This window comes from Brevundimonas sp. Leaf280 (genome assembly GCF_001422455.1).
Lineage (GTDB): Bacteria > Pseudomonadota > Alphaproteobacteria > Caulobacterales > Caulobacteraceae > Brevundimonas.
Genome location: NZ_LMNC01000003.1, coordinates 1 through 224618, shown reverse-complemented (window position 1 = coordinate 224618; position 224618 = coordinate 1). Strand labels below are relative to the sequence as shown.

Sequence of the window (224618 nt, the reverse complement as noted above, 5' to 3'; positions counted from 1 at the left end):
TCGGCGAAACTGACCGCGCGCTGGATCGCGGCGGGGTTCGTGCATGGGGTGCTGAACACCGACAATCTGAACGTTACGGGCGAGAGCTTCGACTATGGCCCCTGGCGGTTCCTGCCCGAATACGACCCGGCGTTCACCGCCGCCTATTTCGACCAGACGGGCCTCTACGCCTTCGCGCGCCAGCCCGAGGCGGTGTTCTGGAACCTGACGCAACTGGCCGGATGCTTGAAGCTGGTCGCCGAGGTCGAGCCGTTGACGGATGCCCTGAACGGTTTCGGTCCCGCCTATATCCGCGAACTGCGCGCCGCGTTTTTGATGCGGCTGGGCGTCCACAGCCTGGGCGAGGCGGCGGATCAGCGGTTGGTCGATACGACCCTGGCCCTGTTGCGGGAGGGCGGCGCGGCCCTGCGGTGGGAGCCGCTGTTCTTCGACTGGTTCGGCGGCTTCGCCTCCTCGGCCCGCGCCCTGTCGGGACCACGTTCGAAATCGTACCAGGGCGAGGCCTTCGACGCCTTCCGCTTTGCTTTGATGGAACACGAACCGGACCGGATCGAACGGCTGGAACATCCGATGTTCGCCGCGCGCGAACCGGAGGAGATGCTGATCGACGAGGTCGAGGCCATCTGGGCCGCCATCGCCGAAGCCGACGACTGGGCTCCCTTTCATGCCAAGCTGGATCGGCTGGAGGCGGCGCGTCTGGCCTGGGGGTCCAGCGCCCAACGCCGAACCTTACGAAAGCTTCATCTCGTTTATCGATAATTTTCTTGCCCGTTTATCGATAAATCCATATCGATAGTCACCAAGGCGGTCGCGGAGGGCGACCCGAATGGAAGGGCTTTCGAGATGAAGATGATCGGCAAATATTCCGTCGCCAGCGCCCTGCGCTGGCTGCTGGGCTTCGTCAATGTGTTCGTGATGATCGGCGCTGTCGCGACGATCCTGGTCTTCCTGTTCACCCTGATCGTACCCAGCTTCGGCGCAGGCCTGATCGACGGGCTGAAGGGCGCGAGCGCGGATCCGAGCAACACCCTGCAATGGACCGGACGCTTGACCTTCCTCGGCGCGGCGATGGCCTGCGGCTTCACCTGGTGGATCATCAACCGGCTGCGACGCATCCTGCTGTCGGTCAATCAAGGCGACGCCTTCGAGTTCGCCAACGTCAAACGACTGCAAGGCGTGGGTCTGGGTCTGATCGGCATTCAGCTGACGGCGCTGCTGTTGGTCTTCGTCGCCCCGCAGAGCATCGGCCAGTCGCCGTCCGACTATGACTTCGACCTGGGCTCCTGGCTGGGCATTCTGGTGGTCTTCATCCTGGCCGAGGTGTTCCGGCAGGGGTCGGCCATGCGCGACGAACAGCTGACCACGGTCTGAGGAGCGCGCGCCATGATCATGATCCAACTGGACCGGCTGCTGCTCGAACGCCGGATGTCCCTGACCGAACTGTCCGACCGCGTCGGCGTCACCCTGGCCAATCTGTCGATCCTGAAGACCGGCAAGGCCCGCGCGGTGCGCTTCTCCACCCTGGACGCCCTGTGCCGCGAACTGGACTGCCAGCCCGGGGACCTGATCGTCCAGACGCCGGGGCCGCAGCCCGAAGACTGAAATCGCGCGTCGCAAATCCTTGTGGGGCATTGGGAATCGGCCCAATGCCCCCGCCCCGTAACAGAAAGTCATCAGCTGATGTCATCAGTTGATGTCATCGCATGATGACAACCGTCTGAAGCGCCGCTATGTAGGCTTCAGCGAACGGCTCCCCGGGGAACGCCCCAAGGCCGGATCGCAGCCGTTCATGACCTTCAGGCGTCCTCCCCGATGACCACCTCGACCTTTACCACCGCGCCGTCGCGCAACCGCGCCGCCTACGCCAACATCGCCCTTTGGACGCTGCAGGGCTGGATCGCGATGTTCTTCATCGCCGCCGGCTACGCCAAGCTGACCGAGCCGATGACCAACCTGATCAATCTGATGGGCTGGCCCGCCGTCGCGCCCGAGAACATGGTGCGCGGCATGGGCGTGGTCGAGATCGTTCTGGCCATGGGCGTGCTGAGCCCGCTGATCTCGTGGCGGGTGGGTCGCCCCCTGCTGCTGACGGCGGCAGTCGGCCTGATCGTCATGGAAGCGACCATGATGATGATCCATGCGCTGAGCCAGGACTTCGGACTGGCGGCGGTCAACGCCGTCCTGCTGGCCATCACCGTCCCGGTGCTACTGGGTCGCCGCAGGGCATGATTGCTGCAGGGCCTGATTGAAAGAGATCGAACGCCGGACCCCTCTCCCCCTGCAGTCCGGCGTTTGCGCCCGGAGCCTCCCCCCAGGCTCCGGGCTTTTTCATGCCTGATCGTCGGCGCGAAAGAAAAGCTTACCCTTACGTGCGCGTAAGCCTCTTCCCTTTACGCGCACGTCAAGTTATGAAGGCGTATGGCCACCGCCGACGACCACCGCACCTATTCCATTCGCCAGCTGTGCCGCGAGTTCGGCGCCACGGCGCGCGCGCTTCGATTCTACGAGGACAAGGGCCTGCTGACGCCCGCGCGCAAGGGCCAGACCCGCGTCTATGACGCGCGCGACCGCGCCCGGCTGAAACTGATCCTGAGGGGCCGCCGCATCGGCTTCACCCTTCAGGAGATCCAGGACATGATGGATCTCTATGATCAGAAGGATCACAACGTCCACCAGATGGCCGTGGCCCTGGTGCGGCACCGCGCCCAGATCGCGGCGCTGAAACAGCAGCTGGAAGATATCGAAGGCGCCATCGAGACGGCCGAACAGGCCTGCGCTTGGATGGAGTCCAAGCTGTCCGAACATCGCCCCGACCTGCTGCCGGGGGCCGAAGATTATGAGAAGCTGCTGCGCGCGCGTCTCAACCACGACCACCACCACCCCTTCAAAGCAAGAGCGTAATCCATGGCCTACAAGGCGCCTGTCCGCGACTTCACCTTCATCCTGAATGAAGTGCTGGAGATCGACCGCTACACCAACCAGCCGGGCTTCCAGGACGTCTCTTCGGATCTGGTCAGCCAGATCCTGGAAGAAGGCGCCAAGTTCGCCGACGAGGTCATCGCCCCGATCAACAATCCGGGCGACAAGGAGGGCTGTCACTGGGCCGAGGGCGGCGTGGTGACCGGACCCAAGGGCTGGAAGGAAGCCTACAAGGCCATGTCCGAAGCCGGCTGGATGGCGCTGGCCGCCGACCCGGCGTACGGCGGTCAGGGTATGCCCAGCGTGGTGGCCTCGGCTTTCGGTCAGATGACGGCCGGCGCCTCGGCCGCTTTTTCGATGTATCCGGGCCTGACGGCCGGCGCCTATGCCGGCATCCACGCCAATGCCTCCGAAGAGCTGAAGCAGAAATACCTGCCCAAGATGGCGACCGGCGAATGGTCGGGCACGATGAACCTGACCGAGCCGCAGTGCGGCACGGACCTGGGGATGGTGCGCACCAAGGCCGTGCCAAACGGCGACGGCTCCTATTCGATCACCGGCCAGAAGATCTGGATCTCGGCGGGCGAGCACGACTTCGCCGACAACATCATCCACACCGTCCTGGCTCGCGTCGAAGGCGCGGTTCCGGGCATCAAGGGCCTGTCGCTGTTCGTCGTGCCCAAGTTCCTGGTCAATGAGGACGGGTTGCTGGGCGAGCGCAACAGCCTGGAATGCGCCGGCCTCGAGCACAAGATGGGCATCCACGGCAACGCCACCGCCGTTATGCAGTACGACGGCGCCAAGGGCTGGCTGATCGGCGAAGAAGGCCGCGGCATGAACAATATGTTCGTCGTGATGAACGAGGCGCGCCTCGGCACCGGCCTGCAAGGTCTGGCTATCGGCACCGCCGCCTATCAGGCCGCCGTGGAGTTCGCCAAGGACCGCCTGCAAGGCCGTTCGCTGACCGGACCGAAGAACCCGGACGGCCCGGCCGACAGCATCATGGTCCACCCCGACGTGCGCCGCATGCTGCTGGAGTCCAAGGCCTTCGTCGAAGGCGGCCAGGCCTTCATCCTGTGGACCGCGCTGCACGCCGACCTTGAGAAGTCCGAGGACGCGGCCGTGGCCCAGAAGGCCAAGGATTACATGGGCCTGCTGACGCCGGTGCTGAAGGCTTATCTGACCGACAAGGGCTTCCACGTCGCCTCGCTGGGCATGCAGGTGCACGGCGGTTCGGGCTACACCGAACACTTCACCGCCTCGCAGTATCTGCGCGACGCCCGCATCACCATGATCTACGAGGGCACCAACGGCATCCAGGCGCTGGACCTGGTCGGCCGCAAACTGCCCGCCAACGGCGGTCGCGCCATCATGACCTGGTTCGGCGAAATCGACGCCTTCGTCGCCGAAAACAGCGGCAATGAGGCCATCAAGCCCTTCGTCGACGGCCTGGCCGACGCCAAGGCCAAGCTGCAGGACGGCACCATGTGGCTGATGCAAAACGGCATGGCCAATCCGGACAACGCCGGCGCCGCATCGACCGACTATCTGAACGTCTTCGGCCTGACGGCTCTGGCCTATATGTGGGCGCAGATGGCCAAGGTGGCTCAAGCCCAAGTCGAGGCCGGTTCGACCGACCCCTACTACGCCACCAAGCTTCAGACCGGCCGCTACTTCGTCGAGCGCATCCTGCCCGACGCCGAAGCCCATCTGAAGAAGATGAAGACCGGCGCCGACGTGCTGATGGCCATGCCGGCCGAGGCGTTCTGAGGCCAAACCGTCTCCTCCCCGCTCTGCGGGGAGGTGGCGCGGCGCCTCTTCGGCGCCGTGACGGAGGGGCTCTTTCCGTCGCTCATTCCTGAAACCCAGCGGTGGACAGAGCCCCTCCACCGCTTCGCGGTCCCCCTCCCCACGGAGTGGGGAGGAGACATGATGATGAACGTGCTGGGCAGCCCCGATCCCGATTTCATGCGTGAAGAAGAGATCACCCTCTTCTCCGACAGCGTCGGCAAATGGATCGACGAGCACGCGCCGCTTGAGAAGATCCAGCAATGGATCGCCGACTCGTCTGTGCCGCGTCAGCTGTGGAACGACGCGGGCGAGGCGGGCCTGCTGGGTCTGTCGCTGCCGGAAGAGGATGGGGGTTTCGGCGGCGACTATCGGCACGAGGTCGTCTTGATGCGTCAACTGGGCTGGAAGGGCGCGGACCACTTCGGCATTTCGCTGCACAATGCGATCGTCATGCCCTACATCTGGCATTACGGCACCGAGGAGCAGAAGCAGCGCTGGCTGCCGCGCCTGCAATCGGGCGAACTGGTTGGCGCCATCGCCATGACCGAACCGGGCGCCGGATCGGACCTGCAAGGCGTCAAGACCACGGCGGTCAAGTCGGGCAACGGCTATGTCGTCAACGGCTCCAAGACCTTCATCACCAACGGCCAGCTGGCCAACTTCCTGATCGTGGTCGCCAAGACCGATCCGGCCGAGGGCGCCAAGGGCACCTCGCTGATCGTGGTCGAGACCGATGGCGCGGAAGGGTTCGAACGTGGTCGCAACCTGCACAAGATCGGCATGGAGGCCAACGACACCTCCGAACTGTTCTTCAACGATGTGAAGGTCCCCGGCGACAACATCATCGGCGGGACCGAGGGCCAGGGCTTCGTCCAACTGATGCAGCAGCTGCCCCAAGAGCGGCTGAACATCGCCGTCCAGGGCGTCGCCGCCGCCGAGCGCGGCCTTGAGGCGACGCTGGCCTACGTCAAGGAGCGCAAGGCGTTCGGCAAACGCGTCATCGACTTCCAAAACACCCAGTTCAAGCTCGCCGAGGTCAAGACCAAGCTGACCGTCGCCAAGGTCTTCACCGACCACTGCATCGGCCTGCATCTGCAGGGTAAACTCGACGCCGCCACCGCCTCCATGGCCAAATACTGGGTCACAGACATCCAGGGCGAGACCATCGACGAGATGCTCCAGCTCCACGGCGGCTATGGCTACATGAACGAGTACCCGATCGCCCAGCTGTACAAGGACGCCCGCGTCCAGCGCATCTACGGCGGCACGAACGAGATCATGAAGCTGCTGATCGCGCGGACGCTGTAAGACCTCCTCTTGTCATCCCCGACGAAGCGCAGCGAAGATCGGGGACGCAAGCCATTCGCCTTGACCGCTCCCGGACAACCCGCAAGGGTTGAGCCGGGAGACGCCGTCATGGTCAAAAACTTCTATGTCTATCTGCTCGCCAGCGGCCCGTGCGGCTATCTTTACGTCGGCGTCACCAACGACATCGTGCGCCGGGTCGCCGAGCATAAGTCGGGGATGGTTCCGGGCTACACCGCGGAACGCGGCATCGACCAACTGGTCTGGTACGAAACCCACCAATACATCGACCAGGCGATCCTTCGTGAGAAACGCATCAAGCGATGGTTGCGAGATTGGAAGTTCGCATTGATCGAGAAAGACAATCCACGCTGGCTGGACCTCTATGGCGAGGTGCGTGCGAAAGGTGAGCCCGGCTCGGCTGCGCCGACCGGGCTTGGATGACTATAAAGCCCCGCCCCGTCCCGGCTCTTCGCTTCGCTACGGCCGGGATGACAAGTGATTGCCCAAGCGTCATGTAGAGCCATGATCCGCCTTCACGTCACTCAGTCCCTTTCCGCCGCCGCTCCCGTCGCGCCCACCTTGGACCAGTCGCGTTATCTGACCCAGGTCATGCGTTTGAAGGCCGGCGACGAGCTGCTGGCGTTCAACGGGCGCGATGGGGAGTGGCGCTGCACTGTCGCGGAAGTGCTGAAGAAGGGCGTGATCCTGCGCGCCGAGGAACAGGTGCGACCCCAGACCTTCGGTCCTGATCTGGAACTGATCGTGGCGGTGGTGAAGAAGGCTCGCGTCGAGACAATTGTGGAGAAGGCCGCCGAGCTTGGCGCGCGACGGGTGCGGCTGGTGCTGACAAAACGCACCAACGCCGACCGTATCCGCCTGGACCGGCTGGACGCCATCGCCGAGGAAGCCGCCGAACAGACCGGGCGGATGGACGTGCCCGCCGTCGATGATCCGATCAAGCTGGATGCCCTGCTGGACGGCTGGGAGACCGGACGCCGGCTGATGTTCTGCGACGAGACGGGCGGCGCGCCCGCCGTCTCGTCCCTGCGTGACGCAGGCGAAGGCCCCTGGTCCATCCTGATCGGGCCGGAGGGCGGATTCTCGCCGGAAGAGGGCGAGCGGCTGCGGTCCCTGCCCTTCACCACCGCCGTGTCGCTGGGCCCGCGCATCCTGCGCGCCGACACCGCCGCCATCGCCGCCATGACCCTGTGGCAGGCGGCCGTCGGTGATTGGGAACGATAAGTCCGCCCCTCAGGCAGCGAGCTGACGCAGACCGAGCGTCAGGGAAAGACGAAAGCCCTCTTGAGCCTTGCCGCAATCTTGCCCATCTAGCCGCGACACACGGTCGCTTACGATGCGCCCGCAGGGGACTGACGCATGACCGACAACGCGCCGCTGACCCGGACCGACCTCATCGAGGCCATGTCCAAGGGGATCAAGCCCAAGGACCAGTGGCGCATCGGCGCCGAACACGAGAAGTTCGGCTTCGACAATACCACCTTGGCCCGCCCCGCCTATGACGGCCCGAACGGCATCAAGGCCATGCTGGAGGGGCTGCAACGCTTCGGCTGGTCGCCCGTCGAGGAAAACGGCTTTCTGATCGGACTGGAGCGCAGGAACAGCGAAGGCTTCGTCGCCTCCGTCAGCCTGGAGCCGGGCGGTCAGTTCGAACTGTCGGGCGCGCCGCTTCTGACCATCCACGACATCTGCAACGAGACCGGCCAGCACCTGATGGAGGTCAAGCAGGTCGCCGACCAGATCGGCGTCGGCTTCCTGGGCGCCGGCTTCGACCCGCTGTGGACGCGCGAACAGGTGCCGGTCATGCCCAAGGGCCGCTACGACATCATGCGCGCCTATATGCCCAAGGTCGGCACCCTGGGCCTGGACATGATGCTGCGCACCTGCACCATCCAGGCGAACCTAGACTTCGATTCCGAAGCCGACATGGTGATGAAGTTCCGCACCTCCTTGGCGCTGCAACCCATCGCCACCGCCCTGTTCGCCTGCTCACCCTTCACCGAGGGACGGCCTAACGGGTTCCTGTCGGCCCGCGCCAACGTCTGGACCGACACCGACGCCGACCGCACCGGCATGCTGGGCTTCGTGTTCGAGGAGGGGTTCGGCTTCGAGCGCTACGCCGACTATGCGTTGGACACGCCGATGTATTTCGCCAAGCGCGACGGCCATTATGTCGACGCCTCGGGCCAGTCGTTCCGCGATTTCCAGGCCGGCAAACTGCCCGCCCTGCCCGGCCAGTATCCGACCCTGAAGGACTGGAACGACCACCTGACCACCCTTTTCCCCGAGGTGCGACTGAAAGCCTATCTGGAAATGCGCGGCGCCGACGGCGGCCCGTGGAGCCGGATCTGCGCCCTGCCCGCCCTGTGGGCCGGGGTTCTGTACGACGCGCCGTCGCTGGCCGCCGCCTGGGACCTGGTCAAGGATTGGGACATCACCGACCACGAACGCCTGCGCCGCGACGTGACGCGCCTGGGTCTGAAGGCCGAGGTGGCGGGCCGATCGGTGCGCGACATCGCCGTCGACCTGGTGAACATCGCCAAACAGGGGCTGAAGAACCGCGCCAAATTCTCGGGCGGCATGGTGGACGAGCGCGGCTATCTGTCGGAACTGGAAGACATCGCCGACAGCGGCGTCACCCCGGCCGAACGCCTGCTGGACCTGTATCACGGCGCCTGGCAGGGAGATGTGAAACGCATCTACGCCGACTTCGCCTACTAGGGGACGGTGTAGTCCGAGCAGTCGGGCAGCGGGCTGGCCGGTTTGTATTCGCCCGTCTTGGCGTCGAAGGTGAACCGGCGGGTAAAGCTGCATTTCGGATCGCGCGCGGTGACCAGGTCGGCGGGCTTCAGCGGCGGCTTCTCCAGCGAGTCCTCGGATCGCGAGGCGCCGCGCGGATAGGCCGTCGCCGTCGTCTCATAGGTCAGGACCGGCATTGCATCCTCCGCCGCGTCGCTCGCGGTGAGGGTCGCAGCGAAACTGTATTCGTCGTGACAGGCGCCGGCGCGCTGGGTCATGTCCTCCTTGCTGAAGCAGGCGCGGATCATCAGCGAACCCTGGATCGGCACGGTCAGCACCGGTGCGGCGCCGGCCTCGCCGTCGGCATCCAGCCGATAGAGCCGCAGTTCCGTCGCCTGTCCGCCGCCGCCGGAATACATGCTGCGGCTCTCCATCTCGACCCCGGCCAGAAACCCGCCGTCCGACAGCCTGATCAGGCCATTCCATGGCTTGTAATTTTCCACCTCGCCCGACGCCCCTTGCGGCGCGGCCGGCAGGGCGTCGGGCGCACGAACGATCGGGGTGAAGACCGGCTCGCCGTCACGCGTCTGCTGCGTCAGACCGACGCACTGAGTCCCGTCGTCCGTGCAGGCCCGATCCTTGGTCAGGGTCAGGGGTTCAATCCCGTCCCCTGATGGCGGGGATTGGAGCATGGCGATCGCGGCGAGGAGCAAGATCATGCGCCGATCCTAGCCGAGACGGCGCACGACGCCATCGGTTCGTTTCGCGTCGCTGCAAAGGCGAGCTTAACGGATGCGCCGTAACATGGGTTTGAGTTTGAGAGAGTGCGCAATGACCTGTTCGCCCGTTGCGGCCCTAGCCTTCCCCACAGCCGATGTCGATCTGGACACCTTCTTCGATGTGTCGCTGGATCTGCTGGTGGTGCGCGAGCTGGATGGGCGCGTGGTCAAGGCCAGCGCCTCTTGGTTCACCATGCTGGGCTATCGCCCCGACGAGATCGAGGGCCAAGGCCTGTTGCGGCTGATCCACCCGGACGACCATGCCGCCACCCGCCAGAGCATCGTCGAGGTCGAAAACCGGCGGCCGGGCGATCCAGTCCTGGGTCAGGTCAACCGCTATCGCCACAAGGCCGGTCATTACGTCACCGTCGAATGGCGCGCCCATCGTCAGGGCGACCGCATCTATGGCATCGCCCGCGACGTGACCGAAAAGGTCGCGGCAGAGCAGGCCCTGCGCGAAGCGACCGCCGCCGCCGAGGCCGCCAATGCCGCGAAGTCCGAGTTCCTGGCCAATATGAGCCACGAGATCCGCACGCCCTTGAACGGCGTGATCGGGATCGTCGACGCCCTGTCGCGCACCGAGTTGACGCCCGAGCAGGCTGAGATGGTGGCCCTTATCGCAAGCTCCGGCGTAACGCTGGAACGGCTGGTGTCCGACATTCTGGATGTGTCCAAGATCGAGGCCGGGCATCTGGACCTGGAAAGCCGGCCCTTCGATCTGGACGAGGCCGTCGCCGCCCCGCTGGACGTCATGCGTTTGAAGGCCGAAGCCAAGGGACTGACTTTCGACATCCGCCGCGACGCCGATGCGCGCGGCATGTTTGTCGGCGACAGCACCCGCATCCGTCAGGTGCTCGACAATCTGCTGTCCAACGCCATCAAGTTCACCCATCAGGGCTCCGTCGCCGTGGCCATCGCGGTGGACGAGGATTCCGACGGCCTGACCCAGCTGACGCTGCGAGTTGAGGATACGGGCGTCGGCTTTTCTTCCGACCACGCGGCCCGTCTGTTCGATCGGTTCAGCCAGGCGGACAGCACCATCACGCGCCGGTTCGGCGGCACGGGCCTGGGCCTGTCGATCTGTCGTTCGCTGGTCGAACTGATGGGCGGGCGGATTTCCGCCGCATCCACGCCGGGCGTCGGCAGCATGTTCACCGTCGAGATCCCCCTGACGCGCGCCGCATCCCTGACCGAACACGATGCACAACGACGCGCGCGTGCGGCCGAAGCCGACCGCCCCCTGGCGCCGCTGCGCGTGCTGCTGGCCGAGGATCACCCGGTCAACCAGCGTGTCGTTCAGTTGATCCTGGCGGCGCACGCCATGCAGGTCGTCACCGTCTCGGATGGCGAACAGGCCCTTGCCGCCTTCCAATCCGAGACCTTCGACCTGATCCTGATGGACATGCAGATGCCGGGCATGGATGGCCTGACCGCCACCCGCGCCATTCGCCAGATCGAGGCCGCCCGTCCCGATCAGGCCCGCACGCCGATCATCATGCTGAGCGCCAACGCCATGAGCGAGCACCGCGACCAAGCGCGCGACGCCGGCGCCGACCTGCACGTGCCAAAACCCATCACCGCCGCCAGCCTGCTGGCCGGCATACAGGCGGCGACCGCACCCTGATCCGACGTTGACAAAGTTTGCCATGCGCCCATTCTCCTTGAGAGGAGGCCGACCATGGCGACGATGAACATCTCCCTGCCCGGTCCGATGAAGGCCTGGGTCGAGGAACAGGCGAAATCCGGGCGCTACGCCAACACGTCGGACGTGGTGCGCGACCTGATCCGCCGCGAGCAGGTCAAGGCCGAGAAGATCGCCAACATGCAAAGGTTGATCGACGAAGCCTATGCATCAGGCATCAGCGACCAAACGCCACGAGAAATTTTCGAAGAGGTTCGCGCCGAATATCTGGCCGAAACGACTCGCAAGGCAGGCTGACTTGGCCAAGCTGCGGGTATCCAAGGCCGCGCGAACCGATATGCGTGCGATCTTTCGACAGAGCGTCGAGATGTTTGGATTGAGCCAGGCTGACGCCTACGTCGCCGCTCTTCACCACGCGCTCGAACTCATCGCGACCTATCCCAAGTCGAACCGGGAAAGAGCAGAGACCGCGCCGCCTGTGCGAGTTCATCCTTACAAGGCGCACGTCATCGTCTATGCCATCGACGATCAGGGCGTTCTGGTGCTCCGCATCCGCCATACGCGAGAGGACTGGACAGCCGATCCCATCCGAGACCGCGAAGCCGGAGACGAGCCATGACCCACTCCATCCATGTCGGCATCGGCGGCTGGACGTTTGAGCCGTGGCGGGGGGTCTTCTATCCGGAGGGCCTGGTTCAGAAGCGGGAGCTGGAATATGCGGCGTCGAAACTGACCTCGATCGAGATCAACGGCACCTATTATTCGACCTTCAAGCCCGACAGCTGGAAGAAATGGCGCGACGAGACGCCGGACGGCTTCGTCTTCTCGGTCAAGGCCAGCCGCTACTGCACCAATCGCAAGGTGCTGTCCGACGGCGCCGAAAGCTTCGACAAGTTTCTGAGCCAGGGCCTGACCGAACTGGGCGACAAGCTGGGCCCGATCAACTGGCAGTTCATGGGCACGAAGAAGTTCGATGCCGAGGACTTCGAGGGATTCCTGAAGCTGTTGCCCAGGGAGAAAGACGGAGTGCGGCTGCGGCACGCGCTGGAGGTTCGCAACCCGACCTTCGCCACCGAACAATTCTATGACCTGGCCCGCAAATACGGCGCGGCCATCGTCTATGCGGTCGATGACGAGGAGCCGACCTGGCCCCAGATCGACGAGGCGACCGCCGATTTCAGCTACGCCCGGCTGATGTCCAGCCGCGAGGACGAGCCGACCGGCATGACGGCGACCGAGCTGGGTGCGGTGGCGGATCAGGCCAGGGCCTGGGCGAAACGGGGCGAGGTCTTCGCCTATTTCATCTCGGGCGCGAAGGTGCGGAACCCTGCGGCGGCTCAGGCGCTGATCGCCAAGCTGAAATAGCGGTCCGTACGCTTGCGGACCCGCGGCCGCCCTCTCATCTGAGGCCGGCTCACTGCAAAGCCTGAAGGACTTTTTCCATGCCGATCGCCACACGCGCCTTCGCCGCGACCGCCGCCGACAAGCCGCTGACGCCCTACAGCTTCGAGCGCCGTGATCCGGGTCCGGACGATGTGCTGATCGACATCAAATATTGCGGCGTCTGCCACTCCGACCTGCACGCCGCGCGCGGCGAGACCGGCGGCACGGCCTTCCCCCTGGTGCCGGGTCACGAGATCGCGGGCGTGGTCAAGGCGGTTGGATCGAACGTCACCCGCTTCAAGGAAGGCGACCGCGTCGGCGTCGGCTGCATGGTCGACAGCTGCCGTGAATGCGCCTCCTGCCAGGAAGGCGTCGAACAATATTGCATCCCCGGCTTCACCGGCACCTACGGCGGCAAGGACAAGAAGGGTGGCACGTCGGAAGCCATCACCCAGGGCGGCTATTCCGACCACATCACCGTCGATCAGCATTTCGTCCTGTCCATTCCCGACAGCCTGGCGCTGGATGTCGCCGCCCCCCTGCTGTGCGCCGGCATCACCACCTATTCGCCGCTGAAGGAATGGGGCGTGGGACCCGGTTCCAAGGTCGCGGTCATCGGCCTGGGCGGCCTGGGCCATATGGCGGTCAAGCTGGCGGCGGCGATGGGGGCTGAGGTCACCGTCCTGTCCACCTCGGACCGCAAGAAGGCCGACGCCGAGCGGATGGGCGCCAAACATTTCCTGATCAACTCCGACAAGGATGCGATGAAGGCCGCGGCCGAGAAGTTCGACCTGATCATCAACACCGTCTCGGCCACGCACGAGATCGCCAGCCACATTCAGTTGCTGGCCCGCGACGGCACCATGATCATGCTGGGCCTGACGACCGAGGGCCTGCCGGTCTTCGCCTTGCCTCTGCTGTGGCGTCGTCGCCGCATCGCCGGCTCGCTGATCGGCGGCATCAAGGAGACGCAAGAGATGCTGGACTTCTGCGCCGAGCACGGCATCGCCTGCGACATCGAGACCATCGCTCCGGATCAGATCAACGACGCTTATGAACGGATGCTGAAGTCCGATGTCCGCTACCGTTTCGTCATCGATATGGAAAAGCTGGCCGCCTGATCGCAGGGACGAGGATCAACGAAACGCGACGGAGGCATGAAACTTCCGTCGCGTCAGATTCTCGCCTTGCGCGCTCGCGCTCGCACGTTAATCCTGAACCGCGACAAGGCCTTCTGAAAGGTCTGCACAGGGACAGGAGACGATATGGCGCGCGTAGCTTTCGTGACGGGCGGGACCCGGGGCATCGGCAAGGCGATCGTTCAGCGCCTGCATGAGGACGGCTTCAAGGTCGCCGCCGGCTATTCCGGCAACGACGAGGCGGCCAAGGCCATCGCCGATGCGCTGGACGTCATGGTGGTCAAGGGCAATGTCGGCAGCTTCGACGACTGCGCCCGCGCGGTGAAGGAGGTCGAGGATCAGCTCGGCCCCATCGACATCCTGGTCAACAACGCTGGCATCACCCGCGACGGCTTCTTCCACAAGATGAGCCACGACCAGTGGTCCGACGTGATCCGCGTCAACATGGACAGCGTCTTCAACATGACGCGCCAGGTCATCAACGGCATGCGCGACCGGGGCCACGGCCGCATCGTCAACATCTCCTCGATCAACGGCCAGAAGGGTCAGATCGGCCAGACCAACTATTCCGCCGCCAAGGCCGGCATGATCGGCTTCACCAAGGCGCTGGCGCTGGAGAATGCGCGCAAGGGCGTGACCGTGAACTGTATCGCGCCCGGCTATATCGACACCGAAATGGTCGGCGCCATGGACCCCAAGGTGCTGGAAGGCATCATCAGCCACATCCCCGTCGGCCGCCTGGGCAAGGGCGAGGAGATCGCGGACATGGTGTCCTGGCTGGTCGGCGAGCGTGCCGGATATGTCACAGGCTGCACACTGTCGCTGAACGGCGGTCAGTACCTGGTGGGTTGAGGCGGGCTTCGCCCAAAATCCGCCGCGCGCGGGTTTCATCAAGTCTGTCATGAAGTTGTTGGGATCGGTCAGGGCGAAAAAATCGCCACGCGTGACCGCGATGGCGGTCGCCGCCATCGCGGTCATCGGCGTGGGCGTCGTCGCGCCTGTGGTTGTCCCGACCGAAAGCCAGGCCCAGTCCCGCCGGACCGTGCCGCCGACCGCCCGCTACGTCAGCAGCAGCGGCCAGGGCTTTATCCTGGACACCTCCGGGTCGCGGCCTCTGATGCGGCTGGAACGCTCGACCGAGGTCTGGGTGCTGCGCCCCACGCCTGCGCCGCGTGGCGACATCATCTATCGCAACGACAACGGCGATCAGGTGCTGAAGGTCACGCCCGACGGCGCCGTCACCCTGTATACGACCACGGCGCCGCAGGGCTCGCCCGCCTCGCGCGTCGGCGACGCCCAAGGCCTGGCCAGTGCGGCCATGACCGGCGCCCAGCTGGTCGATTATTTCATGCGACAGAGCTATCGCGCCAGCCAGGCGATGGGGCGGCTGATCGTGATCGACGTGGACATCCAGCCCGGCTCAGAACAGGTCGCCGCCGACACCGTCTCGGCCGCCAGCGACGCCATCGTCCGCATGGCCCGCTCGTCCAACCTGCGGTCTCAGGTCGAGCGGGTGCGCCGCGTCGTGGTGTCCGATCAGGGCCGTCCGTCGGTCACCCTGGTCCAGGGCACGCTGCGGATCGTCATCGACGCCGACGCCGGCATCGCCGGTCGCCCGTCCTCCGCCCGGATCGTGCGGGTCGTGGGCGGCGAGGCCCTGAACCGCTGAGACCTAGAAGGCGTCCTTGCCCGCCCGGCGTGCGGCGAACTGATCTGCATCCGTCGCGGTCAGGAACGGATTGAACCGCTTTTCCACCCCCAGCGTCGTCGGCACGGTCGGTTCGCCCCGGTCGCGCGCCGCAAAGATCGCCTCGGCATGGGCGGCGGTCTCGGTCCGGTCATCCAGGCTGAGGGTGAAACGCGCATTCGAGGCCGTATATTCATGCGCGCACCAGATCACCGTCTGATCGGGCCAGGCCTTCAGCCTTTGCAAACTGTCGAACATCTGCCCCGGCGTGCCCTCGAACAACCGGCCGCAGCCCAGAGCGAACAGGGTGTCGCCGGTGAACGCCAGATCGTCCGCCGGTGCGTGGAACACGACATGGCCCAGGGTGTGGCCTGGCGTCGCCGTGACCTCGAACCGAGTCTCGCCCACCATCACCACATCGCCGTCAGCGACCACGCGGTCCAGCGGCGCGACCTTGCGCACCTCTTCCGGCCCGACGATCTCGCAAGCCCACTCGGCCTTCAGTCTCGCATTGCCCTCGGTGTGATCCGGGTGCCAGTGGGTGTTCAGAATCAGGTCCAGCCGCCCCCAGCCCAGGCCTTCCAACTCCTCAAGAATGCGCGCCGCATCGGGCGTATCGACCGCCGCGACCACGCCGGTCGCGGCGTCGCGGATCAGGAAGCCGTAGTTGTCGCTGCGGCAGGGAAACAGATGCACATCCAGGGTCATACGCCCATCCTAGCAGCAGGGCCGCCGACAGGCCTATAGTGGGGCCATGCGGCGCAGCATCGAAGAGCTTCGAACCTTCTACGGCGAGCCGACCGGCGCGTTGGCGCGACGGCTGGTGGCGCGACGGCTGGACGACGCCTGGGGCGAGGCGACCGATTGCGACGTGCTGGGCGTCGGTTACGCCACCCCTTGGCTGGACGCCTTCGTCGGCGCGCGGCGCGTCGTCGCGGCCATGCCGGGCGGGCAAGGTGTCGAGCATTGGCCGACGGTCGGGCGCAACCGCACCCTGCTGGTGGACGACCGCCGCCTGCCTTTTCCCGCCGGATCGTTCGACCGCATCCTGCTGGTTCACGCCCTGGAAGAGGCCGACGACCCCGCCGCCCTGCTGCTGGAAGCGGTGCGCGCGCTGTCGCCCACCGGGCGCATCATCCTGGCGGCGGCGGCGCGCGGCGGCCTGTGGGCGCGGGCGGACAACACCCCCTTCGGTCATGGCCGCCCCTTCACCCGGCGTCAGTTGGAGGGGCTGGTGCGCGATGTGGGGCTGGAGCCGATGGCCTGGTCCCAGACGCTGTATGCGCCGCCCTGGGCGCCGATGCTGAGGCTGGCCGACGGGTTCGAACAGGTGGGCCGCCACGTCTTTCCCGGAACCGCCGGCCTGATCCTGCTGGAGGCCTCGCGCCAGAACTATGCCCGCATCCGGCCCAGCGGCCATGCCCAGCGCGTCGCCGCCCCGGTCCTGACGCCCCAACCGGCGACCCTGTCGTCGCGACGAAAGCCGCACACCTGACGCGGAGTTGACCCCCGCGCCATCTGGTCGGCGAGGCGAAACCGCCTTATGGCGAAGATCATGCACCGACTGATCCTGATGCGGCACGCCCAGGCCGAAACCTCCGCCCCGTCCGGCGGCGGCGACGAGGCCCGCCCCCTGTCCGCCGTCGGCCGCGCCGAGGCCCTGCTGATGGGCCGCGCCCTGGCCGAACGGGGGCTGAAGCCGGACCTGGCTTTGGTCTCCGGCGCGGTGCGCACCCGTCAGACCTGGGAGCAGATGCACGACGCCTTCGGCGACGTCGAAGTGCGCGACGAGACTGCGCTCTACAACGCCGGTTCGGACGTGATCCGCCGCTTCGTCGAGGCCAGCGAGGACGAGGCCGGCTGCCTGCTGATCCTGGCCCACAATCCCGGCGTCCATGTGCTGGCGGCCGAATATCTGATCGAGAGCGCCGCCTCGCCGGCCGTGGTGGACAAGCTGTCGGGCGGTTTCCCGACCGGCGCCGCCGCCCTGTTCACCGTCGATGTCGCGGGCCGCTGCACCTACGAAGGCTTCCTGACGCCACGCTCGCTCGGCGCGGCGTCGGCATGAGCACATCACGCATGCCCGAAGCCGCCTACAAGATCGTCGACGCCGCCGAATGGCGCGCGGCCGTCGCCGAGGGCCGCTATGACGGCGCGCCGGTGGATCTGGCCGACGGCTACATCCACATGTCGACCGAAGCGCAGCTGGCCGAGACGGCGCGGCGCCATTTCGCCGGGCGCAGCGACCTGCTGCTGCTGACGGTGGATCTGAGCAAGTTCGGCGACGAACTGATCTGGGAGCCGTCGCGCGGCGGCGACCTGTTCCCCCATCTCTATGCCCCCCTGCCCGTCGCCGCCGTCACGGCATCGCGCGCCCTGTCGGTCACGGCCGACGGCGAGATGGCGTTAGAGGACGACCAATGAGCCTGACAGATATGGGCGCCGCCCTGCTGCGACGGCTCGACCCGGAGCAGGCGCACCAGTTGGCGATCAAGGGTCTGGCGCTCGCGCCCCTGCCTTCGCCGCCCGCCGACGATCCGATCCTGCACACGCGCCTGGCCGGTCTGGACCTGCCCAATCCGGTCGGTCTGGCGGCGGGTCTGGACAAGAACGGCGAGGCGCTGCGCGGCCTGTCACGCCTCGGCTTCGGCTTCGTCGAATGCGGCTCGGTCACGCCCCGGCCTCAGCCCGGCAATCCCAAACCCCGCCTGTTCCGCCTCAGCGAGGACCGGGCCATCATCAACCGGATGGGGTTCAACAACGCCGGGCTCGACGCCTTCGCCGAGCGGCTGAACCAGCGCCCGAGGGGCGTCGTGGTCGGCGCCAATCTGGGGGCCAACAAAGACACCGAGGACAAGGCGGCTGACTATGTCGCCGGTCTGCAACGCCTCGCCGGCCGCTCCGCCTACTTCACCGTCAACATCTCCTCGCCCAATACGCCGGGCCTACGCGCGCTTCAGGGTCGCGAGCAGTTGGACGACCTGCTGGGCCGTATCGACGCCGCACGCCCTGCAATGGACCCCAACCGCGTACCGGTCTTCCTGAAGATCGCGCCCGACCTGATCGCCGACGAGATCGGCATGATCGTCGAGGCGTCTCTGGCCCATCGGATCGACGGCCTGATCGTATCCAACACCACGCTGGAACGGCCCGAGACCCTGCGCTCGGCCGATGCGCACGAAACCGGCGGCCTGTCCGGCGCGCCCATCCGTCCCTTCGCGGAAAAGGCCCTGCGCGCGGCGGCCGAGGCGGCGGCCGGCCGCCTGCCCCTGATCGCCGTCGGGGGCATCGACAGCGGCGCCGAGGCCTATGCCCGCATCCGGCTTGGCGCATCGGCGGTCCAGATCTATTCCGCCCTGATCTACGAGGGGCCCGGCCTGGTCGCCCGCATCAAGCGTGACTTGGCCGCCCGCCTGCGCGCCGACGGTTTTTCCGCAGTAACAGACGCGGTCGGCGCCCCCCGTTGACGGAGCGTTAGTGTCGATACGTCTAGGGTGATCGATGCGAGCGACCTGCGTTCGTCATTCGAGAGCCTGAATGAAATCGACCGCTGTCGATATCGCTGAAAGCAGCTGGACCGCCGCCGTTCGCCAACGCTCGGGCGCCGCGGTGCAACGGCTCATGGCGGCGGCGGCGATCGCCCTGGTCGTGACCCCGATGGTCGGGGTGCGGTTCACCTTCGGCTGGGTCATCCTGTATATGGCGGTCCAGGCGATGGAGATGGTCGTCTATCGACCGATCCTGAAAGGTCCCGACGCGCTGTCCACGGGCCGCAAACTGGCGACCCTGGCGGTCACCTTCGTCAATTCGGCCGTCTTCTCCTCCCTCTCCCTGGTTCTCTGGTGGATCGGCGGCGCGGTTGGGGGCGTCTGCGCGGTGCTGATGCTGACCGCGGTCATGCTGACGGCGATCGTGAACGCCACCCGATGCCAGGCCGTGATGATCGCCGGCCTCACGCCCCAGGTCGGCTTCCTGCTGGCGACCCCCTTCTTTGTCTATGCGCTGCACGCCCCCGGCCCGCTGGTCATGTCGGCCGCAGCGGCCGTGGTGCTGTTCACCTTCTATGTCGCCATCACCGGTCAGCGCATGGTCGAGGCCAGCGTCACCGTCATTCGCGCCCATGCCCTGGCTGAGGAATCCCGCCTCAAGGCCGAGCGCAGCCTGGCCGACCACACCACCTTCCTGGCCGCCATCGGCCATGACCTGCGCACCCCGATCGGCGCGATCCTGGCCGGCGCCGCAGAGCTGCGTACGCCCGACGCCCAGTCGCGCAACAGCGCCAATCTGATCACCGACGCCGGCCTGATGATGAAGGCCCTGCTGGACGACTTGCTGGACCACACCCGGATCGGCGCCGGGCGGATGACGGTCGAGGCCAAGGATTTCGACCTGCGACAAATGCTAGCCCAGACCCTGATGCTGTGGCGCGGCGTCGCCGACGCCAAAGGGCTGAAGCTGCGCATCGAGGGCGCCTCCGCCATGCCGCGCCACGTCAAGGGCGACGTCATGCGCATCCGTCAGGTGCTGAACAACCTGATGTCCAACGCCATGAAGTTTACCGAGCAGGGCCAGATCACCTTGCGCGTCCAGGCCTGGCCCGAGGAGCCGTCTGGCTACGCCCTGCTGTTCGAGATCGTGGACACGGGTCCGGGCATGACGACCGATCAGCTGGCCCGCCTGTTCACCCCGTTCGACCAGACCGCCGACGGCGTCTCCGCCCGCTACGGTGGCTCGGGCCTGGGGCTGGCGATCAGCCGCAATCTGATCGACCTGATGGGCGGCCGACTGACGGTCCGCAGCGCGCCGGGTCAGGGCTCGCGCTTCACCGTCTCGCTGATCCTGCCGCGCGGAGACGAGGCGGTTCAGATCGTCGAGGTCGTCGATCAAAGCCGCCTGGACATCGCCCGCTCGCTTTCGCCCTCAGTCGCGCCCACGCCCCAGCCCGCATCCGTCGCCCCTGCGTCCCCGCTTGAGCCCGAGCAGGTCGTCGCGACGCCTGCGGTCACCGACGAGGCCGAAGACCAGCCGCTGCGCCTGCTGGTGGTGGACGACCACGACATCAACCGCCGCGCGGTGCAGCTGATCCTTCAGCCGCTGGGCTGCGAAATCACGACCGCCGCCGACGGCATGGTCGCCCTTGAACGCTGCAGTGAAGCGGTGTTCGACGTCATCTTCATGGATGTGCGCATGCCCGAGCTGGACGGGCGCGAGACGACGCGTCGGCTGCGCGCCGGCGGCGGACCCAACGCCGCCACTCCGGTCGTCGCCGTCACCGCCGACACCGCGCCCGAGGACGTCGCGGCCTGTCAGGCGGCCGGCATGGCCTATTTCGTCTCCAAGCCCCTGACGCCGCCCGCCCTGATCGGCGCCTTGCAGCACGTCCTGAACGACACCGCCGCTCAGGCCGCGACCGAGGCCGCCTGACCCCGGACGCTCGCGATCAGGCGCGCGGCGAAATCGGCCTGTCGCATCTCGCATTCCCAGACCACGACCACGCGCCAGCCTGACGCCTCCAGCGCCTGAACAGCGGCGGCGTCGCGCGCGCGGTTGCGGTCGATCTTGGCGATCCAGTAGTCGGCGTTGGTCTTGGGCTGGCGTGATCCACGGGCGCAATCATGCCCGTGCCAGAAGCAGCCGTGGACGAACAGGGCGACCTTGCGGCCCTTCATCACCACATCCGGGCGGCCCGACAGACCCACGCCGCCCAGCCGATAGCCGATCCCGGCCGCACGCAGGATCCTGCGCACGGCCAGTTCCGGCGACGTGTCCCGCCCCTTCACGCGACGCATCACGGCGCTGCGCTTCTCGGGGCTGAACACATCCGTCATCAACGTCGATCCGGGCTCAAGCAGCGAAGCGATAGCCTGGATCGACAAACATCAGAGCTGCGCCAGCAGATGCTCGGCGGAGGACACCTTGAACTCGCCGCCCTGTTCGATGTTCAACTGCTCGACCACGCCGTCCTTGACCAGCATCGAATAGCGCTGCGAGCGCTCGCCAAGGCCAAAACCCGAACCGTCCAGCACCAGACCCAGGGCGCGGGTCAGTTCGCCGTTGCCGTCCGCCAGCATGACGATGCTGTCGTCGGTGATGCCCTGGCTTTCAGCCCAGGCCTTCATGACGAAGGCGTCGTTGACCGAGATGCAGGCGACCGTATCCACGCCCTTGCCCTGGATGTCGGCCAGATGATCCTTGAAGCCCGGCAGGTGGCGTGCCGAGCAGGTGGGGGTGAAGGCGCCAGGCACGGCGAACAGGGCCACGGTCTTGCCGGCGAAGATGTCGTCGGTGATGACGGGCTTGGGGCCCTCGGCGGTCGCTTGGGCGAGGGTTGCGTTCGGGATGCGATCGCCGATCTGAATGGTCATGTCTGTCTCGCTGAGGTTTAAGGCCGGCGCGTTTGAACGGCCGTGTGCGACACATAGACACCACGGGCGACACCGCAAGCGCCGGTTCGGCTTGCTTGCGCCGCTTTCCGGACGGATGATGCCAGGATCATGAGCCAAGCCTCCACCCTGACCGGCCGACTGCTGGTCGCCATGCCCGGGATCGACGACGCCCGGTTCGAACACGCCGTCATCCTGATCTGCGCCCACGGGCCGGATCACGCCATGGGCCTGCGGCTGGATCGACCGGCGCCGGGGGTGGATCTCAAGACGGTTCTGGACAAGCTGGACGCGCCGGCGCCCGATCAATCCATCGGCCGCGCGGTCCTGATGGGCGGACCGGTCGAGCGCGAACGCGGCTTCGTGCTGCATACCGACGACTGGACGGTGGGCGACGACACCCTGGCCTTCGGCGACGGTCTGGCGATGACCGGCACGCGCGAGGCGCTGGCCGCCATGACCGACGAGGTCGCCGGTCCGCGCCGCTCGGCCCTGCTGCTGGGCTACGCCGGCTGGGGCGAGGGTCAGTTGGAGGAAGAGCTGGCCGACAACGTCTGGCTGACCGCCGACGCCGATCTGGATCTGATTTTCGACGGCGAACACACGTCGAAATGGACACGCGCCCTCGCCCAGTTGGGCGTGGACGCGGCCATGCTGTCGAGCCAGGGCGGCCGGGCCTGAAGCCAGACCGCCCCGCTTGACGACTAGAAGCGGTAGTTCATGCCGATGCGGAACATGTGCGTTCCGAACTTTCCGTTGCTGCGGATCATGTCGGTGCCCGTGGTGTTCGGAGCCGAGATGAACGGGTTGGCGGCCGGGGTCGTGCCGGTGTTGCCGACGCGGATCACCGGGCTGTCGACGTCCAGCGAGGTGTAGAGGTATTCGCCGTTGACCGTCAGGCCGCGACCCAGGGCGTATTCCACGCCGCCGCCGGCCTGCCAGCCGTCGCCGTCATCGCCTTCGCTTGTTTCGGTGAAGCTGTTGGCCTGGTTCGAGGTTCGGAACTTGTTTTCGAACTTGCCATAGGCGTAGCCGCCGGTGCCGTAGATCAGGGCCGGACCGGCTGCATAGCCCAGTTTCAGGCGAGCGGCTGCGGTGCTCTCCAGCTCACGCGTGAAGGTGTAGAAGGCCGGGGTGGTCGAGAAGCCGGTCACCGAATCCTGGACATTGTTGACGCTGTATTCCGCCAGGGCGCCGACGACGAAGTTGCCGAACTGCATGTCGTAACCGGCGCGGACGCCCGCTTCGACGCCGTCGTTGTCGTCACGGCAGCCCGTGGTGGGAACGGTGCTGGTCGCCGTGCCACCGCAGAAGCCGGGGGTGAAGGCGTTTATTCCGACAGTGGCGGGGGCGACGGGCGTGGTCGTGACCTGATCGCCGTAGCGGCCATCCAGATTGCGGTCAAAACCGAGGTTTTCGTCGCCGTCGTCGTTCGACTGGTTGTAGCCGCCGAAGATGCCGATGTAGGGGCCGGACCAGTCGGGGGCGACGGACTGGGCTAGTGCGGGGGTGGAAACCATGGCCAGGGCCAGGGCGCTGGAAGCGAGGGTCTTGATCATTTGGGGGAGGCTTTCGTGCCGAAAGTGCGGGCGCGACATCCCCGCTCGGGGTCACAAAAGCCGAAGGCGGCCACAGGTTCCGCGACCTCGCGCCGCCAAATGTCGCACATCCAATGGCGCAGGTTGAACGTAGGCCTGCCTAACGCGTCGCCATCGACACCAGAAACGCGATCAGCAAAACCAGACTGACGCCCTGCCAGAACCGCACCGGATCGCGCTCGATCAGAGACAGCTGGCGGGGCGGCGGGGCGGCGACGGCGCTGCCGGTCTCCAGCACATGGATCAGTTCCTCGACATCCTCGAACCGCTCGTTCGGATCGACGGCGACGGCGCGCATAATGGCCGCCTCCAGCCAGGCGGGCATGTCCGGGCGGTGTCGTGTCGGCGGTGCGGGCGCCCGGTCGAAGCGCGGCGCATCGGCCGGATCCACCTCGCCCCACGGATAGGTGCGCGTGAACAGGCGATACAGCGTCACCCCCAGGGCGAACTGGTCCGTGGCGGCGTTCCCGCTCTCGCCCGCATACATTTCCGGCGCCTTGTAACCGGCGGTGCCCGGCGCCTCGGCCTCGGCGAACTCCTCGGCCAGCCGCAGGCGCGCGACGCCCAAGTCGACCAGTTTCAACCCGCCCTGTGTCTCCAGGATCACATTGTCCGGCTTGATATCACGGTGCGTCACCCCTGCGCGGTGCAGGGCCGAAACCGCGCGCGACAGCCGCAGGGCCACGCCGATCCCCTCGCCGATCTCGAACGGCCCTTCTTGGGCCAACCGCGCATGCAGGGTCTGACCGGCATGGAAGGGCTGGGCGATATAGAGGCGGCTCTGCCGACCCGCGTCCAGGCTCAGCACCTTGCCGACGAAGGGGCTGTCGATGCGCCGCCCGATGAAGGCTTCGCGCAGGAAGGCGGTACGGGCGCCGCGCTCGGACACCACGGCGGGCTTGGGAAACTTCAGCACCACCGGCCCGCCGTCGCCCAGCGTATCCTTCGCCAGGAACAGGGTCGTGTAGCGCCCGTCCGCCACGACCCGCTGAAGCGCGAACCCGTCGACGTTGTCGCCGACGGCAGGCGGCGGCAGGATGGTCAGCCCTTCCGCCTCGGCCGTGATCGCCTCCCAGTCGGGGGCACCCGTGCGGACCACGTCGATGACGATTGCCGTGGCGTTGTCGCGCGGCCCCGCCGCCTCGACCTCGGCCAGGATCGCCCTGGCGTCCGCATCGGGCGAACTGCGCCGGCCCAACAGGCCCGCGATCACCGCATCGGCCAGCACCCCATGCACCCCGTCAGTGGTCAACAGCAGCCGGTCGTGCGGCTCCAGCCGCACTTGCCGCACATCCAGCTTCACATCCGCCTCGATGCCGACGGCGCGGTACAGCACATGGCTCAGCCCCTGCTGGGCGCGCGTATGGTCCTCGGTCAGCCGCGTCAGCACCCCGTCGCGGAAATGCCAGGCCCGGCTGTCGCCCACATGCAGGGCCGTCGCCTCACGCCCGCGCAGGATCACCGCCGTGAATGTGGTCGCCGCCCCCTCCATGGCCGGATCGATCTTGCCGCGCGAATGGAGCCAGCGGTTGAAGCCCCTCAGCGCCTTGATCCCGTTGGCGGCGATGCCGTTCAGCGGGTTCTGATCCAGATAGCCGTCGATGAAGCTGCGCGTCGTCAGCTCCGCCGCCATCCGCCCCGCCTTCGACCCCGACACCCCGTCGGCGATCGCCGCCACCACACCGTGTTCGCGCTGCTCGGCCGCCGTGCCGATATGGACGCCGCCGAAATCCTGATTATCCGCCTTGGGCCCCTGTAAGGTCGCAAAGCCGGCGGCGATCTCCAGTCTGGCGTCGGTCATGGGCGGAACTGTCGTCGAAAGACGGCCCGCTGAACAGAGGTCTCAGAGCGCCAGAAGGGCGCGCACCGCGACATAGGCGGCGACCACCAGGATCAGACCCGCAAACAGGATGCGCCCAAGCCTGGCGTTCGTCCCCAGCCGACGCGCCAGCGGCAGACCCGCCGCCGTCCCGGCGACCCCGCCGACCGCCATGGCGGCGACCAGGCCCGGATCGACCCAGCCCGACAGCGCATAGTTGCCCGCCGTCGTCGCCCCGAATGCGACGACGCTGAGCAAAGACGTCGCCTGGGCGGTCGCCAAGCTCATGCCCGTCGACGCCATCAGGCCGGGCACGATCAGAAAGCCGCCGCCGATGCCGAAGAAGCCTGCGGCCGAGCCGACGCCGGCGCCCGCCATGCTGACGCGCGGCGACATCGACCAATTCAGCCTGGGCTCGACGCGAGCGATCGCCGCCTTGGGACGCAGCATCGTTACGCCCACCGCCGCCATGGCCACAGCGAAGATCAGCAGCAACTTATGGCCGTCTATCATCTTGGCCAGGGACGATCCGAACCAGGCCCCGGCCGCACCGGTGATGGCGAACAGGGTGGCGCAGGGCCAGCGCACCCGCCCTGCCCTGGCGTGACCGGCCAGAGCCGTCAGGGCGTTCAGCGCCACGCCCGCCGCCGACACGCCGATGGCGACGTGGGGATCGGCGACGCCGACGACATACAGCAGCAGCGGCAGGGCCAGAACCGACCCGCCGCCGCCGAACAGGGTCAGCAGCAGGGCGACGACGCCGCCGCTGAAGGCGGTCAGGACCAGCGGGGTCAGTTCGGTCGTCATCGGCTCACGCCGCTCTCGTCTCGGGCCGGGTCGCGGTTTTGTTCCAGGGCATGACGGCCAGCAGCCGCGCCATGCCGCAAAAGCCCGTCGCGCCTGCGAAGAACAGGCCCGCGCCGACGAAGGCGGACAGACCCCAGAAGGCCGGATGCACCAGCAGGCCCAGCGCTGCGCCGATCAGGATCAGGCCGCCCGCGACCATCTGCACCTGACGCATCAGTTCGATCGGCTTTGAGCGGTCGGCGTGGGTGGCCAGGCCCTGCGCCTTCCACGCGTCCAGCCCGCCTTCCAGGACAAAGGCTTGCCCCGTCGTCTTGGCCGCCAGGCGGTCGCAGTTGACGCCCGTCCGATTGCCGGTTCGGCAGGTGAAGATGACGTCGCGCCCGTCGATGCCCGCCGGCGTGAAGGCGTCTAAGGCCGACAGCGGCGCATGGACGGCGCCGATGACATGCTCTCTTGCGAACTCGTCGGGCTCGCGAATGTCGATCAGCACGGCCGTGTTCTGCTTCAGCCGATGCGAAACCTCGGCGGGGGACAGGGGGGTCAGGACGCTCATGGGGATCATGCCTTTTCGGAGGAAACAGGGGGACAGTAGATTTCGGCCAGCACGGCGATGACCTTCAGGACGGCCGGATCGGCGATGCGGTAGAAGATAGTCGTGCCGTCCCGACGCGTGCTTACCAGCGCCTCGTCGCGCAGCTTGGCCAGGTGCTGGGACAGGGCCGATTGCGACAGGCCGACTTGAGGCAGCAGCTGGCCGACGGACATCTCGCCGTCGCCCAACTGGCACAGGATCATCAGCCGCTTCTCGTTGGACAGGGCGCGCAGCAACGCCGCCGCCTCTCCCGCGCTGGCCTGGAATCGCTCAAGTCCGATGGTCTGAAGGTCGATCATGGCGCGCAATATATTCGAGGTTGCTAAATAAGCAATACCTAATATATTGGATGGCGAAGGAGCATTCACGCATGACCCAACCCCCCGATGTTCGCGGCTTTTTCGATCCCGCGACCCACACCGTCACCTATCTGGTCAGCGACCCCGCGACGGGTCAGGCGGCGATCATCGACCCCGTCCTGGACTTCGACGCGCCTTCGGCCCGCACCTCGACGCGGTCGATCGACGCCGTCATGGCGGCGCTGCGGTCATCGGGCCTGACCTTGGCTCTGGTTCTCGAAACCCATGCCCACGCCGACCACCTGACGGCGGCGGCCCACCTGCGTGCGATGACGGGCGTGTCGATCGGCATCGGCGGGCGGATCACCCAGGTTCAGTCGGCCTTCGGCCCCCTGTTCGGCGCCGACGACGTGCGCCCGGACGGCGCGGTGTTCGATCATCTCTATGCGGACGGCGACGCCTTCGCCCTTGGCGATCTGACCGTCGAGGTGATCCAAACGCCCGGCCACACTCCCGCCTGCGTCAGCTACCGGATCGGCGATGCGGTCTTCACCGGCGACACCCTGTTCATGCCCGACTACGGCACGGCGCGAACGGACTTCCCCGGCGGCGACGCCCGGACCCTGTATCGCTCGATCCAGCGCCTGCTGGGCCTGCCGGATGAGACCCGCATCTTCGTCGGCCACGACTATCTGCCCCAGGGCCGCACCGACTACCGGTTCGAGACCACCGTCGTCGAACAGCGGGCGCACAACATCCACATCGGCGGCGGCGTATCGGAGGACGCCTTCGTCGCCATGCGGGAGGCCCGCGACGCAACGCTAGGCGCGCCACAACTGATCCTGCCCTCGCTTCAGGTCAACATCCGCGCAGGCGACCTGCCGCCCCCGGACGCCAACGGCCAGCGCTACCTGCGCCTGCCGCTAAACGCGATCTGAGCCTTACGCCGAGCGCTGCTTCAGCGGCGCGGTGCCGTCCGCCAGGCTTTCGGCCAGATAGACCTCGGCCTCCTGCGCCGGCAGGGCGGGGGCATAGCCGAAGCCCTGGCCGTAGTGGCATTGGGCGTCCAGCAGCAGGCGGGCCAGTTCGGCGTTCTCCACGCCCTCGGCGACGACTTCCAGCGACAGGTCGCGGCCCAGATTGACCACCGACTTGACGATCTTGGCCGAGCCCTCGTCCTTGTTCATCGTCAGCACGAAATAGCGGTCGATCTTCAGCGTATCGAACGGCAGGCGCGCCAGATAGGACAGGGACGAGAAGCCGGTGCCGAAATCGTCCAGCGCCAGCGAGGCCCCGACGTCCTTCAGCGATTGCAGCACCTCGGCGGCGCGCGCGGTGTCGCGCATGATGTCGCCCTCGGTGACTTCCAGCTTCAGCGCGCCCTTGGGCAGGCCGGTCTCCTTAATGATGCGCGCCACGTCCTCGCACAAGTGCGGGCGCTCGATCTCGCCAACCGAAAGGTTGACGCTGCAGAACAGCTTGCCGGCCAGCGGATGGCGTTCGATCCATTCGGCCAGCTGCCTCGCCGACTGGGTCATCATCAGCAGGCCCAGGTCGTTCATCATGCCCAGGTCGGCGGTCAGGCCAAGGAACTCGTCCGGCGGCACCAGACCCCGGCGCGGGTGACGCCAGCGCGCCAGGGCCTCGAAACCGGCGACGGCCCCGGTGTTCAGGTTTACGATGGGCTGGAAGAAGGGCACGATCTCGCCGCGCACGAAGGCGTTCCTCAGATCCGCCTCCAGCGCCAGACGGCTCAAGCTGTCGCTTTCCAGCGCCCGGCCATAGGCGGCCGATCCGCCGCGCCCGGCGCCCTTGGCCGATTCCACCGCCAGCTCGACCCGGCGCAACAGTTCGGCGGCATCGGGCGCATCCGGCCCGCCCTCCACCATCACCGCGCCTATGGAGACGGTCGGATAGATGTCGAAGCCCGCGACCCGCAGCGGCTGTTCCAGCGCGTCGCGCACGCGGTAGCTGGTGTGGGAGGCGGTCTTGGGGACGATGATGGCGAACTCGTCCTCGCCGATCCGCGCGGCCGAGGCGTCCTTGTTGAAGGCGGCGGCCAGACGCGAACCCAGGGCCGACAGCACAAGGTCGGTCCGCTCATGCCCCAGCGCCTCGTTCAGGCGCCGCAGCCGGTCCACGTCGCCGACCACGATCTCGTATTCGCCGGGCTGGGTCAGCACCTCGCTGACGCGGGCCAAAAAGGCGCGACGATCCAGAAGGCCCGTCAGGGTGTCGCGGTCCGATCCGGCGAACTTGGTCTCCAGCGCCACGACGCCGGCGGCGCGCAGGCCGTCCTCCAGCCAGACACCGCGCCACAGACAGGTCTCGGACCCGCGCATGCGAAGACGCACGGCGATCTCGGCGCCCTCGTCCTGGGGTTTGAGCATCCGCTCGGCTAAACCGCGATCCTGCGGCATGGCCAGGGCCACGAATCCGGCGGCCGTGCATTCCGGCGCCAGCGGTCCCAGGCCCAGCGATCGCGTAGCCCCGGTGAACCGCAGCTCGTCCGTCGCCGGGGTCCAGACCCACAGGGCCGTCTCGGCGGCGGCCAGCGCCTCGATGGCGGTCGTGGCGTCCCAGGCCAGCGATCGGGATCGTGGTGTCACGCGTCTCGCCCTTCCAGACGGCCCCCGGCCGTCAACGCTCGTCCTCGACCAGGCCGAACAACAAATGGTCTGCCCACTCGCCGTTAATTTTCAAATAAGCGCGAGCCCGACCTTCGTTGCGAAAGCCGGATTTCTCCAGCACCCGTCGCGACCCGTGGTTGGTGGGCAGACAGGCCGCCTCCAGCCGGTGCAGCTTCAGCTTGTCGAACGCGTATCCGGCCACGGCCCGAACGCCCGCCGTCGCCACGCCCTGACCGGAAAACGGCTGACCGATCCAGTAGCCCAGCGTCCCCGTCTCGGCGACGCCGCGCCGCACGTTCGACAGGGTCACCGCCCCCGCCAGGGTCTTGCCGTCCTGAACGAAGACGAAGAAGGGCCAGGCGTTGCCCAGCTCCATCTCGCGCGCATAGATCGACAGCCGGCGCCGGAAGGCCGCCTTGGTCAGGTCGTCCTCGGGCCAGGCCGGCTCCCACGGTTGCAGATAGTCGCGCGAGCCGTCGCGCAGCGTGGACCAGGCGGCGTAATCGGCGGCACGCGGCGAACGCAGCAGCACGCCGTCCCCCCGGATCACGGGGCCGGCCACATCGCTCATCCAGTCCAGAAGCGCCATCGATGGGACTATAGCATCAAGATTCTGCTCTGAACCTTACGGTTCGGCCAAAAGTGTCGCGGTCAGCTTCAGCGCCAGATCGCGTCCCAGTCCCTCGGGCGCGCCCAGCATCGGCGTCAGGATGTCCCCGATCAGCCCCTCGGCGAAGGCCATATAGGCCGCCGTCACCACCAGGGCTTTGGCCCGCTCGGCCGCCTTGGGATCATCGGGCGCCATGGCCGCCAGCCGCTCGGCCAGATCGCGCACCACCTCGGCGAAGCTTTCCGCCCGGCCCTGCTCGCGCGCCAGCGCCAACCAGGCGGCCATCTGAGAGGCCCCGCCCGGCCCGAAAGCGTCGAACACGACGCTCATCAGCCGCCCCGGCTCGACGCCGTCGCGCCCTTCTCCCATGCCCTCGTTCAGGCCGGCCTCGATCCGCTGCGCTAGATCGCGCACCATCGCATCCATCAGAGCGCCCTGAAGCCCGGCCGCCGAGCCGAAATGATGGATCAGATTGGCGTGACCCACGCCCATCCGCTCGCCCACCGCCTTCAGCGTCACCGCCGCCGGCCCGCCCGACAGCAACAGGTCGCGCGCCGCCTCCAGCGCCTCTTCGCGCGCCACCGCCCCGCGCCGTCGCTTTACCGGACCATTAGTTGACATTGATGTCAGTTAACTCCATCCTCCGCTCGAAATCGAGGAGCAGAACCATGGCGAAATCCGCCACCCCCGCCGACCTCCAGATCAAGCCGCGCGACCTGCATATCGACCGCGAGGCTCCGACGCCACGCTGGTGGCTGAACGGCGACCCGTTCGGCACCGCCGTGATGAACGCGCTCAGCCTGACCTTCCCCGACGGCGAGCGGTTCTTCATCCAGTCGGTCAAGCGGTTCGCCAAGGACGCGCCCCCGGCTCTGGCCGCCGACATCCGCGCCTTCACGGTTCAGGAGGGCGCCCACACCCGCGAACACATGGCCTTCAACGCCATCACCGAACGCGCCGGCTACGACACCGCCGAGATCGAGGCCTATGTCACCACCCGTCTCGACATCGCCCGCGCCCGTCCGGCCCTGGCCCAGTTGGCGGCGACCATGGCGCTGGAGCATTTCACCGCCGCCTTCGCCCATCGGCTGCTGGCCGATCCGGAGCTGCTGAAGGGCTCGCCCCACGACCTGGCTCGCCTTTGGCGCTGGCACTCCATCGAGGAGATCGAGCACAAGGGCGTGGCCTACGACGTCTTCCTGCACGCGACCCGGGACCTCAGTCCGCTGAAGCGCTGGCGCATCCGACGCTGGGCCATGTTCCTGACGACGCTGCTGTTCACCCGCACGGTGCGCGAGACGACCTTCATGCTGCTGAAGCAGGACGGCATCGTCGGCTGGCGCGCGCGTCTGGGCCTGTTCCGCTGGCTGTGGCTGAAGCCAGGTCTGTATCGCCGGATGATCGGCGACTACCTGGCCTTCTACAAACCCGACTTCCACCCGTGGCAGGTCGATGACCGCGACCTGATCGCGGACGCGGAGGCCGGCCTGGCCCAACCGGCCTGACTCTCAAATCCGACCCCGCGACGGAGTTCTCGCCCAAAGGCGTTACAGTGTGCGGGGGACGGACGAGGAGAAGGCCATGGCTTCATCACCGACCGACGCCGCCGTCGCCTTGTCCCGCCTGGGTTTGGGCGCCCGGCCGGGCGAGATCGACCGCGTCGCCGCCGATCCGCGCGGCTGGGCCATGGGCCAGATTCGACCCCAGGGCGCGCCCCAGCCGTCCGGCCAGTTCACCGACACCGCCGAACGAGTCGCCCAATATATCGACTATCAGAGCGAAGCTGGCTTGGTCCGCCGCGACCGACGCGCCGCCGCTCCGGCGATGGCCGAGTCCGCACCCTCCCCTGCCCCCGCTCCCGGTATGCCGGACGCCGCCGATCCGCAGGCCGTCGCCCGGCGCGAAGCCCGTCAGGACGCCCGCCGCGACATCACTCAGGACACGGCGCAGGAGTTCCTGGCCCGCGCCCAGCTCGGCGCGACCACCGACGACGGCTTCGCCGAGCGCTGGGCCCTGTTCTGGTCGAACGCCCTGACCGTCTCGGCCGCCAAGTTCGCCAGCGGCGCCTTCGTCGGCCAGTATGAGCGCGAGGCCATCCGCCCCCACGTCTTCGGCCGGTTCGAGGATCTGGTCCTGGCCGCCGAACAGCATCCCGCCATGCTTCTGTATCTGGACCAAGCCCGCTCGGTCGGTCCCGACAGCATGGCCGGCGCCCGCCGCAACGCCGGGCTGAACGAGAACCTGGCCCGCGAGATGATGGAGTTGCACACCGTCGGCGCCGACGGCGGCTATACGCAGGGCGACGTCACCGAACTGGCCCGCGCCCTGACCGGCTGGTCGATCCCCACCGCCCGCGACCAGCGTCAGCCCAGTCGCCCTCAGCGAGCCCGCAGGATGGCCGCCCAGGCCGAGCCCGGTCCCGACGGCTTTGTCTTCCGCGCCAATGTCCACGAACCCGGCGCCCGCACGGTGATGGGCAAGACCTATCCCGCGGCGGGCCTGGCCCAGGGGCAGGCCATCCTGCGCGACCTCGCCCGGCATCCGGCGACGGCCAAACGTCTGTCGCGCCGCCTCGCCGCCCATTTCGTCGCCGACGATCCGTCGCCCGCCCTGGTCGCCCGGCTGGAAGCGGCGTGGACCGGCTCCGGCGGCGATCTGGCCCAGGTCGCCCGCGCCCTGGTCGACGCGCCCGAGACCTGGACGCCCCAGCCCGCCAAGGTCAAGACGCCCTACGACTTCATCGTATCGACCCATCGCGCGCTGGGAACCCGGCCTCAGCGGATCCAGCCGTTACGCCAGGCCCTGCTCGACATGGGCCAGCCGCCGTTCGCGCCCCCGTCGCCCGAGGGCTGGCCCGACACGGCCGCCGACTGGGCCGGTCCCGACGCCCTGGTCAAACGGCTGAACTGGTCGCGCACCGCCGCCGATCTGGCCCAGGCGGCCGACCCGGACGCGGTCGCCGCCGCCGCCCTCGGCCCGCGCCTCGGCGAACGCACGCGGCTCGCCGTCGCCCGCGCCGAAAGCAGGCCCGAGGCCCTCACCCTTCTGTTCATGTCGCCGGAGTTCCAACGCCGATGACCGCCCTCGATATGAACCGCCGCCATCTGCTGGCCGCCGCCTCGGCCGGGGTCGGCCTCGCCTTCGCCGGCCGCGTCGCCGCCCAGACCAACGGACCGGCCAACAAGCTGGTCGTCGTCATCGCGCGCGGCGCCATGGACGGCCTGTCCGTCACCGTCCCCTATGGCGACCCAAACTACGTCCCCTTGCGTGGCGGCCTGGCCATCCCCGCCCCCGGCGAGGCGAACGGCGCCCTGACGCTGGGCGAAGGCTTCGGCCTGCATCCGGCGCTGGCCGGCCTGCATGACCTGTATGGCCAAGGCCAGATGCGGTTCGCCCCGGCCGTCGCCCTGCCGGTCCGCATCCGCTCCCATTTCGACGCCCAGGACGTGCTGGAGAACGGCGGCGAAGGTCTGCGCCAGCAATCCGACGGCTGGCTGAACCGCGCCATCGTCGCGGCGGGCGGCGCGTCGCTGAAGGGCCTGTCGATCGGCGCCCAGACGCCGTTGATCCTGCGCGGCGACGCCCCCGTGTCCAGCTGGGCGCCGGGCGGTCAGGTGCGCGGCGGCGACCGCATCGCCTCCCTGCTGCAGGATCTCTATGTCGAGGATCCGATGCTAGGCCAGAACCTGGCGCGGGGTCTCGCGACCGAGCAGCTGGTCAGCATGGAGGGCGGCGACCAACGCCTGCGTCGCAACGACGTCCAGGGCCTGGGCCAGGCCGTCGCCAAGCTGATGAACGGACCGGAGGGCGCCGACATCGTCGCCGTCTCTCTGGACGGCTGGGACACCCATGCGGGCCAGCGCGCGCAGCTTCAGACGCGGCTGACCGGCCTGGATCAACTGGTCACGGGTCTGAAAGACGGGCTGGGCGAAACATGGTCTCGCACGGTGGTCGTCGTCGCCACCGAGTTCGGCCGCACCGCCCGCGCCAACGGCACGCAAGGGACGGATCACGGCACCGGCTCCTCTCTGTTGCTGGCGGGCGGGGCGATCAAGCGCGGCGGCCCCATCGGCGACTGGCCGACCCTGACCGACAACCGCCTGTTCGAGAACCGCGACCTGGCGCCGACGATGGACATCCGTTCGGTGTTCAAGGGCGTGCTGCGCGATCATATGGGCGTCGACCGCGCCGCCCTGGACGGCCGCGTCTTCCCCGGCAGCGCCGTCGAGGCGCCGGTGATTGAGGGTCTCGTCTAGCCGCCACGCTTGCTTTTCGCGGCGCAACGCCGCATCAGGACGCCATCACCTTGGACCCGGCCCTGTTCGCAGGCGACGGGTGGCTATCCCCGCCGCCGATCCGCTGGGAAACCGAGCCCCGAAACCGAAGCATCGGTACGGCTCATCCAGATGAAATCCTGAAATGTCCATCATCGCCTCCGCGCGCCAGCAATGGCTCGCCAATCCTCGCCGCGATCTTCTGGCGGGGACCGTCGTGGCCCTGGCCCTGATCCCCGAAGCCATCGCCTTTTCGATCATCGCCGGCGTCGATCCCGCCGTCGGCCTCTACGCCAGCGTGGTCATCGCCGTGACCATCGCCTTCGTGGGCGGCCGGCCGGCCATGATCTCGGCCGCGACCGGCGCCATGGCCCTGCTGATGGTCACGCTCGTGCGCGACCACGGGCTGGAATATCTCTTCGCCGCCTCGCTGCTGTGCGGCGTGTTCCAGATCGTCATCGGCCTGCTGAAGCTGGGCCGCTACATCAAGTTCGTCAGCCGCAGCGTCATGACCGGCTTCGTCAACTCGCTGGCGATCCTGATCTTCTTGGCCCAGATGCCTGAGCTGATTGGCCAGGGCTGGATCACCTACGCCCTTGTCGCGGCGGCCCTGGTCGTCATCTACGGCTTTCCGCGCCTCACCAAGGCTGTGCCCTCGCCCCTGGTCGCCATCGTCGCCATCAGCGCCCTGGTGATCGTGCTGAAGCTGGATGTGCGCACCGTCGGCGACATGGGCCAGATGCCGACCAGCCTGCCGATGTTCCATCTGCCCGCCGTCCCCCTGACGTGGGAGACGCTGGTCATCATCGCCCCGATTTCGGCGACCCTGGCCTTCGTCGGTCTGCTGGAAAGCCTGCTGACCGCCAATCTGCTCGACGACATGACCGACACCCCTTCGGACAAGGACAAGGAGACGCGCGGTCAGGGCATCGCCAACATCCTGTCGCCCCTGTTCGGAGGCATGGCCGGCTGCGCCATGATCGGCCAGTCGATCATCAACGTCACCTCGGGCGGGCGGGGGCGGCTCTCGACCCTGTGGGCCGGCCTGTTCCTGCTATTCCTGATTCTGGTGCTGCGAGACTGGGTCGCGCAAATCCCGATGGCGGCTCTGGTCGCGGTCATGATCATGGTCTCCATCGGCACTTTCGACTGGGGTTCGGTGCTGAAGCTGCGCTCGACCCCGTTCCAGTCCTCGATCGTCATGATCGCCACCACCGTCACCGTGGTCGCCACCCACGACCTATCAAAGGGCGTGATCCTGGGCGTGCTGCTGTCGGCGGTCTTCTTCATGCGCAAGGTCGGCAAGACCATCACGGTCACCGAGATCGAGACGCCGGATGAGGGCGTGCTGCGCTACCGGGTCTCAGGCCAGCTGTTCTTCGCCTCGGCCGACCTGTTCGCCGCCAGCTTCGAGCATCACGGCCATCCCAGGCGCGTCGAGATCGACCTCAGCGACGCCCATCTGTGGGATCTGACCGGCGTCGCCGCCGTGGACAAGGTCGTCTTCCGCTACCGCCGTCAGGGCGCGGACGTGCAGGTTTTGGGCATGAACGACGCCGCCCGCACCCTGGTCACGCGGGTGGGGCGGTTCGAGAAGATGCATCTGCCGGACGGCGCCGGCGCGCATTGAGCCGTCAGGCGGCGTTGGAGGTCGGTTCGAGGTCGGGCTTGGGCATCTTGCAGATGCGGTTCAGGTCGGCCCGGATCGAGCTGCCCTGAAAGTGCGAGATTTCGGCGCCCGAATAGCCCTCGCCCGACAGCGCCTTGACGACGTCGCCGGTGTTCAGACAATCGTTGGTCCGAGCGAGCTGGTAGGCGCGCTCCACGACGTGGGTGCGGTTCATGTTGGAAGCCTTTCGTGCCTTCCAACAACGTGCGCCAAGCTAAACCGTTCCCATTATTGGATTTTCGGCCCGCCCGGCCCGCGCTTGCATCTGTCATGAATATCTGCGCACATAGAGCTCGTCGATCTCTCTGCGTAACGCCCACTCTCTCTGCGAACGCACGAGTCAAGGCCGCTCCCATTCAGACCCGACAGGCCGCAGGGACGTTCCCTCGGTCAATTTCTAACGGAGGTCTCAAAATGGCTACCGGCACTGTCAAATGGTTCAACCCGACCAAGGGTTACGGCTTCATCCAACCCGACGACGGCGGCAAGGACGTCTTCGTCCACATCTCGGCCGTCGAAGGCGCTGGCCTGCGCGGCCTGGATGAAAACCAGAAGGTTTCCTACGAGCTGGAACGCGACAAGCGTTCGGGCAAGGAATCGGCTGGCCAGCTGCAAACCATCGGCTGATTTCAGCTTCACAGCTGATCTGGCGACGGCGGCTCCTCACGGAGCCGCCGCTTTCAATTTCGACCGTCCAATGGAACACATGACTCTCGTCTGACCCAGCCCTAGCTTAGCCACATGAAACCAGAGATCGTTTTTCTAACCGTCTGGGTAATCGGCGTTGTTATCACATGGCCAGCCTTGATCTGGTTTGCCGTGAATAGCCGACGAGGTCGGGGCGAACCCCTCATGCCCAAGCCTCCCGCTTCGGCGCGTTACGCTGACACCCGCGCCTCTGGCAAACAAAAGGGGAAGTGGGGAGGCGCGAGCAACTGCCTGATGGTGGTCATCGATGGCGAAGAGCTTTGGCTTTCGCCTATTTTCCCGATCACCCTGTTTATGCCCTACGGGACGTTCGGGCTTGAGTTCCGCAAACCTCTCGCCGTCGTCATAGCCGAGGCGCGTAGGGATTGGACAGGTATGAACGTCCGACTGCGTCTGACCGACATGGACAATCGCGTCGTTGTCGATCTTCGGGTAAGCGACCCCGCGAGATTCATCTCAGCTTTGCAGGTCTAGGCCTTCGTCTTGTCGATCCAGGCGGCGAAGGCGTCGGTGAAGCTTTTCAGGAAGGTCTTGGTGTCGTCCTTCTTCAGCTTGCCGTTCTCGTCCAGCAGGTCGGCGACATTGCCGATATAGGCCTCGGGCTGCTGCATCGTCGGCATGTTCAGGAACACAAGCGGCTGGCGCAGGTGGTGGTTGGCGCCGAACGCCGCGACGGCGCCGGGCGAGACGCTGACGATGGCGGCGGGCTTGCCCTGCCAGATGCTGTGGCCATAGGGGCGCGAGCCGACGTCCAGCGCGTTCTTCAGCGCGCCGGGAATGGAGCGATTGTATTCGGGCGTGACGAACAGCACCGCCTCGGTCGTCGCCACCTCCTCGCGGAACCGCTCCCAGGCGGGCGGCGGGTTCTCGGTCTCCAGATCGGGGTCATAGAGCGGCAGGTCGCCGATCTCGACCAACTCGATCTCCAGCCCCGGCTCGGCCAGCGCCTTCAACTCCATGCCGATGGCGCGCGAATAGGAGCCTTTGCGCAGGCTGCCGACGATCAGGGCGACGCGGACGGTCATGGGGGTCTCCGGGCTGGACGGGTTCAAGCGCCAGCATAACCGATCCCGGCGGTCGGATGTTCCGTTTTAACCCGCCCAGCCGTTCACCTGCGCACAAAGCGGACATCGCGAAGGGCTGTTACGGGTGGAAAGCAGACATTCATTGCAACGTGGATGCGCCGCTGCTCTGATAAAGTGAAGCTAGGGACTTGATCATTATGTTTTCCAAAAATCGCAGACTTTTCTTCGCGGCGTTGTACGGATCCTTCGTCCTCGTGAGCCTGTGGCTTTACGGCATCCCTTCTGAAGTGTCCGAAGTCTTGGCTATCTTTGTGGTGCCCGGTCTGGCGGCTTGTTTCCTGTATCTTTTCTATGGGGGAGTCTTCTCACGGGCGAAGAAGCTAGAAAGCAAAAGGCCGGCTCATTTTGATCAGCAACGCTGATGCTTCGGCTTGATAGCCGCTCACACGTCCGCATTGGGTCGAATTTAGTCCTGGGGTTCAGCACCGGAGGCAGACGTGGCCTCTAGGCCGGAAAGCGGGCTGGGTCGGCGTCAGCTAGGGGTGGAAAGCGGACGTTGGGCAGGGCAGTCTCACCAAACCCAATAGGACAGTGCAATGGTTTTCAACCGACTGGGCATCGCTCTCGCTTCCGCCGGCGTCATCCTCGCGCCCGTCAATGGACGGGCCGACGCGGCACGAGATGGTGGTCTCTGCAACATTGGGCCGCCGAGCCTTTCCCGAGCGCTGCAAGTGTCTGACAGGGTTGTGCTCTATATCGTTACCGCAGTGGTCGTGGATGCCGACCCGCTGCCCGCAGATGAGACGGAACTCGTGAGAGGGACGTTTGAACTGACGCCTCTCACCACCCTGAAAGGTCAAGGGGTGGGGACCCGAACCTCAGTCCGTTTCGACGCGACGCTTTATCCGGACCTGTATGGAGGACCACCCTGTCGCTGGTCACCTCTCCCCGTGAAAGGAGAAGTTTGGATCGCCACAGGAAGCCGGGACGGCGAGGACTGCGTTCAATGTGACGGTCGATTGGATGCCGTCCACAAACTCGGTTGGCGGGGACCGCTAAGCAGTTTCGTCAGGTAGCCCAATGTCCTCAATGGGTCGAATTTAGTCCTAGGCTTCACGGCTGAGAGCGGACGTTGCACTCCAAGCCGGAAAGCGGGCTGGGTCGGCGTCAGCTAGGGGTGGGAAAGTGACATTCCCTGGCCTGTTACGGATGAAGGACGGAAGCACTCATCTCACCTACGTCAGACTGGAGCTGATCACACACACTGCGCTTAGCTTCACATTGAACGCGCACGATCGTGTCCAAATAGGCTCCGCGCCCGCGAACGAACGGAGTCACGACTGCTGAGGGATAGGCGGGATGTTCATTTCGAACGAACGCCCAGTAGCTCAACGTGGAGTCGTCCTTGAAAAGGGTCCAATCGACTTCGTCCTCACGGATGACGCAGGGCATGGAAGAGACACGCGTCATCATCTCTTGGACGCTCTCATTGTGAGGAGCAGCCAACGGTTCAGTGGCCGGGACAACTGATCCGCAGCTAGAGCCCCAAATGATTGCCATGGTCGAGACTGCGATGACGATCATGTGCTGGTCTTGTCCCCCGGTTGTTTACGCGTTCAGACCTGGCAAACAGACACAACGAATAGGGCCTCCCTTTCCAGCTTCCAATCCTAATGTCCGCTGTGGGTCGTGAAGAGAAGTTTGCCTCGTGCCCTGGTCCGGACATTCAGACGGCCGCCGCTGGGATAATCTGCCGCTGAACCTCCGCGCGAGAGCGACTGAAGTCAGCAAAGACCAGCCGAAAGCCTAACCCCCGAACAGGGCTGTCGCGAACGCTTCGCCCGCCGGTGCGGCCGACTTCGGGCCCAGGACGGCGCTGGCCGCCTGGCCTGAGGCCAGCACCCGGCCGCCGACCGCGCGCACGTTCTCAATCGTCTGGGCTTCCAGCTGTTCGGTCATCGACAGGCTGGAGCGTGGGGCGCCGAAGATCAGGGTCTGGGCGGCGTTGCGTCCCGCCCGGCTCATCGGGTTTTCGTCCGACATCCACAGGCCGGCCTTCATCACCGCCTTGGCCCGCGACAGCTCCTTTTCGGTCGGCCCGACCTCGGCCAGGGCCCGCACCTCGGCCGCCGAGACCTCGGCCAGTTCTTTCGCCCGATCCGCCGCCGCCCCGGCGTAGATGCCCAGCACGCCCGCATCTTCGTACGGCTCCTGATAGGCGTCGATGGCGTAGGCCAGGCCCCGCTCCTCGCGCGCGCTCTGGAACAGGCGCGAGGCCATGCCCCCGCCCAAGATCTCGCCGAACAGCCTCATGGCCGAAAGCGCCGGATCGGTCGCGGACAGGGCCGGCAGCTGGAACACCAGATTGGCCTGTTCGATCTTGCGCGTCAGTTTGGCATGGCCGCCGACGAAGGCGGCCGGCGCGGGCGCGTCAGCCGGCGTCGCGACCGCATCGCCGAACCAGCGCTCGGCCAGGGCCAGCAGTTCGATCTCGTCCACCGCGCCTGAAACCGACACCACCATCCGGTCGGGCGAATACAGCCGCGCGCGCCACGCCTCGACGCTCGCCTTGTCCGCCGGTTTCAGACTGGCGACCGAGCCCAGGATCGGCCGACCCAGCGGCTGTTTGGCGAAGGCGCGCGTCTGCACCATCTCGAACACATGGTCGTCGGGCGTGTCGAAGGCCTCGGCGATCTCCTGGGCCACCACGTCCTTCTCGCGCTCAATCTCGGCAGGATCGAGGGTCGGGCGGAACACCAGGTCCGACAGCACCTGCATCGCCAGCGGCAGCGAGCCGTCCAGCCCCCGCACCTCGAAACTGGTCCGCTCATAACCCGTGGAGGCGTTGATGGTGCCGCCCTCGGCCTCGATCCGCTCGACGATCTCGCGCGCGGCCATGTCGCCGGCGCCCTTGAATACCAGATGCTCCAACAGGTGCGACCAGCCGGATCGATCCAGCGCCTCCCACCGCGCCCCGCCCTTGACGGTGACGACGACGGCCAGGGTCTTCAGCCCCGGCATCGGATCGCAGATGACGCGAACGCCGTTGGACAGGGTGTGAAGCGTAGCGGTCAGGGGATGTCTTTCTTGGTGCGACGGCGAAGCAGGGCCACATAGAAACCCGCAAGCGCGATCGCCAGTCCGAACCACGTCAGGGCGTATCCGAAATGGTTGTTGGAAAAGGCCGCAGGCGGCGCGGACGGCCTTAGCGCCGGGAATTCGGGATTGACGGCGGTGATGGCGAACACGGCCTCGGGCCGGACCGGACCGGTGATGTTCAACGCCTTGGCCATCGCCGCAGTGTCACGGGCGTAGAAGCGGCCGTCGCGGGGCGCCGGGCTCATGGCGCCGGGCTTGTCGAAGGTGCGGAACTCTCCGACCATCACCAGCGGCATGGTGGTTTCGAGCACGCGCGGACGCGCCGTCACGCCGTCGCCGACAAAGCCACGATCGACCAGCAGGGTGAAATCCGCCCCCGCCGGCTTGCACGCCGAGATCAGCCGCACCCCGGCCTCGCCGTCATGAATGCTCTGAAGCTCGACGAAGGGCGCGCTGGCCAGGCCCGGACAGACGATAAGCGCCTTGCGGAACTCCAGATCGCCCCCATTCCTTGTCTCGGCCAGCACCTGCTCCAGCGGCACGGGCGGTTTCGCCGCCGCCGCATCAGCCGCCGCGATCAGCCCTTCCTTCCACTTCAGCCGCTCGACCTGCCACACGCCCAGGCCGATCAGCAGGATCAGGCCCAGCACCGTCAGCACGGTCAGGATCCAGGGGAAACGCTTCATCGCTGGTTCCGATATTGCAGGCCGATCATCAGCCCCCGGCCCGGCCGCATCAGGGCCAGCGACAGGGCGACCACCAGCGGCAGCCAGACGATCAGATGCACCCACATGGGCGGATGGTATTTGATTTCCACGAACAGGGCCGAGAAGCCGACGATAAAGCCGGCGAACTGCATGATGAAGCTGGCGGGGCCGTCGCCCGTCTGGATGGTGGAATAGTCCAGACCGCAGGCCGTGCAGCCGGGCGCCACTTTCAGAAAGCCCGCGAACAACGCGCCCTGGCCACACCGGGGACAACGCCCCCGAAGCGCCCAGCGAACCGGCGTATCGGAAACGACGACGGCGCGGGACGATTGCTCGTCCCGCGCCGCTGCGATGTCTTCAGGACCGTCTTGGATCAACCGAAGACGACATAGACGAAGGCGAACAGGAACAGCCAGACCACGTCCACGAAGTGCCAGTACCAGGCCGCCGCCTCGAACCCGAAATGCTTCTGCGGGGTGAAGTCGCCCTTCAGCAGGCGGATCAGGCAGACCGCCAGGAAGATGGTGCCGATCAGGACGTGGAAGCCGTGGAAGCCCGTCGCCATGAAGAAGATCGAGCCGTACAGGCCCGAGTTCACGGCCTCTTCGTTGAAGAACAGCTTCTCGTGCAGGATGTGGTTGTACTCATAGGCCTGGACGCAGGTGAACAGCACGCCCAGCGCCACGGTGATGATCAGGGCGATCTTGGCGCCCTTGCGGTCGCCGACCTGGATCGCGTGGTGGGCCCAGGTGACGGTGCAGCCCGAGAGCAGCAGGGTCACGGTGTTCAGCAGCGGCAGTTGCCACGGCGACAGAACCTCGACGCCCTTCGGCGGCCAGGTCGACCAGGCCTTGGCGGTGTCGGCCCAGGCGCCGACTTCCGGCGTCAGGGCGCGGGATTCATGGAACAGGGCCATGTCGAAGAACATCCAGAAGAAAGCGACGAAGAACATCACCTCCGACGCGATGAACAGGATCATGCCGTAGCGCAGGCCCAGCGACACGACCGGCGTATGGTCGCCCGCCTTGGATTCCTTGATGACGTCCGCCCACCAGCAGAAGGCCGAGATCAGCACGCCGGCCAGACCGGCGAAGAAGACGCCCGGCTTGCCCTCGGCCAGGAAGTTGGCGGCGATCGGGCCGCCGTCCGCCGGCGCCAGGCCCTTCATCCAGATCACCGCGCCGATGAACATGATGGTCGCAGCGACCGAGGACACCAGCGGCCAGGGGCTGGGCGCCACCAGGTGGTAGTCGTGCTGCGGAGTGGCGTGGGCGTCAGCCATGAATCGCGTCTCTTCGTCGGCCAGAGTCGGTTGTTATAGCGGCTATAGCGTTCGATTTTCCCCGACGCCAGAGCCACGCCGTCTTTCCGCCTTGTTCGGGCATGCGGACGGGGCTCAGCTCTTGCGGGCCATTGGATCGGCGGGATCGTCCGGGCTGTCGGCCAATGCGCCGCCCATGGCCATTCCACCGCCGCCCATCCCTGCGCCCATGCCGCCCCCGCCCCCGCCCCCGCCACGGCCGCCCGTTGCGCCGGCCCCGGCGCCGCGGCCTCCGGTCGAGGACGGGCGCGTCGGGCCTTGCAAGGGAACGTCCGGTCCGGTCGGCACGGGCGCCAGGTCCAGCGCCTGGCGGATGAAGTCGCGCAGCGAAACGACCAGATCATGCGTCCGCACCGGCCGCCCGGCGACCAGTTCACGCGCCGCCTGCTGCGCCAGCCGCACCTGGTCCTCGGTGCCCAGCAGGATGATGTCCGCCAGACTGGCCTCGACCGCGTCGCGGATACGCCGGGTCCGATCCGACCCCGCAGTCGCCTCGGCGCTGAGATCCAGTCCCGTCTCGCCTTGCGAGGCGTTGCGGCGGCTCAGGTCGCGCTTGTGCGTCGGATCGACGGTCAGGTCGCCGGTGAACGACCCGCCCAGTACCTTGTAGGCGGCGATCAGGGTCTTCAGTCGTTCGTTGATCTGGCGGTTCATCCGCTCGCGCCGCTGCTGGATGGTGAACATCATCACCAGCCGGATGCCCATGCCGATCAGCGTCACGAGCGCCAGTCCGACCAGGGTCAGCAGCAGACTGTGCCAGTTGGTGAAATCCAGACCGCGCAAATCCCGTCTCCGTCTCGGCGTGCAGCGTGCACCTGGAGATGAAACGCGCGCCGACGCGAACGGCGCCGTGTGATCAGCCGTTCATCGCCGTGAACGCCTTCGCCGAAAAGGCCGACAGCGGCTGGGGAAGGTCGTCCAGCGCGAACCAGCCGATCTCCGACAGCTTGTCCGGCTCGGTCAGCGTCGGCTCGCCGGTGAAGTCCCGGGTGACATAGATCAGCGACACCCAATGCTGGCCGTCGGCCGGAATGATCTCTTCAGCCAGGCACAGGAAGTCGACGTCGCCGATCGTCAGCCCGCTCTCCTCCTCGGCCTCGCGCCGCGCGGCGTCGATGGAGCGCTCCATCAGGTCGACCTTGCCGCCGACGATGTTCCAGAACCCGGCCTCGGGCGCCTTCAGCCGTTTGCACAGCAGCACCCGCCCGTCGGCGCGCTGGATCACCAGGCCGCAGCCGACGCCGGGAAAGTCCACGCCCGGCTTCGAAGTCACGCCTTGGGCGCGTCCACGGAGGGGTAGAAGGTGTAGCTCAGGGTGATGTCGCGCGCGCCCTTGGCCTCACGGTCCGTGGCCAGTTCCGGGGCGATGAAATACTGGACCGGAAACTGGCGCGTCTCGCCCGCCGCCAGCGTCTGGTCGGTGAAGCAGAAGCATTGCAGCTTCTGGAAATACGGCCCCGTCTGCTCGGGCGAGACATTGTAGCTGGCGCGCACCTGGATCGGCTTGTCCGAGGTGTTGGTCACGTCGAAATAGGCCAGGCCCGTCTCGCCGATCCGCACCCGCTGGGTCGACTGTTCGGCGCGGAAGGTCATCGGCACGCCGCGCACATTGGTGTCGAACCGCACCATCACCGTCTCGTCCAGCACGGTGTCGGAGGCCTTATCCGCCTTCATCGTCGTGCCGCCGAAGCCCGTGACCTGACAGAACATCCGATAGAGCGGCACCGCCGCGAACGCCGCCCCGGTCATGCCCATCACGCCGAAGACGCAGATGATGGCGATCAGATTCTTGCGGCCCGCCTTCATGGTTGGGACGTCTCCACCGCCGTCGCCAGCGCGCGCTCGGCCGCCTGATTCTGTTGCAGGCGCAGCACCGTGGTGGCGAACACCAGCACGATGAAGGCCACCAGCGCCGAGGCGATCCAGACGTTGCGACGCTTGCGCGCGCGAAGTTCCTCAGGCGTCAGACGCATGGTTTTACGCTCCCAGACCGGACAGGGCCTCGACCAGCAGCGCTGAGAACAGCGCCATCAGATAGAGGATGGAAAAGGCGAACAGGTCCCGCGCCGGTTTGGCCTGGACCTTGACGTCATACAATGCGGCTTCGCGTCCCACGGCCTCCGCCTTGTCCGGCTCGTCGCCCGCGCGCGAGCGATAAAGGCGCACCGCCAAGCCGAGGAAGCCTAGGCCGCCCGCGACCGACACGACCAGATAGATGATCCCGCCCAGGCCCGCGAAGGCCGGGGCGATCGCGACCGGCACGAAGACCAGGGTGTAGAGCAGGATCTGCAACCGCGTGGACTTGGCGCCCTTGGCAACCGGCATCATCGGAATGCCCGCCTTGGCGTAGTCGCCGGCCGAATACAGCGCCAGCGCCCAGCTGTGCGGCGGGGTCCACAGGAAGATGATGAGAAACAGCAGCCACGCCTGCCACGGCGCATGGCCCGTCGCCGCCGCCCAGCCGATCACGGGCGGAAAGGCGCCCGCCGCCCCGCCGATGACGATGTTCTGGGGCGTCCGCCGCTTCAGCAGCAGGGTGTAGAAGCCGGCATAATAGACGATGGTCATGGCCAGCAGACCGGCCGCCAGCCAGTTGGTGTTCATACCCAACAGCATGACCGAGAACAGGCTCAGGATGACGCCGAACGCCATGGCGTCGTTCTTGCGCACACGCCCCGCCGCCACCGGCCGGCCGCGCGTGCGCCGCATCAGGGCGTCGGTCTCGCCTTCCAGCGCCATGTTCAGGGCGCCGGCCGCCCCCGCCCCCACGGCGATGCACAGGATGGCGATGGCCGCGACCAGCGGATTGACCGATCCGGGCGCGACGATCAGCCCGGTCGCAGCGGTGAACACCACCAGCGACATCACGCGCGGCTTCAGCAGCTGGAAGAAATCCTCCGGCTGGGCGGTCGAGATGGCGGGGCGGGTCTGAACTTCGGTCATCGGTGAGGGCCGCATAGCATACCCAAATGAAGAAGGCCGCCCCTTCCGACGGAAAGAGCGGCCTTCGATTTCATATCGCTGGAAAGGCTTAGTGCTCTTCCGCCTTGATGACCGGCAGTTCGTTGAACTGGTGGGCCGGGGGCGGCGAGGACAGGGTCCACTCCAGGGTCGTGGCGCCTTCGCCCCACGGATTGTCGACACCCGGACGACGACGGATCGCCGCCTCGGCCAGCATGATCAGGAAGACCAGCACGCCGACCGCCGTGATCGCATAGCCGATCGACGAGACGTGGTTCCACAGGGTGAAGGCTTCCGGATAGTCGATGTAGCGACGCGGCATGCCCTGCAGACCCAGGAAGTGCTGCGGGAAGAACACTAGGTTCACGCCCACGAACATGATCCAGAAGTGGGTCGCGCCCAGGAACTCGTTGTACTTCACCCCGAACATCTTCTCGAACCAGTAGTAGAAGCCCGCGAAGATCGCGAAGACGGCGCCCAGCGACAGCACATAGTGGAAGTGCGCCACGACGTAGTACGTGTCGTGCAGGCTGTAATCGATGCCGGCGTTCGACAGGACCACGCCGGTCACGCCGCCGACGGTGAACAGGAAGATGAAGCCGATCGCCCACAGCATGGGCGTCTTGAAGCTGATGGAGCCGCCCCACATGGTGGCGATCCAGCTGAAGATCTTCACGCCCGTCGGCACCGCGATGATCATGGTGGCGGCGATGAAATAGGCGCGCAGATTGATGCTCATGCCGACCGTGTACATGTGGTGCGCCCACACGATGAAGCCGACGAAGCCGATGGCCACCATGGCGTAGGCCATGGCCAGATATCCGAACACCGGCTTGCGGCTGAAGGTCGAGACGATGTGGCTGATGATGCCGAAGCCTGGCAGGATCAGGATGTACACTTCCGGGTGACCGAAGAACCAGAACAGGTGCTGGTACATGATCGGGTCGCCGCCGCCGGCGGGATCGAAGAAGTGGGTGTGGAAGTTGCGGTCCGTCAGCAGCATGGTGATGGCGCCGGCCAGCACGGGCAGCGACAGCAGCAGCAGGAAGGCGGTGATCAGCACCGACCAGGCGAACAGCGGCATCCGGTGGATGGTCATGCCGGGCGCGCGCATGTTCAGGATGGTGGTGATGAAGTTGATCGCGCCCAGGATCGAGCTGGCGCCCGCGACGTGCAGGGCGAAAATGGCCAGGTCGAAAGCGGGGCCGACGTGGCCCGTGGTCGACAGCGGCGGATAGGCCGTCCAGCCCCCGCCGAAGCCCTTGCCCGGTCCGCCGTCGGTGAACATCGACAGGATCAGCAGGCACCAGGCGGCGACCAGCAGCCAGAACGAGATGTTGTTCATGCGCGGGAAGGCCATGTCCGGCGCGCCGATCATGATCGGCACGAACCAGTTGCCGAAGCCGCCGATCATGGCGGGCATGACCATGAAGAAGATCATGATCAGGGCGTGGGCCGTGACGACGGCGTTATAGCCGTGCTTGGATTGCTCCACGAGACCCAGCAGCTGGATCGACGAGCCTTCCTTGAAGATCTGGATGCCCGGCTCGGCCAGTTCCCAGCGGATCAGGCCCGACAGGGCGCCGCCCACGATGCCCGCCATGATGGCGAACATCAGATACAGGGTGCCGATGTCCTTGTGGTTGGTCGACAGGAACCAGCGGGTGAAGAAGCCCAGCTTGTGGTCGTGATGGTGGTCGTCGTGAGCGTGACCGATGTGGGTCGCGTCGCGGGTTACGGTAGCGTCAGCCATGTGTCTCTGTTCGCCTCTTACTGGGCGGCCGGCGCGGCGGACGCCGCGGCGGGAACGGGTTGGTCGGCGGTGGCGCCGACGGGGGCGGCGACCGGGGTCGCGGCGTCGGCGGCGGGCGCAGGCGCGGCAGCAGCCGGAGCCGCGGCGGGCGCGGCGACCTTGGGCGTCATCGAACCGCCCTTGGAGGCGATCCACTGTTCGAACTGGGCCTGGGTCACGACCCGGATCTCCAGCGGCATGAAGGCGTGGTCGACGCCGCACAGTTCCGAGCACTGGCCATAGAAGACGCCGGTGCGCTCGGCCTTGAACCAGGTGGTGTTGATGCGGCCGGGAACGGCGTCGGTCTTCAGACCGAACGCCGGCAGGGCGACGGCGTGGATGACGTCCGAGGCGGTGATGACCAGCTGCACCGTTTTGCCGACCGGCACGACCATCGGCTCGGTCGCGGCCAAACGATAGGGCACGCCCTTGGCCTTGGCTTCCTCTTCCGGGAGCATGTTGGAGATGTATTCCGCGACGCCCTGGTCCGGATACTCATAGGCCCAGTTCCACTGGTTGCCGGTCACCTTCACCGTCAGGTCCGGCGACGGCATGTCGTGATAGGCGAACAGCAGGCGGAACGAGAACAGGGAGATGAACACCAGGATCAGCACCGGCAGCACGGTCCAGATGATCTCGATCGTGGTGTTGTGGCTCCAACGCGCGGGCGTCGGATTGGCCTTCTTGTTGTAGCGGAACACGATCCAGGCCAGCAGGCCCAGCACCAGCAGAGTGATGGCCGTGATGATCGGCATCAGGATCACGTCGTGGAAGAAGTGCGCATCATGCTTCAGCGGCGACGCCGCCGGTTGCAGCGTGATGCCGCCCGGGGTCGGCTGACCCATCAGGTCCTGCGCCCACGTCGGCGCCGCAGCGAACATCGCCAGTCCGGCGCCCAGAACGATGGAGGACGCGTAAGTCGCGGCCTTCTTCAACGTCCCTTGGGCTCGCTTGCCCATCCCCATATGAGACTTCCCCATAAAACCGTTATGCAGCAGATACTTGCGAATGGCTCGCAAGAGATCACGCTGGCGCGATTCCCACGCCCGGCGTTCTCGGTCACCTATCGGATCGCTTTCGGCTTGCCAAGCGATCAACGGCGCTCAGGCCGCAAAGCCGCCTTCAGCCGGCCTCGATTAAATCGCTGTCATGTTTCGATAGCTACCTTGCGTCACAAGATACCTTGTCGTAGTCAGTGGTCATCAACGGGAGAGCCGAGGTGCCAGAAACCATCGAGATACAGCTGAAGAAGGGCGTGCTGGGGCTTTGCGTCCTGGCCCTTCTGAACCGGGCGGACAGCTACGCCTACGAGATCGCCAGCCGCCTGTCGGACGCGATCGATATGGGGGAAGGCACGATCTATCCCCTGATGCGCCGCATGCAGTCCGAAGGACAGGTCGAAACCTATCTGGTCGAATCCTCCGCCGGGCCGTCACGCAAATACTACCGCCTGACCGAAGCGGGCCGGGGGGCCCTCGCCGCCCAGACTGCCGAATGGTCCGCCTTCACCAAGGCCGTCGACGCCATCGTGGCGAACGACGCCGATCAGGGAGCCGCTCAATGACGCGCGCCGAATTCATCGATCGTCTGAAGGAAGGTCTCGTCGGCCTGCCGACCACGACCGCCAACGACATCATCGCCGACTATCAGACCCACTTCGACGACGGCATCGCCGCCGGCCGCACCGAGGCCGAGGTCGCCTCCGCGCTCGGCGATCCGGTCCGCCTGGCTCGCGAGCTCAAGGCCGAGGCCGGCATCCAGCGCTGGCATCAGGAGAAGAACCCCTCCGCCGCCGCCGGCGCCGTCTTCGCGGTGCTGGGCCTGGGGGCGCTGGACATCCTGATCCTCCTGCCCCTGCTGATGGGCGTGATCGGGACCGTGTTCGGCTTCTTCATCGCCGCCATCGGCCTGTTCATCGCAGGCGGCGTGATCATGGTCGCCGGTCCCTTCGCCGGCTTCCCCGGCGGGCCGTTCGCGGCGATCCTGATGGGGCTGGGCCTGATGGCCGGCGCCGTCTTCATCGGCGCCCTGCTGACCATCTTCACCATCTGGCTGGTCAACGGCGTCGTCTGGTTCGCCCGCCTGCACTACCGCCTGCTGAAGCCGGCGCTTGAGCCGACCAGCGTTCAATCCACCTCGACCTCGGGAGTCTCGGCATGATCCGCACCCTGTTCATCATCGCCGGCGCCGCCCTGGTGCTGTGCCTGGTCACCGTCGGCGGCGCGCTGGCGATCGGCGGCCACGACCTCCAGCGCCACGGCTGGGCCTGGACCATCAAGGACCAGGACGGCGAGACCATCCGCTTCGAGCGGGTCAAGGGCGGCGGGACCGACGACCTCGGCCCGCTCACCACCCGCACCCTGCCTTGGACCGGCGGCGGGACCCTGACCGTCGATTCCAGCATCGACGTCGACTATGTGCAGGGTGACGCCAACACCGTCGTCATCACCGGGCCCAAGGGTCTGACCGACCGTGTCCGTCTGGTCGACGGCCGCCTCGATCTGGGCGACGGCGACGAGCGGGTCGTGTTCGGCTGGAGCAACGGTAACTTCTCCGCCCGCTCCGAGCGCGACGAACTGAAGGTCGTCATCACCGCGCCCAAGGTGAACCGCTTCAACGCCAAGGGCTCGGGCGACCTGCAGATCACCGGCTATGACCAGCCTTCGCTGACGCTCGACATCGCCGGCTCGGCCGAGGTCACCGCCTCGGGCCGCACCGACGAGCTGAAGCTGGACATCGCCGGCTCGGGCGATGCGTCCCTGGGCGACCTAGCGACTCGCGACGCCTGGGTGGACATCGCCGGCTCCGGCGACGCCCGCATCGCCCCCACCGGCGACGTCAAGGTCGCCATCGCCGGCTCCGGCGACGTGGCCCTGGCCACCCGCCCCGCCAACCTGAACAGCACCGTCTCCGGCTCCGGCGACGTCTATCAGGACTGACGGTCGCGCCGATCACCGATGGAAAAGGGGCTGGATCCGCCAGCCCCTTTTTTCATGCGTTCAGCGACACGCCTGCACGCACACCTGCGCCAGCACCTCGGCGGAATCCGTCAAGGGCGCGGCTGCGTCTGCGGCGCGCAGCAACAGCGGAACCTCCGTACACCCGGCGATCAGCCCGTGCGCGCCCGCATCCGCGAGGGCTTGAGCCAGCCGCGACATCCCTGCCCGCGCCGCCTCGCCGACATCGCCGCGCTTGACCCCATAGACCAGCGCCATGAAGGCCTCGCGGTCCGCGCCCTCCAGCAGCATCGTCTCGACCCCGCGCGCCGCCAGCGCCTCCAGGTAAAGCCGCTCGCCCCCCGGCGTCGCCAGCACCCCGATCCGCTTAACTCCAGAGGCAGCCGCCGCATCCGCCGTCGCCGCGATCATGTCGATGAAGCGCAGGCCCTTCGCCTCGCACGCCGCACGGATCCCGCCCGCCTGGGCGTGGGCGGTGTTGCAGGGCATGGCGATCACCTCGGCTCCCGCCGCCGCCAGCCCCTCGGCCATCTGTCCCAGCACCACCTCGGCCTCGCCCGGCCGCGTGTTGCGATCGGGAACCTGGGGGTTCAGGTCCATCACCAACCGGATGTGATCGGCGTCCCCGTCCGCCGGCGTCAGCGCCTGCACCCGCGCCAGAAACGCCACCGTCGCGGCCGGTCCCATGCCGCCGATCACGCCCAGGATCTTGCTCATCGCATCACGCCCCATCCCACGACCGCGGCGGCGGTCAGAACTGCCGGCACGGCGTAGCGGCTCTTCCAGGCCCACGCCACCGCCAGGGCGACCGCAAAGATCACCACGGCCGCCGCCATCGACGGCGCCCGCTGCAAGGTCGCCCAGCCCAGCTCCACGCTGGTCGCGGCGATGATCCCCACGACGGCGGCGGCCACCCCGGCCAGAACATCGTGCAGCCGCCGGTCCTCGACCACCGCCTCCAGCCGCTCATAAAAGATCATCGAAAAGGCGAAGGCCGGCGCGAACACGCCGGCCGTCATCGCCAGCGCCCCGCCCCAGCCCGCGACCACGAAGCCGACGAAGGTGCAAAAGATCACCAGCGGCGCCGGGATCACCCCCGCAAAGGCGATCCCGTCCAGAAACGCCCCATCGTCGATCAGCCCGCGCCCCACCGTATCGGCGCGCACATAGGGAATGGCGGTATAGGCGCCGCCGAACGTCAGCAGCCCCGCCTTCAGCCCCGTCCAGAACATCGCGGCTGCGCCCACGTCGCCCGCCGGCCCCGCCGTCTGTCCAAACGTCGGCCCGCCGTCCCCCAGCCCGTGCATCGCCAAGGCTGCGAGAACCGCCAGCGCCATGCCCCCGCCCGCCAGGCCCACCCGCCCGGCCCGGACCAGCACATAGGCCGCCCCGCCCGCCGCCAGCACGATCCAGAACGCCGCCCCGGCCAGGCTCGCCGCAAAGCCGACGATGGCGACGGCCCACAGCCAGCGATCCTCCAGGATATGCGATCCGATCTTACAGACGGCGCGCACGATCACGGCGACCACCGCCGCCTGAACCCCCAGGAACGCCCCGGCCAGCAGGCCCACGACCGGCGACAGCGCCACATAGGCCCAGCCGATCCCCAGCATCAGGATCAGCCCCGGCAGCATGAACCCCAGGCCCGCCAGCAGACCGCCGATCCGCCCCCGCGCCCGCATGCCCATATGCACGCACAGCTCGTGCGCCTCCGGCCCCGGCAGGACCTGCAACACCGCCAGCAGCCGGTTGAACCGCGCGCTGGACATCCACCCGTCCTGATCGACCAGCTCGCGCCGGATCATCGCGATCTGCGCCACCGGCCCGCCAAACGCCAGCAGCCCGAACCGCAAGAACCGCAGAAACACCGCCGCCAAAGACAGCGCCGGCGGGACAGGTTCGGACTGCGGCGCAATCATCCGATCAGTCCTGATCTCGCGAAAAGGATTTGCAAGTCAGGCCAGCCCTTACTGAGGGCTCGCCATGGCTCTTGCGACCGCGTCCTGCATCTCCACCCTCAAGCCGGCCCACTCGCTTTCGGGCCTCAGCTTGCCCTCACATTGCTGTTGAAGGTGGCCCACGGGATAGACGTAGCTTTCCGATCGCTGCGCTGCGGCGCCGATCTCTTGAGGCCCGACAAAAATGCCAAGGTCGGCAAGCCGACTTTCGGTGGCCATGCGGGCGGCGACCATCGATGACACGAGCGCGTCTGGGACAGGCGCCGCGCATCTCACGGCGTCGTATCGATAACGGACCATCGCCAGTGCGTAGAGGTCAGACGCCTTCTGTCGATCATGATCCGCCCAAGCCACCGAAGCCACGAACAGACAGAGAGGCTGAGCGTCGCCACGACCGTTCCAAAGCGCCGCACGATCGGCGTCGGATAGAGAGGCGCCAATAAATGTCGAGCATTGGCCCAGGGTGTTCGAGGCAACCGGCTGGATACCCTGGCCAGCGCTGTCTTCACGCTTATTTTCGGCGGAAGTGGCGGATTCTGACCCGCAACCCAAAAGGCCCGCGGCGACAAGCAGGGGGACAAGAACTTTCAAGATGCTCACCTTCGTCAATGTCGCCTTCCGATCCGCAGCCCGGCTATGAAACTGGCGTCAGCCTAAACCAGCACAAGCAGCGCGGCATAGACGCGATCATCCAAAGTCGCCGCCCCCGTCTTCACCGCCTCGAGCCTGCGCGATCCGATAGGGCCCCGCACGCATCGCCAGCGGCCGCCCCTTCCAGCTCAGTCGCACCGCGCCCTCGTTCACAAGGGCGTCCACCGCGGCATGAACGTCAGGCATCGCCTCGCGCCACGCGCCGCCCTCGCCCGCGACCACCCGCGCGACCTCGCTGGGGCAGACGGTGGCGTCCTCGGCCCGGGCGGCCAGCAGGGCCAGCGTCGCCTCGCGCGAGTCCATGGCGGACGGCGCGCCTACAGCGCGCCTTCGATCTCGGTCTGATAGCCGAACAGCCCCTGCGCCCCGCCGGTGTGCAGGAACACCACCGTCTCACCCTTGAACCGGCCGGCGCGCGCCAGGGCGATCAGCCCCTTCATCGCCTTGCCGGAATAGACCGGGTCCAGCACGATCCCGTCCAGACGCGCCGCCAGGGTCAGGGCGTCGATCACCCCTTGGTCGATCAGGCCATAGCCCTCGCCGACATAGTCGCAGTCGGCGACCACCTGCTCGCGCTTTACCCGTCCCGTCTGCCCCAGCAGGGCGGCCGTCTCCTCGGCCAGTTTGAAGACGTTCGCCTCCTGCTTGTCCTTGGGCGCCCGCACCCCGATTCCCAACACGGGAATGTCCGCCCCCATGACCGCCAGCCCGGCGACCAGGCCCGCGTGAGTGCCCGCGCTGCCTGTCGCCGTCACGATGCGGTGGACCTCCAGATCCATCTCATCGGCCTGGACCACGATCTCGCGCGCGCAATCGACATAGCCCAGCGCTCCGACCGGGTTCGATCCGCCGCCGGGAATGACATAGGGCTTGCCGCCCCGCGTCCGCACCTCGGCCGCCGTCTTCTCCAGCTCGGCGACCATGTCCGTCCCACCCGGCACGGTGCGCAGGGTCGCGCCGAACAGCCGGTCCAGCAGCACATTGCCGTTGCCGACATAGTCCGTCGCCTTGGACCCCGTCCGCTCTTCCAGAATGATCTCGCAGGCCAGGCCGTGCGCCGCCGCCGCCGCCGCCGTCTGGCGCACATGGTTCGATTGCACCGCCCCTTGCGTCACCAGCGTGTCGGCGTCCTCTTCGAACGCCGCGCCCAGCAGGAACTCCAGCTTCCTCGTCTTGTTGCCGCCGCCCGCCAGGCCGGTGCAGTCGTCGCGCTTGATCCACAGATCCAGACCCAACTCCTCCGACAACCGGGGCAGCGGTTCCAGCGGCGTCGGAAGATGGGCCAGGCGGATACGGGCGAAACGGGCGAGATGCATGGGACGGTTTCCTGTTCGCCGTCTTGATAGCCCGCGCCCGTGACATTCAAAAGCGCCGGCCCAAGCCGCCCGCCCCTTCGCCCCGTCCTCGGCCTCAGCCCGGCGCGCCGGCCTCGGCCACACGGGTCGGCGCGACGAAGGCGGCGTCGCACAGGGCCTGGGCGAAGGCGTGGGACGTGACCGCCTGCCGGTCCATCAGGGCGTCCAGCACCCCGGCTCCCGCATCCACCGTCACGACCAGCGGATAACGCCCGACCACCTGACCGCCCTGCGCCGGATCGCGCAGTTCCGCCGTCGCCCGCATCCGGTGTTCGGCGCGATCGCCGGCCAGAATGGCCAGGCGCGGCGCCCGGCTCAGCGCCTCGACGTGGATGCTCAGGTTCAGCCGATGCCGGCCGCCGGCGCACAGCCCCATTTCGTTCAGCACCTCGTCGTTGAAGGTGTCGGCGAAGTCTTCCTCGGCGTCCAGCCAGCCGGTCGTGGTTGTGACGCTGCCGATCCGCGCATGCTCGGCCATGGCGGGCGACAGGGCCATCGGCGCGCCGCCGACCTCCACCGAGGCGCAGGCCGTCAAGCCCGCGCACGCCAGAACCGCGATCACGGCGGTCGTCTTGATCTGTTTCATCGTTCCCTCTCCCTAGAGCTTACCACCAAGCTTGGCTGCGAATGAACGCCGCCTGAACGCCGTTCGACAAGTGGTCCGGAGCCAAAGCCGGCGTCCAAGCGTTGCCGCCGCATGACCGCCGCCGCGCCCCCTTTGGATCTGCAACGCGAGCGCGCCTATGTCCGCGATCTGGGGCGCGCCTTCGCCGGCGCCCTGGTGTTCAACATCCCGCTTTTGATGACGATGGAGATGTGGGCGCAGGGCGTGATCATGGACCGCTGGCGGTTGCTGACCTTCATCGTCGCCGGCCTGCCGCTGCTGTACGGCCTGGCCTATTACGCCGGCTTCTCCAAACGGCGCGGGCCGGTCAACGATGCGCTGGACACCGCCGTGGCCCTGGCCGTCGGCTTCATCACCGCCTCGGTGCTGCTGATCCTGTTCGGCGTCGTCGAATGGGACGCGCCGCCGCGCGAGGGCCTGGGCATGGTCGCGCTTCAGGCCATTCCCGGCGCCATGGGCGCGCTTCTGGCCCGGCGTCAGCTCAGCGGCGACGGCGGAGGCGACACGGATGAAGATCAGGCCTCCTATTTCGGCGAACTGTTCCTGATGGCGGCCGGGGCCCTGTTCTTCGCCCTGAACGTGGCCCCGACCGAAGAGATGATCCTGATCGCCTACAAGGCGACGCCCGCCCACATCCTGGCCCTGATCGCCGTCTCCATCCTTCTGCTCCACCAGATCGTCTTCAAGGCGGGCTTCGCCGGTCAGGAAGAGGCCGATCATCCGATCAAGGCCTTCCTGCATTTCACCTTGCCCGGCTATGCCATCGCCCTGGCCGTCAGCCTGTTCACCCTATTCCTGTTCGGGCGCACCGACGGCCATGCCGTCGCTGGCGTGGTCCAGACCATGGTCGTCCTGGGCTTCCCCGCCGCCATTGGCGCCGCCGCCGCCCGTCTGTTGGTCTGACCCCATGCCCACGAAGAAGCCCGCCGCATCGACCCGCCCTCTGTTGCAATGGGGCATGGCCTTGCTCGGCGCCGTCATCACCCTGACCGCCATCGGCATCGTGGTGTGGGAGGCGCTCCAGCCCACAGCCCCGCCCGCGCTCAGCGCCCGCATCGTCGCCGTGGACGTCACCGCCGCAGGCCAGGTCGCGACCGTCCGGGTTCAGAACGACGGCGACGACACCGCCGCCGCAGTGGATATCGAAGGGGTTCTGGGCGACCAGACCGCGACCGCCAGCCTGGACTACGTCCCCGGCCACGGTCACGCCAAGGCCTACCTCCGCTTCGACGCCGATCCGCGCGCGGCGGCCGTCTCGGTCAAGGGCTGGTCGGCGCCTTAGAAGGCGTTCACGCCGCCTGGGCCAGCACCGCGTCCTGCATCCGCTCGACCGTCTGCTGGGGCGCGCCGGCGCCGTCCACCGTGGCCCGCAGCGTCTCTTCCAGCGCCGGAGTCACGCGCACGCTGGCCATGGCCCAGCCGGAAAAGCCACGCGCCGGGATCGGCTTGCGCTCGATCACCACCACCTCGTCATGACGCGGATCGCCCGCCAGCCGCGTCATCAGCCGGTCCAGATCCTGCGCCGCGCCCTCCAGCACCTGCAGGAACCGTCCGTCGTGGATCAGCAGCGCCCCCGTCAGGTCGTCGCGCGCATTGTTCCGCTGCGACGTGGCCAGGATGTCCACCTGCATCATCAGGCTGTCCGAATTGCCCCGCGCGCGGCTGGTGTAGAGGACGCGTTCCAGGTTCAGGCTCATATCCTCGTTTCACTCACGCGACGCCGGCGCCCGGCTCAAGCTTTGCGCATAGCCGAATAAATCCGTCGCGCCTACAACGACTTATGTGCGGTGTCGGACAACTCGACATCCGCCGCGACGCGGGTTAGCCTGCAGGCGTTCTCCGGGGGGTCGCAATCGAGCGGCTGAGATAGAGGTTTCTCCTCTGACCCGTCGAACCTGATCCGGGTCATGCCGGCGAAGGGATGAGTAACGCTATCGGTCCTGACGTCACAGGACCCCTCGCGCCCGACGTCGGCGGACCTCAAACCGTTTGAGGCCGCCATGAACATCCAAGTCACCCCGCCCGCCCTGCCCGAAGAGCCGAACGTCGACCTCGCCCTCAAGGACGCGCGCGAACAGGTGATGAAGGAGACCGGGACCATCCCGACCGGCGAACGGGCCGGCAGCCGCAAGGTCTACGTCCAGGGCGAGCTCTACCCCGACATCCGCGTCCCCTTCCGCGAGGTCGCCGTCCACGCATCCGCCAACGAGCCGCCGGTGACCATCTATGACTCATCGGGCCCCTACACCGACCCGACCGTGACCATCGACATCAAGCGCGGCCTGCCCCGCGTCAAATCCAGCTGGCAGCTGGATCGCGGCGACATCGCCCCCGTCGCCAATCCGCGCGAGGTCAAGCCCGAGGACAACGGCCATGCGTCGGGCCGTCACCTGGCCCCGCGCTTCGACACCTCCCACCACCGCGTCTTCAAGGGCGTCGAGGGCCGCCCGGTCACCCAGTACGAATACGCCAAGGCCGGCGTCATCACGCCCGAGATGGAATATGTCGCCATCCGCGAGAACCTGCGCCGCGAGCAGAACGCCCACGGCGCTCAAGCAGCCGAAGGCGGTAGCGCGCAAAAAGTCATCCGCGACGGCGAGGACTTCGGCGCCGCCATCCCCGACTTCGTGACGCCCGAGTTCGTCCGGCAGGAGATCGCGCGCGGCCGCGCCATCATCCCGCACAACATCAACCACCCCGAGGTCGAGCCGATGATCATCGGCCGCAACTTCCTGGTGAAGATCAACGCGAACATCGGCAACAGCGCCGTCCTGTCGTCCGTGGACGACGAGGTCGACAAGCTGGTCTGGGCCACCCGCTGGGGCGCCGACAACGTCATGGACCTGTCGACGGGCCGCAACATCCACAACATCCGCGACTGGATCATCCGCAACAGTTCCGTCCCCATCGGCACCGTGCCCATCTATCAGGCGCTGGAGAAGGTGAACGGCGTCGCCGAGGACCTGACGTGGGAGGTGTTCCGCGACACCCTGATCGAACAGGCCGAACAGGGCGTGGACTATTTCACCATCCACGCGGGCGTGCGCCTGCCCTTCGTGCCGATGACGGCCAAACGCGTCACCGGCATCGTCTCGCGCGGCGGCTCCATCATGGCCAAGTGGTGCCTGGCCCACCACAAGGAGAGCTTCCTCTACGAGCATTTCGAGGACATCTGCGACATCATGCGCGCCTATGATGTCAGCTTCAGCCTGGGCGACGGCCTGCGCCCCGGCTCCATCGCCGACGCCAATGACGAGGCCCAGTTCGCCGAGCTGCGCACGCTGGGCGAACTGACCAAGATCGCCTGGGCCAAGGGCTGCCAGGTCATGATCGAGGGCCCCGGCCACGTGCCGATGCACAAGATCAAACAGAATATGGATGAGCAGCTGAAGCACTGCCACGAGGCGCCCTTCTATACGCTCGGCCCGCTCACCACCGACATCGCGCCGGGGTATGATCACATCACATCCGCGATCGGCGCGGCCATGATCGGCTGGTTCGGCACGGCCATGCTCTGCTACGTCACGCCCAAGGAGCACCTGGGCCTGCCGGATCGTCAGGACGTCAAGGACGGCGTCATCACCTACAAGATCGCCGCCCACGCCGCCGACCTGGCCAAGGGCCACCCCGCCGCCCGCCTGCACGACGACGCCCTGTCACGCGCCCGGTTCGAGTTCCGCTGGGAGGATCAGTTCAACCTGGGTCTGGACCCCGAAACCGCCCGCAAATACCACGACGCCACCCTGCCCAAGGAGGCCCACAAGACCGCCCACTTCTGCTCCATGTGCGGCCCCAAGTTCTGCTCGATGAAGATCAGCCAGGACATCCGCGACGCCGCCGCCGCCCAGAACGACGCCGGCGCCTCGCTGGCCGAGGCCGAGGCCGGCATGGCCGAAATGAGCGCGAAGTTCAGGGCTGGGGGCGGCGTGGTAGAGGTGAAGGTGTGAGGGGGGCTACAAGGATTAGTTGCGTAAAACTCGCCGTTACGCTTCAACCCCTTTTCCACCAGTCGGAACTCGTGAAACCATGCCCAGCCTCGACGAGCCCGTCCTAGAGTTTGATCATAATGTGATCGAACACCTCGGAATCCGGCTCTACCAAAACAAGCCCGGAAATGTTCTTGCGGAGGTAGTAGCGAACGGCTGGGACGCGGATGCCAAAGCGATACACATAACTACGTCTGCGGACGGGTGCCCTGCAGAAGATCGGTTCATTTCCGTCGCCGATAATGGTGTGGGAATGGATTTGGCTACGATCAAATCTCGCTACCTCGTCATCGGTAAGCCCAAACGGACCGGCCCGAAAATGCTGTCTCCGGGTGGACGACGCCCTATGGGTCGCAAAGGGATTGGCAAGCTCGCGCCGTTCGGGGTAGCTCGGACTGTTGACGTTGCGACGAGCGCCCAAGGCGTTCTGACTTGGTTCACTCTTGATTTAGACGGTCTGCTCGATGCCGGCAAAAGGGGGGTGGCCTATCCGCCGGTCTTCAACGCTCGTGAAGTTTCAGTAGACGCCCCTCTTCCCACGGACACCGCTCAGGACATAGTAGATTTCGTCGAGCGGACTCGCATCTCGACTTCCCGCTCTGGCACTCTTATTCGTATGAGCAGGCTGACTTCCAACAGCGATCTCGGCGACGGCGAAATTGAGAGCTCACTTGTTAAAAAATTTACTGTCATTCTGGCCCGTGACGACTTCCGGGTCTTCGTAAACGGTACGCCTTTCGACCAAGAAAGAGCGACACCGGAATTCGAGCTTCGAATTCCGGCAACCGGGTATTCGACAGAAGTATTGGGCGGAAACGAAATCCGTTTCTGGGTTGGTTTCGTTAAATCAGCAGCTTGGTCATCAGACCAAGCTGGAGTCGCGGTTTATGCTCACGGCAAGAGCGCCCAAGATCGACCCTTCTTCTTTGGAGCAAAAGGGAAAGAGATTTTCCAGCGCTATATGTATGGCGTGATCGAAGCAGACTGGATCGATGAACTCGACCAGGATTTAGTCTCAACGGACAGATCCAACTTGGACTGGGCACATCCAGATTCGGCCGACCTGTTGGAATGGGGGCGGACAAAGGTCGGGGTTTGGCTGGCCGAGTATGATCGGCATCGAGCTACGAACCACTTACGCAAGGTCAAGATTCGCGCCTCCGAAAGACGTCAAAAGGCAGAAGTTCTCACCTATTCATCCTCCGAAAACGATCAGATTGATTCCTTAGTTGCTGAGGCGACCAAGGAGTTGGGGAAAAATCAGGACGATGTGGCGGATCAGCTTCTCGAAGCTGTCTCCATGGCTTGGATCAACCTCCCGAGTCGCACACTGATCAAAAATCTCTGGGCAGAGCTCGAGGGCTCCCACGACGGTCCGGACGCGTTCCTCAAGATTACTGCGAGGCTGCACGACCATTCAGTTCCAGAGTCAATGGGACTGGCGGTGACGTTTGCTCAACGCGCTTACGCATTGAGCCTACTGACTAAGCTGGTTCATCAGAGGAGCGAAGTCGACCTGCAAGAACTCATCGAAGATTTTCCTTGGGTTCTTCAACCCCGAGGCGACCTGCTCACATCGGACCGGCATCTAAAGACCACCATCGAACATGCGGCGCTCACGGGCGATACGAATGATCGAGCTGGCCGTTTGGTACGAGGAATTTCTGAGAAAGAGCGAGCAGACTTCGTATTTCTGACTGACCCTTCGAAGAAGGTCATCCAGATTGTAGAACTCAAGGCACCAGCCATTGAACTTACGTCAGACCATGATCGTCAGTTGCGCGATTACTTGGACTTCACGAAAGCGTTCCATCCAGCAGCGAAACTAAGCGGATTGCTCGTCGGGAACCCTGGCAATCCGGCCATCGAGTCAGATGACCGCCGAGTTACCATTCGTGGCTGGGACGAAATCATACTCGAGTGCCGTGCGACATATGTGCAGCTTCTGGCGTCGATGCTTGAGAGGGCTGACCCGGACCCAAGCGATGCAAGGCTTCAACTAGTGAAGGAGTTTGGGGGCGCTCCTGTTTGGGAACTTCTCAAGAAGATGGCTCAAACTGATCAGCCTTTGCGGGACCTTATGGCAAGGCTGGATCATCTGGCTAAATAGGGGTTGAAGTAAATCGCATCTGCCCTCTAGCTATACACGACGTCCCTGCCCCGGCCGTTGAAATCCCTCGCCTTTCGCGAAATCGACGCCCTCTACCCTATCACGATGTCGGCCGGCCTTAGACTGGCGGGGCGTCCTGTGTCGGGCGCGGGCGACAGGCCGGGGATGGGATGGACGACGACCACAGCTATGACGACGGCGGGTTCGAGGGGCCGCGCGATCCGTTTTACGATGCGATGACCCAGCAGGCGCTGGATCAGATCCGCATCCTGCGCGAGGCGGGTCTGGAGCAGACGTATCGCGACGCCCTGCATCACGATTCCTCGCCCGAGGCCGAGGCGGCCTTCTGGCGCGCGCACGGCCTGCCGATGCATCTGTTGCGGCTGCCCGATCTGGTCACCTCGGACCCCGCTGCGCGCGCGGCCGACCGGGTGCAGAACCGGGGCTATCGCCGCCTGTCGAAAGAGGCGTGGGAGGCGGCGGGCTCGGCCTATCTGGCGGGGTCCACGGCCGAGGAGGTCAGCGCCGTCTATGGCATGGCGGTCAGCACCTTTCGCGCCCGCGCCAGGGACGCGGGCTGGCGGCGCGAGGATCAGCCCGATCCGCTGCGCGAGCCGATCGACCTGGAGGCCGAGACGGCCGAGGGTCTGCCCGACTATGGCGCCATGGCGGCCCACGCCCTGGTGCGGCTGAACCGGGCGCTTCAGGCCGGGCGCGCGCTGGAGGCCGCGCGCTGGGTGCGGCTGAACGCCGACCTGACCCGGATGGCGGCCTCTCCGCCGCCTTCCCCGCCCGCTCCGCCGCCCGCCAAGCCCCCGGCCCAACCCAAGGAACCCGACCTGGGCGACCGCGCCGCCGCCGTCGCCGAACAGGTCGGCCAGATCGCCCGCGAGGCCTGCGCCCTCAAGCGCGGCGATTACGCCGGCCGCGACGCCCTGATGGCCCGCCTCGAGGCGCTGGACGACCTGAAACCGGCCCCGAGATCAGACGAATTAGACGAAATAGACGGTGTTTTTGTCGCCCGACCATCCAAAGCCGCCCCGCCCGGCGATTAGGACAACCGGTCCACGCGACAGCGCCGTCTGAAGCGCCCATAGTCGCCCCATGACCGATTATCCGCGCCTCAGCACCCTGAAGACCGGCCTGGCCTGTCGCTGCCCCCGCTGCGGCAAGGGACCGCTGTTCAAGGGCTATCTGACGCTTCAGACGGAATGTCCGGAGTGCGGGCTCAGCTACGCCTTCGCCGATCCGGCGGACGGCCCGGCCTTCTTCGTCATGACGGCCGTCGGGGTGGTGGGGATGATCCTGCTGATGGTGTTTGACTTCACCGTCCACCCGCCGATCTGGGTGCATCTGGTCGTGACCCTGCCGATCCTGGTCGCCCTGTGCCTGGGCTGCCTGCGCCCCTTCAAGGCTTGGCTGGTCGCCGAACAATATGTTCACAAGGCCGCGCCGCCCGAGTTCTCCTCGAACGGCAAGCACGGGCCCTTCTAAGGTTCGATCACCGTCAGCTCGGGCCAACGCGCCCGCGCGCTGTCGACGGCCTTGGCCCAGCCCTTGGCCACCGGCCGGCTTGGGTTGGGTCGGATCGTCAGGGCGAACACATCCTCCAGCCCGAACGGCGCGGCGACGCTGATGGCGTCATCCGCCTCCAGCCGCACTCCGACCGCAAAGGTCGGAGCCACGAACCGCCCCAGCGCCTCATCCGTCGAATGCAACGGCGCATAGGGTTCGCCGAACCGGTTCTGGAACCACAGATGCACCCGCGCCTGGTTGCGGACCTCGACCTGGCTGCGGAACGGTTCGTCGAAGGCGGCGGCGACGCGTTTGATGACGACGTCCTCGGCCTCGTAGGACAGGTCCGAACCATCGAAATAGGCCAGGTCGTAGTCCTTGACCCCATAGCCCGCCGGCCGCCCCGTCCTGGCGTTCCACACGGCCTGATAGACCGCTCCCGACACCAGCCGCCAATCGGGCAGGCCCAGCGCCCGGACGGTCGTCAGGACGTGCATCAGGCCAGCGTCGGCGCGCACGATGGCGGCTAGTTCCGCCTCCAGCTCGCTCATCCCCGCACGGGCCAGCCGTGGTCCAGCGGCCCGTGCCCGCCGCCCAGGCCCGGCGCCCGGCGGATCGCCTCGCCGACATAGGCCCAGGCTTCGGCTACCGCGACCTCCAGCGGCCGACCCATCGCCAGCCCGGCTGCACAGGCGCTGGCCAGGGTGCAGCCGGTGCCGTGGGTGTGGCGGGTGTCGACCCGCTCGGCCTCCAGCACCGTTTCGCCGTCTGCGGTCATCAGCAGGTCGATCACCGTCGGCCCCGACACATGCCCGCCCTTCATCAGCACCGCCCGCGCCCCCATGGCCAGCAGGGCCTCGCCCGCCCGCCTCTGGCCGTCCAGGTCGTGGACCGCAAAGCCCGTCAGGGCCTCGGCCTCGGGCGCATTGGGCGTCAGCAGGGCCGCGCGCGGGATCATCAGGCGTTTGACCGCCTCGACCGCCGCATCCGGCAACAGCGGGTGCCCGCCCTTGGCCACCATGACGGGATCGACCACGGCCGGGGCGTCGGCCTCGTCCAGCAGGGCCGCGACCGTCTCGACCACATCGACCGAACCCAGCATGCCGGTCTTGAAGGCGTCGGTCCCGATGTCCTCCAGCACGGCACGCGCCTGGGCCGCGATCAGATCCAGCGGCAGCGGATGAACGCCGTGGACGCCCAGGGTGTTCTGCACCGTGATGGCCGTGATGGCGGTGGCGGCGAACCCGCCCATCATCGTCACGGCCTTGATGTCGGCCTGAATGCCCGCGCCGCCGCCGCTGTCGGACCCCGCCAGGATCAAGACGCGTCCTTGATGAAGCGCGCTCATGCCGCCGCTCCCGAAAACAGTTTCAGCCCGACAATGCCCGCCACGATCAGCAGGATGCACACGGCCCTGACCGCCGTCGTCGGCTCGCCATAGACCAGGATGCCTACCACGGCCGCGCCCACCGCCCCGATGCCGGTCCACACCGCATAGGCCGTGCCGATCGGCAGCTTCTGCGTGGCGACCCACAACAGGATCATGCTGCCCGCCAGCGCGATCAGAACCCCCAGCGAGGTCCACGGCCGGCTGACGCCCACATTCTTGAGGCCCGAGGCCCACAGGACCTCTAGCAGACCGGCGACGACCAGCGTCGCCCACGGATTGATCGACATGACCCAGGACATGGCGACCAGATGGAACAGGCCGCGGTCTGGAGCAAGCCGCGATCAGCCGCCCAGCGGCCCCTTGAAGATGAAGAAGGCCCCAAGCGCGATGAAGGCGAAGCCGACCAGATGGTTCACCGTCAGCTTCTCGCCCAGATACAGGACCGAAAAGACGGCGAAGACCAACAGGGTGATCACCTCCTGCATCGTCTTCAACTCGGCCGGCGAATAGACCTGGATGCCGATCCGGTTGGCCGGCACCGCCAGCCAGTATTCGAAGAAGGCGATGCCCCAGCTGGCGATGACCAGGATCCACAGCGGCTTGTGATCGAACTTCAGATGGCCGTACCAGGCGAAGGTCATGAAGACGTTCGACAGGCACAACATGACGATGGGGGCGATGTAGGCGGTCAGGGGCATGGGCAGATCGGGGCTGTTGCAGACCTGCCCTCTACACCCGCTGCGACCGTCCGTCGCGGGCCTTCAATCCGCCGCCGCCACCGCCGCCTGAACCTTCAGCGCCTGCACCGTCTCGCGCACGTCGTGAACCCGCACCATCCGCGCCCCGCGCCGTGCGCCTTCCAGCGCCAGGGCCAGCGACCCGCCCAGCCGTTCGGTCGCCAGGGTCGCCGTTGGATCGATGGCCTGGATCGTGCGCTTGCGGCTGGCGGCGTACAGCACCGGAAAGCCCAGATCGATCAGCGCGTCCAGACGCGCCGTCAGCGCCATGTTATGCGCCAGCGTCTTGCCGAACCCGATGCCGGGATCCAGCCAGATCCGCTCGCGCGCCACGCCCGCCGCCATCGCCGCCTCGGCCCGCCCGTGCAGATAGTCGCGCACTTCACCCACCACGTCGTCATAGCGCGGGTCCGCCTGCATCGTGCGGGGTTCGCCCTTCATGTGCATCAGCACGACGTCGCACCCCAGTTCGGCCGCGACCGCCGCACTCTCGGGCGCATGGCTCAGCGCCGTCACATCGTTCCACATCGTCGCCCCGGCCGCGACGGCGGCGCGCGCGACGGCGGGTTTCATCGTATCGATGCTGATCGCCCCGCCCCAGCGCGCGCGGACGCCCGCTATGACCGGCGCGACCCGGTCGATCTCCTCGGCCTCGCCCACCGGCTCGGCCCCCGGCCGGGTGCTCTCGCCGCCGATATCCAGCACGTCCGCTCCGTTCGCGACCAGCCGCATGGCCTGATCAATCGCCGCCTCCGTCGAGGCCCACCGCCCCCCGTCCGAGAAGCTGTCGGGCGTCACATTGACGATGCCCATCACCTGCGACAAGGCGGCCGTCCGCGCGGTTTGACTTTCATGGGCCATGGGACCAGCCTGTAACCGTGATCGCGCATTTCGTCAGCCAGGCTCGACGCCTTTCCCACGCGGGACGCCTCGTCGCAGGCGACTGACCCGGAACGGCCGCGCGCCCTTCGCCCCGTTCCGGGCATTGATCTGAACCCCACTCATTTTCGCCGCCGCACGACGCCACGCGCGTGCGGCGTCCCATGCCGTCTGCGAGCCCGCCATGACCAAATCCACTCTGCCCCTCCGCCCCGACATCTTTCTCAGCGCACAGGACCACGATACCCTGTCGCGCCTGGTCGGCGACATGCCCGGCGACGGCGTGGCGGGAATGCTTCAGGAGGAACTGGAGCGCGCCGTCATCTGCGAACCGGGCGACCTTCCCAAGGGTGCCGTCCCCCTGAACCGTTGGCTGCACTATATCGACGGCCGCGCGTCCGATCCGCGCCGCATCCAGATCGTCCTGCCCAAGGACGCCGACATCGACGCGGGCAAGGTCTCGGTCCTGTCCCACGTCGGCGCAGGCCTGATCGGCCTGGTCGAAGGCCACGCCATCGCCTGGACCGACCCCTCCGGCGCCGCGCGCAGCCTGACGCCGGTCATGGTCCAGGATCCGGAAATCCTTGGCGGCGACTAGCGCCCGATCAGACCGCCCAGCGCTTCCAGATAGGCGGCGAAGGCCTTGCGGCCGGCGGGGGTGATGGACACGCGGGTTAGGGGCTTGTTGTTCACGAAGCTCTTGGCCACGGCGACGTATCCCGCCTCCTCCAGCTTCTTGATGTGGACCGACAGATTGCCCTGCGTCGCCTCCAGCACGGTCTTCAGCTCGGTGAAGTCGGCGGCCTCGGCGTCGGCCAGATAGACCATGATCCCCAGCCGCATCCGGCCGTGGATGACCTCGTCAATCTTGCCGAGCGCGTCCAGCCCCATGGATCAGCCGACGTCCGCATCATTGGCGCGGGCCTTCAGCGCCGCACGGGTCATGATCCAGCCCGGTCCCGCAAAGAGCACGAACAGGGCGAGGGTGCAGACATAGAGATAGATCATCGGGTCGCGCACCAGCACGCCCAGCGCGACCGCCGTGATCCAGCCGCCTAACGACGCCGCCAGCATCCAGGGCTTCTTCTTCAGACTGTAGGCCACGAACCAGGCCGCCGACTGAAGCGCGAAGATCATCGCCGGATAGTAGAGCCAGACCGCGAAGTCCTGATCGCGGCGCGCCCCCACGCCGAACACGATGATGATCGCCAGATTGGCCATGCCCGCACCGCTGAAGGCCGCGTTCAGGGTGCGCGTGACGATGGGGCCGGCCGTTCCCGTCTTGCGGTCCTCACGCACGGCCCAGGTCAGGACGATCAGGAAGGCGACCGTGATGGCGACCACGAAGCTGAGATTTCCCAGCGGCGCCCAGCGCACGACGCCCCACACCTGACCGATATGGAACAGGCATTGCAGACCATAGAGCAGACCGCCCGCCAGGTAGGCGACGCCCAGCGTCAGGGTGGCCTTGGGATTATTGCCGCCCTGAACAATGGCCTTCATGAAGGCCAGGTCGGCCTCGGGGCCGGTGCGGGACTTGTCGGACATCGCTGTGTGATTCCTGTGCGACGGGCGCGTCCCTCGGATGGACGCCGCCGGAAGGGTTTGCAAATTATTCGGCGGGGACCAGGGCAGGCGCAGGCCGGTTGCGCCACGGCACGCGCCGGCCATTCAGCCACCGTCCCATGACGCTGTGGCGGATCAGCAGTTCGTAGGACGCCAGGCACACGGCGAAGACGCCCGCCGACACGCCGATCAGCTTCACCCACCACGGCCCGGCCCAATCCTGCACCCAGACCTGAGCCAGCATGACCAGCGGCAGGTGCACGATATAGATCCAGTAGGAGGCGTCGGAGAGGTAGCGCCGAACCGGACTGTGGCCCGAAGCAAATCGCAGGCACAGCCCCATGGCGGCCAAGGTCGAGGCGTAGACCGCCAGGGCCATGACGGCGGCGGCCAGCGCCTTGTCGGCCGTCGGCTCGCCCATCGGCGCGATGCTCGGTCCGCCCGCCAGCACATAGGCCGCGACGCCCGAAACCAGCGCCATGCTGAGGAACAGCGGCGCCCCCTTTGCGATGCGGCCCAGCAGATCACGCCGCCGATCCAGCGCAAAGCCCAGGCCGAAGGCGAGGCCGAACCCGACCAGGGCGGAGGTGTTCGGGATCACGCCCGCGTCCGGCGTCGGCACGGCGAAGAAGGCGATCCACTCCGGATCCAGCCACAAGGCCACAGCCAGCGGGGCGGCCAGCGCGGCAGGCGTCCAGGGGCCGATCAGCGCGCCGGTGATCTTGTCCACGACCGAACCCGCTCGTCCGGCGCGATCCAGCACGCCGAGCACGGCCCGCACGATCAGGACGACGGCGTAGAACAGGGTCAGCACCCACAGAAACCACAGGTGGGTCAGCGGAAAGTTGGTCCAGTCATACGTCGGTGGCGGCGGCGGCGGCGCGCCGGGCGTCACCAGACCATTGGCATGAGCGTTCCAGACCAGGGCCGTAACGATCCCCGCCATGACCGGAAACCAGAAGGCCGCCAGCGGCCCGGCGATCCGCACCACCCGATCCTTGGCGAAGGCGACCCAGCCCCGCCGCGTCAGCATCCTATGGGCGAACAAGCCGGCGATGAGGAAGAAGGCCGTCATGCGAAACAGATGGATGGCGAAAAATAGCCACGCGGCGCCGATCGACCGGCTGTCGTCCGCCACGATCCAGATCTGCTGCGGAAAGAAGGACAGACTGGCGTGGAGCACCACCCCCAGCAGCAGCGCCCCGGCGCGCAACGCATCCAGCCCGTGCAGGCGCTCCACCTGCTCTGTTCGCGATATCAACATGACGTCCCTCCCACGATTGAGACCGCCATATCTCACAGACAGGTTTGCGATGCAAACTTGTTCGTCATGATGCTTTGGGTGGGCCAGTGGGTCAGCCAGACGCCCAAAGAAAAAACCCGCCGGGAGATCGCTCTCCCGGCGGGTTCGTCTTCAGATCAGGCCTGGGCTCAGTGAACCGTCGGCACGCTGGTCGCGGCCGGGGCGGCGACCGGGACCTCGATGTCCGTGCCGTCCGACACCGGCGTCACCGGCACCGAGACCGAAGGCCCGGCGTTGGGGAAGTTGTTCTCGTCACGGTTCGGCGCGACGCCCTTCTCCAGCAGGTCCTTGATCTCCTCACCCGACAGTGTCTCGTATTCCAGCAGGGCCTGAGACAGTTTCTCGTGATCCTCGGCCTTGGTGGTCAGGATGGTGCGCGCCTCGTCCCAGCCCGAGGTCACCAGGCGACGGACTTCCTCGTCGATGGTGCGCGCCGTCTCTTCGGAGATGTTCTGGCTGCGGGCGACCGAGTGGCCCAGGAAGACCTCTTCCTGGTTCTCGCCGTAGGCCACCGTGCCCAGCTTATCCGAGAAGCCCCAGCGGGTGACCATGGCGCGGGCCAGCTTGGTCGCCTGTTCGATATCCGAGCTGGCGCCCGAGGTGATGTTCTCCGGCCCGAAGATCAGCTCCTCGGCGACGCGACCGCCCGCCATGATGGCGATCCGGTCGATCATCTGCTGATACTTCATCGAATAGCGGTCGCCTTCCGGCAACTGCATCACCATGCCCAGCGCCCGGCCGCGCGGGACGATGGTCGCCTTGTGCACCGGGTCGGCCATCTTGACATTCATGGCGACGATGGCGTGACCGGCCTCGTGATAGGCGGTCAGGCGCTTTTCTTCCTCGTTCATCGCCATGGAGCGGCGTTCCGAGCCCATCAGCACCTTGTCCTTGGCGTCTTCGAAGTCGCGGTGGGTGACCATGCGACGGTCCTTGCGCGCCGCCGTCAGGGCCGCCTCATTGACCAGGTTGGCCAGATCGGCGCCCGAGAAGCCGGGCGTGCCGCGCGCGATCGTCTTGACGTTGACGTCGGCGGCCAAGGGCACATCCTTCATGTGGACGCGCAGGATGCGTTCGCGGCCGGAGACGTCGGGGTTCGGCACCACCACCTGGCGGTCGAAACGGCCGGGACGCAGCAGGGCCGGGTCCAGCACGTCGGGACGGTTGGTCGCGGCGATCAGGATGATGTTTTCGGACGCCTCGAAGCCGTCCATCTCGACCAGCAGCTGGTTCAGCGTCTGTTCGCGCTCGTCATTGCCGCCGCCGAGACCCGCGCCGCGATGACGACCGACGGCGTCGATTTCGTCGATGAAGATGATGCAGGGGGCATTCTTCTTGGCCTGTTCGAACATGTCGCGCACGCGGCTGGCGCCGACGCCGACGAACATCTCGACGAAGTCCGAACCCGAGATCGAGAAGAAGGGCACGCCCGCCTCGCCCGCGACCGCGCGCGCCAGCAGCGTCTTGCCGGTGCCGGGAGGGCCGACCAGCAGGGCCCCCTTGGGAATCTTGCCGCCCAGACGCTGGAACTTGCCCGGATCCTTCAGGAAGTCGACGACCTCCTGCAGCTCGTCCTTGGCCTCGTCCACGCCGGCGACGTCGTCGAAGGTCTTGCGTCCCTTGTGCTCGGTCAGCAGCTTGGCCTTGGACTTGCCGAAGCCCATGGCGCCCTTCGCCCCGCCCTGCATCTGGCGCATGAAGAAGATCCACACCCCGATCAGCAGCGCGATCGGCAGGATGCCCAGCAGCAGGCTCATCCAGATCGACTGGCCGCCCGACTTGGCGTCGATCTCGACGTTGGCGGCCAGCATCTGGGCCACCAGCTGTTCGTTCGGATAGACGGTGGTGGAGGTGAAGCGTTCGCCGTTCTTCAGCTCGCCGTTCACCTTGTCGAGGCGGATGGTCACCTGTTTGACCTCACCCGCGTTCACGCGCTGCACCAGCTGGGAATAGCTGATGGCCTCGGGCTTGCCGGCCGGCTGGCCCGTCACGCCGTTCATGGCGCCGCCCTGCGACAGCGCCGCATAGCCCGCCAGCAACGCCAGAATGATCACGCCGGTGATCGCCAGATTACGCAGGTTCATTGAGGTCCTCGGTCGTCCGCGACCCCGGTGGGATCGACGGTCTGGATGTGTCTGTCTGGGAAAATAGGGGCTTAATCAGCGTTACGCTATCGGGTGGCGGAAATCAGGTCGTCTTCGTGCGTCGTTTCGTCCAGCGCCAGCCTGAGCCGTTCCGCGACAAGGCCGCGCCGTTCGACCCCTTCGCCTGCAAGAACCGGGGCCACCGCGTCGTCCCTGATCAACACAGGCCAGGCCCCGCGCGTCGCCGCCGGCAGCCGATTGATCTCGGCCCTGTCGGCGTCCGACAGGCTGGCCAACCGCCCCCGCGCCGGAACCACAGACCAGCCGGGACGATCGGCGCAGAAGACGAACCGCCCGTCCCAAACCGTCTCGACGCCGGGCGTCAGCGCCAGCGGCGAAATGTCTCGGCGGCGAAGTTCGCCGGCCTCGCGCATCAGCCGCGCCGCCGCACCGACAGCCTCGATGCGCGCCCCGCACAGGGTCGCTGCGAAATCCTCATCCGCCTTCAGTCGCGCCATCAGGGCTTGCAACCGCGCACCCCGAGGCGGCGTCGATCCGCCGCCGACGCAGACCAGAGCCGCCGCCAGCGCCCGCGCGCCCACGTCCCGGTCCACACGCACCATGGCCTCGCCGTCGATGATCGGTCGCGCGCCGGTTTTCGCCGGCGCCTGATTGACCGATTGCGGCGTCGCGCCCGCCAAAGCCTGCCGCGCCCGGCTGCGGCCGAAGCGGGGATCGGCGTTGGCGGGATCTTCGATCCAGTCCGCCCCCTCGCCCGCCAGCCAGTCCCGCAACCCCGCCCGCCGCTCGCCCAGCAGCGGCCGCAACAGCATCAGGCCTCGCCCTTCGGGCCAGACCGGCGACGGCGACCATTCGCGGACCCGCCCCAGGGTGGAACCTTCGCTCCGCATCAGATCGGCCTCGGCGATGTCGTCGGCGGTGTGGGCGAACAGGACGGCAGACGCCCCCGCCTCGCGCACCGCATCCGCAATCAAACCATGCCGAGCCGCCCGCGCCGCCGCCGTCAGCCCGGTCGCGGGCTTGTCCCCGTCCCAGCCCAATCCGCGCCAGTCGGCCCCGGCCTCCCGCGCCGCCCGGCCCGCAAAGTCGGTCCAGCGGCCGCTGTCCGCATTCAGCCGATGATCGACGGTCAGGGCCAGCACCGAACGCCCACGCGTCCGAGCCCAGTCCGTCGTCAGCCGCAACAGGGCGATGGAATCCCCGCCCCCCGACAGGGCCACCGCCAGCGGCCGCCCTGTATCGCGCGTCAGTCGCGCATCCAGCCGCGCGAAGACCCGCGCTCTGAGATCCGGGTCAGACGTCAGGCGCAGGAACCCGTCGTCTTCAGCTGAGCCGCCCGCGCCTTTTGCGGGTCAGAGGCGGCGGGCGCATAGCGACGCGTGAACTCAGCCAGGGCCGCGCACCCTTGCGGCTTCCTCTGCGTCGCGAACAGGGCGTCGGCCAGTTTCAGCGTCGTATCCGCCGCCCAGCCGATGCGCGGCCAGTCCTTCAGCGCGGCGGCGTAATAGGGCACCGCCCCCGCCTTGTCGTTCGCCGCGACCCGCAGGTCGCCCAGGCGAGAGTTGGCCTCACGCGATTGCGGCGTATCAGGCCAGGCCGCGATCACCGTTTCCAGCGCCCGCTCGCCGCGCGGCTTGTCGGTCGCCAACAGGGCCACCGCCGCCGCCAGGTCGCGCGTCGCATCGCCGGTCGGCGAGGTCGCCTCGATCGGCGCATTCAATTCAGCCTGGGTCTCCAGCTTCTGCAACCGGCCCTCGGCGTCCGCCAGACGCGTCTTCAGCGTCTCGTTCTCGCGCGTGGCCTCGTCCAGTTGGAAGGTCAGCCGCTCGTTGTCGCCGTTGATCCGGCGCACCGTGGCCTCCAGGTCGCCCAGCCGCCGATCCATCAGGGCGAACTGCCCCTGCAGCGTCACCACCTCGGGGTCCGGCTCGACCAGCACAGGCTGGCCGGCGGCGTTTCTCTGGGTCAGGGCGCGCTCGAGCCGCCGCACATTGCGGTCCAGCTGGTCCAGGCGGCGATTGTCCCACTCGGTCCGCTCCATGATGTTGGGCTGGGCCTGCTGGGCGACCGCGCCGCCCCCGATCAGGACGCCCCCAAGGGCGGCGGCGGCCAGGAGATGAACACGAGAAATCGAGAGCTTGGTCATGCGTCTAGCTTTCACCGATTTGGGGCCGCCGCAAGGCCGAGCTAGTGGCCGAGACCCAGATAGACGATGGCCGTGACGAACAGGCCGACCACGATGTTGCAAAACACCAACAGCGCGATCGTCCGCCACAGGGCCGAGAACCAGGACAGCGAATAGGCGCCCTTCATCTGGGCGAACACATGAACGGGAACAGCCAGCAGCCCCAGCGGAATGACGATGCCGCCCAACCACCCGGCGATCGTCGCCGACAGCACCATCAGCATCAGCAGCATGGCCATGAAGGTTAGCGAATACAGAACGAACACCCCGTGGTCGTATAGGGTGAAGCCGCGCTTCCACAGGAACAGCAGGGCCACGAACGGGATGGACAACGGCACCAGCAGGAAGGCGAACTTGTACATCGTCTGCTGCAACTTATAGACCGCCAGGTCCGGGTTCTGCAGCTTCTTCAGCACGGTGGCGCCGATGCCGTGGCCTTCCTTCTCGGCGTCCTTGCCCATGACCTTCAGCTTGGTCTCGCCGCTCTCGCCGGTCGCCATGTCCTTGATCCCGGCTTGCCAGCTGCCGGGCTTCAGACCGTCGGCGCGGCCGTCGCGCTGCTCGATCTCCAGCCGAGCCAGGGCCGCGCGGCGGTCGTCGACCAACTTCTGTCCGGCGTTGATCGCCATCTGCATCGTCGGGTCCGGCTGGGCGCCGCTTTCCGCCCGCATCTGGACCAAGGCCTTTTCGGCCTCGGCCAGGCCGACGCGCTGAGACGCGATCCGTTCGCTCATCTCCGCCGCCTCGCCGGACTTGGATTCCGGATGCGGCATGAAGCTGAGCGCGAAGAACATCACGAACAGGGTGAACAAGAAGATCGCCAGCGGCGAGACGAAGCGCGTGCGTTTGCCCTCGACCCACTCGCGCGTCAGTCGGCCGGGGTTCAGCCACAGCAGCGGCAGGGTGCGCCAGATGCGGGCGTCGAAATGCATGACCCCGTGCAGCAGCTCTTCGCCAAGGTGCAGCAGGCTGCGATGGACATGGGTCGGCTGGCCGCAGTTTGCGCAGAAGTTGCCGCTCGTCTCGGCCCCGCAATCGGAACAGACGCCGTGGGCGTGGGCCTCGCCGGCCTTGCCCGTCGGCTTTTCAATCGCGCCTGCGACCAGTCCGGCCGTGGCGACGGCGCCCGCCCCTTCGATATCCATCCGCTGATCCCCCGATCCCTGTGACGACGTATCTGCCGCCGGCCCGGCGTCAGGACAAGCGCAGAAACGAAAAGAGGCGCCGAGCCTACGGCCGGCGCCTCCTTCAAATCAGCCGATCAGCCGGTCGTCAGCGCGGCGCGCCCGACACGATGGCGGTGTGGGCGTTGCGGTTGCGGGCAAAGGCGTCCTCGTTCGAACCCTCCGCGATCGGCCGCTCCTTACCGAAGCTGATGGTGTCGATCCGACCGGCCGGAATGCCCCGGTTGATCAAATAGGTGCGCACCGATTCTGCACGGCGGGCGCCCAGCGCTAGATTGTATTCGCGCGTGCCGCGTTCGTCGGCGTTGCCTTCGATGCGGATCGTCACGGACGGATAGCGCTGCAGCCACTGAGCCTGGGCGTCGAGGCGCGGCATGGCCTCGGGACGGACCTCATAGGAGTCCAGGTCGAAATAGATGCGGTCGCCGACGTTGACGACGAAGTCCTGTTCGGTGCCCGGCGCGGCCGAACCCATGTTTCCGCCGGTCACCGGACCGGTCGGCGCGGTCGGATAGGCCGGACCCGTCGGTTGCGTCGTGCCGTCGTTCGGACCGGGCACGCCGGTCTCGACCGGGGGCTTTCGGGTGCAGGCGGCCATGGCGGCGACGGCGCAGCCGACCATCGCCAGTTTGAGAATGCGGGAAGTCTTCATGGGGTCGTCTCCTGACGTATCGTTTCTGGCAAGGGGCGGGCCTCAAGCTTGGCTTGACTGTCTGCCTCGGCCGATTTTTCGACGCTAGAGGCGATAACGCACAGTTGAGCTTTAAGGCTCCGACGGTGTCGGTGCGGCGTTTAGGCGGGGCAGCTGTCGACGCCCTGGTTCACGCCCAGATTGCTCGGGCCACGGTCGAGCAGCGGCGACCAGGCCGGGTCGGTCCCGCGTCCGTTATAGCCCGCCTGCGACACCACGCGCCCCGACAGGTCCACGGTCCACAGACGCGTGTCTCCGCCCGGCGTCTGGCGCGCGAACATCACGTAGCGGCCATTCGGCGCCCAGTTTGGGCCTTCCTCGAAATAGCTGGAGGACAGGATGCGCTCGCCCGAACCGTCGGCGTTCATCACCCCGGTCGAGAACCGGCCGCCGCCCTGTTTAGTGAAGGCGATCAGATTGCCGGTCGGGCTCCACGACGGGGCGGTATAGATGCCGCCGCCGCGCGAGATCGGCCGCTGGCCCGATCCGTCCGACCGCATGACGTACAGCCGCGCCGAACCCGAACGGTCCGAGGTGAAGACGATCTGGCTGCCGTCCGGGCTGAACGACGGCGAGGTGTCGATGCCCGGATCGCTGGTCAGGCGCGTGATCTGGCGGCTGCGCAGGTCCATCACATAGACGTCGGTATTGCCGCCCCGGATGATCGAAAACGCGATCTTGTTGCCGTCGTTGGAGAAGCGCGGCGCCAGCACCTGCCCATCAAACTCGCCCAGGCTCTCGCGCCGGCCGGTCGTCAGATTATACAGGTAGATGCGGCTGTAATCCTTGCCCAGCGCGACATAGGTGATCTCGTCCGGCTGCGACAGCGAGAAGCGCGGCGACATGATCACCTCGTCGCCCTGCGTCAGATAGGTCGGATTGAACCCGTCCTGGTCGGCGATGGTCAGGCGGTTGATCCGGTTCAGCTGCGTGCCCTCCTCGGACACGAAGATCACGCGGCTATCGAAGAAGCCGGCCTCGCCGGTCATGCGCTGATAGATGACGTCGGAAATCTTGTGCGCGATCCGGCGCCATTGCTCCTGGGTCGCGGTGAACTGATAACTGACCAGCTGGCACTGGCGGTAGGGATCATAAAGGCGGAAGCCCACGTCCAGCCGCCCGTCGCCACGCGTCGTCACCCCGCCATAAAGCACCGCCTGCGCCCCGATCTGGGTCCACTGCGGGAAGTTCGGCGCATTGGCGAGCGTCAGGCCGGTCTCGATGAAGCTGGAGGGGTTCAGCGGCTCGAAGAAGCCCGACCGCTTCAGATTGGCGCTGACCACATTGGAAATGTCCGACCCGTGCGTCCCGGCGAACGGCACAACCGCGATCTGAAGGGGACGCAGCACGCCCTGATCGATCTCGACCTCGACCGGCTGGTTCTGCTGAGGCGTCTGCGCCGCCGTCGTGAGGGGAGCCGCCATCGCGACAGCCGCCACGGAGGCCAGAAGAAGGTTCAGACGCATCAGATGCTCCCATAAGTCTCGAAGGATCGCCGCCCCTTATCGCCGGGCCGTTCGACTTTCGCCAGCTTCACGGGGAATGGGGCGACATTCGGGACGGGAGCGATCATTGATGCGTGATGCGTGATGCATTATCTTACAGCCATGCGCACTACACTCGCCATCGACGACGACGTGCTGAACGCCGCACGGGCCATCGCGGTTCAGACCCGAACCTCTGTGGGCGAAGTCATTTCCGATCTCGCGCGCCGCTCGATCACACAGGCCAAGCCGGACACGTCGCCCGAGTTCCGCAACGGCATTCGTCTCCTACCGCACCGCAAGGGCGCTGTGGTGACGACCGAACAGATCAACGCTCTGCGCGATGAGCTGCCTTGATCGCGCTTTTGGACGTCAGCGTCCTGATCGCATTGATCGATCCAGCCCATACTGAGCATCTTACCGCCCACGCCTGGTTCGCCCGTGAACATCAAGCCGGTTGGGCGACCTGCCCGCTGACCGAAAACGGCGCGCTTCGAATCCTCAGCAATCCGAAATATCCAAACTCGCCGGGCGCGCCTGCGCAGGTGTTGCCCGCGCTTCATTCCTTGCTGAGCCAACCCGGCCATGTGTTCTGGCCCGACGACATCAGTCTGCTGGGCGACCGTTTGATCGCGCAGGATCGCCTGCTCACCTCGGGCCAGTTGACGGATACCTATCTGCTGGCCTTGGCCGTCTCGAACGGCGGACGGCTGGCCACGTTCGACCGACGCCTGGCGCCCGACGCGGTGAAGGGCGGCAAGGGTGCCCTGCATCTCATAACGGCCTGAAGCTCAGCGATTGCGGCACGCTCGTTCGGTGTTGAAGGTCGGGCGATAGACCCCGCCGGGGAAGCCCTGCGGCACGTCGAAGGGCGCGGTCTGGCGCAGGGCGCGCAGAGCGCCGTCGGCGGCGGCGCGATAGACGTTCGACGACTGGGCGTTGATCAGGCTGGGCCCACGCGTGATCCGCCCGTCGGCCGACAGGGTCAGCTCGACCTGGATGCGCAGCTGGTCCGCGCCGGGGATGTCGCAGGGCAGGATCCAGTTCGGATAGACTTGATTGAAGATGGCCGTGATCTGCGGCCCTGTAGCCTGGGACGCCGTGCCCGCCCCCTGCTGCCCCGTCGCCGGTCGGCCGCGATTGTTGGTCGGGCGCGTCGGTCCGGCTAGGGCGTCCAAATCCAGGCTCGGCTCGGTGCGCTGGGGCGCCGGGCGGGTGGGCGCGGGCGTCGCCGGGCGCGGGGTCGGCTGGGCCTTGGTCGGCGGCGCAGGCGTCGGCGGCTGGGGTCGAGGCGTCGGACGCGGCGGCGTCGGGGTCGGCGTGGGCCTCGGCGTCGGCGTGGGCGTCGGAGCCGGGCGCGGCGGCGTGGGTCGCGGCGGCGTCGGGGTCGGGCGCGGCTGGGGTTGCGGCGGCGTCGGCTCGGGCGTCGGCGGCACGGGATCGGGCTGCTGCACCGGGGCGGTCGCGGCGTCGTCGGGCGAGGGTTCGGGCTGCGGATTGTCCGCCGGCGCCGCCTGGACCACCTCCTCCGACACGATAGTCACCGGCACCGAGGCCACCAAAGGCGTCTCCTCCTCGTCCGTCTTGTGCGACACCATCAAGAAGGCGAGCGCGATCACCCCGGCGTGCAGGGCGAGGGATCCGAGTATGGCCGGGCTCGGACGACGCAAAGGTTTCAGGCCTCCGGCGCCGTGTCGGTGATCAGGTTCAGCTTGGTGAAGCCCGAGGCGCTCAACCGCGCCATCACCCGCGCCACCGCCTGGTAGGGCGCGCGCCCGTCGGCCCGCACGAACACCGGCCGCTCCGACGCCTTGTCCGCCCCCCCGGCCTCGGTCAGCAAGCGTGTCGAAAGGGCGTCGAACGCCGTCTCGTTGTCGCCGACGAAGATGGCGCCCTGCTGGTCGATGCTGACCGACAGGGGTTCCGACTTGATCTCGACCGCGCTGGCCTCGGTCTTGGGCAGTTCGACCGGCACGCCCACCGTCAGCAGCGGCGCCGAGATCATGAAGATGATCAGCAGCACCAGCATCACGTCCACTAGAGGCGTGACGTTGATCTCGGTCAAGGGCCCTTTACGCCCCCTGCGCCCTCGACGCCCGCCGCCGCTCGCACCACCGCCCAGGGCCATGGCTCAGACGCCCCGCTTCAGGCTGAGGTCGCTGGACGGCGGGGGCGGAGGCGGCGGGGCCGATGGGCTGCCCAGGCGGCGCGCCACGGCGGCCTGCAGATCGTCGGCGAAGGCCTCCAGCCGGCCGACGAACTTGCCCGCGTCGATCGAGAACTTGTTGTAGGCGATATAGGCCGGGATGGCCGCCGCCAGGCCGATGGCCGTGGCGAACAAGGCTTCGGCGATGGCCGGGGCCACCGTCGTCAGATTGGTGTTGCCCGCCGCCGCGATCCGCCCGAACGCATTCATGATGCCCCACACGGTGCCGAACAGGCCGATGAAGGGCGAGGCGGTGGCCACCACCGACAGCACGCCCAGGCCGTTCTCGATCCGCTGTCCCTCGCGCGAGATCAGGCTGTTCATCGCCTTGTCGATCCGCACCAGCAGCAGGTCGCCCTGATGCTCGTTCAGCGCCCCGCGTTGACGCGCCTCGCGCCAGTCCGACAGGGCGATCACCAGCATGCGCGGCAGGGCGTGGTCCGGCTCGGGTCCGGCCTGGGACGCCACCTCTTCCAGCGACCGGCCGGACTGAACCGACTTTTCGAACTCGTCGGCGCGCTTGTTCAGCGCCGTAAACCGAACCGCCTTGTCGATGATGATGGTCCACGACCAGATCGAGGCCGCCGCCAGCCCGATCATCACGCTCTTGACCACCCAGTCGGCGGTCATGAACAGCTCGACCGGGTTCATCATCGCGGCGTCGACAGGCGTGGTCATTCAGGCGCTCCGGGCGGAATCGAGATCGTCACGTTCCCTCTTCGACCGAGCGGACGTGACCATTGTGTGGCGTCCGGCCCGTTTAGCCCCGACCCGTCCGCCCGTCATCTGACAGGCGCGTCATAAGGGTTAACAGCAGGTTACTCGGACGCCGTCCGCCGCGCGTTCGGATCGACCGCGACAGAGACCGGGGCGCCGACGCTGATGATGACGCCCTCGTGGCCTTCCTTGGCGATGGAATAGGTGGCGGCGTCCTTCAGCAGCAGCTCCTCGCACTGGCGATCGCCCGCCCGGCCCAGTTCGGCGCAGCCGCGCTTGGCCGCATCGGTCCAGCCCAGGACCCGACGCGTCGCCGCCTCGGCCCGCTTGATCGCCGCCTCGTCTTCTGCAGCAGCCTGCGCGATCAGGGCCTGGCGCGCGCCCTGTTGGTATTGCAGCTCGGCCTGGCCCGCCATCTTGCGCTCCCAGACCTTGTAATAGGGACAGCCTACCAGCCCGCCGCCGACCAGCAGCACGAACAGCAGGATCGTGACGATCACCGCGCTGGCGGACATCTTGTAGGTTTCTGCGGCCATGACGTTTTCCCCTCGTTGGCGCGATCCTAGTCGGCGGCCCCGCCGGCCGCCAGCCACGGCGTCACCTTCTCGACCAGACCCTTCGAGGGGCGTCGCGGCCGCCCGTCCAGATGGATGCACACCGCCGTCACCTCGGCCCGGCACAACACCTCGCCGGCCCGCTCCACGCTCTGGCGGATGATCAGCCGCACGCCCTTCACCTGCTCGTAAACGGTGCGCACCACCAGGGCGTCGTCGATCCGCGCGGGCTTCAGATATCTGATGTTTAACTCAGAAACCACGAAGGCCAGCGGCTCGGCCTCCTCCAGAAGGTCGGCGTGCCCCACCCCGATGGCGCGCAGGAAATCGGACCGCCCCCGCTCGAAATACCGCACATAGTTGGCGTGATAGACCAGGCCGGTGAAATCGGTGTCTTCATAATAGACGCGCACCGGCAACAGGTGATCGCGCCCCTCGAAACGGCCGGCGGTGGGTTGGTCAATGGTCATGGACGGACTTTAGCGCACCACCTGCGATCCCGGCCTCTCCAAAAATCCGGGGCAGTAGCTTTGGCGCATTTCGCGGAACTCGGTCGGCAGGGGGTCGTCGCTGAACAGGATGCGGTTGGGGATGGACACGAAGCCCACCGCCGGCCCGCCCGCGCCCCGCCCCATATAGCCGCACACCGCCCGCCTCTGGCCGGCCTCGGCATAGCGCAGCTCGGCGCCGCGCCCCGCCTGGGTGCGGATCTGGCGCATCACCCGCGCATCGGCCGCCTCGGGCGACGGGGTATTCGAGGGCTGCATCAGCACCCAGACGCCGACCGCGCACAGGGCCAGAACCAGCGCCGCCGCGATCATCACACGCTGCTGAAGCGGGCTGCGATGGCGCATCACCCTCATGCGGCGGGCGCTTCCAGGGTGAAGTCCAGCGGCGTGTCGGCGGCGGGCAGGCAGGTCCGATCCACCGGCTTGGACGGATCACGCAGGAAGTCGCGCGCCATCTTGCGCGTGCAGGGGCTGGCGTTGATGACGCCGTGGGTCGCATTGGTCACGATCACCACCTGGCTGTTCGCATAGCCCTTGGCGGCGGCCTCGGTCAGCGGCGGCGGACAGCCCGGGTCGATCTCGGCGGCGACGAACAGGGTCGGGATGTCGGTCTGGACCGGCAGGTTCTCGATCGGCAGCGCCGGCCGTTCGCCCACCGCCGCGCAGACGTCGAACAGCCGCGACAGCGACGGGACCAGCACCTCGGCCACCGGATCGCCCGCCGCCCCCGCCGCCAGCCGCGCCTTGGACTCGAACGGCAGTTCTTCCTTGCACAGATGGGCCATGTGCTGACCCTCGAAATAATAGGTCCGGTCCTCGGCGATCTCGGCGACAGGCGTCAGTTCGCCGGCGATGATCTTGTCCAGATCGACCGGCAGGCTGCGCACGCCCGTCGCGCTATAGGTCGTGTCCATCAGGAAGGCCGACAGGTCGTCGACGTTGAAGGTGCGCCCGTCCTTGCCTGTCACCGGACCGGCCAGCCATCTGCGCGCCTCGGCCTCGAACCGCGCCTGAAGGTTCGGATGCTGCGCCGCGCAGGCCGCCTGGGCCGCGCATTTGGCCAGGATGATCTTCACCGCCGCCGACACCTGTTCGGGCGTGCCGACGGCCCAGTTGCCCTCAGGCGGCCAAGGGCTGTCCATCACGGCGGCGCGCACGATCTGGGGCTGGTGGGTGATGACCGCCGCCTCGATGCGCGGGCCGTACGATCCGCCCCACAGGTCGATCTTGGTCAGACCCAGGGCCTGGACCATGTCCTTCACATCGTCGGCGATGGCGGCGGCGTTGTACTGGTTCAGGTCGATCCCTTGCGCCTGATACCCTTTCAGACAAGCGATCAGCCCGTCGCGGTCCGCATCGGACGGCGGTCCCGCGTCGGTCAGTTGCACGCCCGGACAGTCCATCGACGGCTTGCTCGCCCCGCCCCCACGCTGATCGAACAGGATCACGTCCTGATCCACCGCAAAGGCTTCCGGATTGCGACGCAGCGCCGCCAGCATCCGCCCCGCCCCCGGCGTCAGGGCTCCGCCCGGCCCGCCGTGGAACATCACCATCGGCGGCAGCGCCTGGCCCGAAGCGTCCTTGTAGGGCGCGCTGGCCTTGAACATGACCATTGCGATGTCGATGCGCCGGTCGCTGATCGAGCCGTCGCGCGCCTCGTCAACCGTCAGGGTACCGCACCGCACCTCGCGCACGCCCGTCGGCCAATCACTGGGACAGGCCTTGTCGGTGAAGACGGGGGCCTCTGCGAGAGTCGGCTCAGCGGACAATGCGACGCCGACAAGAGCGGACAAAGCAACGAGGGCGCGAAGGATCATGGACTGGGCTCCGTATAATCGCCACCAAAGGCCGCCGCTTCGCCGTTGGCAAGCCCATCAACCAGCGATGCAGGTCGAGGCCGGTCCAACAAGAGGCGAGCATGCGCCTTATGACTTTATCACCGGAACGACAGAGCCATTCCAGAGAACCCAAACCTGGCTGAAGTGCCGAAGAGCAGGCTGACATTCCGTTTGAATGTCTTGCAGAATTTCTGCTTCCCAGCACCCGTAAGTGGACAGGTTCAAATATATCAATAAGGCGCAATCGGGCGAGTAGGGCAGCGCCATTTTCTTAGCTACACAGCGTCGTAGTGCTGTGGGCATCGCTCGCCGGCGTGTTAGCCAAGCGCCTTCGGGGTCGGAGAAAGTGCTTTCATTGAGTCCCCGCCGATCCTCATATTCTTTACTGCGCTTGCGATCGGGATCGTCTGCTTCAGTAATTTCCAACTCTTCCCAAACGCCATCTCGTCCGACGTCGATATCAGGACGATCATTCGCGCAAAGGCGAATTAAACTGTAGCCCTGCGCCTCAGCGAACTTCGCTCCAATGAATGCATCACGCCAAAACTGTGTGCCGGGCTGGGTCAGCACATAGTCGCCTGCGATGTCCGTAATCTCCTCACAAACTGCGGACATTGCGGCCGGGCTCATCGCCGACGAGAGTTTATTGATCCAAAGCCGAAGTTCGTTGGGCGTCAGACGTCGCGGCGCGGTCACTAGGTGAACAAATCCGGAGCCGCCTGAGGCTTCGGCGGCTCCGTTAAACCCAGATGCGCATACGCCTTGGCGCAGGCCATGCGGCCGCGCGGGGTGCGCATGATGAAGCCCTGTTGCAGCAGATAGGGTTCGATCACGTCCTCGACCGCGTCGCGCGCCTCGGCGATGGCGGCCGCCAAGGTGTCCATCCCGACCGGCCCGCCGCCATAGTTTTCGATCAACGCCTTCAGGAAGCGCCGGTCCAGGCTGTCCAGCCCCGCCTCGTCCACTTCCAGCCGCGCCAGCGCCCGCGCCGCCACCAGTTTCGAGATCGTCTCGGCCCCTTCGGCCGAGGCGAAATCCCGCACCCGGCGCAGCAGACGCCCGGCGATGCGCGGCGTGCCGCGCGCCCGCGACGCGATCTCGCGCGCGCCCGCCTCGTCGATGGCTGCGCCCATCTTGCGCGCCGTGCCGCGCACCACCGCCGTCAGTTCGTCGGGGGTGTAGAACTCCAGTCGCAGCGGAATGCCGAACCGGTCCCTGAGCGGCGTAGCCAACAGGCCCGCCCGCGTCGTCGCCCCCACCAGGGTGAACGGCGCCAGGTCGATCCGCACCGAACGCGCCGACGGCCCCTCGCCGATGATCAGGTCCAGCACATGATCCTCCATGGCCGGATACAGGATCTCCTCGACCTGGGGGCTTAGGCGGTGGATCTCGTCGATGAATAGGACGTCGCGCGGCTCGAGGTTGGTCAGGATGGCCGCCAGATCGCCCGCCTTGGCCAGGATCGGGCCGGAGGTCGCACGGAACCCCACGCCCAGCTCGCGCGACACGATCTGCGCCAGCGTCGTCTTGCCCAGTCCCGGCGGTCCGAACAGCAGCACATGGTCCAGCGCCTCGGCCCGCCCGCGCGCCGCATCGATGAAGACCTTCAGATTGCCCTTGGCCTGCGACTGCCCGACGAACTCCGACAACGTCTGCGGCCGCAGCGCGCGATCGAAGGATTCGCCGGTCTCGGCCTCGGGGGAGATGACGCGGGTCATGTCGATGCGGCTCTCATCGGCCCAACTCCTGCAGCGCTGCGCGGATCACCGCCGACAGCTCCGCCTCTTCGCCCAGACGGATCAAAGCCTGATCCACGGCCCGGCGCGCATTGACCTCGGCGACGCCCAGTCCAAGCAGGGCCGACACGGCCTCGCCGGTGATGGACGGAACGGGCGGTGCGATCTCGACGTGCATGCCGGGTGCGACCGGCGCAAAACTGACGTCGCCCAAGGGCTTGCCCTTCAGCTCGGTCACGATCCGCAGCGCCAGCTTCGGCCCCACGCCGTTGGCCCGCGCCACCGCCGCCTTGTCCTCGCGCGCCACCGCCGACGCCAGTTCGCCGGGCGGCAGGACGTCCAGCACCGCCAGCGCCGCCTTGGGCCCCACGCCCTGAATGGCCAGCAGGGTCGTGAAGGCCCGCCGCTCGTCGCGCGTCAAAAATCCATACAGGCGCGGCCCCGCATCCTCGCTCCACTGCGAATGGACATGCACCGTCGCCTCATCGCCCGGCGCAGGCAGCCGCCCCAGCGTCCGCGCCCCGCACGACACGACATAGCCCACGCCGGCGCAGTCGATCAGGCATTCCGCCTCGCCGACCTCGGCCAGCACGCCTCTCAACCGCCCGATCACGCCGCCCCCCGGTGCATCGCTTCCAGCAAGGACCGCTTCCGGAGTTGCGCATGGGTGATCGCAACCGCCAGGGCGTCGGCCGCATCCGCCTTCACGTCGCCCGCGGTCGGCAGCAGCCGTTTGACCATGAAGGCGATCTGGCTCTTGTCCGCATGGCCCGCACCCACCACCGCCTTCTTGATCAGGTTCGGCGAATATTCCGCCACCGTCAGGCCCGCCTTGGCCGGCGCCAGCATCACCGCCGCCCGCGCGTGGCCCAGCTTCAGCGTCGAGGACGGGTTCACATTGACGAACACCTCTTCCACCGCCGCCTCCTCGCAGCCGTGGTCGGCGCAGATCGTTCCCAGCGCCTCGAACAGATGCAGCAGCCGCTCGCTGAACGGCGCGGTCTCGGGCGGGGCCACCACCCCGTGCGCCACCCACCTCAGGCGCGCGCCATCCGACACGACGACCCCCCAGCCGGTGCGTCGCAGACCGGGGTCCAGGCCGATGATTCTGACAGGTTCGTTCGCCATCCGTTCCCCTCATGCCGCAAAGAGGGTTATCGGGCAATGAACGGTTTCAGTCGTCGCGCGGGTCCAGGCTGTAAGCGACCACGCCCGGTATGGCGCACAGCTGTTCCGCCAGCCGCTTCAGCTGGCTTTCCTCGGCAGCCTTCAATCGCCAGGTCCGTCGAACGGTCTGTCCATCGATCAGCTCGAAGCGGTCGTGTCGCGCGTCCGCATCGATGGCTTTCAGCGCCGCCTCGATCGCCGGCTCCGGCGACGCCTCGCGCCGTTCCCAGCACACTTCGGCGTCCACGACCGTGCGCGCGGGCAAACGCCCGCTGATCAGCCTCAGCCCGATCAGGATCAGCGCCGTGACCACCGTCGCCGCCGTCCCCAGCGCATAGAGGCCTGCCCCGAACAGAATGCCGATCGCCGATGTGATCCACAGCGACGCCGCCGTGGTCAGCCCGTGGATCGAAAACCCTGTGCGGAAGATCACTCCGGCGCACAAGAACCCGATCCCCGTCAGCACCCCGTGCGCCATCCGCGTCGGGTCTGTGACGATGTTCTCGTCGGGCAGGGCGCGGAACGCCCAATCGGCCTGCGACATGGCCGCCAGCATCAGCAAGGCCGACGCCAGGCTAACCAGGATATGCGTTCTCAGGCCCGCCGCCCGGCCCCGCCATTCGCGCTCGAAGCCGATGACCCCGCCCGCGATCACCGCGCCGAGGACCGGCAGGACGGCGCCTTCCAGACTACCCAGATTCATCCGCGCTCAACGACGGGCCACGCGCGGATGTTCCTTGGACGGACGATGCTGCGACATCGTGGTCGCAGCGACCGCCTCAGCCGTGCTTTTCGATATAGGTCTCGGGGTCTTTGTTCACCGGCTTTACGCCGGTGATGTACTCGGCCTCGAAGGCGGCGAACTTCACCGCCAGCTCATGGCGCGTCTCGACGTCGGCGTTCATGCGGAAGTCGGTCAGCCCCTGCCGCTCTTCCTCGCCCATGTGTTTGGAGTTGACGACGTTCGCCTCGCCCACGGCGTCGAACCACGCCTTGGTGCCGACCTTGTGCTTTTCGACCGCTTTGACCGCGTCGCGCAGCTTGTTGTGGTCCTCGATGGCGTCTTCGGTCTCGCCCTCGACCGTGCCGTCCTCGGCGTCATTGGCGCCTTCGCCCTGCTTCAGCAGCTCGGGATAGAAGAACCGCTCCTCGGCCTCGGCGTGCACATCCAGGAACGCCGACAACCGCGACCAGACGGCGCTCAGCGCATCGGTGTCCTTGGGGTCGATCTGTTCGATGATCGCAAACAGCCGACGCTGTTCGGCATGGTCGTCGAGGATCAGCTGGGTGATGTCCATAGGGGCTCCAGGCGTAACGGTGAAGCCTCGTTACGCCCGGCGCACGACCCGGTTCCGTGCGAACGACTCGCGGTCGTTCGGGATCAGCCCGCGTACTTGGCCGCATCCTCGTCGGAGATGTCCTCGTTGGAATAGACCGCCGACACGTCGTCCTCGGCGTCCAGCGCGTCCAGCAGCTTGAACAGGGTGCCGACGGCCTCGCCGGTCACCGGCACTTCAGACTGCGGCTTCCAGACGATGGCGGTGGACTTGGGGTCGCCCAGCACCTTGGACATGGCCTCGGCGACGTCGTTCAGGTCCTCGAAGGCGGTCCAGATCGTGTGGCCCGGCGCGTCCTCATAGATATCGGGTTTGACCAGGTCGCTCTCGACGTCCTGGGCGCCGGCCTCGATGGCGGCCTCCATCACGGCGTCTTCCGAACCGGCCTCGGCGGCGTAGGTGATCTTGCCCACCTTGTCCCACATGAAGGCGACCGAGTTCATCTCGCTCAGCGCGCCGCCGTTCTTCTTGAAGGCCGCGCCGATGTTGGACGCCGCACGATTGCGGTTATCGGTCAAAGCTTCGACGATGATGCCCACGCCGCCCGGACCCCGGCCCTCGTAGCGGACCTCTTCCATCGTATCGACGTCGCCGCCGGCGGCCTTGTTGATGGCGCGCTGGATCACGTCCTTGGGCAGGCTTTCGGCCTTGGCGTTGTTGACCGCCAGGCGCAGGCGCGGGTTCGCCGCCGGATCCGGCAGGCCCGACTTGGCCGCCACGGTGATGTCGCGCGACAGTTTGGAGAACAGCTTGGAGCGCTGCGCATCGGCGCGCCCCTTGCGGTGCATGATGTTCTTGAATTTCGAGTGGCCGGCCATGGGATCGTCTTTGAGCGTTCTGAACCTGAGCCGCGCCTCCTAAACGAAGAGCGGCATCCTGTCACGATACGCCGATCGGTGGCGACAGGGGTGGAACCTGTACCGTTTGGGCGTATTGATCCGGGCAAGACAGACGGAGCGTAAAGCCATGACCGCAGACGACACCATCTATGAAGCCGAAGGCTATATGGACGAGGACCTGCACGAGGCCGACATTGTCGAGTGGTACGAAGCCCGCCCGGTCACCGTCTCCACCGCCGTCGCCACCGGCGCCATCGTGACCGCCTTCACCTTGGGCGCCCTGACCGCCGTCGGCGCCCTGTTCCTGATCGGCCGTCTGGACGACTGAGGCGCTAGACGCTCAGGCGTAAGGCCAGGGCCGCCAGGGCGACGCCCAGGACCGGCAGGGTGAGCACCACGCCCACCTTGAAATAATAGCCCCACCCGATCTTCACGCCCTTTCGCGCCAGGACGTGCAGCCACAGCAATGTGGCCAATGAGCCGATGGGCGTCATCTTCGGCCCCAGGTCGCTGCCGATGACATTGGCGTAGATCATCGCCTCCCTCGCCGCGCCCGTCGCGCCCGAGGCGTCGATCGACAGGGCGCCGATCAGAACTGTCGGCATATTGTTGGCGATGGCCGACAGGAAAGCCGTCAGGAACCCGGTTCCGAAGGCCGCGCCCCAGACCCCGCCTTGCGAGAATCCGTCCAGCAGGCCCGCGATCTGGCGTGTCAGGCCGGCGTTGCCCAGCCCATAGACGACCAGATACATCCCTAGAGAGAAAATCACGACCTGCCACGGCGCTTCGCGCAGCACCTTCGTCGTGCTGATGACCGTGCCGCGCCCCGCCACGAAGAGCAGGACGACCGCCCCCGTCGCGGCGACGGCGGACACCGGCACCCCTCGCGGCTCAAGAACGAAGAAGCCGATCAGCAGAAACGCCAGTATGATCCAGCCCCACAGGAAGGTCGCCCGGTCCTTGATCGCGCTGGACGGCGCGGCTAACCGCTCCACGTCATAGGCCTTGGGAATATCGCGCCCGAACACCACGAACAGGACCATCAGCGTCGCGGCGATGCTCGCCAGGTTCACCGGCGCCATGACCGCCGCATAGCGGTCGAAGCCGATGTCGAAGAAGTCGGCCGAGACGATGTTGACCAGGTTGGACACCACCAGCGGCAGGCTGGCCGCGTCGGCGATGAAGCCCGCCGCCATCCCGAAGGCCAGCGTCGCCTTGGGGCCATAGCCGAGCGCCACCAGCATGGCGATGACGATGGGCGTCAGGATCAGCGCCGCCCCGTCGTTGGCGAAGACCGCCGACACCGCCGCGCCCAGCAGGACGAACAGGACGAACAGCCGGCGCCCATGGCCGCCGCCCCATCGCCCGACATGCAGCGCCGCCCATTCGAAGAAGCCCGCCTCGTCCAGCAACAGGCTGATGATGATGATCGCGACGAAGGTCGCCGTGGCGTTCCAGACGATGTCCCAGACCACGGGGATGTCGGCCAGGGTGACGACGCCCAGCAACAGCGCCGCCGCCGCACCGCCCATCGCGCTCCAGCCGATCTGCAGGCCCTTCGGCTGCCAGATCACCAGGGTGATGGTGACCGCGAAGATCAGAAAGGCGACGATCATGGGCGGCTCCATCCCGGCCGACCGACGACCGCACCGCCCTCTCTAGCTTGCACGAAACTATATTTCCAGTATCTTGGAACAATGGAATCCGAACCGGCCATTCTCGCGCTCGCCGCCCTGGCGCAATCCACGCGCCTGGACGCCTTCCGGCTGCTGGTCCGCCATGCGCCGGACGGCCTGCCGGCCGGAGAGATCGCCGACCGGCTCGCCGTTCCGACCAATACGATGTCGGCGCATCTGGGCGTGCTGTCGCGCGCCGGACTGATTGCGTCCCAGAGGCGCAGCCGGTCGATCATCTACCGGGCCGATCTGGATCGACTGGGCGAGGTCGTGCTGTTCCTGCTCAAGGACTGCTGCCAGGGCCGCGCCGAGCTTTGCCAACCCTTGCTGGCCGAACTGGCCCCCTGCTGCGACTGAGGCCCAATGGACGTCGTCATCTATCACAACCCCGCCTGCGGCACGTCGCGCAACACCCTGGCCCTGATCCGCCACGTCGGGATCGAACCGCATGTGATCGAGTATCTGAAGACCCCGCCCAGCCGCGCGCTGGTGGCCCAACTGGTCGAACGTATGGGTGGATCGGTGCGCGATATCCTGCGCGAAAAGGGCACGCCCTACGCCGACCTCGGCCTGGACGACGGCGACTTGTCGGACGACCAGCTGCTGGACGCCATCGCGGCGCACCCGATCCTGATGAACCGCCCCATCGTCGTCACGCCCCTGGGCGTCAAGCTGTGCCGCCCGTCCGAGACGGTTCTGGACCTGCTGCCCGACCCTCTCGCCAAGCCCTTCGTCAAGGAAGACGGCCAAGTCATTCTTGACGCCTAGGGGCGGGCGACTGACGTTCAGGGCGGTCCGATGTCGTCAGGGGTCGGACCGTTCGGGCGTCTGCGGGATACGATCCGTCAGCAGCTTCAGGACCTTGGCGGTGATGGCCAGTTCCTCGTCGGTCACGCCCGTCAGCAGTCGCGTGCGATCCTCGCGCGCGACGCGATCGGAGGCGTTCAGCGCCTCCAGCCCCTTGGGCTCCAGCCGGATCAGGTTGGCCCGTCCGTCGCCGCAAAACGGATGGCGCGACACCAGCCCCTCTTCGATCGACAGCTTGATGCGGCGCGACAGCGACGCTTCCGATATCCGAAGGATCGCCGCCAACTCCGCCTGCGTCATCCCCTTGGGCTTGGACGCCAGGACATACAGGTGCGCGCGCTGGGCCGCCGTATAGCCTCGACCGCGAAACAGCGAATTGGCCCGCGTGATCCACGCCCGGGCGACAAAGGCGATGCGCATGGACACGACCAGTTCCAGGCTTCCGCGCGGATCGTCCCCGGTCATTGCGGCATCCGCCTCCGTAAGGCTCAGATAAAAGGCGTCATCGAGATCGGCGGGGTCGGAAGGCATTGGCATCACGGAAACAGGCGCTGCATTGCAGACGAGGGGCGAAAGTCCTCACCCGGCGCGAAGGTTCTCCACCACGCTTCTCAGCCGAGCCGGCAACGGCTTGGGCCGGCGGGTTTCGGCGTCGACATAGACGTGGACGAAATGGCCGATGGCGGCGGGAACATCGACGCTGCGCTTGAAGACCGCAAAGCCGTAGGTGACGCTGGAGGTGCCGATCGCATCGACCTTGATCCCGACCTCGATCACATCGGGGAACTTCAGCGACGAGGTATAGCGACAGCCCGAATCCACCACCAGGCCGATCGATTCCGTCAGCGCATTGGCGATCAGCAGATGGGCGTTCACCGCCGAGTCGACGAACTCATAGAATTTGGCGTTGTTGATATGGCCGTATTGATCGTTGTCGGCCCACCGGGTGGAGACCATGTGAAAGGCCTTGTAGGTCGCCCGTTGCGCCAGCGCGCCCTCGTCTCGTTTCGGCATCGTCGTCTCCCTCGGCGACGCGAACCGTCGCTCTCGATCCCGACGCTCTAGCTTGGACGACGTTAGGTCAAGCGCCTATCGGTAGGTTGTTGATGACGAAGGCTTGACCACATGATCCTCACGACTCGCGCCGCCGTCCTGTCTGACATGGGCGCCGCCCGCCCCTATGCCGACAGCCGCCCTCTGTTGGTCCAGACCGTCACGCTGGACCCGCCCGGCCCCGGCGAGGTGCTCGTCGCGATCAAGGCCGCCGGCCTGTGCCACTCGGACCTTTCGGTCATCAACGGCGACCGCCCCCGTCCCCTGCCCATGGCCCTGGGGCACGAGGCGGCAGGCGTGGTCGAGGCGCTCGGGGACGGCGTGACCGATCTCGTCGTCGGCGATCACGTCGTCATGGTCTTCATGCCGTCGTGCGGTCATTGCAATCCGTGCGCCGGCGGCCGTCCCGCCCTGTGCGAGCCGGGCGCCGCCGCCAACGACCGGGGCGAGCTGTTGTCCGGCGCTCGCCGCATCTTCCGCGAAGGCGATCCGGTCAACCACCACCTCGGCTGCTCCGCCTTCGCCGAGCGGGCCGTCGTCTCGCGCCGCTCCCTGGTCAAGATCGATCCCGACCTGTCGTTCGAAGAGGCGGCCCTGTTCGGCTGCGCCGTCCTGACCGGCGTCGGCGCCGTAGTGAACACCGCCGGCGTCAAGGCGGGCCAGAGCGTCGTCGTCATCGGCCTGGGCGGCGTGGGCTTGGCCAGCGTGCTGGGCGCCCTGGCCTCGGGCGCCAGCCCCGTCGTCGCCGTCGACCTGTCCGAGGACAAGCTCGCCTTGGCCCGCACCCTGGGGCCTGTCCATACGGTCAACGCCGCCGACCCCGATGCGGTCGATCAGGTTCGCGCCCTGACGAACGGCGGCGCCGACTTCGCCTTCGAAATGGCCGGTTCGGTCCGGGCGCTGGAGGCGGCGTGGAAGATGACCCGGCGCGGCGGAACCACCGTCACCGCCGGCCTGCCGCCGCCCGATGCGGCCCTTGCCGTCAATGTCGTCTCCCTGGTCGGCGAAGAGCGCACGCTGAAGGGCTCCTACATCGGCACCTGCGTCCCCAGCCGCGACATCCCCCGCTACGTCGCCCTGTATCGCCAGGGCCGCCTGCCGGTGGATCGCCTGATGAGCGGCGTCATTCCCCTAGATGACATCAACACCGGCTTCGACCGCCTCCACGCCGGCGAGGTCGTACGACTGATCGTCAGACCCTGACAGAAGCCTTTACGGCTCCAGCAAACGCCGTGCGTTGCGAATGGCGCGGGCGGCGGGTGACGCCTCCTGGCGATAGATCAACAGACCGAAGGACGAGGCGACGCCCAGCGCCAGCCACAGCGGCCCGAACAGCCAGGCCGCCGCCGCCAGGGCGAAATAATAGCCGCGGACACCCTGACTGAAGGAACTGAGCGCCGGGTTCAAAAGCTGGCCCGCCGCCTCGCTGAAGGCCTTGCGGTCGGTCTTGGTGTGAATCTCCGGCGCCGCGCCGATCAGCGCCAGGGCGTAGTTCATCTGGCGCAGCGCCCAGATGAAATCCAGAAAGCCGCGCGCCAGGCAGATCAGCACCAGCGCCAGTTTGGCCTCCAGAATCTTCATCGGCACGTTTTCGGCGCCGACGGCGGCGAACCCCTGGAGAGCGCTCTCGCCGCCGAACAGGATGCCGGCGACCGCCGCGATAAGCAGCAGGTTGGTGGAGGCGAAGAAGGAGGCGGAGTTGATCGAATGGCCCATCAGCTGGCTGTCGATCAGCTTCATCTCGCGATGGGTCATGGACTGCATCCAGGCCGCCCGGACATGCTCCATATCCTGATTCAGCGAGCCGCCCCGTCGGCTGATGAAGGCCAGGATAGGGCTGTATCCGAGCCAGCAGATGAAGAAGAGGGCCAGCGCCGCCCAATCGGTCCAGGTCATGATCCAGATGTCCGCGATGATGCGCCGAGACGCAAGCCCGCCGGCCCCGTGTTCGCCACACGTCGCCCTTGCCGTGACGGGCCGGTGAGCCTATCACCCTTCGCCTTTCAAAGTTTCGCAGTCGCAGCAAAGACCCGCCATGAACCTCGACGCCATTCCCGTCGGCCCGAACGCTCCCTGGGACATCAACGTCATCATCGAAATTCCGCAGGGCGGCCTGCCGGTGAAATACGAGATGGACAAGGCCTCGGGCGCGCTGTTCGTCGACCGCTTCCTGCACACCGCCATGTACTATCCGGGCAACTACGGCTTCGTGCCGCACACCCTGTCGGACGACGGCGACCCTTGCGACGTGATTGTGCTGAACCCGACGCCGGTCGTTCCGGGCTGCGTGATCCGTTCGCGCCCCATCGGCGTGCTGAAGATGACCGACGAGGCCGGCGGCGACGAAAAGATCCTGGCCGTGCCGGTCGACAAGCTGAACCCCTACTACACCGAGATCGCCAGCTATCGTCAGCTGCCCGCCATCCTGATCGAGCAGATCGAGCACTTCTTCACCCGCTACAAGGACCTGGAGAAGGGCAAGTCGGTCAAGGTCGAGGGCTGGGGCGACGCCGGCGAGGCCGCCGACCTGATCGCCAAGGGCATGCAGGCCCATCAGGGCAAGCTGGCCAAGAACAAGGCCGCCAACGCCGCCTGATCCGGGTGACGTCGGCTGATGCATCAAAGGCGCTCTCCGGCTGGAGGGCGCCTTTTTGCTGGCGACTATTCGCGCCAGCCCGACACGTCGTTGCCGCCGAAGACCATACGGCGGATCGCCGGAGCCATCAGGCCAAGGGTGAAGCCCGGCGGCGGGGCGCTGGCGGCGTTCAGACGCGACATCTGTTCGTCGCTCAGTTGGAACGCGGCGGCGGCGATATTGCCCGCCAGTTGGGCCGCAGTGCGCACGCCGATCAGGGTGGAGGCCACGCCAGGGCGTTGCATGACCCATCTCAGCGCGACCTGCGCCGGCGATCGATCGGTTTCCTTCGCGACGGCCTTCAGCGTGTCCAGCACGTCCCAGTTCCGATCGACGAACTTGCTCTGCCCAAAAGGATTGGCCCCACTGAGGCGTCCGGCGTTCGTCGTGTCCTCGCGTCGGTATTTGCCGGTCAGGAAGCCGCCGGCCAGCGGGCTCCAGGGCATGACGCCCATGCCGCCTTCAAGCGCGGCCGGGATGTGTTCGGCCTCGATGTCGCGGGCGACCAGTGAATACTCCACCTGGATCGCGATCGGCGCCGGCGCCCGCCGTTCTGCGGCCAACGTCGCCGCCTTCATGGCCAGCCAAGCCGGCATGTCCGACAGGGCGAAGTAGCGAATCTTGCCCGCGCGAACGAGGTCGCCAAGGGTCTGAACGATCTCCTCGACCGGGGTCACGCCGTCCCAGATGTGCATCCAGTACAGATCGACATAGTCGGTCCCCAGGCGCTGCAATGACGCATCCAGCGCGCGATGGATGTTCTTGGCTCCGGCGCCGCCGGCGTTGGGATTGCCCCGGCTGGCCTGGGCTGTCGTCAGCGGACTGGCCGATCCGTTGAAGGCGAACTTGGTGGACAGCACGACCTCGTCGCGGGCCCCGGCCTCCCTGATGAACTGTCCCACCAGGCGTTCGCTCTCGCCCCCGGCGTAGATGTCTGCGGTGTCCACGAAGTTGCCCCCCGCTTCGCGGTAGGCCTGAAACACCCGTCGCGCCTCGGCTTCATCGGCGCCCCACTCGCCCGATCCAAAGGTCATCGTCCCAAGTGCGAGCGGACTGACGACCAGGCCGGAACGGCCCAGGGTGCGAAATTCGGTCAGAGACATCTTGTTTTCCTAGCGATCACTACAGAACCAGTGAGTGCGCTGGCGCCACAGGTCAAGATGTTTTATAGTGACCACTATGGAATCCACCCTGTCTTCGCGTCGCCCCGGTCGCCCGCTGTCCTTTAACCGCGACTTCGCCCTTCGACAGGCCATGCTCGTCTTCTGGCGTCACGGCTACGAGACGACGTCCATCGCTGATCTGACGGCGGCGATGGGGATCACGGCGCCCAGCCTCTATGCCGCGTTCGGCGACAAGAAGCAGTTGTTCCTCGAGGCCGTGCGTCTATACGCGGGCGACCCTCGAGCGATGGCAGACGGCATCGACGCCGCGCCCAGCGCTCTGGAAGCGGCGCGCGGCCTGATGACCGCCGCGGCCCGCGCCTATACGGGCGAGGACACGCCCAGTGGCTGTTTGATGGCCAGCGCGACCGCCAGCGGCTCGGCGGCCTCGGCCGATGTGCAGCGGGTCGTGGCGGACATCCGCCGCAGCGTTCGGTGCAGCCTTCAGGCGAAGATCGATCAGGACATGCAGGCAGGCCGCCTGCCGCCCGCCACGAATGGCGCCGCGCTGGCAGGTCTGGTCATGGCGGTCATGCAAGGCATGTCCGTCCTGGCGCGAGACGGTATGGAACGGCCTGCCTTGCTGGGGATCGCCGAGGCTTCGCTGCAGGCCTGGCCCGGAGACGCGTGATAAGAGACGACGGTGCGAGCGGGAAAACACGCGCTGCGACGCCCCGCCCCTCTCCCGCAACGGTTCGGCCTCTCCTATCTGCGTCGCATGACCGAACTGACCCCCCGCGAGATCGTCTCCGAACTGGATCGCTATATCGTCGGCCAGAACGACGCCAAGCGCGCCGTGGCCGTGGCGTTGCGCAATCGCTGGCGCAGGAAGCGCGTGCCGGCGGACCTGCGCGACGAGGTGACGCCCAAGAACATCCTGATGATCGGCCCCACCGGCGTCGGCAAGACCGAGATCGCACGGCGGCTGGCCAAGCTGGCGGGCTCGCCCTTCCTGAAGGTCGAGGCGACCAAGTTCACCGAGGTGGGCTATGTCGGCCGCGACGTGGATCAGATCGTGCGGGACTTGGTCGAAAGCGCGCTGATCATGGTGCGCGAGCGCCGGCGCGGCGACGTGCGGGCCAAGGCGGAGGCCGCCGCCGAGGACCGGATCCTGGACGCCCTGGTCGGACCCGGCGCGGGGCCGGCGACGCGTGACAGTTTCCGAAAGAAGCTGCGCGCCGGAGAACTGGACGACAAGGAGATCGAGCTCTCGCTAGCGGACACCGCGTCGCCGATCCAGGGCCTCGACATTCCGGGCGGCGGCAATGTCGGCCTGCTGAACCTGTCGGCGATGCTGGGCAAGATGGGCGGCGGGCGCACCAAGACCGTCAAGCTGACGGTGCGCGATGCGACGACGCCGCTAATCGCCGAAGAGGGCGACAAGCTGCTGGATCAGGACAGCCTGACGCAGGAGGCGCTGAAACTGGCCGAGAACGAGGGCATCGTCTTCCTGGACGAAATCGACAAGGTTGCGGCCCGGCAAGGCGCATCCGGCGCGGACGTGTCGCGTGAGGGGGTGCAGCGCGACCTGCTGCCTCTGATCGAGGGCACCACGGTCTCGACGAAATACGGGCCGGTGAAGACCGACCATGTGCTGTTCATCGCCTCGGGCGCCTTCCACGTCGCCAAGCCCTCTGACCTGCTGCCCGAACTGCAAGGGCGGCTGCCGATCCGGGTCGAGCTGAAGGCCCTGACGCGCGACGACTTCAAGCGCATCCTGACCGAGCCGGAGGCCAATCTGATCCGTCAGAACCAGGCCCTGCTGGCGACCGAAGACGTGACCTTGACCTTCACCGACGATGCGGTCGAGGCGATGGCCGATGCGGCGGTGGCGGCCAACAGCGCGGTCGAGAACATCGGCGCGCGCCGTCTTCAGACCGTGATGGAGCGGGTGCTGGAGGAGACCAGCTTCAAGGCCTCAGAACTTTCGGGCCAGACCGTGACCTTCGACGGCGACGCGGTGCGCGAGAAGATGGACGCCCTGACGAAGGACGTCGATCTGAGCCGTTTCATTCTGTAGCGACGCGCTCGGCGGCCTTGCGGTTCTGGCGGCCGCGCAGTCGGTCGGCCACCCGTTCGGCCTGACGCTGGGTGAAGGCGAGGGCGGCGGGGTTGCCGCGTCGGGCGCCGATGCTGTCGGCGACCTTGGCGCCCCGCTCGCCGATCGGCTGGGGCTTGCCGGTCGTGGTGTCCACGGCGGTCTGGTGCTCGATCTCGGCGTTCAGCTCGGCGCCCATGACGATCACCTGCACCGACAGCCAGGTCCACAGCAGGAAACCCATCATCGCCGCCAGCGGGCCGTAGCTGTCGGTCCGCACGAAGTTGGACAGATACCAGCTGAACAGGAAGGACACCGTCAGGCTGAGCAGGGCCGCAAAGATCGCGCCGGGCGTGACCCAGCGCCAGCGCGCGCGCTGACGGCAGGGGCCATAGCGGTAGATGACGGTCAGGGCGGCGACATAGCCGACCAGCAGCAGCGGCCAGCGCAGCGGCGCGATCAGCCCCCACTCTTCCTCCAGCCCGAACAGCCGCACCACCACCGGCACGCCGACGACCAGCACCGAGGTCAGCAGGACCGCCAGGATGGCGCCCACGGTGAAGACCATGCAGATCAGGTTGTAGCGCACGATGTTGCGGCGCTCGACCTCGTGATAGGCGACGTTCAGGCCGTAGAACAGCACCTTGACCGCCCCGTTGGCGGTCCACAGGGACAGGGCCAGGGTCCAGGCCAGGGTGAAGGTCAGCTGGCTATTGGAGTTCTCGGCCAGCCGCTGCATCTCGCCGCCGAGGAAGACCGCGATGCTGTCGGGCAGCAGGGCGTAGAGGAACTGCAGCCGGCCCCAGGCGTCCTGCGGATCGGCGAACAGGCCGTAGAGGGTGACGAAGGTCGCTAGCAGCGGGAACAACGACAGCAGGGTGAAGAAGGTCACCCCGCCCGCCACGAACCCGACCCGGTCGCCGAAGTAGGAGCCGGCCGTGCGCCAGGCGATATCGACCCAGCCCTTGTGCGGGATCTGGCGCGGCCGTTTGGCCATGCGGCCGCGACCGGGCTCCTGGGCCTCATAGTCCTCGGGCGTCGGGACCTTGGGCGGCAGGGGCTCGGGGCGAGGGGCGCGCAGCTCGACCCCGACCTTGTGTCCCTGGCTGTAGAGCAGGTGGGCGGCGCCGGCGCCGGCGGCCAGACCCCCGGCGGCGGCGGCCAAGAACTTCCACACCCGGCCGCGCTCGACCCGCGCCGGCGTCCGGACGAACAGGTTGCGAAGCGGGGCGAGGCGGGAGGGGCGGCGCGCAGTCATCCCGACGCGAACGGTCAAGCTGGGCTCGCGTTCCTCCCGTCGCGCTTGAAATCGGCGCCGGGCCGGGCCAATCAACGCCCATGACCGACCCCATCACGCCCAAGTCCGACACCGACGCCCCGACCCTGCTGACCGCCTGGAAGGCGGCGCAGGCCCGGCTGAAGACCGGCCGCATCGACAGCCCCGCCATCGACGCCCGCCTGCTGCTGGAGGCCGCCGCCGGCGCCAGCCGCATGGACATCCTGACCGACCCCTATCGGCCCATCACCGCCGACCAACTGAGCGCCTATGAAGCCATGGTCGAGCGCCGGCTGAAGCGCGAGCCCGTCTCGCGCATCGTCGGCAAGAAGGGCTTCTGGAAGATCATGCTGAACGTCACCCCCGACGTCCTCAGCCCCCGCCCCGACACCGAAACCCTGATGGACGTCTCCATGCTGGCCTTCGGCAAGACCGAGGCCTTCGACGCCATCGACCTGGGGACCGGCTCGGGCGCGATCCTGTTGGCGCTTCTGGCCGAGCGGCCGGCCGCGCGCGGGGTCGGCACCGACATCTCGTCCGAGGCCCTGGCGGTGGCCAAGGAGAACGCCGCCAACCTGGACCTGAACGACCGCGCGACCTTCCTGCGCACGGAATGGGCCGCGGGTTTCGGCGACGCCAGCTTCGACCTGGTGCTGTCCAACCCGCCCTATATCCCGACCGACCATATCGCGACCCTGGACCCGGAGGTGCGCGACCACGACCCGCACCTGGCCCTGGACGGCGGGCCGGACGGCTTGCAGGCCTATCGCGACCTGGCGCCCGAGGTGAAACGCATCCTGAAGCCGCTGGGCGTCTTCGCCGTCGAGATCGGCTTTGACCAGGGCCCGCAGGTCAAGGCGCTGTTCGAGGCCGCCGGCTTCACCGACGTCAAGATCATCAAGGACCTGGGCGAACGCGACCGCGTCGTCACCAACGGCCCGGATCCACGCACCAATCCGATCCCGCAGGACTGACGGAGATCAGACGGTCGGCGAACAAAAACACCGTCTAATTCGTCTAATTCGTCTGAATTGCCCCTCCCCGACCGTGCGACGCGTCCCCTGCGGACGAACCGAGACAGGATCGCACGGTTTGAGGGCATGGGCAGGAGGATGACGCTGGCGGCTGGCAGGGTGTTGAAATCGTTGGCGGTATCCGTCGCAGATGCGCGGGCTGGCGGGTTTTGCTTGCCGAAAGGCGGTGACGGTCGTGGGATGGGCCTTCCGAAGGAGAGCCGCGCATGACGACCAGCCGCCTGACGCCGCGCTCGCGCGGGCTTCGCCAGAGTGGCGGCCTGGCCGAGGGCCGCATCTGGTCGCGACTGCGTGGCGGCGCGGTCGATGGCTGGAGGGTGCGACGCCAGCACCCGGTCGGACGGTTCGTGGTCGATTTCGCCTGTGTCCCGCTGCGTCTGGTTATCGAGATCGACGGCGGAGTGCATGAACGCGCGAGGTCGTGTTGAACGACCACTATCGCCAGCAGGCGATCGAGGCGCTGGGCTGGACCGTCATCCGCTTCACCAACGCCGAAGCCCTGGCCGACCCCGGCCGTATCAACGCCGCCATCCGCGACCGCGCCAAAACGCTGGGCCTGTGACCTCCCTCTCCCGTTGGGAGAGGGCTTGAGCCTCCGAGAGCACAGCGATCGGCAAGGCGAAAGGGTGAGGGTCGTCCGCTGGCCGCCATCCGCTGCGGCCCGACCGCTGCGACGGCTCACGCCGACTTCGACGCCCGACCCTCATCCGACCGCTTCGCGGCCACCTTCTCCCAATGGGAGAAGGATCAAGTTTTGGCCTTCCCTCTCCCATTGGGAGAGGGCTTGAGCGCCCGAGAGCGCAGCGAGCGGCCTTGCGCGAAAGGGTGAGGGTCGTCCGCCGCCCGCGATCCGCTGCGGCCCGAGCACTGCGACGGCTTACGCCGACTTCGACACCCCGCTCTTATCATTTATTTCGGAGCACTTCCTCTTGCCGGGAGAGAACGACTGAAGACGACAGCGGCCCGACTGTGACACGACACTTGCACTCGCTGCTCCTTAGCAACCTAAGGGACCCCACAAACAAATAACAGAGGTAGCGAACCGTCGATTTGCTGGATAATGCTGTCGTATGAACGAACCCTGCCGTCAAATTGGCATGGCAACACGGACCGGTTAGAATGGCAGCCTCTCGGAAAGCTGAACAAATAAGAAGCTACGAAGAGGTTCGACCTCAGTACGTGGCTCTGTCAGCGAGTTTACAAAATCTGATTGAAAGCCTTCTGCGATCTGAAGGAATAAGATTCCATCTTGTAGAATCTCGCGCCAAGACAACTGAATCGTTCTCTGAAAAAATTTCGCGACCTGGGAAGCGTTACAAATCCCCCCTTTCTGATATGACTGACCTTTGCGGCGTACGAGTGATCTGTAATTTCCACGACGATATCGCAAAAGTTATAGATATTCTGAGAACTGAATTTGTTGTTAAAGAAGAGCAATTTAGCAACAGTAGGGAAAGTCTGGAATCTTTCCGCTTTGGATATTTAAGTTATCATTTAATATGTCAAATCAGTGAGCGGAGATACGAACTTCCGGAGTGGCGGCAGTTCAAAAATCTTAATGTTGAAATACAGGTGAGAACAGTAGTTCAGCACGCGTGGTCAGCCGTTTCTCATATTGTAAACTACAAACAAGACTCCGACGTTCCGTCAGCACTTCAGCGAAAATTGAATAGATTGGCAGGTCTATTTGAACTTGTAGATGAGCAATTTGTGGAAATAAGGAACGAGCGACTCAACAATCAGCTACAAGCGAAGAACTCCATCGCTTCAGGTGACAAAACTATAAAAATCTCGGCATACAGCGTTAAGGAATTTCTTGCGGCTTCTGATGTTACGAAATTACTCGTCGATAATGCGACAGAAGCAGGCTTTGACATTTATGAAGAAGGTGAAAATCCGTATAACTTTACGGATGATGAAACTGATGAGGATTCAATCTCCCATCTCTCAAGCATTTCTCAACGGCTAGGCCTAAAATCTGTTTCAGATCTAGAAATAGCTCTGAAATCTGCGAATTTAAGCATATTTGAACGCTTGATCAATGATGATGATGGAGATTCATGGAGCGCATCGCCTGCATTCTTAGCGATTCTTGCTTTGATTGACGTCTACAAGAAGGCAATAAAGAAAGAAGACCTAACAAGTAACGGCTTCCATGAATCAATCGCAGATCGCGTAATAAAAGCTGCAAAGGCAGCCTGAGACCTTGCGCTAATGCACCCGCATCTTCCCGATCTCCAACCCGCCCTCGCCGGCGGTGACGGCGATCACGCCGCCGTCCTCGATCTCGCCGGCCAGGAGTTTGCGCGCGATCGGGTCGACCAGGTCCTTCTGGATGACGCGTTTCAGGGGTCGCGCGCCATAGGCGGGGTCGTAGCCGCGGGCGGCGAGCCAGGCCAGGGCGCTGTCGTCCAGGTCCAGGGTCAGGCGGCGGTCGGCGAGCAGCTTCTCGAAGCGTGACAGCTGGATGCGGACGATGCCGCCCATCTGGTCGCGTCCCAGGCGGTGGAACAGGATGATCTCGTCGATCCGGTTCAGGAACTCGGGCCGGAAGTGGGCGCGGACGGCGTCCATGACGAAGGGGCGCACGGCCTCGACGTCATCACCCTCGCCCTGATCGGCCAGATACTGGCTGCCCAGGTTGGAGGTCATGATGATCAGGGTGTTCCTGAAATCGATGGTTCGTCCCTGCCCGTCCGTCAGGCGGCCGTCGTCGAGCACTTGCAGGAGGACGTTGAAGACGTCGGGGTGGGCCTTTTCGACCTCGTCGAACAGGACGACCTGATAGGGGCGACGGCGCACGGCCTCGGTCAGGGCGCCGCCCTCGTCATAGCCGACATAGCCGGGAGGGGCGCCGATAAGGCGGCTGACCGAGTGTTTCTCCATATATTCCGACATATCCAGGCGGGTGATGGCCGCCTCGTCATCGAACAGGAAGTCGGCCAGCGCCTTGGTCAGTTCGGTTTTGCCCACGCCGGTCGGGCCCAGGAACAGGAAGCTGCCCAGCGGTCGGTTGGGGTCGTTCAGGCCGGCGCGGGCGCGGCGCACGGCGTCGGACACGGCGGCCAGCGCCTCGTCCTGACCGACGACGCGGCCGCCGAGCGCGGTTTCCATCTGGAGCAGTTTCTCGCGTTCGCCCTCCAGCATCTTGTCGACGGGGACGCCGGTCCAGCGGCTGACGACGGCGGCGATCTGTTCGGCGTCGACGACCTCGGGGGTCAGGGGGCCCTTGCCGGAGGTCTCATTGGCCTCGGCTTCTTCAAGTTGCTTTTCGATCTGGGGGATCTGGCCATAGGCGATCTCTGACGCACGGCCCAGGTCGCCGGCGCGCTGGGCGTTGGCGAGTTCCAGGCGAAGGCGGTCCAGGGTTTCGCGCAGTTGGGCGCCCTGCCCGACCTTGTCCTTTTCGGCCTTCCACTGGGCGGTCAGGTCGTCGGACTGGCCCTCCAGATCGGCGATCTCGTCCTCCAGCTTTTCCAGACGGTGTTGGGAGGCCTGGTCGGTCTCCTTCTTCAAGGCCTCGCGTTCGATCTTCAGCTGGACCAGGCGGCGGTCGATCTCGTCCAGCGCCTCGGGCTTGGAGTCCACGGCCATGCGCACGCGGCTGGCGGCCTCGTCGATCAGGTCGATGGCCTTGTCCGGCAGGAAGCGGTCGGTGATGTAGCGGTTCGACAAAGTGGCTGCGGCCACAATCGCGCTGTCGGAAATGCGCACGCCGTGGTGGACCTCGTACTTCTCCTTCAGGCCGCGCAGGATAGAGACGGTGTCCTCCACCGTTGGTTCGGCGACGAAGACCGGCTGGAAGCGGCGGGCGAGCGCGGCGTCCTTTTCGACGTGTTTGCGGTATTCATCCAGGGTCGTGGCGCCGACGCAGTGCAGCTCGCCGCGCGCCAAGGCGGGCTTCAGCAGGTTGGACGCGTCCATGGCCCCGTCGCCTTTGCCGGCGCCGACCAGGGTGTGCATCTCGTCAATGAACAGGATGATGCCCCCCTCGGCCGCAGAGACCTCGGACAAGACGGATTTCAGCCGTTCCTCGAACTCGCCGCGGTATTTGGCGCCCGCGATCAGACTGCCCATGTCGAGCGCCATGACGGTCTTGTCGCGCAAGGATTCCGGCACGTCCCCGTTGACGATGCGCAGGGCCAGGCCCTCGACGATGGCGGTCTTGCCGACGCCGGGCTCGCCGATCAGGACGGGGTTGTTCTTGGTGCGGCGGGCCAGGACCTGGATGGTGCGGCGGATTTCTTCGTCGCGGCCGATGACCGGGTCGATCTTGCCGTCGCGGGCGGCCAGGGTTAGGTCGCGGGCGTAGCGTTTCAGGGCGTCATAGCCGTCCTCGGCGCCGGCGGAATCGGCGGTCTTGCCCTTGCGCACCTCGGCGATGGCGGCCTCCAGCTTGTCGGCCGTGACGCCCGAAGCCTTCAGCACCTCGGCGGCGACCCCGCCCTCCTTGGCCAGCGCGGCCAGCAGGCGTTCGGTGGTGACGAAGGCGTCGCCCGCCTTTTTCGAGGCGTGCTCGGCGGCGGCGAAGACGCGGGCGGTGTCGCCGTCCAGATAGAGCTGGCCCGAGCCGCCCGAGACCTGGGCGCGCTTTTTCAGCGCGGTTTCGACATCGGCTTCGGCGCGACGGGCGTCGCCGCCCGCGGCGGTGATCAGATTGCGCGCCAGGCCGTCGCGTTCCTCCAGCAGCACCTTGAGCAGATGCTCGGGCGCGAACTGCTGGTGCCGGCGGGCCAGGGCCAGCGACTGGGCCGACTGGACGGCCTGTTTGGCGCGGTCGGAATAGAGTTCGAGATTCATGGTTTCAGTCCCCTCGGGAGGCGGATGGATTTCAGCACACCCTCTGCTGAGCAGCGCGCCGTTGAGATCGAGGTGGGTGTGACGATCGGGTCACACAAGGGGTCCGCTGGGCGGCTTTCGGGGCTGTCCGTTTCGCCGCCGCGCGCCTAGGCTCTGGCGAACAGGAGCGCCTCGTGATCGCCCATTCCGCCTGGCCCGTCGATCTGGCCGTCGTCGGCCCCTTTCTGATCGCCGTGGCGCTGATCGAGCTGACGCCGGGGCCGAACATGGGTTGGCTGGCGCTGGTCGCCCTGGCGCGGGGACGGCTGGCCGGTTTCGCGGCGGTGGCGGGCGTGACCCTGGGGCTGGCGGTGTGGATGCTGGCGGCCGCCTATGGGCTGACGGAGGTCTTTTCCGTCTGGCCGCCGCTGTATCAGGGCCTGCGTTGGGCGGGCGTGCTGTTTCTGCTGTGGCTGGCGTGGGAAGCCTGGCGCGCGCCGACGATTGAGGCGGCGCCCAAGCCAGACGGCCGCTCGCTGCGCGGCCTGTTCGTGCGCGGCCTGATGGGCAATCTGCTGAACCCCAAGGCCGCGGTCTTCTATGTGGCCCTGCTGCCGACCTTCATGCGGCCCGACCACGGCGCGCCGCTGAGCCAGGCCCTGACGCTGGGGAGCCTGCATCTGGCGGTCGCCGTCCTGGTGCACAGCCTGATCGTGATCGGCGGCGCGGGCGCGGCGCGGCTGGCGCCCCGGATGCAGGGTCGCGCCCTGCGCGCGGTGATGGCCGGCGGCCTGATCGTGGTCGCCGCCTGGCTGGCCTGGGAGACGCGGACCTAAGCCCACGTCCCCCGTCTGGCCGTCAGCCCCCGGTCGGGCCGGTCGAGAAGTCGAACTGTTCCGGCTGGCGGCGCGGACCGCCGAAGTTCCAGGTCAGGCCGATGTAGAAGGCCCGCAGCTTAATGTCCTGCTCCGAGCGTTCGCGGAACTGCGGCGTCTCGTAGATGGTCGTGGTGTTGAAGGTGTTGAAGATATCCCGCGCGGTGAAGTTGAACGACAGCTGCTCGTTCAGCTTCCTGCGATAGCCCAGATTGACCATGCCGCCGGCCTCGCGCCGGCCCTGGGCCAACAGGCTGTCGCCCTGCCAGAAGCTGGAGACCTGGACGAAGTCCTTGGCAGTCGGCTGCCAGTTCAGGCTGAGACGGCCGCTGGCCAGGGTGGCCTCGCGGTTGCCGCCGCCGACGACGGCGCCCGAGTCGATCTCCTGACGGAAGACGTTGACGCTGGCGCTGTAGCGCAGGGTCGGATGCAGTCGCCCGTTCGCCGTCGCCTCCACCCCCAGGTCGCGACGCGAGCCCAGGTTTTCCGGACGGGTCAGGAAGACGCCGCCGCCGATGTCGGACGCCACGTCTGTGAACGCCTTGTCGGTGTTCCGCAGATAGGCGGTGGCCTGATAGAAGCTCTGGCCCTTTCGCATCTGCCACATGGCCTCGAAGCTGTCGGTCTCCTGCGGCTCCAGATCCGGATTGCCCGAGCGGACGTTCAGCGGGTCCTGATAGACGACGAAGGGGTTCAGCTGGCTGGGCTGGGGCCGCTGGATGCGGCGCGAATAGCTGGCGCGCAGGGTCTGTTCGGGCGTCAGCTGATACTGGACGTGGGCGGTCGGATAGGCGCGGAAATAGTCCTGGGACGCCGAGGCGCCGCCGGTCAGATCCTTGATCTCGATGTCCGCCTGCTCAAGCCGCAGACCCAGTTGGGCCGACAGCTTCTCGCCCAGCGGCCGCTCATAGGTGGTGTAGAGGGCATGCACCGTCTGGGTGGCTTCGAAGCGGTTGTTCAGGGCCGGGACCGGGGCCAAGGCCGCCTGCGAGGGACCGCGCAGGAACTCGGCGTCCTGCTCGGGACGCTGGGCGTTCAGCTCATAGCCCAGGCGCAGCTTTCCGCCGTCGGACATCGGGCGGGTATAGGCGCTGGTGAAGCCCCAAGTGACCTGATCGACCGCGGTCCTGGTCCGCTCGTACAGAGCCGCGCCCGCCGGGGTCAGGAAGGTGGTCAGGGTCTGGCTGGTGGTGTCGTTGGCGTTGGAATCGTAGCGCAGCTCGTTGGACCACTCATGGCCGTCGCCGTCGAAGCGGCGCAGCACGCGCGCCGTGGCGCCCCAATTGTTGAAGGTGAAGTCGGAATCGCCGACCCGGCGATAGGCGCTGGTCACCGCGCCGGCGGCGTTGCGGGTTTCATACAGGCCGTCGCCCGACCCGGTGCCGTCGAAGGCCACGCCGCGCAGTTCGCCGGTCAGCTGGGTCTTGTCGTCCAGCTTGTATTCGGCGGTGAAGCGGGCGAAGGCGCCGTTCTGCTCGGACTCGACCGGCTGTTCGACGGTCGTGGTCGAAACCACCGCGCCGGTGACCGGATCCAGCTGTTCACGGACGCGGTTGAAGGTCAGTTCGGTCGGATCGGAGCGATAGCTGGCGTCGCCGGACAGGGTCAGGCGATCCTTCTGGTACGAGCCGCTGAGGCCCGCGTTCCAGCGACCGTTGTCGCCGACGTTGACGCGCAGCGAGCCGGTCGTCTGGGTGCCCGGCTTGGGCGCCGTGGGCTTGGTGATCAGATTGATGACCCCGCCCGAACCCTCGGGGCTGTAGGCGGCGGACGGATTGGTCATGACCTCGATGCGGGCGTACTGGCTGGCCGGCAACTGGATCAGGGCCTGGCCGCGACCGGGACCGGTCAGGATGCCGGACGGGCGGCCGTCGACCAGGATGGTGACATTGGCGTCGCCGCGAAGCGACACATTGCCCTCCGGGTCCACGTCCACCGACGGCACGTTGCGGAGCGCGTCGGCCAGGCTGCCCGTCGTCGCCTGAAGATCGTTGGCCAGGCTGTAGCTGACCGAGTCGATCGAGGTGCGCACGTCATTGGCGCGGGCGTTGACGACCACGTCGCCGACGCTGGCGGGCTGCTGTTGCTGGGGCGGTTCGGCCGTCTGAGTACGCGGCGCGGGCGTCTGGGCCGTCGTCGCCGGGGTTTGAGCGGCCGGCTGGCTCGTCGTCGCCGGCGGCGGGGTCTGCGAGGCGGTCTGGGACGAATTCTGGGATTGAGCCAGAGCGGCGCCGGGCAGGGCGACGGCGGCCGCACCCAGCATGAGAACGAGTTTGGAAGAGGTCATGCCCCGGCGATCCTGAAAGAGTGCGCGGGCGTCTGTTTGCGCCCGTCGATAAGCCTGACTATCCCGCCCACTTTGCATCGCAAAGTTACATCTTCTTCATTCCGATTACATCTTCTTCATCCGGCCGCAGCGCTCGCGGCCGAGCGGAGGACCGCAGCGGCCTGACCTTTCTTGGCCGCGCCGATATTGGGCATGACGCAGACAACAAGGTGGCCCCATTCGGACAAGGAAGGTCTCTCCGGCTAGACGGACCGAAAACCCGTAATCGCTTACGCTAAGAGGTCGCGCTGACTGGGAGATACGGCCCGAGCTACGGAACCGATTTGCGACGGCCTCGCCAGCTTTTGCCTATAAGGCTGCCGCTATGCGCCAGCAGCGGACATTACTCCCTTCCCGAGAAGCAGACATTCGCTCGGGCCCTACGAGTTTAAGCTGCAACCGCTGTCTCTGACGGATTGGGCCGTTACCAATGATTAAGTTGCGCTAAGCGGCAGTAGTCATGACGGTCGCCTCGAGACGGGGATCGACATGTTCAAAACAACCTTACTGTGGCTTTCGTTGATCGCGGCCATCCCTGGAACGGCGCTCGGTCAGGCGGGGCCTTCGCGATCCGCCTTTGTGACCGGACGCTGCGCGGTCGAGGTCGCACCAGATGAGAAGATAGAATGCGGAACGCTCAGCGTCCCCGAGAACCGGGCCATCGCCGACAGCCGGCTCATCCGGCTGCCAGTGATGATCTTCCGCAGCCGGTCGCCCCAACCCGTCGCAGACCCCATCGTGTTCTTGACCGGCGGTCCAGGAAACAGCGCACTGACAGGCCAACGGTCGGGACGGAACAACCCCTTCCTCAATCAGCGCGATCAGGTGCTCCTGGAGCCACGGGGGGCTCGGTTGTCTACGCCAGCCCTGGACTGCGCGGAGATCATCGCAGCGAAGCGCGAGATCGCTGCCGGCCGGCTGAGGGCCGAAGCGGCGGACGCCGGCCTGGTTGCGGCCGCGACGGCGTGCCGATCGCGGCTCGTCACTGCCGGTGCGGACCTGAACGGCTACACCTCGGCGGAAGCCGCTGACGATATCGAAGATCTCCGCGTCGCTCTCGGCTATCCGCAACTCAACCTCTACGCCTTGTCCTACGGAACCCGTCTGGCCCTGACCGTCGCGCGTCGTCATCCGACGTCGGTCAGGGCGATGGTCCTTGATTCCGCGCTGCCGCCGGAAGTCGGCTATGACGAGACGGCCACCGCCAACACTTGGCGCGCCCTGAACGCCGTCTTCGATGGCTGCGCTGTCGATCCGGCCTGCGCCGCCAAGTGGCCCAACCCGCGGGGCGATTTCGACACCCTGGTCTCCCGCGCCGATAACGAACGCCTCCCGTTCGGGCTGACGCATCCTTCCATCGAAGTTCGTGGCGCCCAGGTCGTGCAGGGCGTCGCGGCCGCTCTGCAGGACCCTCGCCGCATTCCGCTGATCCCTCGCGCTGTGGGAGATGCACTGCGCGGACGCTACGAAGAACTGGCACGCTGGATCGGCGAGGCGCAGGATCCCGCCTCATTCAGTTGGGGACTGCGGCTGTCCGTGTGGTGCGGCGAAGAGATGCCGTTCGAAAATAGTGATCGGGTTCGCACGCAGACCGCGTCGAGAAACGGCCTCGGAGGCATCGATCCAAGAGCCGCATCGCCTGAAATGTGCGAAGCCTGGGATGTTGCGGCCGCGGCCTCCTCTGCGAATGAGCCGGTCGTCAGCGAGACGCCGACCTTGATCCTGGCCGGCGAGTTCGACCCATCCACCCCGCCTCAGTGGGGGCGGCGTCTTTTGGCGAATATGCCAAAGGCGTTCTTTGTCCTCATGCCGGGTCTGAGCCACGGCGCGAGCTTCAATGCCTGCGGCGGGCGGATGGCCTTCGACTTCATCAACAACCCAACAGCCCCACCGACCCTGACCTGCGTTTCGAAGCTCGCGGGGGCGGATTTCTCCGCCAGCGCAGCAGAGCAGAGATAAGCCGCCGCTCGTGGATAGCGGTCGCGATCTGACCGCGCCGCCGCAACGCGCCAACAGCGGACGTGGGACTACCATCGAAAACGGGACATCAACTCCGAGCCTCTTGCGGCCGCACTTGATGTATTGGTGCCGCGGTTCATTTGCTTCTTGAAGCTGGCGGACGTTCGAGAAGGCCACCGGCGCTACTATCGATCAGGCTGGGTTAGTTGTTGCTCCTTCGTCTCCAATCACAAAATCGGGCGTCTGTTCGGGCACCCTGCCAAGCGTTGCGCTTCGATGTAGGCGCGCGAAGGGGCCATGCTCAAGGCGGCGAGCGGTTCACACGCTCAAATCCAGATCGACTAGCTCGGGGATTACAGCTTGATCGGCGTCATCGCCAACCAGCTCTCGGCGCCCCGCTGAACTCCTCCGCTCAGATGGACGATAATGAAAATGATTGAATAGCGCACTCGCCAAGGGCCCCGAAATGCACCGGGGTGGTGAGCCTGATCTCATTGGGCTAGCAGCACTGTCAAGAAGATTGGAGCACCCTGCGTAAGGGCTACCAACGCCCTATGACGGCGCCTCTATCGATCCGCCTCGCCTGCTCGATCGTCAGGCGCTTCCCACGCGAAAAGTCCGCGCGACCGGGACCGCGCGATCCGAAACTGGCGAAGCGGGCGTCCTCGGGCTGGAGCATTGTGCGGGGATTGCCGTCGCGGCCGGTGTACCACATCTCGGTCCAGCCCGCCGGCGCGATATGGTCGTCCATCCAGCAGTCGAGGAAGGTCGCTGCGCCGACAAACTTCGGATCGCCGTACCGGCCATCAGGGAAGGTGCTGGACGGTCGCCAGGGGCGTCCCAAGAAGACGGAACCCCGCAGAACACCGGCGTCCCTCGTCAGACGGCAATCGTGGAAGACAAAGCCGTAGTCTTGCTCGATCGGCGTGCTTGGGGCGACGATATAGCCTTCGACCGGATCGGCGGGACGGAGTCGCGATCGGATTTCGCAACGTTCGAACCAGGCGCGCCCGCCGCCGAAGATGAAGTCATAGCTGCCAGTGATCAGGCATTTTTCGAACAGCGTCGCGCCCGCATCGGGGAACAAGGTGTCCTGATAGCTGAGAATATCGCAGTTCCGGATGACCGCGCGATCCGACCCCTTGTCCATCATCAGAGCCACGGCTTGGGGCCCTGCGCCATTGTGAGAGTGCAGGCCGTTCGGCTTGGTCATTTCCGCCAGACCGTCGAAGGCATTATTGATCGTCAGGTTCTCGGCGCGAAAATCGGGCGCGCGAACGAACAGGGTCGGGGTGCGGAATGTGCCCCACATCCGCCCATCTGGCGCCGCCAATCCCGATGCCGCCAGATGATTGATCACCGAGGCCGAGCGATCCTCGCCAATCAGATGAATGAAGGGTTTGTCGACAACGACCTGCTCGGTCCAGATGCCGCGCGTGATCAAGATGCGAAAAGGCTTTCGTCCGTCTGCGGGTGCGGCAGCGATGGCGGCGGAAAGGGTGGGATAGGAAGGCGCGCCGACCCGACGACCGGAGTCGCTTGTCCCCAGCACAGCATCGTAGGGCGCCACAGCGGCCCAGGAAGACGGCGGCGCCATCATCGGCAAAGCTGCTGCGGCGACAAGCGCCTGACGGCGCGAGAATGACAGACGCATGAGAGCCCCTAATGAAAAAGAAGGCGCCGGCCGACAGGTCGGCCAGCGCCCAGTCTCCCGGAGGAGTTGGGAGTGTTTTAGAAGGTGTAGCGGACGCCGAAGTTGTACTGCCTTCCGGTGTGCGAATAGACGTAGATGCTATCCCGGCGACTGTCGGTGTACTGCTCATTGAAGGCGTCGGTCAGGTTCAAACCTTCAAACGTCACCTTGATGCGGTCTGTCAAAGCATAGGAGGCCGAGGCGTCCACCGTCACGATGTCACGCACGCCATCGATGTCATTGGTGCTGGTGCCGCTAGGGACCGCGGTCAGATAGCGATCGCGATAGGCGGCCGAGACGCGGGCGCTGAACCGATCGTCTTCGTAATAGAGGGTGGCGTTGTAGGCGGTCTTCGAAAGGCCGAGAAGATCATTTTCAACGAAGCCCGTCGGCGATCGCGAGGAAATATAGCTGATCTTGGAGTCCACCAGCGTGACGTTGAAGATGGCGCCGAGATTGTCGAACGGTCCGGGCAGGAAGGTGAAGGGCTGCTGATAGCTGACCTCGATCCCCTTCAGCGGGCCGCCTTCGGTGTTCACCGGCTGGCTGAACAGGAAGACGTCGCTGGGCGAAACACCCAGGCCGTTCAGCAACTCCAGCGGCAAGCCGGATTGATTGAAAGGCTGGGAGGTTCGAGAGGTTTGAATGTAGCTTTCGATGTCCTTGTAGAACAGGCCGACTGACAGCAGGGCGTCAGGCGCGAAATACCATTCCGCCGACAAATCGTAGGTCGTGGCGCGGATGGGATCCAAATACGGATTGCCCGAGCTGACGCTGAACACGCCGACCGTGCTGAGGCTGCCGCCCGGCGTCACACTGCCCAGGTTTGGACGGGTCATGACCTTGGCGGCGCCGAACCGCACCAGGAAGTCCGGCGTGACTTCGGCCGTCAGATTCAGCGCCGGTAGAACGTCGTCATAGTCGCGATCGACGGTCGTCTGCTGCGCCGCGCCTGCGACCAGTTGATAGCCGGTCGAGCTCTGCTTCGTCTTGACGTAGCGCACACCGATGTCGCCGCGTACCGGAACGCCTCCAAGTTCGGTGTCAAAGTCGAGCTGCAGATAGGCGGCCGAATCCTTCTCGGTCACATTGCGGATGTTGCCACGCGCATTGGCGTTGGAGGCGCCGCTGAGTTCGAACAGCCCCGTGCCGCTGTAAATGTTAAACAGGTCGGCAAAGGCGTTGAGGTTCGGCGCGATCCAGTTGGTGACGGTGCCGTTCGGTGCGCCAAGATTGCGACCAAACCCGCTGACCAATTCGGTCAGGCTGGCCAGGGTCACGCCAGCAGGCAGTTGCGGCACCACGCCCTCGTTGACCCGCGCCAGAGCCCAGGAGTCGAACTCATATTCTTTGTAGTTCACCCCGGCCTTAAGCGTCAGCGACGGCGTCAGATCGTAGCCGCCGTCAAGTTGCACAGTCTTGATCGTGTTGGTGACGCCCTGCGGGCGCAGGCGGATTTCCGAGCGCGCCGCCCCGAAGTTGTAGGCCAGCGGGTCGGTCACGTCATAGCCGAACCGGATCAATGGCGCGTTGCGGTTTTCGCGATAGTCGTATGAGTAGTTGTCCGAATTTTCACGGTTCAGAATGACCGTCGTCTGGATCGGATTGTCAAAATCAGACTTGGAATAGCCCACCAGGCCCTTGATCCTGAATCGGTCGCTGAACGCGTGCTCGAGGCTCAGTGTCCCTTGCGTATATTTGGTGTCGAGTTCGTCGTAGCGAGTTTCCGTCTCCACATCGACGTCATCGAACAAGCCGTAGACCATGTCGCCGTTGGCATCGATGACGCCGTCGCGCACGATGATTTCTGGTCGGCCGCCCTGCGACGCGTTGCGCGCGAAGGACAGGGCTTCCAGCCAGTTTTCCTGACGCGTGGCTTTGAAGTCGGAGTAGAGCAAATCGAGATTGATCAGCGTCTGTTCCTGCGGCCGGAACTGCACCGATCCCGTCAGGCCTAAGCGCTCCTGATCGTGCGTCAGGCGTCCGTAGCGCGGAAAACGAGGCGTATAGACATCGGCCCGCCTCGCATCAGCAAAGGGTGATGCGGGGTTATAGCCCCCAGCCTCGGTCCCGTTGAGCCAGCCGCCGGAACCATGTCCTTCCTCCAGAAGCCGACGCTTGGTGTAGGCCACCGAGACGAGGGCTCCGAGACGCCCATCCATCCAGGTATTGCTGGCGAGGGCCGCAAATCGCGGGTCCCATTCCCGGGACAGATCATTGTAGCCGTATTGGCCCGACACAACGAGGTTGGCGCCGGCGTAGTCGAACGGACGACCGGTCTGCAGATCGACCGTAGCGCCCAACGACCCCTCTTCCGTTTCGGCCGAGGCGGTCTTACGGACCGTGATGCTGTTGAAAAGCTCGGACGCGAAGACGTTGAAGTCGAAGGCTCGGTTGCGGTTGGCGCCGCCTGAGCTGTCCGTGCCCGACGCGGTGCTCTGACCCTCTACGCCGTTGATGCGAACGCGCGTGAACTGCGGCCCCAAGCCCCGCACCGTGATCTGACGGCCTTCGCCGGCGTCGCGTGCAATGGAGACGCCAGGCACCCGCTGAATGGACTCCGCAAGGTTGGCGTCGGGAAAATCGGCCATATCCTCGGCCTTGATCACATCCACCACGCCGTTGGCTCGCCGCTTGGCCGTCAGCGCGCTGCCCAGCGACGCACGGAAACCGGTTACCACGATAGTTTCAACTTCATCCGCCTGGTCTTCGATCTCGCTCCCCTGGGCGACGGTCTGGGGCGCGACGCTCGCGCCGGCGAGCACTGCCGTCCGGCCGTTGTTGGACGCCACCACCAGGTTGCTGCCCTGCAGGAGCCGGCCCAGCCCCTGATCAACCGAATAGACGCCTTGCACAGCGGCGGTCCGTTGTCCTGCGACCGCGTCGGTCGACGCCAGGATTTGAAGATCCGCTTGGCGTGCGAAGGCGGGCACGCCGGTCGAGGCAGGCTGCGCCGGGATATTGAACTGTCTGGCCTGAGCCTGAACGGCGCCGGCGCCGGCCAGCGCCATCGTGCTGACGGCGATCATCAGCGACGCCTTCGCGCCTTGGTTTCGCGACATGGCCATGCGTCGGCCCTCCCTTTTTCTGTTTCCTGGTTCCCGGACCCTTCTTCGAGGGTTCCTAGAGTCTCGATGTTCGACGATCGACTTTCCGTCGCCGGACGAAAAAGATTTATCCGGCGCCACCCAGCATGATGACATCTGCGCCCACCTTCACGCTCGCGTCATGGGCGACGCCCACAGCCTGGGCGAAGCTTTCCGGTTCGTTGGTGCGGAACCATCCGACCACGGTACGGCCTTCCAGATCCGGATCGACGATCACAATCTTGCGGTTGTTGTAGCGGTTGAACTCAGCTGCCGCCGCGCCGATCGTGTCGCCATCCAGAACAATCTGCCCTTCTCGCCAAGACAGCGCTCGGTCCATTTCCAGCGGACGCTTCACCGGGCTGGACGCGCCGGCCTGGTCGCTGACGAACACCTGTTCACCGGCGGCGACGCGGCGGCGCATTTTTCCAGCGCCCTTGTCGCTCCAGACCTCCACGACGCCTTCCGTCACGCGAACTTCGGCCCCGCCGGACTTGCGGCGAACTGAGAAGGCAGTGCCGACCGCTTGGACGCGGACATCGCCCGCCGCCACGACGAAAGGCCGCGCTCGATCTTTTGCGACCTGAAACCACGCCTCTCCCTGATCAAGGATCACGGCGCGTTCGGCCTTTTGAAAGCGGATGTCCAATGTCGTGTCGGTGTTTATCGCCGCCATCGACCCGTCGGCCAAGGGCACGCGGCGAATCTCGCCCACCAAGGTCCGGTAGCGCTGACGCGACAAGATCGGCGTCAGAACGACCCCGGCCGCGACAGCCGCCGCCAATCCCATCCCCCCGAGAAGCACGCGGCGGTCAGGCTTCGCCAGCGCCCGGTGCGTTTGGGTCTGAGGCATGGGCTCGACCATCAAGGCCATGACCGCCCGCGCCCGCCACAAAGCGCCCTCACGACGGCTGTCGCCAGCCAGCCAGTCGTCCAAGGCCGCTTGGTCGGACGCGCTAATCACGTTTGCGTCCAGTCGAGCGGCCCAATTGGCCGCCGCCGCGTCGATCTCTGTGGAAGCTTCACGGCTCATGCACGCCGCTCCCCGGTCGATGATGGGGCGACATTAGCGTCAGCCTTTGCCAAGCCTGCCAGGACGGCTTTCAACCCGCGCGCAGCTTCGTTCTCGACCACGTTCTCCGACACGCCCAACTGGCGCGCGATCTCCTTTTGAGACAGCCCCAGCACGCGGCGCATCTCGAAGATGCGTCGGCTGCGTTCGGGCAATGTGGCGACGATCTTCATTACGCGTTCGAGTTCCTTGCGTCCCCCGGCGATACGCTCTGGCGACGGTTCGTCCCATTCGATGCGCAGGGCGTCGATTTCCGTCACGGCGTCGATCCGGACAATGCGGGCGCGGCGCATCTGCTCAAGCACGACAGACCGCGCGGTCTGGAAGAAATAAGCGCGAGGACTCTCGATCTGCTCGACCGCCTTCAGGTTGGCCAATCGGCAATACGATTCCTGAATGACATCATCGACATCGTTGGAGGTCACAAGCGATCGCCGAAGCCAAGCGCGAACATCCTGCTCGTGGGGCAAGATTTCATGCCCCAACCAGCGAACGCGCTCTCGTTCCGATTTTCCACCGCCTTGAGCCAATTTCAGTTCCCCCATGGGTCACGATGCGCGGCGGCGGCGTTTCCGTCAAAACGCGGCATTCGGGAGATGGTGAACGTAAAGAGATGGCTATGCGCAGTGCCTGGCGTTGTGAGGATGACGCTGACAGCCTTGAGTGATTTCAAGACGAGACCAAAGCCACGAACGGCATGCTGGTGCGGCGTGCGCTACTGCCTCCTCCCCCCCGCTGCACTCCTAACCCAGAGATCCGCCCGACAATAGTCCTCAGGATCAAGGTGTGTGCCGCGAGTGCCGATATGCCCGTGCGGTGTGGCTGACCAAGCGAAGACTCAGCCGAACTCAGGCTGAAGCGATAGTGCAGTGTACAGTCGTAGAGCGGACGGTGCGAACTTCCGCCATGAGTCATAGGCAGACATTCTACCGCGACAGCTCGATCCTGCCTTAGTTTGTTTTTCGCGTCTTAAGTTGGATTCGTGCCAGCCTTATCTTGCACCCGACAGCGCGATGGCGACCCCGGCAGGACTCCAACCTGCGACCTCGGCTTTAGGAAAGCCTTGCTCTATGCAGCTGAGCTACGGGGCCACGCAGGACGCCGTAGCGGGTCGGGGCGGCGGGGGGAAGTCGGGGCGGCGAAAAAGTCGGGCGGCGGTCGTTCGACTCCGGCGTCGGGCGTTTGTGGTTAAGGCTGCTTAACCTACCAGATATCGCGGTGAACAAAGGACGAAACGGGCGATGTCAGCGATTCGGTCCTGATTCGTTTCGCCCTTGTTCCGCGAGAACGGAACGGCCGTTAACCGACGGGCGGAATGTGAGCGGTCAGGGCGCGCAGGCCCTCCAGGAGGCGGTCGGAATCGGCGCTGGTCTGGCCCTGGGCGGCCAGGGTCAGGCGGAGCGCGCGGACGTGAACCTCGACCGAGGGCCAAGACCAGCTGCCGGCGCTCTTCATCCGGTCGGCGATCTCGCACAGGCTGAAGGCGGCCTCGAAGAAGGTCGGGACGTCCAGATAGCCGGCCATGTCGACCATGGCGGAGGCGAAGGCATAGACCTGGGCCGGGGCGTCCGACGGACGGGTCGCGCACAGGGCCTCGATGGCGTCGACATTGGCCGTCAACAGGGTGAAGACGTGGTCGCGCTGTTCATCCAGCGCCTGGTTGGCGCGCGACTCGGCCTCGACGATCAGACGACCGCCGGGCCGCGCCATCTGGCGCTGGAGCGAGGTGTGGACGCGGCGGACGGTGGGCGTCTTGGGCGCGGCGGCTGGCTCGGTCACAGGCTGACCTTCATCGGCTTCATCAGCATGTCGATGTCGTCCTGATCCATGTTTTCCTCGACCGCCTCGCCCAGATCGCCGGACAGGTCGCTAGAGCGGCGGCCGTCGGTGCCGGGGGGCGGCCCATAGTTGCGCACCCTGCGGTCGGGCCCGATGTAGTGTTCGGCCTCGACGAAATCCCGGTCCTCGCCGCCCAGCCAGATGATGCGCTTCAGCAGCAGGGACGGCGACAAGGGCTTGGCGACGATGAAGCTGGCCCCGCAGTCGCGGCCCTGCTGGACCTTGGCCTGTGAGGCGTGGCCGAGGATCATGATGACGGGCACATAGCGGGTCGGCGTCGGGGCGTCGCGCCGCAGCCAGCGCACGAAGTCATAGCCGTCCATGTCCGGCATGATGCAGTCGATCAGGATCAGATCGACCGAGCGGCGCGCCAGCAGTTCGACGGCCGCCTGGGCCGAGGCGCATTTGATCTGCTCCTTGCAGCCGAAGCCCTGGACGATGGACCCCAGCATATCCAGCGACGTCGGCTGGTCGTCGATCAGAAGGACCGTCGTGTGCGCCAGATTGACCCGATCGCTCTTGGCCATGGCGTCAGAACAGCATCAGGTCGCCAGCGTCGGCGTTCGATTGCGGGCGATGTTCGCCGGCGGCGGGGCGAAGGCGGCCGGCCATGTCGGCCAGCGACAGGCGGCTGACGGCCTCGGACGGGCTGGCGCCGCCGCCCAGCATGCGCAGGACGCCGGACAGAGCCTCAAGACGCTGGGTCAGGGCGTCCAGGGCCTGGGCCTGGGTCAGGGCGTTGGGACGTTCCTCGGGCGGGGCGCGGCGGACCAGATCGCTGACCAGGGCCTCGATCCCGTCGATGCCTTCGCGCACCAGCATCAGCTCGTCGGCGACGGCGGCCAGCAGATCGGCGTGTTCGGGAGGGGCGCTCATGCTCAGAACAGTTCCAGGGCGCCGGTATCGACCGGGGCCATGACGGGCACGGGTTTGGGGGCGACGACGTCGGTGACGGCGCGCTGCAGGGCGCGGCCGGTGACGGGCCAGTAGTGCAGGCGCCGACCGCCGTCGCCGCGCAGGCTGCCGCCGACGACGGGAATGCCTTCGTCGCGCAGGAATTTCTCGGCGAAGTCGGCGTTGCTGCGCCCCACATCGCGCAAGCTGTCGAACATGCGGCCGCCGCCGAACAGCTTGGCCTCTAACCGATCGCGACGGGCGCCGGCCTTGAGCATGTCGTTGATCAGCAGCTCCATCGCATAGGCGCCGTAGCGACGTCCCGCGTCGGTGCCCGCGCCCGAGCCTTCGGGCAGCAGGAAGTGGTTCATGCCGCCGACGCCCGCCAGCGGATCGCGCACGCACATGGCGACGCAGGACCCCAGGATGGTGCTGAGCACGACATTGGGATCGGACGTGATGAAATGCTCGCCCTGACCGACGTGAACGCGCTTTTCGACCGTGTCCTTCAGGGCGGCGAAACTCATGTCAGGGGACCGAAAACTGCTTCCAGCTTGCCCTTCAGCTGGGCGACGGTGAAAGGCTTGACCAGATAGTTGTTGACGCCGAACTGCACCGCACGCTGGACCAGCTCGCGGTCGGCGCGGCCCGTCAGCATGATGAAGGCGGTCTTGGAGGTGGGGGGATGAGCGCGCACGGCGCGCAGCAGGCCCAGACCGTCCAGGTTCGGCATATTGTAGTCGGAGATGATCAGGTGAGCGGGCTTGGACACGATCTCACGCAAGGCGATTTCGCCGTCGGCGGCCTCGCGGATCTCGCGCACGCCGAGCTGTTGCAAGCTGGTGCGGACAAGCGAGCGCATCGTCATCTGATCATCGACGACCAGGCAGTGAAGTGAGGCGGCGGCGGGCATAGGTTACGCTCCCGATTAGGCGACAGACCGCGCGGCCGGATCGGCGCACAGTTCGAGAATGGCGGGGGACAGGCGGTGCAGCGGCAACTGCCGCTCCACGGCGCCGATTTCATGGGCGGCCTTGGGCATGCCGTAGACGACGCAGGTCGCCTCGTCCTGACCCAGGGTGCGGCCGCCGGCCTGGCGCATGGCGAGCAAGCCCTTGGCGCCGTCGCGGCCCATGCCGGTCAGGATGACGCCGGTCATCGGACGCTTCAGCCGGGCGACGGATTCGAACATCACATCGACTGACGGACGGTGGCCGTTGACGGGATCGCTGGCGATCAGGCGGCAACGGGGCGTCAGGCCGCCGGACACCTCAAGATGGGTTGCGCCGCCGGGGGCCAGATAGATGTGGCCCGGCTTCAGCGGGGCGCCGTCCACCGCCTCAGTCACGGTCGGGGCGCAGACGCGGTCCAGGCGGGCGGCGAAGCTGGCGGTGAAGGTCGCCGGCATATGCTGGGTGATGACAGTCGCCGGGCAATCCAGCGGGAAGCCGCTGAGCACCGTCAGCAGGGCCTCGACCCCGCCGGTGGACGAACCGATGGCGAGAATCTGATTGGGGTCGGCGTGATAGGCGCGCGGCGCCTCGGCGGCGGCGGGCGTGTCGCCGCGGGCGCGGACACGCGAACGGGCTGCTGTCTTCACCTTGCCGATCAGGTCGTGGAAGGCGTCGACGCTGGCGACCGCCGGCTTGGCCACCGCATCCACGGCCCCGATTTCCAGCGCGGCCAGGGTCACGTCCGTACCCGCCGCCGTCAGGGTCGAGACCATGACCACCGGCATCGGCCGCAGCCGCATGATCTTTTCCAGGAACTCCAGCCCGTTCATATTGGGCATCTCGACGTCCAAGGTGAGGACATCGGGATTCAGGGCCTTGATTGCGGCGCGCGCCTCGATGGGATCGGCGGCGGTGCCGACGACCTCAATCTCCGGGTCCGACTTCAGGGCGGCCGAGATCAGCCCGCGCATGGTCAGGCTGTCGTCGACGACGAGGACGCGGACGGGGCTCATGCAGACCCCAAGCGATAGGTTGTCAGGCCGGCGGTCTGGAGCTGGCTGGTCGCCGGGCCGGAGACGCGTTCGGAGTGACCGATGTAGAGGGTCGCGCCGGGGTTCATCAGCGGAGTGAACCGCTTCCACACCCGCTCCTGGGTCGCGTCGTCGAAGTAGATGACGACGTTGCGGCAGAAGATGACGTCGAACTTGCCCTTCATCGGCCAGTCGCCGATCAGGTTCAGCTCCTTGAAGCTGACCAGACGCTTCAGCTGCGCGCCCGCGACCCACTGGCCACGATCGGCGCGGTCGAAATATTTACGCCACAGGGTGACGGGCGCGGGCTCCAGCGCCTCTTCGGAATAGACGCCATCATGGCCTTGGGCGACCATGTTGGGATCGATGTCGGTGGCCAGGATTCGCACATCCAGCTCGGCCGCTTCGGGCAGGGCCTGAAGCACGGTCAGGGCCATCGAATAGGGCTCCTGCCCGTTCGAGCAGGCCGCCGACCACAGACGGACCCGGCCGCCGGCGCGGGCGCGCGCCGCCAGTTCGGGCATGACCCGGTCGCGCAGGTCGTCGAAATGGTGCGGCTCGCGATAGAAACGGGTGACGTTGGTGGTCAGGGCCGCCGTCATCTTCTGACGCTCGTCCACGCCGTCCACGCCCTCGACCAGGGCGCAGTAGTCGCGGAAGCTGGTCAGACCCAGGGTGCGCAACCGCTTGGCCAGCCGCGAATACACGAGCGCGGCCTTGCCCTCGTTCAGGGCGATGCCCGCGTGGGCGTGCAGCATCTGGGCGATATGGCGGAAATCATCGGCGGTGAAGACGAACTCGCCCTCGACGATGGATCCCCGGCCGGCGGCGGCGGTCATGCGGCTTCGGCCTCGACTTGCGGCAGGATGTAATCCAGTTCGATCAGGCTGATCATGCGGCCGTCGATCGAGAAGATGCCCTTGACGAAGGTCTTGACCTGATCGCTGGCGACGTCGGGCGTCGGCTGGACCGAGGCCTCGCTCATCTGCAGGATGTCGGACACGGCGTCGACCAGCAGGCCGACCATCCGGCCGCCGATATGGGCGACCATGATGACGTGGCGCGCCGTCGGTTCCGAGGTCGTCAGGCCGAAGCGCGCGCCCAGATCGATGATCGGCAGGACCGTGCCGCGCAGGTTGATGACGCCCTTCATGTATCCCGGCGAACGGGGCAGAGGCGTCGCCGGCGTCCAGCCGCGGATTTCGCGCACCGACATGATGTCGACGCAAAATTCCTGACTGCCGATGCGGAAGGCGATCAGTTCACGCTGGAGATCTTTGGCTTCGGTCATGGTTCAGCTCGCGAGCTTGAAGTCGGGACGGACGGATTTGCGGCGCATGTCGGTGACCAGCACATCGACATCCAGGATCAGGGCGACGCGCCCGTCGCCCAGGATGGTGGCGGCGGCGACGCCCTCGACCTGCTGGTAGTTGGTTTCCAGGCTCTTGATGACCACCTGGCGCTGGCCCTGGATGGCGTCGAACAGCAGGGCCGCCTGCTGGCCGCCTTCGGTCTCGACGACCACGGCGACGCCTTCGGTCGGGTTCATCGGCTGTTCGCGGAAGCCCATGATCAGAGCCACGTCGATCAGCGGCAGGAACCGATCGCGGAAGCGGATGACGGGATCCACGCCGCCGACGAAATGCAGATCGACGGCCTGCGGAGTCAGGCTCTCGACGATGGCCGGCAGCGGCGCGATCAGCGTCTGTTCGGCGGCGGCAACAACCATGCCGTCCAGCACCGCCAGCGTCAGCGGCAGGCTGAGGGTAAAGGTCGAGCCCTTGCCCGGAACCGAGCTGATGGAGATGCGTCCGCCCAAGGCCTGGATCGAGCGTTTAACCACGTCCATGCCCACGCCCCGGCCCGAAATGTCGGACACGACGGCGGCGGTGGAGAAGCCCGGCGCGAAGATCAGATTGTCGATCTGTTCGTCGGTCAGGGGCGCGTCGGCGGCGATCAGACCCTTGTCGACGGCGATCTTCTTGACCCGTTCGCGGTTGATGCCGCGGCCGTCGTCGGAGATTTCGATGACGATCCGACCCGAGCGGTGCAGGGCCGCGAGACGCACGGTGCCCTCGGCCGACTTGCCGGCGGCGACGCGCTCATCCGGGGTTTCCAGCCCGTGGTCGATGGCGTTGCGCAGCATGTGGGTGATGGGTTCAGCCAGGCGTTCGACCACGGTCTTGTCGACCTCGGTGTCCTCGCCGGCCGTGACCAGGCGAACCTGTTTGGAGACCATGTCGGCGACTTCGCGGACCAGACGGGGCATACGCTGGAACACCGACTTCACCGGCTGGGCGCGGATGGCCATGACGCTGTCCTGGATCTCGCGGGTCAGCAGCTCCAGATCTTCGAGGCCCAGCGCGATGCCGGACGACCGGGCAAGGCCGCTTTCCAGGACGCGCTGCGACAGCATGGCCTGCTGGATGACGAGTTCGCCGACGACGTTGATCAGGCGATCCACGCGGTCCAGATCGACACGGATCGTCACCGGCGCGGGCGCGACAGGGGCGGAAGCCGGCGCGGGCGTCGCCGCCACGGGTGCGGCGACAGGGGCAGCCGCCGGCTCTACGGCAGGTGCAGCCGCGATCGGGGCCGGCGCGGGCTCCAACTCCAGGGGAGCGAAGGGCACGACCTCGGCCGCCGGCTCGGCGGCGGCGCCAGCGGCCTTGGCCAGCAGGGCGGCGATGTCCAGATCGTCGCTGGCGGGCAGGACGGCGGCCGGTTCGTCGTCGAACGCGACGATGTCGGTTGCGCCGCCGGCGCCCAGGGGCGTGATGGTCAGATCGCAGTCGCTTTCGACAAAGTCGAAGACCTCGCGCACGGCCGCCTCGTCGACGGCGGCGGCCAGATCGACCGTCCAGGTCAGGCAGCCGTCCTCGATCGACAGCGCGTCCAGCGTCGGCGTCTCGCTGTCGTCCACGACGACCGTGACCGGGCCGAGGCGGCCCAGTTCGCGCAGCAGCAGGCTGGTCTCGTTGGCGTTGACGTACATCCGGCCCATCGGCTTGAACACGATGCGCCAGCCGACCGACGGGGCGTCGGCGCCCAGGTCGGCGATGGGCAGGGGCGCAGGCTCGTCCAGCGCCATGTCGAAGGCCATGGGGGTGAAGCCGAAGTCATCTTCGTCTTCCTCGACCTCGACCGGCGCCTCGCCGCCGTGGGTCAGGACCTGCATTTCGGCGACCAGGGCGGCGGACCGCGCCTCGTCCACCGGCGGGATCAGACCCTGGGCGGCCTGGATATGATCGGCCAGCACGTCGGAGGCGCGCAGCAGGGTCTTGATGGTGATGGCGTCGCACGGCTTACGGCCCGCGCGCAGTTCGTCCATCAGGGTCTCGAAGACGTGGGCGAACCGAACCAGGGCCTCCAGGCCAAAGGCCCCTGCCCCGCCCTTGACCGAATGGACGGCGCGGAAGACGGCGTTGATCGTCTCCAGGTCGGTCTGACCCTGTTCAAGCAACATCAGCTTGGCTTCCAGGTCCGCGAGCAGTTCGTCGCATTCCTGGAAGAAGGTGGCTTTGATGGCTTCGAAGGCGTCCATTAGGTCGGGGTCCGGCGGGCTTCAGGCGATCAGGCGGCGACGCGGCGGACGGCGTCCACCAGCTTTGCGGGGTCGAACGGCTTGACGATCCAGCCGGTGGCGCCGGCGGCGCGGGCGCGCGCCTTCTTCTCGACGTCGCTCTCGGTCGTCAGCACCAGCACAGGGGTCGTGCGGTGGTTCGGATCGGCGCGGACGCCCTCGATGACGCCGAAGCCGTCCATGCGCGGCATGTTGATGTCGGTGATGATGACGTCGGCGCCCTTGGACGCCAAGGTCTCCAGACCGTCCACGCCGTCCACTGCCTGGATCACGGTATAGCCCGCGTCTTCCAGCGCCATCAGCAGCATGTCGCGCATGGTGCGTGAATCGTCGATCGTCAGAACGGTCTTGGTCATGCCAACGCCCCCTCGGTGTTGAAGTCCGGCGCGCCGTAGGCCGCCCATTGTTCCGTCCAATATTGGGACACAGACCCTAAACTTAGGTTGACGCCGTCTGCCGCCCACGTCTTTCGCGCCGACAGCAGGATCTGCAGGCACAGCCCGCCCAGACGCTGAACTGCAGAGGCGTCCAGGACCACCGAATGACCGCGCAGGGCCAGCAGTTCAGCCTTCAGCGGCTCGGCCGCATTCAGGTCCAGCACGTCGGACAGGATCACGGTTTCGGTCATCAGAATTCCTCCCAACCGTCTTCGGCGGCGGTGACTTGAGGCCTGGGCGCAGCGCCGCCACGGCCGATGGTCTTCAGCGCGGCGACCATGTGGCTGGAGCGAGCAGCGGGCTTGGCGACGGGCGCAGGCGTGCGAACCGGCGCGGGCGCAGCGGCGCGCGGCGACGAGGCGCCGACGCGGAACTGGGCCACCGAGGCTTGCAGGCTCTCCGCCTCTTGGGCCAGCGAATGGCTGGCGGCGGTCGACTGCTCGACCATGGCCGCGTTCTGCTGAGTGACCTGGTCCATCTGGTTCACGGCGGTGTTGACCTGGGCCAGACCGACGGCCTGTTCCTGGGCCGAGGCCGCGATTTCGGTGACCAGGCTGTCGATCTCGGCGACGCGGTCCACGATCCGTTGCAGGGCCTCGCCGGTCTCGCCGACCAGTTTGACGCCCGAGCCGACCTGACCCGTCGAGGCCGAGATCAGGGTCTTGATCTCCTTGGCGGCTTCGGCCGAACGCTGGGCCAGGGCGCGAACTTCGGAGGCGACGACCGCAAAGCCGCGACCGGCCTCGCCGGCGCGCGCGGCCTCGACGCCCGCATTCAGGGCCAGAAGGTTGGTCTGGAAGGCGATCTCGTCGATGACGCCGATGATCTGGTTGATCTGGGTGGACGAGCTTTCGATGGCGGTCATGGCCTGGACGGCGTCGCGGACGATGATGCCGCTCTTCTCAGCGTCGCCGCGCGCGGCCTGAACCACGTCGGAGGCTTGACGGGCTCCCGAGGCGGTCTTGTTCACCGTCGCGGTGATTTCATCCAGAGCCGCAGCCGTTTCCTCCAGGGAGGCGGCCTGCTGTTCGGTGCGGCGCGACAGGTCGTCGGCGGCCTGCGAGATTTCGCCCGCGCCCGAGCGAATGCCCGAGACATTGTTGACCACGACCGAGACGGCCTGTTGCAGCTGGGAGATGGCGGCGTTGAAGTCGGTCTTCAGCTGAGCCGACTTGGGATTGAAGTCGATCTCGATCCGGTAGGTCAGGTCGCCGTTCGACATGGCGGACAGACCCTGGCCCAGGGCGCCGATGGCCTGGGCGTCCTCGGCGGCCTCACGCGCCTTCTCGGCCTCGCGTTCAGCGCGTTCCTGCTCGCTCATGGACCGGTTGGCGATCGCCTCCTGTTCGACGCGGACCTTTTCGATCGCGGCGTCGCGGAAGGCCACGATGGCCTGACCCATCTTGCCGAACTCATCCTTGCGCTCGGCGCTGGCGACCTTGATGTCGGTATCGCCGGCCATCAGTTTTTGCATATAGCCGATCATCGTGAAGATCGGGCGCACGATGGAGCGCGTCGCGACGAAGCCGGCGATGACGGCGATCACCAAGGCCGAGATCAGTCCCACGATCGTGGCGATCAGCGCGGTGCGGCTGGCGGCGGCCTGAGCTTCGGTCGAGGCCTTGCGCGCCAATTCGTTGGCGCTCTTGATCTGGTCGATCGTGTCTTCGACCGGTGCGACGTAGTTGTCGGCCGTTCCGTTGCGCCCGACCATTTGCACGGCCTGGGACGCGCGACCGTCGCGCACCATCGCGGAACCGGCTTCGACGACGTTCTTGTACCAGGTCGCATTGGCCTCGACCGCCTTGTCGATCAGGGCGGCGCGATCGGCCGGCAGTTCGCCGCGCAACTCGTCCATGGCCGCCAGAAACTTGGCGCGGTGCGCATCGACGCGCTCGATATAGTAGGGATCCTGAGACAGGAGGTAGCCGCGGAAGGCGTTCTCCTGGCGCGTCATGTAGAACTCGGCCGTCGCCGTGGTGCGGTTGGCCTGGTTCTCCACCGTGCGAACCTCGCCGGCCTTCTCTAACTGAAGCAGGCTGGTGACGACGACGACGCCCATGACGGCGATCGCCGCCAGAACGAGACCAAAGGCCGCGAACAGCTTGCGGCCGACGGGCATATTTTCAATCAACTTCAACTCAGCATCCCCCGGTGGATCGGTTACTCAGAACGAATGGGTGGCGATCGCGGCAGTGCGGCCATGCGGTCGGCGACGCCCGGCTTCGAGGCCCAGCCTCTGGGTCATCAGCGGCGTCGATACAGCGGCTGCCGAAGGCCCGTAGAAATGTGATGAGCTACGCATGGCGATCCCCGAAGCTTCTGCATTCTGAAGCCCAAGGATGAGGCGATGATTAATATTAAATCTGAACTGCGCCGTATGTAGGATTGCGTAGACGAGACGGCGGATGTGGCGTCGCCTGCGAAAGGGTCCTAAGCGCTGCGCTCTCGATCACAGGCCTGAACCCAACCGCGCGAATACGTATGTTCACGTATAGAAAATGCGCCTATACAAAATTGTCCAAAACGTGGCCTGGGCATTCCTGTAATAGTTCAACCAGCCAACGATCATGAATTCATGCCCTCGTGAAATACATTCGCCTGTATCGATTTAGCATCGCGATATGAGCTTCCGGTCCAAGACAGGGTGGAGCGGGGCGTTGATTGCGTGTCTGTCGGTGCTTGTTGCGACACTGATCCGCAGCGCACTCGAACCGATCGGAAACTTCTACTATCTGCCGCTGGTCCCGGCGGTGATTGTTACGGCTCTGCTGGCGCGAAGGGGGGCGGTCGTGTTGGCGATCCTGTTGGCCATCGGGGCCAACCTGTGGCTTGTGCCGCGTGAAAGCACCCTGGACGCCATAACGAACGCCGCGCTTTTTGCGGTCATCGCTTGGGTCATCGCCGAGGTCTGTCGTCGGCTGATCGACTCGTTGGAACAGGCCCGCGCCCTGACGCGCGATCTGGCGCTGCGCGAGATGCTGCTGGACACCATCGTGGCCACGACGCCGATCGTGACCCTGGACCGTGAAGGACGCACGCGCCGCGTGACCCCGGCCGCCGCCGATCTGCTGGGTGTGGATCGAGAGGCGGCGATGGCGCAGCCTTTCGCATCACTGCTGCCCGGCTTCGACGACGCGGCCCTGGCGAAGGCTCGCCAGGGCGGCGAGGTGCTGAGCCCGTCCTCCGGCCCCTGGACGAGCGGGAATATAGAGACGCCCGGGTCGCCGCTGACGCTTCACGCCAACGTGCTCCCGGATGACATCGCCCCCGAACACATCGTCCTGACGCTGGGCGATCAAAGCCAGGCCGAGACGATCCGCAAGGGCGAGCGCGATTTGAACGACAAGCTCAGCAGCGTCTGGCGTTTGAACTCGATGGGCGAAATGGCCGCAACCCTGGCCCACGAACTGAACCAGCCGCTGACCGCCGCCACCGTTTATCTGCATGCCGGCCAGGCCGAACTGACACGGCTGGGGACGGTCGCGGAAGGGCCGGCCAGGACCATCGACCTGGCCAAGACCCAGTTGCTGCGCGCGGGCGACATCATCCGGCGCATGCGCGAACAGGTCGCGACAGGTTCGCGGTCCTTCACCGAAGAGCGCGCCTCGCTGATCGTCCTGGACCTGGCGCCGGTCTTCGCCCTGACGGGACAGGACACCGACACGACGATCGCTCTGGATGTGGAAGAAGACGACGATCAAGTTCTGGCCGACCGCATTCAGATTCAGCAAGCGCTGGCCAATCTTGTGCGCAACGCCGTGGACGCCGTCATCGGACGCGAGGGCGCGCGCGTGACGGTGACCGGCCGGACGCTGGGCGCGGACGGCTATGAGATCGCGGTGTGCGACAATGGCGACGGCATCCCCGAAGACAGAATCGACAGCATCTTTCATCCGATGGCGACGACTAAGGCCGGCGGCATGGGTCTGGGGCTGTCGGTCACGCGTTCAATCGTCGAAAGCCACGGCGCGACCCTGGTCGTTAGCCGGAATTCTGAGGGTGGAGCGACCTTTTCGTTTCGTTTGCCGCGTCCCACGGAGTCCGAAATCTGATGAGCCCGCACTCCGTTTTCATCATCGACGACGACCCCGCCATGCGTGACGCCTTGGTGCTGATGCTGCGCGGGGCTGGGTATCGGGCGCGCAGTTTCCTCAGCGCAGACGACTTCCTGACCAATCTGCCCGAAGACCGCAGCGCCTGCGTCATCACCGATGTGCGGATGCCGGGGCTTCAGGGTTCTGAGCTGGTCGGGCGTCTGAAAACCCTGCGCGGCGACACCTGGCCGGTGATCGTCATCACGGGTCATGGCGAGGTGACGCTGGCGGTTCAGTTGATGAAGGCGGGCGTCGTGGATTTCGTCGAAAAGCCATTTGATCCGCAGCGAATGCTGGACGCGGTTTCCAGCTGCCTGGCCTCCCTGACCAGTCTTGAGGCCGAGCGGATCGCGCGCGAGGACGCCAGGGCCCGACTGGACACCCTGACCCCGCGCGAGCGTCAGGTGTTCGACGCCCTGATCGACGGCTGCTCCAACAAGGAGATCGCCCAACGGCTGGAGATCAGCCCGCGCACGGTCGAAATCTTTCGCGCGAAGGTGATGACGAAAATGCAGGCCGCGAACCTGTCCACCCTGGTCCGGATCGGAATGCGCGCCGGCGACGCTTGAGCCGGACGAGATTCGTCGCCACCTTAGTCGCGACATGAGCGACCGGTCCGCAGGCCTCGCCCCGTCCCGCGTGACTGCGGTCCTGGGGCCCACCAACACCGGCAAGACCCATCTGGCGGTCGAGCGGATGCTGGGTCACGCCTCGGGCATGATCGGCCTGCCGCTGCGCCTGCTGGCCCGCGAGATCTATGAGCGGATCGTCAAACAGCGCGGCGCGGCGGCCGTCGCCCTGATCACCGGCGAGGAAAAGATCGTCCCGCCGCGCCCGCACTATTTCGTCTGCACCGTCGAGGCCATGCCGCTGGAGCGATCGGTCGAGTTTCTGGCCATCGACGAAATCCAGTTGGTCGCCGATCCCGAACGCGGCCACGTCTTCACCCAGCGGCTGCTGCACGCGCGCGGTCGGTTCGAGACGATGTTCCTAGGCGCCGGAACCATGGAGCCGCTGATCCGCCGCCTAGTCCCGGACGTGGAGATCATAACGCGCGACCGGTTGTCCACCCTGTCCTACGCGGGCTCCAAGAAGCTGACTCGCCTGCCCCGCCGCAGCGCCATCGTCGCCTTCTCGACCGATCGGGTCTACGCCATCGCCGAACTGATCCGGCGTCAGCGCGGCGGCGCGGCGGTGGTGATGGGCAGTCTGTCTCCTCGCACCCGCAACGCCCAAGTGGCCCTGTATCAGTCGGGCGAGGTCGATTTCCTGGTCGCCACCGACGCCATCGGCATGGGGCTGAACATGGACGTGGACCATGTCGCCTTCGCGGGCCTGAGAAAGTTCGACGGGCGGCGCACCCGCTGGCTTTACGCCCATGAAATCGGCCAGATCGCCGGGCGGGCCGGCCGGCATCTGCGCGACGGCACCTTCGGCGTCACGGCCGAGGCCGAGGATCTGGACCCCGATCTGGTCGAACAGGTGGTCGAGCATCGGTTCGATCCGATCGAGGCGGCGGAGTGGCGGAACGCCCGGCTGGATTTCGACACCCTGCCCGATCTGCTGCGCTCGCTGACGGTGACGCCCCAGCGATCGGGGCTGAGCCTGACGGCGGAGGCGCTGGACGAGACCCTGCTGCGTCGTCTGATCAAGGACGAAGAGATCGCGCGGGTGGGCCGTTCGCGCGGGGCGGTCATGCGTCTGTGGGAGGCGTGCCAGTTGCCCGACTTCCAGAAGACGACGCTGGATGAACACGCCCGGTTGGCCAAGGACGTCTTCCACGCCCTGACCGGCAAACGGGGCCGGCTGACCGACGACTGGATGGCGCCGCGCTTCGCCTTCGTGGATCGTGACGACGGTCAGATCGACCAGCTGTCGGCGCGGCTGTCGGCGGTGCGCACCCTGTCCTACATCGCCAACCGGCCGGACTGGGTTCACGACGCGCAAGGCTGGCGCGACAAGACCCGCGCGCTGGAGGACCGGCTGTCCGACGTGCTGCACGAGCGGTTGACCGCCCGGTTCGTGGATCGCCGCACCACCGCCCTGATGCGGGCGCTGAACGTGCGCGAAGACACTTTTGCAGGCGTCGCCGATGACGGCGAGGTCACGGTCGAGGGACAGGTCGTCGGCCAACTGGAAGGCGTGCGCTTTCAGATGGAAAAGGGCTCTTCGGCCCTGGAAGACCGCACCCTGCGCCAGGCGGCTGTGCGTGCGGTGACGCCCGAGATCAATCGACGGCTGGGGCGTCTGGCGGCCGAGACCGACGACGGTTTCTCGATCACGCCGGACGGGGCGGTGCTGTGGCGCGGCGTGCTGACGGCGCAGATCGCCGCGACGCCGCAGGGCGTCGATCCGTTTACGCCCTCCGTGCGCCTGCTTGGCGATCTGGGACCGACGCCCGCCCGCGAGCGCGCCCAGCGCCGGATCGAGGCGTGGTTGGCGGCGGAAGCAGGCCGTGCGCTGCGCGATCTGCGACGACTGCGTCAGGCGGTCGAGTCGGGGACATTGAAGGGCCTTCCGCGCGGCATCGCCTTTCGCCTGATCGAGGCCGGCGGCGTGATCGACCGGCGCGAGGTCGAGCGCGATCTGGCTGCGCTCAGTCAGGTCGAGCGCCGTACGCTGCGCAGTTTCGCCATCCGCATAGGGGCGCATTCGGTGTGGCTGCCCGGTCTTCAGAAGCCGCGCGCCCGCCATTTCGCCCAGGCCTTCGTCGCCGCGCCGTTGATCCCGGCGACGCCCGATCTGATCCCCGCGCCCGTGGAGCCGCCCTTGGCGCGGCTGTTGTCCGCGCACGGATTGCGATTGGCGGGACGGTGGCTGGCGCCGGTCGAGACGCTGGAGAAGATGGCCGAGCTGCGGGCCGCCAATCACGGCCGGCTGTCCGACGAGGCCCTGACCGATCTGGGCTGGCGCGCCGATCAGGCCAAACAGATCATCGCCGCCCTGAAGGTCGAACGCGCCCGCCTGCCCGACAAGACGGGCGCAGCGCCGAAGATCGTCAAGGACTCGCCCTTCGCTGCCCTCGCCGCCCTGACGGAGGCGCGGCCCAAGCGTCGTCGTCCGCGCAGGAAGACTGCTTCGTGATGCCCCATCCTTTCGTCGTTCTCCGGCGAAGCGAAGCGGAGACCGGGGAACCCAGCGGCGCGCGTGAGCGCGAACCTGTCGCGGACAATATGCTTCCGACATCGTGCGGCGGCTGCATCGCCTTCGGCGCCGCTGGGTCCCCCGGTCTGCGCCGCAAGCGGCTTGCCGGAGGATGACGAAAGGGATGGAAAGCGAGAACGCCTGTCGCATCGACATCTGGCTGTGGCGCGCGCGGTTCGTGAAGACGCGCAGCCTGGCGGCCGGTCTGGTGGAGCGGGGGGCGGTGCGGCTGACGCATCAGGGGCGCGAGACGCGGCTCGACAAGCCCAGCCGATGCGTTCACGTCGACGACCTGCTGACCTTCGCCCAGAACGGACGCGTCACCAGCTTGAAGGTCGAAGGGCTGGGCGAAAGGCGCGGGCCTGCCGAAGAGGCCCGCGCCCTTTATAGAACGATTGAACCCTGACGGGCTCAAGTCGCGCGCAGCGCGATAGCCCTACTTCTGAATGACGAACTCGCCTTCGATGTGCAGCTTCACTTCGTCGGACACGGCCGGCAGGGCGTAGTTGACGCCGAAGTCCGAACGTTTGATGGTCGCTTCGCCGTCGAAGCCGGCCTTGTATGCGCCCATGACGGTTCCGGCGCCGTTGAACTCGACCTCGATGGTGACGGGCTTGGTCACGCCCTTCAAAGTCAGATCGCCGACCACAGTCGCTTCGTTGGCGTCATCGGCGTCGACCGTGACCGAGCGCGAGACGAAGGTCGCAGTCGGATATTGGGCGGTGTCGAAGAAGTCGGCGGTCTGCAGGTGGGCCTTCAGACGGTCGTCGTTGGGCGCCACGTCGGTCAGCGGGATCGTCGCGGTCAGGGTCGAGGCCGACGGGTTGGCCGGGTCCAGCTTCAGCACCGCCTTCACGTTCACGAACTGGCCCGTATAGGTCGAAAGGCCGAAGTGATTGACCGACCAGGTGATCTTGCCGTGGCCGGAATCCAGATCGTAGTTCCCGGCGGTGACTTCGGACGGGTTCTTGGTCAGGGCGGCCTGAGCCACCACCACGCCGCCGGCGGCGAGGCTGAGCGCCACTGCGCCGGCTACGGCGTATTTCATGAAGGGGGTGCGCATGGGGGAGTTCCTGTGATGGGACGGCGGATATGCAATCAATACGGTTGCGATTAAGCTCGACTGTTGTCAAGCGGGCTCAAACCGGCTTGCGAACGTCTCTCGCCTTAAGCCCCGCTGTTGACAGTTGGTTGCGTGCCCGCCATGTCGCAGGCCTCCCGCTCACAGCTTGCGCCCCGTTTTTCGCCCAATGACCTACATCGTCACCGACGCCTGCGTGAAATGTAAGTTCATGGACTGCGTCGAGGTGTGTCCGGTGGACTGCTTCTACGAGGGCGAGAACTTCCTGGTGATCGCGCCGGACGAATGCATCGACTGCGGCGTGTGCGAACCGGAATGCCCGGTCGACGCCATCGTGCCGGACACCGAGGACGAGCCCGACGGCAAATGGCTTCAGGTCAATGCCGAATACGCCAAGGTCTGGCCCAACATCACCGTCAAGGGCACGCCCCCCGCCGACCGCGAACAGTACGAGCGCGAAACCGGCAAATACGAGAAATACTTCAGCCCCAAGCCGGGCAAGGGTTCCTGATTTAAGGACTGGCGGCGCTCAAGCCTTGCCGTATTTGCACGTCCGCCCTGTGGACGTTTTGAAATTCCGCAGATTTGTGATAGGTTCTGTTTCATTGGATCGGGCGGTCCGCGAAATCTTCGCGCCGCCCGTGTTTGCGACAGAATCCCGCCCTAGACGGGATCGGCCAGAGGTTTGGTGATCCGTTTCCGCTTTTGACGCCTGACATCATCCCCTCCGACGGAGCGTTCCGGCGGATGAGATTCTGTTTGCGTTTCCTGCGCCTTCGTTTCGCCCGGCCCTGACCGGGAAAGGACGATTATGACGAGCAAGACTGGTCTGGAGTTCAAGGTTGGCGACGCGGTCGTCTATCCGGCGCACGGCGTCGGCAAGGTGGCGGCGATCGAGACCCAGGAAGTCGCGGGCATGTCGCTGGAGGTCTATGTCGTGACCTTCGACCACGAGAAGATGACCCTGCGCGTCCCGACCAAGAAGGCCGTCACGGCCGGTCTGCGTTCGCTGGCCGCCGACGACGTCGTGACCAAGGCACTGACCACCCTGAAGGGTCGCGCGCGCATCAAGCGCACCATGTGGTCGCGTCGCGCCCAGGAATACGAAGCCAAGATCAACTCGGGAGACCTGATCTCCATCGCCGAAGTGGTTCGCGATCTGCACCGCGCCGACACCCAGCCGGAACAGTCCTATTCGGAGCGCCAGCTCTATGAATCGGCCCTGGACCGCATGGCGCGCGAAGTCGCCGCCGCCAACAAGATCGACAAGGATGCCGCCGTCGAGCTGCTCGCCAAGTCGCTCAGCGCCAAAAAGCCGATCCCGACCGCCGAAGCCGCCTAAGCTTCGAGTCTCGGACTAAAGAAAAGGCCCCGGAGCGATCCGGGGCCTTTTTTTGATGCGTCGCAGAGCCGGGGTCAGAAGTATTCGGCGTTGGCCGGGCACTGGGCGCTGATGCGCCGCGCGGTTATGCTGGCGGGGATATAGGGGGTGCCGCGCACGATCTGGGCGCCGCCACGGAAGCTGAAGCTGGTTTCCGTGTAGGTCCCATTCAGGCGAACAGCGATGCGACGGCCCTTGCGGTCCTGGCAGGTTCCCTCGAAGCGGGCATTGCCGTTGCCGACCACGCGGGTCGGATAGGTGCAGCGCCACTTGTTGGTCGACAGGCCGCCGAAGAATCGGTTGATCTCGCTGGGCCGCACGCACTTCTGCTCGGTGTCGCGCTGGCCCACCGCGCTGGTAGTGTATTCCCAATAGCCGGGCAGGACTTCGGACTGAGCCGCAGTCTGGGCCGGGGCGATGGCGGGCGAGGCCAGCATGAAGCCGCCGGCCATCACCGGGGCCAGGACGGCGAGCGCGCGCTTGCGCAGGCGATCGATCAAGGACGGACGGGACATGGAAGCCTTCTGTTCTGCTTGGGTCTCTTTTGAGGTCGTCATCATATGGGCCATACAGGGCGGCATTTGAATGACGGCTGAACGAGGCGTGGGGACGATGCGTCCAGACTCGGCTTGACGCCGAACCGCCTCTTCCCTTATACGGCCCCCTCTCGCGCGGGCTGGTTCCCGCGCGCAACTGTTTCATGCGTCCTCTCCCACGCTCGGGCTGGACGCCGCACCTTAAGGATCTGACGATGTCGCGTCGTTGCGAACTCACCGGTATCGGCCCCATGGTCGGCCACAACGTGAGCCACTCGAACATCAAGACCAAGCGCCGCTTCCTGCCGTCGCTGAAGACGGTCAAGGTCACGTCGGAAGCCCTGGGCCAGACGTTCAGCCTGCGCATCTCGAACGCCGCGCTGCGCACCCTGGACTACAAGGGCGGCCTGGACGTCTTCATCGTCAAGGCCCGCGACGAGCAGCTGTCGATCGCCGCTCAGCGCATCAAGCGCCAGATTCGCGCCAAGCTGGCCGAACAAGCCGCCGCCTGATCGGCGACCGCGACATAGAGTTCTGGAAGAGGCCGGTGGAAACACCGGCCTTTTTCTTTGCGCCATTGCCCGCTCACGCTAGCCTGTCGCCTCAGAGAGGGACGGCTTCATGCGCATCAAGATTTTGCTTTTGGCCGCAGCCAGCGCCCTGACGCTGTCGGCCTGCGCCACCGTCGCCCAGCCGGTGCCGACGCCGCGCGAATCGACCGCCTTCACCCTGGCCACCGATCAGCCGCTGACGCCAGAACAGCAGGCGATGCAGTTCGACAAGGCCGATTTGTCGATCAAGGTCCTGCCCGACGACAAGGCCATCGACGCGGTCGCCGTGCTGGACTTCACCGCCAAGGCGCCCCTGACCGCTCTGGTCGTCGAACTGGACACCTTGCTGACCATTTCCTCGGTCCAGATCGACGGGGTCGAGGTCGCTGTCGATCGCTGGTCCAACCCCGAAGGCCGGCTAACGGTGCAGCTGCCCGAGACCTTGGCCACGGGCCGGTCGGCAGCCCTGCGCGTCGCCTACGCCGGCCAGCCGCGCGTGGCGCCCCGTGCACCGTGGGACGGCGGCTTCGTCTGGTCCACCGCGCCGTCGGGCGAGCCATGGATCGCCACAGCGGTTCAGGGCGAGGGCTGCGACATCTTCTGGCCCTGCATCGACAGCCCCCACGGCGAACCGTCTCGCGTCGATCTGCACATCACCGTCCCGTCGACCCTCTCGGCGCCGTCCAATGGCCGCTTCCTGGGCAAGGTCGATCACGGCGACGGCTGGACCACCTGGAACTGGTCGGCGAAATCGCCCAACACCTACGCCATCGCGCTGAACGTCGGGCCGTACGAAGAGTTGTCGGGCGACTACGCCAGCCGGTTCGGCAACACGATCCCGATGCGCTACTGGCATCTGAAATCGGACACGCCCGAACAGGTCCGGGGCCTGTTCGCCCAGTTCCCCAAGATGCTGGACTTCTTCGAAGCCACCGTCGGCCCCTTCCCCTTCGGCGACGAGAAAATGGGCGTGGTCGAGACCCCGCACCTGGGCATGGAGCACCAGACGATCAATGCCTACGGCAACGGCTACAAGATCGACGGGCGGGGCTACGACTGGCTGTTGCAGCACGAGTTCGCCCACGAATGGTTCGGCAACCAGCTGACCAATCAGAACGCCGACGACATGTGGCTGCACGAGGGGTTGGGGTCATACATGCAGCCGCTCTATGCCCGCTGGCTGCTGGGCGACCGTTATATGCAGCGCGAACTGGCCAATCAGCGCGAGGGTTTGATCAACAAATATCCTGTCGTTTCAGGCACGCCCAAGACCGAAGACGAGGTCTACAAAGGCGACGTCGGGCCGGGTCTCGACATCTACAACAAGGGCTCGCTGATCAGCCATTCGCTGCGGATGCTGATCGGCGACACCGCCTTCCATCAGGCGGTCACGCGTCTGGTCTATGGCCGACCCGACCCCCGGCCGGGCAATTTCGCGCCGTTGTACCGATCCACCGGCGACTTCCTCGCGATCATCAACGACGTCACGGGCCAGGACTACGGCTGGTTCTTCCGCAGCTATCTCTACAACGCCGCCCTGCCGGTGCTGACCCAGACCCGCGACGGCGGTGTGCTGAAGCTGGAGTGGACGACGGGCGACGGCGGGGCCTTCCCCATGCCGCTGGAGGTCGAGATCGACGGGCGCGTTCAGATCGTGGCCATGACCGGCGGTCGGGGCCAGATCGCGGTTCCGGCCGGCGCCCCCGTGCTGATCGATCCGCAGAACAAGGTGCTGCGCCAGATGGACGTGATCGACGAACTTCAGGCCTACAAGGCGGCGCAGAAGCCGAAGTAGCGGCCGGTCAGGCCTCGGCCACCGTCACCGACTGGCGCACCATCTGACAGCGCTCCTGCGTCGTCAGGAAGGCGATGTCCGCCGCATCGCGCCCGCAGGCGATCCGCACCAGGCCTTCGACCGGCGCCAGGCCCGTCGGATCGACCAGCCACCAGCCGTTATCCAGCCAGACCTCGAAGATGGCGTGGAAGTCGGGCGGGCTGAGTTGGTGAGCGAAGGCGCTGACCGCGCGCGCAGGAATGCCCGAGGCCCGGCACAGCGTCATGCCCAGATGGGTGAAGTCGCGGCACACGCCGGCCCGGTCGATGAAGGTGCGCGCCGCCGTGGTTTCGGTGTCCGAGACGCCATGCTCGTAATCGACGTTCTCGGTGATCCAGTTCAGGATCGCCAGCACCCGCGCGCCGCCCGCCGTGTCGCCAAACTCGCGCGTCACGAAGCGGCCGAACTGATCCGACGGGCAATAGCGGCTGGGCTGGAGATAGGGCAGAACCTCGGCGGGCAACTCACCCCAGTCATGCTGGGATACGCTGGGCGGCAGGCCCTTCAGCACGCCGTTCTCGACCACCGCCTCATAGGTCAGCTTGACCTCGCCCTCGACGTGGCAACGCAGGGTGCGGGCGCCGAAGTCGACGTCCTCGTCCTCATGGAAATCGACGGCCGGGTCGAAGGTCAGGGTTTCTTCCAGAATGTCCTGACCCGGCCAGTGTGCGACCTGGATCTTGTAGATGGCGTCCGTCGGCGGATCGAAACGATAGACGAGTTCGGCGCGGACGCGCAGTTTCATGAAAATCTGCCGATCAAAGGGAGATGAGAAGGTTGCTGGTGAACGCCACGCGGTCTGGGCCGTTCCGTGGTGGTCCGCGCCTTCTGGCCTGTGCAAATCGACAAGACAAGACAGTGTGTTAATCTGAGCCCCATGATCGCTTCCCCTGCCCTTCTCGCTCTTCGGGAAGCCACCGCCTCAGCCCACGAAACCCTGGAAGTCCAGGCCCGGATCGAGCCGCGTCTGTCGGACCCCGCCACGCGGGCGGCGACCGTGGCGGCCTTTTACCGCTTCCATGCCGGACTGGAGCCGCTCAGCCATCCGCTTGTGGCACGGTTGAACGCCGAAGTGGACGCCGGCTTCGAACCGCGATCACGTGCGAACGGGATCGCCCAGGACCTGACGATACTGGGTCAGCGCATTTCTCCGCCCGCGCGTCCGGCTGCGCCCGCCTCGGCCGGCGAAGCCCTAGGCTGGGTCTATGTGGCCGAAGGGTCGATGCTGGGCGGTCGGATCATTCGACGCCGGCTGGCCGCCGAGGGTCGCGATCTGGACGGCCTCGGCTTTCTGGATCCCTATGGCGAAGAAACCGGCGCACGCTGGCGCGCCTTCATGGATTTGCTGGACCGGGCCTGCGTTAACGGCCACGTCACGATCGATCAGGTGGTGAAGGGCGGCATCGACGGTTTCGCCTTCGCCCACCGCACCTTGCAACCCCAGCCGCAGGAGGCCGCGGCATGACCGAGACGCTCGACCTGGCCGACGCCGCGCTGAACGAGTGCGATCGCGAGCCGATCCACATTCCTCAATCGATCCAACCGCACGGCTTCATGCTGGTGCTGGATCTGCAATCCCTGACCATCCGCCAGGGGGCGGGCGCGATCGAGGAGTTGACGGGCCGCAAGGTCTGGATCGATCGCACCGTCGCCGACGTGTTGGGCGATGTCGCCGACCGGGCAGTACGCGCCATGGCCGCGCATCAGGAGGCCGGCTTCGCCTGTCGCTGGCGCGCGACCAATCGTCTGGAATACGACGTCGTGGTGCATCGTGCGCCGGGGACGACCTCCGGCACGATCAACGATCTGATGATCATCGAGGTCGAGCAGAGCTCACAGCAGGCCCGCCTCGGCGTCGATCTGATCGCCAACCTAGACGCCGCCGGCGCCGCGCTGGAACGGGCGGTGACGATCCAGACGGTGTGCGAGCGGGCGGCGGACGCCTTCCGTCGCCTGACCGGTTTCGACCGGGTGATGATCTATCGCTTCCAGGACGACGAGGCGGGTCAGGTCGTGGCCGAAAGCCGCGCCGATGGGTCCGGCTCCTTCCTGAACCACCATTTCCCCGCCACAGACATCCCGCAGCAGGCGCGCGCCCTTTATCTGCGCAACCCCGTGCGGGTCATTCCCGACAGCCGCTATACGCCCCAGCCTCTGCGCCCCATCGCGCCTGGCGAGGCGCCGCTGGACATGAGCGACAGCGGCCTGCGCTCCGTGTCCCCGATCCACCTGCAGTATCTGCGCAACATGGACGTTCGGGCCTCGGCGTCCGTGTCGATCATCGTCGATGACGCCCTGTGGGGGCTGGTGGCCTGCCACAACGCCTCACCTAAGCTGCTGCCCTATGAGCTGCGCGTGGGCTGCACGGCCTTGGCGCGTAATCTGGCGCGACAGCTGAAGTCCAAGACCGACGCCGACCTCTATCGCGAGCGCACGCGCCTGCGCCGGATGGAGGACGAACTGCTTTCGCGGCTGTCGCCAGATCGGCCGATGCGAGAGGCGCTGGCCGAAAAGGCCGACGCCCTGATGCAGCTGACCAGCGCGGACGGTCTGGCCATCGTCAGCGACGGCGATATCCAGACCTTTGGCCATACGCCGCCCGAAGACGGCGTGCGCGCCATCGCCGCCTGGGCGGCGGGACGGCCGGGCCTGCGCCCCGTCTCGTCGCACAACCTGGCCTCGGTTCTGCCCGCCGCCGAGGCCTGGAAGACGCACGCCAGCGGTCTGCTGGCGGTGACCCTGCCTCTGGATCAGCCGGTCTCGCTGCTGTGGTTCCGCTCGGAGGTGCTGGAAACGGTGCGCTGGGCCGGCAATCCCTCAACGGCGGAGAAGACTGGCCCCAACGCCATTCTGACGCCCCGCGCCTCGTTCGAGAGCTGGTCGGACACCGTCTCGGGCCGCGCGCACCGCTGGGGCCCTGCCGCCGTCGAGTCCGCCGCGCGGCTGAGGGACGCACTGGCCGACTACGCGGCGGTCCATCAGATTCGACGGCTAAACCGATCGCTGCAGGACCGCCTGTCCGAGCGCGACTTGCGGCTGGAGCAGCAGCAGTATCTGATCCGCGAGGTGAACCACCGGGTTCAGAACAGCCTGACGCTGGTGTCCAGCTTCCTAGGCCTTCAGGCGCGAGAACAGGCGGGCGGCTCGGCCGCGACCGCGCTGAACGAGGCGCGACGTCGCGTACGCGCCGTCTCTGCGGTCCACAGCCGGCTGTATCTGAGCGATCAGGTCACGACCATCGACATGAGCCGCTATATCGGCGAGCTGATCGGCGATCTGGGCTCCAGCATGGGGCCCGACTGGGCCGCCGCCATCGAAACCGATCTGGACCCGGTCTGCATCGAGCCAGGGCGCGCCATCACCATCGGCCTGATCCTGACGGAACTGATCATCAACGCCCAGAAATACGCCTATGGCGGCAAGCCTGGTCCGCTGCGGATCGCCTTCCAGGAAGACGGTGCCTTCTTCCGCATGACGGTGGAGGACGAGGGCGCCGGCGGGCATCTGGCCGGTAAGGGGTTCGGCTCGATGATGATCAAGAGCCTGGTCGGTCAGCTGGACGGGACGATCGACTATCGCGACCGCGCGCCGGGCCTCAGCGTCGCGTTGCGGTCGCGGATCGACCCCCTCGTTTAAGGCGCGGCCTGACGGCGCCTGTGGCGTCAGGTCGCAGGGCGCCGTAAGAGCCGGGCCATGTCCGCTATGGCCTTTCGTCCCTCCTCGCGCGCCTTTGCGCTGATCGTTCTGCTGATCGCGGCCAGCGTGCTGGGCCTGGCGCCCATTCTGGTGCGGTTGACCGAAACGGGACCGGCGGCGGCGGGGTTCTGGCGGTTCCTGTTCGCCCTGCCCCTGCTGACGATTCTGGCGGCGCGGGAGCCAGGCGGCGTCGGCGCGCCGTCGAAATGGGCGCTGCTGGCGGGCCTGTTCTTCGCCTTGGACCTCAGCTTCTGGCACTACGGCATCGTCATGACCTCGGTCGCGAACGCCACGGTGCTGTGCAACCTGACGCCGGTCGTCGTGACCCTGTTCGGCTGGTTTGTGCTAAAGGAGCGGCCGCACCGGCTGTTCATCCTGGCCCTGGCCCTGGCCATGGGCGGCGCCTTCGCCATGGCGGCGGGCGCAGACGGCGGACAAGGGACCAATCCGATGCTGGGCGACCTGTTCTCCCTGTCGGTGGCGGTCTGGTACTCGGGCTATTTTCTGGCGGTACAGGCGGCGCGGCGCACGGCCGGGGCGATGCGGGTGACCTTCTGGGCGACCCTGCTGGGCGCGCCCCTGCTTTTGATCGTCGCCCTGGCGCTGGGCGAGGCCGTCATCCCCGCCGGACCGGCGGGCTGGGCCGCCTGCGTGGGCATGGGCGTGATGCACGTCTTCGGACAAGGCGGCGTGGCCTGGGCGCTGGGCAAGCTGCCGGCCTCGGTCACCGCCGTGACCATCCTGATCCAGCCGGTCGTCGCGGGCCTGCTGGGCTGGTGGATCTTCGGAGAAACCCTGACGCCGGTTCAGGCCCTGGGCGGCGCCCTGGTGCTAGGCGCAATCGTCCTAGCGCAGCGGTCCCAACGCACCAAGACCGTCCAAGCCGCCGAGACCAAGCCGCAGGACGCATCAAACGGGCTCAAGTAGCGCGAGGCGCGGTAGCCCGAAAAAACAAAACGGGCGCGGGAGAAACTCCCGCGCCCGCCTCTAAGCCTTGAAGGCTGGATCGACTTAAAGAACCTTGAGGTCAATCGCCGAGGTCTTGCCGCGCTGGTTTTCCAGCTCGTATTCGACCTTGGCGTTCTCATCGAGGCCCTGAAGTCCGGCCTTCTGAACGGCGGTGACGTGAACGAACACGTCGGAGCCGCCGCTATCGGGCTGGATGAAGCCGTAGCCCTTGGTGGGGTTGAACCACTTGACCGTGCCGGTCGCCATGTCTGCGTCTCCGTAAACGCGCTTTTCCAGGCGGATCCCCCTCGAGGTGACCCGACAATCCATCTGGACAGCTCGTTCAGGCGAAGGAGCGAAACGCGGGTTTGGACCCCACGCGAAATCCGGACTGCAGCGATGTTGTCACCCGGCTTTTCCAGACGGTCAACAGCAAAGCGAGTCGCACCGGACGCATTCAGGCTTAACGACAGAGGCCCCGCGCGGCCCCGTCGATGTGCAGATGGTTGGCGTGGGCGGCGTTGTAGTCCGGCGTCAACACCGTCGAGAACAGCTGGCAGCCCCCGTCGCGCAAGGCGTGGAGGAAGCGGCCGCCCGGCTCGCCCGCCGGCCCGTCGCCGCGCCAATCGTTCAGAACGCTGACGGTCCGACCGTCCTTCAAAGTCACCGCTGCGACATCCAGCGCATTGGCTTTGGCATGCTCGCTGGGCCGCTCGGCCTCGTCCTGCGAGCCGTAGATGCGGCGGCATGAATAGGTGCCGTAGTTCTCCACCCGCGCGGGCGCCGAGCCCAGAATGTCGCGCGAGGCCGGGCGCAGCACCTGTCGATCCCAGATGACGTAGCGGACCGCCAGCGGGCACTGCATGACGACATCGGCGGGGGCCAGCGGCGTCACCTCGCCGCCCGTGATCCGCACCGCCCCGCGCACCACGCAGAAGCCGCCGTCGTCGCGGTCGGGCGCGCGTTCGACCTGAACCCCCGCATTGCGCAGCGCCTGCATACAGGCCTCGGTCGCGCCCTCGACAGCCTCAGGGGTGGCGGCGGTCGGCACATCGAAGGCGGCGACCTTTGCGGTGGTCGCGCGGCCCAGCGGACGATCCAGATCCAGCGGCTTCCAAGGCAGGTCCTGGGGCGGAGCGAAGGCGTTCAACAACGCAAAGCCGGCGCAGACCAGCAGCGCCAGCTCCCACACCAGATTCCACATGTCCGCCAGATCGCGCTTCATTCGGCCCCTCGCAGGCCGGACGGGCCCGCCGTCTTAACGCCCAGCTTCGCAGTCGGCTCCCTCGCCCTTGCTCTCTGCCGGCCCTCGGCCCACTCTCTTGCTATGGGAAAGAAATCCGACGCCTATGACGCCGAGCTGGAGCAGATTCAGCTGGCCATCGTCCAGACCCAGGCCTGGAGCATCGAGCATGGCTCGCGCGTGGTCATCGTGCTGGAGGGGCGCGACACCGCCGGCAAGGACGGCGCGATCAAGCGCCTGACCGAACATATGTCGCCGCGCCAGACCCGCGTCATCGCCCTGCCCAAACCCAGCGACCGCGAGACTAGCCAGTGGTATTTCCAGCGCTATGTCCCGCACCTTCCGGCCGCGGGCGAGACGGTGATCTTCAACCGGTCCTGGTACAACCGCGCCGGGGTCGAGCCAGTCATGGGCTATTGCACGCCCGAGCAGTACGCCCAGTTCATGACCGACGCCCCGCGCTTCGAGCGGATGCTGACCGACGACGGGATCATCCTGATCAAGATCTGGCTGGATATCTCGCGCAAGGAGCAGGCCAAGCGGCTCAAGGAACGCCGCGAGGATCCGTTGAAGAAGTTCAAGCTGTCGTCGCTGGACGCCGAGGCCGAGGCGCGGTTCGACGCCTATTCCGACGCCCGCGACCGGATGCTGGACGAGACCGACCGCGACTATGCGCCCTGGACCGTCGTCGCCACCGACGACAAGAAGACGGCGCGGCTGAACATCGGCCGCTACATCCTGTCGGTGCTGAGCCACACCAGCATCGACATCAAGAAGCCAGATCCCGACGTCGTGTTCAGCGCCGGAAAGGCCAAGGGCAAACTGGCGCGCTGAAGCGCCTCAGGCCGTTCTGACGATCCCACCAGAGGCCGCCACCGGCCAGGGCGTCAGCCGCCCGCCCGCGCAGGGGCCGCCCTTGCATTCGCCGGTCAGCGGCTCGAACACCGCCCCGTGCCAGCCGCACAGGATCAGCGCGCCGTCTGGCGTCAGATAGCGGTCGATCTCCATGGCGATGGGAAAGCCCGCATGCGGGCAGCGATCGACCCAGCCCGCGACCTGACCGTCCTTCCTGACCACGAAGCCGTGGAAGAAGGCCTCGCCGATCTGCAGCACGAAGCCGCGCGAGCCGGGGTCGGCGATGTCGCCCTCGGCGCACAGGGCCACGCCGGGCGGTGTCTTCCAGACCCGTTTGCGCTCGGCCGGCGCCTCGGCCGCTTCAGACACGCTCGGCCTTCAGCGGGCGCGACAGCAGGCCGTCGATCAGACCATCGACATCAATCTCACCGGCCAGCAGCGCGGCGACCCCTTCCGAAATCGGGATTTCCACGCCCAGACGCGCGGCCAGTTCGCGAACCGCCGGCGCGCTTTCATAGCCTTCCGCCACCGACCGTTTGCCGGCCAGGGCCTGTTCGACCGTCTGTCCCTGACCCAGGGCCAGACCCAGGCTCATGTTGCGCGACTGGGGGCTGGAGCAGGTCAGGACGAGGTCGCCCAGGCCGCATAGGCCCGCCACCGTCTCCGCCTGCCCCCCCATGGCGACGGCGAGGCGGGTCATTTCCGCAAAGCCGCGCGTGATCAGGGCGGCGTGGGCGCTGCGACCCAGTTGACGCCCCTCGGAGATGCCGCAGGCGATGGCCAGCACGTTCTTCAGCGCCCCGCCCGCCTCGGCGCCAACCAGATCGGTCGCCAGATAGGGCCGGAAGCCCGGCGCCGACAGGGTGTTGAGCAAGGCCTCGCCCAGCCCCTGATCGGCGCAGGCCAGGGTCACTGCGGTCGGCAGGCCGCGCGACACCTCGCCCGCGAAACTGGGACCGGACAGGACGGCGGCGGGGGCGTCCGGCAGGGTCTCGGCCAGCACCTCGGTCATCAGCTTCATCGTGCCGCGCTCGACGCCCTTGGAGCACAGCACCACCGGCACGCCGGCGCGATAGTGTGGCGCAAACGCCGTCAGCGTGGCGCGCATATGCTGGGCCGGCGGCACCGCCAGGATCACGTCGCAGTCGCCCAGATCAGCCAGATCGGCGGTGAATTTCAATTCGTCGGCCAGCGGCACGCCGGGCAGATAGAGGTCGTTGGCCCGCGTCGCCCGCAGCGTCTCGACCAACTTCTGCTCGCGCGCCTGCAAGGTCGTGTCCAGTCCGGCCCGAACGCACACCTGCGCCAGAGCCGTGCCCCAGGCGCCCGCGCCGATGACCCCTGCCGTGCGGAATTCCATGCGCCCTCCCGAGGCTTGTTTATCGTTCACGCCTTGGCGCCCTTGCGGCCCGGCTTGTGCGAAGGATCGGACAGGGCGCGCGCTTCGTCCAGCGGCCATCGCGGCCGGGCGACGACGTCAATGTCGCTGGTCAGGCCCAGCGCCAGCCGTTCCGCCCCCGCCAGGGCGATCATCGCCGCATTGTCGGTGCAATAGGCCATGGGCGGCGCCAGGAAGTCGAAGCCGTATTTCGCCGCCGTCGCCTGCAAGGTCGCGCGGATGGTCTTGTTGGCCGCGACCCCGCCTGCCACCACGAACAGACGGTGGTCATGCGTCTCCGCATAGGCCGCCAAGGCTCGCTCAGACCGATCCGACAGCTGGCGCGCGATGGCGTTTTGCACCGCGTCGGCCAGATCCGCCCTGTCCTGCTCGGTCTGGCAGGTCTGGGCGATACGGAAGGCCGCCGTCTTCAGGCCCGAGAAGGAAAAGTCGCAATCCTTGCGGCCCAAGAGGGCGCGCGGCAGATCGATCTTCGACCCGTCGCCCTGCATGGCCAATCGTTCCAACGCCGGTCCGCCCGGATAACCCAGGCCCAAGGCCTTGGCGATCTTGTCGAAGGCCTCGCCGGCCGCGTCGTCGATGGTGGCGCCGATCCGGCTCATGTCACCGACGCCGCGCACCTCCAGAAGCTGGCAATGGCCGCCCGACACCAGCAGCAGCAGGAAGGGATAGGCCACCTCCGCCCCCAGCCGGGCCGACACCGCATGCCCCTCAAGATGGTTGACCGCCACCAGCGGCAGGCCGCGCGCGAGCGCCGCCGCCTTGCCAAAGCTGAGGCCCACCATGACCCCGCCGACCAGACCCGGCCCGGCCGTCGCCGCGATCCCGTCCAGCCCGTCATAGCCCATATCGGCCTCGGCCATCGCGCGTCGCGTGACCTCGGCGATCATTTCGACATGGCTGCGTGCCGCGATCTCGGGCACCACGCCGCCATAGGCCGCGTGATCGTCGATCTGGCTGTGAACGACCGAGGACAGCACCTCCGCCCGCCCGCCGGTCAGGCGCACGACCGAGGCGGCGGTTTCGTCACAACTGGTCTCCAGGCCCAGCACCGTCAGCGGACCGGGACGAGGGAGGACATCCCGTCCAGTTGCTGACTTGGCGCCGCTGCTATAGTCGGCGGACATCTCCATCGGGTCGAGGTAGCGACCCGGCGACCGGTGCGCAACGCTCATGACCTTTCCTCTCCGCATCGGCACCCGGCGCTCCAAGCTGGCGCTCGCCCAATCCGGCATGATGCAGCGCGCCATCGGCCGCGCCCTGAACGTGCCCGAGGCCGAGATCGAGGCCGCCGTTCCTCTGGTCGAAATCGTCACCACCGGCGACCGCATCCAGGATCGCCGCCTGCTGGAAGTCGGCGGCAAGGCCCTGTTCACCAAGGAGATCGAGGAGGCCCTGCTGGCCGGCCGGATCGACATCGCCATCCATTCGATGAAGGACGTCCCTGCCGAACAGCCCGACGGACTGTGCATCGCCGCCGTCCCCGAACGCGAGGACGCCCGCGACGCCTTCATCAGCCGCGACTTCGACAGTTTCGACGCCCTGCCCTTCGGCGCGCGCCTGGGCACCGCCAGCTTGCGTCGTCAAGCCCAGGCGCTGGCCCTGCGGCCGGACCTGAAGGTCGAGATGCTGCGCGGAAACATCGACACCCGCCTGCGCCGCGCGGCCGAGGGCGACTTCGACGCGATCCTTCTAGCCGTCTCGGGCATGACGCGTCTGGGCGTCACCGACCATATCCGCGAGAAGCTGTCTCTGGACGCCTTCCTGCCCGCGCCGGGCCAGGGCGCCCTGGCCATCCAGACCCGCGCCGCCGACATCGACGCGCCCCTAAACGCCCAATGGGTCGCCGCCCTGAACCATCCCGAGACCGCCCTGTGCATCGCCGCCGAGCGCGGCGCCATGACGGCGCTGGAGGGGTCGTGCCGCACCGCCGTCGGCGCCTTTGCCCGCATCGAACACGACACCCTGCACCTGACCACCGAGATGCTCAGCCCGGATGGGTCCGCCCGCTGGCGGCGCGTCGGCGATCTTTTCCAACCGACCGAAGCCGACGCGCGCGCCCTGGGCCAACGCCTGGGCGGAGAGGTCCACGCCTCGGCCGGTGATCAGGAAGTCGATCCCGCGACCCTGGACGGATGAACGTTCCGCCGACACGAGTCTGGATCACCCGCGCCGAACCGGGCGCCGCACGCACCGCCGCCCGCCTGCGCGACATGGGGTTCGAGCCGATCGTCGCGCCCCTGCTGAGCCTCGAAACGCTGACGCCTCCCGTTCCCGATCTGGCGTCGTTCGCCGCCTTGGCCTTCACCAGCATCAACGGCGTGGCCGCCTTCGCCGCTCTGACGCCCCGCCGCGACCGTCCGGTCTTCGCCGTCGGCGATGCGACCGCCCAGGCCGCCCATGATGCGGGCTTCGCCGATGTCCGCTCCGCCTCCGGCGACCTGCGCGACCTCGCCCGCCTGATCGCCAGCGCCATCGCCAGCGCCGCCGTCCTGGTCCCTCAAGCGGAAACCCCCGCCGACGATTTCACCGCCGCCCTCACCGCCGCCGGCGCCCGTAACGTGTCGATCCATTCGCTGACAGTCTATCGCGCCATCGAAACGTCAGTCGCAGCGCCCGCACTGTTCGACGCCGTTCTGATCCACTCCCCCCGCGCCGGAAAAGCCCTCGCCAAGCTTGGTCACGACGCCTTGGCGCACGCGGTCCTCGCCTGCATCTCTCCCGCCGCCGCGGCCCCGCTCGCCGCGCTGGGCCTGACGCCCGTTGTGGCAAAATCGCCCGACGAGACCTCATTGCTCACGATCTTGAACACCGCGCTTGGCAAGCGCGATCCGGCCGTATAAAGACCCCGTCTCGCGCGGACAGCTTCGTCCGTCGCAACCGGGCCGCTTTAGCTCAGCCGGTAGAGCACATCATTCGTAATGATGGGGTCAGGTGTTCGAGTCACCTAAGCGGCACCACCTTCTCAAGGCATCTCTAGCTTTGACGCCCGGCCGGATAGGCCGGAAGGTGTTTCCGCTTGGAACCGGCGCGGGCAATGGGAAAGGCCGATAAGCCTATAGATTTTCACACTTTCGGCCTTTGCTCGAATTTCGTCGAACTGGGTGAGCGCTCCTCAGGCCCAAGCCTCAACTTCGCGCCAGAACTTATCGGTTCGGGCCGATCAAGATGGGAGCCCTCTACGAAGCGGCTGAGCTAAAATTGGAGGGCTACTTTTCTCACCTTGACTCGTTGGGGGTGTGAAGTCGCATATAGAACAAATGATGAACAAACGAGATTTAGTCTCACGCTTTTCGCTCGCACGCCACTCTTCTCCTCTCATAAAGCGCAGGTTTGATAGCGACTTAAACGGAGGTGATATGGCACGCGTTCTGGCCGTGCTGACGCCTGCCGGAACACACGAATTCTACGCTGAGAATGCCGCGGACGCCGTGACCGTAAACGGCTTCGGCTTGGGCATGGCTTTGTCGATCACGCCTGGTCAGGGCTTCCTGTGGGCCGTTCATGATCGAGGCGCTGGCGAGAACGGCCACCCGTATGGGGCGGGGCTGCATGAGATGGGCCTGTCACCCAATGAGGTTTTGTTGGTTCGCGCTCGCGACATCCGCACCCTTTTGGGTGTGGGTGAAGATGCCCTGCGCACGCGCGGCATAGGTGTAGTGCTGCTGAGCGCATGGGGAGAAGACCGGGCACTAAGCCTGACGGCTAGCCGGCGGCTGTCGCTGGCAGCTCGTAATGGCGGCAAGCAGCTTTTTTTGGCGCGTGCGGGGGCCGCACCCCAGCCCAGCGCGGCGGAAAGTCGATGGTCGATAAAATCCGCAGCCTCGACCCCTCTGGAAGGCGGGGCACCAGGTCGGCCGGCCTTTTCCGCCAAACTTTTGCGTCATCGAGGAAGCGCGGCAGTCGTAGCCTCTCTCATGGAGTGGGATCGTGAAGGACGATCATTCGTCGAGCCGGCGACGTTATCTGGCCGTGTGGTTCCCTTGGCTTCCCAGCGACAGGCTACAACTGAAAGCCTGCGCCGACACGCCTGAAGCGCCGCTTGTGCTGGTGGAGAAGGTCAAAGGCACTCTGCGGCTGAGCAGCGTCGGCCCTGAGGCGTCGCGCCAAGGGCTGCGTCCCGGCCAGACGCTGGCTGATGCGCGTGCGCGCCTCCCTGTGCTGAAGGTCGCAGAGACGCAGCCCGAAGCGGACGACGCTTGGCTTGCTCAGGTTCTAGAGGACTTCGATCGTTTTTCGCCCATGATCACAATAGATCCGCCGCACGGTTTGATGATGGATGTGACCGGTTGCACACATCTGTTCGGCGGCGAGAAGAAACTGTTTCAACTCGTCCAGTTGCGTGGGCGCGGATTAGGTTTGCAGAGCCGTTGCGCTTTCGCATCCACACCCCAGGCGGCGCGTGCGCTCAGTCGATTTGGACAGCCGCATGAAGTGTTTGATTGCGCAACCGAACGCGCAATGGTCCGTCGTCTGACTGTCTCCGCTTTGGAACTTGATGAACGCGATGAGCTAGCTTTACGTCGGGCGGGCCTGAAAAATTTGGGCGACTTGGATGACCGCCCGCGAGCGCCCTTGGCGGCCCGTTTCGGGGCCGGATTTCCTGCGCGGTTGGCGCGTATCTTGGGTGATGAAGACACACGTATCACCCCGCATCGTCCAACGCCGCCTGTTGTGGTCGATCGGGTCTTCTTCGAGCCCATCTCGACTGACGCTGACGTAAAGCGCGTACTGTCCGACCTGCTTGAAGACACTATGGCTCGGCTGGAGAACGCCATACTGGGGGCGCGCGACTTCGAGGCTGGCTTCTATCGTGTGGATGGTGGTCTGCGGAGGGTAAGACTGAAGGTCGGACGCGCCACACGCGACGCCGGATCGGTGTTGCGCCTGTTCTGCGAGCGCCTGGCGGCCTTGGAGACTCCGCTGGATCCTGGCTTCGGCTTCGACCAGATGCGTATGGTCGCCACAGCGGTCGAGCGGCTGGCGCCTATTCAAACAGGGCTGGAAGAGGAATCCGATCCGTCCGGCGACCTAAGCGCCCTGATCGACAGACTGATCGCGCGATTAGGACCGGAGGCTGTGTTGAGGTTCCAACCTCAGGGCTCACACATCCCCGAACGTGCAGCGCGCTGGACCTCGGGCGGCGGTGGTCCGGATATCGGTAAATCCTGGCCAGAGCTCGATCCTGATGATCCCCCTCTGCGCCCGCTGCATCTGTTCAATCCACCGCAACCCGTCGAGACACTGGCCGAGGCGCCCGACGGCCACCCCTTCCGCTTCCGTTGGCGGCGCGTGGTTCATAATGTCGCTCGCGCAGAGGGACCGGAACGCATTGCAGGAGAATGGTGGCGCGCGCCAGGCCAGCGCACCCGCGACTATTACCGCGTCGAGGATGTAGACGGCCGCCGCTTCTGGCTTTTCCGCCAAGGTATTTATGGCGTCGAAGAACCGCCGCGCTGGTTCATTCACGGCCTGTTCGTATGACAGACCGAGCGCCACAAATTCATCCTGACCCACAGGGCGACTATGCCGAGCTGGCCGTGACCAGCAACTTCTCATTCCTGAGAGGGGCATCTTCGCCCAAACAGATGGTGGCGACGGCGGTCCTGCGCGGCCATGCAGGCATGGGGCTGGCGGATCGCAACACCGTAGCTGGCGTCGTGCGCGCCTGGAGTGCTCTGAAATCTCTTCGCGAACATGGTCTGCTGCCTCCCGACCTGCGACGCGAAGGCTCCGGCCCCGGCGAGACTGCGAAGGACGAAGACCAGACAATCGACCCAGCATTATCTGAAGAGGTCAAACGTCGGGCTCAGCTTTTCAAGCTGATCCTGGGCGCGCGTCTGGTCTTCAATGACGGAACGCCTGACATTCTGGCCTATCCCGAGACACGAAGTGGCTGGGGAAGGCTGACAAGACTGCTGACGCTCGGCAATCGTCGGGCGAAGAAGGGCGAGTGCGACATCGCCTTGCGCGATCTGCTGGCCGCGCCCGAGGACATCCTGCTGATCGTCATGCCGCCCGATCACTTGGAAGGGTTCGAGAGCGTCCTCGATCGTATCGCCGATGGTGCGCCGGGCGCGGTTTGGTTGGGCGTCGCCATGTTGAGACGCGGCGACGACCGACGTCGGCTGATGCGTTTAAGAGCGATGGCCGAGCGAGCAGGGGTTCCACTGCTGGCTCTCAATGATGTGCTTTATCACATCCCTGAACAGCGTGATTTGCAGGACGTGCTGACCTGCATTCGCGACGGAACGACCCTTGAGGCGGCAGGGCGTCGCCTACTGACGAACGCCGAGCGGCACCCCAAGCCTGTCGTGGAAATGAAACGTCTGTTCCATGATGCGCCTCAAGCAGTGGTCGAAAGCTTGAATGTTCTGAATCGTGTGGCGTTCGACCTGTCAGACCTCTCCTATCGATATCCTGAAGAACCTGTCCCTCCAGGTTGGAAGCCCCAAGCTTGGCTGGAGAGCCTGACATGGCGGCACGCCAATGAACGATATGGAGGCGATGTCCCCACCAAACTGGCTGAGCTTCTGCACAAGGAATTGGCCTTCATCGCCAAGAAGGAAATCGCCCCCTACTTTTTGACCATCTATGACATCGTGCGCGTGGCGCGAGACAAGAGCATTTTGTGTCAGGGCCGAGGGTCGGCAGCCAACTCCGCCGTCTGTTACATCCTCGGCATCACCTCGGTTGATCCTGCGGAATCCGAACTGTTGTTCGAGCGCTTTTTGTCGGAGGATCGCAACGAGCCGCCCGACATCGATGTCGATTTCGAGCATGAACGGCGCGAGGAGATCATCCAGCATATCTACGGCCGCTATGGACGCGAACGCGCCGGCATAGCCTCCACGGTCATCCATTTTCGACCCCGCAGCGCCATCCGCGAAGTGGGTAAGGTTTTCGGACTTACCGAGGACATCACGGCGCGCCTGGCGGGCAGCCACTGGGGCAGTTGGGGCTCTGAAATCACAAACCGCCATGTGGAACAGGCGGGATTGGATACGGCCAATCCGATGATCGGTCGCGCCGTCGCGATGGCGTCTCGGCTGCTGAACTTCCCGCGTCACCTCAGCCAGCATGTCGGCGGCTTCGTCCTGACCCAGGATCGGCTGGACGAGATGGCGCCCATCCATAATGCGGCCATGCCCGACCGCACCTTCATCGAGTGGGACAAGGACGACATCGACGAACTGCGCCTGATGAAGGTCGATGTGCTGGCGCTCGGCATGCTGACCTGCATACGCAAAGCCTTGGACTTGATGAAGGTTCATCAGGGCGTTGAGGAGCGTCTCGATACCATCCCGCAGGACGATCCCGAGGTCTATGATATGCTGTGTCGAGGCCAGTCGATCGGCGTCTTCCAAGTCGAGAGTCGAGCCCAGATCAATATGCTGCCTCGGCTAAAGCCTCGGAAACTTTATGACCTCGTGATCCAGGTGGCCATCGTCCGACCCGGGCCGATTCAGGGCGACATGGTCCATCCCTATCTGCGTCGCAGGAACCGCCTGGAGGCGATAGATCTCTCGGGACCATCACCCGATCACGGTCCGCCTGACGAGTTGAAGCAAGTGCTTCGCAAGACCCTTGGCGTCCCTCTGTTTCAGGAACAAGCCATGCGGGTCGCCATGGTCGCAGCCAAGTTCACAGATGCAGAGGCGAACGGCTTGCGCAAGGCCATGGGGACGTTCCGGGGGGACGGGACGCTACACACCTACGAGAACCGGATGGTCGGCAAAATGGTGGAGCGGGGTTACGATCCTGTCTTCGCCCAACGCTGCTTCGACCAGATCAAGGGCTTCGGCTCCTATGGTTTTCCGGAAAGCCACGCCGCCTCGTTCGCGCAACTGGTCTATGTTTCGTCGTGGATCAAGCGACACCACCCAGCGGCCTTTGCATGCGCCCTGCTGAACAGCCAGCCTATGGGCTTCTATGCACCGGCCCAGATCGTGCGCGAGGCGCGTGAGGTCGGAGGTGTCGAGATACGGCCCATTGATGTCGTGCACAGCGATTGGGACAATGGCCTTGAGCCGACGGGCGCTGAACCGGCCTTGCGTTTGGGCCTACGTCAGATCGATGGTTTCAAGGAGAGCTGGGCGAAGGCGCTCGAAGCCGCGCGGAACGAGGCGCCCTTCGCCGACGTCGAGACCTTAGCGTGGCGTGCGCGACTATCGGCTGCAGCGATGCGCAAGCTGGCCGACGCCGATGCTTTTCGATCCCTGGGGCTGGACCGACGCGAGGGGTTGTGGGCGGTGCGACGATTGCCAGACGATAATCCATTGCCGCTGTTCGCGGCCGCCGAGGCTGTTGACAGGGGGGCGCGTGAGCTGGGCTGCGAACCCGACGTTAGCCTGCCAATCATGCCTTTAGGCGAGCATGTCGCCGCTGACTATCAGACAATCCGAATGTCGTTGAAGGCGCATCCCATGCATATTCTTCGGCCAGTTTTCGAAGCTGAAGGCGTGCGAACCTGCCGCGATACGGAAGCCAGACGGGGTGGATCGCATGTACAGGTGGCGGGCGTGGTCCTGGTGCGTCAGCGACCAGGCAAGGGCAACGCCATTTTCGTCACTCTGGAGGACGAGACGGGCATTACCAACGTCGTTCTGTGGGCGCGTATGTTTGAACAGTTTCGTCGCGAAGTGATGTCTGCCCGTCTGATGCTGGTCGAGGGCGTGGTCGAAAAAAGCCCTGAAGGCGTGGTCCACGTGGTGGCTCGCCGGGTGTTTGATCGCTCTGTTGAGTTGGAGCGACTGTCCGAAGATCACCGAACCACAGTCCAACTCGCCCGCGCTGATGTCGTCGCCCATCCTCAAGCGCCCCGTCATCCTTCGCATCGCCACCCGCGTGACGTACGCATTCTGCCGGGTTCGAGGGATTTTCATTGAACATCGCGCGGCTTGGTGACCGGCTGACGCAAACGTCCACCAATCCAAAAATAACGAGCCTTTAAGCGGGGGCGCGAAATATCTGGATCAGAAATAGCACTGACAGCCATTCTCCCCTCGACCTGCTCTCCGAAATTATATCGAACTCGCAATCACGAAGTCAGATGTTCAGGTCGTCTGTGTGGCACCACTTCTCCGAGCGCGATTCGCGCTGGAGGCGGTGCCTGAGAGCCAAGACATATCCTCAAGGTTGAATAGTTAACGTTGATGCACGTAGCAATCCCTAGCTGAGCAGCTTTGGCTTGACGGGATCGGTGTTTTGGGGCCATGGCGCCGCATTATCTATGCCCGCAGGCCGACATGAACGACGCAGTTGATCCCGTAGACATCGCCATCGGCGGACGCATCCGCACCCGTCGTGAGGAACTGCGCATCACCCAGGCGCAGTTGGCCGCCGGCGCAGGCGTGACCTTCCAGCAGATCCAGAAGTACGAGCGGGGCGTCAACCGCGTCTCGGCCGCCCGCCTGCTGCAGATCGCCTCGGTGCTGAAATCGACCGGCGCGGCCCTGCTGGGCGAACTGGAAACGGCCGAGGGCGACGAGCTGGCGCTGGCCGCCCCCGGCGTCGCCGAACTTCTGGCGGCCTTCCGCGGCATCAAGGACGCCGCCCAGCGCGACGCCCTTCTGACCGTGGCCAAGGGCCTGCGCGGCTGATCAGGCTCGGTTGCTGGCGCTTTTCAGCAACTGCTCAACCTCATCGCGATGGTCGGCGCCGTCGAGCGCCGCGCCTGCCAACCACGACTGGATGGCGTCCAGAGCGCGCGCATCGCGTCCGTCCGAGCGGCCGGCGTCGGACAGGCTCTGGCGAATGATCTCGATCATGCAGACCGCCTCGACGGCCGAGGTCGGGGCGTGATCGAGAAGCGTGGTTTCCGCCGCTTCCATCGGCGCCAGATCCAATTCGACGAGCAGGTTCTCGCCACTGGCGGACAGCGTTGACGATCCGACCTGTTTCGCCAGATTGGCCGTTTCCAGCCACGAGCGGAAAAGCGGCATGAAGGCAGGGGTGGTTTGGGTGTTCATGACATTCAGACTTTCTGCAGCGCCCGGATCGATACGGGCGCTGACTTGGGACGGGCGTAGGGGGCGCACTGAGCCTCCCAGACGCCGAAGAGGGCGAGAAGCAGGAGCTCGAACCAGACGACCATTCGGGTCGATACGATCGACCACAGCAGGGCGTCAGAACCGGCGATGCCGGCCAGATGGGTCGAGACCGCGATAAGCTGGGCGCCGGCGGCAAGAAGCAGCCACCATCGGTCGTAACGGAGCGCCAGACCGACCAGCAGACAGAACATGGACACCGACAGGATCGCCACCCCCCACCGGAAATGCCCGATGAACAGGTGGTCGATCAACGGCGTGCCCCAGTTGAGCACGACCAAAGCGACCAGGGCGATCCGCTCCGGCATGCGACCCTTCCAGAGCAGAAGCGCCATGACGCCGTAGGTCAGGCACATCAGAAACAAGGACAGCGGCGACCCCATTCCGACGGCGGCGATCAAGCGGCGACAGCGAGAACCGGGGCGAACCCAGTGGGTTTGACCGTCTTGTCTTCGTGCGCACCGTCCATATGCCAGCCGACCTGATGGTCGTCGGCGACCTGGGCCAGTTCGCAGTGACTGGCGATCACGGCGCTACGAACCTCGGCCAGTTGGCTTAGGCCACGCACCATATTGGCCAGGGCTTCCTGTCCAACTTCCGCCGCCAGACACGCCTCGAACCGACCTTCCAACGCGGTCTGAACCAAGCGGCTGACCTCGATCATCGCCTGATCGACGGCGTGTTCTGCGGTTCTGACCTGCCGCGCCACCCGGACGCCGACGTGCATATTCTTCATTGGCTCACCTTCCTTTAAGCCGTTTGGTCAGCGCATTTCAGCGGGAGCAAGCCGGTCGAAAAGGGATGGAACCACCATGCCCGCCGTCACGATCCCGATGGCGAACAGAAGGGCGATAGCGGCCCCGGCGACGATGATCCCCACTCTCGCCAGAGCGCCCCGAGGAGGCGCAGGCAGAAGCCAGGAAGTCGTTGGGTCGGAAACCGCATCGTCCGACTGTTCGGCCGACGTGGGATCATTGAGCGTATTGGGGCCGGTGTCGGGAATGAGTATCGACGCCTCTGAGTAGCCAATACTCAGTCGCCGGGCCGCCAGTTTGCGGTCCGAAACGCCCAGCTTGGCGTAGGCGCGATGCAGGTGATTGCCGACCGTGCGCGGCGAGATGCGCAGGCGCGCAGCGATTTCCTTGTCCTCAAGACCCTGGCCGGCCAGGCGGACGCATTCGCTCTCTCTCGTCGTCAGGCCATCTGTCATGGGGACCCCCTTGGGGCCTGTTTACCCTAAAACGAGGGGGAGTCAGCCGATATGCTTACGCCGCGAAGCAGTTTCTGGAGGCTGCGCGCCGCTTGAGATCACTTGAACATATAAGCATATCTTTATATGCCTGTCGGTCTGACACTGACAGGAGCCTCTCTTGGCCGCTCGTTCCTCCTTCCTCTTCACCTCGGAAAGCGTTTCCGAGGGCCACCCCGACAAGGTTGCGGACCGCATCTCCGACACGGTCGTGGACGCCTTCCTGGCCAAGGATCCCGAGGCGCGCGTGGCGTGCGAGACCCTGGTGACGACCCAGCGCATCGTGCTGGCCGGCGAGGTCCGCGCCACCCAGCCGGGCAACACCAAGGAAGAGAACGAGGCCTTCACCCAGAGCATCATCGACAGCCTGGAGCCGCTGGTCCGCGCCGCAGTCAAGGACATCGGCTATCAGCAGGACGGCTTCCACTGGGAGACGGCGGACTACTCCTGCTTCCTGCACGCCCAATCGGCCGATATCGCCGTCGGCGTCGACTCGACCAACGAGAAGGAGGAGGGCGCAGGCGATCAGGGCATCATGTTCGGCTATGCATCGAACGAGACGCCCGAGTTGATGCCGGCCACCCTGCAGTACAGCCACAACATCCTGAAGCGCCTGGCCGAGGTTCGTCACGCCGGCGGCTCGCAGCTCGAGCCTGACGCCAAGAGCCAGGTCACGATCGAATACGAGGACGGCAAGCCGGTCCGCGCCACCTCGATCGTCCTGTCGACCCAGCACGCGAAGGGGCTGAGCTCCGAGCAGGTCGCCGAGATCGTCAAACCCTATATCCTCGAAGTACTGCCGGAAGGCTTCACCGACGAGAACACCGTCTGGCACATCAACCCGACCGGCATCTTCGAGATCGGCGGACCGGACGGCGACGCCGGCCTGACCGGCCGTAAGATCATCGTCGACACCTACGGCGGCGCGGCGCCCCACGGCGGCGGCGCCTTCTCGGGCAAGGATCCGACCAAGGTGGACCGTTCGGCGGCCTATGCCTGCCGCTACCTGGCCAAGAACGTCGTCGCCGCCGGCCTGGCCGACCGCTGCACGATCCAGATTTCCTACGCCATCGGCGTGGCCAAGCCCCAGTCGATCCACGTCGATCTGCACGGCACCGGCAAGATCTCCGAAGCGGTGCTGGAAGACAAGATCCTGGACCTGATCGGCGGCGCTACGCCGCGTGCAATCCGCCAGCACTTGCAACTGAACAAGCCGATCTACGCCCGCTCGGCCGCCTATGGCCACTTCGGCCGCGAGCCCGATGCGGACGGCGGCTTCAGCTGGGAAAAGACCGATCTGGTCGATCAGCTCAAGGCGCTGGCGTAAGGCTTCAGGCGGCCTGATCGATCGTCAGGCCGCGCACGCCCGCCAGATTGGCGTCGGTCAGATCGGCCTGACGGGTCTGGGCGCCGTGCAGTGTCGCACGGCCCAGATCGGCGCCGGCCAGGACGGCGCGCTTCAGGTCGGCGCCCGACAGGTCCGCGCCGCGGAGCACGGCGCCCGTCAGATCCGCGGGCATCAGCCGGTCGGCGGCGATCAGAAGCGGCCCCAGTTGCGCCTCGCGCATGTCCGCTCCGTTCAGTCGCGCGCCCCGCAGGCGCGCCCCGCGCAGGTCGGCGCGACGCAGCTTGGCCGAACGCAGGTCGGCGTTGTCGAGCTGGGCGCCCTGCAGCTGCACCCCCTCCATATCCAGGCCGTAGAAGACCGCGCCCTTGGCCGACAGGGCGGTCAGGTTCAGGCCCGTGATCGACTTCAGCGGACGCAGATCGACGCCGTTGAAGACCGACGGCTGCCCCTCCGCGCCGCCGGTCTCGCACCAGCGCGCATGTTCGCGCAGCATCTCGGCGGCGGGCATCTTTTCCACGGATTCGCAGGACGACTTGTTGTCGGTCAGCGCGCCCTGCATGTCGGCGCCGTCGGCGCGCCACATGGTCGTCTTACAGCCCACCAGGATGGCGTCGCGCAGGTCTGCACCCGACAAGTCCGCCCCTGACAGGTCCGCGCCGGCGAGATCGGCCCCACGGAAATCCGCCTGTTTCAGATTGGCCCGTACAAGCTTGCAGTCCTTCATCACCGCGCCGGAGAAGTCGGCCTTCACGGCGATGACGCCGGCCATCTTGGAGCGTTGAAGATTGGCGCCGGCCAGGCAGGCGCCGCTGGCCTCGGTTTCGTCACGGTGGCGCGGTTCGATGACCTTGAAGCCCAATCTCGCGTCGGCGGCGGCGATGGTGCCCTCGCGCAGGTCGGCCTCGAACAGATCGGCCCCCGACAGGTCCGCCCCCCGCAGGCAGGCGCCGCGCAGGTCGGAACGGCGCAGGCTGGCCTCGGCCAGGATCGCGTCCTGCATGTCCGCGCCAAAGAAGTTGGCGTTGTCCAGCTTGGCCCCGGTCAGATCGCAGCCTTCCAGACAGGCGGCGGCGAAATCGGCGTCGGCCAGATTGCGGCCCTTCAGGCTGAGGCCCGACAGGTCCATCCAGGCGAAGACGGCGCGCGCGCCGCCGGGTCGGGCCTGGAATAGTCGATCATGCTTGGCGCAGATGACGTCCAGCTCCGCCTGCGTCAGGCGCTTTCTCATGAGGGGTTCAGCGGCGAGGGCCATCAGGGCACATTACGCGCCCTGACTTAAGAAACCTTTGAACGGCCAAGCCGCCTCAGACGGTCAGCAGCCCCTGGGCCTGAAGGGCCTCGGCCAGCTCGCCCGGCCCAGTCCATAGGCGCGTGTAGCCCGCTTCCCCCAGTCGCTTCAGCTCGGTGACAAGATCGGCCTTGGGCGAGGCGACGAAGCGGCCGTCGAACCCGGCGCCGTCCTCGCTGATGCGCACCATCGGGCGGCCGGTTTCCAGCCGGTGCAGGAAGCCTTCGCACAGAGCCGCGCCCTCTTCGCACATCAGGCCGGTCTCGACCATCAACCCTTGCGCGCGCAGCCGCTCGGTGCCGCGTCCGGCTGCGAAAGGCGACGGGTCCATACAGGCGATCACGACCCGCGCCACGCCCGCCTCGGTCAGGAAGTGGGCGCAGGACTTGCGGCCTGACGACCGCGCGCCGCAGGGCTCCAGCGTGACATAGACGGTCGAACCGACGGCGTCCGCGCCTGCGGCGGGCACGGCCTGCTCCTCGGCATGGGGACGACCGCCCGGCGCGGTGGCGGCCTGGGCGATGACCCGGCCATCCTTGACGATGACGCAGCCGACCGCCGGGTTGGGCCAGGTCTCGCCCATGCGGCCGGTCGCCAGGGCGATCGCCTGGGCCATGAAGGCCTGGTCGGCTTCGCTCCAGCTCATGATGCGGTCGGCAATGTCTCGGCGCGAGCGGCGTCGAGGTAGCGGGCGGCGGTGGGCTTCAGGTCCGCGTCCAGATCGATCTCCAGCGGATTGCCGGTCGGGATTTCGACGCCGACGATCTGATCGTCCGGCACGTTGAACAGAAGTTTGACGATGGCGCGCAGGGAGTTGCCGTGGGCGGCGATCAGCACGTCCTCGCCCGCCTTCAGGCGCGGCGCGATCTCGGCGTCCCAATAGGGCTTCACCCGGTCCAGCGTGGTCTTCAGGCTTTCGGTGTCGGGAATGGCCTTGCCGGCATAGCGGGGATCGGCGTTGAAATCGAACTCGCCGCCGGGGGCCAGCGGGGGCGGCGGCACATCATAGCTGCGGCGCCAGATTTTGACCTGGTCCTCGCCGTGCTTCTGGGCCGTCTCGGCCTTGTTCAGACCCGTCAGACCACCGTAGTGGCGCTCGTTCAGCCGCCAGTCCTCGATCACCGGCACATCGGTCAGGCCCGCCGACTGCAACGCCAGGGTGCCGGTGCGCTGGGCGCGCGTCAGGACCGAGGTGAACATCACCGCCGGCTTGAACCCGGCCTCGGCGATCAGTTCGCCGCCGCGACGCGCCTGGGCCTCACCCTCCGCCGTCAGATCGACGTCGACCCAGCCGGTGAAACGGTTCTCGAGGTTCCACTGGCTCTGGCCGTGGCGGAGCAGGATCAGGCGCGGCATTCGGTCGGTCCTTCGAAATACGGCCTTTCGGGGTAGGACGCCCTCCGAAGTCGGTCAAGGCTCGCGGGCCTCGCCATTGCTTGTCGCGCCGCGCAGGTCGGGGTAACGGTCGGATCGATGTCAGACCGTCTTTTCTTTCCCCTGGCGCTCGCCGCCGCCGTCGTGATGATCGCGCTGGCGACCGTCTGGCCCTGATCCTCTAGAAGAGGATCTTGCGCAGATTGATGCGGAAGACGCGCCCCTGCGGATCCAGATAGTCGCGCTGATAGTTGACCGGCGTCTGACCGTCGCTGCTGGTCACCGAGACGCGGTCGTCAAAGATGTTCTGAACGCCGAAGCCGATCCGCGTGCCCTTCAGGAACGGGAAGCGCTCGACCCACGACGTGCGTTGGGTCAGGTCGGCGAAGGCGAACAGATTGACCGTGGTCCGGCCCGAGAAGTCCAGATCGGGCGAACCCAGCGCGTCGCCGTTGACCGTCGTGCCCGAGCGCCAGTTGGCGTTGACGAAGGCGCCCACACCGTTTCTGGAGAGCCCGGTCTGAAGCTGGACCTCATGGCGCGACTGACCGCCCGAGCCGGAGATGGAATCGCCGTCCAGCAGGTCCAGCGGCGCCAGACCGTCGCGAATGGTGACCTCGTCCTGGACACGCCAGGTGTGGGTCAGCGACAGGTTGAAGATGCCTTGGCCGGGCTGCATTCCCGATCCACGTCCGCCGCGCATCCGTCCACCGCCGCCGGGACCGCCGGGGCCGCCCGGTCCGCCCATCATCATCATTCCACCGCCCGGACCGCCGCCAGGACCGCCACGTCCGCCCGGACCACGACCGCCCGCCGCCGCCGGGTTCGGCTTGCCGAACGGGCGCGAGAAGTTGAAACCCCACTGAACGTCCTGCTGCTCGCGCTTGAAGAAGTTCAGCGGACGGGCGTCGATGGACACCAGATTGCCGTCCGCATCGCGAACGAACCGATCCGGCAGGGCCGCTTCCAGATCGGGCGTGATGGCCGGGAAGCTGGAGATTTCGTTGTCCGCCTCGGTGCGTGTGTAGGCCAGGTTCAGGCGGAAATCCTTGTCCGACACCGGCTGCCAGTTCATGCCCAGCTTCAGGATGCGCCGATCCTCGGCCTGCAGATTGGGATCGCCGCCGGTGATCCGGTTGATCTCGACGGTCTGGCCGGTGCGGAAATCGAAGACCGGCGTATTCGGCGTTCCCACCGTCGGGTCGTTCAACTGCTGGACCGTCGGAGCCTTGCCCTCGTCGGAATAGTTGGCGGAGAAGGACAGCCGCTCGACCGGCGACCAGTTCAGCCCGGCCCCGACCGAGGATACGCCGCCGAAGTCGGACAGTTCTTGGTAGGCCAGGTTCAGATTGGCCGACAGGTCGCCGATCTTGGGCAGGACGCCGCGCTCGACGTTGGAGATCGGCAGGTCAAAGTTGGCCTGCACGCTGCCTGAGTTGCGCGACTGCGATCGATCCACAGCGACACTTGAACCCAGGCTCTCGGAGAAACGCAGGCTCTCGGAATCCAGCGATTGATAACCGGCCCCGACCTTGAAGGTCGAGGTGATGTCGCCGGCCGGCAGCTCATAGGGACGCCCGTTCAACACCAGTTCCGCCGTCGCCGTCTGGGCCACGGAGTTGGCGGTGTCGCGCGGATTGACGATGGCCCGGTCGGTCAGGTCGCCGAACGGATTGACGGTCAGATCGCCCGCGATCAGGGCCCGCAACGCCGTCGCGTTCACACCTCGTCCCGTCGTGGTGTCGGTCTCGACGCGGCTGTATTCCCCCGTCGCCGTCCAGCGCCAGTCGCCGACATAGCCGTCGAACACCGTGCCCAGTTCGGCTGTGCGGGTGTCGGTCTTGCGCGTCAGGGCGCCGGGCAGGTCCAGATAGCTGAACAGATTGACGTCCTGGCCGGTCGGCGAGAACGGATTGGTCCCCGGCACGGTCAGCTGAACATTGGGCAGCCCCTGGTAGCTGAAGCTGTTTGAGTCCTCCACACTGCCGCTCAGCGTCATGCCGACCTTGTCGTTCAGGTCGTGCTTGTAGGTCCCCGACACCGAAAGCTCGTCCGTCTTGGGCAACAGGGTGCGATAGGCGTTGGCCAGTTCGCTGTCGCCGCCGGCCGTCGTGCTGCGGTCGATGTCGCGCTCGGTCTCGAACAGGGTGTTGGAGGTCGTGCCGTTGATATCGACTGACCAGCGATCGGAGCCGGCGATGCGCAGGACGTTGTTCTCGCTGGCGGTGGTCGTGCGACCGCCCTGCTCCGGCCGGCTGACGTTGACCGAGGCGGTCAGGGACTTGAAGTCCGCCTTCAGCACGATGTTCACCACCCGCTGATTGGCGCTGTAGCCATAGGACAGCGCGGTTTCTTCCGGCAGGACGTCGAAGCGCTCGATGGCCTCGGGCGGAATGCCGCGGATCTCGCGGAAGCCCGAGATACGCCGCCCGTTGACCAGGAAGACCGGAGACCCGCCGCGCGCGCTGCGGGTCTGGGCCTCCAACAGGGTGATCAGTTCGCCGATGTTGGTCGCGCCGAACGCCTGGATCTGGGCGGAGTCGTAAGAGACGATCGGTTCCTGCCCGCCCAGGGCCACCCCGCGCCGCGCCGCCGTCACCTCCACGTCCGGCAGAACGACCGCCGGCTCTTCCTGCTGGACCTGCGCCTGGGCTTCTACGGGTTGGGCCTCGTTGGTTTGGGCCTGAACAGGCTGGACGACACCGGCGGCGGGGGCCAGCGCAAGCAGGAGAAGCGCGGTCTGGGTCATGGAACGACGATCCGGGAAATGATTTCAGCCCTTGTCAGGACGGGACAAACATGGCCGTAAAACGACACAATTTATGAACAAAGTGAAAGCGTTGCGCGCTTTCAACACGACGCAAAAACCTGCGACGGAAAGTTCGCTAAAGCGCGTTAAAGTCTGTTGGGTTGCGTTCTGATTGTAGTGCGCAAGGCGCGCTCAAACTGACGTCTTCGCCCAACCTCGGAGTCCAGCGATGAAGACTCCGCGTTGACCGCCTCCGGGCTTTCGGCTATAGGCCCGCCCTCTTGAGATTTCCGCGCCGTGGACGTGTGCTCCGCGGCGTTTTCCGTTCGAAGGTTTGACATGGCCAACAACCCCGGCGCCCGCAAGGCGATCCGCAAGATCGAAGCGCGTACCGAAGTGAACAAGGCGCGCCGCTCGCGCGTCCGCACCTATCTGCGCAAGTTCCAGGAAGCTCTGGCCGGAGGCGACGCCGCCGTCGCCAAGACCGCCTTCATCGAGGCTCAGTCCGAGCTGATGCGCGCCGTCTCCAAGGGCGTCGTTCACAAGAACACCGGCTCGCGCAAGGTCTCGCGCCTGGCCGCCCAGCTGAAGAAGCTGTCGGCAGCCTGAGCCAAAATTAATCCAACAGCGGACGGAGCAGCTGTCGCTGTTTCGTTGTGGGATTATAAAGCAATATCAACGGCGAAGGCGCGCAAGCTCCTTCGCCGTTTTGCGTTACGTCCCTAACTGTCAAATTCGAAAACACCGATCGTCGAGCCATGATCCGGCCGAAATTCCAAGCGGTGTCAGGGTTTGACGGAGTCAAACAATTTAACTGCGAATCGACCAACGAATCAGCGTTGACCCACCCGGCTCGCGGCGTAAGTTTTGGCCTCTAACGCACTTCCATCCCAGCACGGATGAAGACGGCGCGAGGCCTATGTTTCGCGTCGGCGGGAGATGTCTGTTCAGAGGTTAGACCCCGTCCGAAAAGCATCGCTTTTCGGCGCAGGAGAAGTCGTCCCTGAACCATCGCCCTGAAGCGCGGAAGGTCGGAATGGTTCTTCTAAGGTGGGCGGGCAAAGATGGTTGGGGGCGCAACGGCGATGGCAGGCGGAACGAAGACGTCGGGACTGACGGATCCGGACCGCATCTGGAGCGAGGCGTCCGTGCGCCTGCGCGCTGAAATCGGCGATGGCCCGTTCTCCTCCTATATCGCCCCGTCGGCCGTCCGCCTGGACAACGCCGGCCACCTGATCCTGGTCACCCCGACCGCCTATGCTCGCGACTGGGTGCGCAAGAACGCCCTGCGTCGCATGAACGAGTTGTGGCTGGGCCTGGACGGCCTGTCGCGCCGCCTCGAGGTGCGCTGCCGCGCCGAAGTGGGTTCGGCGCCGCCAGCCTCGGCCGTGATGCCGGGCAATGTGGTGGACGCCGCCCCGCGCCTGGCCGCTTTCTCCGCCTCGCCGCAGATGGCTCCCGCCGCCCCGATCAGCGCTGACGGCGCCCGCGCCGTACGCGCCGCCGGTCTGCAGGATCGCCTGACGTTCGACAGCTTCGTTGAGGGTCAGGGCAACGCCTTCGCCCTGGCCATCGCCAAACAGGTGGCCAGCTGGGCCGACGGACATTTCAACCCCGTCTTCTTCTGCGGCCCCTACGGCTACGGCAAGACCCACCTGCTGAACGCCATCGCCTGGGAGGCCCAGCGTCTGCGGCCCGAGGCCAAGGTCGTCTATCTGACCGCCGAACGCTTCCTGTCGACCTTCGTCAAGGCGATGCAGGACCGCTCGACCGCCGCCTTCAAGGAAAGCCTGCGCTCGGCCGACATGCTGCTGCTGGACGACGTCCAGTTCGTTGGCGGCAAGACCTCGACCCAGGAAGAGCTGCTCTCGACCCTGACCGCCCTGATCGAGGACGGCAAACGCATCGTCTTCTCGGCCGACCGTGCGCCGATGGCCCTGACCGAGGTCGAGCCGCGCCTGCGCAGCCACCTCGCCGCCGGCCTGACCTGCCCGGTCGAGGCGGGCGACCGCGAGCTGAAGATCGCCGTGGCCCAGAACCGTCTGAAGGCCCTTTCGGCCCTGGGCGTCGTTCAGGGCGAGGCCAACCCGGAGGTCCTGGCCCAACTGGTGGACCGCACCCCCGGCTCGATGCGCGAGCTTGAGGGCGCCGTGAACACCTTGGCCGCCGCTGCGGGCGCGCGCCTGTCGTCAGTGTCGGTCGACGAAGCCTCGACCCTGCTGGGCATGGCCATGCGCGGCGGCCCCGAGCGCCGCATCACCGTGGACGAGATTCAGAAGACGGTCGCCGACCACTTCAACATGAAACAGGCCGACCTGCTGAGCGAGCGCCGTACTCGTTCGGTCGCCCGCCCACGCCAGATCGCCATGTATCTGTGCAAACAGCACACGACCCGCTCCTACCCCGACATCGGTCGCCGTTTCGGCGGGCGCGACCACACCACGGTCCTGCACGGCGTACGCAAGATCGAGGAGCTGATGCCGCAGGACGATCAGATCGCCCGCGACGTCGAGGCTCTGACGCGCAAGTTGCGGGGCTGAAGCTGTGGAGCAGCGGGTCTGACCCGTTGCTCCCGCCGCGCAATCCGCTAGTGTCCCAGGTCACTTAACCGCAGCCGCCTTGCGAGTCGGCCGCGCCGGGCGAGACGACATGCAGCTGACCATCGAACGATCCGCGCTCCTCAAGGCCCTGGGCCACGTGCAGAGTGTCGTCGAACGTCGAAACACCATTCCGATCCTGTCCAACGTCCTGCTGAGCGCGGGCCGCGACCGGCTGGCCTTCGCCGCCACCGATCTGGACATGGAAATGGTGGACGAGGCCGAGGCCCAGGTTCAGGTTGAGGGTCAGATCACGGCTCCCGCCCACACCCTGTACGAGATCGTGCGCAAGCTGCCGGAAGGCGCCGAGGTCTCGTTGCTCTATTCGGGCGACGATCCCCGCCTGGTCGTCTCGGCCGGCCGGTCGCGCTTCAACCTGCCGGTCCTGCCGGCGGGCGACTTCCCCGTGATGTCCACCGACAGCGCCGGGGCCTCCTATGTCCTGCCCAAGGAGGATCTGGCCCGCCTGATCGACAAGACGCGGTTCGCGGTCTCGACCGAGGAAACGCGCTACTATCTGAACGGCCTTTATCTTCACACGGTCGCCGAACAGGGCATCCCCCTGCTGCGCGCCGTCGCCACCGACGGCCACCGCCTGGCCCTGGCAGAGACACCGGCGCCCGAGGGCGCGGCTGGCGGCCCCGGCGTCATCGTGCCGCGCAAGACAGTGGATCAGGTTCGTCGCCTGCTGGACGATGCCAGCGGCCCGGTCGAGGTCACCGTCTCGGCACAGAAGATCCGCTTCCAGATGGGTGAGGCGTCCCTGACCTCCAAGGTCATCGACGGCGCCTTCCCCGACTATCTGCGCGTCATCCCGCGCGGCAACGACAAACAGGCCGACATCGACAACGCCCTGTTCGCCAAGGCCGTCGATCGCGTCGCCACCATCTCGGCCGAGAAGAGCCGTTCGGTGAAACTAGCGTTCGACAACGACCGCGTGAAGCTGACCGTGCGCAACATGGAAGCCGGCCAGGCCGAGGAAGAGGTCGAGATCGGCTATTCCGACGAACCGTTCGAGATCGGCTTCAACGCCCGCTACCTGCTGGACGTCGCCGGCCAGATCACGGGCGAAAACGCCGCCTTCCGCTTCGCCGACCCGGCCTCGCCGACCCTGGTGCTCGATCCGGGCGATCCCGGCGTTCAATATGTGCTGATGCCGCTGCGGGTGTAATCCTGCCTCACGCGCGTTAGAGAGCGAGCGTGATCCGCTCCCTCACCCTCACCGACTTCCGCTCCTATTCAGGGGCGCGGCTGGAGATGACCTCCGGGCCTGTCGTGCTGCATGGGCCGAACGGGGCGGGAAAGACCAACCTTCTGGAGGCGATCAGCTTGCTGACCCCCGGCAAGGGGCTGCGGGGCGCCACCGCCGCCGAGATGGGCCGGCGCGAGCCGGGCGAGGCGACCGGGCGCGCCTGGGCCGTCATGGTCGAACTGGATGACGAGACGCGGCTGGGCACCGGCGTTCAGGCGGCGGGCGCCGCGCGGCGCATCGTGCGGATCGACGGCGAGACGGCTCCGCCGGGGCGGCTGCTCGATTATCTGCGTCCCGTCTGGGCGACGCCGGAACAGGACCGGCTGTTCTCGGACGCGCGCGCCGAGCGGCTGAAGTTCTTCGACCGACTAGTCTTCGCTGCCGACCCCGATCACGCCGCCAGCGTCTCCGCCTACGAAAAGGCTCTTCGCGAGCGGCTGCGCCTGCTGAACGACGCTCAGGACGGTCGCGAGGCCGACCCCGTCTGGCTGGACGCCCTGGAGGCTCGGCTGGGCGAGGCCGGCGCCCGCGCCGCTCTCGCCCGCGTCGCCGCCCTGCACGCGCTTCAGGCCGCCATCGACGCCCGTAGCGATCGGCCCTTCCCCCAGGCCGATCTGGGTCTGGACGGCGCCGCCGAACAGATGGCCGAAGCGGGCGCCGAGGAGGAGGAGATCGCCGCCGTCCTCCGCGACGGCCTGGCCAAGGCCCGCCCCCGCGACGGCGCCGCCGGCCGCTCGCTGTTCGGGCCGCACCGCACCGACCTGACCGCGCTTCACCGCGAGAAGCAGCGCCCTGCGGCCGAGGGCTCTTCGGGTGAGCAGAAGGCCCTGGTCCTGAACCTGATTTTGGCCCAGATCGCGCGGCTTTCAGATCATGCTGCGCGCCCGATCCTGCTGCTGGACGAAGCCCCCGCCCACCTCGATGAGGCGCGCCGCACGGCCCTGTTCGACGAGATCACGGCCCTGGATCTGCAGGCCTTCATGACCGGCACCGAACGCGACCTGTTCGCCGGTCTGGAAGGCCGCGCCCAGTTCGTCCGCGTGGCCGGCGGCGCGCTGGAAACCGACTAGGCTGCAATCGCGGAATTCCTCGCTTTTTCGCCGGAATTTCCTATATGTTGCGGGCTTCGGCGCGGTGCGATCCCGCCGTCGATTCGAGCGCCGGGTCCGGCGCTCCATCCCCGTCCCGGTCGGGACTTCAGAGCCAATGACTTCATGACCGATCCGATTGCCGACCTGCCCGAATACGGCGCCGATTCCATCAAGGTTCTCAAAGGCCTGGACGCCGTGCGCAAGCGCCCCGGTATGTATATCGGCGACACCGACGACGGCTCGGGCCTGCATCACATGGTCTATGAGGTGGTCGACAACGCGATCGACGAGGCCCTGGCCGGCCATGCCGACCTGGTCCAGGTCATCCTGAACAGCGATGGCTCGGTCACCGTGACCGACAACGGCCGCGGCATTCCCACCGGCATCCACGAAGGCGAAGGCGTCTCGGCGGCCGAGGTCATCATGACCCAGCTGCACGCCGGCGGTAAGTTCGACCAGAACTCCTACAAGGTGTCCGGCGGTCTGCATGGCGTAGGCGTGTCCGTGGTCAACGCCCTGTCCGACTGGCTGGAGCTGAAGATCTATCGCGACGGCAAGGCGCACCAGATGCGGTTCGAGCGCGGCGACACGGTCAAGTCGCTGGAAGTCACCGGCGACGCCCCCATTCGCGAGGACACCGGCAAGCCGCTGAGCGGCACCGAGGTCACCTTCTTCCCGTCCGTCACGACCTTCAGCCACATCGACTTCGATCTGAAGACGCTGGAACACCGTCTGCGCGAACTGGCCTTCCTGAACTCGGGCGTGGTGATCAAGCTGGCCGACCAGCGCCACGCCGAACCGGTCGAGATGATCCTGCACTACGAGGGCGGTGTCGAAGCCTTCGTGCGCCACCTCGACAAGTCCAAGACGCCGATCCTGAAGGACGTCATCGTCATTCGCGGCAAAAAGGAAGGGATCGAGCTGGATCTCGCCCTGTGGTGGAACGACAGCTACCACGAGACCATGCTGTGCTTCACCAACAACATCCCCCAGCGGGATGGAGGCACCCACCTGTCGGCCTTCCGCGCCAGCCTGACGCGCGTCATGGGCGGCTATATCGAGAGCTCGGGCGCCGGCAAGAAGGAGAAGGTCTCCGTCACCGGCGAGGACGCGCGCGAGGGCCTGACCTGCGTCCTGTCGGTCAAGGTCCCGGATCCCAAGTTCAGCTCCCAGACCAAGGACAAGCTGGTCTCCTCCGAAGTGCGTCCGGCCGTCGAAAGCCTGTGCTCGGAAGGCCTGGCGACCTGGTTCGAGGAGCATCCGGTCGAGGCCAAACAGATCGTGGCCAAGATCATCGAGGCGGCGTCGGCGCGTGAGGCCGCCCGCAAGGCCCGCGACCTGACTCGGCGCAAGTCCGCGCTGGAAATCTCGAGCCTGCCGGGCAAGCTGGCCGACTGCCAGGAACGCGATCCCGCCAAGTCCGAACTGTTCATTGTCGAGGGCGATTCCGCCGGCGGCTCGGCCAAACAGGCGCGCAACCGCGAGAACCAGGCCGTCCTGCCCCTGCGCGGCAAGATCCTGAACGTCGAACGCGCGCGCTTTGACCGGATGCTGTCGTCGGACCTGATCGGCACGCTGATCCTGGCGCTGGGCACCGGCATCGGACGCGACGACTTCAACGCCGACAAGCTGCGCTATCACAAAATCATTTTGATGGCCGACGCCGACGTCGACGGCGCCCACATCCGCACCCTGCTGCTGACCTTCTTCTATCGTCAGATGCCCGAGCTGATCACGCGCGGCCACGTCTATATCGCCCAGCCGCCGCTCTATAAGGTCTCCAAGGGCAAGCAGTCGCGCTACCTGAAGGATCAGGCCGAGATGGACGCCTATCTGATCGAGGAAGGTTCGTCAGAGGCCGAGCTGGACCTGTCCACCGGCGAGCGTCGACTGGGCCTGGACCTGCAATCCCTGGTGCGCGAGGCCAAGGCCTTCAGCGCCAGCGTCGATCGCCTCAGCCAGCGCGCCCCCGCCTTCGCCATCGAACAGGCGGCGCTCGCCGGTCTGTTCGCCGAGCATTCGGACATGGCGACCGCCTCGGCCGCCGCCGCCGTGCGCCTGAACCTCTATGCCGAAGAGGGCGATGGCGAGTGGACGGGCGCGCCGGGCGAGCAGGGCGCCGTGGTCTTCACCCGCACCCGTCGCGCGGTGCAGGAGACCATCGTGCTGGAGGAGACCCTGATCCGCTCGCTGGACGCCCGTCGTCTGGCCGAACGCGCAGCCGCTTTCGACGGCGTCTTCGTCGCCCCCGCCACCTACCGCCGCAAGGACAAGTCCACGACCATTCGCGGTCCGCTGGACCTGCTGACCGCCGTTCTGGACGCCGGTAAGAAGGGCCTGTCGATCCAGCGCTACAAGGGCCTGGGCGAAATGAACCCCGAGCAGCTGTGGGAGACGACGCTGGACGTCAACGCCCGCACCCTGTTGCAGGTCTCGGTCGAGCACGAGGAAGACGCCAACGACCTGTTCGCCAAATTGATGGGCGACGTCGTCGAGCCCCGGCGCGAGTTCATCCAGGACAACGCCCTGGACGCCGCCGTCGACGTCTGACGGCGAAGGGGGCGCTGGTCCGGGTCACATTTGATGAGAGCTAAGCCACAAACAATGAGAACCGGGTCAAAATCGATGAGAATTTCATGTCGGCTCAGGCGCTCGCGGTCGGGCTTCGATCTCTTCGTACGACGCCGGCGGTAAGCTGCCAGAACCTCATCGTGAAGCGTGACTGAAGGCCAGCTAATGCTGGCCTTCTTGCGTCAACAGTCTTGCAGCCACCTGTCTCAAATCAGGTGCGGTGATCTGCCGATTCGCAGATGCGCAGCGGATCTTGGCTTAACGCCGGCGACCGGACATTCAGCCCCTTGAGATAGGCGACGTTGGCTCAGGGGGCCAGGTCGGCCCGGGGCCCCCAACCTGCGCCGCCGGGCCGCCGAACTGGCGACCCGCACCGAGGAGGCGGTCACCCGCGCCGTCGAGGTCACGGGGCGAAGGATTTGACAGAAGGACTCTGCGCGGCGTCGCCGGACACATTATCGACCTCAGCCGTCGCTTCCTCGAAGTGATCCGCCCTAAAGCCGAGAGCTGACCTCGGACGAAGCCCTCCCCACTTCGATGGACCGGAGGTCGTTGAAGATCGACCGCCGTGGGCGCAAACCTTCGTTTCACGAAAGCGGGAGCGACGCGGCCAAGGCTTGGCGCGTCGAAGGTGGTGCATTGCACGAAGACATTCGAGAAGCCGAATCGACACCCCCCTGGAGCATCCGCCTTCGGAACCGGCTGGGACTGGTTGCCTCCAACGCCCTGACCGTGCTGGACGGCGTCTTCCGCCCCACGCCCTGGTTATCTTCCATCGGCTCCCCAGCGATCGAACTAGAGTAAGAAGGGGCAGGTGAAGGATGGCGAACCCGGATCGCCCGTCTTTGTCTCAGCATCTCGTGATAGCAATCGGCCAAATCGAGAAGTTGTTCGTCTGTCAGACTGTCGCCCAAGGCCATGAAGCGCGCTTTCATCGCATTAAAATCGTCAGCGCTGATCAAGGGAGAACGGGAGGTCGGCATTACGTGTGCAATCAATAGGGTGTCACCAATAAAGCGGGGGAGCCTTTGCTCCCCCGATCCGTATCAGAATCTCCAGCCGATACCGGCGTTGGCGCCGACATGGTTCTGGGTGTCGAAGGTCGCGCCGGCCCGGAAGACCATGGAGCCGTCGCCCAGGGCGCGGGAGTAGCCCATGGCCATGGCCGATTGGCCCTCGTAGGTGCCGTAGCCGACCGCGAACATCGACTTGCCGCGCTCGGCGATCTGCGGCATCCCGGCAGCCGCCAGAGCGCCCGCCGTGCCGGCGAAGGCCAGCTTGCGGACTTCCTGGACATTGTAGTTGACCGCCGCCAGCCGCATGTCGGTGTAGGTGTTCGACTGCTGGATCGCTTCGTTCATGCTTTCGCGCAGCTGCAGCACATTGACGGCATCGGTATCGGCGACCCCGGCGGCGACGTTGCTGACGGTGACCGCCGGCCCATTGCTGCGACCCAGGACGACGCGGGTCTGACCCTGGTCGGCGTACTGGAGCGAGTTCTGACCCAGGGCCAGGGCGTTGTCGGCTGTGGCTTGGGCCGTCGCGACGGCCTGGTTGGTCTGGAAAAGCTGCGATCCGTTGACGGCTTGCGTGGACGTGGCCGTCACCGCGCCTGCCGCGACATTGTTCAGCGTCACCGGGGCCGAGGCGTCGCCGCCCTGGAAGGTGATGCTGTTCGTGCGGCCCCCGTTCGCGTCGGTGTCGTACTGCACCGCATTGGTCGCCGCGAAGGCCAGTTGGTAGATCTGGCCGCCGTTGACGGCGTCGGTCGAGCCAGCGGCGATACGGCCGTTGGCGACATTGTGCAGACCCACCGCGCCGCCGCTGGCGCCGACCAAGGTGAGGTCGTCGGAGCGGACGCCGCCGTTGGGGGTCTCGGGGTCGTCGCTGTCACTATATTGAACGGGGCCTAGGCTGCCGTTGGCGATGTTGTTCGTCAGATTGGTGATCGCCGTGGTGTTGAGCGCGACCTGAGTGTTGGTCGCGTGCAGCTGCGATCCGTTGACGGCGTCTGTCGAGGTCGCATTGACCTGTCCTGCGGCGACATTGGTGATGGTCGTGCCGTTGGCGCCGGCCAGAGTCAGGGTGTCGCGGTTGGCCGTGTCGTAAGAGACGGCGGCGCCGGCCAGGGCGTCCACCCTGTCGGAGACGCCTTGCAGCTGAGCGACATTGACGGCGTCGGTCGCGGCCGTGCCCGCAGCGACGTTGGTCAACTGCCGTTCGGCTCCGGCCGAGCCGAACGAGACCGAACCGACCGACGATTGAAGGCCCGTGACGCCCAGCGCCGCATAGTCCGTTTGGGCGGCGCGATCGGCGACGCTGCCTGCGCCAAGAGCAATGCTGTTGTCGGCGTTGGCCTGGGCTTCAGGGCCGACGGCGACGCCGTCCTGACCTTGAGCGGTCGCTGGCGCGAGGTTCGAGTTGACGGCCAGATAAACGCTGGACCCACCGCCGACCGGAGCCGCCGACAGGGCGTTCAAGAAGGCCTGGATGCTGGCGTATTGGACGCCCTGATAGGTGATGGCGACGCCCAGGGTGTTGGTCAGCGGATTGAACGCGGAGCCGCCGCCGAAGCCGGCGGCGAGGCTCTGGCCGAGCGCGAAGGCTTGGCCGCCGGTGACGGCGTCAGTTGAGCCCGAAGCGATCAGGCCGGCGGCGACGTTATGCAGACCGACCGGACCGGCCAGGGCGCCGACGAGGGTCACGTCATTGGTCGCCACGCCGCCGTTCGGAACCGCGGGGTTTGCGGGGTTCGAATACTGAACCACGCCGATCGCGCCATTGTTCAGGTTGTTGGCGATGGTGGTGATGGCCGTCGTGTTGGTGATGATGTCGGCGGTGTTGTCTGCGACCTGAGCGTTGGTCGCGAACAGCTGGGCCCCGTTGACGGCGTCGGTCGAGGCCACGCTCAAGTCCCCGGCCGCGACATTGCTGATCGTGGTGCCCGCAGCGCCCGCCAGCGTCAGGGTCTCAAAGCTGGGATCGTCATAGACGACCGCCAGAGCCGAGACGGCGGCGATATCGGCGATCGCCGTCGTGTTGACGGCCACCTGGGTATTAGTGGCGAACAGCTGTGCGCCGTTGACGGCCTCGCTCGACGTCGCCGCAAGCGCGCCGGCGGCGACGTTGCCGATCACGGTGCCATCCACGCCGGCCAGGGTGACGCGGCCGGCCAGAAGATCGTCGTACATCACCGCCGTATCGGACAGTTCGCCAAGGTTCGTCGTCAGATTGGTGATGGCATTGGTGTTGATGCCGACCTGGGTGTTGGTCGCGAACAGTTGTGCGCCATTAACAGCTTCGATCGACGTCGCCGAAAGGGCGCCGGCGGCGACGTTGCCGATGACGGTGCCGTCCACGCCGGCCAGGGTGACGCGACCGGCCAGAAGATCGTCGTACATCACCGCCGTATCGGACAGCGTTCCGAGGTTCGTCGTCAGATTGGTGATGGCATTGGTGTTGATGCCGACCTGGGTGTTTGTGGCGAACAGCTGCGCGCCATTGACGGCTTCGGTGGACGTCGCCGACAGGGCGCCGGCGGCGACGTTGCCGATGATGGTGCCATCGACGCCGGCCAGGGTGACGCGACCGGCCTGAAGATCATCGTACATGACGGCCGTGTCGGACAGGGCGCCGAGGTCGGTCGTAAGGTTGGTGATCGCCGTGGTGTTGATGCCGACTTGAGCATTGGTGGCGAACAGCTGAGATCCGTTGACGGCCTCGGTCGACGTCGCCGTCAGCGCGCCGGCGGCGACATTGCCGATGACGGTGCCGTCCACGCCGGCCAGGGTCACACGGCCGGCCAGCAAATCGTCATACATGACCGCCGTATCCGACAGGACGCCGAGGTCCGTCGTGAGGTTGGTGATGGCCGTGGCGTTCAAGCCGACCTGGGTGTTTGTGGCGAACAGCTGAGATCCGTTGACGGCCTGGGTGGAGCCGGCGCTGAGGTCGCCCGCCGCCACATTGGTGATGACCGTGCCGCCGATGCCGGCCAGAGTCAGGCTGGACGCCGTGAGATCGTCATAGGCGACGGCGATATCGGCCAGGGCCTGCAGGTCGTCGGATACGCCCAACAGCTGGCCGACATTGGCCGCGTCGGTCAGCGCCGAGCCGGCCGCGACGTTCGTCAGCTGACGCTCGCCGCCCACGATCCCGATCGAGACCTCGCCTGCCGAGGTCTGTGGGACGTCCAGGCCGAGAGCGGCATAGCCGATCAGGGCGCCTCGGTCGGCCGTGCTGGATGCGCCTAGGGCGATGCTGTTGTCGGCGCTGGCCGAGGCGGCGGGGCCGACGGCGGTCGAGTTCAGCCCGCCAGCCAAGGCGCCGCCGAGAGCGGAGTTTACCGACAGGAAGGGCGTCCCGCCGCCCGGTGTCGTGAAGATGGCGTCCAACGCCTCCTGGACGCTGCTGTACACCACGCCGTCGTAGGTGAGGCCGATGTCGATCGTGCTGGTGGCGGGGTTGAAGAGGGTGCTGCCGCCGATCTCGGCCGCCAGGCTCGAGCCCAGGCCGAAGAGCTGGCCGCCGGTGACGGCGTCGGCGGAGCCGAGGGCCAGAAGGCCCGACGAAAGATTGGTGATGCGCGTGCCTCCTGTTCCGCCCAAGGTCAGGGTGGCGGCCGTGGCGTCGTCATAGGTGACAGCCAGATCGGCCAGGGCCTGAAGGCTGGTGGAGACGCCCTGAAGTTGGCCGACATTGACCGCGTCGGTCAAAGCCGAACCGGCCGCGATATTGGTCAGTTGGCGTTCCGCCCCAGCAGCGCCGAAAGACACCTCGCCGACGGAGGTCTGCGGCGTCGAAAGCCCCAGGGCGGCATAGTTGGCCAAGGCCCCGCGCAGGGCGGCGCTGTCGGCGCCGAGGGCCAGGCTGTTGGCGACCGCCACGGACGCGTCCGCGCCCAGGGCGATGGAGCCCGAGGCCCCGCCCAGAATCTCCGCTTCGCGGCCAAGCGCGATCGCATCGACCGCCGTGGCGGCCGTCAGGGCGCCATTGCCGAAGGCGATGGAGTTGAGTTCGCCGGCGATGGCGACGGCGCCGCCGGATCCCAAGCCGGTGATGCGATTGCCGCCGATCGAAATCCCCTGCTCGGTCTCGAGGGTGAAGGCGTCGGCTTGGTTGATGCAGGCGTCGGGGAGATTGACGACGTTGCCGTTCACATCGAGGACGCTCAGGCGGATGTCCTGACCGCTGGCCGCGTTGTTCAGCAGAGTGGTCGCGTTGAGATTGAGGCGTGGCGCGAGGACGGAGAGCAAACCGTTGATTGACGTCTCTAGGGGGGTAGCGATCCCGGTGATCACAGGGCGCATGATATCCGTCACCGCTGAGCGGGGCAGAGCCACGCCCGTGCACACATCGACGATGCTCGTCTGCGCCCGAGCTGGCGCGGCCACGGTGAAAAGCCCCAGGGGGACGATCGCGCCCAGGGCGTATACAGCGGCGACCAGCAGGCGCGTGGCTAAGGCGGCGGTTCTGATGGGCTTTTGTCGGTCAGTCGTCGAACGGGTGTGCATCGTGATCCTCCCAGCGGCGGGAGGCGCATCAACGGCTCCCGATCGGAGAGGCTAATGCGGGCTTCGGCACAATCGTGACGTGTTCACGATTCCCTGGCGTTTGCGCGAGGGACATACTTTGCGTGCTTAGTATCGGTGCTTAAGTCGGACTGGTGAAGGGGTGAAAAAGTCTGACGCCTGGCTGACCGACTTCAAACCCAGCTTATCGAGCGCCTTGCCGCGATGGTAATCCACGGTCCGGGGACTGATCCCCAAGGCGCGTCCGATCGTCTTGGACGTACCGCCTTCAACAGCCAGTTCTAGGATCTCTTGTTCACGGCGGGACAGCCGTGCCAAGGCCTGCTTGGTAGGCCTACTAGGTAATGTTAAGTCGTTGTCTATCGACGGCAATTTACAGTGCGCTGCAATGGCGGCAACGTTGGCGTCATCGCTATCTGCATAGGACAGCAGGTCTGCGACCCCAGCGTTGTGAAGGGCGATAATTTCGCGCGGCGTCGCCAGCGGATCCCCCAGTATGACCAGCGGCGTATCGGGCAGTTCGCGACCAACCACCTCGGTCGCTCGCAGAATGTCCACGACGGTCGAGTCGGAACAATAGACGACGGTTTGGACGCCGGTGCGTGTCCTGAGCGTCTGATCCAGCGCGCCGGTTACATCCACGCGAACCTCCTCTCGCTCGAGCGCGCGACGCACCTGACAACCCCGACGAGCAGGATCGATGAACAGAACCGCCCTGCCAGCCTGGGTGCGGATCCGGGACTCGCCGACGAACCGACTGATGGATCCGTCCGCATCGATCAACGGGAAGGCCGTGTCCTCGACCGAAAGCAGGCTCCCGCTCTTATCACGCACACGATAGGCAGCCTCCGTGGACCTGCCTGTCATCAGTGTCTCGAGCGCGGACCGGAACGCGGGGCGGTCCTCTTCCAGAACCGCGGCGAGTTGGTCGCTCCAAGCCATGACGGAGGGGCGATCCCCGGGCCAGGCGGCCTGGGTGTCGATGTTGAGGAAGCGACGGGTCCAATCGGAGACATCGACGGTCCAGAGTAGTCGACGTTCAGGCGCAATTGTTTCCGCGTCCAGCGCTTCCACAGCCGCCGAGTGCCATTCGGACAATTCGCCGCGCGCGTCGAACTGGGGAAGCGTGCGCACAGTGAACCAGGTGTAAGCGCCGTCCGCCCTACGGAGCCGATGCCGGCTTTCGAAGGGCCTGGCCAAGGTAAGAGCCCGACCCCAGTCGGCGATGATACGGTCTCGCTCAGCGGGGTGCAGCCAGCCCATCCATCCGTCTGTCCGCGCCTGTTTCAGGTCAGCCCCCAGATAGGTCTGACACCGCTCATTCATCCATCGAATTACGCCACGGCTGTCCAAACGCCACAGGAATAGGGGGGCAAGGTTGGCTAAAGACTCGAGGGTGGACTCCGCGGTCAGCAGACGCGCTCTAAGACTTCTTTCTTCGGTAACGTCCCGAAGAACACAAAGCACAGCGTGAACCTTGCCGTTGCGAGCAATCGGGGTGATCGCCGCCGTCACCCAAATCTCTCGTGCAGCGTCCGGTCGATCGATATGGATCTTGATATCGTCTGCCGTTCCTGCGCCGCCGCTCCAAGCTTGGGCGACAGTCGCTGCAAGTTGCGTCGATAATGAAGGCGCCATTTCAGCGAATACGCCGCCCTGTACCGCCGACAGGGGTAGCAAAGTGCGACAAGCGTCGTTGAAATAGATGGACGCCCCGGCGCCGACGATCACGAGGGTTGGAAACGCTTGGCGCAGCATCGACTCGACTGCGTGGATCATCCAGTCACGATCATAGTCTTCTGAGACGCCGGTCGCTTCCCCCGATCGCGCGAGCCCTTCGGCCATAGCGTTGATCATGAGTTAGTCCTCCAGAACCGGAAGCTTGGTCATCGAGTCACAACTTGAGGTAAACAGACTACCCAACAGACCGATTGCAAACACAAGCTTTGCTGGAACTGAATCGAACACTTTCGCGTGTCGCGTGCATAACCACGAGAGCTGACAGAGCACTCTAGATGTCGGTAAGCCCCAACACCTCGTTGTCGGAGGACACGACGACGCTGATCAACAGTCCAGTGCTAACTGCAGCATCAGACCGAATGATGTTTCTAGGGTTGAGCTGCCTTTGATTGCCTACTCGCGTGCCGATGCAGGCTCACTGCGAGCTATAGCGAAGGACCAGCCGACCTCCACCGATCGGCGACCCAGTCCGTATCGCCAAGTTCGCGCTCTCAAGATTTTTAGCTCAATGTTCCCATTCTCAGAAACTATGAACCAACCAGCTCATATTCTCAAAAATTGTGACCGGGCGATCTCAAGAATTTTTGAACCGCGCTTGAAAAAGCCGTTTCGTTTCAGCGAAGGCTTTCTCGTCAAATATGACGCGGACCAGGCGCGGCCTACTGGCCGCGTCCGCCCGCGATGAAGGCCTGGATGGTGGGAAACGCCGCCGTCTGGGGCCGCATGTCCTCACAGGCGAAGGATTTGATTGCGCCATAGATGCCGCCGGCCGGCGTCGCTTCCCACGGCGTATCCTCGGAATAGCGATCGGTTTCCGCCCCGTCCGCGCCATAGGTCACCGTCGCGCCCGAACGCGACTGGCCGTCCGAACACCGCACTATGACCTCTTCGGTTTCATGGCTGAGATTGGTCGCCTCCCCGCGCGCGGGCACCCGCGCCATCCGCGTCGTCGCCACGCCGTCCACCGGCGTCAGCGCACCGATGTCCACCAGATAGACGGTGGCGTCGCTGCGTGAAAACGCGGCCCAGCTTTCGGCCGCCGATGGCGATGCGATCGCCGCCGTCGCCATGATCGCCGCCACGCCAACTGTTCTGATCATTCTCTTCCCTCCCCAGGCAAGGCGTTCATTTCATACCCGCGCGCGCGAGAATTCAATCTCTCCCGAAAGCTCCGAAAGCGTTTTCGATCAGGGCCGATCGCGAGACGGCAGGGCCTCGATCTCTGCGGTCGTCAACTTCTTTGCGATGCGCACGCGGCACGGTTGAGGGCCCGTCGCTGGGCTGAGCAAGGCGGCCTGATCGCCGGGACACAGGCGGCTGGATCCGGCGACAGGTTCCAGTGCGATCGACAGGGCGCGGGTCATGTCGCGACAGAAGGGGGTTTCGATCTGGAACACCCCGGCGTCGGCTGTGCGGACATACAGGGTCTGGTCGTTCGGCGCGGTGAAGTTGCGCACCAGATTGGGCCGGAAGCACTGGCTGGCGTCGGCGCGGCTGGCCGTCGCCACGCCCGGCGACGGCGCACAGGCCGACAGTACGAGGAGAGCCGCAGACGACAGAATGAGGCGATGCATAGTCAACTCCTGAACAAGCCCCGCTTCATCCTGCGCGCGTCGGCGAGGATGATGCAAGGGCGTCCGCCAGAACCGAAGACCGACGGGGCGACACGCGCGCCGCCAGATCTCGCGGCAGGGGCGAGGGCTGATCAAGGATGAGGGCGGCGATATGCTCGCCCAGCAAGGGCGCGACGCAGAAACCGCGCGACCCCAGCCCGCCGAGCACATAGAGGCCGTCATCGAGAGCGCCCGCAACAGGCAGGCGATCCGGCGTCGTGGCGCGGACTGCGGTTCGGCTATGGGTTGGCCCGGCTGCTGCGACGCGTTCGGCCAGATCCGGCAGGCGCGCTTCCAAGGTCGCCAGATTTCGCGCGCTGTCGTCGTCGCTCGGCGCCGTGCCGGTGTCGCCCCGATCATGGGTCGCGCCGAACAGTACCCCTTGGCCCGTCGGGACCGCATAGCCGCCCCAGGCCATGGGGTGGACGGTCACGTCCCCGTCGATCCAGTCCGCCTGCCCCCGCACGGGCGACAGGCGCGGCGTCTGGTCGAACCCTTCCAACAGGGCGGCCGATCCCCAACCGGCGGCGAGAACCACCGCATCGACCTCGCCCAGCACCGCGTCGTTTTCGCCGATCAGCCGCCAGCGGCCGTAGGCGCGCTCCAGCCGCATCACGCGCTCAGAGCGCATCTCCGCGTCCGAAAGCCAGTACGAGAGCACCGCCGCAGGGCGCAGCGCGAACGCCCCCTTCATCAGCAAACCGCCCTGCCCCGTCGCTTCGCCGGCTATAGCTGACGCCGCCCCGTCGTCCAGCACCGCCATGTCATCGTCATTCCAGATCGGCTGGCGAGCGATCTTTTCGAACCGGACCGCATCCCGCGGCGCCTGGGGGAGTTGCAGCACGCCGTGGCCCGTTACGGCATCCGGGATCGAGGCATACAGATGTGCCGCCCGCTCCAGCGCCTGGGCGTGCAGGGCGGCGATGCCGAGGTCGCCGGCATCCAGGCGCGGCGTAACCAGGGCCGCCGGAAAGCCGGAGCCGCCCGCGCCGGGACGCTCACCCTCGAACACCACGGCCCGGAGGCCCTGCGCCTTCAGCGCGCGCGCCACCGATGCGCCGGCGATACCCGCGCCGATCACGGCGACACGGGGCGGCGGTGACGGTTCGAACACTGAGGGGAGACGCGCCTCAAGCCGCTCGCGCTTGCGGCCATGACCGGGGCGCTTCTCGACGATGAAGCCCTGCCCGGCCAGGCCCCGCCGCACGGCTCCGGCGACGGTGAAGGTGGCCAGGCGCGCGCCCGGCGCCGAGCGCTCGGCGATCAAGGCCATCACTTCGGGCGACCACATGCCCGGGTTCAGCGCAGGCGAGAAACCGTCCAGGAACCAGGCATCTGCCACCCCCGACCACTGCTCCAGCGCCCAGGCCGCATCGCCCACCGCCAGGTCCAGCACGGCGTCGAAGCCGGGCAGATCCACCCGGTGAAAGCCCGGCGTCGCGGCCGGCCAGTTTGCGATCAAGGCCTCGGTCGCCTCCGCAAGTTCCGGCCAGGCGCCCAGCGCCCGCGCCGCTTCCGCCGCCGTCAGCGGAAACCCCTCGATAGAAAAGATGTGCAGCCGCCCGCCCTCGGGCCGCGTCCGTCGCCACAGATACAGCAGGGCGGCGATGTTCAACCCCGTGCCGAACCCCAGCTCGGCCACCGTGAAATGATCCCGTCCCATCCAGGCGTCCGGCAGGCCGCAACCTTCCAGAAACACCGCCCGCGTTTCGGCCAGCCCGTCGTCTCGCGAGAAATAGACGTCGCCGAACCGGCCGGAGCGCGGCTCGCTCTCTTCGGTCCAGGTCAGCAGGGGCGAGGCGTCATCATCAGGCGTCATCGCGCGGCTCTAGCACCTTCGTCGCCGACATGAAAAAGGCCGCCCCCGTCGGAGCGGCCTCTTTGGGCTTTGGTTTCGACGCGGCCTAGTGGGCGGCCGCCGGACCATGCGCAGGTTCGGCCGGCGCGACGGGAACCGGCGCCGCGGCGGAGGCGTCGGCGCCCTGCATCGTCGTGGCCGCCTGGGCGGCGGTGTCTTCCTGAATGGCCTGATTGGCCGCCGCTTCGGCGTCCTTGGCGGCCTGATCGACCGTCAGCGCGGCTTCTTCTGCGCTGCCGGCGGCCTCGACCGCATCGGTGGCCGGCGCTTCGGCCTTCTCTTCCGGGGCCTTGCTGCAGGCGGACAGCACCAGGAGCGCGGCGGATGCGGCGACGAGGGCTTTGATACGCATGAAGATGTCTCCGAAGCTTGCGAGACCGGAACGTCTCTTGGCGCAAACGATAGGGCCGCCGCGCGCGGCAGGGCAAGTTAAGATCAGGAAAGTCGGGATCAGTCGGCGGTGATGCTGTTCAGCGCCTCTTCCATCTCGCCGAACGACGGCTGCGCCGATGACGGGATGTCGCCCCGGCCGATCTCGACCGAAATCTGGGCGGCGTTGCCGTGCAGGTGAGCGACCAGCACCGACTGGATGATCTTATAGTAGGCGGCTTCCTCATTGATGATCGCCGTCAGGCGCGCCGCGAACGGACCGACCAGACCATAGGCCAGGAACACGCCCATGAATGTGCCGACCAGGGCGCCGCCGATCATGCCGCCCAGAACCTCGGGCGGCTCGGTGATCGAACCCATGGTCTTGATGACCCCCAGCACGGCCGCGACGATGCCCAGCGCCGGCAGACCGTCGGCCAGGTTCTGAAGCGCGTGGGCGTTTTCCAGATGCTCGTGATGATGCTTTTCGAGCTGCTTTTCCATCGCATCCTCGACCTGGTGCGGATCCTCCAGGTTCATCGTCATCATCCGCAGGGTGTCGCAGATGAAGTCGACGGCGAAATGGTCCTTCAGCACCTTGGGGTACTTCTGGAAGATGGTCGATTCCTTGGGCTTTTCGATATGGCTTTCTAGCGCCACCACGCCCTTGGATTTCATCGTCTTGGTCAGCTGGAACAGCAGCGACAGCAGGTCCTTGTAATCCTGCTTCTTCCACTTCGGCCCGGCGAAAGTCTTGCCCAGCCCCGCCATGGAGCCCTTGATCACCGGCAGGGAGTTGGAAATCAGGAAGGCGGCGATGCCCGCCCCGCCGATGGCCATCAGCTCGTGCGGCGCGGCGTGCAGGATCACTTCGAACTTGCCGCCCGAAATGGCGTAGCTGCCGAAGACGAGGCCGAACAGCAGCACGATGCCGATGATCTGGAACATGGAGGCGAACAATCCTGACGCGAGAGGTCGGGACTATCGCCATTAATCATTAAGACGGCGTTTCGCGAACGCCGCCTTCCCAGTCGTTACAGACGGCTTTCGCCCTTCAGGATGGCGTTGCGCCCGGCCGCCGTCAGCTTCTGATAGCCCGCAGCCCCGCCCCGCACATAGAGAGCGGCGCCGGTCTTGGACGGATCGAACCCATCGACCACCAGATCGGCCTTGCGATATTTGAAGGTGCCGGTCGTCTCCGCCGACTTGATCAGACGCACAAACACCGGCTGAGCATAGGCGGGCAGCTTGGCCTCGACATGGTCGGAGAAGGCCTGCGCGTCGAACTTGCCGTCCACCACCAGGGCCGCCATCCCGGCCTTGCCGTCCTGGGCCGGAACGGGCACGCCATAGACTATGGCTTCGGTCACGCCCGGTGCGTCCATCAGCACCTGTTCGACCTCTGAGGTCGAGACGTTTTCGCCCTTCCAGCGGAAGGTGTCGCCCATCCGGTCGACAAAGTAGAAATAGCCTTCCTTGTCCTGCTTCATCAGGTCGCCGGTGCGGAACCAGCGGTCGCCCTTCTTGAACACGTCGGTCAGGATCTTCTTCTGCGAGGCGGCCTTGTCGGCATAGCCCGAGAAGTCGTGGCGGATGTCGTTGCCGATCAGGCCGATGGCCTCGCCGACCTCGCCGACGCGCGCCAGGCGACACAGACCGTCCGAGCCGCGGATGGGCTGTTCGGTCTCCACGTCGAATTCGACCAGGCGAATATTTATCTGCGACTTCAGGAAGCTCGGCACCCGACCGATCGCGCCCTGTTTGCCGTCGAAGTTGAACAGCGACACGTTGCCTTCGGTCGAGCCATAGAACTCCAGGATGTCAGGAATCTTGAACCGGCTCTGGAAGTCGGGCCAGACATCGGCGCGCAGGCCGTTGCCGAACGCCAGACGCAGCTTGTGCTTGGTCTCGTCCTCGTGCGGCGGGCAGTTGACCAGATAGCGGCACAGCTCGCCGATATAGACGAACATGGTCGCGCCCGACGAGCGCACGTCGGGCCAGAAGGTGCTGGCCGAGAACTTCTTGCGGATCACCAGCCGCGCGCCGTTCAGCAACGCCGCGCCCACGCCGACCAAGCCGCCGGTCGAGTGATACAACGGCAGGACGTTGAAGATCCTGTCCTCAGGCGTCGAACGTGTGGCGCCGGCGAAGGCGCGCATGTAGGTGCGGGCGCGCGAATGCGGAATCCGCGCCGCCTTGGGCAGACCGGTCGTGCCGGAGGTGTAGATATAAAGGGCGGTGTCGCGGTTGGTCAGGCCTTCGCGTGCCGACTTGGACGGCCGCACCGAAGACCCGCCGCGCACGGGCTTGTCCAGGCCGCGACGGTCGCTGGTCTCCAAATCGTCGGTCAAGCCCAGAACCCAGAGCGCCAGGTTGTGATCGACCAGAGGCCGCGCCTCCTCGATCTGACGCCAGCAATCCTCGTCCGCGACGACGTTGAAGGCCTTGGAAATGGCTAGGCAGTGAGCCAGCCCCTGCCCGTTCAGATTGGTGTTGATCAGGGCCGTGGCGATGCCGACCTTGGAGAAGCCGATCCACGCCGCCAGATACTCGATCCGGTTGGTCATCATCAAAGCGATGGTGTCGCTGCGACGCAGGCCCCGGTTCTTGGCCCAGTGGGCGAAGCGGTTGGCCATGGCGTCCAGGTCGCGATAGGTCAGGGTGCGCTGACCGTCGTCGATGGCGATGTTGTCGGCGAACTTGTCGACGGCTTCTTCGAAGTCGTCGCAGAGCAGGACGTCGCTGTCCAACTCAATCGGCTTGATGCGTTTCAACAGACGGAACAGGCCGCGCGCAAACCGGACATCCCTACGGATATTGGCTACAAAACCCATGCGCGCCGTACTCCGGTCAATGCGTGTTCCACCCGGTCCGGTGATGGACGAAGGCGGCCGGTCGGGTCAACCGTAGGGTCCGCAATCCTTCGCGAACCTGACGAATTGCCGCCCAGCCGTGATCCATTTGTTCGGTTGACGCGGCGGAAATCCAGAGCACCGCCCTGCTTTTTATTGCCGCATTGACGGCAAATGCGGCGGCCGCGCGCACGGTCTTCGCCCCATTCCGGGCGGAAACGGTGTTTCTTCGGGGCTTTTGCGCTTCACGCGGAACGCCGTTGCGGAACGGCGGGTTGGTTGATCGACGTTATGGAGGACAGAAACAATGTCTATGACCTATGCCAACGCCAATACCGAAGCCCGCGCTGACGACAAGACCTTCGTTCCGCGCTACGCCCGCACGACCAAGTCCAAGAAGTCGGTGAAGACCTGGATGATCCTGGCCCCGATCGGCGCAGTGGTGCTGCTGGGCAGCGGCGTCGCTATGATGATGGGCGGCGAACAGGCCGCTCCCGCCCAGCCCGCCGAGACCGCCGCACCGGCCATGCAGACCGCGCCCGCCGCGATGACGGCCGCCCAGGCGCCGGTCACGCCCGCCCCGGCCGAGGTCGCGCCCACGCCGGCTGCGACCCCGACGCCCGCCGCCGCGCCTGCGCCGGTCGCTCGCCGCGCCGAACCCGTGGCCCGTCGCGCTGCGCCAGCCGTTGAACGGCCCGCCGCCGCCCGTGTTGAGACGCCGGCTACACCCTCGGGTCCGCAACCCTACACCGCGCCGGCCGCCTCGACGGCGAGCACCAGCCGGTTGAACGCCGCGCCTGCGGCCTCGACCCCGGCTCCGGTCGTCACCACGCCCGCCGCTCCCGCGATCACGGTCCAGCCGCTGAACTGATCTCAGCAGAATAATGGAAAGCCCCGGTTTCGGCCGGGGCTTTTTCTATATCGACGTTCAGGCGCCGCTGACGCGCCAGATGACATTGCCCACGTCGTCGGCGACCAGCAGCGCGCCTTGCCGATCAATCTGCACCCCGACGGGCCGGCCCTGAGCCTGACCCCGAGCGTTAAGAAATCCGGTCAGAACATCCTGCGGCGGCCCGGCGGGACGTCCATCGACGAACGGCACGAAGATCACCTTGTAGCCGCTGCGCACGCTGCGGTTCCACGATCCGTGCTGGCCGACGAAAACGCCTGAGCGCAAGGCTGGCGGCAACAGGCTCGCGCTCTCGCTGAATGTCAGCCCCAGCGACGCCGTGTGCGCGCCCAGGGCGTAATCCGGCCGGATCGCGCGCGCGACCATCGCCGGATTGGCGGGTGGGCGCGTATCGACAGTCTGGCCGTAATAGCTCCACGGCCAGCCATAGAAGGCGCCCGGCGTCACCGACGTCATATAGTCGGGCACCAGATCGTCGCCGATTTCATCACGCTCGTTGACCGCGACCCATAGCTGGCCGGTCTGAGGGTTCCAGTCCATTCCGACCGGATTGCGCAGGCCCGAGGCATAGACCTGCCGCGCGCCCGTCGCTGGATCGATCTCCAGGATGGCGGCGCGGTCGACTTCCTCGTCCAGGCCGTTTTCGCCGACGTTGGAGTTGGAGCCGACCCCGACATAAAGCCGCCGGCCGTCCGGGCCGGCGACCAGGCTCTTAGTCCAGTGGTGATTGCGGCCGGCGGGCAGGTCCGTGATCTTCGTCGCCGCTGCGTCGATCTGCGTCTGGCCGCTCTGATACGGAAAGGCCACCACCGCATCGGCGTTGGCGACGTACAGGCGGTCGCCGACCAGAGCCATGCCGAACGGCGAGTTCAGTCCGGTCAGGAAATCGCTCTTGATCTCCGCTGAGCCGTCGCCGTCCGCGTCCCGCAGCAGGACGATCTTGTTGGGGCTTGGGACACCGGCGCCAGCCTTGGCCATGACCTTGCCCATCACCCAGCCACGCAGACCGCCCTTCTTGTCTTCGGGCTTGGGCGGTGCATTCGACTCCGCGACCAGAATATCGCCGTTGGGCAGGCGATAGAGCCAGCGCGGGTGATCAAGGCCGGTCGCGAACGCCTGTACGCGCAAACCCGCCGCCGCGACCGGCGTCGCGCCTTCGGGCCAGCTCGACGCCGGGGCGATGTTGACGGTGGGCAGCAAGCCCTGACGCGGCGCCGGCAGTTGCGGGTCCGGACCAAACCCCGCCGCGACGGGCAAGGCTGTCCCGCCCGCGCAGGCCCCCAGACCGATCACCGTCGCGAGCAGTGTCGAGGCGAACAAGACCGTCCGGGAAGAGCGCATGGCCTTTGATCCTTACCGCGCCGGTTGGGCCGGGAACTCCAGACGACTGACGTCGTATCCGAGGGCCCGCGCCCGTTCGGTCAAGGCGCGCACCTGCTGCTCGCTGGGCAGTTCACGCGTGTAGATGAACAGGCGCTCGAACGTCGGATCGGCCGAGATGAACCAGCTGTAGTCGTCCGCACGGTCCAGCACCCAATAGTCCCAGGTCACGAACCCGGCCAGATATTTAACCCTCAGCTTGGCGTTGGTGCCCGGATCGAGGATTTCACCCCGTCCGCCGATGGCCTTTTCCTTGCCGTCCGGCGTGCCGACCTGACAGGTGTCGCGCACATCGACGCGCGTGCCCTCGACCGGCGTATAGATCGACGCGCCGGCGACGCAGCCGTCGGTCAACCGATCCGGCAGACGCGCGACCTCGTGCCAGCGCCCGGACCACAGACGTTGCACATCCACCGGCTTGGCCGGCTGGGGCGCGCGATATTCGGATGGAGACGGTGCGGTCACGCATCCCGCCAGCGCGATCGCGGCGGCGGCGGAGGCGGCGAGGGATTTCAGGCTGGGCATGGGCGTTTCCGTTTCGAAGCCATAAGCCGCTTTCAGCGACCCTGGTTCCGTTACGCTCCGACGACGAAATCGGACGCTGCGGGCCGAAAATCTCCTAGCGGGGAGCAGGAACCCTCGCTTGTTCCCTGGCGCGCATTGGCGTTGTCACATGGCGTTCGACGGAGACGCCCCGGTGACCACCGCCACCCTGACCAGAAGACCTGCCGCCCTGTCCGCGCCGCGCCTGACGCACCTACAGCGCCTGGAGGCCGAGAGCATCCACATCCTGCGCGAGGTGGCGGCCGAGTCCGAGCGTCCGGTCATGCTGTATTCGATCGGCAAGGACTCGGCCGTCATGCTGCATCTGGCGAAGAAGGCCTTCTATCCGTCCAGGCCGCCCTTCCCGCTTCTGCACGTCGACACGACGTGGAAGTTTCGCGCCATGTACGCGATGCGCGAACAGGCGGCGGCCGATCTGGGCGTCGAACTGTTGGTCCACCAGAACCCCGACGCCCTCGCACGCGGCATCAACCCCTTCGATCACGGCTCGGCCCTGCACACGTACCTGTGGAAGACAGAAGGTCTGAAACAGGCCCTGAACCAGTACGGCTTCGACGCGGCCTTCGGCGGCGCCCGTCGCGACGAGGAGAAGTCGCGCGCCAAGGAGCGCATCTTCTCCTTCCGCACGGCCGAACACCGTTGGGACCCCAAGAACCAGCGGCCCGAGCTCTGGCGGCTCTACAACACGCGCAAACGGCCGGCCGAGAGCATTCGCGTCTTCCCCATCTCCAACTGGACCGAGCTGGATGTCTGGCAATACATCCACCTGCAGCAGATCCGCATCGTGCCGCTGTATCTGGCCGCCGAACGGCCGGTGGTGGAGCGGGACGGCGCCCTGATCATGGTCGATGACGACCGCTTCCGCCTGCGGCCCGGCGAGACGCCGCAGATGAAGTCGGTCCGGTTCCGCACCCTGGGCTGCTACCCCCTGACCGGCGCGGTCGAGAGCACGGCCGCGACCCTGCCAGAGCTCATTCAGGAAATGCTTCTGACCACCACGTCGGAGCGTCAGGGCCGGATGATCGACCACGACCAGTCCGCCTCGATGGAGAAGAAGAAGCAGGAGGGCTATTTCTGATGGCCCACCAATCGGATCTGATCGCCCGCGACATCGACGCCTATCTGGACGCCCACCAGCACAAGAGCCTGCTCCGCTTCATCACTTGCGGCAGCGTGGACGACGGCAAGTCCACCCTGATCGGCCGGTTGCTGTACGACTCCAAGATGATCTTCGAGGATCAGATGGCGGCGCTGGAGGCCGACAGCCGCCGCGTCGGCACGCAAGGTGGCGACATCGACTTCGCCCTTCTGGTCGATGGTCTGGCCGCCGAGCGGGAGCAGGGCATCACCATCGATGTCGCCTACCGCTTCTTCTCGACCGAAAAGCGGAAGTTCATCGTCGCCGACACGCCAGGCCACGAACAGTACACCCGCAACATGGTCACCGGCGCCTCGACCGCCGACGCCGCCGTCATCCTGATCGACGCGCGTCGCGGCGTTCTGACCCAGACCCGCCGCCACGCCTATCTGGTCAGCCTGCTGGGCATTCGCCACGTCATCTTGGCGGTGAACAAGATGGACCTGATGGGCTGGTCCCAGGCTGTGTTCGACTCCATCGTCGCCGACTTCCGCGCCTTCGCCGGTCAGATCGGGCTGAAGACGTTCGACGCCATTCCGATGTCGGCCCTGCGCGGCGACAACATCACCGAACCCAGCGCTCATTCGCCGTGGTACGCCGGCCCGCCGCTGATGAGCCTGCTGGAAACGCTGGAGGTCGGCGACGCTCTTCAGGCCGATCCGTTCCGCCTGCCGGTGCAGTGGGTCAACCGGCCCAATCTCGACTTCCGCGGCTTCTCCGGCCAGATCGCCGCCGGGACCGTGCGGCCGGGCAATCCGGTGCGCGTCCTGCCGTCCGGCAAGACCTCGACCGTGGCCCGCATCGTCACCGCCGACGGCGACTTGAGCTTGGCCGTGGCCGGACAGTCGATCACCCTGACCCTGGCCGACGAGATCGATGTCTCGCGCGGCGACGTGCTGGCCAGCGCCGACGCCCCGCCCGAGGCGGCCGACCAGTTCGAGGCCACCGTGGTCTGGATGGACGACGAGCCCCTGCTGCCGGGCCGGCCTTACCTGCTCAAGATCGGCGCAAAGCTGGTGGGCGCCACGATCACCGAGCCCAAGCACAAGGTGAACGTCAACACCCTGGAGCAGCAGCCCGCCAAGCGGCTGGAGTTGAACGAGATCGGCGTCTGCAACCTGTCGCTGGACGCCCCCGTCGCCTTCGCCCCCTATGTCCAAAACAAGGATCTGGGCGGCTTCATCCTAATCGACCGGATCTCGAACCGCACGGTCGGGGCGGGTTTGCTGCACTTCGCCCTGCGCCGCGCCCACAACATCCATTGGCAGGCTTTGTCGGTCGACAAGGACGCGCGCGCCACGATCAAGAACCAGACGGGCCGCGTCGTCTGGCTGACCGGCCTGTCCGGCGCCGGCAAGTCGACCATCGCCGATCTGGTGGAAAAGCGGCTCCACGCCGACGGTCGCCACACCTATCTGCTGGACGGCGACAATGTCCGCCACGGCCTGAACCGCGACCTGGGCTTTACGGAGGAGGACCGGGTCGAGAACATCCGCCGCGTCGCCGAAGTGTCCAAACTGATGGTGGACGCCGGCCTGATCGTCCTAGTCAGCTTCATCTCGCCCTTCCGCGCCGAACGCCGTCTGGCCCGCGATCTGCTGGGCGAGGGCGAGTTCGTCGAGGTCCACGTCGACACGCCTTTGGCGGTGGCCGAGGCTCGCGACGTCAAGGGTCTGTACAAGAAGGCCCGCGCGGGAGAGCTCAAAAACTTCACCGGCATCGACAGCCCCTATGAAGCGCCCGAACACCCCGAGATCGTCGTGGACACCACCACCATGTCGCCCAAGGACGCCGCCGAGCGCATCGTCGCCTGGCTGGATGGGCGCTTCTCGACCGAGGACTTCGCCATCTAGGTTCGGAACCTTGACCGTTCGCCGGACGCTCTAGGACGCGATGACCAATCCGATCCAGAAGCTGGGCCTCGACACCATCGAGCAGTCGCAGATCGCCCGCATCGCCGGGATCAATCTGACGCTGGGCGGTCTGGTCAGCGCGGGCGTGATCCTCCTGATCGCCTTCACCGCCCATTGGCTGGTGACGCGGTCGCTGCGCCGGGTGCGCGAGCGCTCGGACCGCAGCCGTCAGGCGATCTATCTGCTGGAGCGTCTGGCCGGCTACGGCATCATCGTCGTGGGGATCATGTCGGCCCTGTCGGCGGCGGGGCTGAACCTGTCGTCCCTGACCGTCTTCGCCGGCGCGCTCGGCATCGGCGTGGGTCTCGGGCTTCAGGGGGTGGTCAAGGAGTTCGTCTCCGGCCTGTTCCTGATCTTCGACCGGATGGTGTCGGTCGGCGACTATATCGAAATCGAGGACATCGGCATCCGCGGCGCCATCATGGAGATCGGCCCGCGCGCCACCCGTGTCCGCACCAATGACAACGTCAATGTCCTGGTGCCCAACTCGCGCTTCATCGAACAGCCCGTCACCAACTGGACCATGAAGGGCGACACCCGCCGCATCCATGTGCCCTTCACTGTCGCCTATGGCTCGGACCGGGGACAGGTGCGCGATGCGGTTCTGGCCGCCGCCCGCGCCAGCCCCTTCACCCTGCCGGAGACGGAGGCCCGCAAGAGCCAGGTCTGGCTGGTGGCCTTTGGCGATCGGGGCCTGTCGTTCGAACTGGTGGTCTGGCCGACGCGCGACGCCGTCAAACGCCCGGCGGCCATGCACGCCGCCTACACATGGCTGATCGCCGACGCCCTCGACGCAGCGGGCGTGGAGGTGCCGGTGCCCCAGACCGATCTTCGCCTGCGCACCGCCTTTGGCTTGGACGGCGAAGAGGCCTTGAAGCGCCTCGGCTACGGCGTCGGCTCACCGCCGAGACCAACCGGCCCGCAAAGTCCCGCTCGAACCGCCAACGACGCCGCCGACGACGTCATGGCCGACGACGAGGCCGAGACGCCGGAACCGCCCGCTTCACCCAAAGCCCGTCAGACGGACTGAGCCGCCTTGGCCTTCAACCGCCAGGCATGCAGCAACGGCTCGGTATAGCCGTTCGGCTGCTCGACGCCTTCGAACACCAGCGCCCGCGCCGCCTGATAGGCCAGACTGTTATCCGGGTCCGTCGCCATCGACCGATACAGCGGATCGCCCGCATTCTGCCCATCCACCTTGGCCACCATGCGCTGGAAGGCCGCTTCGACCTGATCGGCCGTACAGACCCCGTGCAGCAGCCAGTTGGCGATATGCTGCGAACTGATCCGCAGCGTCGCCCGGTCCTCCATCAAACCGATGTCGTGGATGTCCGGCACCTTGGAACACCCCACCCCCTGATCGATCCAGCGCACGACATAGCCCAGTATGCCCTGGGCGTTGTTGTCCAACTCGGCCGCCACCTCGTCCTCGGACCAGTTGACGCCATTCGCCAAGGGCGGGGTCAGCAAAGCCTCCAGCCCCGGCGTCTCGCTCCCGGCTACATCCTTCTGAACCGCGAACACATCGACCACATGATAGTGCAGCGCATGCAGGGTCGCCGCCGTCGGCGAAGGCGTCCAGGCGGTGTTCGCGCCCGTCTTCGGATGACCGATCTTCTGCTCCAGCATGTCCGCCATCCGGTCCGGCGCCGCCCACATCCCCTTGCCGATCTGGGCCTTGCCCGACAGGCCGCATTTCAGGCCGATGGCGACGTTCCTCGCCTCATAGGCCGCGATCCAGGCGCTGGACTTGATGTCCGCCTTTCGCACCACCGGCCCGGACTGCATGGCCGTGTGGATCTCGTCGCCGGTACGATCCAAAAAGCCGGTGTTGATGAAGACGATCCGGTCCTTCACCGCCTGAATGCAGGCCGCCAGATTGGCTGAGGTCCGGCGCTCCTCGTCCATCACCCCAACCTTGATCGCATGACGCGGCAGGGCCAGCAGATCCTCGACCGCATCGAACAGACGGTCGGTGAAGGCGGCCTCTTCCGGACCGTGCATCTTGGGTTTGACGATATAGACCGAGCCCGTCGCGCTGTTGCCGAACCCGCCCAGACCCTTGATGTCATACAGCGCGATCAGGCTGGTCACGATGGCGTCCATGATCCCCTCGGGCGCCTCCGACCCGTCCGCCAGACGAATGGCCGGGGTCGTCATCAGATGCCCGACATTGCGCACGAACAGCAGGCTGCGCCCCTTCAGGATCACCGAGGACCCGTCCGGCGCGGTCCACTGGCGATCCGGCTCCAAGGCGCGGGTCAGGGTCTCGCCGCCCTTCTTGAACGTCGCGGACAGGTCGCCGCGCATCAGACCCAGCCAGTTGCGATAGGCCTCGGCCTTGTCCGCCGCATCGACGGCCGCGACGGAATCCTCCAGATCGACGATGGTCGACAGGGCCGATTCCAGCACCACGTCCGCCAGCCCCGCCGCATCGCTGCGCCCCACCGGGTGGCTGCGGTCGATCACCAGTTCGATGTGCAGCCCGTTGTTTACCAGCAGGATCGAGGCGGGTGCGCTGGCATCGCCCGTGAAGCCGACGAACTGTCCCGCATCCTTCAGCGCGGGCGACAGTGCGCCATCAACTACCGACCAGCCGGCGACATCCGTATGCGAACCCTCCGCCAACGGCGCCGCCTCGTCCAAAAAGGCCTTGGCCCGCGCGACGACCCGCGCGCCGCGCGCCGCGTCATAGCCGCCGCCGGCCGGCAGGTCGCCCAACGCATCCGTGCCGTACAGGGCGTCATACAGACTGCCCCACCGCGCATTGGCGGCGTTCAGCAGAAAGCGGGCGTTCAGCACCGGCACCACCAGTTGCGGCCCGGCCATGCGCGCGATCTCGGCGTCCACGCCTTCGGTGCCGATGGTGAAGGTCGCCGGCTCCTCGACCAGATAGCCGATCTCTTTCAGGAAGGCCTCGGACGCCGCCACATCATAGGGCTTGCCCCGCCGCGCCCGATGCCAATCGTCAATCTGAGCCTGCAAGGCGTCGCGTCGCGTCAGAAGCGCGCGGTTCTCGGGCGCGAACCGTTCGAAAATCGCTGCCGCTCCGCTCCAGAACGCCGCCGCATCAAGCCCCAGCCCCGGCAGCACCTCCTGCTCGATCAGGGCGATCAGTTCGCCCGCGACCTTCAGCCCGGCGCGATCTTCGTGGGTCGTCATGACGGCCTCTCTCCGGCGCGACGCCGGCCTGTAACAATGCGTGATCAGGTAAGCCGAGGCCGACCGACCGCGCAAGGGTCACGTCGCGTCATCGCCGTCGCTTTTCGTTAGGGCGGCGCTCGTCCGGTCACAAACGCTTAACCGCGTCCGTGAACGGGACCGCAAGCGACGGCGCCTATTGTGAGCTTACGGACGAACTCGCGTCCGGCCAGTCGAGCGTCTCGCCCATGCTGTTTCTTCTGAACGACGTCGTGTTCGACCTGGACGAGGCCTGCCCGGTCACGCCCGCCGACGCGCGCCGGTTCGAGAAGCTGGGTCTGGACTATCTGCTGGAACTGGGCTGCGAACTGTTCGCCGAGGACCCGCTGCTTCACCGCAACGATCCCGAACGCGCCCGTCGCCTGGCCTGGCTGATCGCCGAGCGCAGCCCGGACGTAAACGCCGCCCTGTTCGCGGCGCCCGCCCCCGCCTGCAATCCCGACCTGGTCGAGCCGCGTTTCTGCACCCTACCCGAACAGGTGATGCGCCAGCTTCAGGCCAAGGGCCGTCGCCTCGACGCCGTCTCCGCAGACCGCGCCGTCTGGAACCGCCTGGCCGCCTGATCGCTGCCTGAAACGCCGTCAGAGGACGGCGTTGAACACCACATGGACCAGCGTCGCCACGGCTACGATAAAGCCGAAACCGACGACCAGCCCCACCGCCGGATGCAGCGGCGCCCGCTCACGCGGCGCATGGGCGATACGGTCTTGAGGATGGATGACAGCCATCGTCCTTGTCCTTTCCCTATGATCCCGGATTGGTCCGGGAGGGGAGCGTCGGACTCTGACGGCCTGATCGTCTCCTCCAGAACCGAACATGACTCCGATAGCCCTTCGTGGCGAGGGGTTATTTCGTCCGGCGCAATCCCGTGACTTTGAGACCTGTCCGCGCTAGTCGCGCGCCATGTCTTCCTTGACCCTGCCTGAAGAAGCGGCGCGCCGCCGGACCTTCGCCATCATCGCCCACCCGGATGCGGGCAAGACGACCCTGACCGAGCACATCCTCTTGGCCGGCGGCGCCATTCGCGCGGCCGGCGCCGTGCGGGCGCGCGGCGAGAACCGGCGCACGCGCTCGGACTGGATGAAGATCGAGAAGGAGCGAGGCATCTCGGTCTCGGCCTCGGTCATGACGTTCGAGCACGACGGCAAGATGTTCAACCTGCTCGATACGCCCGGGCACGAGGACTTCTCCGAGGATACCTATCGCACCCTGACCGCCGCCGACTGCGCCATCATGGTGCTGGACGCCGCCAAGGGCATCGAGCCGCAGACGCTGAAGCTGTTCGAGGTCTGCCGCCTGCGCGACATCCCGATCATTACCTTCATCAACAAGCTGGACCGAGAGGCCCAGGACCCCATGGCCCTGCTGGACGACATCGCGTCACGCCTTCAGCTGGACCCCGCCCCGATCTGGTGGCCGGCCGAGAGCGGCAACCGCCTGCGCGGCATGGTCGAGGTCGGAACCGGCCGGTTCCAGCCCTATACCCGCAAGATCGCCGGTTCCGCCGAAGACCCGGATCACCCCCCCGCCCTGCCGCTGGACCAGGCGGCGCATTATTTCGAGGTGGGCGAGCAAGACAACCTCGCCGAGGCCGTCGAACTGGTTGAGGGCGGCTATCCGGCCTTTGACCGCCAGGCCTTCCTGGAAGGTCATATGACGCCGGTGCTGTGGGGCTCGGCGCTTCGCCACTTCGGCATCGACGAACTGCTTAAGGCCATCGGCGACTGGGCTCCGGCGCCCAAGGTGATGAAGGCGAAGAAGGAATCTCCGCCCGAGACCCGCAACGCCCCCGCCCCCGTCGAGACCGAGGTCGAGCCGGGATCCAACGAGGTCACCGGCTTCGTCTTCAAGGTCCAGGCGAACATGGACCCCAACCACCGTGACCGGATCGCCATGTTCCGCATGGCGTCGGGCGCCTTCAAGCGCGGCATGAAGCTGAAGGTGCAGAACACCGGCAAGTCCCTGTCGGTCAATGCGCCGATCATGTTCTTCGCCTCGGATCGGGAACTGGCCGACGACGCCTTCGCCGGCGACGTGATCGGGATCCCGAACCACGGCGTGCTGCGCGTGGGCGACAGCCTGTCGGAGAGCGGGATGGTTCGTTTCGCCGGCCTGCCGAACTTCGCCCCGGAAATCCTGCAGCGGGTTCGCGTGAAGGATCCGCTGAAGGCCAAACACCTGAAAAAGGCGCTGGAAGGTTTGGCCGAGGAGGGCGTGACCCAGCTATTCCGTCCCGAAATCGGCTCGGACTTCATCGTCGGCGCCGTGGGCCAGCTGCAGTTCGAGGTCATGGCCGACCGTCTGGGCGAGGAGTACGGACTGGACGTCATTTTCGAACCTTCCCCCTATGCCGAAGCGCGCTGGATCGCTCCAAGCTCGGAGGGCTCCGACGCGGACGTCGAGGACTTCTCAGGCAAATATCGTCCCCAGATGGCGCGCGACATCGACCAGGCCCCGGTCTTCCTGGCCAAGTCGAGCTGGGAGACCGGCTATGTCGGCGAACGCTTCCCCAAGATCGCCTTCACCAAGACGAAGGAACGCGGGTAAGGCCGGCGCCGCTAACGACTTCCTTTGGTCACGCAGCTGAGCCATTCTGAGGTCATGTCGACGCTTCTCGCCCTCGCCAGCACCGTGCTTATGCTGCAGGCCGCCCCTTCCGTGGGGCTGGTTTCGTATGACGAGGCGGTGCGCTGTGCAGGCCTGACCCAGGCCGCGTCAGAGCTTGAAGGCGGCGAGAGCGCCCAGGGGCGTCGGCTGTACGACGCCGCACTCTATTGGTCCTTGGCGGCCATGCAGGCCGCGACGGCGGCGGGCAAGGCGGCGCTGACCGCCGAGGCCGATCAGACCCGCGCGCGCATCGCCGCGGTGCGTCAACTCAACGCCGATGCGCCCGAGGCGCGCGCCAATCTGCAACGCTGCCAGCAAAAGACGCCGAAACTCGACTAGGTCGTGGGCTTAAGGCCAAGCCGAACCGCATTCCCGGCGCTGCGTTTGCATTGGACGCCGCAGGTGACGCAGTCTGCGTCCCGAAGCGGGATAACCGAGGTCCAGCATGTTCGAATTCGGCCGTGATCTTCGAAAACTCTTCGCCCAGGCGCGAGAGAGCGAAGACTTGGGCTGGATCGAACTGATCGGCGCGGATCTGCTGCGCGCCGAGGCGAGACGCGAGGCCACGGACGCCGGACGCGTCTCCTGCGCCCGTCCCTTCGAGACAGAAAACCGCGCCTGCGCCCTGTGGCGCGAACACGCCCGACGCACCGGCGCCGCCGACAGTCTGGACCGTGCCGACCGCTGCGCCGACAGCCTAGCGCGTTCAGCCGTGGGCGAGGATCAGATCGCGCGGGCGGCCATGGCCAAGGCGGCGGTGCTGATGCTGCGCTTTGACCTGTGCGGCGATCCCGCCCGTCTGGACCGCGCAGCGACGACCCTTGCGGCGGTCGGACAGCCGCGCAGCCGACGCATCGCCGTCGGCATGGCCGCGCTTCACGCCCGACTGACGGTTCGCACGGCCCGACTGAGCGGCGACATCGCCCGCCTTCATCAGGCGGCTGTCTTGATGGATGAGGCGGTGCGCAGAGACGACGCCGAGGACATGGATCTGCGCATGGATCGCGCGGCCCTGTCGCTGGAAATGGGCGTGGTCCAGCGCGACGTGCATCTGCTGGATCAGGCCGGCCGCGACCTGGGCGCCCTGGTCGAGGCCGCGTCCCCCGACCATCGCCCCCTGACCCGCGCCCGCGCCCTCGCTTTGTGCGGCGCTGGCCTGTCGGCCCTAGCCGCCATTGCGGGGCATGACGAGGCCCGCAACCAGGGGCGGATCATGTTCGACGCCGCCGCCGATCAGTTCACCCCGGATCACAGCCCGCTGGACTGGGCCGCGATCCAGGTGCTGCGTGTCGGCGACGACGCCCAGCCGCTGATGCTGCTGGCCCAGGCGGAAGCCCTGACGCAGGGCGGCGAACTGATCATCGGCGCCCTGGCGCGCGAGCGGCGCATCACGCGTGAGGTGGCCTTGGCCGAGGCGGTCAAGAACCTGACCGCCCTGATGACGCTGGAAACCCGCCTTCGCGCGCGCATGGCGGCCGCGACGCCGCTCGACTGGGCCGCCGATCAGATCGGCATGGCCGAGATCATGTTGGCGCGGCATCGGCTGGGCGGCGTCGTCCCGACCGATCTGGGGCTGATCCTGGGCGAGGCGGCGATGACGGCGCGGGAAATGGGCGTCGACGCCCTCGCCGACCGCGCCGAGGCGCTTCTGAGGCCCTAGACCTCAGCCGCCCATGGCGACGAAGGCGCCGTTCAGGAACCGCGTCTTGCCATAGGCCATCCGCTGCCCGTCATCGGCCAGAACCCGCCCGCCGGCGGCTTCCAGCACCGCCTGGCCTGCTGCGGTGTCCCATTCCGAGGTCGGGCCTGTGCGCGGATAGGCATCGAACCGCCCCTCGGCGATCAGGCAGAACTTCAGCGACGAATCCGTCCCCTGCCAACGCGAGCAGCCGTGACGGGCGGCCAGACGCGTCGCTTCCTCGTCGGTGACGCTGTGGCTCAGCAGGGCCATGCCTTCCTGCGGCCGGTCGCGCACCCGGATCGGACGCCAGTCCTCGCCCGCATGGGCCTCGCCGGCCTGAAGGGCGCCGAACTGACGCCGGAAGGCGCCGCCCTCGGGCTTGTCGGTGCGCCAGGTCGTCGCCGTCGCCGGCGCGGTCACCACGCCCGCGACCGGATAGCCGTCATGGATCAGGGCGATATTGACGGTGAAGGCCTCGCCGCCGCGCACGAAACCGCGCGTGCCGTCCAGCGGATCGATCAGCCAGAACCAGTCCTCGGCCGCCTCGGGCGCGCCGTCGGCCGACACGGCCTCCTCCGCCACCGTCTGCACGCCCGGATACAGGGCCGCCAGCCGTTTCAGGATCAGGGCCTCGGCCGCCCGGTCCGCCTGCGTCACCGGGCTGTCGTCGGACTTGGTCTCGACCGCCGTGCCTGCGCGCCAATAGGGCAGGATCAGCCGCGCAGCCTCCTCTGCGATCTCGGCGATGGCCAGGGACAGCGCGCCGGACGTCAGATCGCGCTCAAGAGCAGGTGTCAAAGAGGTCGTCATTGGCGGGTCGATAGACCATCCGGGCGGTTCCATGAACCGGCAAATCACTCCAACTTCGCGCGCGACACGAACTGTGACCTGAGCGCGCCAGACATTATGACCTCCCCCCACGACACAGACGCCGCTCCGCTGGACCTTCCGGTCGATGGGACCGAGCTGGCGACCTATATCGCGGCCAAGCTGTGCCATGACTTCATTAGTCCGTCGGGCGCCATCGTCTCGGGCCTCGACCTGATGCAGGACCCGACAGCTCAGGACATGCGCGACGACGCCCTGGCCCTGATCGAGCAGAGCGCCAGGAAGATGGTCGCCCTGGTTCACTTCGCCCGCGTCGCCTTCGGCGCCGCTACCACCAGCGAGAAGTTCACCGCCCGCGAGATCGAAGGCCTGGTGTCCGGCATGGTCCAGGGCGGCCGCGCCTCGCTCGACTGGCGCATCGCCGACGGCGAGTTCACTAAGCCCCAGGCCCGCGCCCTGACCAACCTCGCCTATCTGACCGTCGGCGCCCTGCCGATGGGCGGCGTCGCAACCATTCAGTCGCGCCTGGAAAGCGGCCTGCTCTATCTGGAAGGCTTCGCCGAGGGCGCCCGCGCCCGGCTGAAGCCCGAGGTCGTCACGGGTCTGGCCGGCGAACGCCTGGTCGAGGGCCTGGCCGGCCAGTGGATCCAGCCCTACTGGTTGTGGCTGACCGTGAACGAGGCCGGCGGCGCTCTACGCGTCAAGGTTGAAGACGGAAAGGTCGCACTGGTCGCGCGAATGCCTGCGTGAGGCGTTTCCAAACGACTCATTAACTGGCGTTTGAGATAAAAACAGTCCATGCGCCACGGGCGAAAGCCGTCGTGTCATTGAGGGATCGACCTTGGACTTCCGAACCTGCCTGATCGTCGACGACAGCCGCATCATCCGCAAGGTTGCGCGCCGCATCGTCGAGGGCCTGGGCTATGAGGTCGATGAGGCGGCGGACGGCTCCGAGGCCCTGGCCTATTGCACCGGCGCCATGCCCGACGTCCTGCTGGTGGATTGGAACATGCCTGTGATGGACGGCATCACCTTCCTGCGTCGGCTGCGCGCCATGCCGGGCGGCAAGCAACCCAAGGTGCTGTTCTGCACGATCGAGACCCGCCCCGAGCGGATCGCCGAAGCCCTGGCCGCCGGCGCCGACGACTATGTGATGAAGCCGTTCGACGGCGAAATCCTGCAGTCCAAGCTGACGGAGGTCGGAGCGATCGCCGCATGACGCCTGAGGACTTCGACAAGCTGCAGTCCCTTCTCGCCACCCGCGCCGGCTATCGGCTGTCGCGGGATCGCATCCACCTGGCCGAACACCGGCTGGGTCCGATCGCGCGGCGTGAGGGCTACGCCAATGTCGAGGCCTTGCTGTCGAACCTGTGGGTCAATCCGGTCGCCTCGCTGGCCTGGTCGGTGATCGAGGCCCTGCTGAACGCCGAGACTTGGTTCCGTCGCGACCGCACCCCCTTCCGCATTCTCGAAACCGAACTGCTGCCGGCCCTGTCCAAGGCGCGGCCCGACGGACGGATCAAGATCTGGTCGGCCGGCTGCTCGACCGGCCAGGAAGCCTGGTCCATCGCCATGACGGCCAGGGAGATCGGCGTCGATGTCGATCTGGTCGCCACCGACCTGTCGCAGCGCGCGATCGAGAAGGCGCGCTCGGGCCTCTACACCGGCTTCGAGATCCAGCGCGGGCTTACGGCCAAAACCATGCTGCGCTGGTTCGAACCGCGGGAAGACCAGTGGATCGTCAAGGCCGAACTGGCCGACGCCGTGCGTTTCGGTCGCGCCAACCTGCTGGACGAACCGACCGATGACGCCCGTTTCGACGTCATCTTCTGCCGAAATGTCATGACCGATATGGACCCGTCACGACGCGCGCGTCTTCTCGACGGACTGGAACGCCGCCTGGTCGATGACGGCTGCCTTCTTCTGGGCGTGGACGAAAGTCTGGAAGGCGAGACGGTAGCCTTCCGCGCCGTGAACGGCCGCCGGGGCCTGTATGTAAAGGCGCCGTCCGCGCTTCGCCGCGCCGCCTGAACCCGCCCTTCATGCGGGCGGTCAGCCCGCGTGCAGTTCCTGCTTCACCCGCTCCGCCAGCGTCTTGATGTCCAGCGGCTTGGGCAGGAAGGACACGCCCGTCTCGTCCTGCAACAGGTCCGAGAAGTCGCTCTCGGCATAGCCCGAGATGAACATGACCGGCGCGTCGCCCAGATATTTGCGCGCCTTCTTCAGCAAGGACGGCCCGTCCAGCCCCGGCATGATGACGTCGGAGATCATCATGTCGATCTGGCCGGCGTGTTCCTCGGCCAGCAACAGGGCCTCCTCGCCGTCGGCGGCCTCTATGACCTCATAGCCGCGCTGACGCAGCAGCCGGGCGGCGATGCCGCGCACGGCGTCCTCATCCTCGACGAACAGGATGCGTCCGGCGCCCGACAGGTCGCGCGGCGCCTTGGCCTTGACCTCGACGGGCTGAACCTCGGCCAGTTCCGCCTCGCCCGCCGCCGGCAGGAAGATGCGGAAGGCGGCTCCCGCGCCTTCGATATTGCTGACGGTGATGTGGCCGCCCGCCTGCTGCACGATGCCGTAGACGGTGGCCAGGCCCATGCCGGTGCCCTCGTTCACCGCCTTGGTGGTGAAGAAGGGTTCAAAAATCTTGTCCGCCAGTTCGGGCGGCACGCCGGGTCCGGTGTCCGACACCTCGATCAGGGCCACCTCGTCCGTCGGCGCATCAACCCAGCCCAGGGCTCGCGCCTCGTCGCCCGTCAAGCGGCGCGTGGCGATGGTGACGACGCCGGCGCCCGGCTCGACCACGCCGCGCATGGCGTCGCGCGCATTGACGGCCAGGTTCATCACCGCCGTCTCCAGCTGAGACTTGTCGGCCAGCACGACTGGCAGGTCGCGTCCGTAGTCGGTCTCCAGCCGGACGTCCTCGCGCAACAGCCGCCGCAGCAGGATGGCGAACTCGCCGACCAGTTCGCCCAGGTCCAGCCGCTCGCGCCGCACCGTCGACTTGCGCGAGAAGGCCAGCAATTTTCGCACCAGGTCGGCCGCGCGAATGGCCGTCTGGCGGATCTCGTTCAGGCCCTCGTAGGACGGATCGCCCACCGGGTGCCGTTCCAGCAAACCCGAAAGCTGAAGCTGGATCGCCGTCAGCAGATTGTTGAAGTCGTGCGCCACGCCCCCGGCCAGCTGGCCCACGGCCTGCATCTTCTGGGCCTGGTTGAGCTGCAGCTCCATCGACTTCTGACCCGAGACGTCGAACAGCCAGATGCGCCGCTTGTCGCCCTCGGGCGCCACATACAGATGCAGCATCTTGTCGGGATAGGCCCGTGCGACCAGTTCGATCGGGCCCGACGATCCGCCCGCCAGCTTCAGCCGCGCCTCGGCGATGCCGCCCGGATCGAACAGATGCCCAAAGGCTGCATCGCGCGCCGCCCCCGGTCCGGTCAGGACCGCCAGCGCCGGATTAGCTTCTTCCGCCCGGCCGGAAAACAGGTCGTCGCCGCCGATCACGGCCGAGCCGAACGGCGCCCCGGCCGCCATGGCTCGCGCCTCGCCGGTCGTCGCGGCGGCGGGCGTGTGAACGGGCGCGGCGGCGATGGGCAGGACGGCGTCCGGCGCGGCGCGCATCAGGAACCGTCCCTCGCCCGTCTTTCCATCGCCGATCTGGCCGATGACGACCTCGACCTCGCGCTGTCCGATCATGACGATGGCGCGGCCCGGCTCGCCTTTGCGCGCCTGGGCGAAGGCCATGTACAGCGCCTGGGCCGACTTGCCGCGCGGCAGGGCGCCGGTCGCGCCATTGGCCTCGGACCACGCGGCGTTGAAGGCCAGGATCTGCCCTGAATCCCAGACCAGCGCCGCCGGTTCGGCCATGGCGTCCAGCACCTCGATGGCCGCGTCGCTGCTCGGCTTGGCGTCCGCCGCCCGACGGAAGCCGAACAGACCGATCAGGGCGATGGCGCCCACGGTCAGGATCAGCACCAGTCCCGGCGCCGAGGTCGGGTTGGCGCGAAACGCCGGATAGGCCAGGGCCGCAATCGCCGCCACGACGCCGAACGCCATCACGCCGGACAACAGGTCGAACGAAGGGCGGCGGGTGGACGTCATACAGCCTCGCGAATCAGTGTTGCGATCATACGCCCAAATCCTGACGCCGCCTTACCGGCGCTTGCGGGACTGGAAGACGAAGCCGATGATCTTGGCGGCGGCGTCGAAATGTTCGCGCGGAATGACCTCGTCCACCTCGACGGTGGCGTACAGGGCGCGCGCCAGCGGCACGTTCTCGACGATCGGCACGCCGTGCTCGGTCGCCACTTCGCGGATGCGCAGGGCCAGGGCGTCGACGCCCTTGGCCACACAGATCGGCGCCCCGTCGCCCTGATCCGGCTCATAGCGCAGGGCGACCGAGTAGTGGGTCGGGTTGGTCACGATGACGGTGGCCTTGGGCACATTGGCCATCATCCGCTGGCGGCTGCGCTGCATGCGGATCTGCTTCAGCTTGGCCTTGATGTGCGGGTCGCCTTCGGACTGTTTGAAGTCTTCCTTCAGCTCTTCCTTGGTCATCCGCATCCGCTTGGCGAAGCGCATCTTCTGCCAGATGAAGTCCGCCCCGGCCGTCGCCCCCAACAAAATGATCGAGGCCACGAACAGCGAGATCGCCATGTCGCGCGCCAGCGGCAGGATCGCCAGCGGGCTGATCGAGGCCATGTTCTCGAATTCGCGCAGGTGCGGCTTCAACACCATCCAGCACACGGCGCAGACGGCTATCAGCTTCAGGAAGGTCTTGACGAACTGCGCCAGGCCGTCGGGACCGAAGATGCGCTTGAACCCCTGCATCGGACTGACCGCCGACCATTTGGGCTTCAGCTTTTCGGCGGTGAAGATCAGGCCTGACTGGGCGACATTGCCCCCGACTCCGCCCAGGATGGTCGCCAGCATGACGGCTCCCAAAAAGGGCGCCACGGCCCAGACGGCGCGCACCATGATCTGGTTTCCGGCGCCCGAGTTCAGCACCCCCAGCATCTCGTGCGGGGCGGCGATGAAGGGCAGCATCTGTTCGGCGATGGACGAGGCGAACCAGCCTCCCCCCATCAGGATCACCGCCGCCGCCCCCGCCAGCGACAGCACCTGGGCGACGTCGGGCGACTTGGCCGCATCGCCCTTCTTTCGGGCGTCCTCAAGCTTTCGCGGGGTCGCCTCTTCGGTTTTCGACTCGGGATCCGCGCCTTCAGCCACCAGGGCCTCCCAGCACGAAATACTCCGCCAGACGGCGGTAGCGGTCGATGAAGAGGGTGCCCAGCGCACCCAGACTCAGGGCGAAGATCGACAGGCCCAGGATCACGCTCAAGGGCGCGGCGGCGAAATAGACCTGGAACGACGGCATGACCCGCGCCACTAGGCCGGACGCCAGGTTGAAGATCAAGGCGAAGACCAGCACCGGCGCCGACAACTGCACGCCCAGCAGGAAGCTGTCGCCCAGGGTTCGCACCGCCATCTGGGTGAAGTCGGCCATCATCAGCGGCTGGGCCGGCGAGATCAGCCGATACGAGCCCACCATGCCGGCGATGAACAGGTGGTGGGTGTCGGTGGCAAACAGCAGCGTCACCCCCAGCAGGGCCAGAAAGGCGGCGATGGTCGAGCCCGGCTGGGCCTGCATCGGATTGGCGGTCTGGGCGAAGCTGAGCGTCGTCTGCAACGACACGATCTCGCCCGCCGTCGCCAAGGCGCTCATGAAAATGCGCAGCAGCAGGCCGATCATCAGGCCGACGACCACCTCGCGGATGATCCACCCGACCATCAGCCCCATGCTGTCCGGCAGGCCCGGCAGCGAACCGCGCACCACCGGCCACAGCGCCAGACTGATGACCAGCGCCAGCGACAGTCGCACGCGCGGGGGCACATAGGCCTCGCCAAAGCCGGGGATCAGCATCAGGATCGCCGCGATCCGGGCGAAGATCAGCCCCCCGGCCCAGACCTGATCAGCGGTCGCATAAGCGTCCACTACATCCCCGCGATGCGGGCCGCGATCTGGCGCATGAAGCCGCCCAACAGGGCGCCCATCAGCGGCAGGAACAGGATCAGCGAAACGAAGATGGCGATGATCTTGGGCGCATAGATCAGGGTCTGTTCCTGGATCTGCGTCAGGGCCTGAAACAGGCCGATCACTACGCCGACGACCAGCCCGACAAGCAGCACCGGCAGGCACAGCTGGATCGTCAGCCAGATGGCGTCGCGCCCGACGTCCAGAACTTCCGCGCCGTTCATCGGCCCACTCCAGCAACTACTGGGCAGAAAATGCCGACAGGATGGTTAACAGGCCGCTAACCACACGCGTCTTCGTCCAGACCTGGCCACGGAAAAATCGCGTTTGGCCTTGAACGGCGCCGCTTCGATGCCGACTTCCCCGCCTTCGCCTCGAGGAGCGCCAGCCATTCGATTTCAGACGAATTAGACGAATTAGACTCTCTTTTTCCGACTCCACCGTCTGAACGCGCGTCCGCCTCGTAATGGGACGGCTCGCCCTCTCCCCTTCCCTCAAGCGCTCCGCTATCTAGGCCGCCATGACCGACGCCCCCGCCTCCAAAGTCTCCCAGGCCGACGCCGAAGCCGCCGTCCGCACCCTGATCGAATGGGCCGGCGACAACCCGGACCGCGAAGGTCTGCTGGAAACCCCCGCCCGCGTCGCCAAGAGCTACCGCGAGCTTTTCCAGGGCTATGAGGTCGATCCGCTCTCCTATCTGGAAAAGACTTTCGAGGAGACGGGCGGCTACGACCAGCTGGTCGTGCTGAAGGACATCCGCTTCGTCAGCTTCTGCGAGCACCATATGCTGCCGGTCGTGGGCAAGGCGCACGTCGCCTATCTGCCGACGGACCGCGTCGTCGGCATCTCCAAACTGGCCCGGGTCGTGCGCGGCTTCGCCCGCCGCCTTCAGATCCAGGAGAAGATGACATCCGAGATCGCCGAGGCCATCCAGACCGTGCTGAAGCCGCACGGCGTCGGCGTGGTCATCGAGGCCGAGCACAGCTGCATGACCCTGCGTGGCGTCAATGCGCCCGGCGCCAGCCTGTCGACCAGCCACCTGATCGGCGTCGTCCGCGACGACCCCCGCACCCGCGAGGAGTTCATGCGTCTGGTGCTGTCGTGACGTTCGCCTGACAGGCGAACTGGCCCGCAGCTTGCGGTAGAGGGGTCAAAGGAGGCGTTGACGATGCCCTGGTCCCTGATTTCGACCCGCAATGAGACAGTTCAGATCGCGCGCGGCGGCTGGCTGGACGCGCTGCGTTTCATCGTGGCCTTCCTGATCATCCTGCATCACTTCCAGGCCGCCGGTCCCGAACCGCTCGCCCATCTGATCAATCCGATCTTCGAACGCGGCGGCTTTCTGCTGACCAACTTCTTCCTGATCGACAGCGGCTATGTGCTGATGCGCGTCTATGGCGCGGCGGTGGACAAGGGCCGGATGTCGCCCGGCGACTTCTTCCTGAAGCGGTTCCTGCGCGTCGTGCCCGCCCACCTGATCATGGGTTTGTCGCTGGTCGCCTTCGTGCTTCTGGCCACCGCCGCCGGCTCGCCGCCCCGCAATCCCGAATGGTTCGCCTGGGATCAGCTGCCGGCCCAGCTGCTGCTGCTGCAATCCTATGGCGTGCATGGCGGCCTGGGCTGGAACGCCCCGACCTGGTCGATCTCGGCCCTGATTGGCTGCTATCTGGCCTTCCCCTGGATCATTCGCGGCCTGATGCGTCTGGGTCCGTGGTCGGCCCTGGCCGTCGGCGTCGGCGTCTATCTGATCGCCAACCAGCTGTGCTGGTCGTTCCTCGGCTATCCCGTCTATCAGATGCCGATGCGCTACGGCATCATCCGCGCCCTGCCGCTGTTCTTCCTAGGCATGTGCCTGGCCTGGTTCGCCCAGAAGGTCTGGATCGCCCCGCGCCTGGCCGGCTGGGCCGGGGTGCTCGCCGCAGTCGGCTTCTTCGCCCTTCAGCTTCACGACAAGCACGCTTTGACTGCCCTGACCCTGATCTCGATCATCATCCTGGCCGCCGGCGCCGTGCCGGTGACCAAGCCCTCGAAGTGGGTGGAGACGGCCGCCATGGTCTCCTTCTCCATGTTCATCTCCAACGAGGTGGTCCGCATCGTCTGGTTCGGCGTGGTCAATGCGGTCGAGGCGCGCGTCGCCTTGCCCCTCTTCGTTCAATGGGGCCTGTGGGGCCTGGGCGTCGTGGCGGCGGTCGCCTTCGCCTTCGCCTTCCACTTCGCGATCGATAATCCGATCCAGACCCGCATCCGCGCCTGGTTGAAGCGTCGCAGCGCCCGGCGCGGCAAGGCGCAACCCAAGCTCGGCCCGGTCATCTCCATCGACGGCTGATCGCCAGCGATCCTCGACCCCAAGGTCGCCTTGGCGACCGGCGATCCTCGACCAAAGTCGCTCTCTCCACCCGCCCCGCTCTCGGTCAATGTCGGCGTCCACGCATCCTGAAGGATGTGCAGAACGGCCGATAACGGCGACACGGGAGGAAATGGATCATGGCAACCGACGCACCCCTTGCGTCCGGAGGAGAGGAGCACACCGTCGATCGCAGCGATCGTCTGGTCATCCTCGCCTCATCGGTCGGCACCGTCATCGAGTGGTACGACTTCTATCTCTACGGCTCTCTGGCGGCGATCATCACCGTCCAGTTCTTCTCGGGCGTCAACGAAACCACCGGCTACATCTTCGCCCTGATGGCCTTCGCCGCCGGCTTTGCGGTGCGGCCCTTCGGCGCCATCGTCTTCGGGCGGCTGGGCGACCTTTGGGGACGCAAGAACACCTTCCTCGTCACCATGCTGCTGATGGGTCTGTCGACCTTCGTCGTCGGCCTCTTGCCGCCCTATGCGGTGATCGGCATCGCCGCACCCATCATCCTGGTGCTGATGCGCCTGATCCAGGGCCTGGCCCTGGGCGGTGAATATGGCGGCGCCGCCACCTACGTCGCCGAGCACGCCCCACAGGGCAAACGCGGCTTCTACACCTCCTTCATCCAGATCACGGCGACCGCAGGCCTGGTGCTGAGCCTCGTGGTGATCCTGAGCGTTCGGCTTGCGGTCGGCGAAGAGGCCTTCGCCGCCTGGGGCTGGCGCATTCCGTTCCTGGTTTCGATCCTGCTCTTGGGCGTGTCCCTGTGGATCCGCCTGAAGCTGGCCGAAAGCCCGTCGTTCAAGAAGATGAAGGCCGAGGGCAAGGGCTCCAAGACCCCGCTGAAAGACAGCTTCGGCAAATGGCCCAACCTGAAGATCGTGCTGATCGCCCTGCTGGGCCTCACAGCCGGCCAGGCCGTCATCTGGTACACCGGCCAGTTCTACGCCCTGTTCTTCCTGGAACGGGTCATGAAGGTCGACGCCACCCTGGTCTATGTGCTGCTGACCATCGCGCTTGTGGCCGCTTCGCCCTTCTTCATCTTCTGGGGCTGGCTGTCGGACAAGGTGGGCAGAAAGCCGATCATCCTGGCCGGCTGCCTGATCGCGGCCCTGACGTATTTCCCGCTGTTCAACGCCCTGACCCAGGCCGCCAATCCGAAACTGGCCGCCGCCGCCGCCTCGGCGCCGGTCACGGTCTACGCCGATCCGGCCGACTGCAATCTTCAGTTCGATCCGGTGGGCAAGACGGTGTTCAACCACTCCTGCGATGTGGCCAAGTCCTATCTGGCCAAGGCGGGCGTGACCTACACCAATGTCGCGGCGCCTGCCGGAACGGTCGCCGAGGTCCGCATCGGCGATCAAGCCGTCATCCCCAGCTTCCGGGGCGACGCCATGGCCCCGGCCGACTTCGCCGCCCAGAAGAAGACCTGGGACAAGAGCCTGGGCGAGGCCCTGACCGCCGCCGGTTATCCGGCCAAGGCCGACAGCGCCCTGGTCAACAAGCCGATGGTGGTGCTGATCCTGTTCATCCTCGGCTTCTATGTGACCATGGTCTACGGACCGATCGCGGCGGCCCTGGTCGAGATGTTCCCGACCAATATCCGCTACACCTCCATGTCCCTGCCCTATCACATCGGCAACGGCTGGTTCGGCGGCTTCCTGCCGACCACCGCCTTCGCCATCGTGGCGGCGACGGGCAACATCTACTCCGGCCTCTGGTACCCGATCGTGGTGGCCCTGGGGACGGTCGTTCTGGGCTTTCTGTTGGTCAAGGAAGGCAAGGACGTCGATCTGAACGCCTGATCCTGCTTTCAGGCGGAATGAAGGGCGGGTCGTCGCAAGACGGCCCGCCTTTCGCTTGTGAAACACCTCGTGCCCGGTTCAGATGCCCCGATGTTCAGCCTGACGATCCTCGGCCTGGTCGCCGCCTATATGGCGGTGCTGTTCGCCGTCGCCTGGTCCCAGGAACGGCCGTCGGCGCGCGCGCGCGGAAAGGGCCTGGGGCCGTCGGTCTACGCCCTGTCGCTGGCGATCTACTGCACCTCATGGACCTACTATGGCGCGGTCGGCACGGCGGCGCGCGACGGGTGGGAGTATCTGCCCATCTACATCGGCCCGGTGATCGGCCTGACCCTGCTGTTTCCGCTGTGGCGCCGGATCGCGGCGGCCGCCCGGCGCGAGAACGTCGGCTCCATGGCCGACTTCGTGGCCTCGCGCTACGGCAAGAGCCAGACCCTGGGCGCCGCCGTCACCGTCGTCGCCATCCTGGGGTCGCTGCCCTATATCGCGCTGCAGCTGAAGTCGCTGTCGATGGCCGGCGCCCTGCTGACCGCCGGCACGCCAGTTGCGGGGTCCGAGGGTCTGACGGTCCTGGTGCTGGCTGGCGTCCTGGCCTTCTTTGCCATCCTGTTTGGGGCGCGCCGTCCCGACCTGACCGAGCACAATCGCGGCCTGATCCAGGCCATAGGCCTGGAGTCGATGGTCAAGCTGGGCGCCCTGCTGTTCGTCGCCATCTTCGCCCTGGTCCTGCTGCTGAACGAAGGCTCGCCCCCGCGCATCATCGAGGGCCTGGGCGCCCTGGCCGCGCCGCCCGAGGTCACGCCGCGCTTCACCGCCATCACCTTGCTGTCGACCCTGGCCATCTTCTGCCTGCCGCGACAGTTCCACGTCGCCTTCGTCGAAGGCGGTCAGCCGTCGGACGTAAAGCGGGCGCGGTGGATCTTTCCGCTCTATCTGCTGCTGACCAGTCTGGCGGTGCTGCCGCTGGTGGCGGCGGGCGCCCTGTTTGCGCCGTCGGTGAATCCAGACCTGCTGGTGCTGGCCCTGCCGTTCCAGCGCGGCGAGACCCTGCTGACGGCCGTGGTCTTCGTCGGCGGCTTTTCCGCCGCCACCGCCATGGTCATCGTCGAGGCCGTCGCCCTGTCGGCCATGGTGTCCAACAGCCTGATCCTGCCCTTCCTGGCGCGCGAGCGTTGGCGGGTGCGCGGCGACGCCTCGGACATGGCGGGAACCATCCTTCAGGTCAGGCGCGGGGCCATTGTCGCGGTCCTCTTGCTGGCTTGGCTCTATTATCAGGCGACGGACCAGTCGCGCGGCCTGGCGGCCATGGGGCTGGTATCCTTCGCGGCGATGGCCCAGCTGGCGCCGGCCCTGTTCGGCGCGGTCCTCTGGCGCGGCGGCCATGCGCAAGGGGCGCTGGCGGGCATGACGGTCGGGATGGGCGTCTGGATCGTCATGCTGGCCCTGCCGCAGCTGTCGCCCAGCGCGCCCTGGCACCTGCACGTCATGATGGGGGTCAAGGATCCGCTGGCGCTCGGCGTCTTCGTCAGCCTGGCGTTGAACCTGGCGGCCTATGTCGGCGTGTCGCGCTTCGCCCAGCCCCGCTTGATCGACCGGGTTCAGGCCCGCGCCTTCGTGGATCGGTTGGGACCGGACTGGATGGAGGCCCGGCCCGCGCCGTCGGGCGCCTCGGTCGGCGATCTGCGCGCCCTGGTCGCCCGCTTCATCGGCGACGAACGGGCCGAGCGCGCCTTCACCGCCTGGGGCGATGAGACCGACACCAAGCTGCGTGACGCCGACCCGGCCGATGCGGCCCTGGCGCGCGCTGCCGAACGGATGCTGGCCGGCGCCATCGGGGCGGCCTCGGCCCGGCGGGTCATCGCGGCGGCGCTGGCCGGCGTCGGGCGCGCGCCCGAGGACGTGGTGCGGATGCTGGACGAGGCGTCCCAGGCGGTTCAGTTCAACCGCGACTTGCTGCAGACCACGCTCGACAATATCGACCAGGGCGTGATCGTGGTGGACGAGGATCTGCGCGTCACCGCCTGGAACAGGCGCTACGTCGCCATGTTCGACCTGCCGGCCGGCTTCGTCCACGTCGGCCTGCCCATCGCCGTCATCTATCGCCTGAACGCCGAGCGCGGCGAGAGCCCCGACGACATCGAGGCCTGGGTCGAGCGGCGGTTGGAAGCGCTGAGCCGCCGCATTCCCCACGACCACGAACGCCAGCAGCCCGACGGCCGAGTGCTGCGCTCCTCCGGCGCGCCGATCCCAGGCGGCGGCTACGCCACCAGCTACACCGACATCACCGCCCTGCGCCAAGCCGCGCGTGAGCTGGAAGAGGCCAACGAACGGCTGGAGGCGCGCGTTGCGGACCGCACCGCCCGGTTGGACGAGGCCCGACGCGTCGCCGAAGACGCCACTGCCTCCAAGACCCGGTTCCTGGCCGCCGCCAGCCACGACCTGCTGCAACCGCTGCACGCCGCCCGCCTGTTCATCGCCGCCTTGAAGGAGGAGCCGGCGCTGGAAGACGCGACCAGCCGCACCCTGGCGGTCAACGCGGACCGCGCCATCGACAGCGCCCACCGTCTGCTGACCGCCCTGCTGAACCTGTCCAAGCTGGAAGCCGGCGGCGTGCGGACCAATGTTGCGCGGCTGTCGCTGGGCGGCCTGTTCGACGAACTGCGCCGCGAGTTCGCGCCCGTGGCCGAGGCCAAAGGCCTGGCTCTGACCGTGATGTCCAGCCGCCTGTGGGTCGCGTCCGACCGCGATCTGCTGCGTTCCATGCTGCAAAATCTGGTGGCCAACGCCATCCGCTATACGGATGCCGGCCGGGTGTTGGTCGGGGCGCGTCGGCGGGGCGAGACGGTGCAGCTGTTCGTCTGCGACACCGGACGCGGCATTCCCGACACCGAACACGAAACCGTCTTCGGCGAGTTCGTGCGGCTGCCGGGCGCCGTCGACGAACCGGGCGCGGGCCTAGGGCTGGCCATCGTGCGCCGCCTGTCCAGCCTGCTCGATCACCCGCTGGAGCTGAGTTCCCGTGTGGGGCGCGGCACGACCTTCCGGATCACCGTGCCGCGCAGCGCAGCCGACCTGCCCGCCGAGGCCTCGCCGGTGCGCGAGGCGCGCCTGCCGCTGGCGGGCTTGCGCGTGCTGTGCGTGGACAATGAGCCGGTGATCCTAGACGCGCTGAACGCCCTGCTCACCCGCTGGGGCGCGCGGCCGACCCTGGTCACCGGCGTCGAGGCGGCCAAGGCGGCGATCGGCCCGTTCGACGCCGCCGTGGTCGATCTGCATCTGGGCGATGGGCCCGAAGGGTTCGCCGTCATCGACTGGCTGAGGCCCCAGGGCGTGCGCCGCATCGCTCTGGTCACCGCCGACACCCGCGACGGGCTGAACGAACAGGCGACGGCGGCCGGCGCCGTTTTGCTGCCGAAGCCGATCAAGCCGGCGGCGCTGAAGGCCTTCCTGTCAAGCTAAGAGTTGGCGAGTTAAGCCGGGTCCAGCGACTTGGCCAGGATCACCGCCTGGGTCCGGTTGTGAACGCCCAGCTTTCGAAACACGCTGGTCAGATGCGCCTTGATGGTGGCTTCGGAGACGCCGAGGTCGAAGGCGATCTGCTTGTTCAGCCGGCCGGCCTTCAGCCCTTCGAGAATCCGCAGCTGCGACGGCGTCAGGCTGGCCACGCGGCCGGCCAGATCGTCGTCGGCCTCGGGCACATCCGGCGCCCAGCTGTCGCCGGCGAGAATGGCCGCGATCGCCTCGACCATCTGCGGCAGGGACGAAGACTTGGGAATAAAGCCGGCGGCGCCCAGACCCAGGGCGTGGCGCACAACGGGCGCGTCCTCGCTGGCCGAGACCACCGCCACCGGCACGGTCGGCTGTTCGGCCCGCACGGCGGCGAGACCCGCCATCCCCTCGCTGTCCGACAGCTTCAGATCCAGCAGCAACAGATCGACGGACCCCGCAACCATCGCGGCGCGGGCCTCGGCCAGGCTGGCGCATTCCACCACCTCCGCGCCCGGCGCCGCCTTGTCGACGGCCGAGCGCAGGGCGGCGCGAAACAGGGGATGGTCGTCGGCGACGACGATGCGATCCATGGGCTTCCTTCCGTGCGCGGCGTCTGACCGGCCGCGTCGTCGCCATCATGGCGCGGTTCGACTTTGGTCGAAATTAGACCAATGGCCAATGGCTCCCCGAGGCCGGAGGCGGAAAGGTCGTCAAAGGGACGCCCGCGCGAGACGGGCGCGGGAGGTTCATCATGATCACGAAAAGCCTGATGGCGGGAGCCGCCGCCGTTGCGCTGATGGCGACGCCCAGCCTGGCCTCGGCCCCGGACCAGTCCGCGCTCGAGGCGCGCATCGCTCAACTCGAAGCCCAGTTGAACGCCCTGAAGTCCGAGGTCGTCGCCGCGCGAACCCAGCAGGCGGCGCAACAGCAGGACATCATCCGCTTGGAGACCCGCCCCGTCGCGCCCGCCCCGGTCCAGCAGGCCGCGGCGCCGGCCGCACCCAGCGAAGGGTTCCGCATCGGCGACCACACGGTCAAGTTCGGCGGCTTCGTCAAGGTCGACGCCTACGCCAGCCGCTATTCCGGCGGCGATCCGGCAAACGGCGACGCGCTGCGTGAATTCCACATTCCCGGCTCCATCCCCATCGGCGGGACCGATGAGGATACGGCGACCGACTTCAACGCCCGCCAGACCCGGTTCTGGCTGACCACCGACGGCATGGTCGGCGGCCACAAGATCGGCACGCGGATGGAGATGGACTTCCAGACCCTGCCCGGCGCCGGCGACCAGAGGACCACCAGTCCCGCCAACCCGGCCCTGCGTCGCGCCTTTATCACCATCGACAACTGGCTGATCGGTCAGGAGTGGACCAACTTCCAGAACACCGCCGTCCTGCCTGAGTCCGCCGACTTCATCGGCGCGGCGGAAGGCACGGTCTTCGCCCGTCAGGTCCAGGTCCGCTATACGCGCGGTCCCTTCTCGGTCTCGGTCGAGAACCCGGAGACGACCGTGACCCCGTTCGGCGGCGGCGCGCGCATCGTCGCCGACGACAGCAGCCTGCCGGACTTCACCGCCCGCTATGCGGTGTCCAAGCCCTGGGGCGATTTCCAGATCGCGGGCCTGCTGCGCCAGCTGAAATACCAGAGCCCGGCCAGCAACATCGATTCCACTGCGACGGGCTGGGGTCTGTCGGCCTCGACCAAGATAAAGGTCGGCGCCAAGGACGATCTGCGCCTGATGGTGACGGGCGGCGAGGGCATCGGCCGCTACGTCGGGCTGAACTTCTCCAACGACGCCGTGGTGGACGCCTCGGGCGAGTTGGACTCCATCGGCGTGGTCGCCGGCTTCGCCGCCTATCGCCACGTCTGGGCGCCCGGCTGGCGTTCCAGCCTGATCTGGTCGGCGCAGAAGGTGGACAACGACACCGGCTTCACAGGCCTGGCCGCCAACCGTTCGGCCCAGAGCCTCCACGCCAACTTGATCTGGTCGCCGGTTACGGCGTTTGATGTCGGGGCCGAGCTGATGTTCGCGGACCGCGAGATCGAAACCGGCGCCAGCGGCGACATGACCCGTCTGATCCTGTTCGCCAAATACGGATTCTGATTTGATGCCGGAGACGTCTCGCGTGCCTGATCCCGCTCTCTATCCCGTCCCTGCCGACTGGGCCGACAAGGCCCATATGAACCGGGAGGCCTATGAGGCGGCGCGGATCGCCGCGCGCGAGACGCCCGACGCCTTCTGGGCCGAACAGGCAAAGCGTCTGGACTGGATCACGCCGCCGACCCGGATCAAGGACGTCTCCTTCAATAAGCAAGACTTCCGTATTCGCTGGTTCGAGGACGGCGTCCTGAACGTCTCGGCGAACTGCATCGACCGGCACCTGCCCCACCGCGAGGACGAGACGGCGATCATTTGGGAAGGCGACGATCCCGCCGACAGCCGCCACATCACCTTCGGCGAACTGCACGCCGAGGTGTGCCGCATGGCCAATGTGCTGAAGGCGCACGGGGCCAAGAAGGGCGACCGGATCACCCTGTATCTGCCCATGATCCCCGAGGCCGCCTACGCCATGCTGGCCTGCGCGCGCATCGGCGCGGTGCATTCGGTCGTCTTCGGAGGCTTCTCTCCCGACAGCCTGTGCGGCCGGATCGAGGACTGCGGCTCCAACCTGGTCATAACCGCCGACGAGGGCCTGCGCGGCGGCAAGCACATTCCGCTAAAGGCCAATGTCGACGAGGCCCTGACGAAGGTGAAGGTCGATACCGTCCTGGTCATCCGCCGCACCGGCGCCGACGTGCCGATGATCGAGGGCCGCGACTTCGACTATGGGCTGGAGGCCGCCAAGGCCGACGCCGACTGCCCGCCCGAGCCGATGAACGCCGAGGATCCGCTGTTTATCCTTTACACCTCCGGCTCGACCGGAAAGCCCAAGGGCGTGCTGCACACCACGGGCGGCTATCTGTTCTGGGCCGCCTGGACGCACGAGATCGTCTTCGACTATCGCCCCGGCGAGGTCTTCTGGTGCACGGCGGACGTGGGCTGGGTCACCGGCCACTCCTACATGGTCTATGGGCCGCTCGCGAATGCGGCGACGACCCTGATGTTCGAAGGCGTGCCCAACTATCCCGACGCCGGACGTTTCTGGCACGTGGTCGACAAGCACAAGGTCGAGATCTTCTACACCGCGCCCACGGCCCTGCGCGCCCTGATGCGCGAGGGGGATGCGCCGGTGAAGGCCTCTTCGCGCGCTTCGCTTCGTCTGCTCGGCACGGTGGGAGAGCCGATCAACCCCGAGGCCTGGCGCTGGTATCACGAGGTGGTCGGCGACGGCCGTTGCCCCATCGTGGACACCTGGTGGCAGACCGAGACGGGCGGTCATCTGATCGCCCCCCTGCCCGGCGCCACCGACCTGAAGCCCGGATCGGCGACCCTGCCGCTACCCGGCGTCGAGCTTCAGATCGTGGACGCCGAGGGCCAGCCGCTGGAGGGCGCGGCGTCCGGCAACCTGTGCATCACCGATAGCTGGCCGGGCCAGATGCGTACCGTCTATGGCGACGACCAGCGCTTCTTCGACACCTATTTCTCGACCTATCCTGGCCGCTACTTCACCGGCGACGGCTGCCGCCGGGACGAGGACGGCTATTACTGGATCACCGGCCGGGTTGACGACGTCATCAACGTCTCGGGCCACCGGATGGGCACGGCCGAGGTCGAGAGCGCACTGGTCCTGCACGACGATGTCGCCGAGGCGGCCGTTGTCGGCTATCCGCACGACATCAAGGGCCAGGGCATCTACGCCTATGTCACCCTGAACAACGGGGCCGAGGCGACCGAGGATCTGAGAAAGGCCCTGGTCGCTCACGTCCGTCACGAGATCGGCCCCATCGCCGCCCCCGACGTGATCCAGTGGGCGCCGGGCCTGCCCAAGACCCGGTCGGGCAAGATCATGCGCCGCATCCTGCGCAAGATCGCCGAGAACGAGATCGGCGCGCTGGGCGACACCTCGACCCTGGCCGACCCGTCGGTCGTGGACGATCTGGTCAAGAACCGCGCCGGGGCCTGAAGACGCGGGTTCAATGCGGGGGCTGATGCGCCTATCTGTGCGTCACCCCGCCGCAGCCTGAGCCGTCCATGCCTCGTTTCCTGTCCCGCCTGCCGATCGACGGCTATCTGCTGGCCCTGATCGGCATGGTGATCCTGGCGGCGCTGTTCCCCGCCAGCGGACAGGCGGCCGTGGTCATGGACTGGGTGGTCAAGGCCGCTATCGCCCTGCTGTTCTTTCTGTATGGCGCGCGAATGTCGCCGGCGGCCATCGGCGCGGGCCTGCTGCACTGGCGGCTTCAGGGCACGGTCTTCCTATCGACCTTCCTGCTGTTTCCGCTGCTGGGGCTGGGCCTGGTCTTTCTGATGCGAGGGTCGCTTCAGCCCGATCTGCTAACGGGGATGCTTTATCTGTGCCTGCTGCCATCCACGGTGCAGTCGTCCATCGCCTTCACCTCCATCGCCGGCGGCAATGTCGCGGGCGCCCTGACCAGCGCCAGCCTGTCGAACCTGCTGGGCGTGATCGTGACGCCGCTGCTGGTCGCCTTGCTGATCGGCGGGGCGGGCGGCGGAATCCACCTGCAATCCATCCTCGACATCGGCCTGCAGATCCTGGCCCCCTTCGCCGTGGGCCAGCTGTGCCGCCCCCTGCTGAAGGGCTGGCTGGGTCGTCACGCCAGACTGACGGGCCTAGTGGACCGGGGGTCGATCCTGCTGATCGTCTACGCCGCCTTCAGCGAGGGCGTCGTCGCCGGCGTTTGGTCCCAGGTCGCGCCGCTGGATCTGGCCAAGGTCATCGGCCTGAACATCGGGCTGCTGGCCATCGTCCTGGCCCTGACCCTGTTCGCCGGGCGCGCGCTGAAGTTCGACCGGCCCGACCGGATCGTGATCCTGTTCTGCGGCTCCAAGAAGAGCATGGCCACCGGCATCCCCATGGCGGGCATCCTGTTCGCCGGTCACGCCGTGCCGCTGATCGTCCTGCCGATCATGCTGTTCCACCAGATCCAGCTGTTCGCCTGCACCATCATCGCCCAGCGCTATGCGCGCGAGAGCGAAGCGGCCGCAGTCATCGAACAGACCGCCTAAGTCCGGCGCGGTGAGCTGAAAGAGAGATCAGGGCTGAAGAGTTTTAGTATTCCCATGCATAATATCATGCTTTCTGACGTATTAACATCGGCGATCAAGGTTAAGCCGCGTTAGGCGTGTTCGCTCGCGTGACCTTAACGGGCGGCGTTCTAGTGTTCCTCTGCAATGTGCAGATCGGAACCGCAGATGACCCAAGGTATCCTTCGCGCTCTCGCCGCCGCCACACTCGGGCTCGGCCTGGTCGCCGCCGCCGCTCCCGCCTTCGCCGGGCCGACCGCAGGCGGCACCTATCGCCTTCGCGCGACTGTGCCTGTCGCCTGTTGGGTCAAGCCAACCTCGCCCGTCCTGGCGGCCGCCGGTCGCTCTGGAGAGGTGGTCGAGGCCTGCAACAGCCCCGGCGGCTTCACCGTCTCGGCCCAGTATCGCCCGTTGTCGCTGACCGAAAAGGCGGTGATGTTCTACGGCGACCGGACGTTTGATCTAGACAAGTCCGGCATGCAGACCCTGCGCCGCTCCAGCATCGCGACGATCCGTTCGGTGTCCTATCGCTTCGATGAGGTCGAACTGGAACAGCCGCTGATCCTGGCCCTGACGATTCAGCCGATCTGATCGCCGACCATATCCATCTCAGTTGAAGAGAGGCGGGGACGCGCGACGTCCCCGCCTCTTTTTGTTTCGCGCCGGCGCTTACAGCGCGGCGACCGTGAAGGTCAGGATGTCGGAATAGTCGCCGGCGCGCTTGCCGGTCGTGCTGCCGACGCTGATCGTCAGCGGATAGTCGTCCAGTCGCGCGCGACGCGACACCACATCGACCCGACCGCCGCGCGACAGGTCCATGTCGCGATCGCCCAGCACCAGACCATAGGGCACATACCATTCGCTGGCGCCCTGACGCAGGCGGCCCTGGTTCTGCGAGGCCACCGACACGCTATATCCGGCCGTGCTCAGAACATAGAGGGTCGTGCGCAGCTGCCGAACGCCTTGAGTCAGTTCCCCCAGGTCGATCGTCGGCGTGCCGCCGTTGCGACGAAACTCGCCCTTCAGACCCATGACGGCGGCCGAAGGCACCTGGAGGCTAAGCGTGACGGGCTTTTCCGCCAGCGGTCGACCGTCCGGTGTTTCCAGATTGATGAAGGCGTTCTGGGAGTAGAGACCCGCCGACAGGGTTTCAGCCGGGGCGGCGGTGAAGGAGAAGCGCATCAAACCCCGCTCGCCGGCCGCCAGGTTCAGCGGCCGCACGCCGATGCGGCGCGCGCTCTGGCCCGCGCGCGGCGTAACATCCGCGCCGCCTCGCTCGTCGACCAGGGCGTAGGCCATACGCTGGGCGCCGGCTTCGTTGACCAGACCGAACTGCTCGCCGCGTAGTTCGACGCGGCTGACGGCGGTGCAGGGTCCGTCGCCCTGGTTCACCACGGCGACATCGAATTCCTGCACGGCCACGTCCTGATCGAACGGCTCGTAGCGCATCATCCATTGATCGGCGCCGGATTCGATCACCAGTTGGCAGCCCGGCGCGGCCTGGCTGGGCGCGGCCGCCATCAAGGTCGCCGTCGCAGCAGCGGCGGCCAGGACCAGGGCGGATGTACGATTACGGGACATTTCAGCCTCCTCGGCTAAGTCTTGGGCTCAGGCTTCGGGCACGTCGAGCGGAACGGCAATGGTCTCGAGATCGAGCAGACCTTCGTTGTCCGCAGGAACCGTAAACTCGAACCCGAGCGCCGGCGTGGAGAACAGTTCGACACGATAGCGCTTGCCCGGCTCCAGGTTCTGCACTGCAAACCGTCCAACCGAGTTGGTGAAGAACAGTTCGGGCTGTGCGTTCGCATCATCAAGGGGCGTCACACGACCCGAGATCAGCGACACAGGACGGTTTTGGTTGCCGACCAGACGGCCCAGCGCGCTGACGAACTTGGCGCTGCCGACTTGGATGGCATAGCCACTCTTATAGCTCGGACGGACGCGCGCGATGCCGTCGCCGATGTTGTAGCCCAAAGGCGCGTCGAGCACGTCATAACGCACCGATTGGTTCACGTAGGCGGTCAGGTTGTTCGCCACCGCGCCGCCCAGCAGGCCGCTGCGACCGGTGTAGCGACCGCCTTCGAAGCTGTCGCCGACGATGACGGGATGATCGTCGATGCTCTTGTGCGGATACACGATGGCGAAGCTGTCGTAGATGTTGCGGCCCACAGCGACCTTGCCCCCGGTCGTCGAGATCGACGATCCGAAGCGCAGATTGGTGATCTGCTCTTGCGTGATATTCGAGAAGTCCCGCCCGAACGCCGTGTGGCTCAGGCTGGCGTCGAAGCGGTTGCCGACATAATCGACCTGACCCGAAACGGTCGCGGGACCATCGTCATAGGTGGAGGCAAGCGAATAGCCGAAGGAACCGACGCGGTTCTCGCTGGACTGCTGCGCGCGCACGCTGCCGCTGTTGCGGGCCGAGTTATAGCGACCTTCGACACGGCGATCGTAACGCGGCTGCCAGATTAGGGCGAAGGTCGCGCCGAAGCCGCCGGACTGGAAGCCGCCGAAGCTGGCGCCGAAGTCGGAATATTCCAGCCCGACCTGCGCGCTCCACTCCGGGGCGAACCGGTAGGTGGAGGTGGCGTTGATCGAATAGGAATCGTCGATCAGATCGCTTCGGCTCATCCGATAGGAGGCGCTGACGTTCGCCAGCCAGTCCTGCGAGAACTGGTGCGAATAGCCGCCCGAAAACACCCACGACGTCGGGTTCTGGCCGGTCGGATTGCCGATGGAGGAGAAGTCTTCCGAGGTGAAGTCGGCGACGACGGTCCAGCTATCGAAGGTCTCGCCCAGATCGACGACGTGGTCGTAACCCAGCGCAAACGCGTAGCCGACGCCGGGATCGCCGTTGCTGGCGGCGGCGTCCAGGCGAACGCGCGCGCCGTTGCGAAGGATCAATTGGCTCTGGCCCGACAAGGTCTGGGCGTCCTGCGACGCCTGGAAGCCGATGCCCACAGCAGGTCGGTTCTCGAACGCCTTGCGCCAGAAGCCGGTGAAGGCCAGTTCGCCTTCGGAATAGTCGGGCGATCCGAAGATGCCGTTGTTGATGGCGCCGAAATAGGCGCCGTATTCGTAGTCGCCGGGTTCAAGCTCGATGGCGTCCAGATAGGCGCTGTAGGCGACGGTTTCGGCGCGGCCCGAGTCGTTCTGGATCTCCAGCTGGATATCGTTTGAGCCGGTTTCTAGCGGCAGGTTGGTCAGGTCGTACTGACCAGGATCAAGGCGAAACTCGCGCACGAAGACGCCGTTTCTCAGCACACGGATCGTCGAGGCTTCCTGCAGCACCAGCTGACGGCCACCGGCCAGGACATTGTTGCGGAAGGAGTCGAAGCGTTGGCGCTGGCGCGACACGCCGACCCCGCCGAGCTGCGAGAAACCCTGCCGACCACGAATTTCCGGTTCCAGATCGCCGAGATACCAGCGGCGATAGTCTTCGGGCTGATCGAAGACGAACCGGGCGTAGCGACGCTCGACATTGTATTCGCCCGTGAACAGATCCTCGCGGCCCTGAACGTCGGCTTCGAAGACCAAACGCTTGTAGCGAATGGCGCCGTTCAAGAAGACGCTGGGCTTGCTGACATCGCCGGTCGATTCCCGACGCTGGATCGAGACGTTGCTGTTCAAATAGGCGCTGAAGGGTTCGGGCGGCAGGCCCGGCGTTTCCGGCTTACCGCCCCGAAACAGCGACTCGACCGTGCGCTTCGTCGGATCAATGCGCAGGACCAGAACGGCCAGTTGCTCGGGGTCATAGTCCAGTTGGATGCCGGTGTCGTTGATCTCTTCAGGCGCAAACGACGTGACGCCTTGCAGGCGGGTGGCGAGTTCGGTTTGCGCTTCCGGGGTCAGCAAGGGATCGATCAGCGTCTTGAAGCCCGCCGTGTCGACAATGAAGCGGTCGTCACGCGTCAACACGACAGGGAGTTCGCCCAGAACGCGGCTGTTGAAGTTCAGCGGCACCGTCATCGGGATGTCGCGGTCGTAGGGGTTGATGTCGCGACGTTCGCGCGGCGCGGCAGGCGCAGATGCAGTCGGCGGCGTTTGCTCGACCGGAGCCGGCGCATCGGGCGTAGGCCCAGCCACCGTTGGGGCGGGCGCGGGCTGGGCAGGCGCCTGCATGGCTTGAGCGCCGGAGGCGGCGGTTTCGCCAGCCGCCAGACTGGCTCGGTTCAGAGCCGCCGTGGCATCCTCTGCCGCCTGTTCGTAGGCCGCGCTCGCTGCCCTAATGGCGGCCAACGCCGATGATTCCGGAACGCACGCCAGCCCCCAGGCCAGTGCGAGAACCGAGACGCCCCCCAGCGCTCTCATCGTCCGAACTTCAACGTGACGGGCTTGGCGGGATCCAGCGCCGTGCCGGTGGGCAGTTTGAAGGTTCTCTTGCCGCCACCGGGAGCCAGATAACCGACGCCGACCGTCTTGGAGATTTCACCGCTGTCGTATTCGCGGCGGAAGGGCTGGCCGGCGGTGTCGGTGCCTTCCACAATCCAGGTAGCGCCGCTCATCAGGGCGTAGCGCTTGCCGGTGTTGGACACCACGATCTCGATGCCGGGTTCGGCGGGCGGCGGAGGCGCGGCCTGACCGTTCGTGAGGGTGGGATCGATCTCGGGCGCCGGCGGGCTGACCAAGGCGGGCGTCACCGAGACGACCTCGACCTTCGGTTCGGCGCCGGGCGGCGCCACGACGATCAGCGCCTTCATTGTGTAGAGAACCTGGACCGAAACCGCGCCGCCGCTCTCGGGCGTGGCGGTTGGGTCGGTGGCGACCGGCAGCTGGCGGACCCATAGGTAATAGGCGTGGGAGGTCTCGATCTTGGGATCGCCGACCCACTGAACCCGAACCACCTGACGACCATTGACCGGCACCAGCCCTTGGGGCGGGAAGACCAGAAAGTCGTCGTCGGCGTCCGTCTCGGTCACATTGCCGTTGGCGTCGATATCCATGCGCGTGATGCGCGTCTCGAACGGCAAGGCGACGGATCCGACGTTGCCGACCTCGATCCGGGCGGCCGATCCGGCGCCGGTCGTGGTCAGTTCGGACACCATCGGCGACACGCGCATGGCCCATGCCGCGCCGGCGATCGCCATGATCACGAGCGCAACCGCAAGCACGCCGATCGCCAAGGCGACAGACCGGCCCCTGCGAACGCTGAACGATGAAGACATTGTGCTACTTCCCCCGAAGACCGGTCTGACGCCGGCTTGAGATTCCCGTCACGAGCCGCCGCGCCCGGGCTGCTGCAAGCGTCGCGCCAGCTTGACTTAAGTATGGCGTAACAATGGTGACTGAAACGCAAACAGGGGGGACATGCATTCCCCCCTGTCGCCGTTTCTCAAGACGTTCTGAAGATCAGAAGGCTTGGATGTTGACGCTCAGTTGGCCTTCATAGGCGCCGGCGAGCAGCGACTTGGACGGAACGGGGATGTTCACGTTCAGGGCCATGGCCGACTTCCAGGCGCCGTGGCTGGCGCTGGTGGAGTTGGCGTTGGCGGCCAGGGCGTTGGCGGCCAGNAGACCATCTCCGTCAGGCCCAACCGTTGATCTCAAGTCGTTCTGAAGATCAGAAGGCTTGGATGTTGACGGACAGCTGGCCTTCATAGGCGCCGGCGAGCAGCGACTTGGACGGAACGGGGATGTTCACGTTCAGGGCCATGGCCGACTTCCAGGCGCCGTGGCTGGCGCTGGTGGAGTTGGCGTTGGCGGCCAGGTTGATGTAGTTGCCGTTGGTCGCGGCGGCCGTGGAGCCGACGGCGCCGGCGGTGTAGGTGCCGGTGACCGAGTAAGGCAGGTTGGCCTGGAAGACGTTGGAGTCGTAACCGGCGCCCGAGTTGTTCACCAGGCCGCGGATGTCGTTCTTGGACACGGTGACGGTGTTGGACGTGTTGCAGCCGGCCAGGTTGGTGTCGATGGTGACGTTGGCCGGAGCGGTCATGTCAAAGGCGCGGATGTCGTTCTTGGACACGGTGACGGTGTTGGACGTGTTGCAGCCGGCCAGGTTGGTGTCGATGGTGACGTTGGCCGGAGCGGTCATGTCAAAGGCATTGGCCGGGCCGGTGTCGTCCGAGGCGTAGATGCCGATGGTGCCGAAGTCGATCGTGGTCGAGGCGTTGCCGGTGTAATAGGCGCAGTCCGTCGACACAGCGCCCTTCAGGGTGAAGGTCGCGCCGTCGTTGTTCGACGCCGTGCCATTGTTGTTGGCGGCGCCGCCCGTGATCAGCAGCAGCGAAACGTCGCCTTGGTTGTTCGGGCCGTTGACGTAGTTTTGAGCCAGGTTCAGCTGAGCCGTGCCGGTGTAGGTGCCGATGGTGCTTTGGGCATTGCCGTTGGCGTCATACGGGCCGCTGGCCGAGCCTTGATAGATCGGGTTGCCGGCCAGAGCCGGGGCGGCGGTCAGCGCAAGGGCGGCGACGCCGGCAAGAAGAGCTTGAAGCTTCACAGTAGTTCTCCCTTTAACGAGAAGGGGGCGCCGACGCGGTGTCGACGCCCGTTGATCTCAAGTCGTTCTGAAGATCAGAAGGCTTGGATGTTGACGGACAGCTGGCCTTCATAGGCGCCGGCGAGCAGCGACTTGGACGGAACGGGGATGTTCACGTTCAGGGCCATGGCCGACTTCCAGGCGCCGTGGCTGGCGCTGGTGGAGTTGGCGTTGGCGGCCAGGTTGATATAGTTGCCGTTGGTCGCGGCGGCCGTGGAGCCGACAGCGCCGGCGGTGTAGGTGCCGATGACCGAGTAAGGCAGATTGGCCTGGAAGACGTTGGAGTCGTAACCGGCGCCCGAGTTGTTCACCAGGCCACGGATGTCGTTCTTGGACACGGTGACGGTGTTGGACGTGTTGCAGCCGGCCAGGTTGGTGTCGATGGTGACGTTGGCCGGAGCGGTCATGTCAAAGGCGCGGATGTCGTTCTTGGACACGGTGACGGTGTTGGACGTGTTGCAGCCGGCCAGGTTGGTGTCGATGGTGACGTTGGCCGGAGCGGTCATGTCAAAGGCGTTGGCCGGGCCGGTGTCGTCCGAGGCGTAGATGCCGATGGTGCCGAAGTCGATCGTGGTCGAGGCGTTGCCGGTATAGTAGGCGCAGTCCGTCGACACAGCGCCCTTCAGGGTGAAGGTCGCGCCGTCGTTGTTCGAAGCCGTGCCGTTGTTCGCGGCCGAGCTGCCCGAGATCGTGATCAGCGAGGTGTTGCTGTTCAGGCCAGGGTTCAGCTGAGCCGTGCCGGTGTAGGTGCCGATGGGCCGGTATAGTAGGCGCAGTCCGTCGACACAGCGCCCTTCAGGGTGAAGGTCGCGCCGTCGTTGTTCGAAGCCGTGCCGTTGTTCGCGGCCGAGCTGCCCTGAATCAGGACCATCGACACGTTTTGGTTCGAGTTCGTGTGGATGCCTGCGGCCTGAAGACCAGCGAGATACGGCGCAGCCAGAGGCTCGGAGGTTTCGTTGATGGTGGCGTTCGGGATCAGATAAACGCCGCCAGTGCCGGGAATGTTGATCACAGGACCAGCCGTGACGCCGGCCGTCGCCGAGGCGTGGTAAACGGTGCCGGCCATTGCGGGGGCGGCGACCATGGTCAGCGCAGCAGCGCCGGCAAGAAGAGCTTGCAGTTTCATGATGCTGTTTCCTTGAAGAAGGGAGGTGTCGGCCGCAGCCGACACCTTGGATCAAGTCGTTCTGAAGATCAGAAGGCTTGGATGTTGACGGACAGCTGGCCTTCATAGGCGCCGGCGAGCAGCGACTTGGACGGAACGGGGATGTTCACGTTCAGGGCCATGGCCTTCAGGGCCATGGCC

At 66.4% G+C, this 224618-nt stretch carries 224 protein-coding genes, 2 tRNA genes, 1 riboswitch and 1 other annotated feature (1 of these 228 running past the window's edge); of the genes, 101 read left to right on the top strand and 125 right to left on the bottom strand.

Annotation, left to right across the window (positions count from 1 at the left end):
- The 10 genes from ASF31_RS07225 to ASF31_RS07180 all read left to right on the top strand — a co-directional run.
- Positions 1-759, top strand: the 3' portion of a protein-coding gene (locus ASF31_RS07225; RefSeq protein ID WP_055754023.1) for a protein adenylyltransferase SelO family protein. The gene continues 726 nt to the left of window position 1, outside the view; 759 of the gene's 1485 nt are visible here — the last part of the coding sequence; the start codon falls outside the window, past its left edge; the stop codon is at positions 757-759.
- A gap of 84 nt (positions 760-843) precedes the next feature.
- Entirely contained in the window at positions 844-1371 is a 528-nt protein-coding gene (locus tag ASF31_RS07220; protein ID WP_055754022.1) for a DUF2975 domain-containing protein, read from the top strand.
- A gap of 12 nt (positions 1372-1383) precedes the next feature.
- Positions 1384-1602 carry a helix-turn-helix transcriptional regulator gene (locus tag ASF31_RS07215; RefSeq protein ID WP_039244779.1) on the top strand — a complete coding sequence of 73 codons (219 nt, stop codon included), beginning with the start codon at positions 1384-1386 and terminating at the stop codon, positions 1600-1602.
- A gap of 210 nt (positions 1603-1812) precedes the next feature.
- Complete coding sequence (locus ASF31_RS07210) at positions 1813-2229, top strand: DoxX family protein (RefSeq protein WP_055754021.1); 417 nt, start codon at positions 1813-1815, stop codon at positions 2227-2229.
- A 189-nt stretch (positions 2230-2418) separates the two neighbouring features.
- Positions 2419-2901 carry a MerR family DNA-binding transcriptional regulator gene (locus tag ASF31_RS07205; protein WP_039244783.1) on the top strand — a complete coding sequence of 161 codons (483 nt, stop codon included), beginning with the start codon at positions 2419-2421 and terminating at the stop codon, positions 2899-2901.
- A gap of 3 nt (positions 2902-2904) precedes the next feature.
- The gene (locus ASF31_RS07200; protein WP_055754020.1) at positions 2905-4689 is read left to right on the top strand and encodes an acyl-CoA dehydrogenase C-terminal domain-containing protein; all 1785 of its coding nucleotides are present in this window, start codon (positions 2905-2907) and stop codon (positions 4687-4689) included.
- A 165-nt stretch (positions 4690-4854) separates the two neighbouring features.
- Positions 4855-6018 carry an acyl-CoA dehydrogenase family protein gene (locus ASF31_RS07195; protein ID WP_055754189.1) on the top strand — a complete coding sequence of 388 codons (1164 nt, stop codon included), beginning with the start codon at positions 4855-4857 and terminating at the stop codon, positions 6016-6018.
- 108 nt (positions 6019-6126) lie between these two features.
- Positions 6127-6459: a GIY-YIG nuclease family protein gene (locus ASF31_RS07190; protein ID WP_055754019.1), complete on the top strand. Its 333-nt coding sequence runs from the start codon at positions 6127-6129 to the stop codon at positions 6457-6459.
- 81 nt (positions 6460-6540) lie between these two features.
- Positions 6541-7260, top strand: a complete 720-nt coding sequence (locus tag ASF31_RS07185; RefSeq protein WP_055754018.1) for a 16S rRNA (uracil(1498)-N(3))-methyltransferase — start codon at positions 6541-6543, stop codon at positions 7258-7260.
- A 135-nt stretch (positions 7261-7395) separates the two neighbouring features.
- On the top strand, positions 7396-8757 hold the full coding sequence (locus ASF31_RS07180) for a glutamate--cysteine ligase (protein ID WP_055754017.1): 1362 nt from the start codon (positions 7396-7398) through the stop codon (positions 8755-8757).
- Here ASF31_RS07180 and ASF31_RS07175 read toward each other — a convergent pair.
- The gene (locus tag ASF31_RS07175) at positions 8754-9494 is read right to left on the bottom strand and encodes a hypothetical protein (protein ID WP_055754016.1); all 741 of its coding nucleotides are present in this window, start codon (positions 9492-9494) and stop codon (positions 8754-8756) included. The genes ASF31_RS07180 and ASF31_RS07175 overlap by 4 nt on opposite strands.
- A gap of 112 nt (positions 9495-9606) precedes the next feature.
- Between ASF31_RS07175 and ASF31_RS07170 the strand changes: the two genes are divergently transcribed.
- The 7 genes from ASF31_RS07170 to ASF31_RS07140 all read left to right on the top strand — a co-directional run bounded on the left by ASF31_RS07170 (position 9607) and on the right by ASF31_RS07140 (position 15387).
- The gene (locus ASF31_RS07170; protein WP_055754015.1) at positions 9607-11178 is read left to right on the top strand and encodes an ATP-binding protein; all 1572 of its coding nucleotides are present in this window, start codon (positions 9607-9609) and stop codon (positions 11176-11178) included.
- 54 nt (positions 11179-11232) lie between these two features.
- Complete coding sequence (locus tag ASF31_RS07165) at positions 11233-11493, top strand: type II toxin-antitoxin system ParD family antitoxin (RefSeq protein WP_055754014.1); 261 nt, start codon at positions 11233-11235, stop codon at positions 11491-11493.
- Position 11494: 1 nt separating this feature from the next.
- Positions 11495-11815: a type II toxin-antitoxin system RelE/ParE family toxin gene (locus tag ASF31_RS07160; RefSeq protein WP_200918593.1), complete on the top strand. Its 321-nt coding sequence runs from the start codon at positions 11495-11497 to the stop codon at positions 11813-11815.
- Positions 11812-12561: a DUF72 domain-containing protein gene (locus ASF31_RS07155; RefSeq protein ID WP_055754013.1), complete on the top strand. Its 750-nt coding sequence runs from the start codon at positions 11812-11814 to the stop codon at positions 12559-12561. The genes ASF31_RS07160 and ASF31_RS07155 overlap by 4 nt, the downstream gene beginning before the upstream one ends.
- A 77-nt stretch (positions 12562-12638) precedes the next feature.
- Entirely contained in the window at positions 12639-13700 is a 1062-nt protein-coding gene (locus tag ASF31_RS07150) for an NAD(P)-dependent alcohol dehydrogenase (protein WP_055754012.1), read from the top strand.
- A 144-nt stretch (positions 13701-13844) separates the two neighbouring features.
- Positions 13845-14570, top strand: a complete 726-nt coding sequence (phbB, locus tag ASF31_RS07145) for an acetoacetyl-CoA reductase (protein ID WP_017505756.1) — start codon at positions 13845-13847, stop codon at positions 14568-14570.
- 100 nt (positions 14571-14670) lie between these two features.
- Positions 14671-15387: a DUF4908 domain-containing protein gene (locus ASF31_RS07140; RefSeq protein ID WP_235551288.1), complete on the top strand. Its 717-nt coding sequence runs from the start codon at positions 14671-14673 to the stop codon at positions 15385-15387.
- Between the two features lie 3 nt (positions 15388-15390).
- Here the strand turns inward: ASF31_RS07140 and gloB are convergent, their stop codons facing one another.
- Positions 15391-16113: a hydroxyacylglutathione hydrolase gene (gene gloB / locus ASF31_RS07135; protein ID WP_055754010.1), complete on the bottom strand. Its 723-nt coding sequence runs from the start codon at positions 16111-16113 to the stop codon at positions 15391-15393.
- 46 nt (positions 16114-16159) lie between these two features.
- Here gloB and ASF31_RS07130 point away from each other — a divergent pair, with 46 nt between their 5' ends.
- From ASF31_RS07130 to ASF31_RS07110, 5 genes are all read left to right on the top strand, one after another.
- Complete coding sequence (locus ASF31_RS07130) at positions 16160-16900, top strand: methyltransferase domain-containing protein (protein WP_055754009.1); 741 nt, start codon at positions 16160-16162, stop codon at positions 16898-16900.
- Positions 16901-16960: 60 nt separating this feature from the next.
- Positions 16961-17473, top strand: a complete 513-nt coding sequence (locus ASF31_RS07125) for a histidine phosphatase family protein (RefSeq protein ID WP_055754187.1) — start codon at positions 16961-16963, stop codon at positions 17471-17473.
- Between the two features lie 11 nt (positions 17474-17484).
- Complete coding sequence (locus ASF31_RS07120; RefSeq protein ID WP_055754008.1) at positions 17485-17829, top strand: DUF952 domain-containing protein; 345 nt, start codon at positions 17485-17487, stop codon at positions 17827-17829.
- Positions 17826-18872, top strand: a complete 1047-nt coding sequence (locus tag ASF31_RS07115) for a quinone-dependent dihydroorotate dehydrogenase (RefSeq protein ID WP_055754007.1) — start codon at positions 17826-17828, stop codon at positions 18870-18872. The genes ASF31_RS07120 and ASF31_RS07115 overlap by 4 nt, the downstream gene beginning before the upstream one ends.
- Positions 18873-18942: 70 nt before the next feature.
- Complete coding sequence (locus tag ASF31_RS07110; RefSeq protein ID WP_055754006.1) at positions 18943-20829, top strand: ATP-binding protein; 1887 nt, start codon at positions 18943-18945, stop codon at positions 20827-20829.
- Here ASF31_RS07110 and ASF31_RS07105 read toward each other — a convergent pair.
- Together ASF31_RS07105 and ASF31_RS07100 are read right to left on the bottom strand one after the other, a co-directional pair.
- Positions 20805-21233, bottom strand: coding sequence for a very short patch repair endonuclease (locus ASF31_RS07105; RefSeq protein ID WP_055754005.1), 429 nt, complete (start codon positions 21231-21233; stop codon positions 20805-20807). The genes ASF31_RS07110 and ASF31_RS07105 overlap by 25 nt on opposite strands.
- Positions 21234-21284: 51 nt before the next feature.
- The gene (locus tag ASF31_RS07100) at positions 21285-21770 is read right to left on the bottom strand and encodes a peroxiredoxin (protein ID WP_055754004.1); all 486 of its coding nucleotides are present in this window, start codon (positions 21768-21770) and stop codon (positions 21285-21287) included.
- 129 nt (positions 21771-21899) lie between these two features.
- Between ASF31_RS07100 and ASF31_RS07095 the strand changes: the two genes are divergently transcribed.
- Positions 21900-22469, top strand: coding sequence for a YqgE/AlgH family protein (locus ASF31_RS07095; protein WP_039244846.1), 570 nt, complete (start codon positions 21900-21902; stop codon positions 22467-22469).
- 23 nt (positions 22470-22492) lie between these two features.
- Here ASF31_RS07095 and ASF31_RS07090 read toward each other — a convergent pair whose 3' ends face one another.
- From ASF31_RS07090 to ASF31_RS07070, 5 genes are all read right to left on the bottom strand, one after another.
- Entirely contained in the window at positions 22493-23347 is an 855-nt protein-coding gene (locus ASF31_RS07090; RefSeq protein ID WP_055754003.1) for an outer membrane protein, read from the bottom strand.
- A gap of 139 nt (positions 23348-23486) precedes the next feature.
- Positions 23487-25187, bottom strand: a complete 1701-nt coding sequence (locus tag ASF31_RS07085) for a bifunctional protein-serine/threonine kinase/phosphatase (RefSeq protein ID WP_055754002.1) — start codon at positions 25185-25187, stop codon at positions 23487-23489.
- Positions 25188-25229: 42 nt separating this feature from the next.
- Positions 25230-26012, bottom strand: a complete 783-nt coding sequence (locus tag ASF31_RS07080) for a sulfite exporter TauE/SafE family protein (RefSeq protein WP_055754001.1) — start codon at positions 26010-26012, stop codon at positions 25230-25232.
- A gap of 4 nt (positions 26013-26016) precedes the next feature.
- Positions 26017-26565, bottom strand: a complete 549-nt coding sequence (locus ASF31_RS07075) for a rhodanese family protein (protein ID WP_156355950.1) — start codon at positions 26563-26565, stop codon at positions 26017-26019.
- Between the two features lie 5 nt (positions 26566-26570).
- A complete protein-coding gene (locus ASF31_RS07070; protein ID WP_055753999.1) occupies positions 26571-26903 on the bottom strand; it encodes a helix-turn-helix transcriptional regulator in 333 nt (110 codons plus the stop codon).
- Between the two features lie 71 nt (positions 26904-26974).
- On the opposite strand from ASF31_RS07070, the gene ASF31_RS07065 reads away from it, so the two are divergent.
- Complete coding sequence (locus ASF31_RS07065; RefSeq protein ID WP_055753998.1) at positions 26975-27841, top strand: MBL fold metallo-hydrolase; 867 nt, start codon at positions 26975-26977, stop codon at positions 27839-27841.
- Between the two features lie 3 nt (positions 27842-27844).
- Here the strand turns inward: ASF31_RS07065 and ASF31_RS07060 are convergent, their stop codons facing one another.
- The 3 genes from ASF31_RS07060 to ASF31_RS07050 are packed head-to-tail and all read right to left on the bottom strand — an operon-like array spanning position 27845 to position 30764.
- On the bottom strand, positions 27845-29512 hold the full coding sequence (locus tag ASF31_RS07060) for a bifunctional diguanylate cyclase/phosphodiesterase (RefSeq protein ID WP_055753997.1): 1668 nt from the start codon (positions 29510-29512) through the stop codon (positions 27845-27847).
- Positions 29513-29543: 31 nt separating this feature from the next.
- A complete protein-coding gene (locus tag ASF31_RS07055) occupies positions 29544-30122 on the bottom strand; it encodes a GNAT family N-acetyltransferase (RefSeq protein ID WP_055753996.1) in 579 nt (192 codons plus the stop codon).
- A 36-nt stretch (positions 30123-30158) separates the two neighbouring features.
- Positions 30159-30764, bottom strand: a complete 606-nt coding sequence (locus ASF31_RS07050; RefSeq protein ID WP_082465065.1) for a TetR/AcrR family transcriptional regulator — start codon at positions 30762-30764, stop codon at positions 30159-30161.
- Between the two features lie 47 nt (positions 30765-30811).
- On the opposite strand from ASF31_RS07050, the gene ASF31_RS07045 reads away from it, so the two are divergent.
- The 4 genes from ASF31_RS07045 to ASF31_RS07030 all read left to right on the top strand — a co-directional run bounded on the left by ASF31_RS07045 (position 30812) and on the right by ASF31_RS07030 (position 36047).
- Complete coding sequence (locus ASF31_RS07045; protein ID WP_055753994.1) at positions 30812-31648, top strand: metal-dependent hydrolase; 837 nt, start codon at positions 30812-30814, stop codon at positions 31646-31648.
- A gap of 76 nt (positions 31649-31724) precedes the next feature.
- Positions 31725-33221, top strand: a complete 1497-nt coding sequence (locus ASF31_RS07040; RefSeq protein WP_055753993.1) for a DUF1800 family protein — start codon at positions 31725-31727, stop codon at positions 33219-33221.
- Positions 33218-34399 (top strand): DUF1501 domain-containing protein, encoded by a 1182-nt coding sequence (locus ASF31_RS07035; protein ID WP_055753992.1) that lies wholly within the window; start codon positions 33218-33220, stop codon positions 34397-34399. The genes ASF31_RS07040 and ASF31_RS07035 overlap by 4 nt, the downstream gene beginning before the upstream one ends.
- A gap of 49 nt (positions 34400-34448) precedes the next feature.
- Positions 34449-34512, top strand: a sequence feature (sul1 is cis-regulatory element that is thought to sense ions involved in sulfur or methionine metabolism; They are found in Alphaproteobacteria).
- Between the two features lie 56 nt (positions 34513-34568).
- A complete protein-coding gene (locus ASF31_RS07030) occupies positions 34569-36047 on the top strand; it encodes a SulP family inorganic anion transporter (RefSeq protein ID WP_235551287.1) in 1479 nt (492 codons plus the stop codon).
- 4 nt (positions 36048-36051) lie between these two features.
- On the opposite strand, the gene ASF31_RS07025 is transcribed toward ASF31_RS07030, so the two are convergent.
- Complete coding sequence (locus tag ASF31_RS07025) at positions 36052-36261, bottom strand: hypothetical protein (protein ID WP_055753991.1); 210 nt, start codon at positions 36259-36261, stop codon at positions 36052-36054.
- 239 nt (positions 36262-36500) lie between these two features.
- Here ASF31_RS07025 and ASF31_RS07020 point away from each other — a divergent pair, with 239 nt between their 5' ends.
- Positions 36501-36713, top strand: coding sequence for a cold-shock protein (locus tag ASF31_RS07020; protein WP_008260410.1), 213 nt, complete (start codon positions 36501-36503; stop codon positions 36711-36713).
- Positions 36714-36827: 114 nt separating this feature from the next.
- Positions 36828-37268: a hypothetical protein gene (locus ASF31_RS14450; protein ID WP_156355948.1), complete on the top strand. Its 441-nt coding sequence runs from the start codon at positions 36828-36830 to the stop codon at positions 37266-37268.
- Here the strand turns inward: ASF31_RS14450 and ASF31_RS07010 are convergent.
- The gene (locus ASF31_RS07010; protein WP_055753989.1) at positions 37265-37819 is read right to left on the bottom strand and encodes an NADPH-dependent FMN reductase; all 555 of its coding nucleotides are present in this window, start codon (positions 37817-37819) and stop codon (positions 37265-37267) included. The genes ASF31_RS14450 and ASF31_RS07010 overlap by 4 nt on opposite strands.
- 197 nt (positions 37820-38016) lie before the next feature.
- Between ASF31_RS07010 and ASF31_RS07005 the strand changes: the two genes are divergently transcribed.
- Positions 38017-38241 (top strand): hypothetical protein, encoded by a 225-nt coding sequence (locus tag ASF31_RS07005; protein WP_156355946.1) that lies wholly within the window; start codon positions 38017-38019, stop codon positions 38239-38241.
- Between the two features lie 1384 nt (positions 38242-39625).
- Here the strand turns inward: ASF31_RS07005 and ASF31_RS06995 are convergent.
- The 11 genes from ASF31_RS06995 to coxB all read right to left on the bottom strand — a co-directional run bounded on the left by ASF31_RS06995 (position 39626) and on the right by coxB (position 48679).
- Positions 39626-40840 (bottom strand): pitrilysin family protein, encoded by a 1215-nt coding sequence (locus ASF31_RS06995; RefSeq protein ID WP_156355944.1) that lies wholly within the window; start codon positions 40838-40840, stop codon positions 39626-39628.
- Between the two features lie 50 nt (positions 40841-40890).
- Positions 40891-41604: an SURF1 family protein gene (locus tag ASF31_RS06990; RefSeq protein ID WP_055753986.1), complete on the bottom strand. Its 714-nt coding sequence runs from the start codon at positions 41602-41604 to the stop codon at positions 40891-40893.
- The gene (locus ASF31_RS06985) at positions 41601-42002 is read right to left on the bottom strand and encodes a DUF983 domain-containing protein (protein ID WP_055753985.1); all 402 of its coding nucleotides are present in this window, start codon (positions 42000-42002) and stop codon (positions 41601-41603) included. The genes ASF31_RS06990 and ASF31_RS06985 overlap by 4 nt, the downstream gene beginning before the upstream one ends.
- Entirely contained in the window at positions 41999-42907 is a 909-nt protein-coding gene (locus ASF31_RS06980; RefSeq protein WP_055753984.1) for a cytochrome c oxidase subunit 3, read from the bottom strand. The genes ASF31_RS06985 and ASF31_RS06980 overlap by 4 nt, the downstream gene beginning before the upstream one ends.
- A 114-nt stretch (positions 42908-43021) precedes the next feature.
- On the bottom strand, positions 43022-43729 hold the full coding sequence (locus ASF31_RS06975) for a hypothetical protein (protein WP_055753983.1): 708 nt from the start codon (positions 43727-43729) through the stop codon (positions 43022-43024).
- A 73-nt stretch (positions 43730-43802) separates the two neighbouring features.
- Positions 43803-44219 carry an NUDIX domain-containing protein gene (locus ASF31_RS06970; protein ID WP_055753982.1) on the bottom strand — a complete coding sequence of 139 codons (417 nt, stop codon included), beginning with the start codon at positions 44217-44219 and terminating at the stop codon, positions 43803-43805.
- The gene (locus ASF31_RS06965) at positions 44216-44752 is read right to left on the bottom strand and encodes a cytochrome c oxidase assembly protein (RefSeq protein WP_017505722.1); all 537 of its coding nucleotides are present in this window, start codon (positions 44750-44752) and stop codon (positions 44216-44218) included. Before ASF31_RS06965 ends, ASF31_RS06970 begins: the two co-directional genes overlap by 4 nt.
- Entirely contained in the window at positions 44749-44919 is a 171-nt protein-coding gene (locus ASF31_RS14630; protein WP_017505721.1) for a hypothetical protein, read from the bottom strand. The genes ASF31_RS06965 and ASF31_RS14630 overlap by 4 nt, the downstream gene beginning before the upstream one ends.
- 4 nt (positions 44920-44923) lie before the next feature.
- On the bottom strand, positions 44924-45889 hold the full coding sequence (gene cyoE, locus ASF31_RS06960) for a heme o synthase (protein ID WP_055754184.1): 966 nt from the start codon (positions 45887-45889) through the stop codon (positions 44924-44926).
- Between the two features lie 88 nt (positions 45890-45977).
- Positions 45978-47660, bottom strand: coding sequence for a cytochrome c oxidase subunit I (gene ctaD / locus ASF31_RS06955; protein WP_055753981.1), 1683 nt, complete (start codon positions 47658-47660; stop codon positions 45978-45980).
- Positions 47661-47677: 17 nt separating this feature from the next.
- Positions 47678-48679 carry a cytochrome c oxidase subunit II gene (coxB, locus tag ASF31_RS06950; protein WP_369814632.1) on the bottom strand — a complete coding sequence of 334 codons (1002 nt, stop codon included), beginning with the start codon at positions 48677-48679 and terminating at the stop codon, positions 47678-47680.
- Between the two features lie 239 nt (positions 48680-48918).
- Between coxB and ASF31_RS06945 the strand changes: the two genes are divergently transcribed.
- Genes ASF31_RS06945 through ASF31_RS06935 form a run of 3 tightly spaced genes read left to right on the top strand, consistent with a single transcriptional unit; the run spans position 48919 to position 50638 of the window.
- Positions 48919-49263, top strand: a complete 345-nt coding sequence (locus ASF31_RS06945; RefSeq protein WP_039244893.1) for a PadR family transcriptional regulator — start codon at positions 48919-48921, stop codon at positions 49261-49263.
- On the top strand, positions 49260-49859 hold the full coding sequence (locus tag ASF31_RS06940) for a DUF1700 domain-containing protein (RefSeq protein WP_055753979.1): 600 nt from the start codon (positions 49260-49262) through the stop codon (positions 49857-49859). The genes ASF31_RS06945 and ASF31_RS06940 overlap by 4 nt, the downstream gene beginning before the upstream one ends.
- Positions 49856-50638, top strand: coding sequence for a GIN domain-containing protein (locus ASF31_RS06935; RefSeq protein WP_055753978.1), 783 nt, complete (start codon positions 49856-49858; stop codon positions 50636-50638). Before ASF31_RS06940 ends, ASF31_RS06935 begins: the two co-directional genes overlap by 4 nt.
- A gap of 60 nt (positions 50639-50698) precedes the next feature.
- On the opposite strand, the gene ASF31_RS06930 is transcribed toward ASF31_RS06935, so the two are convergent.
- The 6 genes from ASF31_RS06930 to ASF31_RS06905 all read right to left on the bottom strand — a co-directional run bounded on the left by ASF31_RS06930 (position 50699) and on the right by ASF31_RS06905 (position 55206).
- Positions 50699-51373, bottom strand: coding sequence for an aspartate/glutamate racemase family protein (locus tag ASF31_RS06930; protein WP_055753977.1), 675 nt, complete (start codon positions 51371-51373; stop codon positions 50699-50701).
- Entirely contained in the window at positions 51370-52575 is a 1206-nt protein-coding gene (gene chrA, locus ASF31_RS06925) for a chromate efflux transporter (protein ID WP_055753976.1), read from the bottom strand. Before chrA ends, ASF31_RS06930 begins: the two co-directional genes overlap by 4 nt.
- Before the next feature lie 48 nt (positions 52576-52623).
- Entirely contained in the window at positions 52624-53205 is a 582-nt protein-coding gene (locus tag ASF31_RS06920) for a hypothetical protein (protein ID WP_156355942.1), read from the bottom strand.
- 96 nt (positions 53206-53301) lie between these two features.
- Positions 53302-53568, bottom strand: coding sequence for a DUF3253 domain-containing protein (locus ASF31_RS06915; protein WP_055753974.1), 267 nt, complete (start codon positions 53566-53568; stop codon positions 53302-53304).
- 14 nt (positions 53569-53582) lie between these two features.
- Positions 53583-54581 (bottom strand): D-cysteine desulfhydrase, encoded by a 999-nt coding sequence (locus ASF31_RS06910; protein ID WP_055753973.1) that lies wholly within the window; start codon positions 54579-54581, stop codon positions 53583-53585.
- 94 nt (positions 54582-54675) lie between these two features.
- Positions 54676-55206, bottom strand: a complete 531-nt coding sequence (locus tag ASF31_RS06905) for a hypothetical protein (protein WP_055753972.1) — start codon at positions 55204-55206, stop codon at positions 54676-54678.
- 111 nt (positions 55207-55317) lie between these two features.
- On the opposite strand from ASF31_RS06905, the gene ASF31_RS06900 reads away from it, so the two are divergent.
- Together ASF31_RS06900 and ASF31_RS06895 are read left to right on the top strand one after the other, a co-directional pair.
- Positions 55318-56148, top strand: a complete 831-nt coding sequence (locus tag ASF31_RS06900; protein WP_055753971.1) for a TIGR02587 family membrane protein — start codon at positions 55318-55320, stop codon at positions 56146-56148.
- Positions 56149-56152: 4 nt separating this feature from the next.
- Complete coding sequence (locus tag ASF31_RS06895) at positions 56153-56527, top strand: hypothetical protein (RefSeq protein WP_055753970.1); 375 nt, start codon at positions 56153-56155, stop codon at positions 56525-56527.
- 7 nt (positions 56528-56534) lie between these two features.
- Here the strand turns inward: ASF31_RS06895 and ASF31_RS06890 are convergent, their stop codons facing one another.
- Complete coding sequence (locus tag ASF31_RS06890) at positions 56535-56942, bottom strand: BLUF domain-containing protein (protein WP_055753969.1); 408 nt, start codon at positions 56940-56942, stop codon at positions 56535-56537.
- Positions 56943-57075: 133 nt separating this feature from the next.
- Positions 57076-57185, top strand: a riboswitch (TPP riboswitch).
- A gap of 141 nt (positions 57186-57326) precedes the next feature.
- On the opposite strand from ASF31_RS06890, the gene thiC reads away from it, so the two are divergent.
- The 4 genes from thiC to ASF31_RS06865 all read left to right on the top strand — a co-directional run bounded on the left by thiC (position 57327) and on the right by ASF31_RS06865 (position 62835).
- On the top strand, positions 57327-59192 hold the full coding sequence (gene thiC, locus ASF31_RS06880) for a phosphomethylpyrimidine synthase ThiC (protein ID WP_082465078.1): 1866 nt from the start codon (positions 57327-57329) through the stop codon (positions 59190-59192).
- 79 nt (positions 59193-59271) lie between these two features.
- Positions 59272-61341 carry an ATP-binding protein gene (locus ASF31_RS06875; protein ID WP_055753966.1) on the top strand — a complete coding sequence of 690 codons (2070 nt, stop codon included), beginning with the start codon at positions 59272-59274 and terminating at the stop codon, positions 61339-61341.
- A 170-nt stretch (positions 61342-61511) separates the two neighbouring features.
- On the top strand, positions 61512-62396 hold the full coding sequence (locus ASF31_RS06870; RefSeq protein ID WP_055753965.1) for a hypothetical protein: 885 nt from the start codon (positions 61512-61514) through the stop codon (positions 62394-62396).
- Between the two features lie 49 nt (positions 62397-62445).
- Entirely contained in the window at positions 62446-62835 is a 390-nt protein-coding gene (locus tag ASF31_RS06865; protein ID WP_055753964.1) for a DUF983 domain-containing protein, read from the top strand.
- On the opposite strand, the gene ASF31_RS06860 is transcribed toward ASF31_RS06865, so the two are convergent.
- From ASF31_RS06860 to folP, 5 genes are all read right to left on the bottom strand, one after another.
- A complete protein-coding gene (locus ASF31_RS06860; protein ID WP_055753963.1) occupies positions 62832-63407 on the bottom strand; it encodes a nucleotidyltransferase family protein in 576 nt (191 codons plus the stop codon). The two genes, ASF31_RS06865 and ASF31_RS06860, sit on opposite strands and share 4 nt — an antisense overlap.
- On the bottom strand, positions 63404-64204 hold the full coding sequence (thiD, locus tag ASF31_RS06855) for a bifunctional hydroxymethylpyrimidine kinase/phosphomethylpyrimidine kinase (RefSeq protein WP_055753962.1): 801 nt from the start codon (positions 64202-64204) through the stop codon (positions 63404-63406). The genes ASF31_RS06860 and thiD overlap by 4 nt, the downstream gene beginning before the upstream one ends.
- Positions 64201-64545, bottom strand: coding sequence for a multidrug efflux SMR transporter (locus ASF31_RS06850; RefSeq protein ID WP_055753961.1), 345 nt, complete (start codon positions 64543-64545; stop codon positions 64201-64203). Before ASF31_RS06850 ends, thiD begins: the two co-directional genes overlap by 4 nt.
- Positions 64546-64587: 42 nt before the next feature.
- Positions 64588-64944, bottom strand: a complete 357-nt coding sequence (locus ASF31_RS06845; protein WP_055753960.1) for a DMT family protein — start codon at positions 64942-64944, stop codon at positions 64588-64590.
- A gap of 63 nt (positions 64945-65007) precedes the next feature.
- Positions 65008-65844, bottom strand: a complete 837-nt coding sequence (folP, locus tag ASF31_RS06840) for a dihydropteroate synthase (RefSeq protein WP_055753959.1) — start codon at positions 65842-65844, stop codon at positions 65008-65010.
- A 202-nt stretch (positions 65845-66046) separates the two neighbouring features.
- On the opposite strand from folP, the gene ASF31_RS06835 reads away from it, so the two are divergent.
- Positions 66047-66460, top strand: a complete 414-nt coding sequence (locus ASF31_RS06835) for a GreA/GreB family elongation factor (RefSeq protein WP_055753958.1) — start codon at positions 66047-66049, stop codon at positions 66458-66460.
- Here the strand turns inward: ASF31_RS06835 and ASF31_RS06830 are convergent.
- The 9 genes from ASF31_RS06830 to tolB form a co-directional block, all read right to left on the bottom strand.
- Complete coding sequence (locus ASF31_RS06830) at positions 66457-66753, bottom strand: transcriptional regulator (RefSeq protein ID WP_055753957.1); 297 nt, start codon at positions 66751-66753, stop codon at positions 66457-66459. The genes ASF31_RS06835 and ASF31_RS06830 overlap by 4 nt on opposite strands.
- Positions 66754-66756: 3 nt before the next feature.
- Positions 66757-67410 (bottom strand): hypothetical protein, encoded by a 654-nt coding sequence (locus tag ASF31_RS06825; RefSeq protein ID WP_055753956.1) that lies wholly within the window; start codon positions 67408-67410, stop codon positions 66757-66759.
- A gap of 64 nt (positions 67411-67474) precedes the next feature.
- The gene (locus ASF31_RS06820) at positions 67475-68692 is read right to left on the bottom strand and encodes an acyltransferase family protein (protein WP_082465064.1); all 1218 of its coding nucleotides are present in this window, start codon (positions 68690-68692) and stop codon (positions 67475-67477) included.
- Between the two features lie 167 nt (positions 68693-68859).
- Complete coding sequence (ftsH, locus tag ASF31_RS06815; protein ID WP_055753954.1) at positions 68860-70815, bottom strand: ATP-dependent zinc metalloprotease FtsH; 1956 nt, start codon at positions 70813-70815, stop codon at positions 68860-68862.
- A gap of 86 nt (positions 70816-70901) precedes the next feature.
- Positions 70902-72056, bottom strand: a complete 1155-nt coding sequence (gene tilS, locus ASF31_RS06810) for a tRNA lysidine(34) synthetase TilS (protein ID WP_200918590.1) — start codon at positions 72054-72056, stop codon at positions 70902-70904.
- An 80-nt stretch (positions 72057-72136) separates the two neighbouring features.
- Complete coding sequence (locus ASF31_RS06805) at positions 72137-72982, bottom strand: hypothetical protein (protein WP_055753953.1); 846 nt, start codon at positions 72980-72982, stop codon at positions 72137-72139.
- Between the two features lie 41 nt (positions 72983-73023).
- Positions 73024-74166, bottom strand: a complete 1143-nt coding sequence (locus tag ASF31_RS06800) for a DUF3667 domain-containing protein (RefSeq protein WP_055753952.1) — start codon at positions 74164-74166, stop codon at positions 73024-73026.
- Positions 74167-74293: 127 nt separating this feature from the next.
- Positions 74294-74857 carry a peptidoglycan-associated lipoprotein Pal gene (pal, locus tag ASF31_RS06795; RefSeq protein WP_055753951.1) on the bottom strand — a complete coding sequence of 188 codons (564 nt, stop codon included), beginning with the start codon at positions 74855-74857 and terminating at the stop codon, positions 74294-74296.
- A 140-nt stretch (positions 74858-74997) separates the two neighbouring features.
- A complete protein-coding gene (gene tolB / locus ASF31_RS06790) occupies positions 74998-76362 on the bottom strand; it encodes a Tol-Pal system beta propeller repeat protein TolB (protein WP_055753950.1) in 1365 nt (454 codons plus the stop codon).
- A gap of 141 nt (positions 76363-76503) precedes the next feature.
- Here tolB and ASF31_RS06785 point away from each other — a divergent pair, with 141 nt between their 5' ends.
- Both ASF31_RS06785 and ASF31_RS06780 read left to right on the top strand, forming a co-directional pair.
- The gene (locus ASF31_RS06785) at positions 76504-76737 is read left to right on the top strand and encodes a hypothetical protein (RefSeq protein ID WP_017506756.1); all 234 of its coding nucleotides are present in this window, start codon (positions 76504-76506) and stop codon (positions 76735-76737) included.
- Entirely contained in the window at positions 76734-77168 is a 435-nt protein-coding gene (locus ASF31_RS06780) for a TA system VapC family ribonuclease toxin (protein WP_055753949.1), read from the top strand. The genes ASF31_RS06785 and ASF31_RS06780 overlap by 4 nt, the downstream gene beginning before the upstream one ends.
- A gap of 3 nt (positions 77169-77171) precedes the next feature.
- Here the strand turns inward: ASF31_RS06780 and ASF31_RS14625 are convergent, their stop codons facing one another.
- From ASF31_RS14625 to ASF31_RS06715, 14 genes are all read right to left on the bottom strand, one after another.
- Positions 77172-78050 carry a hypothetical protein gene (locus tag ASF31_RS14625; protein WP_200918589.1) on the bottom strand — a complete coding sequence of 293 codons (879 nt, stop codon included), beginning with the start codon at positions 78048-78050 and terminating at the stop codon, positions 77172-77174.
- A gap of 5 nt (positions 78051-78055) precedes the next feature.
- On the bottom strand, positions 78056-78508 hold the full coding sequence (locus ASF31_RS06770; RefSeq protein WP_055753947.1) for an ExbD/TolR family protein: 453 nt from the start codon (positions 78506-78508) through the stop codon (positions 78056-78058).
- Between the two features lie 3 nt (positions 78509-78511).
- Positions 78512-79264, bottom strand: a complete 753-nt coding sequence (gene tolQ / locus ASF31_RS06765; RefSeq protein ID WP_055753946.1) for a protein TolQ — start codon at positions 79262-79264, stop codon at positions 78512-78514.
- Between the two features lie 140 nt (positions 79265-79404).
- The gene (locus ASF31_RS06760) at positions 79405-79839 is read right to left on the bottom strand and encodes a hypothetical protein (protein ID WP_055753945.1); all 435 of its coding nucleotides are present in this window, start codon (positions 79837-79839) and stop codon (positions 79405-79407) included.
- A gap of 26 nt (positions 79840-79865) precedes the next feature.
- Entirely contained in the window at positions 79866-80327 is a 462-nt protein-coding gene (gene ybgC / locus ASF31_RS06755; RefSeq protein WP_082465063.1) for a tol-pal system-associated acyl-CoA thioesterase, read from the bottom strand.
- 9 nt (positions 80328-80336) lie between these two features.
- Positions 80337-80711: a hypothetical protein gene (locus ASF31_RS06750; protein WP_055753944.1), complete on the bottom strand. Its 375-nt coding sequence runs from the start codon at positions 80709-80711 to the stop codon at positions 80337-80339.
- Between the two features lie 5 nt (positions 80712-80716).
- Positions 80717-82183, bottom strand: a complete 1467-nt coding sequence (locus ASF31_RS06745) for an alpha/beta hydrolase (protein ID WP_055753943.1) — start codon at positions 82181-82183, stop codon at positions 80717-80719.
- A 108-nt stretch (positions 82184-82291) separates the two neighbouring features.
- Positions 82292-82834: a hypothetical protein gene (locus tag ASF31_RS14440; protein WP_156355941.1), complete on the bottom strand. Its 543-nt coding sequence runs from the start codon at positions 82832-82834 to the stop codon at positions 82292-82294.
- A 65-nt stretch (positions 82835-82899) separates the two neighbouring features.
- Complete coding sequence (ruvB, locus tag ASF31_RS06740; RefSeq protein ID WP_055753942.1) at positions 82900-83922, bottom strand: Holliday junction branch migration DNA helicase RuvB; 1023 nt, start codon at positions 83920-83922, stop codon at positions 82900-82902.
- 13 nt (positions 83923-83935) lie between these two features.
- Positions 83936-84553 carry a Holliday junction branch migration protein RuvA gene (gene ruvA / locus ASF31_RS06735; RefSeq protein ID WP_055753941.1) on the bottom strand — a complete coding sequence of 206 codons (618 nt, stop codon included), beginning with the start codon at positions 84551-84553 and terminating at the stop codon, positions 83936-83938.
- Positions 84550-85068: a crossover junction endodeoxyribonuclease RuvC gene (gene ruvC, locus ASF31_RS06730; protein ID WP_055753940.1), complete on the bottom strand. Its 519-nt coding sequence runs from the start codon at positions 85066-85068 to the stop codon at positions 84550-84552. The genes ruvA and ruvC overlap by 4 nt, the downstream gene beginning before the upstream one ends.
- 46 nt (positions 85069-85114) lie before the next feature.
- Positions 85115-85810, bottom strand: a complete 696-nt coding sequence (locus tag ASF31_RS06725) for an MgtC/SapB family protein (RefSeq protein ID WP_055753939.1) — start codon at positions 85808-85810, stop codon at positions 85115-85117.
- 76 nt (positions 85811-85886) lie between these two features.
- Positions 85887-86405, bottom strand: a complete 519-nt coding sequence (locus tag ASF31_RS06720) for a hemerythrin domain-containing protein (protein WP_055753938.1) — start codon at positions 86403-86405, stop codon at positions 85887-85889.
- 83 nt (positions 86406-86488) lie between these two features.
- Positions 86489-87262: a YebC/PmpR family DNA-binding transcriptional regulator gene (locus tag ASF31_RS06715; RefSeq protein ID WP_055753937.1), complete on the bottom strand. Its 774-nt coding sequence runs from the start codon at positions 87260-87262 to the stop codon at positions 86489-86491.
- 148 nt (positions 87263-87410) lie between these two features.
- Here ASF31_RS06715 and ASF31_RS06710 point away from each other — a divergent pair, with 148 nt between their 5' ends.
- Positions 87411-87611 (top strand): hypothetical protein, encoded by a 201-nt coding sequence (locus ASF31_RS06710; protein WP_055753936.1) that lies wholly within the window; start codon positions 87411-87413, stop codon positions 87609-87611.
- A gap of 4 nt (positions 87612-87615) precedes the next feature.
- Here the strand turns inward: ASF31_RS06710 and ASF31_RS06705 are convergent, their stop codons facing one another.
- Complete coding sequence (locus ASF31_RS06705) at positions 87616-88899, bottom strand: arsenic transporter (RefSeq protein ID WP_055754181.1); 1284 nt, start codon at positions 88897-88899, stop codon at positions 87616-87618.
- A gap of 81 nt (positions 88900-88980) precedes the next feature.
- On the opposite strand from ASF31_RS06705, the gene ASF31_RS06700 reads away from it, so the two are divergent.
- Positions 88981-89316 (top strand): helix-turn-helix transcriptional regulator, encoded by a 336-nt coding sequence (locus ASF31_RS06700; RefSeq protein WP_017506449.1) that lies wholly within the window; start codon positions 88981-88983, stop codon positions 89314-89316.
- A gap of 6 nt (positions 89317-89322) precedes the next feature.
- Complete coding sequence (gene arsC / locus ASF31_RS06695; RefSeq protein WP_055753935.1) at positions 89323-89727, top strand: arsenate reductase (glutaredoxin); 405 nt, start codon at positions 89323-89325, stop codon at positions 89725-89727.
- A 36-nt stretch (positions 89728-89763) separates the two neighbouring features.
- On the opposite strand, the gene ASF31_RS06690 is transcribed toward arsC, so the two are convergent.
- Positions 89764-90231: a MarR family winged helix-turn-helix transcriptional regulator gene (locus ASF31_RS06690; protein ID WP_162233947.1), complete on the bottom strand. Its 468-nt coding sequence runs from the start codon at positions 90229-90231 to the stop codon at positions 89764-89766.
- Positions 90232-90345: 114 nt separating this feature from the next.
- On the bottom strand, positions 90346-90780 hold the full coding sequence (locus ASF31_RS06685) for a thioesterase family protein (protein WP_017506452.1): 435 nt from the start codon (positions 90778-90780) through the stop codon (positions 90346-90348).
- 111 nt (positions 90781-90891) lie between these two features.
- On the opposite strand from ASF31_RS06685, the gene ASF31_RS06680 reads away from it, so the two are divergent.
- On the top strand, positions 90892-92022 hold the full coding sequence (locus ASF31_RS06680; RefSeq protein ID WP_055753933.1) for a zinc-dependent alcohol dehydrogenase family protein: 1131 nt from the start codon (positions 90892-90894) through the stop codon (positions 92020-92022).
- A 9-nt stretch (positions 92023-92031) separates the two neighbouring features.
- Here ASF31_RS06680 and ASF31_RS06675 read toward each other — a convergent pair whose 3' ends face one another.
- Positions 92032-92715 carry a DUF599 domain-containing protein gene (locus ASF31_RS06675; protein WP_055753932.1) on the bottom strand — a complete coding sequence of 228 codons (684 nt, stop codon included), beginning with the start codon at positions 92713-92715 and terminating at the stop codon, positions 92032-92034.
- A gap of 139 nt (positions 92716-92854) precedes the next feature.
- Here ASF31_RS06675 and ppa point away from each other — a divergent pair, with 139 nt between their 5' ends.
- On the top strand, positions 92855-93415 hold the full coding sequence (gene ppa / locus ASF31_RS06670) for an inorganic diphosphatase (protein ID WP_055753931.1): 561 nt from the start codon (positions 92855-92857) through the stop codon (positions 93413-93415).
- A 65-nt stretch (positions 93416-93480) separates the two neighbouring features.
- Here the strand turns inward: ppa and ASF31_RS06665 are convergent, their stop codons facing one another.
- The gene (locus ASF31_RS06665) at positions 93481-94557 is read right to left on the bottom strand and encodes an aldo/keto reductase (RefSeq protein ID WP_055753930.1); all 1077 of its coding nucleotides are present in this window, start codon (positions 94555-94557) and stop codon (positions 93481-93483) included.
- A gap of 76 nt (positions 94558-94633) precedes the next feature.
- Between ASF31_RS06665 and ASF31_RS06660 the strand changes: the two genes are divergently transcribed.
- Together ASF31_RS06660 and hslU are read left to right on the top strand one after the other, a co-directional pair.
- Complete coding sequence (locus ASF31_RS06660) at positions 94634-95248, top strand: TetR/AcrR family transcriptional regulator (protein WP_200918587.1); 615 nt, start codon at positions 94634-94636, stop codon at positions 95246-95248.
- A gap of 87 nt (positions 95249-95335) precedes the next feature.
- Positions 95336-96637, top strand: a complete 1302-nt coding sequence (gene hslU, locus ASF31_RS06655) for an ATP-dependent protease ATPase subunit HslU (protein ID WP_055753929.1) — start codon at positions 95336-95338, stop codon at positions 96635-96637.
- On the opposite strand, the gene ASF31_RS06650 is transcribed toward hslU, so the two are convergent.
- Positions 96627-97931, bottom strand: coding sequence for a YihY/virulence factor BrkB family protein (locus tag ASF31_RS06650; RefSeq protein ID WP_235551274.1), 1305 nt, complete (start codon positions 97929-97931; stop codon positions 96627-96629). The genes hslU and ASF31_RS06650 overlap by 11 nt on opposite strands.
- Positions 97932-97993: 62 nt before the next feature.
- Here ASF31_RS06650 and prmC point away from each other — a divergent pair, with 62 nt between their 5' ends.
- The 4 genes from prmC to ASF31_RS14275 all read left to right on the top strand — a co-directional run bounded on the left by prmC (position 97994) and on the right by ASF31_RS14275 (position 101167).
- On the top strand, positions 97994-98905 hold the full coding sequence (prmC, locus tag ASF31_RS06645; RefSeq protein WP_055753928.1) for a peptide chain release factor N(5)-glutamine methyltransferase: 912 nt from the start codon (positions 97994-97996) through the stop codon (positions 98903-98905).
- Positions 98906-99171: 266 nt separating this feature from the next.
- A complete protein-coding gene (locus tag ASF31_RS14835; protein ID WP_055753927.1) occupies positions 99172-99393 on the top strand; it encodes an endonuclease domain-containing protein in 222 nt (73 codons plus the stop codon).
- Complete coding sequence (locus tag ASF31_RS14830) at positions 99390-99527, top strand: DUF559 domain-containing protein (RefSeq protein ID WP_162233946.1); 138 nt, start codon at positions 99390-99392, stop codon at positions 99525-99527. Before ASF31_RS14835 ends, ASF31_RS14830 begins: the two co-directional genes overlap by 4 nt.
- A gap of 557 nt (positions 99528-100084) precedes the next feature.
- A complete protein-coding gene (locus tag ASF31_RS14275; RefSeq protein WP_082465060.1) occupies positions 100085-101167 on the top strand; it encodes a GTP pyrophosphokinase family protein in 1083 nt (360 codons plus the stop codon).
- Between the two features lie 9 nt (positions 101168-101176).
- Here the strand turns inward: ASF31_RS14275 and clpB are convergent, their stop codons facing one another.
- Complete coding sequence (clpB, locus tag ASF31_RS06635) at positions 101177-103765, bottom strand: ATP-dependent chaperone ClpB (protein WP_055753926.1); 2589 nt, start codon at positions 103763-103765, stop codon at positions 101177-101179.
- Between the two features lie 173 nt (positions 103766-103938).
- Here clpB and ASF31_RS06630 point away from each other — a divergent pair, with 173 nt between their 5' ends.
- Positions 103939-104580 carry a LysE family translocator gene (locus ASF31_RS06630; protein WP_235551273.1) on the top strand — a complete coding sequence of 214 codons (642 nt, stop codon included), beginning with the start codon at positions 103939-103941 and terminating at the stop codon, positions 104578-104580.
- 22 nt (positions 104581-104602) lie between these two features.
- Here the strand turns inward: ASF31_RS06630 and ASF31_RS06625 are convergent, their stop codons facing one another.
- Positions 104603-106906 (bottom strand): TonB-dependent receptor domain-containing protein, encoded by a 2304-nt coding sequence (locus tag ASF31_RS06625; RefSeq protein ID WP_055753925.1) that lies wholly within the window; start codon positions 106904-106906, stop codon positions 104603-104605.
- Between the two features lie 528 nt (positions 106907-107434).
- On the opposite strand from ASF31_RS06625, the gene ASF31_RS06620 reads away from it, so the two are divergent.
- The gene (locus ASF31_RS06620; RefSeq protein ID WP_055753924.1) at positions 107435-108904 is read left to right on the top strand and encodes an alpha/beta fold hydrolase; all 1470 of its coding nucleotides are present in this window, start codon (positions 107435-107437) and stop codon (positions 108902-108904) included.
- A gap of 541 nt (positions 108905-109445) precedes the next feature.
- Here ASF31_RS06620 and ASF31_RS06615 read toward each other — a convergent pair.
- The 17 genes from ASF31_RS06615 to ASF31_RS06535 all read right to left on the bottom strand — a co-directional run bounded on the left by ASF31_RS06615 (position 109446) and on the right by ASF31_RS06535 (position 125614).
- The gene (locus tag ASF31_RS06615; RefSeq protein ID WP_082465058.1) at positions 109446-110558 is read right to left on the bottom strand and encodes a pectinesterase family protein; all 1113 of its coding nucleotides are present in this window, start codon (positions 110556-110558) and stop codon (positions 109446-109448) included.
- Positions 110559-110635: 77 nt separating this feature from the next.
- The gene (locus ASF31_RS06610; protein WP_235551272.1) at positions 110636-113626 is read right to left on the bottom strand and encodes a TonB-dependent receptor; all 2991 of its coding nucleotides are present in this window, start codon (positions 113624-113626) and stop codon (positions 110636-110638) included.
- A 145-nt stretch (positions 113627-113771) separates the two neighbouring features.
- Complete coding sequence (locus ASF31_RS06605; protein WP_055753922.1) at positions 113772-114716, bottom strand: FecR family protein; 945 nt, start codon at positions 114714-114716, stop codon at positions 113772-113774.
- Positions 114713-115300, bottom strand: a complete 588-nt coding sequence (locus ASF31_RS06600) for an RNA polymerase sigma factor (RefSeq protein ID WP_055753921.1) — start codon at positions 115298-115300, stop codon at positions 114713-114715. Before ASF31_RS06600 ends, ASF31_RS06605 begins: the two co-directional genes overlap by 4 nt.
- Before the next feature lie 469 nt (positions 115301-115769).
- A tRNA-Arg gene (locus ASF31_RS06595) sits at positions 115770-115846 on the bottom strand.
- Between the two features lie 208 nt (positions 115847-116054).
- Positions 116055-116534, bottom strand: a complete 480-nt coding sequence (locus tag ASF31_RS06590; RefSeq protein WP_055753920.1) for a hypothetical protein — start codon at positions 116532-116534, stop codon at positions 116055-116057.
- Positions 116531-117121, bottom strand: coding sequence for a response regulator (locus tag ASF31_RS06585; RefSeq protein WP_055753919.1), 591 nt, complete (start codon positions 117119-117121; stop codon positions 116531-116533). Before ASF31_RS06585 ends, ASF31_RS06590 begins: the two co-directional genes overlap by 4 nt.
- 4 nt (positions 117122-117125) lie before the next feature.
- Positions 117126-117470, bottom strand: coding sequence for a hypothetical protein (locus ASF31_RS06580; RefSeq protein WP_045811565.1), 345 nt, complete (start codon positions 117468-117470; stop codon positions 117126-117128).
- Positions 117471-117472: 2 nt separating this feature from the next.
- On the bottom strand, positions 117473-118015 hold the full coding sequence (locus ASF31_RS06575) for a chemotaxis protein CheD (protein ID WP_055753918.1): 543 nt from the start codon (positions 118013-118015) through the stop codon (positions 117473-117475).
- On the bottom strand, positions 118012-118401 hold the full coding sequence (locus ASF31_RS06570) for a response regulator (protein ID WP_039246211.1): 390 nt from the start codon (positions 118399-118401) through the stop codon (positions 118012-118014). The genes ASF31_RS06575 and ASF31_RS06570 overlap by 4 nt, the downstream gene beginning before the upstream one ends.
- Positions 118402-118416: 15 nt before the next feature.
- Positions 118417-119454, bottom strand: coding sequence for a chemotaxis response regulator protein-glutamate methylesterase (locus ASF31_RS06565; RefSeq protein WP_055753917.1), 1038 nt, complete (start codon positions 119452-119454; stop codon positions 118417-118419).
- Entirely contained in the window at positions 119451-120311 is an 861-nt protein-coding gene (locus ASF31_RS06560) for a protein-glutamate O-methyltransferase CheR (RefSeq protein ID WP_055753916.1), read from the bottom strand. The genes ASF31_RS06565 and ASF31_RS06560 overlap by 4 nt, the downstream gene beginning before the upstream one ends.
- Positions 120308-120763: a chemotaxis protein CheW gene (locus ASF31_RS06555; RefSeq protein WP_039246217.1), complete on the bottom strand. Its 456-nt coding sequence runs from the start codon at positions 120761-120763 to the stop codon at positions 120308-120310. The genes ASF31_RS06560 and ASF31_RS06555 overlap by 4 nt, the downstream gene beginning before the upstream one ends.
- A gap of 3 nt (positions 120764-120766) precedes the next feature.
- A complete protein-coding gene (locus ASF31_RS06550; protein ID WP_055753915.1) occupies positions 120767-123016 on the bottom strand; it encodes a chemotaxis protein CheA in 2250 nt (749 codons plus the stop codon).
- 29 nt (positions 123017-123045) lie between these two features.
- Positions 123046-123411, bottom strand: a complete 366-nt coding sequence (locus ASF31_RS06545) for a response regulator (protein ID WP_039246220.1) — start codon at positions 123409-123411, stop codon at positions 123046-123048.
- The gene (locus tag ASF31_RS06540) at positions 123408-123683 is read right to left on the bottom strand and encodes an STAS domain-containing protein (protein ID WP_055753914.1); all 276 of its coding nucleotides are present in this window, start codon (positions 123681-123683) and stop codon (positions 123408-123410) included. The genes ASF31_RS06545 and ASF31_RS06540 overlap by 4 nt, the downstream gene beginning before the upstream one ends.
- Positions 123683-125614, bottom strand: coding sequence for a methyl-accepting chemotaxis protein (locus tag ASF31_RS06535; RefSeq protein WP_055753913.1), 1932 nt, complete (start codon positions 125612-125614; stop codon positions 123683-123685). The genes ASF31_RS06540 and ASF31_RS06535 overlap by 1 nt, the downstream gene beginning before the upstream one ends.
- A 502-nt stretch (positions 125615-126116) precedes the next feature.
- Between ASF31_RS06535 and ASF31_RS06530 the strand changes: the two genes are divergently transcribed.
- From ASF31_RS06530 to ASF31_RS06515, 4 genes are all read left to right on the top strand, one after another.
- Positions 126117-127547, top strand: coding sequence for a nitrogen regulation protein NR(II) (locus tag ASF31_RS06530; protein ID WP_200918586.1), 1431 nt, complete (start codon positions 126117-126119; stop codon positions 127545-127547).
- Complete coding sequence (locus ASF31_RS06525) at positions 127547-128158, top strand: response regulator transcription factor (protein ID WP_055753912.1); 612 nt, start codon at positions 127547-127549, stop codon at positions 128156-128158. The genes ASF31_RS06530 and ASF31_RS06525 overlap by 1 nt, the downstream gene beginning before the upstream one ends.
- Positions 128159-128192: 34 nt before the next feature.
- Positions 128193-130673 carry a helicase-related protein gene (locus tag ASF31_RS06520; protein ID WP_055753911.1) on the top strand — a complete coding sequence of 827 codons (2481 nt, stop codon included), beginning with the start codon at positions 128193-128195 and terminating at the stop codon, positions 130671-130673.
- 172 nt (positions 130674-130845) lie between these two features.
- Positions 130846-131139 carry an RNA-binding S4 domain-containing protein gene (locus tag ASF31_RS06515; protein ID WP_235551270.1) on the top strand — a complete coding sequence of 98 codons (294 nt, stop codon included), beginning with the start codon at positions 130846-130848 and terminating at the stop codon, positions 131137-131139.
- Positions 131140-131169: 30 nt separating this feature from the next.
- Here the strand turns inward: ASF31_RS06515 and ASF31_RS06510 are convergent, their stop codons facing one another.
- Entirely contained in the window at positions 131170-131796 is a 627-nt protein-coding gene (locus ASF31_RS06510; protein WP_055753909.1) for a YceI family protein, read from the bottom strand.
- Positions 131797-131983: 187 nt separating this feature from the next.
- Between ASF31_RS06510 and fdxA the strand changes: the two genes are divergently transcribed.
- Entirely contained in the window at positions 131984-132325 is a 342-nt protein-coding gene (gene fdxA / locus ASF31_RS06505) for a ferredoxin FdxA (protein ID WP_017505910.1), read from the top strand.
- Between the two features lie 300 nt (positions 132326-132625).
- Positions 132626-133156 (top strand): CarD family transcriptional regulator, encoded by a 531-nt coding sequence (locus ASF31_RS06500; protein WP_055753908.1) that lies wholly within the window; start codon positions 132626-132628, stop codon positions 133154-133156.
- A gap of 74 nt (positions 133157-133230) precedes the next feature.
- On the opposite strand, the gene ASF31_RS06495 is transcribed toward ASF31_RS06500, so the two are convergent.
- Positions 133231-133710, bottom strand: a complete 480-nt coding sequence (locus tag ASF31_RS06495) for a DUF3617 family protein (RefSeq protein WP_055754175.1) — start codon at positions 133708-133710, stop codon at positions 133231-133233.
- 236 nt (positions 133711-133946) lie between these two features.
- Here ASF31_RS06495 and rpmB point away from each other — a divergent pair, with 236 nt between their 5' ends.
- Positions 133947-134243: a 50S ribosomal protein L28 gene (gene rpmB, locus ASF31_RS06490; RefSeq protein ID WP_026108540.1), complete on the top strand. Its 297-nt coding sequence runs from the start codon at positions 133947-133949 to the stop codon at positions 134241-134243.
- 109 nt (positions 134244-134352) lie between these two features.
- Positions 134353-136077: a M1 family metallopeptidase gene (locus ASF31_RS06485; protein WP_055753907.1), complete on the top strand. Its 1725-nt coding sequence runs from the start codon at positions 134353-134355 to the stop codon at positions 136075-136077.
- A 7-nt stretch (positions 136078-136084) separates the two neighbouring features.
- Here the strand turns inward: ASF31_RS06485 and ASF31_RS06480 are convergent, their stop codons facing one another.
- The gene (locus ASF31_RS06480; RefSeq protein ID WP_055753906.1) at positions 136085-136861 is read right to left on the bottom strand and encodes a transglutaminase family protein; all 777 of its coding nucleotides are present in this window, start codon (positions 136859-136861) and stop codon (positions 136085-136087) included.
- 132 nt (positions 136862-136993) lie between these two features.
- Here ASF31_RS06480 and ASF31_RS06475 point away from each other — a divergent pair, with 132 nt between their 5' ends.
- Genes ASF31_RS06475 through ASF31_RS06465 form a run of 3 tightly spaced genes read left to right on the top strand, consistent with a single transcriptional unit; the run spans position 136994 to position 140739 of the window.
- Positions 136994-137581, top strand: coding sequence for a biliverdin-producing heme oxygenase (locus ASF31_RS06475; RefSeq protein WP_055753905.1), 588 nt, complete (start codon positions 136994-136996; stop codon positions 137579-137581).
- Positions 137578-139752 (top strand): histidine kinase dimerization/phosphoacceptor domain -containing protein, encoded by a 2175-nt coding sequence (locus tag ASF31_RS06470; protein ID WP_055753904.1) that lies wholly within the window; start codon positions 137578-137580, stop codon positions 139750-139752. Before ASF31_RS06475 ends, ASF31_RS06470 begins: the two co-directional genes overlap by 4 nt.
- Before the next feature lie 57 nt (positions 139753-139809).
- Positions 139810-140739 (top strand): DMT family transporter, encoded by a 930-nt coding sequence (locus ASF31_RS06465; RefSeq protein ID WP_055753903.1) that lies wholly within the window; start codon positions 139810-139812, stop codon positions 140737-140739.
- Positions 140740-140823: 84 nt separating this feature from the next.
- Here ASF31_RS06465 and ASF31_RS06460 read toward each other — a convergent pair whose 3' ends face one another.
- Both ASF31_RS06460 and ASF31_RS06455 read right to left on the bottom strand, forming a co-directional pair.
- Positions 140824-141027: a cold-shock protein gene (locus ASF31_RS06460; RefSeq protein ID WP_017505920.1), complete on the bottom strand. Its 204-nt coding sequence runs from the start codon at positions 141025-141027 to the stop codon at positions 140824-140826.
- A gap of 196 nt (positions 141028-141223) precedes the next feature.
- Positions 141224-141985, bottom strand: coding sequence for an extensin family protein (locus ASF31_RS06455; RefSeq protein ID WP_055753902.1), 762 nt, complete (start codon positions 141983-141985; stop codon positions 141224-141226).
- Positions 141986-142087: 102 nt separating this feature from the next.
- Here ASF31_RS06455 and ppk2 point away from each other — a divergent pair, with 102 nt between their 5' ends.
- Positions 142088-142837 carry a polyphosphate kinase 2 gene (gene ppk2, locus ASF31_RS06450; protein WP_055753901.1) on the top strand — a complete coding sequence of 250 codons (750 nt, stop codon included), beginning with the start codon at positions 142088-142090 and terminating at the stop codon, positions 142835-142837.
- Positions 142838-142843: 6 nt separating this feature from the next.
- Here ppk2 and ASF31_RS06445 read toward each other — a convergent pair whose 3' ends face one another.
- Genes ASF31_RS06445 through tsaD form a run of 3 tightly spaced genes read right to left on the bottom strand, consistent with a single transcriptional unit; the run spans position 142844 to position 145384 of the window.
- A complete protein-coding gene (locus ASF31_RS06445) occupies positions 142844-143227 on the bottom strand; it encodes a Rieske (2Fe-2S) protein (RefSeq protein WP_055753900.1) in 384 nt (127 codons plus the stop codon).
- Positions 143220-144218 (bottom strand): NAD(P)H-dependent glycerol-3-phosphate dehydrogenase, encoded by a 999-nt coding sequence (locus ASF31_RS06440; RefSeq protein WP_055753899.1) that lies wholly within the window; start codon positions 144216-144218, stop codon positions 143220-143222. Before ASF31_RS06440 ends, ASF31_RS06445 begins: the two co-directional genes overlap by 8 nt.
- Positions 144219-144244: 26 nt before the next feature.
- Entirely contained in the window at positions 144245-145384 is a 1140-nt protein-coding gene (gene tsaD / locus ASF31_RS06435) for a tRNA (adenosine(37)-N6)-threonylcarbamoyltransferase complex transferase subunit TsaD (protein ID WP_369814634.1), read from the bottom strand.
- A gap of 46 nt (positions 145385-145430) precedes the next feature.
- Between tsaD and hemC the strand changes: the two genes are divergently transcribed.
- The 7 genes from hemC to ASF31_RS06405 all read left to right on the top strand — a co-directional run bounded on the left by hemC (position 145431) and on the right by ASF31_RS06405 (position 153859).
- A complete protein-coding gene (gene hemC, locus ASF31_RS06430) occupies positions 145431-146396 on the top strand; it encodes a hydroxymethylbilane synthase (protein ID WP_055753898.1) in 966 nt (321 codons plus the stop codon).
- A complete protein-coding gene (locus ASF31_RS06425; RefSeq protein ID WP_055753897.1) occupies positions 146393-147100 on the top strand; it encodes a uroporphyrinogen-III synthase in 708 nt (235 codons plus the stop codon). Before hemC ends, ASF31_RS06425 begins: the two co-directional genes overlap by 4 nt.
- Positions 147101-147141: 41 nt before the next feature.
- Positions 147142-147217, top strand: a tRNA-Thr gene (locus tag ASF31_RS06420).
- A gap of 399 nt (positions 147218-147616) precedes the next feature.
- Positions 147617-148291, top strand: a complete 675-nt coding sequence (locus ASF31_RS14560; RefSeq protein WP_162233944.1) for an ImuA family protein — start codon at positions 147617-147619, stop codon at positions 148289-148291.
- Complete coding sequence (locus tag ASF31_RS06415) at positions 148188-149741, top strand: DNA polymerase Y family protein (protein WP_055753896.1); 1554 nt, start codon at positions 148188-148190, stop codon at positions 149739-149741. Before ASF31_RS14560 ends, ASF31_RS06415 begins: the two co-directional genes overlap by 104 nt.
- Positions 149738-153145 carry an error-prone DNA polymerase gene (locus ASF31_RS06410; RefSeq protein ID WP_055753895.1) on the top strand — a complete coding sequence of 1136 codons (3408 nt, stop codon included), beginning with the start codon at positions 149738-149740 and terminating at the stop codon, positions 153143-153145. The genes ASF31_RS06415 and ASF31_RS06410 overlap by 4 nt, the downstream gene beginning before the upstream one ends.
- Positions 153146-153505: 360 nt before the next feature.
- Positions 153506-153859 (top strand): helix-turn-helix domain-containing protein, encoded by a 354-nt coding sequence (locus ASF31_RS06405; protein WP_039246365.1) that lies wholly within the window; start codon positions 153506-153508, stop codon positions 153857-153859.
- Here the strand turns inward: ASF31_RS06405 and ASF31_RS06400 are convergent, their stop codons facing one another.
- The 4 genes from ASF31_RS06400 to ASF31_RS06385 are packed head-to-tail and all read right to left on the bottom strand — an operon-like array spanning position 153860 to position 155516.
- Entirely contained in the window at positions 153860-154228 is a 369-nt protein-coding gene (locus ASF31_RS06400) for a hypothetical protein (RefSeq protein ID WP_055753894.1), read from the bottom strand. It lies immediately after the preceding gene.
- Positions 154229-154233: 5 nt separating this feature from the next.
- Complete coding sequence (locus ASF31_RS06395; protein ID WP_235551269.1) at positions 154234-154707, bottom strand: hypothetical protein; 474 nt, start codon at positions 154705-154707, stop codon at positions 154234-154236.
- A complete protein-coding gene (locus ASF31_RS06390) occupies positions 154704-155042 on the bottom strand; it encodes a hypothetical protein (protein ID WP_055753893.1) in 339 nt (112 codons plus the stop codon). The genes ASF31_RS06395 and ASF31_RS06390 overlap by 4 nt, the downstream gene beginning before the upstream one ends.
- Positions 155043-155069: 27 nt before the next feature.
- Entirely contained in the window at positions 155070-155516 is a 447-nt protein-coding gene (locus ASF31_RS06385; RefSeq protein WP_055753892.1) for a helix-turn-helix transcriptional regulator, read from the bottom strand.
- A 160-nt stretch (positions 155517-155676) separates the two neighbouring features.
- Between ASF31_RS06385 and metK the strand changes: the two genes are divergently transcribed.
- Positions 155677-156882 (top strand): methionine adenosyltransferase, encoded by a 1206-nt coding sequence (gene metK, locus ASF31_RS06380; protein ID WP_055753891.1) that lies wholly within the window; start codon positions 155677-155679, stop codon positions 156880-156882.
- A 4-nt stretch (positions 156883-156886) separates the two neighbouring features.
- Here the strand turns inward: metK and ASF31_RS06375 are convergent, their stop codons facing one another.
- From ASF31_RS06375 to ASF31_RS06360, 4 genes are all read right to left on the bottom strand, one after another.
- On the bottom strand, positions 156887-158155 hold the full coding sequence (locus ASF31_RS06375) for a pentapeptide repeat-containing protein (protein ID WP_156355939.1): 1269 nt from the start codon (positions 158153-158155) through the stop codon (positions 156887-156889).
- Positions 158156-158207: 52 nt separating this feature from the next.
- Positions 158208-158837, bottom strand: a complete 630-nt coding sequence (locus tag ASF31_RS06370; RefSeq protein ID WP_055753889.1) for a bifunctional diaminohydroxyphosphoribosylaminopyrimidine deaminase/5-amino-6-(5-phosphoribosylamino)uracil reductase RibD — start codon at positions 158835-158837, stop codon at positions 158208-158210.
- Positions 158834-159547 (bottom strand): 2,3-diphosphoglycerate-dependent phosphoglycerate mutase, encoded by a 714-nt coding sequence (gpmA, locus tag ASF31_RS06365; RefSeq protein WP_055753888.1) that lies wholly within the window; start codon positions 159545-159547, stop codon positions 158834-158836. The genes ASF31_RS06370 and gpmA overlap by 4 nt, the downstream gene beginning before the upstream one ends.
- Positions 159548-159746: 199 nt before the next feature.
- Positions 159747-162314, bottom strand: a complete 2568-nt coding sequence (locus ASF31_RS06360) for a TonB-dependent siderophore receptor (protein ID WP_055753887.1) — start codon at positions 162312-162314, stop codon at positions 159747-159749.
- Between the two features lie 339 nt (positions 162315-162653).
- On the opposite strand from ASF31_RS06360, the gene rpsT reads away from it, so the two are divergent.
- From rpsT to ASF31_RS14435, 6 genes are all read left to right on the top strand, one after another.
- Positions 162654-162923, top strand: a complete 270-nt coding sequence (rpsT, locus tag ASF31_RS06355; RefSeq protein ID WP_017505938.1) for a 30S ribosomal protein S20 — start codon at positions 162654-162656, stop codon at positions 162921-162923.
- Between the two features lie 455 nt (positions 162924-163378).
- A complete protein-coding gene (gene dnaA / locus ASF31_RS06350; RefSeq protein WP_369814631.1) occupies positions 163379-164854 on the top strand; it encodes a chromosomal replication initiator protein DnaA in 1476 nt (491 codons plus the stop codon).
- Positions 164855-164963: 109 nt separating this feature from the next.
- Positions 164964-166082 carry a DNA polymerase III subunit beta gene (gene dnaN, locus ASF31_RS06345; RefSeq protein WP_055753885.1) on the top strand — a complete coding sequence of 373 codons (1119 nt, stop codon included), beginning with the start codon at positions 164964-164966 and terminating at the stop codon, positions 166080-166082.
- Positions 166083-166111: 29 nt separating this feature from the next.
- Positions 166112-167233, top strand: a complete 1122-nt coding sequence (gene recF / locus ASF31_RS06340) for a DNA replication/repair protein RecF (RefSeq protein WP_055753884.1) — start codon at positions 166112-166114, stop codon at positions 167231-167233.
- A gap of 144 nt (positions 167234-167377) precedes the next feature.
- Positions 167378-169804: a DNA topoisomerase (ATP-hydrolyzing) subunit B gene (gene gyrB / locus ASF31_RS06335; RefSeq protein WP_055753883.1), complete on the top strand. Its 2427-nt coding sequence runs from the start codon at positions 167378-167380 to the stop codon at positions 169802-169804.
- A 573-nt stretch (positions 169805-170377) separates the two neighbouring features.
- A complete protein-coding gene (locus ASF31_RS14435) occupies positions 170378-170629 on the top strand; it encodes a hypothetical protein (protein ID WP_156355937.1) in 252 nt (83 codons plus the stop codon).
- A gap of 242 nt (positions 170630-170871) precedes the next feature.
- Here ASF31_RS14435 and ASF31_RS06330 read toward each other — a convergent pair whose 3' ends face one another.
- The 8 genes from ASF31_RS06330 to ASF31_RS06295 all read right to left on the bottom strand — a co-directional run bounded on the left by ASF31_RS06330 (position 170872) and on the right by ASF31_RS06295 (position 183770).
- Complete coding sequence (locus ASF31_RS06330) at positions 170872-175338, bottom strand: YadA-like family protein (RefSeq protein ID WP_055753882.1); 4467 nt, start codon at positions 175336-175338, stop codon at positions 170872-170874.
- Positions 175339-175464: 126 nt separating this feature from the next.
- Positions 175465-177213 carry a PAS domain-containing protein gene (locus tag ASF31_RS06325; protein ID WP_055753881.1) on the bottom strand — a complete coding sequence of 583 codons (1749 nt, stop codon included), beginning with the start codon at positions 177211-177213 and terminating at the stop codon, positions 175465-175467.
- 542 nt (positions 177214-177755) lie between these two features.
- Positions 177756-178196: a hypothetical protein gene (locus tag ASF31_RS06320; RefSeq protein ID WP_055753880.1), complete on the bottom strand. Its 441-nt coding sequence runs from the start codon at positions 178194-178196 to the stop codon at positions 177756-177758.
- Positions 178197-178283: 87 nt separating this feature from the next.
- Positions 178284-178670, bottom strand: coding sequence for a DUF6491 family protein (locus ASF31_RS14715; protein ID WP_055753879.1), 387 nt, complete (start codon positions 178668-178670; stop codon positions 178284-178286).
- 25 nt (positions 178671-178695) lie between these two features.
- Complete coding sequence (gene mnmD / locus ASF31_RS06310; protein ID WP_055753878.1) at positions 178696-180528, bottom strand: tRNA (5-methylaminomethyl-2-thiouridine)(34)-methyltransferase MnmD; 1833 nt, start codon at positions 180526-180528, stop codon at positions 178696-178698.
- Positions 180529-180613: 85 nt separating this feature from the next.
- Positions 180614-180919 carry a hypothetical protein gene (locus ASF31_RS06305; RefSeq protein ID WP_055753877.1) on the bottom strand — a complete coding sequence of 102 codons (306 nt, stop codon included), beginning with the start codon at positions 180917-180919 and terminating at the stop codon, positions 180614-180616.
- A 98-nt stretch (positions 180920-181017) separates the two neighbouring features.
- On the bottom strand, positions 181018-181884 hold the full coding sequence (gene motA, locus ASF31_RS06300) for a flagellar motor stator protein MotA (protein WP_055754172.1): 867 nt from the start codon (positions 181882-181884) through the stop codon (positions 181018-181020).
- A gap of 86 nt (positions 181885-181970) precedes the next feature.
- The gene (locus tag ASF31_RS06295) at positions 181971-183770 is read right to left on the bottom strand and encodes a long-chain-acyl-CoA synthetase (RefSeq protein ID WP_055753876.1); all 1800 of its coding nucleotides are present in this window, start codon (positions 183768-183770) and stop codon (positions 181971-181973) included.
- A gap of 325 nt (positions 183771-184095) precedes the next feature.
- On the opposite strand from ASF31_RS06295, the gene ASF31_RS06290 reads away from it, so the two are divergent.
- The gene (locus ASF31_RS06290) at positions 184096-184659 is read left to right on the top strand and encodes a hypothetical protein (protein ID WP_156355935.1); all 564 of its coding nucleotides are present in this window, start codon (positions 184096-184098) and stop codon (positions 184657-184659) included.
- Positions 184660-184716: 57 nt separating this feature from the next.
- Here the strand turns inward: ASF31_RS06290 and ASF31_RS06285 are convergent, their stop codons facing one another.
- The gene (locus ASF31_RS06285) at positions 184717-186039 is read right to left on the bottom strand and encodes a sorbosone dehydrogenase family protein (RefSeq protein ID WP_055753874.1); all 1323 of its coding nucleotides are present in this window, start codon (positions 186037-186039) and stop codon (positions 184717-184719) included.
- A gap of 12 nt (positions 186040-186051) precedes the next feature.
- Positions 186052-186603 (bottom strand): lipocalin family protein, encoded by a 552-nt coding sequence (locus ASF31_RS06280; protein ID WP_055753873.1) that lies wholly within the window; start codon positions 186601-186603, stop codon positions 186052-186054.
- 148 nt (positions 186604-186751) lie between these two features.
- Between ASF31_RS06280 and cysD the strand changes: the two genes are divergently transcribed.
- From cysD to ASF31_RS06265, 3 genes are read left to right on the top strand one after another with little or no spacing between them, the layout of a single operon-like run.
- Entirely contained in the window at positions 186752-187720 is a 969-nt protein-coding gene (gene cysD / locus ASF31_RS06275; protein ID WP_055753872.1) for a sulfate adenylyltransferase subunit CysD, read from the top strand.
- A complete protein-coding gene (gene cysN / locus ASF31_RS06270; RefSeq protein WP_055753871.1) occupies positions 187720-189633 on the top strand; it encodes a sulfate adenylyltransferase subunit CysN in 1914 nt (637 codons plus the stop codon). The genes cysD and cysN overlap by 1 nt, the downstream gene beginning before the upstream one ends.
- 40 nt (positions 189634-189673) lie before the next feature.
- Complete coding sequence (locus tag ASF31_RS06265; RefSeq protein ID WP_055753870.1) at positions 189674-190723, top strand: mechanosensitive ion channel family protein; 1050 nt, start codon at positions 189674-189676, stop codon at positions 190721-190723.
- Here the strand turns inward: ASF31_RS06265 and ASF31_RS06260 are convergent.
- Complete coding sequence (locus tag ASF31_RS06260) at positions 190711-192855, bottom strand: malate synthase G (RefSeq protein WP_055753869.1); 2145 nt, start codon at positions 192853-192855, stop codon at positions 190711-190713. The two genes, ASF31_RS06265 and ASF31_RS06260, sit on opposite strands and share 13 nt — an antisense overlap.
- Positions 192856-193082: 227 nt before the next feature.
- Here ASF31_RS06260 and ASF31_RS06255 point away from each other — a divergent pair, with 227 nt between their 5' ends.
- On the top strand, positions 193083-193457 hold the full coding sequence (locus ASF31_RS06255) for a hypothetical protein (RefSeq protein ID WP_055753868.1): 375 nt from the start codon (positions 193083-193085) through the stop codon (positions 193455-193457).
- 18 nt (positions 193458-193475) lie between these two features.
- Here the strand turns inward: ASF31_RS06255 and ASF31_RS14620 are convergent, their stop codons facing one another.
- Complete coding sequence (locus ASF31_RS14620) at positions 193476-193622, bottom strand: hypothetical protein (RefSeq protein ID WP_167334160.1); 147 nt, start codon at positions 193620-193622, stop codon at positions 193476-193478.
- A gap of 175 nt (positions 193623-193797) precedes the next feature.
- Between ASF31_RS14620 and ASF31_RS06250 the strand changes: the two genes are divergently transcribed.
- The 3 genes from ASF31_RS06250 to ASF31_RS06240 all read left to right on the top strand — a co-directional run bounded on the left by ASF31_RS06250 (position 193798) and on the right by ASF31_RS06240 (position 197161).
- Positions 193798-195441, top strand: a complete 1644-nt coding sequence (locus tag ASF31_RS06250; protein WP_055753867.1) for a peptide chain release factor 3 — start codon at positions 193798-193800, stop codon at positions 195439-195441.
- Positions 195442-195495: 54 nt separating this feature from the next.
- On the top strand, positions 195496-195840 hold the full coding sequence (locus tag ASF31_RS06245) for a hypothetical protein (RefSeq protein ID WP_055754171.1): 345 nt from the start codon (positions 195496-195498) through the stop codon (positions 195838-195840).
- 106 nt (positions 195841-195946) lie between these two features.
- Positions 195947-197161: a hypothetical protein gene (locus tag ASF31_RS06240; protein ID WP_055753866.1), complete on the top strand. Its 1215-nt coding sequence runs from the start codon at positions 195947-195949 to the stop codon at positions 197159-197161.
- A gap of 3 nt (positions 197162-197164) precedes the next feature.
- On the opposite strand, the gene cysQ is transcribed toward ASF31_RS06240, so the two are convergent.
- Positions 197165-197992: a 3'(2'),5'-bisphosphate nucleotidase CysQ gene (cysQ, locus tag ASF31_RS06235; protein ID WP_055753865.1), complete on the bottom strand. Its 828-nt coding sequence runs from the start codon at positions 197990-197992 to the stop codon at positions 197165-197167.
- 96 nt (positions 197993-198088) lie between these two features.
- On the opposite strand from cysQ, the gene chpT reads away from it, so the two are divergent.
- The 3 genes from chpT (at position 198089) to ASF31_RS06220 (ending at position 200041) form a co-directional block, all read left to right on the top strand.
- Positions 198089-198760, top strand: coding sequence for a histidine phosphotransferase ChpT (chpT, locus tag ASF31_RS06230; RefSeq protein WP_055753864.1), 672 nt, complete (start codon positions 198089-198091; stop codon positions 198758-198760).
- Between the two features lie 91 nt (positions 198761-198851).
- Positions 198852-199229, top strand: coding sequence for a response regulator (locus tag ASF31_RS06225; protein ID WP_017505646.1), 378 nt, complete (start codon positions 198852-198854; stop codon positions 199227-199229).
- On the top strand, positions 199226-200041 hold the full coding sequence (locus ASF31_RS06220) for a protein-glutamate O-methyltransferase CheR (protein ID WP_055753863.1): 816 nt from the start codon (positions 199226-199228) through the stop codon (positions 200039-200041). Before ASF31_RS06225 ends, ASF31_RS06220 begins: the two co-directional genes overlap by 4 nt.
- A 21-nt stretch (positions 200042-200062) precedes the next feature.
- On the opposite strand, the gene cckA is transcribed toward ASF31_RS06220, so the two are convergent.
- Genes cckA through fliQ form a run of 4 tightly spaced genes read right to left on the bottom strand, consistent with a single transcriptional unit; the run spans position 200063 to position 204271 of the window.
- Entirely contained in the window at positions 200063-202114 is a 2052-nt protein-coding gene (gene cckA, locus ASF31_RS06215) for a cell cycle histidine kinase CckA (protein WP_055753862.1), read from the bottom strand.
- A 51-nt stretch (positions 202115-202165) separates the two neighbouring features.
- A complete protein-coding gene (flhB, locus tag ASF31_RS06210; RefSeq protein ID WP_055753861.1) occupies positions 202166-203242 on the bottom strand; it encodes a flagellar biosynthesis protein FlhB in 1077 nt (358 codons plus the stop codon).
- Entirely contained in the window at positions 203235-204008 is a 774-nt protein-coding gene (fliR, locus tag ASF31_RS06205; RefSeq protein ID WP_055753860.1) for a flagellar biosynthetic protein FliR, read from the bottom strand. The genes flhB and fliR overlap by 8 nt, the downstream gene beginning before the upstream one ends.
- The gene (fliQ, locus tag ASF31_RS06200; RefSeq protein WP_017505641.1) at positions 204008-204271 is read right to left on the bottom strand and encodes a flagellar biosynthesis protein FliQ; all 264 of its coding nucleotides are present in this window, start codon (positions 204269-204271) and stop codon (positions 204008-204010) included. The genes fliR and fliQ overlap by 1 nt, the downstream gene beginning before the upstream one ends.
- A 296-nt stretch (positions 204272-204567) precedes the next feature.
- Here fliQ and folE point away from each other — a divergent pair, with 296 nt between their 5' ends.
- The 4 genes from folE (at position 204568) to ASF31_RS06180 (ending at position 211661) form a co-directional block, all read left to right on the top strand.
- Positions 204568-205152, top strand: a complete 585-nt coding sequence (gene folE / locus ASF31_RS06195) for a GTP cyclohydrolase I FolE (protein WP_055753859.1) — start codon at positions 204568-204570, stop codon at positions 205150-205152.
- Positions 205153-205215: 63 nt separating this feature from the next.
- On the top strand, positions 205216-206373 hold the full coding sequence (locus tag ASF31_RS06190; RefSeq protein ID WP_055753858.1) for an acyltransferase: 1158 nt from the start codon (positions 205216-205218) through the stop codon (positions 206371-206373).
- A gap of 158 nt (positions 206374-206531) precedes the next feature.
- Positions 206532-208205 (top strand): MFS transporter, encoded by a 1674-nt coding sequence (locus ASF31_RS06185; protein ID WP_055753857.1) that lies wholly within the window; start codon positions 206532-206534, stop codon positions 208203-208205.
- Positions 208206-208295: 90 nt separating this feature from the next.
- Positions 208296-211661: a PAS-domain containing protein gene (locus ASF31_RS06180; RefSeq protein WP_055753856.1), complete on the top strand. Its 3366-nt coding sequence runs from the start codon at positions 208296-208298 to the stop codon at positions 211659-211661.
- Between the two features lie 11 nt (positions 211662-211672).
- On the opposite strand, the gene ASF31_RS06175 is transcribed toward ASF31_RS06180, so the two are convergent.
- On the bottom strand, positions 211673-212281 hold the full coding sequence (locus ASF31_RS06175) for a response regulator transcription factor (RefSeq protein ID WP_055753855.1): 609 nt from the start codon (positions 212279-212281) through the stop codon (positions 211673-211675).
- A 161-nt stretch (positions 212282-212442) separates the two neighbouring features.
- Here ASF31_RS06175 and ASF31_RS06170 point away from each other — a divergent pair, with 161 nt between their 5' ends.
- The 4 genes from ASF31_RS06170 to ASF31_RS06155 all read left to right on the top strand — a co-directional run bounded on the left by ASF31_RS06170 (position 212443) and on the right by ASF31_RS06155 (position 217428).
- Positions 212443-213795 carry a DcaP family trimeric outer membrane transporter gene (locus ASF31_RS06170; RefSeq protein WP_055753854.1) on the top strand — a complete coding sequence of 451 codons (1353 nt, stop codon included), beginning with the start codon at positions 212443-212445 and terminating at the stop codon, positions 213793-213795.
- A 4-nt stretch (positions 213796-213799) separates the two neighbouring features.
- Entirely contained in the window at positions 213800-215755 is a 1956-nt protein-coding gene (acs, locus tag ASF31_RS06165) for an acetate--CoA ligase (RefSeq protein WP_055754170.1), read from the top strand.
- A 68-nt stretch (positions 215756-215823) separates the two neighbouring features.
- Positions 215824-216819 carry a bile acid:sodium symporter family protein gene (locus ASF31_RS06160; RefSeq protein ID WP_055753853.1) on the top strand — a complete coding sequence of 332 codons (996 nt, stop codon included), beginning with the start codon at positions 215824-215826 and terminating at the stop codon, positions 216817-216819.
- A gap of 186 nt (positions 216820-217005) precedes the next feature.
- On the top strand, positions 217006-217428 hold the full coding sequence (locus ASF31_RS06155) for a hypothetical protein (protein ID WP_055753852.1): 423 nt from the start codon (positions 217006-217008) through the stop codon (positions 217426-217428).
- A gap of 78 nt (positions 217429-217506) precedes the next feature.
- Here the strand turns inward: ASF31_RS06155 and ASF31_RS06150 are convergent, their stop codons facing one another.
- The 6 genes from ASF31_RS06150 to ASF31_RS06120 all read right to left on the bottom strand — a co-directional run bounded on the left by ASF31_RS06150 (position 217507) and on the right by ASF31_RS06120 (position 224438).
- Positions 217507-218418, bottom strand: coding sequence for a hypothetical protein (locus ASF31_RS06150; protein ID WP_055753851.1), 912 nt, complete (start codon positions 218416-218418; stop codon positions 217507-217509).
- Between the two features lie 27 nt (positions 218419-218445).
- On the bottom strand, positions 218446-221148 hold the full coding sequence (locus ASF31_RS06145) for a hypothetical protein (protein ID WP_200918585.1): 2703 nt from the start codon (positions 221146-221148) through the stop codon (positions 218446-218448).
- The gene (locus ASF31_RS06140; RefSeq protein WP_082465056.1) at positions 221145-222002 is read right to left on the bottom strand and encodes a hypothetical protein; all 858 of its coding nucleotides are present in this window, start codon (positions 222000-222002) and stop codon (positions 221145-221147) included. Before ASF31_RS06140 ends, ASF31_RS06145 begins: the two co-directional genes overlap by 4 nt.
- Positions 222003-222397: 395 nt before the next feature.
- Positions 222398-223273 (bottom strand): hypothetical protein, encoded by an 876-nt coding sequence (locus ASF31_RS06130; protein WP_055753847.1) that lies wholly within the window; start codon positions 223271-223273, stop codon positions 222398-222400.
- 74 nt (positions 223274-223347) lie between these two features.
- Positions 223348-223926, bottom strand: a complete 579-nt coding sequence (locus ASF31_RS06125; RefSeq protein WP_055753846.1) for a hypothetical protein — start codon at positions 223924-223926, stop codon at positions 223348-223350.
- A 110-nt stretch (positions 223927-224036) separates the two neighbouring features.
- Positions 224037-224438 (bottom strand): hypothetical protein, encoded by a 402-nt coding sequence (locus ASF31_RS06120; RefSeq protein WP_055753845.1) that lies wholly within the window; start codon positions 224436-224438, stop codon positions 224037-224039.
- Positions 224439-224618: the final 180 nt, after the last annotated feature.

Coding starts and splice junctions, on each gene's coding strand:
- rpmB (WP_026108540.1), top strand. CDS start 133,947: ATGTCGCGTCGTTGCGAACTCACCGGTATCGGCCCCATGGTCGGCCAC.
- ASF31_RS06540 (WP_055753914.1), bottom strand. CDS start 123,683: ATGACCGAAACCGTGATCCTGTCCGACGTGCTGGACCTGAATGCGGCC.
- ASF31_RS07190 (WP_055754019.1), top strand. CDS start 6,127: ATGGTCAAAAACTTCTATGTCTATCTGCTCGCCAGCGGCCCGTGCGGC.
- ruvB (WP_055753942.1), bottom strand. CDS start 83,922: ATGACCCGCGTCATCTCCCCCGAGGCCGAGACCGGCGAATCCTTCGAT.
- ASF31_RS06585 (WP_055753919.1), bottom strand. CDS start 117,121: ATGGCCAAGAGCGATCGGGTCAATCTGGCGCACACGACGGTCCTTCTG.
- ASF31_RS06280 (WP_055753873.1), bottom strand. CDS start 186,603: ATGCCCAGCCTGAAATCCCTCGCCGCCTCCGCCGCCGCCGCGATCGCG.
- gyrB (WP_055753883.1), top strand. CDS start 167,378: ATGACCGATCCGATTGCCGACCTGCCCGAATACGGCGCCGATTCCATC.
- ASF31_RS06320 (WP_055753880.1), bottom strand. CDS start 178,196: ATGATCAGAACAGTTGGCGTGGCGGCGATCATGGCGACGGCGGCGATC.
- ASF31_RS06605 (WP_055753922.1), bottom strand. CDS start 114,716: ATGAGCCGTGAAGCTTCCACAGAGATCGACGCGGCGGCGGCCAATTGG.
- ASF31_RS06700 (WP_017506449.1), top strand. CDS start 88,981: ATGGAATCCGAACCGGCCATTCTCGCGCTCGCCGCCCTGGCGCAATCC.
- ASF31_RS07035 (WP_055753992.1), top strand. CDS start 33,218: ATGACCGCCCTCGATATGAACCGCCGCCATCTGCTGGCCGCCGCCTCG.
- ASF31_RS06820 (WP_082465064.1), bottom strand. CDS start 68,692: ATGTTGATATCGCGAACAGAGCAGGTGGAGCGCCTGCACGGGCTGGAT.
- ASF31_RS06285 (WP_055753874.1), bottom strand. CDS start 186,039: ATGCGCTCTTCCCGGACGGTCTTGTTCGCCTCGACACTGCTCGCGACG.
- ASF31_RS06175 (WP_055753855.1), bottom strand. CDS start 212,281: ATGGATCGCATCGTCGTCGCCGACGACCATCCCCTGTTTCGCGCCGCC.
- ASF31_RS07075 (WP_156355950.1), bottom strand. CDS start 26,565: ATGAGCGTCCTGACCCCCCTGTCCCCCGCCGAGGTTTCGCATCGGCTG.
- ASF31_RS06375 (WP_156355939.1), bottom strand. CDS start 158,155: ATGGCCCTCGCCGCTGAACCCCTCATGAGAAAGCGCCTGACGCAGGCG.
- thiD (WP_055753962.1), bottom strand. CDS start 64,204: ATGAGCGCGCTTCATCAAGGACGCGTCTTGATCCTGGCGGGGTCCGAC.
- ASF31_RS06625 (WP_055753925.1), bottom strand. CDS start 106,906: ATGACCTCTTCCAAACTCGTTCTCATGCTGGGTGCGGCCGCCGTCGCC.
- thiC (WP_082465078.1), top strand. CDS start 57,327: ATGAAGGAGACCGGGACCATCCCGACCGGCGAACGGGCCGGCAGCCGC.
- ASF31_RS14835 (WP_055753927.1), top strand. CDS start 99,172: ATGACGACCAGCCGCCTGACGCCGCGCTCGCGCGGGCTTCGCCAGAGT.
- ASF31_RS07205 (WP_039244783.1), top strand. CDS start 2,419: ATGGCCACCGCCGACGACCACCGCACCTATTCCATTCGCCAGCTGTGC.
- ASF31_RS06570 (WP_039246211.1), bottom strand. CDS start 118,401: ATGCCCGCCGCCGCCTCACTTCACTGCCTGGTCGTCGATGATCAGATG.
- ASF31_RS07215 (WP_039244779.1), top strand. CDS start 1,384: ATGATCATGATCCAACTGGACCGGCTGCTGCTCGAACGCCGGATGTCC.
- ASF31_RS06140 (WP_082465056.1), bottom strand. CDS start 222,002: ATGTCTTCATCGTTCAGCGTTCGCAGGGGCCGGTCTGTCGCCTTGGCG.
- ftsH (WP_055753954.1), bottom strand. CDS start 70,815: ATGAACCTGCGTAATCTGGCGATCACCGGCGTGATCATTCTGGCGTTG.
- ASF31_RS06455 (WP_055753902.1), bottom strand. CDS start 141,985: ATGAAGCGCGATCTGGCGGACATGTGGAATCTGGTGTGGGAGCTGGCG.
- ASF31_RS06305 (WP_055753877.1), bottom strand. CDS start 180,919: ATGCGTATCAAAGCCCTCGTCGCCGCATCCGCCGCGCTCCTGGTGCTG.
- ASF31_RS06685 (WP_017506452.1), bottom strand. CDS start 90,780: ATGCCGAAACGAGACGAGGGCGCGCTGGCGCAACGGGCGACCTACAAG.
- ASF31_RS06360 (WP_055753887.1), bottom strand. CDS start 162,314: ATGACCCAGACCGCGCTTCTCCTGCTTGCGCTGGCCCCCGCCGCCGGT.
- ctaD (WP_055753981.1), bottom strand. CDS start 47,660: ATGGCTGACGCTACCGTAACCCGCGACGCGACCCACATCGGTCACGCT.
- ASF31_RS06530 (WP_200918586.1), top strand. CDS start 126,117: ATGAGCTTCCGGTCCAAGACAGGGTGGAGCGGGGCGTTGATTGCGTGT.
- ASF31_RS07170 (WP_055754015.1), top strand. CDS start 9,607: ATGACCTGTTCGCCCGTTGCGGCCCTAGCCTTCCCCACAGCCGATGTC.
- ASF31_RS06805 (WP_055753953.1), bottom strand. CDS start 72,982: ATGACCAAGCTCTCGATTTCTCGTGTTCATCTCCTGGCCGCCGCCGCC.
- ASF31_RS07090 (WP_055754003.1), bottom strand. CDS start 23,347: ATGATCAAGACCCTCGCTTCCAGCGCCCTGGCCCTGGCCATGGTTTCC.
- ASF31_RS06750 (WP_055753944.1), bottom strand. CDS start 80,711: ATGCGCCATCGCAGCCCGCTTCAGCAGCGTGTGATGATCGCGGCGGCG.
- ASF31_RS06560 (WP_055753916.1), bottom strand. CDS start 120,311: ATGACCGCCGCCGCCGGCCGGGGATCCATCGTCGAGGGCGAGTTCGTC.
- cyoE (WP_055754184.1), bottom strand. CDS start 45,889: ATGACCGAAGTTCAGACCCGCCCCGCCATCTCGACCGCCCAGCCGGAG.
- ASF31_RS06940 (WP_055753979.1), top strand. CDS start 49,260: ATGACGCGCGCCGAATTCATCGATCGTCTGAAGGAAGGTCTCGTCGGC.
- ASF31_RS06465 (WP_055753903.1), top strand. CDS start 139,810: ATGTCCGCTATGGCCTTTCGTCCCTCCTCGCGCGCCTTTGCGCTGATC.
- ASF31_RS06325 (WP_055753881.1), bottom strand. CDS start 177,213: ATGATCAACGCTATGGCCGAAGGGCTCGCGCGATCGGGGGAAGCGACC.
- ASF31_RS06495 (WP_055754175.1), bottom strand. CDS start 133,710: ATGTCCCGTCCGTCCTTGATCGATCGCCTGCGCAAGCGCGCGCTCGCC.
- ASF31_RS06615 (WP_082465058.1), bottom strand. CDS start 110,558: ATGCGTCTGTCATTCTCGCGCCGTCAGGCGCTTGTCGCCGCAGCAGCT.
- hslU (WP_055753929.1), top strand. CDS start 95,336: ATGACCGAACTGACCCCCCGCGAGATCGTCTCCGAACTGGATCGCTAT.
- ASF31_RS06565 (WP_055753917.1), bottom strand. CDS start 119,454: ATGAGCCCCGTCCGCGTCCTCGTCGTCGACGACAGCCTGACCATGCGC.
- chrA (WP_055753976.1), bottom strand. CDS start 52,575: ATGATTGCGCCGCAGTCCGAACCTGTCCCGCCGGCGCTGTCTTTGGCG.
- ASF31_RS07110 (WP_055754006.1), top strand. CDS start 18,943: ATGAAATCGACCGCTGTCGATATCGCTGAAAGCAGCTGGACCGCCGCC.
- ASF31_RS06680 (WP_055753933.1), top strand. CDS start 90,892: ATGATCCTCACGACTCGCGCCGCCGTCCTGTCTGACATGGGCGCCGCC.
- fliQ (WP_017505641.1), bottom strand. CDS start 204,271: ATGAACGGCGCGGAAGTTCTGGACGTCGGGCGCGACGCCATCTGGCTG.
- ASF31_RS06240 (WP_055753866.1), top strand. CDS start 195,947: ATGTTCGAATTCGGCCGTGATCTTCGAAAACTCTTCGCCCAGGCGCGA.
- motA (WP_055754172.1), bottom strand. CDS start 181,884: ATGTTCCAGATCATCGGCATCGTGCTGCTGTTCGGCCTCGTCTTCGGC.
- gpmA (WP_055753888.1), bottom strand. CDS start 159,547: ATGCCGCGCCTGATCCTGCTCCGCCACGGCCAGAGCCAGTGGAACCTC.
- ASF31_RS06155 (WP_055753852.1), top strand. CDS start 217,006: ATGACCCAAGGTATCCTTCGCGCTCTCGCCGCCGCCACACTCGGGCTC.
- ASF31_RS06190 (WP_055753858.1), top strand. CDS start 205,216: ATGCCCTGGTCCCTGATTTCGACCCGCAATGAGACAGTTCAGATCGCG.
- clpB (WP_055753926.1), bottom strand. CDS start 103,765: ATGAATCTCGAACTCTATTCCGACCGCGCCAAACAGGCCGTCCAGTCG.
- ASF31_RS07100 (WP_055754004.1), bottom strand. CDS start 21,770: ATGACCATTCAGATCGGCGATCGCATCCCGAACGCAACCCTCGCCCAA.
- ASF31_RS06290 (WP_156355935.1), top strand. CDS start 184,096: ATGTCTATGACCTATGCCAACGCCAATACCGAAGCCCGCGCTGACGAC.
- ASF31_RS06370 (WP_055753889.1), bottom strand. CDS start 158,837: ATGAGCTGGAGCGAAGCCGACCAGGCCTTCATGGCCCAGGCGATCGCC.
- ASF31_RS06265 (WP_055753870.1), top strand. CDS start 189,674: ATGACCAATCCGATCCAGAAGCTGGGCCTCGACACCATCGAGCAGTCG.
- dnaA (WP_369814631.1), top strand. CDS start 163,379: ATGGTTGGGGGCGCAACGGCGATGGCAGGCGGAACGAAGACGTCGGGA.
- ASF31_RS06180 (WP_055753856.1), top strand. CDS start 208,296: ATGTTCAGCCTGACGATCCTCGGCCTGGTCGCCGCCTATATGGCGGTG.
- ASF31_RS06480 (WP_055753906.1), bottom strand. CDS start 136,861: ATGAAACTGCGCGTCCGCGCCGAACTCGTCTATCGTTTCGATCCGCCG.
- ASF31_RS06510 (WP_055753909.1), bottom strand. CDS start 131,796: ATGCGCACCCCCTTCATGAAATACGCCGTAGCCGGCGCAGTGGCGCTC.
- ASF31_RS06255 (WP_055753868.1), top strand. CDS start 193,083: ATGCTGTTTCTTCTGAACGACGTCGTGTTCGACCTGGACGAGGCCTGC.
- ASF31_RS07095 (WP_039244846.1), top strand. CDS start 21,900: ATGAGCCAAGCCTCCACCCTGACCGGCCGACTGCTGGTCGCCATGCCC.
- ASF31_RS06535 (WP_055753913.1), bottom strand. CDS start 125,614: ATGCCCGTCGGCCGCAAGCTGTTCGCGGCCTTTGGTCTCGTTCTGGCG.
- ASF31_RS07200 (WP_055754020.1), top strand. CDS start 2,905: ATGGCCTACAAGGCGCCTGTCCGCGACTTCACCTTCATCCTGAATGAA.
- ASF31_RS14275 (WP_082465060.1), top strand. CDS start 100,085: ATGGCAGCCTCTCGGAAAGCTGAACAAATAAGAAGCTACGAAGAGGTT.
- ruvC (WP_055753940.1), bottom strand. CDS start 85,068: ATGGCGAACGAACCTGTCAGAATCATCGGCCTGGACCCCGGTCTGCGA.
- ASF31_RS06620 (WP_055753924.1), top strand. CDS start 107,435: ATGTTCAAAACAACCTTACTGTGGCTTTCGTTGATCGCGGCCATCCCT.
- ASF31_RS07065 (WP_055753998.1), top strand. CDS start 26,975: ATGACCCAACCCCCCGATGTTCGCGGCTTTTTCGATCCCGCGACCCAC.
- ASF31_RS06995 (WP_156355944.1), bottom strand. CDS start 40,840: ATGCCGGGGCTGAAGACCCTGGCCGTCGTCGTCACCGTCAAGGGCGGG.
- ASF31_RS06245 (WP_055754171.1), top strand. CDS start 195,496: ATGTCGACGCTTCTCGCCCTCGCCAGCACCGTGCTTATGCTGCAGGCC.
- ASF31_RS06705 (WP_055754181.1), bottom strand. CDS start 88,899: ATGATCGTCGCCTTTCTGATCTTCGCGGTCACCATCACCCTGGTGATC.
- gloB (WP_055754010.1), bottom strand. CDS start 16,113: ATGACCCTGGATGTGCATCTGTTTCCCTGCCGCAGCGACAACTACGGC.
- ASF31_RS06410 (WP_055753895.1), top strand. CDS start 149,738: ATGACAGACCGAGCGCCACAAATTCATCCTGACCCACAGGGCGACTAT.
- tolB (WP_055753950.1), bottom strand. CDS start 76,362: ATGCGTCTGAACCTTCTTCTGGCCTCCGTGGCGGCTGTCGCGATGGCG.
- prmC (WP_055753928.1), top strand. CDS start 97,994: ATGACCGACCCCATCACGCCCAAGTCCGACACCGACGCCCCGACCCTG.
- ASF31_RS06710 (WP_055753936.1), top strand. CDS start 87,411: ATGACCGCAGACGACACCATCTATGAAGCCGAAGGCTATATGGACGAG.
- ASF31_RS06400 (WP_055753894.1), bottom strand. CDS start 154,228: ATGAACACCCAAACCACCCCTGCCTTCATGCCGCTTTTCCGCTCGTGG.
- ASF31_RS06845 (WP_055753960.1), bottom strand. CDS start 64,944: ATGCCCCTGACCGCCTACATCGCCCCCATCGTCATGTTGTGCCTGTCG.
- ASF31_RS06120 (WP_055753845.1), bottom strand. CDS start 224,438: ATGAAACTGCAAGCTCTTCTTGCCGGCGCTGCTGCGCTGACCATGGTC.
- ASF31_RS06660 (WP_200918587.1), top strand. CDS start 94,634: ATGGAATCCACCCTGTCTTCGCGTCGCCCCGGTCGCCCGCTGTCCTTT.
- ASF31_RS06600 (WP_055753921.1), bottom strand. CDS start 115,300: ATGGGGGAACTGAAATTGGCTCAAGGCGGTGGAAAATCGGAACGAGAG.
- ASF31_RS06515 (WP_235551270.1), top strand. CDS start 130,846: ATGACGAAAGGGATGGAAAGCGAGAACGCCTGTCGCATCGACATCTGG.
- ASF31_RS06980 (WP_055753984.1), bottom strand. CDS start 42,907: ATGGCTGACGCCCACGCCACTCCGCAGCACGACTACCACCTGGTGGCG.
- ASF31_RS06295 (WP_055753876.1), bottom strand. CDS start 183,770: ATGGGTTTTGTAGCCAATATCCGTAGGGATGTCCGGTTTGCGCGCGGC.
- ASF31_RS06500 (WP_055753908.1), top strand. CDS start 132,626: ATGACGAGCAAGACTGGTCTGGAGTTCAAGGTTGGCGACGCGGTCGTC.
- ASF31_RS07025 (WP_055753991.1), bottom strand. CDS start 36,261: ATGAACCGCACCCACGTCGTGGAGCGCGCCTACCAGCTCGCTCGGACC.
- ASF31_RS06580 (WP_045811565.1), bottom strand. CDS start 117,470: ATGAGCGCCCCTCCCGAACACGCCGATCTGCTGGCCGCCGTCGCCGAC.
- ASF31_RS14715 (WP_055753879.1), bottom strand. CDS start 178,670: ATGCATCGCCTCATTCTGTCGTCTGCGGCTCTCCTCGTACTGTCGGCC.
- ASF31_RS07115 (WP_055754007.1), top strand. CDS start 17,826: ATGAGCCTGACAGATATGGGCGCCGCCCTGCTGCGACGGCTCGACCCG.
- ASF31_RS07155 (WP_055754013.1), top strand. CDS start 11,812: ATGACCCACTCCATCCATGTCGGCATCGGCGGCTGGACGTTTGAGCCG.
- ASF31_RS06860 (WP_055753963.1), bottom strand. CDS start 63,407: ATGAGCGAGCTGGAGGCGGAACTAGCCGCCATCGTGCGCGCCGACGCT.
- ASF31_RS06555 (WP_039246217.1), bottom strand. CDS start 120,763: ATGACCGAAGCCAAAGATCTCCAGCGTGAACTGATCGCCTTCCGCATC.
- ASF31_RS06460 (WP_017505920.1), bottom strand. CDS start 141,027: ATGGCGACCGGCACGGTCAAGTGGTTCAACCCCACCAAGGGCTACGGC.
- ASF31_RS07005 (WP_156355946.1), top strand. CDS start 38,017: ATGTTTTCCAAAAATCGCAGACTTTTCTTCGCGGCGTTGTACGGATCC.
- cysD (WP_055753872.1), top strand. CDS start 186,752: ATGGCGTTCGACGGAGACGCCCCGGTGACCACCGCCACCCTGACCAGA.
- ASF31_RS06770 (WP_055753947.1), bottom strand. CDS start 78,508: ATGGCCCTGGGCGGTGGTGCGAGCGGCGGCGGGCGTCGAGGGCGCAGG.
- ASF31_RS06170 (WP_055753854.1), top strand. CDS start 212,443: ATGATCACGAAAAGCCTGATGGCGGGAGCCGCCGCCGTTGCGCTGATG.
- ASF31_RS07055 (WP_055753996.1), bottom strand. CDS start 30,122: ATGGCGCTTCTGGACTGGATGAGCGATGTGGCCGGCCCCGTGATCCGG.
- ASF31_RS14450 (WP_156355948.1), top strand. CDS start 36,828: ATGAAACCAGAGATCGTTTTTCTAACCGTCTGGGTAATCGGCGTTGTT.
- ASF31_RS07085 (WP_055754002.1), bottom strand. CDS start 25,187: ATGACCGACGCCAGACTGGAGATCGCCGCCGGCTTTGCGACCTTACAG.
- ASF31_RS06785 (WP_017506756.1), top strand. CDS start 76,504: ATGCGCACTACACTCGCCATCGACGACGACGTGCTGAACGCCGCACGG.
- ASF31_RS07050 (WP_082465065.1), bottom strand. CDS start 30,764: ATGTCAACTAATGGTCCGGTAAAGCGACGGCGCGGGGCGGTGGCGCGC.
- ASF31_RS06720 (WP_055753938.1), bottom strand. CDS start 86,405: ATGGACATCACCCAGCTGATCCTCGACGACCATGCCGAACAGCGTCGG.
- ASF31_RS07180 (WP_055754017.1), top strand. CDS start 7,396: ATGACCGACAACGCGCCGCTGACCCGGACCGACCTCATCGAGGCCATG.
- arsC (WP_055753935.1), top strand. CDS start 89,323: ATGGACGTCGTCATCTATCACAACCCCGCCTGCGGCACGTCGCGCAAC.
- tsaD (WP_369814634.1), bottom strand. CDS start 145,384: ATGTCCGCCGACTATAGCAGCGGCGCCAAGTCAGCAACTGGACGGGAT.
- ASF31_RS06900 (WP_055753971.1), top strand. CDS start 55,318: ATGACCGCCGCCGCGCCCCCTTTGGATCTGCAACGCGAGCGCGCCTAT.
- ASF31_RS06760 (WP_055753945.1), bottom strand. CDS start 79,839: ATGGCCGCAGAAACCTACAAGATGTCCGCCAGCGCGGTGATCGTCACG.
- ASF31_RS06475 (WP_055753905.1), top strand. CDS start 136,994: ATGATCGCTTCCCCTGCCCTTCTCGCTCTTCGGGAAGCCACCGCCTCA.
- ASF31_RS07165 (WP_055754014.1), top strand. CDS start 11,233: ATGGCGACGATGAACATCTCCCTGCCCGGTCCGATGAAGGCCTGGGTC.
- ASF31_RS06160 (WP_055753853.1), top strand. CDS start 215,824: ATGCCTCGTTTCCTGTCCCGCCTGCCGATCGACGGCTATCTGCTGGCC.
- ASF31_RS06665 (WP_055753930.1), bottom strand. CDS start 94,557: ATGTCTCTGACCGAATTTCGCACCCTGGGCCGTTCCGGCCTGGTCGTC.
- ASF31_RS06440 (WP_055753899.1), bottom strand. CDS start 144,218: ATGGAATTCCGCACGGCAGGGGTCATCGGCGCGGGCGCCTGGGGCACG.
- ASF31_RS07210 (WP_055754021.1), top strand. CDS start 1,813: ATGACCACCTCGACCTTTACCACCGCGCCGTCGCGCAACCGCGCCGCC.
- ASF31_RS06835 (WP_055753958.1), top strand. CDS start 66,047: ATGACCAAATCCACTCTGCCCCTCCGCCCCGACATCTTTCTCAGCGCA.
- ASF31_RS07175 (WP_055754016.1), bottom strand. CDS start 9,494: ATGATCTTGCTCCTCGCCGCGATCGCCATGCTCCAATCCCCGCCATCA.
- ASF31_RS07140 (WP_235551288.1), top strand. CDS start 14,671: ATGGCGGTCGCCGCCATCGCGGTCATCGGCGTGGGCGTCGTCGCGCCT.
- ASF31_RS06965 (WP_017505722.1), bottom strand. CDS start 44,752: ATGAAGGCGGGCCGCAAGAATCTGATCGCCATCATCTGCGTCTTCGGC.
- ppa (WP_055753931.1), top strand. CDS start 92,855: ATGAACCTCGACGCCATTCCCGTCGGCCCGAACGCTCCCTGGGACATC.
- ASF31_RS06910 (WP_055753973.1), bottom strand. CDS start 54,581: ATGCATCTCGCCCGTTTCGCCCGTATCCGCCTGGCCCATCTTCCGACG.
- mnmD (WP_055753878.1), bottom strand. CDS start 180,528: ATGACGCCTGATGATGACGCCTCGCCCCTGCTGACCTGGACCGAAGAG.
- ASF31_RS06875 (WP_055753966.1), top strand. CDS start 59,272: ATGCCCAGCCTCGACGAGCCCGTCCTAGAGTTTGATCATAATGTGATC.
- ASF31_RS07185 (WP_055754018.1), top strand. CDS start 6,541: ATGATCCGCCTTCACGTCACTCAGTCCCTTTCCGCCGCCGCTCCCGTC.
- ASF31_RS07125 (WP_055754187.1), top strand. CDS start 16,961: ATGCACCGACTGATCCTGATGCGGCACGCCCAGGCCGAAACCTCCGCC.
- ASF31_RS06745 (WP_055753943.1), bottom strand. CDS start 82,183: ATGATCCTTCGCGCCCTCGTTGCTTTGTCCGCTCTTGTCGGCGTCGCA.
- tolQ (WP_055753946.1), bottom strand. CDS start 79,264: ATGACCACGCCTGTCGACGCCGCGATGATGAACCCGGTCGAGCTGTTC.
- ASF31_RS07130 (WP_055754009.1), top strand. CDS start 16,160: ATGCGGCGCAGCATCGAAGAGCTTCGAACCTTCTACGGCGAGCCGACC.
- ASF31_RS06330 (WP_055753882.1), bottom strand. CDS start 175,338: ATGCACACCCGTTCGACGACTGACCGACAAAAGCCCATCAGAACCGCC.
- ASF31_RS07020 (WP_008260410.1), top strand. CDS start 36,501: ATGGCTACCGGCACTGTCAAATGGTTCAACCCGACCAAGGGTTACGGC.
- ASF31_RS06390 (WP_055753893.1), bottom strand. CDS start 155,042: ATGAAGAATATGCACGTCGGCGTCCGGGTGGCGCGGCAGGTCAGAACC.
- ASF31_RS06485 (WP_055753907.1), top strand. CDS start 134,353: ATGCGCATCAAGATTTTGCTTTTGGCCGCAGCCAGCGCCCTGACGCTG.
- ASF31_RS06520 (WP_055753911.1), top strand. CDS start 128,193: ATGAGCGACCGGTCCGCAGGCCTCGCCCCGTCCCGCGTGACTGCGGTC.
- ASF31_RS14630 (WP_017505721.1), bottom strand. CDS start 44,919: ATGCGTCTGACGCCTGAGGAACTTCGCGCGCGCAAGCGTCGCAACGTC.
- ASF31_RS06185 (WP_055753857.1), top strand. CDS start 206,532: ATGGCAACCGACGCACCCCTTGCGTCCGGAGGAGAGGAGCACACCGTC.
- ASF31_RS06545 (WP_039246220.1), bottom strand. CDS start 123,411: ATGACCAAGACCGTTCTGACGATCGACGATTCACGCACCATGCGCGAC.
- cysQ (WP_055753865.1), bottom strand. CDS start 197,992: ATGACGACCTCTTTGACACCTGCTCTTGAGCGCGATCTGACGTCCGGC.
- ASF31_RS06425 (WP_055753897.1), top strand. CDS start 146,393: ATGAACGTTCCGCCGACACGAGTCTGGATCACCCGCGCCGAACCGGGC.
- ppk2 (WP_055753901.1), top strand. CDS start 142,088: ATGGGAAAGAAATCCGACGCCTATGACGCCGAGCTGGAGCAGATTCAG.
- ASF31_RS14560 (WP_162233944.1), top strand. CDS start 147,617: ATGGCACGCGTTCTGGCCGTGCTGACGCCTGCCGGAACACACGAATTC.
- ASF31_RS07220 (WP_055754022.1), top strand. CDS start 844: ATGAAGATGATCGGCAAATATTCCGTCGCCAGCGCCCTGCGCTGGCTG.
- coxB (WP_369814632.1), bottom strand. CDS start 48,679: ATGGGGAAGTCTCATATGGGGATGGGCAAGCGAGCCCAAGGGACGTTG.
- ASF31_RS07040 (WP_055753993.1), top strand. CDS start 31,725: ATGGCTTCATCACCGACCGACGCCGCCGTCGCCTTGTCCCGCCTGGGT.
- pal (WP_055753951.1), bottom strand. CDS start 74,857: ATGAAGACTTCCCGCATTCTCAAACTGGCGATGGTCGGCTGCGCCGTC.
- ASF31_RS07150 (WP_055754012.1), top strand. CDS start 12,639: ATGCCGATCGCCACACGCGCCTTCGCCGCGACCGCCGCCGACAAGCCG.
- ASF31_RS06890 (WP_055753969.1), bottom strand. CDS start 56,942: ATGAGCCTGAACCTGGAACGCGTCCTCTACACCAGCCGCGCGCGGGGC.
- ASF31_RS06550 (WP_055753915.1), bottom strand. CDS start 123,016: ATGGACGCCTTCGAAGCCATCAAAGCCACCTTCTTCCAGGAATGCGAC.
- ASF31_RS06675 (WP_055753932.1), bottom strand. CDS start 92,715: ATGACCTGGACCGATTGGGCGGCGCTGGCCCTCTTCTTCATCTGCTGG.
- hemC (WP_055753898.1), top strand. CDS start 145,431: ATGACCTTTCCTCTCCGCATCGGCACCCGGCGCTCCAAGCTGGCGCTC.
- dnaN (WP_055753885.1), top strand. CDS start 164,964: ATGCAGCTGACCATCGAACGATCCGCGCTCCTCAAGGCCCTGGGCCAC.
- folE (WP_055753859.1), top strand. CDS start 204,568: ATGACCGACGCCCCCGCCTCCAAAGTCTCCCAGGCCGACGCCGAAGCC.
- ASF31_RS07120 (WP_055754008.1), top strand. CDS start 17,485: ATGCCCGAAGCCGCCTACAAGATCGTCGACGCCGCCGAATGGCGCGCG.
- cckA (WP_055753862.1), bottom strand. CDS start 202,114: ATGACGTCCACCCGCCGCCCTTCGTTCGACCTGTTGTCCGGCGTGATG.
- ASF31_RS06850 (WP_055753961.1), bottom strand. CDS start 64,545: ATGTCCTGGGTCATGTCGATCAATCCGTGGGCGACGCTGGTCGTCGCC.
- ASF31_RS06895 (WP_055753970.1), top strand. CDS start 56,153: ATGCCCACGAAGAAGCCCGCCGCATCGACCCGCCCTCTGTTGCAATGG.
- ybgC (WP_082465063.1), bottom strand. CDS start 80,327: ATGACCATTGACCAACCCACCGCCGGCCGTTTCGAGGGGCGCGATCAC.
- ASF31_RS06405 (WP_039246365.1), top strand. CDS start 153,506: ATGAACGACGCAGTTGATCCCGTAGACATCGCCATCGGCGGACGCATC.
- ASF31_RS07010 (WP_055753989.1), bottom strand. CDS start 37,819: ATGACCGTCCGCGTCGCCCTGATCGTCGGCAGCCTGCGCAAAGGCTCC.
- ASF31_RS06690 (WP_162233947.1), bottom strand. CDS start 90,231: ATGACCGGGGACGATCCGCGCGGAAGCCTGGAACTGGTCGTGTCCATG.
- ASF31_RS06865 (WP_055753964.1), top strand. CDS start 62,446: ATGACCGATTATCCGCGCCTCAGCACCCTGAAGACCGGCCTGGCCTGT.
- ASF31_RS06715 (WP_055753937.1), bottom strand. CDS start 87,262: ATGGCCGGCCACTCGAAATTCAAGAACATCATGCACCGCAAGGGGCGC.
- phbB (WP_017505756.1), top strand. CDS start 13,845: ATGGCGCGCGTAGCTTTCGTGACGGGCGGGACCCGGGGCATCGGCAAG.
- ASF31_RS06470 (WP_055753904.1), top strand. CDS start 137,578: ATGACCGAGACGCTCGACCTGGCCGACGCCGCGCTGAACGAGTGCGAT.
- ASF31_RS06150 (WP_055753851.1), bottom strand. CDS start 218,418: ATGTCCCGTAATCGTACATCCGCCCTGGTCCTGGCCGCCGCTGCTGCG.
- ASF31_RS06905 (WP_055753972.1), bottom strand. CDS start 55,206: ATGAAACAGATCAAGACGACCGCCGTGATCGCGGTTCTGGCGTGCGCG.
- ASF31_RS06385 (WP_055753892.1), bottom strand. CDS start 155,516: ATGACAGATGGCCTGACGACGAGAGAGAGCGAATGCGTCCGCCTGGCC.
- ASF31_RS07045 (WP_055753994.1), top strand. CDS start 30,812: ATGGCGAAATCCGCCACCCCCGCCGACCTCCAGATCAAGCCGCGCGAC.
- ASF31_RS06935 (WP_055753978.1), top strand. CDS start 49,856: ATGATCCGCACCCTGTTCATCATCGCCGGCGCCGCCCTGGTGCTGTGC.
- ASF31_RS07105 (WP_055754005.1), bottom strand. CDS start 21,233: ATGACGGATGTGTTCAGCCCCGAGAAGCGCAGCGCCGTGATGCGTCGC.
- ASF31_RS06990 (WP_055753986.1), bottom strand. CDS start 41,604: ATGAAGCGTTTCCCCTGGATCCTGACCGTGCTGACGGTGCTGGGCCTG.
- ASF31_RS06575 (WP_055753918.1), bottom strand. CDS start 118,015: ATGAGTTTCGCCGCCCTGAAGGACACGGTCGAAAAGCGCGTTCACGTC.
- acs (WP_055754170.1), top strand. CDS start 213,800: ATGCCGGAGACGTCTCGCGTGCCTGATCCCGCTCTCTATCCCGTCCCT.
- ASF31_RS06220 (WP_055753863.1), top strand. CDS start 199,226: ATGACGCCTGAGGACTTCGACAAGCTGCAGTCCCTTCTCGCCACCCGC.
- ASF31_RS07080 (WP_055754001.1), bottom strand. CDS start 26,012: ATGACGACCGAACTGACCCCGCTGGTCCTGACCGCCTTCAGCGGCGGC.
- ASF31_RS07195 (WP_055754189.1), top strand. CDS start 4,855: ATGAACGTGCTGGGCAGCCCCGATCCCGATTTCATGCGTGAAGAAGAG.
- ASF31_RS06725 (WP_055753939.1), bottom strand. CDS start 85,810: ATGAATCTGGGTAGTCTGGAAGGCGCCGTCCTGCCGGTCCTCGGCGCG.
- ASF31_RS06870 (WP_055753965.1), top strand. CDS start 61,512: ATGGACGACGACCACAGCTATGACGACGGCGGGTTCGAGGGGCCGCGC.
- ASF31_RS06260 (WP_055753869.1), bottom strand. CDS start 192,855: ATGACGACCCACGAAGATCGCGCCGGGCTGAAGGTCGCGGGCGAACTG.
- folP (WP_055753959.1), bottom strand. CDS start 65,844: ATGGCCCATGAAAGTCAAACCGCGCGGACGGCCGCCTTGTCGCAGGTG.
- ASF31_RS06250 (WP_055753867.1), top strand. CDS start 193,798: ATGTCTTCCTTGACCCTGCCTGAAGAAGCGGCGCGCCGCCGGACCTTC.
- ASF31_RS06145 (WP_200918585.1), bottom strand. CDS start 221,148: ATGAGAGCGCTGGGGGGCGTCTCGGTTCTCGCACTGGCCTGGGGGCTG.
- rpsT (WP_017505938.1), top strand. CDS start 162,654: ATGGCCAACAACCCCGGCGCCCGCAAGGCGATCCGCAAGATCGAAGCG.
- ASF31_RS14440 (WP_156355941.1), bottom strand. CDS start 82,834: ATGAGCCCGGCCGCAATGTCCGCAGTTTGTGAGGAGATTACGGACATC.
- fdxA (WP_017505910.1), top strand. CDS start 131,984: ATGACCTACATCGTCACCGACGCCTGCGTGAAATGTAAGTTCATGGAC.
- ASF31_RS07070 (WP_055753999.1), bottom strand. CDS start 26,903: ATGATCGACCTTCAGACCATCGGACTTGAGCGATTCCAGGCCAGCGCG.
- cysN (WP_055753871.1), top strand. CDS start 187,720: ATGGCCCACCAATCGGATCTGATCGCCCGCGACATCGACGCCTATCTG.
- ASF31_RS06610 (WP_235551272.1), bottom strand. CDS start 113,626: ATGATCGCCGTCAGCACGATGGCGCTGGCCGGCGCCGGCGCCGTTCAG.
- chpT (WP_055753864.1), top strand. CDS start 198,089: ATGACCTCCCCCCACGACACAGACGCCGCTCCGCTGGACCTTCCGGTC.
- ASF31_RS06915 (WP_055753974.1), bottom strand. CDS start 53,568: ATGGACTCGCGCGAGGCGACGCTGGCCCTGCTGGCCGCCCGGGCCGAG.
- ASF31_RS06825 (WP_055753956.1), bottom strand. CDS start 67,410: ATGTCCGACAAGTCCCGCACCGGCCCCGAGGCCGACCTGGCCTTCATG.
- ASF31_RS06800 (WP_055753952.1), bottom strand. CDS start 74,166: ATGGATATCGAAGGGGCGGGCGCCGTCGCCACGGCCGGACTGGTCGCA.
- ASF31_RS06830 (WP_055753957.1), bottom strand. CDS start 66,753: ATGGGGCTGGACGCGCTCGGCAAGATTGACGAGGTCATCCACGGCCGG.
- ASF31_RS14620 (WP_167334160.1), bottom strand. CDS start 193,622: ATGGCTGTCATCCATCCTCAAGACCGTATCGCCCATGCGCCGCGTGAG.
- ASF31_RS06525 (WP_055753912.1), top strand. CDS start 127,547: ATGAGCCCGCACTCCGTTTTCATCATCGACGACGACCCCGCCATGCGT.
- ASF31_RS06930 (WP_055753977.1), bottom strand. CDS start 51,373: ATGAGCAAGATCCTGGGCGTGATCGGCGGCATGGGACCGGCCGCGACG.